At 61.2% G+C, this 176,039-nt stretch carries 154 protein-coding genes and 1 tRNA gene (1 of these 155 cut by a window edge); 53 read left to right on the top strand and 102 right to left on the bottom strand.

Going from position 1 to position 176,039, the window contains the following annotated elements:
* Nucleotides 1-44: 44 nt before the first annotated feature.
* Complete coding sequence (locus tag ABNT42_RS07735) at nucleotides 45-590, bottom strand: YaeQ family protein (protein WP_348696099.1); 546 nt, start codon at nucleotides 588-590, stop codon at nucleotides 45-47.
* Nucleotides 591-608: 18 nt separating this feature from the next.
* Entirely contained in the window at nucleotides 609-1,478 is an 870-nt protein-coding gene (purU, locus tag ABNT42_RS07730) for a formyltetrahydrofolate deformylase (protein WP_348696098.1), read from the bottom strand.
* 201 nt (nucleotides 1,479-1,679) lie between these two features.
* Between purU and ABNT42_RS07725 the strand changes: the two genes are divergently transcribed.
* On the top strand, nucleotides 1,680-1,958 hold the full coding sequence (locus ABNT42_RS07725) for a hypothetical protein (protein WP_348696097.1): 279 nt from the start codon (nucleotides 1,680-1,682) through the stop codon (nucleotides 1,956-1,958).
* A gap of 121 nt (nucleotides 1,959-2,079) precedes the next feature.
* On the top strand, nucleotides 2,080-2,430 hold the full coding sequence (locus ABNT42_RS07720; protein ID WP_348696096.1) for a KGG domain-containing protein: 351 nt from the start codon (nucleotides 2,080-2,082) through the stop codon (nucleotides 2,428-2,430).
* 14 nt (nucleotides 2,431-2,444) lie between these two features.
* Here ABNT42_RS07720 and ABNT42_RS07715 read toward each other — a convergent pair whose 3' ends face one another.
* From ABNT42_RS07715 to modA, 4 genes are read right to left on the bottom strand one after another with little or no spacing between them, the layout of a single operon-like run.
* On the bottom strand, nucleotides 2,445-3,263 hold the full coding sequence (locus tag ABNT42_RS07715) for a TOBE domain-containing protein (RefSeq protein WP_348696095.1): 819 nt from the start codon (nucleotides 3,261-3,263) through the stop codon (nucleotides 2,445-2,447).
* Nucleotides 3,253-3,954 (bottom strand): ATP-binding cassette domain-containing protein, encoded by a 702-nt coding sequence (locus tag ABNT42_RS07710; protein WP_348696094.1) that lies wholly within the window; start codon nucleotides 3,952-3,954, stop codon nucleotides 3,253-3,255. The genes ABNT42_RS07715 and ABNT42_RS07710 overlap by 11 nt, the downstream gene beginning before the upstream one ends.
* 1 nt (nucleotide 3,955) lies before the next feature.
* Nucleotides 3,956-4,645, bottom strand: coding sequence for a molybdate ABC transporter permease subunit (gene modB / locus ABNT42_RS07705; RefSeq protein ID WP_348696093.1), 690 nt, complete (start codon nucleotides 4,643-4,645; stop codon nucleotides 3,956-3,958).
* Complete coding sequence (gene modA, locus ABNT42_RS07700; protein WP_348696092.1) at nucleotides 4,646-5,407, bottom strand: molybdate ABC transporter substrate-binding protein; 762 nt, start codon at nucleotides 5,405-5,407, stop codon at nucleotides 4,646-4,648.
* Nucleotides 5,408-5,529: 122 nt separating this feature from the next.
* Here modA and ABNT42_RS07695 point away from each other — a divergent pair, with 122 nt between their 5' ends.
* Nucleotides 5,530-6,039 (top strand): M48 family metallopeptidase, encoded by a 510-nt coding sequence (locus ABNT42_RS07695; protein ID WP_348696091.1) that lies wholly within the window; start codon nucleotides 5,530-5,532, stop codon nucleotides 6,037-6,039.
* Between the two features lie 36 nt (nucleotides 6,040-6,075).
* Here ABNT42_RS07695 and ABNT42_RS07690 read toward each other — a convergent pair whose 3' ends face one another.
* The 10 genes from ABNT42_RS07690 to ABNT42_RS07645 all read right to left on the bottom strand — a co-directional run bounded on the left by ABNT42_RS07690 (nucleotide 6,076) and on the right by ABNT42_RS07645 (nucleotide 17,732).
* Nucleotides 6,076-6,621 carry a TIGR00730 family Rossman fold protein gene (locus ABNT42_RS07690; protein WP_348696090.1) on the bottom strand — a complete coding sequence of 182 codons (546 nt, stop codon included), beginning with the start codon at nucleotides 6,619-6,621 and terminating at the stop codon, nucleotides 6,076-6,078.
* A complete protein-coding gene (locus ABNT42_RS07685) occupies nucleotides 6,618-7,403 on the bottom strand; it encodes a hypothetical protein (RefSeq protein WP_348696089.1) in 786 nt (261 codons plus the stop codon). Before ABNT42_RS07685 ends, ABNT42_RS07690 begins: the two co-directional genes overlap by 4 nt.
* A gap of 10 nt (nucleotides 7,404-7,413) precedes the next feature.
* Nucleotides 7,414-8,079: a TetR/AcrR family transcriptional regulator gene (locus ABNT42_RS07680; protein WP_155433533.1), complete on the bottom strand. Its 666-nt coding sequence runs from the start codon at nucleotides 8,077-8,079 to the stop codon at nucleotides 7,414-7,416.
* 66 nt (nucleotides 8,080-8,145) lie between these two features.
* The gene (locus ABNT42_RS07675) at nucleotides 8,146-8,436 is read right to left on the bottom strand and encodes a phasin family protein (RefSeq protein WP_348696088.1); all 291 of its coding nucleotides are present in this window, start codon (nucleotides 8,434-8,436) and stop codon (nucleotides 8,146-8,148) included.
* 67 nt (nucleotides 8,437-8,503) lie between these two features.
* On the bottom strand, nucleotides 8,504-12,118 hold the full coding sequence (locus ABNT42_RS07670; RefSeq protein ID WP_348696087.1) for an EAL domain-containing protein: 3,615 nt from the start codon (nucleotides 12,116-12,118) through the stop codon (nucleotides 8,504-8,506).
* A gap of 16 nt (nucleotides 12,119-12,134) precedes the next feature.
* Entirely contained in the window at nucleotides 12,135-13,616 is a 1,482-nt protein-coding gene (locus ABNT42_RS07665) for a PAS domain S-box protein (RefSeq protein WP_348696086.1), read from the bottom strand.
* A gap of 76 nt (nucleotides 13,617-13,692) precedes the next feature.
* A complete protein-coding gene (locus tag ABNT42_RS07660; protein WP_348696084.1) occupies nucleotides 13,693-14,625 on the bottom strand; it encodes an alpha/beta fold hydrolase in 933 nt (310 codons plus the stop codon).
* Between the two features lie 37 nt (nucleotides 14,626-14,662).
* The gene (locus ABNT42_RS07655; RefSeq protein ID WP_348696112.1) at nucleotides 14,663-16,321 is read right to left on the bottom strand and encodes a GMC family oxidoreductase; all 1,659 of its coding nucleotides are present in this window, start codon (nucleotides 16,319-16,321) and stop codon (nucleotides 14,663-14,665) included.
* A gap of 5 nt (nucleotides 16,322-16,326) precedes the next feature.
* Complete coding sequence (locus ABNT42_RS07650) at nucleotides 16,327-16,851, bottom strand: twin-arginine translocation signal domain-containing protein (protein ID WP_348696083.1); 525 nt, start codon at nucleotides 16,849-16,851, stop codon at nucleotides 16,327-16,329.
* A gap of 89 nt (nucleotides 16,852-16,940) precedes the next feature.
* On the bottom strand, nucleotides 16,941-17,732 hold the full coding sequence (locus ABNT42_RS07645; RefSeq protein ID WP_348696081.1) for an RNA methyltransferase: 792 nt from the start codon (nucleotides 17,730-17,732) through the stop codon (nucleotides 16,941-16,943).
* 169 nt (nucleotides 17,733-17,901) lie between these two features.
* Between ABNT42_RS07645 and ABNT42_RS07640 the strand changes: the two genes are divergently transcribed.
* The 6 genes from ABNT42_RS07640 to ABNT42_RS07615 all read left to right on the top strand — a co-directional run bounded on the left by ABNT42_RS07640 (nucleotide 17,902) and on the right by ABNT42_RS07615 (nucleotide 23,053).
* Complete coding sequence (locus ABNT42_RS07640) at nucleotides 17,902-18,720, top strand: inositol monophosphatase family protein (protein WP_348696111.1); 819 nt, start codon at nucleotides 17,902-17,904, stop codon at nucleotides 18,718-18,720.
* A gap of 228 nt (nucleotides 18,721-18,948) precedes the next feature.
* Nucleotides 18,949-20,445, top strand: coding sequence for a DEAD/DEAH box helicase (locus tag ABNT42_RS07635; RefSeq protein WP_348696079.1), 1,497 nt, complete (start codon nucleotides 18,949-18,951; stop codon nucleotides 20,443-20,445).
* Nucleotides 20,446-20,551: 106 nt separating this feature from the next.
* Complete coding sequence (otnI, locus tag ABNT42_RS07630; RefSeq protein WP_348696077.1) at nucleotides 20,552-21,331, top strand: 2-oxo-tetronate isomerase; 780 nt, start codon at nucleotides 20,552-20,554, stop codon at nucleotides 21,329-21,331.
* Nucleotides 21,332-21,400: 69 nt separating this feature from the next.
* On the top strand, nucleotides 21,401-22,201 hold the full coding sequence (locus ABNT42_RS07625; RefSeq protein ID WP_348696075.1) for a hypothetical protein: 801 nt from the start codon (nucleotides 21,401-21,403) through the stop codon (nucleotides 22,199-22,201).
* The gene (locus ABNT42_RS07620; protein ID WP_348696073.1) at nucleotides 22,198-22,608 is read left to right on the top strand and encodes a hypothetical protein; all 411 of its coding nucleotides are present in this window, start codon (nucleotides 22,198-22,200) and stop codon (nucleotides 22,606-22,608) included. Before ABNT42_RS07625 ends, ABNT42_RS07620 begins: the two co-directional genes overlap by 4 nt.
* 58 nt (nucleotides 22,609-22,666) lie before the next feature.
* The gene (locus tag ABNT42_RS07615) at nucleotides 22,667-23,053 is read left to right on the top strand and encodes a TraR/DksA C4-type zinc finger protein (RefSeq protein WP_348696071.1); all 387 of its coding nucleotides are present in this window, start codon (nucleotides 22,667-22,669) and stop codon (nucleotides 23,051-23,053) included.
* A gap of 47 nt (nucleotides 23,054-23,100) precedes the next feature.
* On the opposite strand, the gene ABNT42_RS07610 is transcribed toward ABNT42_RS07615, so the two are convergent.
* From ABNT42_RS07610 to ABNT42_RS07600, 3 genes are all read right to left on the bottom strand, one after another.
* Nucleotides 23,101-23,463, bottom strand: coding sequence for a hypothetical protein (locus tag ABNT42_RS07610; RefSeq protein WP_348696069.1), 363 nt, complete (start codon nucleotides 23,461-23,463; stop codon nucleotides 23,101-23,103).
* A gap of 162 nt (nucleotides 23,464-23,625) precedes the next feature.
* Nucleotides 23,626-24,489: a M90 family metallopeptidase gene (locus tag ABNT42_RS07605; RefSeq protein WP_348696067.1), complete on the bottom strand. Its 864-nt coding sequence runs from the start codon at nucleotides 24,487-24,489 to the stop codon at nucleotides 23,626-23,628.
* Nucleotides 24,490-24,605: 116 nt separating this feature from the next.
* A complete protein-coding gene (locus ABNT42_RS07600) occupies nucleotides 24,606-25,100 on the bottom strand; it encodes a winged helix-turn-helix domain-containing protein (protein ID WP_348696110.1) in 495 nt (164 codons plus the stop codon).
* A gap of 417 nt (nucleotides 25,101-25,517) precedes the next feature.
* Between ABNT42_RS07600 and ABNT42_RS07595 the strand changes: the two genes are divergently transcribed.
* Together ABNT42_RS07595 and ABNT42_RS07590 are read left to right on the top strand one after the other, a co-directional pair.
* Nucleotides 25,518-26,573, top strand: coding sequence for an OmpA family protein (locus ABNT42_RS07595; RefSeq protein WP_348696065.1), 1,056 nt, complete (start codon nucleotides 25,518-25,520; stop codon nucleotides 26,571-26,573).
* A 15-nt stretch (nucleotides 26,574-26,588) separates the two neighbouring features.
* A complete protein-coding gene (locus tag ABNT42_RS07590) occupies nucleotides 26,589-27,458 on the top strand; it encodes a YihY/virulence factor BrkB family protein (protein WP_348696063.1) in 870 nt (289 codons plus the stop codon).
* Nucleotides 27,459-27,501: 43 nt separating this feature from the next.
* Here the strand turns inward: ABNT42_RS07590 and ABNT42_RS07585 are convergent, their stop codons facing one another.
* Nucleotides 27,502-27,795: a hypothetical protein gene (locus ABNT42_RS07585; RefSeq protein WP_348696061.1), complete on the bottom strand. Its 294-nt coding sequence runs from the start codon at nucleotides 27,793-27,795 to the stop codon at nucleotides 27,502-27,504.
* Between the two features lie 107 nt (nucleotides 27,796-27,902).
* Nucleotides 27,903-28,214 carry a BON domain-containing protein gene (locus ABNT42_RS07580; RefSeq protein ID WP_348696059.1) on the bottom strand — a complete coding sequence of 104 codons (312 nt, stop codon included), beginning with the start codon at nucleotides 28,212-28,214 and terminating at the stop codon, nucleotides 27,903-27,905.
* A 206-nt stretch (nucleotides 28,215-28,420) separates the two neighbouring features.
* On the opposite strand from ABNT42_RS07580, the gene ABNT42_RS07575 reads away from it, so the two are divergent.
* A complete protein-coding gene (locus tag ABNT42_RS07575) occupies nucleotides 28,421-28,882 on the top strand; it encodes a glycine zipper 2TM domain-containing protein (protein ID WP_348696057.1) in 462 nt (153 codons plus the stop codon).
* Here the strand turns inward: ABNT42_RS07575 and ABNT42_RS07570 are convergent.
* The 7 genes from ABNT42_RS07570 to ABNT42_RS07540 form a co-directional block, all read right to left on the bottom strand.
* Complete coding sequence (locus ABNT42_RS07570; RefSeq protein ID WP_348696055.1) at nucleotides 28,879-30,036, bottom strand: patatin-like phospholipase family protein; 1,158 nt, start codon at nucleotides 30,034-30,036, stop codon at nucleotides 28,879-28,881. The genes ABNT42_RS07575 and ABNT42_RS07570 overlap by 4 nt on opposite strands.
* Nucleotides 30,037-30,081: 45 nt before the next feature.
* The gene (locus tag ABNT42_RS07565; RefSeq protein WP_348696054.1) at nucleotides 30,082-30,453 is read right to left on the bottom strand and encodes a hypothetical protein; all 372 of its coding nucleotides are present in this window, start codon (nucleotides 30,451-30,453) and stop codon (nucleotides 30,082-30,084) included.
* 11 nt (nucleotides 30,454-30,464) lie between these two features.
* Entirely contained in the window at nucleotides 30,465-30,845 is a 381-nt protein-coding gene (locus ABNT42_RS07560; RefSeq protein ID WP_348696052.1) for a phage holin family protein, read from the bottom strand.
* 6 nt (nucleotides 30,846-30,851) lie between these two features.
* Nucleotides 30,852-31,154, bottom strand: a complete 303-nt coding sequence (locus tag ABNT42_RS07555) for a DUF883 family protein (RefSeq protein ID WP_348696050.1) — start codon at nucleotides 31,152-31,154, stop codon at nucleotides 30,852-30,854.
* A 58-nt stretch (nucleotides 31,155-31,212) separates the two neighbouring features.
* Entirely contained in the window at nucleotides 31,213-31,749 is a 537-nt protein-coding gene (locus ABNT42_RS07550; RefSeq protein WP_348696049.1) for a ferritin-like domain-containing protein, read from the bottom strand.
* 14 nt (nucleotides 31,750-31,763) lie between these two features.
* On the bottom strand, nucleotides 31,764-32,564 hold the full coding sequence (locus tag ABNT42_RS07545) for an OmpA family protein (RefSeq protein ID WP_348696109.1): 801 nt from the start codon (nucleotides 32,562-32,564) through the stop codon (nucleotides 31,764-31,766).
* A gap of 137 nt (nucleotides 32,565-32,701) precedes the next feature.
* The gene (locus ABNT42_RS07540) at nucleotides 32,702-33,097 is read right to left on the bottom strand and encodes a DUF4398 domain-containing protein (protein ID WP_348696047.1); all 396 of its coding nucleotides are present in this window, start codon (nucleotides 33,095-33,097) and stop codon (nucleotides 32,702-32,704) included.
* A gap of 189 nt (nucleotides 33,098-33,286) precedes the next feature.
* Here ABNT42_RS07540 and ABNT42_RS07535 point away from each other — a divergent pair, with 189 nt between their 5' ends.
* Nucleotides 33,287-35,296, top strand: a complete 2,010-nt coding sequence (locus ABNT42_RS07535) for an AsmA family protein (protein ID WP_348696045.1) — start codon at nucleotides 33,287-33,289, stop codon at nucleotides 35,294-35,296.
* Between the two features lie 132 nt (nucleotides 35,297-35,428).
* The gene (locus ABNT42_RS07530; RefSeq protein WP_348696043.1) at nucleotides 35,429-35,653 is read left to right on the top strand and encodes a glycine zipper 2TM domain-containing protein; all 225 of its coding nucleotides are present in this window, start codon (nucleotides 35,429-35,431) and stop codon (nucleotides 35,651-35,653) included.
* Here ABNT42_RS07530 and ABNT42_RS07525 read toward each other — a convergent pair.
* On the bottom strand, nucleotides 35,634-36,362 hold the full coding sequence (locus ABNT42_RS07525) for a Crp/Fnr family transcriptional regulator (protein ID WP_348696041.1): 729 nt from the start codon (nucleotides 36,360-36,362) through the stop codon (nucleotides 35,634-35,636). The two genes, ABNT42_RS07530 and ABNT42_RS07525, sit on opposite strands and share 20 nt — an antisense overlap.
* A 112-nt stretch (nucleotides 36,363-36,474) precedes the next feature.
* On the opposite strand from ABNT42_RS07525, the gene ABNT42_RS07520 reads away from it, so the two are divergent.
* The 3 genes from ABNT42_RS07520 to ABNT42_RS07510 all read left to right on the top strand — a co-directional run bounded on the left by ABNT42_RS07520 (nucleotide 36,475) and on the right by ABNT42_RS07510 (nucleotide 37,974).
* The gene (locus ABNT42_RS07520; RefSeq protein ID WP_348696039.1) at nucleotides 36,475-37,125 is read left to right on the top strand and encodes a glycine zipper 2TM domain-containing protein; all 651 of its coding nucleotides are present in this window, start codon (nucleotides 36,475-36,477) and stop codon (nucleotides 37,123-37,125) included.
* A gap of 113 nt (nucleotides 37,126-37,238) precedes the next feature.
* Nucleotides 37,239-37,385: a lmo0937 family membrane protein gene (locus ABNT42_RS07515; protein WP_155434136.1), complete on the top strand. Its 147-nt coding sequence runs from the start codon at nucleotides 37,239-37,241 to the stop codon at nucleotides 37,383-37,385.
* Between the two features lie 73 nt (nucleotides 37,386-37,458).
* Nucleotides 37,459-37,974 carry a DUF3617 domain-containing protein gene (locus ABNT42_RS07510; RefSeq protein ID WP_348696037.1) on the top strand — a complete coding sequence of 172 codons (516 nt, stop codon included), beginning with the start codon at nucleotides 37,459-37,461 and terminating at the stop codon, nucleotides 37,972-37,974.
* A 24-nt stretch (nucleotides 37,975-37,998) separates the two neighbouring features.
* On the opposite strand, the gene ABNT42_RS07505 is transcribed toward ABNT42_RS07510, so the two are convergent.
* Entirely contained in the window at nucleotides 37,999-38,829 is an 831-nt protein-coding gene (locus ABNT42_RS07505) for a branched-chain amino acid aminotransferase (RefSeq protein WP_348696035.1), read from the bottom strand.
* Nucleotides 38,830-38,970: 141 nt separating this feature from the next.
* Here ABNT42_RS07505 and ABNT42_RS07500 point away from each other — a divergent pair, with 141 nt between their 5' ends.
* Together ABNT42_RS07500 and cls are read left to right on the top strand one after the other, a co-directional pair.
* The gene (locus tag ABNT42_RS07500) at nucleotides 38,971-40,956 is read left to right on the top strand and encodes a site-specific recombinase (protein WP_348696033.1); all 1,986 of its coding nucleotides are present in this window, start codon (nucleotides 38,971-38,973) and stop codon (nucleotides 40,954-40,956) included.
* A 2-nt stretch (nucleotides 40,957-40,958) separates the two neighbouring features.
* Nucleotides 40,959-42,350, top strand: coding sequence for a cardiolipin synthase (gene cls, locus ABNT42_RS07495; protein ID WP_348696031.1), 1,392 nt, complete (start codon nucleotides 40,959-40,961; stop codon nucleotides 42,348-42,350).
* A gap of 16 nt (nucleotides 42,351-42,366) precedes the next feature.
* Here cls and ABNT42_RS07490 read toward each other — a convergent pair whose 3' ends face one another.
* Genes ABNT42_RS07490 through ABNT42_RS07480 form a run of 3 tightly spaced genes read right to left on the bottom strand, consistent with a single transcriptional unit; the run spans nucleotide 42,367 to nucleotide 44,865 of the window.
* On the bottom strand, nucleotides 42,367-43,179 hold the full coding sequence (locus ABNT42_RS07490) for a metallophosphoesterase (RefSeq protein ID WP_348696029.1): 813 nt from the start codon (nucleotides 43,177-43,179) through the stop codon (nucleotides 42,367-42,369).
* Nucleotides 43,180-43,188: 9 nt separating this feature from the next.
* On the bottom strand, nucleotides 43,189-44,094 hold the full coding sequence (locus ABNT42_RS07485; RefSeq protein WP_348696028.1) for a diacylglycerol kinase family protein: 906 nt from the start codon (nucleotides 44,092-44,094) through the stop codon (nucleotides 43,189-43,191).
* Nucleotides 44,095-44,118: 24 nt separating this feature from the next.
* Complete coding sequence (locus ABNT42_RS07480) at nucleotides 44,119-44,865, bottom strand: phosphatase PAP2 family protein (RefSeq protein WP_348696026.1); 747 nt, start codon at nucleotides 44,863-44,865, stop codon at nucleotides 44,119-44,121.
* 138 nt (nucleotides 44,866-45,003) lie between these two features.
* On the opposite strand from ABNT42_RS07480, the gene ABNT42_RS07475 reads away from it, so the two are divergent.
* The gene (locus ABNT42_RS07475) at nucleotides 45,004-45,228 is read left to right on the top strand and encodes a hypothetical protein (RefSeq protein WP_348696024.1); all 225 of its coding nucleotides are present in this window, start codon (nucleotides 45,004-45,006) and stop codon (nucleotides 45,226-45,228) included.
* A gap of 72 nt (nucleotides 45,229-45,300) precedes the next feature.
* Here ABNT42_RS07475 and ABNT42_RS07470 read toward each other — a convergent pair whose 3' ends face one another.
* Nucleotides 45,301-46,374, bottom strand: a complete 1,074-nt coding sequence (locus tag ABNT42_RS07470) for an AI-2E family transporter (protein ID WP_348696022.1) — start codon at nucleotides 46,372-46,374, stop codon at nucleotides 45,301-45,303.
* A gap of 84 nt (nucleotides 46,375-46,458) precedes the next feature.
* Nucleotides 46,459-47,352: a LysR family transcriptional regulator gene (locus tag ABNT42_RS07465; RefSeq protein ID WP_348696020.1), complete on the bottom strand. Its 894-nt coding sequence runs from the start codon at nucleotides 47,350-47,352 to the stop codon at nucleotides 46,459-46,461.
* A 99-nt stretch (nucleotides 47,353-47,451) separates the two neighbouring features.
* On the opposite strand from ABNT42_RS07465, the gene ABNT42_RS07460 reads away from it, so the two are divergent.
* Entirely contained in the window at nucleotides 47,452-48,465 is a 1,014-nt protein-coding gene (locus tag ABNT42_RS07460) for a zinc-binding alcohol dehydrogenase family protein (protein WP_348696018.1), read from the top strand.
* Between the two features lie 2 nt (nucleotides 48,466-48,467).
* On the opposite strand, the gene ABNT42_RS07455 is transcribed toward ABNT42_RS07460, so the two are convergent.
* The 8 genes from ABNT42_RS07455 to ABNT42_RS07420 all read right to left on the bottom strand — a co-directional run bounded on the left by ABNT42_RS07455 (nucleotide 48,468) and on the right by ABNT42_RS07420 (nucleotide 64,413).
* The gene (locus ABNT42_RS07455; protein ID WP_348696016.1) at nucleotides 48,468-48,971 is read right to left on the bottom strand and encodes a hypothetical protein; all 504 of its coding nucleotides are present in this window, start codon (nucleotides 48,969-48,971) and stop codon (nucleotides 48,468-48,470) included.
* A gap of 84 nt (nucleotides 48,972-49,055) precedes the next feature.
* Nucleotides 49,056-50,252 carry an alanine transaminase gene (gene alaC / locus ABNT42_RS07450; RefSeq protein WP_348696013.1) on the bottom strand — a complete coding sequence of 399 codons (1,197 nt, stop codon included), beginning with the start codon at nucleotides 50,250-50,252 and terminating at the stop codon, nucleotides 49,056-49,058.
* A gap of 126 nt (nucleotides 50,253-50,378) precedes the next feature.
* On the bottom strand, nucleotides 50,379-51,242 hold the full coding sequence (locus tag ABNT42_RS07445) for an EamA family transporter (protein WP_348696010.1): 864 nt from the start codon (nucleotides 51,240-51,242) through the stop codon (nucleotides 50,379-50,381).
* Between the two features lie 10 nt (nucleotides 51,243-51,252).
* Complete coding sequence (locus ABNT42_RS07440) at nucleotides 51,253-54,807, bottom strand: DUF748 domain-containing protein (protein WP_348696007.1); 3,555 nt, start codon at nucleotides 54,805-54,807, stop codon at nucleotides 51,253-51,255.
* Nucleotides 54,808-54,870: 63 nt separating this feature from the next.
* Entirely contained in the window at nucleotides 54,871-55,365 is a 495-nt protein-coding gene (locus ABNT42_RS07435) for a hypothetical protein (protein WP_348696005.1), read from the bottom strand.
* Nucleotides 55,366-55,460: 95 nt separating this feature from the next.
* Nucleotides 55,461-57,632: a penicillin-binding protein 1C gene (pbpC, locus tag ABNT42_RS07430; RefSeq protein WP_348696002.1), complete on the bottom strand. Its 2,172-nt coding sequence runs from the start codon at nucleotides 57,630-57,632 to the stop codon at nucleotides 55,461-55,463.
* Entirely contained in the window at nucleotides 57,629-63,391 is a 5,763-nt protein-coding gene (locus ABNT42_RS07425; protein ID WP_348695999.1) for an alpha-2-macroglobulin family protein, read from the bottom strand. The genes pbpC and ABNT42_RS07425 overlap by 4 nt, the downstream gene beginning before the upstream one ends.
* Nucleotides 63,392-63,510: 119 nt before the next feature.
* A complete protein-coding gene (locus ABNT42_RS07420; RefSeq protein ID WP_348695996.1) occupies nucleotides 63,511-64,413 on the bottom strand; it encodes a LysR family transcriptional regulator in 903 nt (300 codons plus the stop codon).
* Between the two features lie 138 nt (nucleotides 64,414-64,551).
* Here ABNT42_RS07420 and ABNT42_RS07415 point away from each other — a divergent pair, with 138 nt between their 5' ends.
* On the top strand, nucleotides 64,552-65,358 hold the full coding sequence (locus ABNT42_RS07415) for an SDR family oxidoreductase (RefSeq protein WP_348695993.1): 807 nt from the start codon (nucleotides 64,552-64,554) through the stop codon (nucleotides 65,356-65,358).
* A gap of 67 nt (nucleotides 65,359-65,425) precedes the next feature.
* On the opposite strand, the gene rlmD is transcribed toward ABNT42_RS07415, so the two are convergent.
* From rlmD to ABNT42_RS07335, 16 genes are all read right to left on the bottom strand, one after another.
* Nucleotides 65,426-66,769, bottom strand: a complete 1,344-nt coding sequence (rlmD, locus tag ABNT42_RS07410) for a 23S rRNA (uracil(1939)-C(5))-methyltransferase RlmD (protein WP_348695991.1) — start codon at nucleotides 66,767-66,769, stop codon at nucleotides 65,426-65,428.
* 108 nt (nucleotides 66,770-66,877) lie between these two features.
* Complete coding sequence (rpoS, locus tag ABNT42_RS07405; protein ID WP_348695988.1) at nucleotides 66,878-67,879, bottom strand: RNA polymerase sigma factor RpoS; 1,002 nt, start codon at nucleotides 67,877-67,879, stop codon at nucleotides 66,878-66,880.
* A 7-nt stretch (nucleotides 67,880-67,886) separates the two neighbouring features.
* Nucleotides 67,887-68,843: a peptidoglycan DD-metalloendopeptidase family protein gene (locus ABNT42_RS07400; protein ID WP_348695985.1), complete on the bottom strand. Its 957-nt coding sequence runs from the start codon at nucleotides 68,841-68,843 to the stop codon at nucleotides 67,887-67,889.
* Between the two features lie 40 nt (nucleotides 68,844-68,883).
* Nucleotides 68,884-69,783: a protein-L-isoaspartate(D-aspartate) O-methyltransferase gene (locus ABNT42_RS07395; protein ID WP_348695982.1), complete on the bottom strand. Its 900-nt coding sequence runs from the start codon at nucleotides 69,781-69,783 to the stop codon at nucleotides 68,884-68,886.
* Entirely contained in the window at nucleotides 69,780-70,517 is a 738-nt protein-coding gene (surE, locus tag ABNT42_RS07390; protein WP_348695980.1) for a 5'/3'-nucleotidase SurE, read from the bottom strand. Before surE ends, ABNT42_RS07395 begins: the two co-directional genes overlap by 4 nt.
* 70 nt (nucleotides 70,518-70,587) lie before the next feature.
* Nucleotides 70,588-72,528, bottom strand: coding sequence for a tetratricopeptide repeat protein (locus ABNT42_RS07385; protein ID WP_348695977.1), 1,941 nt, complete (start codon nucleotides 72,526-72,528; stop codon nucleotides 70,588-70,590).
* Nucleotides 72,529-72,537: 9 nt separating this feature from the next.
* Nucleotides 72,538-73,143 (bottom strand): toll/interleukin-1 receptor domain-containing protein, encoded by a 606-nt coding sequence (locus tag ABNT42_RS07380; protein ID WP_348695974.1) that lies wholly within the window; start codon nucleotides 73,141-73,143, stop codon nucleotides 72,538-72,540.
* A 101-nt stretch (nucleotides 73,144-73,244) separates the two neighbouring features.
* Nucleotides 73,245-75,224 (bottom strand): ATP-dependent DNA helicase, encoded by a 1,980-nt coding sequence (locus ABNT42_RS07375; RefSeq protein ID WP_348696108.1) that lies wholly within the window; start codon nucleotides 75,222-75,224, stop codon nucleotides 73,245-73,247.
* 80 nt (nucleotides 75,225-75,304) lie between these two features.
* Nucleotides 75,305-75,505: a DUF465 domain-containing protein gene (locus ABNT42_RS07370; RefSeq protein WP_155433481.1), complete on the bottom strand. Its 201-nt coding sequence runs from the start codon at nucleotides 75,503-75,505 to the stop codon at nucleotides 75,305-75,307.
* A 110-nt stretch (nucleotides 75,506-75,615) separates the two neighbouring features.
* Complete coding sequence (locus ABNT42_RS07365) at nucleotides 75,616-76,305, bottom strand: hypothetical protein (RefSeq protein WP_348695971.1); 690 nt, start codon at nucleotides 76,303-76,305, stop codon at nucleotides 75,616-75,618.
* Nucleotides 76,306-76,320: 15 nt separating this feature from the next.
* On the bottom strand, nucleotides 76,321-77,418 hold the full coding sequence (zapE, locus tag ABNT42_RS07360; protein ID WP_348695968.1) for a cell division protein ZapE: 1,098 nt from the start codon (nucleotides 77,416-77,418) through the stop codon (nucleotides 76,321-76,323).
* A gap of 86 nt (nucleotides 77,419-77,504) precedes the next feature.
* The gene (gene lpdA, locus ABNT42_RS07355; RefSeq protein ID WP_348695965.1) at nucleotides 77,505-78,935 is read right to left on the bottom strand and encodes a dihydrolipoyl dehydrogenase; all 1,431 of its coding nucleotides are present in this window, start codon (nucleotides 78,933-78,935) and stop codon (nucleotides 77,505-77,507) included.
* A gap of 6 nt (nucleotides 78,936-78,941) precedes the next feature.
* The gene (locus tag ABNT42_RS07350; protein ID WP_348695961.1) at nucleotides 78,942-79,268 is read right to left on the bottom strand and encodes a PspC domain-containing protein; all 327 of its coding nucleotides are present in this window, start codon (nucleotides 79,266-79,268) and stop codon (nucleotides 78,942-78,944) included.
* Nucleotides 79,269-79,322: 54 nt separating this feature from the next.
* Nucleotides 79,323-80,576, bottom strand: coding sequence for a 2-oxoglutarate dehydrogenase complex dihydrolipoyllysine-residue succinyltransferase (odhB, locus tag ABNT42_RS07345; RefSeq protein ID WP_348695958.1), 1,254 nt, complete (start codon nucleotides 80,574-80,576; stop codon nucleotides 79,323-79,325).
* A 111-nt stretch (nucleotides 80,577-80,687) separates the two neighbouring features.
* Nucleotides 80,688-83,543 carry a 2-oxoglutarate dehydrogenase E1 component gene (locus tag ABNT42_RS07340; protein ID WP_348695955.1) on the bottom strand — a complete coding sequence of 952 codons (2,856 nt, stop codon included), beginning with the start codon at nucleotides 83,541-83,543 and terminating at the stop codon, nucleotides 80,688-80,690.
* Nucleotides 83,544-83,802: 259 nt separating this feature from the next.
* A complete protein-coding gene (locus ABNT42_RS07335; protein WP_348695952.1) occupies nucleotides 83,803-84,747 on the bottom strand; it encodes a LysR family transcriptional regulator in 945 nt (314 codons plus the stop codon).
* 104 nt (nucleotides 84,748-84,851) lie between these two features.
* On the opposite strand from ABNT42_RS07335, the gene ABNT42_RS07330 reads away from it, so the two are divergent.
* Both ABNT42_RS07330 and ABNT42_RS07325 read left to right on the top strand, forming a co-directional pair.
* Nucleotides 84,852-85,724, top strand: coding sequence for an MBL fold metallo-hydrolase (locus tag ABNT42_RS07330; protein ID WP_348695949.1), 873 nt, complete (start codon nucleotides 84,852-84,854; stop codon nucleotides 85,722-85,724).
* A 120-nt stretch (nucleotides 85,725-85,844) separates the two neighbouring features.
* A complete protein-coding gene (locus tag ABNT42_RS07325) occupies nucleotides 85,845-86,222 on the top strand; it encodes a BlaI/MecI/CopY family transcriptional regulator (protein WP_348695946.1) in 378 nt (125 codons plus the stop codon).
* Between the two features lie 146 nt (nucleotides 86,223-86,368).
* Here ABNT42_RS07325 and gltA read toward each other — a convergent pair whose 3' ends face one another.
* The 7 genes from gltA to ABNT42_RS07290 all read right to left on the bottom strand — a co-directional run bounded on the left by gltA (nucleotide 86,369) and on the right by ABNT42_RS07290 (nucleotide 92,434).
* On the bottom strand, nucleotides 86,369-87,670 hold the full coding sequence (gene gltA, locus ABNT42_RS07320) for a citrate synthase (RefSeq protein ID WP_348695943.1): 1,302 nt from the start codon (nucleotides 87,668-87,670) through the stop codon (nucleotides 86,369-86,371).
* A 71-nt stretch (nucleotides 87,671-87,741) separates the two neighbouring features.
* Nucleotides 87,742-88,023: a succinate dehydrogenase assembly factor 2 gene (locus ABNT42_RS07315; RefSeq protein ID WP_348695940.1), complete on the bottom strand. Its 282-nt coding sequence runs from the start codon at nucleotides 88,021-88,023 to the stop codon at nucleotides 87,742-87,744.
* Between the two features lie 59 nt (nucleotides 88,024-88,082).
* Complete coding sequence (locus ABNT42_RS07310) at nucleotides 88,083-88,793, bottom strand: succinate dehydrogenase iron-sulfur subunit (protein ID WP_155433468.1); 711 nt, start codon at nucleotides 88,791-88,793, stop codon at nucleotides 88,083-88,085.
* A gap of 11 nt (nucleotides 88,794-88,804) precedes the next feature.
* Nucleotides 88,805-90,583, bottom strand: coding sequence for a succinate dehydrogenase flavoprotein subunit (gene sdhA / locus ABNT42_RS07305; protein WP_161034139.1), 1,779 nt, complete (start codon nucleotides 90,581-90,583; stop codon nucleotides 88,805-88,807).
* Nucleotides 90,584-90,585: 2 nt separating this feature from the next.
* Nucleotides 90,586-90,954 (bottom strand): succinate dehydrogenase, hydrophobic membrane anchor protein, encoded by a 369-nt coding sequence (sdhD, locus tag ABNT42_RS07300; RefSeq protein WP_155433466.1) that lies wholly within the window; start codon nucleotides 90,952-90,954, stop codon nucleotides 90,586-90,588.
* Nucleotide 90,955: 1 nt separating this feature from the next.
* The gene (gene sdhC / locus ABNT42_RS07295; protein WP_348695933.1) at nucleotides 90,956-91,378 is read right to left on the bottom strand and encodes a succinate dehydrogenase, cytochrome b556 subunit; all 423 of its coding nucleotides are present in this window, start codon (nucleotides 91,376-91,378) and stop codon (nucleotides 90,956-90,958) included.
* A 261-nt stretch (nucleotides 91,379-91,639) separates the two neighbouring features.
* Complete coding sequence (locus tag ABNT42_RS07290) at nucleotides 91,640-92,434, bottom strand: GntR family transcriptional regulator (RefSeq protein WP_155433464.1); 795 nt, start codon at nucleotides 92,432-92,434, stop codon at nucleotides 91,640-91,642.
* A gap of 258 nt (nucleotides 92,435-92,692) precedes the next feature.
* Here ABNT42_RS07290 and ABNT42_RS07285 point away from each other — a divergent pair, with 258 nt between their 5' ends.
* The 5 genes from ABNT42_RS07285 (at nucleotide 92,693) to ABNT42_RS07265 (ending at nucleotide 99,510) form a co-directional block, all read left to right on the top strand.
* On the top strand, nucleotides 92,693-93,682 hold the full coding sequence (locus ABNT42_RS07285) for a malate dehydrogenase (RefSeq protein ID WP_348695929.1): 990 nt from the start codon (nucleotides 92,693-92,695) through the stop codon (nucleotides 93,680-93,682).
* Nucleotides 93,683-93,814: 132 nt separating this feature from the next.
* Nucleotides 93,815-94,798 carry an aldolase/citrate lyase family protein gene (locus ABNT42_RS07280; RefSeq protein WP_348695926.1) on the top strand — a complete coding sequence of 328 codons (984 nt, stop codon included), beginning with the start codon at nucleotides 93,815-93,817 and terminating at the stop codon, nucleotides 94,796-94,798.
* A 21-nt stretch (nucleotides 94,799-94,819) separates the two neighbouring features.
* On the top strand, nucleotides 94,820-95,317 hold the full coding sequence (locus tag ABNT42_RS07275; protein ID WP_348695924.1) for a hypothetical protein: 498 nt from the start codon (nucleotides 94,820-94,822) through the stop codon (nucleotides 95,315-95,317).
* Between the two features lie 61 nt (nucleotides 95,318-95,378).
* Entirely contained in the window at nucleotides 95,379-98,087 is a 2,709-nt protein-coding gene (gene acnA / locus ABNT42_RS07270; RefSeq protein WP_348695921.1) for an aconitate hydratase AcnA, read from the top strand.
* 154 nt (nucleotides 98,088-98,241) lie between these two features.
* On the top strand, nucleotides 98,242-99,510 hold the full coding sequence (locus tag ABNT42_RS07265) for a DUF2863 family protein (RefSeq protein WP_348695918.1): 1,269 nt from the start codon (nucleotides 98,242-98,244) through the stop codon (nucleotides 99,508-99,510).
* A gap of 15 nt (nucleotides 99,511-99,525) precedes the next feature.
* Here the strand turns inward: ABNT42_RS07265 and ABNT42_RS07260 are convergent, their stop codons facing one another.
* Genes ABNT42_RS07260 through ABNT42_RS07245 form a run of 4 tightly spaced genes read right to left on the bottom strand, consistent with a single transcriptional unit; the run spans nucleotide 99,526 to nucleotide 102,960 of the window.
* Nucleotides 99,526-99,819, bottom strand: coding sequence for a hypothetical protein (locus ABNT42_RS07260; RefSeq protein WP_348695915.1), 294 nt, complete (start codon nucleotides 99,817-99,819; stop codon nucleotides 99,526-99,528).
* Nucleotides 99,820-99,847: 28 nt separating this feature from the next.
* On the bottom strand, nucleotides 99,848-100,309 hold the full coding sequence (locus ABNT42_RS07255; RefSeq protein WP_348695912.1) for a CYTH domain-containing protein: 462 nt from the start codon (nucleotides 100,307-100,309) through the stop codon (nucleotides 99,848-99,850).
* Nucleotide 100,310: 1 nt separating this feature from the next.
* Nucleotides 100,311-101,435, bottom strand: coding sequence for a M14-type cytosolic carboxypeptidase (locus ABNT42_RS07250; RefSeq protein WP_348695909.1), 1,125 nt, complete (start codon nucleotides 101,433-101,435; stop codon nucleotides 100,311-100,313).
* A 31-nt stretch (nucleotides 101,436-101,466) separates the two neighbouring features.
* Nucleotides 101,467-102,960: an acetyl-CoA hydrolase/transferase family protein gene (locus ABNT42_RS07245; RefSeq protein ID WP_348695906.1), complete on the bottom strand. Its 1,494-nt coding sequence runs from the start codon at nucleotides 102,958-102,960 to the stop codon at nucleotides 101,467-101,469.
* A 91-nt stretch (nucleotides 102,961-103,051) separates the two neighbouring features.
* Here ABNT42_RS07245 and ABNT42_RS07240 point away from each other — a divergent pair, with 91 nt between their 5' ends.
* Nucleotides 103,052-103,939, top strand: a complete 888-nt coding sequence (locus ABNT42_RS07240; protein ID WP_348695902.1) for a LysR substrate-binding domain-containing protein — start codon at nucleotides 103,052-103,054, stop codon at nucleotides 103,937-103,939.
* A gap of 3 nt (nucleotides 103,940-103,942) precedes the next feature.
* Here the strand turns inward: ABNT42_RS07240 and ABNT42_RS07235 are convergent, their stop codons facing one another.
* From ABNT42_RS07235 to cphA (ABNT42_RS07225), 3 genes are all read right to left on the bottom strand, one after another.
* On the bottom strand, nucleotides 103,943-105,403 hold the full coding sequence (locus ABNT42_RS07235) for a catalase (protein WP_348695899.1): 1,461 nt from the start codon (nucleotides 105,401-105,403) through the stop codon (nucleotides 103,943-103,945).
* A gap of 155 nt (nucleotides 105,404-105,558) precedes the next feature.
* The gene (cphA, locus tag ABNT42_RS07230; RefSeq protein ID WP_348695897.1) at nucleotides 105,559-108,129 is read right to left on the bottom strand and encodes a cyanophycin synthetase; all 2,571 of its coding nucleotides are present in this window, start codon (nucleotides 108,127-108,129) and stop codon (nucleotides 105,559-105,561) included.
* 16 nt (nucleotides 108,130-108,145) lie between these two features.
* Nucleotides 108,146-110,311 (bottom strand): cyanophycin synthetase, encoded by a 2,166-nt coding sequence (gene cphA / locus ABNT42_RS07225; protein ID WP_348695894.1) that lies wholly within the window; start codon nucleotides 110,309-110,311, stop codon nucleotides 108,146-108,148.
* 314 nt (nucleotides 110,312-110,625) lie between these two features.
* Between cphA (ABNT42_RS07225) and ABNT42_RS07220 the strand changes: the two genes are divergently transcribed.
* Together ABNT42_RS07220 and ABNT42_RS07215 are read left to right on the top strand one after the other, a co-directional pair.
* Nucleotides 110,626-112,884, top strand: coding sequence for an ABC transporter ATP-binding protein (locus ABNT42_RS07220; RefSeq protein ID WP_348695891.1), 2,259 nt, complete (start codon nucleotides 110,626-110,628; stop codon nucleotides 112,882-112,884).
* A gap of 15 nt (nucleotides 112,885-112,899) precedes the next feature.
* Nucleotides 112,900-113,367 (top strand): DUF1854 domain-containing protein, encoded by a 468-nt coding sequence (locus tag ABNT42_RS07215; protein ID WP_348695889.1) that lies wholly within the window; start codon nucleotides 112,900-112,902, stop codon nucleotides 113,365-113,367.
* A 143-nt stretch (nucleotides 113,368-113,510) separates the two neighbouring features.
* Here ABNT42_RS07215 and ABNT42_RS07210 read toward each other — a convergent pair whose 3' ends face one another.
* The 9 genes from ABNT42_RS07210 to ABNT42_RS07170 form a co-directional block, all read right to left on the bottom strand.
* On the bottom strand, nucleotides 113,511-115,082 hold the full coding sequence (locus ABNT42_RS07210; RefSeq protein ID WP_348695887.1) for an oleate hydratase: 1,572 nt from the start codon (nucleotides 115,080-115,082) through the stop codon (nucleotides 113,511-113,513).
* Nucleotides 115,083-115,301: 219 nt separating this feature from the next.
* Nucleotides 115,302-116,582, bottom strand: coding sequence for a sugar MFS transporter (locus ABNT42_RS07205; protein ID WP_348695885.1), 1,281 nt, complete (start codon nucleotides 116,580-116,582; stop codon nucleotides 115,302-115,304).
* A gap of 21 nt (nucleotides 116,583-116,603) precedes the next feature.
* Entirely contained in the window at nucleotides 116,604-119,153 is a 2,550-nt protein-coding gene (locus ABNT42_RS07200; RefSeq protein ID WP_348695882.1) for a glycoside hydrolase family 3 N-terminal domain-containing protein, read from the bottom strand.
* Nucleotides 119,154-119,177: 24 nt separating this feature from the next.
* A complete protein-coding gene (locus tag ABNT42_RS07195) occupies nucleotides 119,178-120,551 on the bottom strand; it encodes a GH1 family beta-glucosidase (RefSeq protein ID WP_348695879.1) in 1,374 nt (457 codons plus the stop codon).
* Nucleotides 120,548-121,831: a cellulase family glycosylhydrolase gene (locus tag ABNT42_RS07190; protein ID WP_348695876.1), complete on the bottom strand. Its 1,284-nt coding sequence runs from the start codon at nucleotides 121,829-121,831 to the stop codon at nucleotides 120,548-120,550. The genes ABNT42_RS07195 and ABNT42_RS07190 overlap by 4 nt, the downstream gene beginning before the upstream one ends.
* Before the next feature lie 77 nt (nucleotides 121,832-121,908).
* Nucleotides 121,909-122,919, bottom strand: coding sequence for a LacI family DNA-binding transcriptional regulator (locus ABNT42_RS07185; protein ID WP_348695873.1), 1,011 nt, complete (start codon nucleotides 122,917-122,919; stop codon nucleotides 121,909-121,911).
* Between the two features lie 88 nt (nucleotides 122,920-123,007).
* The gene (locus ABNT42_RS07180) at nucleotides 123,008-124,252 is read right to left on the bottom strand and encodes an ABC transporter substrate-binding protein (protein ID WP_348695870.1); all 1,245 of its coding nucleotides are present in this window, start codon (nucleotides 124,250-124,252) and stop codon (nucleotides 123,008-123,010) included.
* Nucleotides 124,253-124,515: 263 nt separating this feature from the next.
* On the bottom strand, nucleotides 124,516-124,887 hold the full coding sequence (locus ABNT42_RS07175) for a VOC family protein (protein WP_348695867.1): 372 nt from the start codon (nucleotides 124,885-124,887) through the stop codon (nucleotides 124,516-124,518).
* 175 nt (nucleotides 124,888-125,062) lie between these two features.
* Nucleotides 125,063-125,386 carry a TonB family protein gene (locus ABNT42_RS07170; RefSeq protein ID WP_155433441.1) on the bottom strand — a complete coding sequence of 108 codons (324 nt, stop codon included), beginning with the start codon at nucleotides 125,384-125,386 and terminating at the stop codon, nucleotides 125,063-125,065.
* A 262-nt stretch (nucleotides 125,387-125,648) separates the two neighbouring features.
* Here ABNT42_RS07170 and ABNT42_RS07165 point away from each other — a divergent pair, with 262 nt between their 5' ends.
* Nucleotides 125,649-126,260 carry a YitT family protein gene (locus ABNT42_RS07165; RefSeq protein ID WP_348695863.1) on the top strand — a complete coding sequence of 204 codons (612 nt, stop codon included), beginning with the start codon at nucleotides 125,649-125,651 and terminating at the stop codon, nucleotides 126,258-126,260.
* On the opposite strand, the gene ABNT42_RS07160 is transcribed toward ABNT42_RS07165, so the two are convergent.
* Nucleotides 126,245-127,150, bottom strand: a complete 906-nt coding sequence (locus ABNT42_RS07160; RefSeq protein WP_348695860.1) for a DMT family transporter — start codon at nucleotides 127,148-127,150, stop codon at nucleotides 126,245-126,247. The two genes, ABNT42_RS07165 and ABNT42_RS07160, sit on opposite strands and share 16 nt — an antisense overlap.
* 119 nt (nucleotides 127,151-127,269) lie before the next feature.
* Between ABNT42_RS07160 and ABNT42_RS07155 the strand changes: the two genes are divergently transcribed.
* From ABNT42_RS07155 to ABNT42_RS07145, 3 genes are all read left to right on the top strand, one after another.
* The gene (locus tag ABNT42_RS07155) at nucleotides 127,270-128,145 is read left to right on the top strand and encodes a LysR substrate-binding domain-containing protein (protein WP_348695858.1); all 876 of its coding nucleotides are present in this window, start codon (nucleotides 127,270-127,272) and stop codon (nucleotides 128,143-128,145) included.
* A gap of 73 nt (nucleotides 128,146-128,218) precedes the next feature.
* Complete coding sequence (locus ABNT42_RS07150) at nucleotides 128,219-128,395, top strand: type II toxin-antitoxin system HicA family toxin (RefSeq protein ID WP_348695855.1); 177 nt, start codon at nucleotides 128,219-128,221, stop codon at nucleotides 128,393-128,395.
* A 35-nt stretch (nucleotides 128,396-128,430) separates the two neighbouring features.
* Nucleotides 128,431-128,844: a type II toxin-antitoxin system HicB family antitoxin gene (locus ABNT42_RS07145; RefSeq protein ID WP_348695852.1), complete on the top strand. Its 414-nt coding sequence runs from the start codon at nucleotides 128,431-128,433 to the stop codon at nucleotides 128,842-128,844.
* Nucleotides 128,845-128,916: 72 nt separating this feature from the next.
* Here the strand turns inward: ABNT42_RS07145 and ABNT42_RS07140 are convergent.
* The 5 genes from ABNT42_RS07140 to ABNT42_RS07120 all read right to left on the bottom strand — a co-directional run bounded on the left by ABNT42_RS07140 (nucleotide 128,917) and on the right by ABNT42_RS07120 (nucleotide 135,652).
* A tRNA-Pro gene (locus ABNT42_RS07140) sits at nucleotides 128,917-128,993 on the bottom strand.
* A gap of 83 nt (nucleotides 128,994-129,076) precedes the next feature.
* On the bottom strand, nucleotides 129,077-129,691 hold the full coding sequence (locus ABNT42_RS07135; protein ID WP_348695849.1) for a TetR/AcrR family transcriptional regulator: 615 nt from the start codon (nucleotides 129,689-129,691) through the stop codon (nucleotides 129,077-129,079).
* 136 nt (nucleotides 129,692-129,827) lie between these two features.
* Complete coding sequence (locus tag ABNT42_RS07130) at nucleotides 129,828-131,264, bottom strand: efflux transporter outer membrane subunit (protein WP_348695846.1); 1,437 nt, start codon at nucleotides 131,262-131,264, stop codon at nucleotides 129,828-129,830.
* A gap of 14 nt (nucleotides 131,265-131,278) precedes the next feature.
* Nucleotides 131,279-134,413 carry an efflux RND transporter permease subunit gene (locus ABNT42_RS07125; RefSeq protein ID WP_348695844.1) on the bottom strand — a complete coding sequence of 1,045 codons (3,135 nt, stop codon included), beginning with the start codon at nucleotides 134,411-134,413 and terminating at the stop codon, nucleotides 131,279-131,281.
* Nucleotides 134,414-134,425: 12 nt separating this feature from the next.
* Nucleotides 134,426-135,652: an efflux RND transporter periplasmic adaptor subunit gene (locus ABNT42_RS07120; RefSeq protein ID WP_348695842.1), complete on the bottom strand. Its 1,227-nt coding sequence runs from the start codon at nucleotides 135,650-135,652 to the stop codon at nucleotides 134,426-134,428.
* 219 nt (nucleotides 135,653-135,871) lie between these two features.
* On the opposite strand from ABNT42_RS07120, the gene ABNT42_RS07115 reads away from it, so the two are divergent.
* The gene (locus ABNT42_RS07115) at nucleotides 135,872-138,019 is read left to right on the top strand and encodes a diguanylate cyclase (protein ID WP_348695839.1); all 2,148 of its coding nucleotides are present in this window, start codon (nucleotides 135,872-135,874) and stop codon (nucleotides 138,017-138,019) included.
* Nucleotides 138,020-138,028: 9 nt separating this feature from the next.
* Here ABNT42_RS07115 and ABNT42_RS07110 read toward each other — a convergent pair whose 3' ends face one another.
* The 6 genes from ABNT42_RS07110 to ABNT42_RS07085 all read right to left on the bottom strand — a co-directional run bounded on the left by ABNT42_RS07110 (nucleotide 138,029) and on the right by ABNT42_RS07085 (nucleotide 146,278).
* On the bottom strand, nucleotides 138,029-139,930 hold the full coding sequence (locus ABNT42_RS07110) for an MFS transporter (protein WP_348695837.1): 1,902 nt from the start codon (nucleotides 139,928-139,930) through the stop codon (nucleotides 138,029-138,031).
* A 102-nt stretch (nucleotides 139,931-140,032) separates the two neighbouring features.
* Nucleotides 140,033-141,100: an ABC transporter ATP-binding protein gene (locus ABNT42_RS07105; protein ID WP_348695834.1), complete on the bottom strand. Its 1,068-nt coding sequence runs from the start codon at nucleotides 141,098-141,100 to the stop codon at nucleotides 140,033-140,035.
* Between the two features lie 41 nt (nucleotides 141,101-141,141).
* Nucleotides 141,142-142,917 (bottom strand): iron ABC transporter permease, encoded by a 1,776-nt coding sequence (locus ABNT42_RS07100; protein WP_348695832.1) that lies wholly within the window; start codon nucleotides 142,915-142,917, stop codon nucleotides 141,142-141,144.
* 123 nt (nucleotides 142,918-143,040) lie between these two features.
* Entirely contained in the window at nucleotides 143,041-144,129 is a 1,089-nt protein-coding gene (locus ABNT42_RS07095; protein WP_348695829.1) for an ABC transporter substrate-binding protein, read from the bottom strand.
* Between the two features lie 30 nt (nucleotides 144,130-144,159).
* The gene (locus tag ABNT42_RS07090; protein ID WP_348695827.1) at nucleotides 144,160-145,131 is read right to left on the bottom strand and encodes a tripartite tricarboxylate transporter substrate-binding protein; all 972 of its coding nucleotides are present in this window, start codon (nucleotides 145,129-145,131) and stop codon (nucleotides 144,160-144,162) included.
* Nucleotides 145,132-145,219: 88 nt separating this feature from the next.
* Entirely contained in the window at nucleotides 145,220-146,278 is a 1,059-nt protein-coding gene (locus ABNT42_RS07085; RefSeq protein WP_348695824.1) for a porin, read from the bottom strand.
* Between the two features lie 211 nt (nucleotides 146,279-146,489).
* Between ABNT42_RS07085 and ABNT42_RS07080 the strand changes: the two genes are divergently transcribed.
* The 3 genes from ABNT42_RS07080 (at nucleotide 146,490) to ABNT42_RS07070 (ending at nucleotide 149,083) form a co-directional block, all read left to right on the top strand.
* Nucleotides 146,490-147,182, top strand: a complete 693-nt coding sequence (locus tag ABNT42_RS07080; protein ID WP_348695822.1) for a response regulator — start codon at nucleotides 146,490-146,492, stop codon at nucleotides 147,180-147,182.
* 8 nt (nucleotides 147,183-147,190) lie between these two features.
* Complete coding sequence (locus tag ABNT42_RS07075; RefSeq protein WP_348695820.1) at nucleotides 147,191-148,696, top strand: sensor histidine kinase; 1,506 nt, start codon at nucleotides 147,191-147,193, stop codon at nucleotides 148,694-148,696.
* A 66-nt stretch (nucleotides 148,697-148,762) separates the two neighbouring features.
* Nucleotides 148,763-149,083, top strand: coding sequence for a ribonuclease E inhibitor RraB (locus tag ABNT42_RS07070; protein WP_348695816.1), 321 nt, complete (start codon nucleotides 148,763-148,765; stop codon nucleotides 149,081-149,083).
* On the opposite strand, the gene ABNT42_RS07065 is transcribed toward ABNT42_RS07070, so the two are convergent.
* Both ABNT42_RS07065 and ABNT42_RS07060 read right to left on the bottom strand, forming a co-directional pair.
* Nucleotides 149,084-150,406, bottom strand: coding sequence for a homoserine dehydrogenase (locus tag ABNT42_RS07065; protein WP_348695814.1), 1,323 nt, complete (start codon nucleotides 150,404-150,406; stop codon nucleotides 149,084-149,086).
* 31 nt (nucleotides 150,407-150,437) lie between these two features.
* Nucleotides 150,438-151,670 carry a pyridoxal phosphate-dependent aminotransferase gene (locus ABNT42_RS07060; RefSeq protein WP_348695812.1) on the bottom strand — a complete coding sequence of 411 codons (1,233 nt, stop codon included), beginning with the start codon at nucleotides 151,668-151,670 and terminating at the stop codon, nucleotides 150,438-150,440.
* A gap of 187 nt (nucleotides 151,671-151,857) precedes the next feature.
* Here ABNT42_RS07060 and ABNT42_RS07055 point away from each other — a divergent pair, with 187 nt between their 5' ends.
* The 10 genes from ABNT42_RS07055 (at nucleotide 151,858) to ABNT42_RS07010 (ending at nucleotide 162,252) form a co-directional block, all read left to right on the top strand.
* Entirely contained in the window at nucleotides 151,858-152,250 is a 393-nt protein-coding gene (locus tag ABNT42_RS07055) for an Mth938-like domain-containing protein (RefSeq protein WP_348695809.1), read from the top strand.
* Complete coding sequence (locus tag ABNT42_RS07050) at nucleotides 152,250-153,911, top strand: glycosyltransferase family 39 protein (RefSeq protein WP_348695807.1); 1,662 nt, start codon at nucleotides 152,250-152,252, stop codon at nucleotides 153,909-153,911. Before ABNT42_RS07055 ends, ABNT42_RS07050 begins: the two co-directional genes overlap by 1 nt.
* A gap of 24 nt (nucleotides 153,912-153,935) precedes the next feature.
* Nucleotides 153,936-154,307 carry an SMR family transporter gene (locus ABNT42_RS07045; protein ID WP_348695805.1) on the top strand — a complete coding sequence of 124 codons (372 nt, stop codon included), beginning with the start codon at nucleotides 153,936-153,938 and terminating at the stop codon, nucleotides 154,305-154,307.
* Between the two features lie 69 nt (nucleotides 154,308-154,376).
* Nucleotides 154,377-155,516: a DegT/DnrJ/EryC1/StrS aminotransferase family protein gene (locus ABNT42_RS07040; RefSeq protein ID WP_348695802.1), complete on the top strand. Its 1,140-nt coding sequence runs from the start codon at nucleotides 154,377-154,379 to the stop codon at nucleotides 155,514-155,516.
* A gap of 11 nt (nucleotides 155,517-155,527) precedes the next feature.
* Entirely contained in the window at nucleotides 155,528-156,523 is a 996-nt protein-coding gene (locus ABNT42_RS07035) for a glycosyltransferase (RefSeq protein ID WP_348695800.1), read from the top strand.
* On the top strand, nucleotides 156,516-157,502 hold the full coding sequence (locus ABNT42_RS07030; protein ID WP_348695798.1) for a formyltransferase: 987 nt from the start codon (nucleotides 156,516-156,518) through the stop codon (nucleotides 157,500-157,502). Before ABNT42_RS07035 ends, ABNT42_RS07030 begins: the two co-directional genes overlap by 8 nt.
* Before the next feature lie 40 nt (nucleotides 157,503-157,542).
* Nucleotides 157,543-158,595, top strand: coding sequence for a bifunctional UDP-4-keto-pentose/UDP-xylose synthase (locus ABNT42_RS07025; protein ID WP_348695797.1), 1,053 nt, complete (start codon nucleotides 157,543-157,545; stop codon nucleotides 158,593-158,595).
* Nucleotides 158,596-158,637: 42 nt separating this feature from the next.
* The gene (locus ABNT42_RS07020; RefSeq protein WP_348696107.1) at nucleotides 158,638-159,600 is read left to right on the top strand and encodes a xylanase; all 963 of its coding nucleotides are present in this window, start codon (nucleotides 158,638-158,640) and stop codon (nucleotides 159,598-159,600) included.
* A gap of 13 nt (nucleotides 159,601-159,613) precedes the next feature.
* Nucleotides 159,614-160,078, top strand: a complete 465-nt coding sequence (locus tag ABNT42_RS07015; RefSeq protein ID WP_348695795.1) for a peroxiredoxin — start codon at nucleotides 159,614-159,616, stop codon at nucleotides 160,076-160,078.
* Nucleotides 160,079-160,386: 308 nt separating this feature from the next.
* Nucleotides 160,387-162,252 (top strand): PhoH family protein, encoded by a 1,866-nt coding sequence (locus ABNT42_RS07010; protein WP_348695792.1) that lies wholly within the window; start codon nucleotides 160,387-160,389, stop codon nucleotides 162,250-162,252.
* A 266-nt stretch (nucleotides 162,253-162,518) separates the two neighbouring features.
* On the opposite strand, the gene ABNT42_RS07005 is transcribed toward ABNT42_RS07010, so the two are convergent.
* Complete coding sequence (locus ABNT42_RS07005; protein WP_348695790.1) at nucleotides 162,519-163,154, bottom strand: CCXG family PEP-CTERM protein; 636 nt, start codon at nucleotides 163,152-163,154, stop codon at nucleotides 162,519-162,521.
* A gap of 276 nt (nucleotides 163,155-163,430) precedes the next feature.
* Here ABNT42_RS07005 and ABNT42_RS07000 point away from each other — a divergent pair, with 276 nt between their 5' ends.
* The 3 genes from ABNT42_RS07000 (at nucleotide 163,431) to ABNT42_RS06990 (ending at nucleotide 164,901) form a co-directional block, all read left to right on the top strand.
* Nucleotides 163,431-163,715: a type II toxin-antitoxin system HicB family antitoxin gene (locus ABNT42_RS07000; RefSeq protein WP_161041038.1), complete on the top strand. Its 285-nt coding sequence runs from the start codon at nucleotides 163,431-163,433 to the stop codon at nucleotides 163,713-163,715.
* Nucleotides 163,716-163,786: 71 nt separating this feature from the next.
* Nucleotides 163,787-163,987 (top strand): heavy-metal-associated domain-containing protein, encoded by a 201-nt coding sequence (locus ABNT42_RS06995; RefSeq protein WP_348695787.1) that lies wholly within the window; start codon nucleotides 163,787-163,789, stop codon nucleotides 163,985-163,987.
* An 83-nt stretch (nucleotides 163,988-164,070) separates the two neighbouring features.
* Nucleotides 164,071-164,901 carry a sulfite exporter TauE/SafE family protein gene (locus ABNT42_RS06990; protein WP_348695785.1) on the top strand — a complete coding sequence of 277 codons (831 nt, stop codon included), beginning with the start codon at nucleotides 164,071-164,073 and terminating at the stop codon, nucleotides 164,899-164,901.
* 13 nt (nucleotides 164,902-164,914) lie between these two features.
* Here the strand turns inward: ABNT42_RS06990 and cueR are convergent, their stop codons facing one another.
* The 5 genes from cueR to ABNT42_RS06965 all read right to left on the bottom strand — a co-directional run.
* Nucleotides 164,915-165,301: a Cu(I)-responsive transcriptional regulator gene (gene cueR, locus ABNT42_RS06985; protein ID WP_348695782.1), complete on the bottom strand. Its 387-nt coding sequence runs from the start codon at nucleotides 165,299-165,301 to the stop codon at nucleotides 164,915-164,917.
* A complete protein-coding gene (locus ABNT42_RS06980) occupies nucleotides 165,298-167,496 on the bottom strand; it encodes a heavy metal translocating P-type ATPase (protein ID WP_348695780.1) in 2,199 nt (732 codons plus the stop codon). The genes cueR and ABNT42_RS06980 overlap by 4 nt, the downstream gene beginning before the upstream one ends.
* Nucleotides 167,497-167,572: 76 nt before the next feature.
* Entirely contained in the window at nucleotides 167,573-168,409 is an 837-nt protein-coding gene (locus ABNT42_RS06975; RefSeq protein ID WP_348695777.1) for a FecR family protein, read from the bottom strand.
* A 13-nt stretch (nucleotides 168,410-168,422) separates the two neighbouring features.
* Nucleotides 168,423-170,021 (bottom strand): ShlB/FhaC/HecB family hemolysin secretion/activation protein, encoded by a 1,599-nt coding sequence (locus ABNT42_RS06970; protein ID WP_348695775.1) that lies wholly within the window; start codon nucleotides 170,019-170,021, stop codon nucleotides 168,423-168,425.
* 18 nt (nucleotides 170,022-170,039) lie between these two features.
* Nucleotides 170,040-176,039 carry the 3' portion of a YDG domain-containing protein gene (locus ABNT42_RS06965; RefSeq protein ID WP_348695773.1) on the bottom strand. It continues 945 nt past the right edge of the window, so the window shows 6,000 of its 6,945 coding nt (coding positions 946-6,945); its start codon lies off the right edge, out of view — the gene reads right to left on this strand; the stop codon is at nucleotides 170,040-170,042.

Raw genomic sequence — 176,039 nt, 5'->3', positions numbered from 1 at the left:
GGCCACGCTGCGGGCAACTCTGCCCGCAGCGTGGCCGTTAGCACTTAATCCCGCTCGCTTTTGAAGATTTCACGGCCGATTTCCACCGTGGTGGTGCCGTCAGTCAGCCAGATCTGGCCATCCTGTATGGTGCATTGCAGCTGCATGGTGCGCTGGGCCATGCGGCCCAGTTGCTCGGTCGCATCGGCGTTCAGATTGATCACGCTAAGATTCTTGCAGCGCTCGACTTTGTTGGCCAGCCCCTTCCACCAGATATGGCTGGTGGCCGCGTAGCTATACACCACCACATGCTCGGAACGGCCACAGGCCTTGAGCAGCACTTTCTCGTCCGGCTGCCCCACTTCGATCCACAGTTCGATGGCGCCGGTCAGGTCCTTCTGCCACAGATCAGGTTCTTCCACGTCGAACAGACCTTTGGTAAAGGTCAGCGCCTCGTTGGCATGGATGGCATACGCCACCAGCCGCACCATCATGCGTTCGTCCGTTTCGGACGGATGGCGCGCCATGGTCAGCGCCGGCGACTCGTAATAATTGCGGTCCATGTCCGCAATCGATAGATCTGCTTTGTAAATTGTTGCTTTAAGGGCCATCAGGACTACTCTTTAGTGTTATTTGAAGACGACGGTCTTGTCGCCATTCTGTAAAACGCGGTGCTCGACAAACCATTTCACGGCACGCGCCAGCACCACGCATTCGACATCGCGGCCGATAGCCGACAGGGTATCGGCATCCATCGAATGATCGACCCGCTCGACATCCTGCTCGATGATCGGGCCTTCATCCAGATCGCCGGTAACGAAGTGGGCGGTGGCGCCGATCAGTTTCACGCCGCGCTGGTGCGCCTGCGCATACGGCTTGGCGCCCTTGAAGCTAGGCAGGAAGGAATGGTGGATGTTGATCGCCTTGCCCTTGAGCGCCGCGCACAGGCTAGGTGACAGAATCTGCATATAGCGCGCCAGCACCACCAGATCGATCTGGTGCGAGTTGATCAGTTCGATGATCTTGGCTTCCTGCGCCAGCTTGGTTTCTTCCGACGCGCCCGTTGCCAGTGGCAGATAGTGGAACGGAATGTTGTAGCTGGCTGCCAGCTGGTAGAAATCCATGTGATTCGACACGATGGCAGGAATCTCCACCGGCAGCAGGCCGCTCTTGTAGCGGAACAGCAAGTCGTTCAGGCAATGGCCGATCTTCGACACCATCAGCATCACGCGCGGCTTGTAGTGGGCATCGCGCAATTCCCAGTCCAGTCCCATGCTGGCGGCCAGCGTGGCGAAGTCGGCGCGCAGGGCAGCGTCGCTCAGGCCGCTATCTTCCAGCGAGAAATGCACGCGCATGAAGAACAACTGCGACTGGCTATCCCCGAACTGGGCCGAATCGATAATGTTGCAGCCATGTTCGGCCAGAAAGCCCGACACGCGGTGCACGATACCGCGCTGATCGAGGCAAGAGAGAGTCAGAATGTATTCGGGATTGCTCATTTCTACCATCGTTAGAATTCATACAAGGCCGGTATTGTCGCACGGCTGGGCAGGAACTGCCCAATTCATCAGCAGCATGGCACCCCGTGCAGGCGCCGGATGCAACACTTCTCGTCGCTAGCACGGGAACTTTGGCCGCTGATCAGCCTCTATCGGGTATCCGGCCAGCGCCGGCCCGCCCACTCACGAGGAGCATCCATCATGACCAACCGCCCCCTGCCCGCGCCCGACTACCTGCAGATCGTTGCCTTCTACCAGCAACTGGGTCAGCACCTGCTGACCGCCATGCAGAGTCTGGGCGACCTGCAACTACAACTGATCGATATTCTGAGCCTGACTCACTCCAACATGCTGCAGACCACGCATGAACACCTGACAGCCTTCGAGCGCAGCATGGAACAGGCCAGCAAGGCCGCCAGCAGCAGTGTGCCGCGCGCCAGCGTACAGACCAGCGTGGCCGGATCCGCCACCCACCACTAATCGCAACTAAACGGCCTAGGCGCACTGGAACTTTCGTCAACCTCGCTTCTCTAATCAAGCAGGGCAGCGAGCGCTACCCGCCACTTCGACGCACAGTCGCCAACATTATCCAGGAGGACTTATGGCCAGTAATTCCGGCAATGAAAACATCAAACCCAAAAGCAGCGCCAAGCGGGGCTTTGCCGCCATGGACGAAGCAACCCAGCGCAGCATCGCCAGCAAGGGCGGCCAGGCCGCACACCAGAAAGGCACGGCACATGAATTCGACAGCGAGGAAGCGCGCCGCGCCGGACAGAAAGGGGGCGAAGCCGTCAGCCGGGATCGCGCCCACATGGCTACCATAGGCCGCAAAGGGGGCGAGAGCCGCCAGTCTGCGGCGCGCGCCAAGGCCCAGCAGGCAGCGGGCCAAAGTGGCGCGGAGCAAAGCAGCAAGGGGGGCAGCCGTCAGAGCAGCAAGGCGGCCAACCATTGATTGCCGTAAGTTGCTCAGGTACCGAGGATGACGGCCGAGGCTTTGAAGATGGCCGTGGCGGGCATCCCGGCCGCCAGTTCCAGCGCCTCGCCGCTTTCGCGTGTAACGATGGCCGCAATGGTGGCACCGCCGGCCAGCGCAATGCTGACCTCCGTATTGACGGCACCTTGCTGCACACGGCTGATGGTGCCGCTCAGCTGATTGCGGGCAGAAAAACGGGCACCTTCAGGCTCGGTCACTACGATGATGGAACTGGCTTTGATCAACGCCCACGCGGTCACACCGGGCACCAGCCCGAGGCTGTCACTGCTGTCGCGCGTGATGGTGGCGACGATCTGCTGGCCGCCAGCGATTCCCAGCGTGACTTCGTCATTCACGGCGCCACGCACCAGCGCAAGGACTTTGCCACTGAACTGGTTGCGCGCGCTCGTTTTCATCGTCAGGTTCCGTATCAGTAAAAGGTCATCGGCCAGTGCATGTGACTGGCTGCTCAGCGCGGCCACAAAACGCTGGTGGGCTTCATCGATCCTGGCGAAATTTTCCACCAGTTGCTGTCCCCGTGCCGTGAGGCGCGTTCCGCCACCGCCCTTGCCGCCGGCCAGCCGTTCCAGCAAAGCTTCGCCAGCCAGATTGTTCATCGCTTCAATGGCGTCCCATGCCCCTTTGTAGCTCAGCCCCACGGCTTTCGCTGCCGCCGTGATGGAACCATGTTCGGCTATTGCCGCCAGCAGTTCCATGCGCTCGCGTCCGCCTAGCTTCTGCCCGCCTATGGTCATCCATACGCTGCCTTGCAGCGCCATGCCGCCCTGCGTCAGTTCGTCTTCATGCTTCATGCGCCACTCCTTGCAAGCATTGCGCCGTATCGATCAGCTGCCCCTGTTCCATGCGCAGCAGGTGGTCGCCGAAGGCTGCCACATCATCTTGGTCGTGGGTAATCAGCAGCATGGGGATGGCTAGCTGACGCTGCAGCCTGTCCAGCTCGGCACGCATGCGCTGACGCAGTGCCGGATCGAGTGCCGCAAATGGTTCATCCAGTAGCAACGCTCTAGGCGACGGCGCCAGCGCGCGCGCCAGCGCCACCCGCTGACGCTGGCCGCCCGATAGCTGATGCGGCAATTGCGCCGCCACACCATCGAGCTCCAGCGCAGCCAGCCAGTAGCGCACGGTGTCGTCGTCATGCGTGCGGGCAGGATTGCGCCAGCCCCGCTGCAGGCCGAAAGCGATATTCTGCCGCACGTTCAAATGGGGGAATAAAGCGTAATCCTGAAACAGATAACCTAACTGACGCTGTGGCGGCGCCAGATTGATGCCCTGCGCGGCCCCGTACAGGCAGCGCCCGTCCAGCGTAATATGGCCCTGATCGGGCGTCAGCAACCCCGCTAGTGCTTTCAGCAGCATGCTTTTGCCGGCACCTGATTCGCCGTACAGCACGATGCGCTGGCTGTCCGAGCGGAAGCGGGCCTGCAGTGTAAAGCGGCGCGTCCCTGCGGCCAGCGTCTTGCGGATATCGACGTCGAATGTCATGTCACACCTGTTGCGAGCGCTGCGGCGTGAGCTTATTGGCACTGACCAGCACCACCATGCACACCAGCGAAGTAATCACCACCAGCAGATTAGCCGTATCGTCCTGCCCTGCCTGCACGGCTTCGTAGACAGCGATCGACAGTGTCTGGGTCTTGCCCGGTATACTGCCAGCCACCATCAGGGTGGCACCGAATTCCCCCATGGAGCGGGCAAAGGCCAGTAGCGTGCCGCTCAGCACACCGCGCCATGCCAGCGGCAGGCTGACCCGCAGGAACACGGCCAATGGCGACAATCCCAGTACGCTTGCGGCTTGTTCCAGCTGGGTATCGACCGCTTCAAACGCGGCCCGCGCCCCCTTCAACACCAGCGGAAATGCCACCACGGCGGCGGCGATGACCGCGCCCTGCCAGCTAAAGATCAGCTGGATGCCGAACATCTGCTGCAGCCATGCACCGATAGGGCCATTGCGGCCGATCAGCACGAGCAGATAATAACCGAGCACCGTGGGCGGCATCACCATGGGCAAAGTCAGCAGCGCATCGAGCAGCTCGCGCCCCACGAAGCGCTTGCGCGCCAGCAGATAGCCGAGCGCCACGCCCAGCACCAGATCGATCAGCGTAGCCCAGCAGGCCACTTTGAGCGACAGAGCGAGCGCCACCCACGCCGGTTCGGCCATCAGCGTCGCCTGCATTTATGGCCGCCCGAAACCATAGCGGCTCAGGATAGCCTGCGCCGGCGCCGACAGCATAAACTCGGCAAACTGGCGTGCCACCGGCGTCTGCGTACTGCCCGCAGTGACGGCAATCGGATAGGTCACGGGTGTCTCCGTCGGTACCGTTGCCACCAGTAGCACCTTGTCCTTGAATAGTGCCGCATCCGTGGCATACACGAAACCGGCATCGACTTCGCCGCGCGCCACGTAATCGAGACACTGGCGTACCGAGGTGGCATAAATCAGCTTGTTGACCACGCCGTTCCACTGTCCGGCCTGTTCCAGCGCATGGCGGCTGTAGCGCCCTGCCGGCACACTGGCCGGATTGCCGAGCGCAATGCGCTGCACACCGGCCTGTGCCAGATCGCGCAGACCGGCCAGCGCCAGCTTGCTATCAGCCGGCTTGATCAGCACCAGTGTGTTGCTGGCAAAATTGCGACGGCTGGCAACATCCAGCAGTTTCAGATTACTGGCCCGATCCATGGCATCCTGATCGGCGGTCGCCAGCACATCGACCGGTGCGCCCTTGGCGATCTGCTGCACCAGCGCATCGGAGGCGGCAAAATTGAACAGCACCTTGTTACCGGCATGCTGTTTTTCATAGGCAGCGCCAATCTCCTTGAAAGCGTTACTCAGGCTGGCAGCGGCAGATACCGTCAATTCGCCCGCACGGGCCGGCAGCACGGCCACGCCGCACAGCAATGCCGCCAGCGCGGCCAGTTTCGCAGTCGTCGCAGCCATACTTTTCCCTATCGCAAGAGTCGTCATATAGTCGATTATATAGCGATTGAAAAAACCGTGCTTTTAGCGCTCATCCGGCCGGCTGTGGTACATTCACGCCTCGATTATTCCCGCCCTATGCTATGTCCCGCCTGAAGTACCTGAGTGCCTATTCCGAACAGACCCAGACGCAAGTGGCGCAACTGATGGCGCAGGATAAACTGGCGGCCGTACTGAAAAGCCGCTACGGCAAGGCACACGACTACCGCACCGACAAGGCGCTGTACAACTACGTGCAGGAATTGCGCAGCGCCCATCTGCGCAATGCGGAACCCGTCAACAAGGTCGAATACGACAGCAAGATCCACGTAATCAACCATGCGCTAGGGCTGCATACTTCGATTGCTCGGGTACAGGGCGGCAAGCTCAAGGCCAAGCATGAAATCCGCGTGGCCACCATGTTCAAGGCCGTACCGATGGAATTTCTCACCATGATCGCCGTGCATGAACTGGCCCACCTGAAGGAAAAGCAGCACGACAAAGCCTTCTACCAGCTGTGCACGCACATGGAGCCCAACTACCACCAGTACGAATTCGACCTACGCCTCTACCTGACGCACCTCGATCATCAGGGCGAGAAACTGTGGACCTGAGCGCCGTGAAGACTAACTGATGGCGCCAGGCAATGCTCAGGCGCCCGCGCCTTTCAGACGCTGTAACAGGCGTTCCGGTTCGGCTTCCAGCTGCATCAGCGCCACATGCTCGGGACGGATGAAGCCTTGCGTGCTGGCGTGCTGGATGAAGCCGGCCAGCTGATCGTAGAAGCCGGCCACATTCAGCAGCCCTATGGGCTTGCGATGTATGCCCAGTTGCGACCAGGTCAGCATTTCGAACAGTTCTTCCAGCGTGCCCATGCCACCCGGCATGGCGATGAAACCATCGGCCAGACTGGCCATCATGGCTTTGCGTTCATGCATGTCTTTGACGATGAACTGGCGCGTCAGGCCATTGTGTCCTACTTCGCGTTCCACCAGCGCAGTGGGGATCACGCCCGTCACTTCGCCACCGTGCTTGAGCACTTCATCGGCAATGACACCCATCAGCCCGACATTGCCACCGCCATACACTAGCGCCAGATTCTGCGCTACCAGTGCCCGCCCCAGCGCACGCGCTGCTTCGGCATACTGTGGATCATGGCCGGGATTGGCACCGCAATAAACACAAATCGCTTTCAAGTTTCTTCTTCCTCATCCATTTGGCGCCGCACCAGATCGGCATCGAGCCGCTCCAGTGCGTCGAGTGCCACACAGCGCGCAGCAGCCTGATACAGGGCACGCGCTTCAGCTTGTCGTCGTTTTCCGTCCAGCATCTGCATGGCCCGTGCGTAGCGCACTTTGACGATGGCAGAGTCCGGCGTCAATGCCAGCGCTTTTTCGAACGCGGCATAGCTTTCTTCCTTTTTCACGCCGTAGGTCAGGCCGCCCAGTAGCGCGCCTACCTTGTCGAGAATTTCGGCGTGGTAGATGCCCAGCGCCACCTGCGCGTCGGCCCGCTGCGGCGCAAGACTGAGCGTGGTGTCCAGACTGCCGCGCACCTTGGCGCCCAGTCCCTGCGCCAGTGCTTTGACTACCGAGATGCCTTGCGAATACTGGCCCAGCGCATACGCATGCCAGTAGAAACCAGCCGGATTATCGGGCTGTTCCTGTTGCTGCCGTTCGCAGCGTTCGGCCACGCATTCGAAGGTGGCCAGCTTTTTCATCAGGCTGGGTTCCAGATACTGGGCATAGATGCAGATGGCTTTGTGTGCGACCGAATAACCGGGCACGCCCACGTCGAGGCCGATGCGGGCCGCATGTTCGAACTCGCCCGCATGGAAGGCGATCCATGCCTGCACCAGCTTGGGATTGTCGGGCCACGGTTCGCGGTCGCCCGCATGCAGACGGGGCCACAGGCGCGCCAGACTTTCCGGCGTGTGCACATAGGCGGGATCAGGATACGGGAAAGGAGTCCACGCCATACAGGTCGGCCTACTTGAGTTTCTTCAGGTATTCTTCGGACAGTTTCTGGAACAGCAAACTGGTTTCATTGCGCAGGTACGGGCCGATCTGCGACAGCACCTGATAGCAGCCCCGCGCCAGCGCATCGGCCATCGATTGCTGCTCGCTGTATTTGCGCGGATTGCGCACGTATTCGTAGGACAGCCAGTAGGTCGCCACCACCACCATATTGGTGGCCATGGCATCGATGGCGGTATCCGAGGCTTCCAGCGATTTCTCGCTGCGCAAATCTTCGCACAGTTGCTTGGCCACCTTGATCTTGTGCGCCAGAATCTGCTTGAAGTGCAGTTCCAGCTTGCGGTTGCGCGACAGCAGATCGTTCAGATCACGGTAGAAGAAGCGGTAGCGCCAGATCAGTTCGAACATCAGGTGCAGATACAGCCACACGTCTTCGATGTTGGAGCGGCGCCCGTCCGGCACCGTCAGAATCCGGTTGATCTCCGCCTCGAACTGCACGAAGATGGAATTGACGATGTCGTCCTTGTTGCGGAAGTGATAGTAGAGGTTCCCCGGCGAGATATTCATTTCTTCGGCGATCACGGTGGTCGTGATGTTCGGCTCGCCAAATTCATTAAACAAGCGCAGCGACAGCTCTAGGATGCGTTCGCGGGTACGGCGGGGTGCTTTTTGTAGCATAGCAAGGAAACCTCTGTTTATTCTCCTGCAAGCATAACACCGTTGCCGCGAAGTTAGAAATATCTATCAGTGCGCCGCCGGACGATTGCCCTGCTGCGCCTTGAGTGCCGCCAGCTCGGCGCTCAGTTCATCCACCCGTGCATGCAGCCGAGCCACTTCGGCCGCCGTCGGCACACCAATGGCGCTCAGTGCGCGCAGCACGCGCTCTTCGAAAACTTGCATGGAAAACATCTTGCCGCCCTCTTCCTGCGCTTTGGCGAAGGCATGCAGGCCGGCCTGCCAGATTTCCTGCGACGACATGTGCATGGCGTCGGCCATGCGCTGATCATCGTCTTCCGGCTTCAACTTCTTGATCATGGAGCGTCCCCAAATTGTTTTGCGTTATTATTTTTTTATTGTAATCAGCAAAACTAGAGCTTGGAATCTAATGCGCTGTCAGCAACACGCCACCATGTAACTGGGTCTGCAGGCGGAAGCCTTCGCGGATATTCTCGCGCAGCACCGAGCCCTGCCACGGCTTGGTATAGAAGCGGTCGATCGCCCCGTGGTTGATGGCTTCCATGATGGGCGACAGATCGGTATAGGCCGACAGCATGATGCGGAAAGTATCAGGCGCCAGATTCTTTACCCGCTCCATGAATTCCGTCCCGCTCATGGACGGCATGCACTGGTCGCACAGAATCACATGCACGCGGTTATGCGCCAGCAGGTCGAAGCCTTCGGCCGCCGTCTGCGCGGTCAGGATGCGGTAGCCATCCTGACCGAGAAAATCGGACAGCACATCGAGCATAAAGGCATCGTCGTCCACGATCAACAGTGTGGGCTGGCCCACCAGCCCCACTTCCTGCGGCGCCTGCAGGGACTGGCCCTGACGCAGCATCTGCTCGAATTCGTCTTCCGGCAAGGGGCGACTGAACAGATAGCCCTGCATCTCGTCACAGTTATGCCGCCGCAGATAGGCCAGCTGGGCATCTTTCTCCACCCCTTCGGCGATCACTTCCAGCTGCATGCTGTGCGCCATGTTGATGATGGCCAGCACGATGGCCGCATCATCGGGATTGCTGGTGACTTCGCGCACAAAGGCGATGTCGATCTTCAGTTTGTCGATGGGGAAGCGCTTCAGGTAAGCCAGCGAGGAATAGCCAGTGCCGAAATCGTCGATGGAGATGCGGATACCCAGCGCTTTCAGATGCTGCAGCACGGTGATGGTTTCCTCCGCATTCGACATCAGCGAACTTTCCGTCAGCTCCAGCTCCAGCAGTTCCGGGGCAATGTCGAATTCGCGTATGACTTTCAGCACTTCTTCTTCCAGCCCGCCGACAAAGAACTGTATGCCCGAGACATTGACGGACAGGTGCACTGCACCAACGCCGGACTTGCTCCATTCGGCGATCTTGCGGCAGGCTTCGCGCAGCACCCAGTTACCCACCCGCACAATCAGCCCCGTTTCTTCCAGTAGCGGAATGAATAGCGCCGGCGACACCATGCCATGGCCGGGACGGCGCCAGCGGATCAGCGCTTCGGCACCGCTGATGCGGCCCGTGGCGATATTCACCTTGGGCTGGAAGTGCAACACAAATTCCTCGTTATCGATGGCGCGCCGCAGTGCGATTTCCAGATCCAGCCGGGCGATCGACTGGGCGTTCATTTCCGCCGTGAAGAAACGGAAGGCATCGCGTCCCGCTTCCTTGGCGCGGTACATGGCCGTATCGGCATACTGGATCAGGGTATCGGGATCGTCGCCATCGTCGGGATAGACGGAAATGCCGATGCTGGAGGTCAGCGTCACTTCATGCCCGCGCAGATCGAACGGCCGGCGCATCGATTCGCGGATCTTGTCCACCACCGTGACGGCCGCCTGCGGCCCTTCCGGCAGCATCAGGATGGCGGCAAACTCGTCGCCGCCGAAGCGGCCTATGGTGTCGCGCACACGCAGGCAATCCACCAGCCGGCTCGAGAACTGGCGCAGCAGTTCATCACCGATGGTGTGTCCCAGCGTATCGTTGACGTTCTTGAAGCGGTCCACATCAAGGAATAGCACGGCCAGCGACCAGCCATGCTCGGCCGCCTGATGCAGCGAGTGGCCCAGCGAATCATAGAACTGGCTACGATTGGGGAGCCCCGTCAGCGTATCGAAGTGGGCTAATTTGAGCAGGCGCTGCTCGGCTTCCTTGCGCTCGGTGATATCGCGCGCCACCGCCACCATGATCCACGTCGAACCGGAACGCAGCGTGCGGCGCTGCACTTCCACCGACAGCAGCGAGCCATCCTGACAATGCAGCTGCAATTCGCTCATGGCGCCGCTCTGCTCGCCGGAAAGCAGCTTGCGGAACAGGTCCTCCAGCGGCTCCAGCGCGCCCAGACCGCTGCCATCGGGATGCACGCGCAGAAAATCTTCACGCGGATAGCCAAGCATGCGGCAGGCGGTGGCATTCACGTCGACAAAGCACATGGCGCTGCGGTCGAGCAGGAAAATGGCATCGGCCGTGGCATCCATGGCCAGCCGGAAGCGGCGCAGATCTTCGTCAAGGCGGATACGGGCATTCATATCGGCCGTCAGCTGGGCGTGGTGCTGCTTGATTTCCTCGTACAGGGAGAGGTTTTCATACGCCACCGAAATCTGCGCGGCCACCGTGATGGCCACCCGCTCATCGACTTCGGAAAAACCTTCCGAGCCCAGTTTATCGACCAGATACAGCCAGCCATGCACGCGCTCGCGCGCAGCAATCGGCACGCCGAGGAAGGAATGCACGGCCGGATGGTCGGACGGCAAGCCAATGCTGGCCGGATCACCATTCACGTCATTCAGGCGGCAGGTCTGGCGCTGTTCCAGCAGACCGCGCAGTACACCGGCACGGGGCGCCGTGGCCAGTGCGCGGGCCGGCACGCCAGCACCGCAACTGGCAAAATAACTGAGTTCGCTGGCTTCGCTATCGAGCATGCCAATGCAGGCGAATTTCGACACGCAGATATTCTGCGCCACGCGGCAGCCGATCTCGATCAGCGCACCGGGATCGCGCTCGGCCCCCAGTTCTATGCCCAGTTCGATCAGCGCCGTCAGGCGCAGGCTGACGGCCTGCAGACTCGAGAGCGAACTGGTCAGACGTTGTGTCATGCGCTCCAGATGCTCGCCCGCTGCGCTATCGGCATCGCCCGACTGGTCGGCAATGCGCGACAGCTGGCGGCTGCTGTTTTCCAGCTCATCCAGATACTCGGCCACCTTGTCGTCGAAATGGTGGAAGCGCCCGTCCATGGGTGGCTCCATCACATGCCGCACCGGTGGCAGCTCGGCCTGCATGCCCAGCGCTTCCTGTACGGTACGGCGTATCACTTCCGGATCGGACGGCTTGGGCAATACCCAGCGCACGCCGCAACTCTGCGCCACCGCCATGGCTTCCCGTTCACGATAGATGGCAGTATAGAAAATCACCGGCACCTTGGCCGTGGCGGGATTGGCATGCAGCCGGGTGACCAGTTCATAACCATCCATGCTGGGCATGAGGATGTCGGAGATCACCAGATCCGGCTTCTCGGCCTCGACTATGCGCAAAGCATCGGCACCATTGGCCGCTTCCAGCAGGCGGTGGCCATCGTAGCCCAGCAGCGTCATGAGGAATTCGCGGTTCAGCACATGGTCATCGACGATCAGGATGGTGGCCACAGTCTGCTCGCGCGGCTTCAGATAGGCTTCGATCTGGCTAACAAAGCGCTCCGGCTCGACCGGCTTGCCGATATAGCCATCGAAACCGGCCGCCAGCAGTTTTTCGCGGTCGCCCAGCATGGCCAGCGCCGTCACGGCCAGTAGCGGAATATGGCGCATGGTGGCATCGGCCTTGAGCGCCGCCACCACGCCATAACCATCGAGACGGGGCAGGTGTACATCGCACAGGATCAGATCGGGGCGGTGCTGGCGCGCCAGCGCCACACCGCTCTCGCCATCACCGGCGCTGATGGTGCTGTGGCCATAGGCGCGCAGCAGGTAAACCATCAGCTCCAGATTGGTCGCATTGTCTTCGATGATGAGGATGCGTGCTGCCACAGTACGGCCTCCTGGTTTATTCTCGCGGCAGGGCCAGCGTAAAAGTGCTGCCCACGCCATATTCACTATTGAACAGTATCTGCCCCTGCAACAGCACCGCCAGCCGCTGGCTCAGGTGCAGCCCTAACCCGGTCCCTTCGAACTGGCGCACCTTGCCCGCATCGAGCTGGGAAAAGGCCTGAAACAGGGCACCGCGGTCTTCCGCTTCAATCCCGATGCCGGTATCGCTGATGCTGATGGTGACGCAATCGCGCTCGCTGACCTGCGCCGTATCGAGGTTCACCTGCACCTTGCCGTGCTCGGTGAACTTGATGGCGTTATGCACCAGATTCATCAGAATCTGCTGCAGGGCGCGGCGGTCGGCCATCACCGTCAGGTCAGCATCGGGACCGACGAATTCCAGTTCCAGCCCTTTCTGCCGCGCCTGCGGCCGGAACAGCAGCAGCACTTCATCGATCAGCTGGCGGCACTGCAGCGGCGCCAGTTCCAGCTCCAGCTTGCCCGCTTCGATCTTGGTCAGGTCGAGCAGATCGTTAATCAGCGACAGCAGGTGACGGGCACTGCTCTGCACCGTACGCAAGTGCTTTTCCTGTTCCTCGTTGATGGGCCCCGGCAGCTTCATCAACATGGTGCCGGTAAAGCCGATGATGGCATTCAAGGGCGTGCGCAATTCATGTGACATGCCCGCTAAAAAACGGTCCTTGGCGGCACTGGCACGGGCCAGCTCCGAGTTCTGTTCCTGCAGGGTACGCTCGATGCGCTTGCGCTCCGTGTTATCGCGGATCGCACTCATGATCAGCGTGCCTTCTTCCGTGACGATGGGGCTCAGGCTGATTTCAACGGGGAACTCCATGCCATCGCTGCGCAAGCCGTACAGATCACGCCCCGAACCCATGGGCCGCACTTGCGGCTGCTTCATATATTCGCTGCGGTGCTGCAGGTGAGATACGCGGAACCTTTGCGGCATCAACTGCTCCAGCGGCAGGCCGCGCATGGCCCCCTGCGGATAGCCAAATAGCGTGTGCGCCTGCCGGTTGGCCAGCACCACCCGCCCGCCCGAATTAGCCAGCAAGATGGCGTCCGGCATGGATTCCAGCAGTCCATCGAAGCGCGCCTCCACCAGTTTGGCATCGCGCAACACTTTCAGCGCCGTCACATCTTTCTTGCTCCACAGGATGTGCTCGGGCTGGCCGGCCCCATCGCGCACCAGCTTGGAACTGCTGTCCACGTACACCAGCGCGCCATCCTTGGCATGCCGCATGGATTCGTAATTGGCCGCCCCCGTGCTCAGCGTATGGGCGATCACGCCCGCTTCTTCTTCCAGCAGCCCCTGCGGCACGATCAGTTCGGCCAGCGTATGCCCCAGCGCTTCGTCACTGGTATAGCCAAAGACAGCCTGGGCACCATTGGTCCAGCATTCCACCACACCGGCCAGCGTAGTGACGATGACCGCATCCGGTGTTTCATTGAGTATCAGGCTACCAAAATCAGTGGGCATGGTGGCACCTTGCTTTGTCTGCTAGCTATAGCTTAACCAACATACAGCAACCGTCAACGAAAATACTCTCACAATGTCACAAGCGTGTGGCCGCCAGAATTTCGTCCATGACACACGGCAACGTTTCCGCATGCCGGCCCAGCGCCACGTGTCCGATCCCCTCGAATGCCAGCTGACGTGCACCGGCAAGCTGCGCCGACTGGGCTGGCGCGACAATATTGTCATGCAAAGTATAAATCGTACTAAACAAACCGCGTTGCGTATTCGCCTCACCAGCGGCCAGTCCACGCAGCCATTCACTGTCATACAGCATCTGGCGCACGTTCTGGCCGATGCCGAACTTGGCCAGCGAGAGCGCCGTCCCCTGATGCGGCGTGCCCAGCGTGATCACCCGTGCCACCTGCGCAGCACCATAGCGGCGCAGATAGGCACGCGCGACCAGCCCGCCCATGCTGTGGCCGACGATCACCACGCGCTGCTGCCCCGTGGCCGCACAGAGCTGGTCGATGGCAGCGCGCACCTGCGGGGCAAAGTCGTCGATGGAAGCACCGGGCGGCTCCAGATCCACCCCTAAGTGGGCAATACCAGACTGATTCAACAACGCGCTTAAAGGACGCCAGTAGCCGCTATTGCAGCCATAGCCGTGGATCAGCAGCACGGGCAAGCCGTGCTGTCCGGCCGGCAGTTGCAGGCCGACGGGATGCAGCATGTCGTAACTGGTGGTTTTCAGGTTGGAACAGTATTCGTGTGCCAGCAGCATGAATAGCTGTGGCAGGGACAAGGCTGGCGCCTGCGGCTGGTCGCGCAAGCTCAAACGGAAATTATTTGCCGAAATCAGCAGGCGCAGCGCGAGTACCAGCACCACCCCGCACAGCAGGTAAAACAGTTCCAGCAGCAACTGCCAGTAGAGCGGCCCGGCCGGTTGCCAGTAGCGATGCAGGGTAGCGGCGACGATCAGCGCCGTAGCCAGCTGCAAACCCAGTAAGAGGAAGACGACGCGTCGGATCATGCTGCCATCATAACCCGACGCCAGAAAACGCGTACGCCTAGCTGCGCACTGGCCGCGCTGCCGGCTGCCCCGTCAGCTGTTCGGCCAGCGTACTCGCCAGCCGCGCCACGATACCGTAGATGGAAAGCTGGGGATTGGCCCCGATCGAAGTAGGGAATAGCGAGCCGTCATGCACGGACACGTTACTTAGCCCGTGATAGCGACCATCGGCCGCCGTCACGCCCTGCCGCACATCATCGGCCATGGTGCAGCCGCCCATCACGTGGGCCGAGACCACCCGCATCGCCAGCTGCTTCATGGGCAGCGCCTTGATACCGGCCTGCGCTTCAGCCCAGCTGCGGTAAAGCGGCGTGGTTTCATGCACGGGGGCGACATCTTTGGCACCGGCGGCGAACTGGATTTCGGCCATGGTGAGCAGCGCGCGGCGCGCGCCGTCCCAGATAAAGTCGCTGATCGGATAGTCCAAGGTCGGCGCCCCATGGCTATCGAGCAGCACGCTGCCGCCCGGCGCATCGGCGTGGAAGCCGTCGCGCAGCAGCGCCAGCGTGGCTTGCTTGTAGGGGAACTGCGCCATGTCGGCCGCATGGTCGGCGCCGAAACCGGCTTTGGTGGTGGCCAGCAGCAGAGGATGCAGGGGCGGCACTTCCAGCTTGTAGCCGATCGGGCCGTCGATCTGCTGGGTGTGCAGGAAGTGGTCGGAGTAGACCGTCTGCGGTGCACCGGCGAAACTGTTGACGGGTTCGGCAAAAGTGGCGGCCGATACCACCACCGGATGCAGGAAAGTCCGCTTGCCCAGCAGACCGTGGGGATCGGGCGCTCCCGAACGCATCAGCAAGGCAGGCGAATTGATGGCGCCACCGGCCACCACGAAGTGGCGCGCCTTCAGGGTCAGCTTGCGCCCGCTGGGGGCCAGACCGGCAGCATCGAGCGCCAGACATTCCAGTTGCACGGCCTTATCGCCCTGCAGCACCAGCTTTTCGGCGCGCGCCCGCGTCAGCAGCGCGGCACCGTGGTTGAGTGCCGACGGGATGGTGGTAATCAGCATCGACTGCTTGGCATTTGTGGGGCAGCCCATGCCGCAATAGCCGAGGTTCCAGCAGCCGTTGACGTTACGCCGGATCAGCGAGGTGGGAATCCCCAGCTTGCTGGCGCCACGGCGCAGGATATCGTTGTTCTCATTGGGCGGCACATTCCAGTCACTGATGTTGAGACGCTGCTCCATCAGCTCGAACCACGGCGCCAGCGCCTCGGTGCTGTAGGTATGCAGGCCGAACTTGCGCTGCCAGTAGCCCAGCGTGCTATCGGGCGTGCGGAAGCTGCTGGTCCAGTTGACGGTGGTGCTGCCGCCTACCGTGCGACCCTGCAGAATATTGATGGCCTTGTCGCGGGTTTTACGGGCCGCCGATTCCTGATACAGCTGGGGATAGGCTTGCGCCTCGTTCATATTGAAATCGTTGGAAGAATGCAACGCGCCCTCTTCTACGATCAGTACGCGCAGGCCGGACAGGGCCAGAATTTCTGCCGTGACACCGCCGCCCGCACCGCTACCGACGATCACCACGTCGGCTTCCAGCGTCTGATCAGCGTTCAGACGGCTGGCATCCGTCACCTGCCAGCCACTGGCCAGACCGGCCTGTACGGGATCAGGGATCAGCGCCTTGGTCTGATTGATAGGTATATTGCGGGGAAGATTCATACCACTCATTTCAGCAACTCCTTGCGCGGACCGGGGTAGCCGATGGCTACCCATGAAGAAGGATCGGCATACCACGAGCCCAGCACCAGATCATGCAGCGCCAGATAGGCGGTCTGCAGCATGGCCAGCCGGTGGCTGCGCCAGCTTTGCAGGAAATCCGCCACTTCGGCCGGTTCGGCCTGCTCCCAGCTGGCGCTGACGCCGGCCAGCAGACGCCGCGCGGGGGCCAGCGCAAGCAGGCCGAACAGATCCTGCACTTCTTTCTGGGTGGTTAAAGGCAAGCCGCGAATCGCGCCATGGGTACGTTCCAGCGTGGCGTTCAACGCCTGTGCACGGGCCGCCGCATCGCTCGGTAGCAACGGTCCCAGCAGCACGGGTATGATGGCGTTCAGCGCCGCCCTGGCTTCACCGTCGAGCGCAAAGGGATGGGGCAATGGTGTCGGGCTCACCATGCGATAGATAGCTCCGCCCGCCGCCAAAGTAATGGCCGCGGCCGCGCCTATCTTCAGAAAAGATCTGCGGTTGCTCATGTCTCCGTCCTACTGGTTATTTTTTTATCTAACTAGTGTACGTGAATCAACTAACCGCAGAGTCAGCAAAAATAGAGTGAACGTTCTATTTATGCGCCATCCTTGCGCTGGCGTCGTCCGGCCATGTGGCGGGCGATGCCGCGCAGAATATTCACCTCTTCCTGTTCCAGCTGGGCACGGGCAAACATGCGTTTCAGCCGCGGCATCAGCTTGCGCGGATTGCTGGCATCGAGGAAGCCGATGTCGACCAGCGCCTGTTCCAGATGCTGGTACATGCCTTCGATCTGGGCCACGCTGGCCGCTTCCCCCTGAAAACCGATCTCGTTGGCATCGCCGGCAGGCTGGCGCACGCTGGGTGCACCATCCAGCGCCGCCATCCGGCATTCATAGGCTAGCACCTGCGCCGCCTGCGACAGATTGAGCGAGGAATAATCGGGATTAGCGGGAATATTGATCAGCACATTGCAGCGCTCGACGATCTCATTGGGCAGACCGAAGCGCTCGTTGCCAAAGATCAAGGCTGCATGCAGTTCGGGCTGGGCCAGCAACTGACCGGCCAGCGCGCGCGGCGTCAGCACAGGGGGCGAGTATTCGCGCAGCCGGGCCGACACGGCGGCGGCAAAATTAATGCCGTCCAGCGCTTCGGCCATGCTGCCCACTATGCGTGCCGAGGCCAGAATATCACCCGCGCCACTGGCAAAAGCGATGGCTTCGGGGTCGTCCAGCGCACCCTCGAAACGGGGCGTGACCAGTACCAGATCGGTAAAACCCATGGTCTTCATGGCTCTTGCCACGGCGCCAATATTGCCTGCTCGGCTAGTTTCTACCAGAATAAATCGCAGCCGTTTGAAAAGATTCGTGTTGATTTCGGGCAGGTTCATTTAAAATAGCGCTATTGCGCGGTATCGATACTAAGATTTTCCGGAATTTTACCCTGTCGGCGCCGCTCCGCTCTTTAATTCACTCTTGTACTCTATCGTGCTGCCGGGCAGGCTGAGGCCCCCGCTGGGCGTTAGCGTTCTTTTAACGGAAAAAGCTTACATGCACCCTATGCTCAACACGGCGGTGAAGGCCGCCCGCCGCGCCGCCGCGGTCATCAACCGCGCTTCGTTCGATCTGGATCGTCTGATCGTCAACGAGAAAAACCACAAGGATTTCGTCACCGATGTCGATCAGGCCGCCGAGCAGGCGATCATCGAAGTGCTGTCCAAAGCCTATCCTGACCATGCTTTCCTGGCCGAAGAGTCGGGCGCATCTGCCAACGCCCACGACGAGAGTGAATACACCTGGATCATCGACCCGCTCGATGGCACCACCAACTTCATGCACGGTTTCCCGCAGTACTCGATCTCGATCGCGCTGGCTCAGCGCGGTGTGGTTACGCAAGCCGTGATCTACGACCCAGTCCGCAATGACCTGTTCACCGCCACCAAAGGCGGCGGCGCCTATCTGAACGACAAGCGTATCCGTGTTACCAAACTGGACCGCATCGCTAACGCCCTGCTGTCGACCGGCTATGTGGCCGGCAATGCCAAGGCGCTGGACGAATACCTGAAGATGTACGGCATCATGGCCGAACGCTGCCACGGCGTACGCCGTCCCGGCAGCGCGGCGCTGGATCTGGCCTACGTGGCTTCCGGCCGTCTGGACGGCTTCTACGAAAAAGGCCTGAAGCCTTGGGATATCGCCGCCGGTTCGCTGATGGTGACGGAAGCTGGCGGTATCGTTGGCGAGTTCAACGGTGAATCCGACTACCTGTACAAAGGCGACATCATTGCTGCCAGCCCGAAAATCTTCGGCCAGATGGTTGGTCTGCTGACCCCGTTCCACGCCACGCCAGCCGCACCGGCTGCGCCTGCCGCAGAATAAGCCGGCGCTGGTGACAGGCAGTTCGCAGGCCGGACTGCCAGCTTGTTACAAAAAAAGAGAGCATTTGCTCTCTTTTTCATTTCCGTATTGAAACAATATACGGATGAAGCTGTTATACTCTGCTCTGCGGCCCCCTTTGACCAGTCCTCTGCCGCAGTATCATCCACCTAGATTGCCTGCGACTGGCGCCAGCAACTGGCGACAGGCCTATCCTCACTTAGAGTTACCATGTCCTTTACATCCCTCGGTTTGTCCGATGCCATCGTCCGCGCTGTCACTGAAGCGGGCTACACTGCGCCCACCCCCATCCAGCAACAGGCGATTCCCGCCGTCCTGAATGGCGGCGACCTGCTGGCAGGCGCACAGACCGGCACCGGCAAGACCGCCGGCTTTACCCTGCCCGTGCTGCACCGCCTGTCCACCGACGCGCGTGGTCTGGCACTGGCCAATAACACGGCGCCGCGCCCTATCCGCGCCCTGATCCTGACGCCGACCCGCGAACTGGCGGCCCAGGTCGAGGAAAGCGTGCGCGTGTACGGCAAATACACCAAGCTCAACTCCACCGTAATTTTCGGCGGCGTGGGCATCAACCCGCAGATCAAACAGCTCAAGCATGGCGTCGATATTCTGGTCGCCACGCCGGGCCGTCTGCTCGACCACATGGAACAGGGCACCGTCAAACTGGAACAGATCGAAATTCTGATCCTCGACGAAGCCGACCGCATGCTCGATATGGGCTTTATCCGCGACATCCGCAAAGTGCTGGCCGCCCTGCCGCCCAAGCGCCAGAACCTGCTGTTCTCGGCCACCTTCTCGGACGAGATCAAGGCGCTGGCCGACGGCCTGCTGGACAAGCCGGCCACCATCGAAGTGGCACGCCGCAACTCCACCGTGGAAATCATTGCGCAGAAAATCCATCCGGTCGACCGCGACAAGAAACACCCTATGCTGTCCTACCTGATCAAGGCGCATAACTGGACCCAGGTGCTGGTATTCACCCGCACCAAGCACGGCGCCAACAAACTGGTCGATCAGCTCGGCGCCGACGGCATCGGCGCCATGGCCATCCACGGCAACAAGAGCCAGTCGGCTCGTACCCGCGCCCTGTCCGAATTCAAAGATGGCACGCTGCAAGTATTAGTGGCCACCGACATCGCCGCGCGCGGTATCGATATCGACCAGCTGCCGCACGTGGTCAACTACGATCTGCCGAATGTGCCGGAAGATTATGTCCACCGGATCGGCCGTACCGGCCGCGCCGGCGCCACCGGTGAAGCCGTGTCGCTGGTCTGCGTGGACGAGCACGAGATGCTGAAAGACATCGAGAAGCTGATCAAGCAGACCTTGCCACGCGAAGTGATCGCCGGTTTCGAGCCGGATCCGAATGCCCGCGCCCAGCCTATCCAGCTGCGCAGCGGCGGCCCCGGTCACCGCAACGGTCCTAGCCGCCATGGCAACAAGCCACGCAGCGGTGGCGGCCAGCGCAGCGCAGGTGGCAACGGCGGCGGTAATGGTGGCGGCAACGGCGCTGGCCGCAGTGCTGGCAGCAACGGCGGCGGCAATGCCCCCCGTGGCAACGGCGGTGGTAATGGCGGTGGTAATGGTGGACGCAGCAATGGCGGCGGCAACGGCCCGCGCGCCAATGGCGCCGGTCCGCGCGGCAATGGCAACGGCAATGCACCGCGCAGCGCCGCCCAGCACCGCTCTGGCGGTCGCGGCCGCTAAGCCCTCCCCCGCAACGGTCTGCGCTGTGCTGCACAGCGCACGCGGACCGTCCTACACAGCGGATTTTGGGCTAGGATAGCGGTTCTGCCTGACTGCCGGAATCACTATGCCCAAGTTCGCTGCCAATCTCACCATGCTATTCAACGAGGTACCCTTCCTCGAGCGCTTTGCGCTGGCGCGCGAAGCGGGCTTCGACGGCGTGGAATTCCTGTTTCCCTATGCCTACGATGCCGATCAGCTGGCCGAACGCCTGCGCCGCCATCAGCTCCAGCTCGTGCTATTCAACCTGCCCTGCGGCGACTGGAATGCAGGCGACCGCGGCATGGCCTGCGACCCGCGCCGGCTCGATGAATTCCGCAGCGGGGTCGATACGGCGCTCGAATACGCGCTGGAACTGGAAGTGCGCCAGCTGCACTGCATGGCGGGCAAGCTGCCCGCCGGACTGGCGCCGGAACGGGCCCGTGCCACCTATATCGACAACCTGCGCTATGCTGCCGGCAAGCTGGCCCCCCATGGCATCAATCTGCTGATCGAACCGATCAACCACTACGACATGCCCGGTTATCTGCTCAACACCAGCCAGCAGGCGGCCGACATCATTGCCGAAGCGGGCTGCCAGAATCTGTTCCTGCAATACGACATCTACCACATGCAGCGCATGGAGGGTGAACTGGCCAACACTATCCGTGCCCGCCTGCCCCTGATCCGCCACATGCAGATTGCCGACACGCCGGGCCGGCATGAGCCGGGCACGGGCGAAATCAATTACCGCTTCCTGTTCCGCCTGATCGACGACCTCGGCTACGACGGCTGGCTGGGCTGCGAATACCTGCCGGCCGGCGACACGCTGGCGGGGCTGTCGTGGCGCACCGCACTCACCAGCTAGCACCTTTGCGCTAGCTCAATACGGCCCGAACCGGCCGGAACAGACTGGGCTTTTTCCGCAGGAGAGCCCATGCGTTCCTATTCCTTTGCTGCACTGGCGGGCTGCATACTGAGCTGCACCGTGCTGCTCACCGGTTGTGCCAGCAGCACGCCGCAAACAGCCGCCGTGCGCGAATTCGCTGCGCTCGCGCCCAAGCTGCAGAGCTACCACGAACTCACCGAGCGCTACCGCCACACCTACCAGCGCGAACAACCCTTTCTTAGCGCCGAGGCCGATGCCGTCGAGCGCCAGCAGGACCGCCAGCGCCAGCAAGCCTGTGATGATTTCGTCAAGCTGCATGGCGGCGTGCTTGCCTATATGCAGGCACTGGGACGGCTGGCGGGCGACAAGCAGTACGATCTGGAAGACCAGATCAAGGCGATGGGCAGCGGCCTGCGCGCCTGGCCCGCACAGGGGCTAGACGACCGCCATGTCACTGCCTTCACCGGCCTGAGCCGCCTGCTAGCACGTGCCGTCACGGCACCGGCCCAGCAGGCCGCTGTGCAAGAATTGCTGCAGGCAGGTGCGCCCGCCGTCCAGCAGCTTCTGAGCGCTATGCAGAACCTGCTGCGGCTATACCAGCGCAGCAGCGAAAACGAACAGGCCATCGTGCTGGGGCTACTGGAAACGGAACTGCCGTATGCCGATCCGCAAAGCCAGCGCCTGCTGCGCGCAGTGGCGGGCGTACTGCAACAGGAAAAGCGCAATGAATACCGCCTGTTCGAGCTACGCAGCACGCTGGCGCGCCAGCATCTGGACAACATCATCGCGCAGCATCAGGCCCTGCTGGCGCAACTGCCTGCCAGCACCAGCAACGGAGGTGTGCCATGAGTAACGTGACGGAAATCGAAGCACTGGCCAGCCAGCTCAGCGAATGCGCTACCGCGCTGCACCGCCGTATCCTGCAGGCGCTGCGCCCGCCCGCGGCAGCGCAGGCCCAGATACAGGCCCTGTTCGGGCGCGAAGTGGCTTTGCGCATGTGTGCCAACGGCCTGTATCTGGATGCGGCCAGGCTGGCAGCTAGCGGGCTGGATCCGGCCCAGCAGCAGCTGCTGGCTGTCACCGCGCGCGCCCGTGTGAAACTGGAACAGATCCAGCACATCAAGGATGTATTCGACTTCAGTGCCGAACTGCTGGCACTGGGCGCTGCCATCGCCAGCGGCAAACCCGAGCACCTGCTCAAACCACTGGAAAACCTCAAGCACCAGCTCGATGCCTTCGACCATGCTGCGCCCTGATGACTGAACAAAAAGACTCTAGCCCGGTCTAACCCACAGGCAGAACGGGAACGGTGTCATGAACGGACTAGAAACTCAGCAATGGCAACATTTGCAGGAAGTGTTGCGACAGGACTATGCCGCGCTACTGGCCCAGCTGGCCGACGAAACCCTGCATACGGCGGCGCTGCGGCGCCCCCTGCCCCATGAAGTGCAGGCTTCGCCATCCGATAATGCCAGCCAGCGCAACTTCGAGGCCCAGCATGTGGAAGCGGCTGCGCACACCTTGCAGCAATTGCAGAGCGTGCGTCATGCCTTGGCCAAATTTGCCGAAGCCAGTTACGGCCTGTGCGAGACCTGTGGTGAAGCTATCGGCTATTCGCGCCTGCAGGCACGGCCCGATGCCCGCCTGTGCATCGTCTGCCAGACCCGCGCCGAACAACTAGGGCGCGGCCGGGCGGCCTGAAGATCGCTACAGCAGCTGACACCAGCGCCCGCCGGATGGTGAGGAAGTTAATCGTTATTCAGCCACGGCTGGCTGCGGATTTTGGCCACCTGCCGCTGGGCTAGCAAGCGCCATAGCTGCAAGGCATCGGCCTGTTTCAAGGCCTGCATGGTGCGCGGCGTGGCCAAGGCGATTTCACAATCGCGATCCGACCATTCGGCAAAGCGCACATCGCCGCCACCGGAGACTTCCACTTCATACATCAGCCCGTCGTCATAGCCGAAGCGCAGCACGGCGCTGCCGGGGCCACCATCGGGATTCGCCACCTTGCCACTGTAGACGTCCGCCAGCGCCGCCGCCATCTGGGCTTCGGACGGTGCCCGCACATCGCGGCCATCGGGGCGAGTAAGCTCTAGCCATGCCTGTGTCATTGACGCATCTCCTATCAGAACGCGCAGTTGCAACGGCTGCCGGTTGAAAACCTGATGCGCCTATCATACCGAAAAAAGGCCGGCGTGCAGGCGGCGTCTCGCATAAGCAACAATCAGCTGCAACAGTGCAGAAACAGCATGATTGTCAGCCTGCTAAAGTCGCTACCAGTAAGCGGGCGCCGCGTAGCTGGACGGTATGACCACGGGCGGCGCACTGATCCACTGACGGGGATCGACGCGGTAATACTTGCTCAATTCGGCAAACAGCTCGCTATGATGTTCTGCCATCTGATACGGCTTTTCGAAAAAGGTTTCCGTCGCCACGGCGAAGAATTCAGCGGGGCTGGTGGCACCATACGGGTCCATCACCGTGTCCTGCCGGTACAGCGCGTGCAGCCGCAGGTTGTTGTAGTCGCGCGTGAGCACTTCCGACCATTCGCGGTAGCTGGCCGGATTGCCCAGATAGGGCGCACCGTTAGCACGGCCTGATTCACTATCGAGCTGGTGGGCAAATTCATGCAGCACCACATTATGGCCGTCGCTCCAGTCAGCCATGCCGCGCAGCACGGCATCCCATGCCAGCACCACCCGCCCGTCATCCCACGATTCGCCCAGCATACTCTGGTGACCCGGCGTGACCACGCCGCCCGGTCCTACATGGGCGCGCGGTGCGACAAACTCGGTGGGATACAGCAGAATGGTGTGCAGCGCCGGATACACTTTGCTGGGGCGGTTCAGCAACAGCAAACAAGCTTGCGCAGCGATCAGCACGGCCATCTCATCCGTCACTTCCAACCCTTCGCAGCCGATGAATTTTTTCTCGTGCAAGAACTGCCTGATCAGACGCTGCAACTGTTGCTGCAGGTCGGGTGGCATGCGCCGGTAGACGGGCAGATAGCGTTCCAGCGTGGCCTGTGCGGCAGCCGGCAATGGCTGCGCCAGCACACGACGCAGACGCCAGCGCGGGTAATACAGCGGCAGTGCTATCAACAGCGCCGTCAAAGCTATCCAGAGCAGTGCATCCATCGGTCGCCCATCCGTTCGAGTTCGAGTCCAGCCTACATGGGGCGTGGCGGCGGCTTTTCAATATGCAAACAGCCGGTCACGCCGGCTGTTCATCATACCTGCACTGCTCGCCCCCGTCAGAGACTCTGCTCCTTGTGCTGGGCCGGGGCGGAACCGAACAGGGCGGCCACCAGCGGATCGCGCATCACAGGGCTACGGTTGACCCTGATCGCGTAATGGGTATCGTCTGCCAGAATGTGGAAGTGGCGCCCGGCGCCCGCCATGGCCTGCTCGCGCAGACCGGGGCGTTCCTTGCGCGCCGGTGCACCTTCGCGCTTGGGCTGGACTATGGCCGCCAGAAACGCCCGCACCCGCTCGGGGTCCGGCGTCAGCTGGTACACGGCTTTGCCCAGATAGGTGGCGGTACCTTCCACATAGCGCGCTAGTTCGATTACGCCCGCTTCGCGCAGGTCGCGGATGTATTTGCGTGCGCCGGAAGGAGAGAATTTAAGGAACCACGCAATCTCGTCGGCCAGCATTTCATGCAGCTGTAATTCGCCTATCAGCTTCTGCATGTTTTCAATGCGGCGCATGGTGGCCGAAGTGGAGCGCACGCGCTCGATGGAAGCCATGCACAGGCCGGGCTTGCGATCGATAGGCGGTGCCGGACGCTCGATCAGGCCGGAAGGCTGGTGGTGGGCAGCAGATACTGGCGTGGTGTCTGGCCCCGTCTGGGTTGGTCGCTCTGCATACATGGATAGACTCCTTATCTCGATTACCGACACAGTCGGCGCTACTCTGACGCCAAGAATGACGGCTGGCAGCTTTTCAGTCTGTGCGGCAGCGAACATTGCTCACAGAAGCTGGGCTTATGTATGTGACCTCTTGCAATAGCGGAAGTTGCAGCAATAGCGAGCCGTTTGAGATAGCTCAAGCTTCCGTGCGTCAGCGTACGGATGAGGACCAACTATCGGCCTAGTCTCCACTCCAACAGCGATGCCGGGCCATTGCTGCCGCCCCTCACCTACAAACAGAAACGGAGCGTCCCAGTGAAATTCATCCCATCTATATTTCCTCTTATTCCACTCACCAGCGCCGCGCTGTGCCTGTCCGGCACGGTGCAAGCACAAGATCCCCTCATCAATCCCTCGTGGTATGTGCAACCGAGCCTGAATGCCATCAAACCCGATAGCGACTTCGGCACGGACAAACGCGGCTATGGTCTGGGCCTGCGCATCGGCAAACCCGTCAGCGAAGCGTGGGATGTACAACTGGGCACCAGCTACGCCCGTAGCCGCGACGGCGGCCGGCGCTACCAGCAGAACACGCTGGGTGTCGATGGCCTGTATCTGTTTTCGCGCCAGAGTTTCCGCCCATTCCTGCTGATCGGCCTCGGTGCCGAGCGCGATAAAAGCAATCTGCCGCTGATGGCGGAACACAGCAAGACTTCCCCCTATGTGAGTGCGGGCCTGGGCTTTCAGGCTGACCTGAGCGAGCGGGTCAGCCTGCAGGCCGATTTGCGCAACGTGCACGGCTTCCTGCGTGGCGACACATTCCCCAGCAGCAAGAGCAATAACTACTATGCCACCATAGGCTTGAACATCGCCTTCAATGCCCCGCCCAAACCGGCACCGCTAGCTCCGCCACCACCGCCACCTCCCATTGCGGCCGAACCACCGCCACCGCCCACGCCCGTACCACCCGCACCGCCGCCACCGGCACGCTTCGAGAAAGTCACCATGTCGGCCACCGAACTGTTCGCCTTCGACAGCGCACAATTGCAATCGGGCCAGCCCAAACTGGACGATATCGCCGCACTGCTGAACGCCAACCCGGGCGTGGAGCAAGTGGTCATCACCGGCTACACCGACCGGCTAGGCAGTCCGCGCTACAACCAGAAGCTATCGGAGCGCCGGGCACAGGCCGTGAAAGACTATCTGGTCAGCAAAGGCATTGCCGCCACCCGCCTGAATGCCGTGGGCAAAGGCGAGGCTGATGCCGTAGTCCAGTGCCAGCAGAAGCAGCGTAGTGCACTGATCGCCTGCCTCGCGCCTAACCGCCGTGTGGAAGTCGAGCAGATTACCGTCGAACGGCGTGTGCAGTAAGGCGCGCAAACAGCCATGCGTGGTGTGCTCGCCTCCGGCTACCGCTTACTGCATGCCACCATCCATGACTGGCTAGCCCACCGCGCCGCCAGCAAAGGTGCGGCGCTCGCTTTCTACACACTGTTCTCGCTGGCGCCCGTGCTGCTGTTTGTGCTGGCCATCGCGGGCAGCCTGTACGGCGTGGCGGCAGCAAGAGGCCAGCTATTCGGCGAGCTGCGCCAACTGCTGGGCCGCGATGGGGCGCAAGCGGTAGAACTGCTGCTGGCCGGTGCCAGCAATCCCGCAGCAGGCCACTGGGCAACGGCGCTGGCGGCCGTGATCCTGCTGGTAGGCGCCACCACAGTATTCGCCGAGCTGAAAGCCAGTCTGGATGAAATCTGGCAAATCGCCCCCGCCCGCGACAGCGCGCTGCTGACCTTGATCCGTACCCGCCTGCTGTCACTGGGCATGATACTGGTGCTGGCTTTTCTGCTGCTGGTATCACTGGCCGTCAGCGCCGCCCTCAGCCTGCTCGATCAGTTAGGCAGCGCCGACAACCGCTATCTGGCGGCCCTGCTGGGCGGACTCAACGCCTTTTTCACCTATCTGGTCATCAGCACCCTGTTTGCTGCGATTTTCAAACTGCTGCCGCAAGTCCGGCTGGCATGGCGCGATGTGCTGATCGGCGCCCTCGGCACGGCAGCGCTGTTCACGCTGGGCAAGCATCTGATCGGTGTATATATCGGTCATAGCGCACTGGCCGATAGCTATGGCGCCGCCAGCGCCATGGTGGCGCTGCTGCTGTGGGTGTATTACTCGGCACAGATCTTCTTTCTCGGCGCCGAATTCACCCGTCAGTATGCTATGCAGCACGGCAGTCTGCGCGCAGGCACGCGCGCTGCCTGATCCCCCACAGGAGGCGCAGGGTCTGTGCGCCCACCAGACACGCTTATTGCTGGCGGCAGCGCCAGTAATAGGCCGCCGAGGCGACGGGCAGTTCCGCCACGGGCACGCTGCTGGCCAGCGCTAGCTGATCTGCTTCGCGCAGGCGCGCATCGGGCGCCAGCACACGGGCAATCACGCCCGGACTGACGCCTATCTTGCGCAGAAACTCCACCGCATTGGCGGTGCCCAGATCACGCTGCACAGTAAGCGCCTGCCGCACTACATGTTCGAGCGACTGCCAGCCTTCGGCTGCGCTATCGCCCTGCCACTGCTGGCGTCTGTCATGTTCGGGTTGCATGGCGTCCCCCTGTTGCGTATGGCACCAGCACCATGCCGGCTTGCCGTCCAAGCTACATCTTAGCCAAGTTTCGGCGCGCGACAAGCCAGCCTGCTTGCTTCAACAGCTTACTTGACGTGGATATCGTTCTTGACGGCTTTCACACCCTTGACGTTGCGGGCAATTTCGGTGGCCTTGGCCATGTCGTCCGGCTGGGCCACGAAGCCGCTCAGCTGCACCGTTCCCTTGAAGGTTTCCACATTGATCTCGGTGGATTTCAAGCTAGGCTCGTTGAAGATGCCGGCTTTCACTTTGGTGGTAATCACCGAGTCATCCACGTATTCGCCCGTGCCTTCGCGCGTGGTGGTGGGAGCGCAGCCAGCAACGGCCAGCAGGCTAACAGTGAATAGAGCAGTCGCAATATGTCGAGTCAGTTTCATGGCATTCTCCTTGATGTTGTCGGAACAGTTGTGCAGTGCTATCGGGTGCCCGGCATGGGCACCGATGTCTGACGTTGTACGCGCCAACCCGACAGTAATCCGTACGCTAGCGTACAAAAACGCCGTTTCCCCCTCTTGGTGCAGCAGCGCACAGACCCTGCCCATGCTGCGGCTTACTCTGAGGATATTGTTTAAGGAGGAAGATCATGCGCACTACCCACACCTTCGCCACCACGTTCAGTGTGCTACTGACCAGTGCTGTCCTGCTGGGCGGCTGCGCGAATAATCCGCCCCCTGTCCAGCAGGGGTATTACGCCAACCAGTCCGACGCTGCCAGCTATGGCACCATCGATGCCATCAAGGTAGTAAATGTCAGCAACAGCAACAGCGGTGCCGGTGCCGTGGCTGGTGGCGTGGTCGGTGCACTGTTAGGCAATCAGGTGGGCAGTGGTAGCGGGCGTACCGCCGCCACCGTGGCCGGCGCCGTGGGCGGTGCCGTGGTCGGTAACAATATCGAGAGCCAGCGCAAGACACAGCAGCGCCAGCAATACCAGATCAGCGTGCGCATGGATAACGGCGACTACCGCATCATCAATCAGGATGCACTGGACGATCTGCGGGTGGGCCATCGCGTGCGTCTGATCGATGGCCGCGTCTACCGCTATTAAGCCCGGCTGCTAGCAGCCTCATGGTGTACGGGCGGTAGCTCGTGCACCACCAGCGGGGTATCTTCGCTCACCAGACCCAGCCAGCCCGCCGCGTGTATGGCGCGCAGCGCATCCTGATAGCCCTGCTCCCAGCGCCATTCGATGGAACCCCGGGAGAAATTGATATCCTTGGCTGCCATATTCCAGTCGCGTCCCGCGTACGGCAGGCGCACCACATGCAGCGTGGAACCGCAACCCAGTTCGGCCAGATCGCGCGCACCCTGTTCGCTCTGCGCATGCTGGGGCAGTGCCAGATATAGATCGCGAATTTTCTGCTGCATGCGGTGACGCTTCACATAATCATCGAGGTGGCGCTGCGAACGGGAAGCAAACGTCACATCCTTCTGGCGCGTCTGTACTTCGTCCAGTGTGGTCGGCTCGCGCCCGTCGGCACTCCACAGATCGACCATGAAACACAGCGTATCGACCTGCTCCGCATCATCGAGCACAGTCTCCAGCGGGGTATTCGAGTACAGCCCGCCATCCCAGTACAGCTCGCCGTCTATGCGCACGGGCGGAAAACCGGGCGGCAAGGCGCCACTCGCACGGATATGATCGGCGCTGATCGTCAGCTGGCGGTTATCGAAGCTGCGCAAGGTGCCGCAAGTCACCTTCAGCGCGTTCACGGTTAGGCGCATACCACCCGACTGATTCAGATAATCCCAGTCGATCAAGCGGTTCAGCGTGCTTTCCAACTCGCTCGTATCGTAGAAACTGGCCTGTTCAGGCGCTACGGCCAAGCCCAGCGGAAACATGCTGGGCCAGCGCGGCCGGAAAAAGCCCGGCACGCCGCGCAGCAGCGTGTCCCAAGTTTGCAGCAGCACATTCGAGCGCCGCTGCAGGTCAGGCACGCGACGCATATCGTAGCTGTCGCGATGGGCTATGCCCTGCCAGAATTCGCGCAACCGTTCCAGCCGTGTTTCATGCGGATTGCCAGCCAGTATGGCGGCATTGATGGCACCGATGGAGGTGCCCACTATCCATTCCGGCGCCAAGCCATGTTCATGCATAGCTTGAAACACTCCGGCCTGATAGGCTCCCAGCGCACCACCGCCCTGCAGCACCAGCACCACGCGCAGCCGCGCCGGATTCAGATTGCGTTCCTGCTTACCCATCCGTACCCTCCAATGAAAAAACGCCGCAGAGCGGCGTTTCAGACATCATTCCTGCGCTTCCCCGCCCGTATCGCGGCGACGACGCAGCCACGCCGCGCCCAGCCCCGCCGCGGCCACCAGTGCCAGCATGGGTTTGAACATGCGCTTGCGCATCAGGTAGGAACCTACCGTGACGGCATACGGCATCAGCCATTTGACGTCCATGCCCTGCAGGCCACCCGGTTGCAGCAGACCACCCAGCCGCGACTGGGCCAGCCCCACCGCATGTTCGACCACACCCTGCACCAGTGCATCCGGTTGCAGCGCATTGCCGACCAGCGCTTTGGCATGCACCACCTTGATGCGGTACAGCTCCCCTTCGCGGATCAGGCGCTGTTTCTCTGCTTCGAGGGCGGCACTCTGTGCTTCTTTGCTCATCGTTCCTCCCCTTACAGCAGCATATCGCGGTCGGCTTTGAGTTCCGCCATGGTGGCAGGCATGGACAGCTTGCCACTACGGATCAGCCGGCGTGCATACACGATCAGTCCCAGCGCCAGCGCCACGAACACGGCCGTCATCAGCGGCAGGATCAGCCAGCCCATGGCATTCCAGGCCAGATACACGATGGTCACCGTGGCATAGGCCAGCGCAAAGCAGCCCGCCACCACGGCTAGTGCAAACACCAGCACCAGTTGCAGCAAGTGGTTGCGCACCTCGGACAATTCCAGCGCGGCCAGTTCCAGCCGCGTCAGAATCAGCCCTATGCTATTGCGGGCGATATTGCCCAGCGAAGCAATCAGGCCGGGCGGGCGTTGCGGAGTCTCCGTCACGATGGCTTACTTGCGACCGATGATCACGCCGATCAGCAGGCCGATGCCAGCCGCTGCAGCGATCGAACGCCATGGATTTTCCTTGACGTAGTCGTCGGCCTGTTTCGCCACTTCCTTGCTGGCGGCAATCGCGCTCTGCTGGGCTTCCTGGGCCTTGGCCAGTGCCGTATCGAGCGCACGCATGCCGCGGCCGCGCAGTTCGTCGGCTTTTTCGCCCGTCAGCGCCGTGGCGGCCGTGAACAATGCCTGTGCATCTTTCACCAGCGTTTTCACATCGTTGTTCACGGTACTGAAGTTTTGTTCCAGCATGATTAAGCTCCTGTTCTGGTGGGGTTGATCTGTACAGCAGTCTTCACTGTACAGCATTTTATTCAAGCAGATCGCGCATATCGTCGGCATGTTCCTCCTCCACCGCCATAATCCTTATCAGCAAATGGCGGGTGGTGGGATCGCTATCGCCTATCTTTTCCACCATCTGCCGGTAGGACTCTATCGCTACCCGCTCGGCGACCAGATTGGCGCGCACCATTGATTGCACATCTACACAGACATCATACTCGGCATGGCTACGCGCGAGCAATGTTGCTGGATTGAAATCAGGCTGCCCGTTCAGCTGGACGATGCGCTCGGCCAGCCAGTCGGCATGTTCCTGCTCCTGCAGCGCATGCTCGAGAAACTCGGCCTTGATGGACGCATGTTCGCGCCCCGTCACCGTGTAGTAGTGGCGCTTGTAGCGCAGGATGCAGACCAGTTCCGTCGCCAGAGCATCGTTGAGCATGGCCAGCACGGCCATCCGGTCACCCTGATACCCGGCCGTGACGGGACCATCCTTGAGGTTGCGCGCGGCGGCACGGATGGCCGCCACATCGATACCGCCCGCATGGGGCATAGTAGCTTGACTCATCATATTCTCCTTGCTTAATGGCGGCTGGCGATGGGCGCGCCGTTCTGCGACAGCACGATTTCCACGCGCCGGTTCAACTGGCGGCTGGCGGCATCGCTATTGCTGGCCACGGGATAGGCAGCGCCATAACCGCGCGTGGCGATCTTTTCCTGCGCCACCCCCAAGCCGATCAGGGCATTGCGCACCGCTTCGGCGCGGCGCTGCGATAGTTGCAGATTGTGGTCAGCAGAACCCGTGCTATCGGTAAAGCCTTCGATCAGCACCACACTCTGAGGGGCCTGCATCAGCACATCGGCCAGCTTCTGCGCCGTACGCATGCCATCGGCACTGAGTTCGGCCTTATCGATCTGGAACAGCACATCGCTCAGCGTAATGATGATGCCGCGCTCGGTCTGCTTTGCCTGCAAATCGGCCAGTTGCTGCTGCAGGGCGGCATTACGCGCTGCCACTTCGCGCGCACTGCTAGCCATCGCCGCAGCCTGCGCCTTGGCGCGCTCGGCTTCGCTGCGGGCCTGATCGGCTTCCACGGTACGCTGCTGCAAACGCAGCGCATCGCGTTCCTGACCGGCCGCCGCCACGCTGGCTTCGGCCTGCTTCTGGCGCGCTACTTCCTGCGCCGTGGCGATCTTCTGCCGCGCCACATAAGCCAGCTTATCAACCTGCTCGCTGCTTTCGCGCCGCCCTGCCGCTGCATTGGCCTGCTCCAGCGCTGCGCCTGCATCACGGAATTCCGTGGCCGCGTACGTGCTCACGGCCAGATTGTTCTGCGCCGCCTGATAGTCGCTACGGGTCTGATCCAGCAGCATGGTGCTCATGGGCGTGGTACTGCAAGCGGCCAGCCATAGCAGCAGCAACAGGACCAGCAGTAGCTTGGGTAGCTGGTTCCACCACAAAGCTGGCCATGTCACATCGGCAATCGCAGTTTTTTTCTTGATGTACATGATCATTCTCCCTAGCGTGTGACCGGATGGGCACTGCGCGCCAGTTCATCGCGCAGCGCCTGTATGCTGCGCTGGACTTCTTCCGCTGCCTGTGCTGCCTTGGCCGAACTGGCCTTGCTCTGGGCTAGCCGGGCGTCAGCTTCAGCCTGATTGGCCCAGTCGGCCGCCGCCTGATAATCGCGCGTGGCCAGCGCCTGATTGGCCCGCATCAGCTTGGCGCGCGCCGCTTCCATTTCTGCCGGCGCCACTTCGGCCGCACCGGCACTGGCCGCCGCATCGACCGCGGCACGGGAGACTGCTACATCCGCCGTGGCCGGGGTCTTCTGGCTGGCACAGCCGGCCAGCCCTGCACCCACCGCTAGCAACAGCGCCGCCGCGCGGGCGCCCTGATATGCTGATCGCTTCATCGTCGTTCTCCTTATCTAGCCTGTCGATACCATCACCTTAGCCCCGCAAGGGGCAGAGTTTCCGTTCGTTGACGCACGCAAGCGGCTCAGGCACCGCTCAGCCAACAGCACACTGCAAGGCTGGTGCAAGCGGTGTAAGCTAGCGCCACCTACCACCTAGTCCACCCAGTCCATCCGAGGAGTGCTGCCATGCCCCTACGCCGCCGTATCGCGCTGCTGCTAACCGTACCAGCCGCGCTGCTGGTGCTTGTGCTGGTACTCACCGTAGTGCTGCTCAACACCACGGACTGGAACCGCGCCCGCCCCTGGCTTAACGAAAAAATCAGTCTGGCCCTGCAACGCCCGTTTGCGATCCGCGGCGATCTGACCCTCAGCTGGCACAGGCCGGAACTCGGCGCTGACCAGCACGGCTGGCGCGCCTACTTGCCCATGCCGCGTCTGCTGGCGCGCGATCTGCATCTGGCCAATCCGGCCAGCATGGCGGAACAGGGCGAACTGGCCAGCATCGCCAGTGCACTGCTTGAAATCGAATTGCTGCCGCTGCTGCAACAGCGCATCGTGATTCCCATGCTGCGGCTGGAGCAGCCGCAGCTGCATCTGCTACGCCGCGCCGACGGCCAGCACAACTGGGGGTTCGCGCCGCCGCAGAAAGCCACGGCATGGCGGCTGGAACTGCAGACGCTGCAATTGGGTGATGGCCAGTTGCAGCTACGCGATGCACTACAGCAGCTAGACCTCAGCGCCACCATGCAGACACTGGAGCACGCCGCCCCCTACGGTGTGGCATGGCAACTGCAAGGGCACTGGAAGCAGCAGCCGGTGCAGGGAGAAGGCAAGGCCGGCGCCCTGCTAGGCCTACAGGAACAGAAACGGCCCTACCCGCTGCAAGCCGTGCTCGACGTCGGCGGTAGCCGCATGGCCCTGAGCGGCACACTGGTGCGGCCCGCCCAGCTCACCAGCCTTGATCTGCAACTGAGCCTGTCCGGCGCCAGCATGGCGCGCCTGTACGGTCTGACCGGCGTGCTGCTACCGGAAACCCCGCCCTTCAGCACGGCCGGCCATCTGCATGGCGAACTGGGCGCGCAGGCCAGCCGCTGGCAATATCAGTCTTTCATGGGCCGTGTGGGCGGCTCCGACATCGCGGGCAATCTCGAATACCGCTACGGTGCGGCCATGAAGCGGCCGCAACTGACGGGTGCGGTGCAGGCAGGCTTGCTGCGGCTCAGTGATCTGGGCCCGCTGATAGGCGCCGATTCTAACCAGAGCAAACAGCAGCGCGGTGTGGCGCCAGTGCAGCCGGCCAATAAAGTACTGCCGGTGGAAACTTTTCATCAGGCCCGCTGGAGCGCACTCGATGCCGACGTGCGCTTCCGCGCGGGCCGCATCACGCGCGAGCAGGATTTGCCGATCGCGCAGGTGGATACCCGCATCCTGCTGCAAGATGGTGTGCTGCGTCTACAGCCGCTGCAATTCGAGATTGCCGGTGGCAGCTTCGATGCCAGCCTGAAACTCGACGGCAGTGGCAGCCCGCTGGCCGATGCCATCGGGGCCGATCTCAAGGCCCATGCCCGTCACCTGCATCTGGCCCAGCTATTCCCCCGCATCGCCGCCATGCAGGCCACGGTGGGCGAAGTCAATGCCGAACTGGCGCTCACGGCGCAGGGCAACTCGGTGGCCGGCATGCTGGCCAGCGCAAATGGCGAGCTGCGCGGCGTGGTCAGCCGGGGCAGTATCAGCAAGCTGCTGCTGGAAGAAATGGGGCTGAATCTGGGCAGCGTGGTGCTCACCAGACTGGTGGGCGACCGGCAGGTACAGCTGAACTGCCTGATCAGCGATTTCACCGTGCGCAACGGTCTGATGCAGACCCGCCTGTTCGCGGCCGACACCACCGATGCGCGCATCGATGTGGAAGGTCAGGTCAGTCTGAGTAAGGAGCAGCTGAACCTGACGCTACGGCCGCAGGCCAAAGGGGTGCGCATCATTTCCCTACGCGCGCCTATCTATCTGCACGGCAGCTTCAAACAGCCCGACATCAGCATCGATAAGAAAGTGCTGGCCCTGCGCGCAGGTGGCGCGCTGGCACTGGCCGCCGTGGCCCCCGTGGCTGCCATCCTGCCCCTGATGAGCAGCGGCAGCAACGCCGACACCGACTGCGCCAGCCTGCTCGCAGAGCGGCGCACGCCCCCCCCCGTCCCGTAACGTGCGCTAGCGTACAGAACGGACACAGCGGCCGGCATAAGCTGGCGTCAAGCTGCTGTGACGGCCGCACGCGAGTATGCGTCAGGCCGCCGGCAGTTTTGCCCGCGCGGCTCATCAGATCAGGAGAACAACATGAAACACAGCATACGCAAACTGGGCCTCGTCGCCCTGCTGGGCACCAGCATGGCATTGAGTGCATGCAGCAATATGTCGGCACGCGACCAGAATACCGCCATCGGTGCCGGTCTGGGTGCCGTCGCCGGCTCGGTGCTAACGGGCGGCAGTGCGGCCGGCACCGTGGGTGGCGCCGCCGTCGGTGGCGTGATCGGCAATCAGGTCAGCAAGCCACCGCGCTAGCCGCGCGCACCAGGCCGTAGCAACGGCAAGCCACCTGTTCCAGCCCGGCGGCATCGAGGATTTCGATGTTGCCGCGGCTATAGCCTATCAGCTGCTTATCCTGCAAGGCGCAAGCGGCCTTAGTCACGCCCACCCGCCGCACACCCAGCATCTGGGCCAGAAATTCGTGGGTCAGGTGAAACTTCTGCGTGTGCAGACGGTCCCGCGTCATCAGCAGCACGCGCGCCAGCCGCGCTTCCAGCATGTGGAAGCGGCTGCATACGGCGATCTGTATGACCTGCGCCAGCAAGGCTTCCGTGTACAGGTGCAGCGCTTGCTGCAGCACCGGCATCTGCCGGTACAGCTGGCCGAAACGGCCAGATTCCACCCGTAGCAAGCAACCGCTGCGCTGAACTACCGCGCGTAGCGGTAGTGGCCGCCCCGCATGCAGCACGGCAGCGCCCAGCATGCCTTCGCACCCCACCACGCCCACTTCCAGCGTCGAGCGGCCGTCGGCCACCGCCAGTAGCGACACCAACGTGTCGAGCGGGAAGAACACGCAGGCAGGCGCCTGCCCTGCCTCATACAGCAACTGCCCAGCCTGCACCCGCACTGTCTCGCATTGCGCCAGCAACAGCGCGCGTTCGGACTCCGGCAGCGCTGCCAGCAGCAAATTCTCGGGCAGGCGCTGCACAGCAGGGGTGAGATCGATGGTGGCGTCAGTAAGCATAGCGGCAGCGTAGAGCTGCAAAGATGTGCTGTATGTACGCTGACGCACGGAAGAAAAAGATGTCCTCGCGGAAAATCTTGCCATCATCGACTACATTACGACGAGGCCCATCATGGACAACATCAACAATATCGGCGGCACTGCCGCAGCCCACCCTGACCAAGCTGCGGTCCGCCCCCTGCACCCGCTACTCCTAAGCGCCGCGGTTGCGGTGCTGCTGTTCTGCGGCGTCGGCAGTGCCGCCATCATGGGCTGGCTGCCCGCTGCCAGTGCCATCGACGGTGCGGCGCCCGCAGCGGCGCCCGCATTGGCCGCAGCGCCCGCATTAGCCGCAGCGCCAGCACTGGCACCAGAACAGCGCTACGCAGCGGTAGACAGCAGCCGCGCCATGGCGGAAAGCCAGCCAGCTGCGCGGCCTGCCCCGGCCGTGTGCAATAGCTGCGGCGTGATCAGTGCTATCCGCAGTGTCGAGCAACGCGGCCAGGGCACGGGCGTGGGGGCGGCCGGCGGCGCCATCCTCGGCGGTCTGCTGGGCAATCAGATCGGTAGCGGCCATGGTCGCCAGCTGGCCACGGTGGCCGGTGCAGTAGGCGGCGCCGTGGCCGGCAACCAAGTGGAAGGCAATATGAAGAGCACGCGCAGCTGGGAAATTACCGTACGCATGGATAACGGCGCGCGCCGCGTGCTGCACCAGTCGGCCCAGCCACAATGGCATGAAGGCGATGCCGTGCGTATTGTGAACGGTCAGTTGCGCGCCAATTAAGTACGGCAGCGTACGGACGGCAATTGCCGGGCAAGCGACTATCCGATCCAGTGCCGCTGGCTGTGAACACTGGCCAGCGGCCTGATTACGCTTACTACGTTCAGGAGATTGCCATGCTATACACCATTGCTGTCGTACTCATCATCCTCTGGCTACTGGGACTGGTGACGTCCTATACCATCGGCGGTTTCATTCATGTGCTGCTGGTGATCGCCATCATCATGGTGCTGCTGCGCCTGATTAACGGACGGGGGCTCTAGGCTAGTCTCAGCAGCGACGATGGTTTATGCTGTGCTTCCCACCATCGAGGACGTCACCATGAAATTCCGCGCAATGACTTTACTTTTACTGGCGGCAAGCACACAGGCAGGCGCCCAGAACATCCGGCCTGGCCTGTGGGAACTGAGCGTCAAGGTAAAAAGTGCCGATGCCCAGACCGATCAGGCCATCAGCGCGGCCGTCAAGCAGCTGGACAGCCTGCCCCCGGAGCAGCGGGCCCGGCTGGACAGCATGCTGCAGCAGAATGGCGTGACACTGCCGCCCGTGAAAAGTGACGGCGCGCTGCGCCGGCCTTACTGCATTACGCCGGAAATGGCCGCCAGCAAGGAACTGCCCCTACCCGCACAGGGCCAGTGCAGCAGCAAGCGCATCGCCATCGCGGGTGGCTACAGCCTGTCCTACGAGTGCAGCAAACCGCTGGCGCGCGGTCAGGGCACGGTACTAATGCAAGGCGATAGCGCTTTCACCAGCAGTATGGAAGCGAGCAGCGATGCCGGCGATGGCCGCATGCAGAAATTCACCGTGGAATCGACGGGCCGCTGGCTCAAGGCCAGCTGCACGCCGAAGTAGCCGCTACCGTTCGCTAGCGCACGTTCAGGCCAGACCGGCAAACGCCATATAGCGGGCGTGCGCCAGCGCGGCGATAGGGCCGATCGCTAAAGGGCGGTTTTCATAACGGGTACATGGCGACACCTTGCCATAGTTACCCGTATTGAAGATCTCCACAGCCGTTTCCAGTTCTTCCGGCCGTACCGTACGTTCTTCCACCGCGATGCCTTCGTGCGCCAGCAAAGCGATCACGCGGGCACGGGTAATGCCGGACAGGAAAGTCCCGTTGGCCACTGGCGTGACCACCTTGCCTTCAGGCGTGACGAAGAACAGATTGGCCGAAGCAAACTCGGCGACATTGCCCAGACTGTCGCACACCACCGCCGTGTCAAAACCGCGCTGCTGCGCTTCGCGTATCACTTTCGAGGAGTTCGCATACAGGGCCGAAGCCTTGGCATCGGTCGGTGCCATGGAAGGATCAGGCCGGCGCAGCGCTGTCAGACAGGCCGAAAAACCGTGGAACTTCGGCATGGGTGCATCGAATAAGGTCAGTGCAAACGCGCTCTTGGTCGGCACCAGCAGGCCATCGGTACCGAACACCAGCGGACGCACGTACAACTCGGCATCAGGTGGGAATTTGGCCACGCCTTCCACCACCAGCTGTTCCATTTCATCCACCGACAGGGGGCACACCAGTCCTACCCGTTCGGCCGAATTGATCACCCGCTGCAAGTGCAGGCGCAAGTCCGGCAGGCGGCCACGGATGGCACGTGCGCCATCGAATACGGACGAGCCCAGCCAGACACTGTGATCCATCGCGCCAAACAGGGGCGTATTGCCCTCGGACCAGCCACCGTTGAAGTAAGTCAGATACATACGCGTTCCCGATCGTCTTGAAAACAGACAATTTAGCACGGATCAGCACAGGCAGAGCAGCTGGGGCTGTATGTACGCTAGCGAACATACAAGAGAACGGGGCTGTACTAGACTGCAACATCCCCAACTATTACCTACGCCATGCTAGAGATACTTGAACGCCTTGATGGCAACAGTAATGAGCTCGGCCTGATGGCCGAACTGGTGGCCACCCTGCGCCCACGCAGCCCGCGCGCCAGCGCCGATGCGGTGTATCGGGTACGCACGCTGTGCCAGCTACTACGGGGTAATCCCCAGCATGCTGCGGCCCTGTACCAGTATGCCTGCACGCTGTTGCGCAGCCGCCGCCACGCCAGCCTGTACACAGAAACCGGGGTGCTTTCCAACGACGGTTTCTTCAGCGAACTCAAGCAACGTGTGTCCTACCGCATCCTGCCGCCCGCGCTGGGTGATGACTATCTGAGCGATGCACTCGACCGTGTGCTGATCCGACGCAGCGACCAGCACTGGATTGCCGCCGTACCGGCCGAGGACTGGCTGGAGCTGCTCGATGTGATCTGCGCCGCCGGCAGCGAGCCGCCCGAGCAGCTGATGCTGCCCGGCCTGCTGGAAGCCATGCGCACGCTGTCCTACCGCATCAGCGCGATCGGACTGGAGCCGCGCCTGACCAATTTTCACAGCGAAATAGAAACCTATGAATCGCCCTTTCTGGCGCAGAACGTGGAAGTGCTACGCTATCTGGACAACCTGCAGCAGCGCCAGCTTCAGCCTGAGCTGCCAGCAGAAGATGGCAGCCATCTGGGCGTGATGCTGGACCAGTGCGATCAGGTCATCGCCAGTATCCGCAAGAAAGCACTCAGTCAGGGCACCAGTATCGCCCTCACCTATCTGCTGGTAACGCTGAGCCAGAGCATACAGCGCCTGCGCAAGCTGCTGGAACTGGTAGAGCCGATGGAACGTCAGGCGCGCCGCATGGCCGCACTGGCACTGGCACAGGAGCTGATAGGCGCCCATAGCAACAAATATCTGGTGCGCGATCTGATCCGGGATAACATCAACCTGCTGGCACGCAATGTCACGGAAAACGCCAGCCACACGGGCGAGCATTATGTCGCCGACGACCGCAGCCAGCTGCGCGCCATGCTGTACTCCTCGGCTGGCGCCGGTCTGGTTATCGGTTTCATGGCGCTGTTCAAGCTGCTGATGTCGCACCTGCGCACGGCCCCGCTGGTGGCCGCCTTCCTGTATGCCATGAACTATTCGCTGGGCTTTATGTTCATCCATCTGCTGCACTTCACGGTCGCCACCAAGCAGCCAGCCATGACGGCCTCGCATATTGCGGCCGAGTTGCACAGCAAGGATGGCCGCAACATCGATATCGACAGCATGGCCGAACTGTGCAACCGCGTGATCCGCACCCAGAATATGGCGGTACTGGGCAATCTGGCCACGGCCATTCCGACCGCATGGCTGATTGCCTACAGCTGGCCGTATCTGACGGGCCAGCCACTGATCACGCCCGACAAGGCCATGCACCTGCTGCACGATATCGATCCATTCAATCCCTATACCTTACTGTATGCGGCCATCGCCGGCGTCTGCCTGTTTCTGGCCGGCCTGATTTCGGGCTACTACGACAACAAGGCGCTATACACCCGCTGGGCCAACCGCATCATGCAGTTGCGCACGCTGGAACGGGTGATCGGTGCGCCGCGTCTAGCCCGCCTCGGGCACTATCTGGAAAACAATCTGGGTGGCCTGATGGGAAATTTCTATTTCGGTGTATTGCTGGGCGTGATGCCGCTGCTAGGCTTTCTGCTGGGGCTGCCGCTGGATATCCGTCACGTCACGTTTTCCTCGGCCAACTTCGCCACGGCCATGGTAGCGCTCGACCATCAGGCTAGCTGGCAGCTGGTGCTCACTTCTATCGCCGGCTTCCTCGCCATCGGCACGATCAACCTGCTGGTCAGCTTCGGGCTGGCGCTGTGGGTGGCACTACGCGCACGACAGGCGCGCTTCCGCCAAGGCTGGCAACTGCTGGGGGCCTTACTGAAGCGCTGGCGGCAAGGTCCGATCCGCTTCTTCTTCGGCGCCGCCGAGCCACCCGCCGCCGCACCGGGAGACTGACGATGCCACGCGTGCGCTGGAACGGAGGGCTGATCGTGGCACTGCTGTGCGTTTGCTGGTGCGCGGCCTGCGCCTCCCTGCCAGCCCCCGCCCCCGCCACCGCTCCCGCTGCGACACCCCGCATACAGGGCGCGCAAGGTGCCCTATCGACCACGCGGGCGCGCGCCTTGCTGGCCAAGCGCTGGCCCCAAGGGCGGCTCGATCCGGCAACTCAAGCTCTCCTCGAACAGCAAGCCACGGGCGTGCCCCTGATCGCCGGCAACCGCTGCACCCTGCTGTTCGACGGCCCGCAAACCATGGCAGAAATGCTCAAAGCCATACGGGCAGCGCGCAACCACATCAATCTGGAAACCTATATCTTCGATCAGGATGGGCTGGGCCTGGAGTTTGCCGACGCGCTGATCGCCAGGCAGCGCGCCGGTGTCAGCGTCAACATCATGTACGACAGCGTGGGCACACTGGGCGTGCCGGCCGAATTTTTCCAGCGTATGCGCGCTGCCGGAATCCGCCTGCTGGAATTCAACCCCGTCAATCCCGCCCGTCTGCGCAGCGACCACTGGGAACTCAACCAGCGCGACCACCGCAAAGTGCTGATCGTCGATGGTCGCGTGGCCTTCACGGGCGGCATCAACATCAGCAGCAGCTATGCGCGCAGTTCGCTGTTCCATTCCTCCGGCCAGCGCCGCCAGCATGGCAGCGCCGAACAGCTAGGCTGGCGTGACACCCACATCAAAGTGGAAGGCCCCGCCGTGCAGGCTTTCCAGTGGCTGTTCGTGCGCCAGTGGGCCGCGCAAGATAGCCAGAACCTGCCCGACGCCGATTACTTTCCGCCCACCGTTACTGCCGGCGACAAGCTGGTGCGGGTGCTGGGCAGCGACAGCACTGACCGCTTCGACATCTATCAGGCCTACCAGCTAGCGTTCCAGCAGGCGCGCCGCAGTATCCACCTGACCTCAGCCTATTTCGTGCCGGACCAGCACACCATCGATGCCCTCACCGCCGCAGCACGGCGCGGGGTGGACGTGCGCATCATATTGCCCGGCGTCTCCGATAGCGGGCTGGTGTTCTATGCCGGCCACGCCTATTACGACCAGCTGCTCGATAGCGGTGTGAAAATCTACCACCTCAGGCTCACCGTGCTGCACGCCAAGACAGCGGTGGTCGATGGCCTCTGGTCTACCGTGGGCTCGACCAATATCGACACGCGCAGCTTTCTGCACAACAGCGAACTGAATGTGGTGGTACTGGGCACGGAGTTTGGCCAGCAGATGGAACTGGCGTTTCAGGAAGACTTGCGCAACTCGGATGAGATCACCCGCGCCGCGTGGCAGCAGCGCTCATGGCTGGACCGGCTACGCGAATGGGCGGCCAGCCTGATGCACTACTGGCTGTAGTGGCGCAGCCGCAGCCTCAGCACTGCTCCGTCCAGACACCCGCAGTGCGCTGGAAGTACTCGCTCTGGCAAGGCGTAAACTCGCCACTGGCAGCATGCCAGCTATAGCGCTCTACCTGCACCCGGTCATGCGCCACCCGCAGCACGTTGAAGGTATTGTGCTCGCCGCGCGCACGGGTGGAGGTGGCGGTGCCAGCCTGCACCATCAGCGCCGCATAGCCGCTGATCTCGTAGCGCTGCGCCGTATTGTGGGCATGGCTCACATGCAGATGGCCCGCCAGCAGCAGGTCCACCCCGCAATTGGCAAACGCCTGCATGGCCTGCGGCGCGCGCGTGACCAGATCTTTCGCATCATAGTCATCCGGCATATCGAACGGATGGTGGGTGACCACGATGCGGGTCAGGTGAGGATCGACCGCGCTCATGCGCTGGTGTATCTGCTCGATCTGCTGGCGGTTGATGCGGCCATCCTTGATGGTCAGCGAACGGGCCGTATTGATGCCCAGTACGGCAATCTCGTCATCGACAAATTCCGGCATCAGATCCAGCGTCACGTAGCGCGTATATTTGCGCAGCGGCGCCAGAAAACGGCTGGCCACGTTATACAGGGGGATGTCGTGATTACCGGGCACCACGATCTGCGGCCCCGGCAGCGTATCGAGAAATGCCCGCGCCGCCTGAAACTCGGCCGTGCGGGCCCGCTGGGTCAGATCGCCGGAAACCACCAGCACATCGGGCTCCAGCGCAGCCACACAGCGCTGCAGCGGCGCCAGCAAAGCCTGATCGACGCGGCCGAAGTGCAGATCGGAGAGATGGACGATGGTACGCATAGCAGCCTTTCAGCGGGGAACGATAACCTGCAGCGCAGCAGGCAGCGAGCGGTAGTGTAGTGGCGGCTTCATGCGCGTGACCTCGCCATCTGTGGCCACGCGCAAATGGCGCCGCCGGGTAGCAATCGTGAGCGCAGTAGTCTGCAGCACGTCGAAATCGCGCGCCTGCACCAGTTTGCCGAACAGCAGTTGCAGCGCATAGCGCAGCAAAGTCAGACGGGTGGGCCGCTGCGCCACATACAGGCACAGGTGGCCAGCATCGAGCCGGTTGCGCCGCCCCGTGCTCAAGCCTTGCTGGTATTCGTTATTGCCGATGAAAATAAATGGTGTGCGGCGCGTGTGCTGCACGCCATCGATGGTGAGATCGAGCGACAGGAACGGAAAGCGCCGCAGCGCGGCAAATACGGCGCGGCCAAAGGCCGGCCACTTGCCGCGGCCGAAGCGGCGCTGCTGCTGCTCGCGGTCGCGCACAATGTCGGGATAAATGCCCAGACTGGAATTATTCAGGAAGATGCGGCCATTCACCTCGCCCACATCCACCTGTACTACCTGCCCGTGCACCACCGTGGCAATGGCCGCTTCCAGCGCCAGCGGTATATGCATATCCTTGGCGAAGTGATTGAGCGTGCCGAGCGGCAGCACCCCTAGCCGCGTGCGGCTGCCCACCAGCGCCGCAGCCACGGCATTGATGGTCCCATCGCCGCCCCCCGCTACCACAGTGGCCACGCCTTGCGCCACCGCCTGGCGTGCATGGTTGATCAAATCCGCACCGCTATGCGCCAGCAGCACATCGACCAGTTGGCCATGCTGGCGGAACTGCTGCGCCAGCGCCGCCACCCGCGCAGCATCGGAGCCGCTACCGGCACTGGCATTAATCAGCACGACCACCCGTTCCAGCTGATGCTCCTCGTGCATACCGCCCGCTCCGTTCCGTTCCACCTAATCCGCCCCGGCGCTCTGCAGCGCCGCACGCTGACGCGCTGCGCGTACGCGGCGGCGCCGCAAGGTCGACAGCGCCGTCAGCCAGATCGCCAGCCACGCCACACTTTCCGCCATCGCCGCCAGCACATCGCTCAGATAATGCGCGCCCAGATACAGACGGCTCAGCGCCACCAGCAGCACCATGCTGATACTGAGCAGCACGGCCAGCAAGCGCGCATGCCACTGGGGCCGCACGATCACCAGATAGCAGGCCAGCAGCCCCCAGAACATGGTGGCGGCCGCCGTATGGCCGCTAGGAAAACTATACGTCATTAAAGACACTAGCGGTTCATCGAATACGGGCCGGGGCCGCTGTATGGTGTATTTGATCGCCACATTCAGCAAGGCGCCCGTGGGCGTGGCCAGCAGCACGGCCAGCAGCCAGTAGTGCGCACCGCTACGCCAGAAGTACCAGGCCAGTGCCAGCACCAGCAGCACCATGGGCAGGCCGGTGTGCAGCATAGAAATAAAGCGCATCACCGTGGTGAGCGGTTCGTAGGCTTGCGCATGGAACCATTGCGCCACCTGCTCATCCAGTACGGTAATCCCGCTCTGACCTAATACGGCCACGGCCAGCGCATGGAAAATCGCCATGGCCAGCGCCACCAGCAGCACGCCGGCCGTCAGTTGCAGGCCGAATTCCTCCCGCGGCGATAACCTTGCCTCGATGAAACGCACTACTTTGCTGAAAATTTGGTCAGTCAATGCTACTTCCCGTTCAAGTTGGTGGAAAAACCACAAAAAAGCAAATTTACTGTTTATTTACACAGTACCTGTTTATTCATACAGTAGTTGTGCTATTCTGAACTCCTCGATTAACACAACGCATTCAAAGGAAACGACATGACTACATTGAATAGCAGCTTTGGTTCCCGCTTCGGTATGGAATACTTGCCGACTTCTTTCATGGTACGCATGGGTAAACGTGAATTGCTAGTGTGCCGTGACTTCCGCAAGCGCTACTACGCTGTCAATCCTATCCTCGAGTGCGACACGGGCGTACAGGCCGGCCACCTCGAAGTGCTGGTATTCGGCCGCTGGCTGCTGATTCTGTCGAAAGCGCACTAATGGTTGCCGGCGCCAGTTGCCCCGCCCAGTCGCCCGATCTGCCCGCTGATGCGGCAGCGTCGTGGGCGCTCCTCACCTGGGTGTGGCAACTGGCCTACCGTCATCAAACAGATTGGCCTCGTACCACAGCGTCACAAACAGCACCATGACCACCGGGCCGATAAACAGGCCCACCAGTCCCAGCGTTTCTACCCCGCCCAGTATGCCAAACAGCACGGCGAGGAAAGGGAGGCGAGTGGCGTTGCCTATCATGCCGGGCCGCACAAAGTGGTCCGCCACGAACAGCACAATGCTCCCCCAGACGGCCACGGCTATGGCACCGGCCACGGCACCCTGACTCGCCAGCAGCGCAGCAGCGCTCAGAAACGCAAGCGGTGCGCCGAACGGAATAATCGCCAGTATGCCGGTCACGGCGCCCCACACGGCGGCCGAATGCAGACCAGCCAGTGCATAGCCTAGGCCGATCAGCACACCTTCGGCCAGTCCGACCAGCACCAGCCCGTTGACGGTAGCGCGTATCGCCGTCGGTACTTTGGCGGAGAAATGGGCCCAGCGCTGCTCGCTCACACAATGACTGCCGATGGCATGGATCTGGCGGCTCAGAGCGGCGCCATCTTTGTAGAAGAAGAACAGGCAGAGGAAAGCCAGACCGAAGTCCATTAGGCGGTGCATAAAACCGGCACCAACCACTTTAATCATATCGCTGGCCGAATGCAGGCCATTGATTTCATGCTCGGACAGTAGATGGGCCAGTCCGTGCGGCTGGCTCAGTGTGGCTTGCCACCAATCGTTGATCCAGTCGCCCACCATGGGCAGACTGGACACGAAGGCTGGCACGGGCAGGCCGTCCGTATTGGCCTTGACGATGAAAGCTGCCAGTTCCGGCGCCTGCCGCGCAGCTTGCGTCACGCCCAGCGCCAGCGGCAACACGAACACGGCCAGCATCAGCAGCGTCAGCACGGCAGCGGCCAGCACCTCGCGCCCACCCATGCGGGCGCGCAGGCGCACATACAGCGGCCATGTTGCCACACACAGAATACCGGCCCAGACCAGCGGCAGGAAGAAGCGGTGCATGACAAAGGCGGCAAGCGCTATCAGCGCTAGCGAAAAACCGGCACTGAGAATATCGCGCTGGGTTTCATTCATAGGAGCATCTCCACAGGTGAGGTGTGGCTATGGTAAGCGGAATTTATCATTCAGCAAGCGTCGTGCTGCCGATTTAATAACTTCCTAAGCCTGCATACAGCGCTCGCGCAGGAAATCGCGCAGCTGTAACACCGTCGGCGTAATGTGCTGGCGGTGCATGCACAGCATATTCAATGGCGCCGCTTCGCCTGCCAGTTGCGGCAGCAGCACTTGCAAGCGCCCTGCGCGGATATCGTCAGCCAGATCCAGCCGCGATTTATAGGCGATGCCCAGACCAGCCACGGCCCAGCGCCGCACCACATCGGCATCGTCGGCGCTACGATTGCCCTGCACGTGCAATTCCTGCAGCGTGCTGCCCTGCCCGAACTGCCAGCGATCATGTATCACCTCGTCGACCATGAAACGCAGGCAGTTGTGCTGTAGCAGATCCTGCAATGTGACCAGTACACCATGGCGTTGCAGATACGCGGGGGCAGCCACCAGCACACGGCGGTTGTCGGGCGCTAGCGGCAAGGCCACCAGACTGGAATCCTCCAGCCGGCCATAGCGAATCGCCAGATCGACGGGCTGGCGGTACAGATCGGAAACACGGTCGCTTACGCTGAGCTGGAAACTCACGCGTGGATACAGCGCCTGAAATTCATCCAGCCAGCGCAACAGAAAATTGCGTCCCAGGTCAGACGGCATGGCGATGCGCAGCAGGCCGCCCGGCGTATCCTGCCCCTGCTGCAACGCGTCCTGCCCTTCCTGCAAGAGCCGCAACGCTTCACGCGCATGGCGTAAATAGTTGGCGCCCTCTTCAGTCAGGCGCAGCGTGCGGGTGGTGCGGGCCAGCAGACGCCAGCCCAGCGTGGCTTCCAGCCGTTTCAGCGCGGCACTGGCCAGCGCGGGCGAAATGGCCAGCTCCCGCGCTGCCGCCGACAGGCTGCCACTATCGGCCGTGCGGACGAACACGGTCAGATCATCTAGCCTCAGCAATTTTCAAAATTCCTTTGAAAGTATTTCATCGAGAGCCATCTTTTTCAAATATTCAGAATAAATCATCATACGCCCATTCCCCTTATTCCGGAGCTATCCATGCAAGCTGTTGCCTACCGCAAGTCCCTGCCTATCAGCGATGCCGCTGCCCTGATCGATGTCGAACTGCCTGATCCTGTGGCGCAGGGGCGCGATCTGCTGGTGGAAGTGCGCGCCGTGTCGGTCAATCCCGTCGATGTGAAAATCCGCCGCAATGTTGCGCCCGCCGCAGGCAGCGACAAGGTGCTGGGCTGGGATGCGGCCGGCATCGTGCGTGCTGTCGGCCCTGAGGTGACCCTGTTCAAACCGGGCGATCAGGTCTGGTATGCGGGCGATCTGACCCGCGCCGGAACGAATAGCGCGCTGCATCTGGTGGATGAACGCATCGTCGGGCATAAGCCCGTCAATCTCGATTTTGCCCAGGCCGCCGCGCTGCCTCTGACCGCCATCACCGCGTGGGAACTGCTGTTCGAGCGGCTGCAGGTGAGCCGCGATAAAGGCCAGAGCGGCCAGTCGATGCTAGTGATCGGCGCGGCCGGAGGGGTCGGTTCCATTCTCGTGCAACTGGCGCGCCAGTTGACGGGGCTGACCGTGATCGGCACGGCATCGCGTCCCGAAACGGCAGCATGGGTGCGCGAACTGGGCGCTCACCATGTGCTCGATCACAGCCAGCCGCTACAGCAGGAAATCGCCCGTCTGGGGCTGCCGCCGGTGACCTATGTGGCCAGCCTGAACCAGACCGAACAGCACTGGGCGACGATCGCCGAACTGGTGGCGCCGCAAGGCAAGGTGGCGCTGATCGATGATCCGGAGAGCCTCGATATCCGCTTGCTGAAACGCAAAAGTGTGTCGCTGCACTGGGAATTCATGTTCACCCGCTCGATGTTCCAGACTGGCGATATGATCGCCCAGCACCGCTTGCTCAACGATGTCGCCAGACTGGTGGAAACCGGTGTGCTGCATACCACGCTGACGGAGATTTTCGGCACGCTGAATGCCGAGAATCTGAAACGCGCCCACGCCCTGATCGAGAGCAACCGCGCACGCGGCAAGATCGTACTGGAAACGGCCTGATGCTAGGCAGTGCTGTGGGCGCGCAAGCGTTGCAGCACTGCCGCATCGTGCTCGGCGATCACGGCCAGCACGCTGCTGGCCGCCACGCAGCATTGATCGAGCACAGTCATCAGCGCCGCCTGACGCTGCTGCAAACGGGACGAGCGGTAACCGAACTGGTTGAACATCCGTTCCACATCGATGCAATCAGCGCGCAAGCCCCACAGCATATCGCGCGTGGCGGCCATCTCGTTACGCATCGCATGGTCAACGTCGAGCAGTTCCAGTTGTGCTCTGGGGTCGCTGCCATATGCACGGATGGTGCGCTGCCAGCGTTCCAGCTTGCTGCTAATTTTATGCAAGCGCACGATCTTGCCGTCGAGCATACGGCAATGGCGCCAGCACAGAAAACACAAAGGCAGCGTGGCCATGATCTGCGGCAGTAGCCGCAGCACCAGCCAGCGTTCGGCCTGACGCGCCAGTGCCTGCAGCCGGCGCAAACAAATCTGTACGGTTGAAGTGGACATCTTCGTGGCTCCGGTAGCTTAATTTCGCTACCATAGCCGCCGCATCAAAAGCGCGATTTGATGCGGCGTAAATGCGCTGCGAATTTACTCAGGCTTGCGCAACATCGCCTTTATACCGCGCAGCCCCTGCCGGATGCGCGCCTCGTTTTCGATCAGGGCGAAGCGCACATAGCCATCGCCATACTCTCCGAAACCGATGCCGGGGGAGACGCAAACCTTGGCTTCGGCCAGCAGCAGCTTGGAGAATTCCAGCGAACCCATATGGCGGTAGGCTTCCGGTATCGGCGCCCAGATATACATCGAAGCTTTCGGCTTCTCCACCTGCCAGCCTGCTTCGCACAAGCCTTTGTGCAGCACGTCACGCCGGCTCTGGTACATCGCGCAGATATCGCTGACGCACTGCTGATCGCCTTCCAGCGCCGCAATCGCCGCCACCTGCACAGGCGTAAAGCTGCCGTAGTCGTGGTAGCTCTTGATGCGGGCCAGTGCCGCCACCAGTTCGCGGTTACCCACCATGAAGCCGATGCGCCAGCCCGCCATGTTGTAGCTCTTGGACAGCGTGAAGAATTCCACCGCCACGTCGCGCGCACCGGGCACCTGCATGATGGACGGCGCCTTCCAGCCATCGAAGCTGATATCGGCATAGGCCAGATCGTGTACCACCAGTATGTTGTGCTGCTTGGCCAGTGCCACTACCCGCTCGAAGAAATCCAGTTCCACGCACTGCGCAGTAGGATTCGACGGGAAGCCGAGGATCATCATTTTCGGCTTGGGATAGCTCTCGCGTACGGCCCGTTCCAGCTCGTCGAAAAAGTCCACGCCGGGCGTCATGCGCACGGAACGGATGTTCGCACCGGCGATCACGGCGCCCCAGATGTGGATAGGGTAGCTAGGGTTAGGCACCAGCACCGTATCGCCCTGATCGAGCGTGGCCAGCATCAGGTGCGCCAGACCTTCCTTGGAACCGATGGTGACAATGGCTTCGCTGTCGGCATCGAACTCCACGTTGTAGCGGCGCTGATACCACTTGGTGATGGCGCGGCGCAGACGCGGTATGCCTTTGGAGGCGGAATAGCCGTGCGTATCGGGGCGTTTGACGGTATCGATCAGTTTCTCGACGATGTGGGACGGTGTCGCACCATCCGGATTACCCATCGACATATCGATGATGTCTTCGCCACGGCGGCGTGCCGCCAGTTTCAGTTCGGCGGTGACATTGAAAACATAAGGGGGAAGGCGATCTATGCGCGCAAAGCTGCGCGACGGAGTGGTATCAGTCATGGAGTTCTCACGTAAGCGCCCGGAACCGTCCGAGCGACGCTGATGCAAGTGCATCGGCTTCCATACTAGCCCACCCGCGCCGTGCTTGGCAACCGCCCTCCAGCAGAATTTTTTTCTGCTTCCCTGTCAGCCCAGCGTGGTCAGGACCGATGCCGCCACCATGCTGGCAATCGCCAGCCACTGGATCGCGCTCAGGCTTTCGCCCAGCACCAGCATACCGGCCAGCGCGCTCAACGCCGGCGCCGCACTACTGAACATGCTGAAAGTACGCTGCGACAGGCGCCGCATCGATAGCATCTCCAGCGTGTAGGGCAAGGCGCTGCACATCAGCGCAATCGCCAGGCCGATGGCCAGATAGGACGGCGTGAGCAGCATGCTGCCGCCGTACCACGCGCCGATGGGAACGATGAACACGGAAGCGGCCAGCATGGCCCATGCCACCGACTGCCCACCATGCATCACCGAGACACGTTTGCCGAACACGATGTACAGCCCCCAGCACACCGCCGCGCCGGCCGCATACGCTACACCAATCGGATCAAGCTGGTTGACGCCATCGTGGATAGGCAGCAGGAAGTACAGCCCCACGGCAGCCAGCGCCACCGCTACCAGATCGCGCGGGCGGCGCGAGGACAGCACGGCTACCGTCAGCGGCCCGGCAACTTCGATGGCCACGGCGATGCCCAGCGGGATGCGGCTGAAGGAACGGTAGATCAGCAGATTCATCAACCCGATCACGCTGCCGTAGATGGCCACATTGATACCCTGCGCCAGCGTCAGCGGCGTACGCCAGGGACGGAACACGGCCAGCATGATGATGGCCGCTATCCCCACCCGGTACGATGCCACGCCTTCCACCCCGATCAGCGGGAACAGATGCTTGGCCAGCGCCGCACCCAGATTCAGCGAAATCTGGCTAGCCAGCAGGGCCACACCGGCCAGCAGTGCGCTACCGGCAGGTCTGGCACCCGCTGCGGAACGATCAGTCATATTGTTTATATTATTTCGCTGACAGTTGCAGTTTCAGTGGCAGACTTTGCTCGCCGCGTGCGTCCACGGCCTGCGCAGCAACTGCCTTCGCTGCCTCCGGCGCCACCCCGGCTTCTTTCAAAGCGGCCAGTATGCTCTGGGCGCGCTGTGTGCCCAGCTGGCGCAGCGCATCGGCCGGCAAGGCCTGCTGCTGTTCCAGCCGCTGCTGCAACTGCTGATAGAAGGCGCTGGCATCGGCCACCTGCGGTTCGCCCTGCACCAGCTTGGCCATACGCTGCAGCACGGGCAGCTTCTGCTCCGCACCGTTCTGCGCTTGCGCGCCCTGCCCGCCGCCAGCCGGATTGCCCGCGCCGGAGCCTGCGCCTGCGCCGCCTTTGACACCGGCACTTGCGGCAGCCTCGGCGGCCTTCTTCTGCTGATCCAGCGCGGCTGCGCCAAAGCGTTCCGCATACAGGTCACGCAAGGCCGAACGCACTTTGCGCTGGCCGATATCCAGTGGTCCGGCCGCTTCATCTGCGGCCAGCGTTACGCCGGCGCGCTGCAGCACCGTACGGCGCACCGCCTGCTGGCGCAGTGCCGCGCCATCCAGCGCCTCGCCATACTGGCCCGGCACCGACAGCTGCAGTTGCGGCTTCTTCGCCAGTATCTGCGCTACCTGCTTGAGTTTCTCGCGTTCCGGCGGCAGCAGTGTGGCGCTGCCGGCATCGAAGCTGATGGCTTCCAATTCGTCGCCGCTGATGCCGAACAGGCTGCCCAGTGCACGGAACGGCGAAGTGACGATCTTGCTCATGATGTTGCCGATGGCTTTCCAGACCACTGCGCCATAGCTGAACTGCGGGTCGTTCAGATCGCCCGATACGGGCACGCCGAGTTCGATCCGGCCGTTGCTATCCTTGAGGATGGCCAGCGCCAGCTCCAGCGGCAGATGCAGTGCATCGGGACTATCGATGCGTTCACCGAGGGTCAGCTTGTCGAGCACGATCTGGTTATTGCCTTCCAGCTGAGCATGCCGCACCTTGTACTGCAGGTCTAGCGAGATCTTGCCTTCGGCGATGCGGTAACCGGCAAACTTCATGCTGTAGGGCGAGGCCGACACCATGTCCACGTTCTTGAAGATTACGCTCAGATCCGTGTTATCGGCCAGTACAAAAGGATTGAGCTTGCCACGGATGCGGGTGGAACCGTATTCGTCCACGCGGCCATCGATCTCTACCTGACTGCTGGCATCGGCGCGCGTAGACAGGCCGGTAATCACCCCGTTCAACTCGTACATCTTGGCACCGAACTGCGGACGCAAGCTCAGGTCCGTGAACGCCAGCTTGGCGTTCTGCAGACGCAGGCGGCGTATCTTCAGGGGGAATGGTGTGGCCGCAGCGGCGTTCGTAGTGGCATTAGCACCAGCTGCCGCTGGGGCGGGTGTACCCGCCTCTGGCTGCGGTACCAGCAGCCGCGCCGCATTGAAGCTGCGGTCATTTTCGATGATCAGCGTCGCATCCGGCTCGACCAGACGCAGTTCGCCGATATCGAGCAGATCCGGCTTCAGGCTGAAGGCCAGCTTCTCCGCACGCAGCAGCTTCCAGTGCGCGAAGCGGTCACCATCGTCTTCGTTCAGCACCAGCTCGTCGAAATCCAGCCCGCCGTCATAGCGCAGTGCCGGATCTTTGGCCATGCCAGCGCCCACATGCAGATGCCCTTGCGTCGAAATGGCACCACTGCCGATTTTCAGGCGCAGATATTTGGCCAGCATAGGCTGCACCGGCGCGATTGCCAGCTTGTTCAGCTTGAGGTCTGCTTCCACCCCGCCACTGGCCGGCACCAGCTTGCCCTGCGCCTGCAACTGGCCCCCTTCGCGTACCGTCAGCGCCGTATCGAAACTCACTGCGCGGGCCAGATCGCTACTCACATCGTTCAGCGCGAGGCGGAAGTCCTGCACATTAGCCTTGATGCCGCTGGCCGCATCGTCATAGCGTGCGCCAAAACGATTGAACTCGACCCGCTTGATGTTTGCAGCCCATGCCGGTGCCGTCGCAGCCCGGCCGGATGGCCTGGCGCTGGCACTGGAAGCCGCCGCAGTCCGCGCAGCCGGCTGGCTGGGCTGGCCGTCATTCTTCGCCTGCGGCAGTGCCTGCAGCAGCAGGAACTGTCCTTTGCTATCGCGCGACAGATCGAGCTGGCCGCCATCGAATACCAGCTTGCCCACGCTGGCACGTCTCGCCGCCAGATCAACGGCGCCCTGTTCCAGCGCCAGACGCGCCAGCTTGAAGGGGGTCGCCGCGCCGCTCTGCAACTGCAGATTGTCCAGCGCCAGACGGCCATCGGCCAGCTGCAGCTGCATGCCCTGCTGGCCGGTCTGCGCTTGCAGATTCAGATGCAGCGCCAACTGGGCCGCATTGACTTTCAGGGCCGGCTGCACGCTTTCATCGATGGCGCTCAGTGCCACGCCATCCAGATCGAGCTGCTTCAACTGCACCTTCCACGGGGCCGGGGTTGCTGCCTTCATGGAGGCAGCCCCAGTTTTCTGTGCTGCGGCCTTTGCAGCGGGCGCGCTAGCCGGTGCCGGCACTGCCAGTCCAGCTAGATCCAGCATGCCGCGGGCGTCACGCCGCAACGCCAGCGCACCACCGTGCAGGCCGATGCCGCCTATACTCAGCGTCTGCTTCGCCAGATCGAGGTCTACGCCACTGATATCGAATTTCTTCACGCGGGCAAATGGCGTAGTCACGCCCTGTTGATGCAGCGCCAGATCGGCCAGTCCCACACTGGCGCCGTTCAGACTCGCTGCCACCAGACCATTCTGGTAGCGTAATTGATAGGGCAAGCTGGCCGACAGGCGCCCTGCCGAAACGCCCATGCGGACAAATGGTTTGAGATAGCTGGACAGGCCGGCGAGCGCCACATTCTCCAGCGCTAGCTCACCGCTGGCACTGATAGGGTTGAGCGAGGCCTTGCCTTTCCAGCGCAGCTTGCCACCCAGCGCGGCGTCGGCGCTCAGGGTGTAATCGCCGTTATCGTCCGGCAGCGTACTCAGATTATTAAGCGTGAAATCGATAGGCGCAAACGTATCACGATAGCCGGCATGGCGGTCCTGCATCACCACCTTGCCCTGCTCCAGCGTGAAATGGCCTACCACCAGTCGGGGCATGCCGCTATCCGCTTCGTCCTTCTTGTGCTTGTCCAGCGTGGCCAGCAACTGGGCGATATTGAAACTGCCGTCCGGCGCGATCGCCAGTTGCAGCTGCGGCCCGACTAAGCGGATATCGCCCAGACACCAGGCGCGCCGCAGCAGCGAGCGCCACTGCAATTCCACTTCCAGCTGTTCGAGGCTGAATAGCGGCGCATCATTGGCTTCGGTGAGCGCCAGTTGCTGCAGGGAGAGGCGCAAGGTGAAAGGGTTGAAACGCACATCGGCCACGCTGGCCTTGCGTTCCAGTTCGCTAGCCACCAGTGCCGGCAGCTCGCTCTTGATCAGTCTAGGCAACAGCCAGCCGCCGGCCAGCGCATACACACCCAGCGCACCTGCCACCCCAGCGCCCCAGCGCTGCCAGCGTTTTTTAAAGACTTGCAAACCTATCCCCAGAAGTAACGACTAAGCATCAGTATAGCAAGCACAGCACTACTGGGGCGGCGATCAGTGCTTGAACAGGCCGCAATAGGCGCTATTGTCTTCGATATTGGCGCCGGTCCGGCCATCCGGGCCCACCAGCTTGATCCAGCCATCCGGCTTGTTGGGCGTGGGGCGCTTGCCACAGTTGGTATGCACCCAGTGTATGCCTACCCCGCCGCGCGTGTACAACTGGCCGCACACGGCCACACGGTCGTTCACCCGTATCCGTTCCAGCGAGGCCGGCACGCTTTGCTGCCGGGGATCAAAGCCCTGAGCGAAAACATTATCGATGGCGATGTCGTATATCTGGCCATCCTGATCTGCCTTCATTTTCAAGTGGGTATGGGACAGTTCCACCCCTTTACGGTACTGCCCATGGGCAAACTTCGGTCCCTTGACGATGACCCCGCTGCGATAAGTGCCGGCAGCGGCCGTGCACTGTGCTGCATCATCAGCCGCCCGCGCAGCTTCCAGACTGAACATGCCCAGCACTGCCAGGCTCAGCAAAAATCGTTTCATAAATTCGGTATCAGGACTGTCGTTGGGATCTGCCATTGTGCAGCCAGAACAACAGACTGACAACATCGATCTTGAGCTAGCTCAAAGTAGCGACGTCAATGTCCGAATGACAGATCTGACCCCGAAGTTGGCACCGAAGTGGCACTGCCGCGCACGTGGAAGCGGGTCTGGGCGACTATTTGCGCTGCGCTATCGATCAGCGCGAGCTGGTGCGGCCCCGGCGTGGGCTGCCAGGCGTAGGGGCTGGCGGCCTGCCCTAGCAACGTGCCATCCAGCTGCCAGCTCAATCCTTTGCCGGCCTGGGCTTGGAAGAATACCCGCTGTACGGCTGCCGGCATGTCCGGATCGATGGCGATGATGGTCGATTCGGGCGGATACAGGATCTTCGGGCTGCGCTGGGCTGGCGTTACCAGTGTGATCAGCTGACTCTCTGTACCGGTCAGGAACCATTCGCTGCGCGGGCTTTCCAGTGCGGGCTGGTAGCTGATCTGGCGCGCCAGTACGCCCGCCGGTGGCGCTGCTGCACGACCCGGCTGCTGGCGGTGCAGATAGTCCATCACGTCGCGCCATGCCGGTGCCGCGCCCGTCACGCCAGAGACATCCCACATGGGCTGGCCGTCGAAATTGCCAACCCATACCCCCACCGTGTAGCGATCCGTATAGCCGATGCACCAGTTATCACGCATATCCTTGCTGGTGCCAGTTTTGACGGCGCTCCAGAAGCCGGTGGCCAATTCGTTTTTCAGGCCAAAGGTGATGCTGCGCGCGGCACGGTCGGATAGGATGTCGCTGATGATGAAACTGGCACCCGCATCAAGCACGCGGCGCGGCGCGGCAGCCGAAGCCGCGGCGGATGCGCTGGCGACAGGAGCGGTCGGTGCGCTGCGCGGCAGCAGACTCACGCCGCTATACAGGCCACCATTGGCCAGCACGCGATAGGCATTGGTCAGGTCCAGCAGGCTAACTTCGGCCGAGCCCAGCGCCAGCGAATAGCCGTAGAAATCGGCTGGCTCGGTCAGACTGCTCAGGCCCACCTGCTGCAAGCGGCTATGAAAGCGCTCCAGTCCCGTCATCACCAGGGTACGTACGGCCGGCACATTGAGCGAACTGGCCAGACTGGTGCGCACGCTCACCTGCCCCTTGAATTCCTTGTCATAGTTCTGTGGCACATACAGGCCGGTGGGGGTGGCGATGTCGATCGCGCTGTCGTCCATCAGCGAGGCGGCCGTCAGCAGCCGGCGTTCGATCGCCAGCTCATACAGAAACGGCTTGAGGGTCGATCCGGCCTGACGCAGCGCCGTGATGCCGTCAACTTCGGAACCGCCCGCATTGGCCACGTAGGCCAGTATCTCGCCGCTGGCGTTATCCAGTACCAGCACGGCGCCATCGCTAACGTTGCGATCGCGTAGCGCCATCAGTTGCTGGCGCAGGGCGGTCTGGGCAAATAGCTGCAGGGGTGCATCGAGCGTGCTGCGCACGTTCTGCGCGCCGCGCACCAGTAACTGCTGCGCCACTTGCGGCGCTGGCGCCAGTTCCTGCGCCATCTGCGGCCGCCCCATCGCCACCAGTGTGCGCAGTTCGATTTCGCTGCAGGTGGCCGGTGCGCGCAATTCGCGCGACAGCGCACAGGCGCGCTGCCATACCAGCGCCGGTGCGGCATTCGGTCCGCGCAGCAGGCTGGCCATGATCATCGCTTCTGTCAGCGTCAGGCCGGACGGCACTTTGCCGAACAGGCCGCGCGCTGCCGCCCCCACGCCCTGCAGTTCGCCACGGAAGGACACCAGATTCAGATAGGCTTCCAGTATCTGCGCCTTGCTCCAGCTGGCATCGAGTTCGCGCGCAGCCTGCACCTGATCCCACTTCTGCGCCCAGCTACGGCCCTGCTTGGCTGCCTGCAGGCGGGGATCGAGCAAGGCCGCCAGTTGCATGGTGATGGTGGATGCGCCACGGGGTCGGCTACGGAACAGGTTATCCCACGCGGCCTTGCCGGCCGCACTCCAGTCCACGCCTTCATGCTGATAAAAACGCTGGTCTTCCGCCTGCAGCACGGCGGCCGGCAGCGCCGGCGAAATATCCTGCAGTGCGACCCACGGCGTGCGGCGTCCCTGCAGGTCGATGCGCAGCGACTGTATGCGCGCGCCATGCCGGTCCAGCAACTGCGCCTCCGAGGCACGATACTCGCGCCGCACCTGTTCGGGCGTGGGCACGGCAGCAGCTACCGGCCAAGCCAGTATCAGCCCGCACAGCAGCAGCACCCTCCGGCTCATTTCACCGTCACGGCAGGGTTGGGCACTTCGCCGAACATTTCGGGGTTGTACATGGCTTCCACCCGCGTCGGCGGCAGGTTGAACTGGCCGGGATTATTCAGCCTTACCGTGTACTCCACGCTCCACTGCCCTTTCGGTACAAACTGGTAGAACGCGTGATAGCCGTCGAAACTGCGCTCCTCGAAGGCGGGCCGCACCCAGCCCTGCTGCTGGCCCGCGCCCAGTATCTGGCTATCCGTGCCGAGGCCGGAGCCTAGCACGGTGGCACTGGCGGGTATGGGATCATCCACCACCACCCACGTCATATCTGCCTGCGCATCGATCTCCAGCCGGACGCGGTAGACATCGCCGCGCGACCATATGCCGGCCTGCTGCTGTTCCACCGCCGTGATGCGCTTGGTGATGCGATAGCCACTGGACACGGGCGCCTTGAGCGGCAGCGCGGCCAGCGTCTGCACCGTGACCCATGGCTTGCCATTGCCCGTGTGATTCAGTTCCAGTTCGGCCGAGCCGCGCGGCCATGGCAGCAGCAGCTTGCCACCCGTGGCATCGCCGCCGTAAGCGATGCTCTTGCTGACCTGCGCCAGCGTGGCACTGCTACTGCCCGTCACCGTCACACTTTCGTGCAATTGCGAGAAGCGCTGCAGCGCCAGCGTGCCCCATGCGTTGGCCACCGTGGTATTCCAGCGCCCCTTGCGCTGGCGTCCCAGCGCGCCCCGTGCCAGCCGGCCGATATCGTCTTTCCAGCCGGGGTTGTCGGCCACTGCCAGCAGCAGGCGGTTGGCATTGCTGTCAGCGGATGCCATCAGCCACCACCAGTTATCGCTACGCTCGGTGGAGAAGCCCATGGTGCTGCCCTGCAGGTTCAGGCGGGCGCGCAAAATCTGCTCGGCCTGTACCCAGCGCTGCGCGCGTTGCGGCAGCTTGGGCGTACGTTTCAGGATCTGGTACCAGTCGATGACGGCCGAAGTGGGCCACAGCGCCGGCTCGATGCTGAATGACTCCAGCTGTTCCGCCTGTATCGGCTGGTACTGCGACAGCGCCTCCAGCGCTGCCAGTTTGCGCACGGCCAGATCGGTGGTACGCAGTGCCGACCAGCGCACGATGCGCCCTGCGACGAAATTCCTCAGCCCCGTCAACATGCTGATCTGGAGTTCTTCCGGAATGGCATAGCCGCCTTCGCGCGCTGCCGAGAGTACATAGGCTGTCAGTATTTCATCCCCTTCCGACATCGGCGCAAAGTACTTAACCAGACCATCGCTATCGAGATGGGCCGGCAGGCTTGCCATATTCTGCTGCCACAGGGTCTTATCGTGCAGGCTGATGGCACGCGAGGTCACCTGCTCGAAGCAGCGATAAGGATACTGCTGCATATACTCGCGCAGCGCTGCCTGTTCGCCCCCCAGTCTTGCGCTGAACTGCACTTGCACGCCGCCCCGTCCGGGCAAGGCATCGTCCGGCAAGCGCATCTGCATGCGCTGGCCATGATCGAGCTGCAGCAACGTGGCCTGCGTGGTACGCACCGGCACCGCCGGCAGCACGCGCTGGTTCAGTTTCAAGCGGTCACGCGCCGCCGCACCATCGGCGCCCACCACGCTGGCCGCTACCTCCCATGCCAGCGCCGTGGCGCCAGCCGGCACCTGATAATCCCAGCCCACTTCCTGCGCGGCGCCAGCTTCCAGCGCCACCTGCTGCGCCGGCAGCGCCTTGCCGCCGGCACTGGCCGTCAGCGCGACCTGCAGCGCCGCATCGCTCGTATTACGCAGTGTGAAGCCGGCACGCAGACGGTCGCCTTCGCGCACCACGGGCGGCAGGCCGGAGAGCAGCATCAGATCCTGCGCACTGCGGATCTCGGTGCGTCCCGTGCCGAACAGATCGGCGTCGGCACTGGCAATGGCGACAATGCGGAACGCGGTCAGCGAGTCGTTCAGCGGCACCTGCACACTGGCTTCGCCATGCGCGTCCAGCGCCACGCGGGCTTTCCAGAACAGCAGCGTGTCGAACAGTTCGCGCCCTGCCCCCTTGCCACCGCCACCGCCGTGCGGCACGGCCTTGCGGCCGAAGTGGCGCTTGCCCACCACCTGCATCTGCGCAGTGGCCGTCTCCACTTGCAGATTACGTTGCTGCATCATGGCTTCCAGCAGCTCCCAGCTGGTATTCGGCATCAGTTCCAGCAGTCCCACATCGACTGCTGCCAGTGCCACTTCAGCACCGGCCGGCAGTGCCGTGCCGTCGGCACGTGCGACCTTGACCTGCACCGTGGCTTTATCACGGATGTGGTACACCGGTTTATCTGCCTTGACCTGCACCTTCAATTCGTGCGCCGCCCAGCCCACCCGCAACGGGGCGATGCCCAGCTTGTAGGCCGGTTTGCCCAGATCGACCAGCGCCGTCGGCTGTACCCCGGCCGCACGGCCACGCACCACCAGCGCCGACACATACACATTGGGCGCATAGTTGCCTTTCACGGGCAGCGTGAACACGGGCTCTTTGGCGGAAATCTGGCGCACATAGGTATCCAGCACGCCTTCACGCTCCACCGTGATCAGTGCCGTCGCCTCGCGGAACGGCATACGCAACTGGAAGCTGGCGGTCTGGCCCGGTTCGTAGCGCTTCTGCTCAGGCAGCAGATCCATGCGGTCATTATCGCTGGCGCTAAACCACCAGTCGGCGCCATCGGCCACCCAGACTTCGCGCTGCGTTATGGATGCGCGCTGCGCGCTATCGGCCGTGCTGGCACGCAAAATCAGATTGCCGGCAGCCGGTGCTTTGACTTCGCAGATCAGCAGGCCGCGGCTATCGGTCTGGCCTGCGCAAGCTGGCCCCAGTGCTTTCACTTCGCTCTGGTTTTCATAGGCGTAGAAGCCACCGATCAGACGGCGCCGGTGCGAATACTGCAGGCGCTGGAAGAAGTCCACCGTAACGGGCGCCTGCACCACCGGCTTGCCCTGCACATCCAGCACGACCACGGTGAATTTCAGGCCATCCTTGCTTGCCACCCAGCCATCCGGTTGCAGGCCGATCAGATAGGCCGAATTCCACAGCGGGATACGGGTACTGGCCGACAGCGTTTCACCGTTCGCATCCTGATACGACATTTCCGTCAGCAGTTCCTGCGGCGTGTTCACGACGGGGAGCTGGTCCAGCGCGACGCGCGCACCGCCCTGCTTATCCAGCGTCACGTTACGCGTCTTGAAGCCGCTGGCCACACTGCCTTCCGCTTCTTCCTCTGCTGCATTTTCAAAGCGCCCTGCATCGTCATCGAACACGGGATACTCGCGTTCCATCCCGGTACTTACATCACCGGCATTGAAAGTGAAGTCGGCGTAATCCTCGAAGTACAGGGATTTGTTCTGCAATACAGTTCGCAACTGTACCGGTACACCCGCAGCAGCGCCTCCCGCCAGATAGCTGAGCTGCACATCGAGTTCTACGCTGCTGGCCTGCACAGCCGGCGTTTTCGGCCCCTGCAGCAGTGCCTTCATGGTGGGCACACGGAACTGTTCGACGCGGAAACGGCCCGCTTCACGCCCGCCCAGCAGCAATTGATACCAGCCCTGCCGCGCATCGGCCGGAATATGCCAGTCGCTTTCCGCGCTGCCATTGGCACCCCACTTGAGCGCCACCTGATAGCGCTGCTCGCTGCCCTCGTGCATCAGCAGCACATGCTCCGGCTGCGCCTTGCGCTCGTCGGCCGTCAGCTGGTGACCATAAGCGCCATGCTGGCGCCTTTTATTCACACTGTCAGCCGTCAGCAGGCTGAAGCCCTGCTCGGTCTGCCGGCGCAGGAAGTGCTTCATGTGCACCGTTTCACCGGCGCGCAACAACGTGCGATCGAATACGGTAGTGGCCAGCACCTGGTCATTGCGGCTATCGCCGGTGGGCACATTGAAGCGCCAGCTTTCGATCCCGCGCGTCCAGTCCGACAAGGTGAAGGTCAGATCACTGCCGCTACGGGCCGTGATGAAGTAGCCGCTGCTGTTCTTGCATGCGTGCTCGGGCAGTTCGCCGCTAAAGCTGGCGACACCGTTGCGGTCCGTCACGCCTTGGCGCAGCAGCTTGCCATCGCAGTCACGCACACTCACCTGTGCCTGCGCTACCGGCTTGCCCTGATCGAGCGAGGTGACCCACACCAGCGAGGAACTGGCGCCGTGCTTGAAGTGCGCCACCATATTCGTCACCAGCGCAGCGGCACTGACGTAGGCCGTGGCCGGCTTGGCAGCCAGTCCGGCGCCGAGCAGAGGGCTGGCCAGTTCCACCACATAAAAGCCCGGCTTGCGCAGCGGTATGCCGATCACTTCGAAAGCCTGCCTACCGGCCGGTTTGGGTACGCTAAAGCGTTCGATCGCACTGGCAGCAGCATCCTTTTTCTGTGGCAGCACGGGCTGGTACAGCTCATCGCCATATAGCTCGCGCGGCTCGCCGCCGTAGCCGGTCAGCTTGCGCAGCCATTCCAGCATCCGGCGATCCTGTTCGTCCTGCGCCAGCGCGCCATCATTGACGCGCAGGCTGCCACCATCGACTCTGGTGGCGGCCAGTGCCAGATTCGCTTCCACATTGCGCAGTGTGACGGGCAGCATGCGCTCGCCTTTCGCTTCGATGATGCCGAAGCGCGCGGGGAATTTGATCAGCGGAGGCTGCGCATCGGTACGCACTGCCAGCGGGAAGCGCGCGGCATTAAGCAGGCTGCGGCCAGCATCATCCTTGAGTGCAGGCGGCAGCTGCAAGGTAAAACTGGAGCGCTCGGGGAATGGCCCCTGAAACGCCAGCAGACTGACGGTTTCCGCCTGCTGCTGTTCTTTTGGCAGCGTGCCTTGGTAAAGCTTGCCCCCGGCACCGCGCAGGCGTACCGCCAGCGCATCGGCTTTGCGCACGGGTGCGGAAAAACTCAGCTGCATCGGCAGGAAGGGAATGCAGCCGCCATTCTTTTTGAGCTTGTCGCAATTGAAGCTGGCGATGAAATCGGGCCGCGTGCGATACGACCATTCCTGATCCTGCGCGCTGTGCATGCCATTTTCTGCGGCGATGGCAGCGCCCCACATCAGCGTCACTTCAGCGTTGTCCGGCAAGCGCTGCTTGCACTGCAGGACAGTCAGCGCCAGTTGTTCCAGCCGCTTGTCGCGCACTGCCAGTTTCGTATGCCACACCACGCCCCGTGCGCGGTAATAGGTTTCCAGATGGCGTTCCACCAGATCTTTGCGCTGATCGAGGATGCGCTGGCGCTCTGCGCCCTCCAGCAGCCGTACGCCGATGCGCTCGTTGATGCCCTGCGCGCGGCACCATGCATATTCGCTGATGCTCTCCGCCGTGGCCGGCGCATCCAGCCCCAGTATGAACACCTGCTGTTCATCGATATCATAGGCACCCTCGCGCGGCGCCGACATGATGATCTTCGGCCCGCCCGTATTGAAGCTGTAACTGCGCGTACCGGCCAGCGGCTGGCCCGCCAGATCGCGCACGCTGTCCTTGAGCGTAAAGCGGCAAGCCACTGCCGCGGGCAGATCGTGCTCGAAATCATAGACCCAGTTGCGACCATCGACCCAGCGCCCCTTGCCGGGCGCTGCGCAATCGATGGCGAACGGATCATCGAGCCGCAGATCTCCCAGCGGCACCATCTGCGCGCTGAAGCGCACTTTGACCTGCCGCACGCGCTTGACCACGCCATCCGGAGAAAACGCGGTAATCGAGGTTTCGGCCAGAACGGCCAGCGGCAGGCTGCACACGGCAAGCATGACGGCGAGACGGGACAGTAGGCGCATGCCAACTCCGTATGGGGAAGGAAAGGGGGAAAATCAGAGTGATCCAGTGTTGCAAACGCCTCAGGCAAAGTCAACAACATTACCGGAAAAACATCAAACTTCAGAAACTTATAGCCTGACTACGCAACGTCCCAGTACGGCGGCGTACCGATATGCGCGCGCAGCGCTGTCACCAGCGCCCGCAGTTTGTGCGAAGCATGGCGCCCTTCGGGGTGGGCCACGTAGATCAGTTCCGGCGCCGCTTCATGGCCGATGTCTACCCGCACCAGCGTACCGGCGCGCAGTTCTGCGCCAACGATAAAACTGGGCAGCAGCGCCAGCCCCAGACCAGCCAGCGCGGCATCGCGCATCATGTCGCCATTGTTGACGCGCAGCGCGGCCGGTGGCCGCACAAACACTTCCGGCCCCACCTCGGCGAAACGCCAGTCGGCCACGTTGCGGTTGGTGTAGTAGATGGCCCGATGCTGGCGCAAATCGGCCAGCGATGCGGGCGTGCCCTGGCGCGCCAGATAATCGGGCGAGGCCACCAGCAGACGGCGGCTAGGCGCCAGCGGCAGCGCCACCAGCCGGCTGTCTTCCACCGTGCCGTGGCGGATCACGGCGTCATAGCCTTCGGCGGCGGCATCGATGCGGCGGTCATCCAGTTCCAGCGTGAGGCTAATGTCCGGATGGCGTGCCAGAAACGCGTACAGCGCCGGCCCCAGATGCATGCGCCCGAAGGTCACGGGCGCGGATAGGCGCATCGGCCCGCTCAGGCTGCCGCGCCGCTCGGCCAGTTCGGCCACCGCATCCTGCACTTCCCAGACGATGCGGTTGGCCCGCTCCAGAAACGCGCTGCCGTCTTCTGTCAGGCTCAGTTTGCGGGTAGTGCGATGGAACAGCGGCGCGCCCAGATTCTGCTCGAGTTCGGCCAGCCGTTCGCTCACCACTGACTTGGACAGATGCAAACGGCGCGCTGCCGCACTGATGGAACCCGCTTCGGCGATTGCGACGAAATTGCTGATGCCATCAAGTTTGACCATGCTGCCCTCCGCGCTTTGATTGTTCGATTATACCGAACACAAGCTCCTGCTTTTACTCACTTATCCGGACGCTGTTTCATCCCTACACTGGTTTCCGTAGCAGACATCGTTCTTCCCCACACTTTAAGGAGCAGCAAAATGGAAACCACAGCAAAGCACACCAGCGTTAGCCCAAACACCCGCCTGCGCCTGCACGGCAAAGTCGCCCTGATTACGGGCGCCAGTTCCGGCATCGGCCGCGCCACCGCCCTGCTATTCGCCGCCGAAGGCGCGCAACTGGTAGTCGGCGCCCGTCGTGACGCCGAACTGCAGCAACTGGTCGGCGAGATCGAGGCCGCCGGTGGTCAGGCCGTCGCGCTGGCCGGCGACGTCCGTTCTGAGGATTATGCGGCGGCGCTGGTGGCGCTGGCCGTGCAGCGCTATGGGCGTCTGGATATCGCCTTCAACAATGCCGGCACCATAGGCGAAAGCGGCGCCAGCACGGGTATTTCCGCCGATGGCTGGAACGATACGCTGGCCATCAATCTGACCGGTGCGTTCTATGGTGCCAAACACCAGATCGCCCAGATGCAGCAGCACGGCGGCGGCTCGGTGATCTTCACGTCCACCTTTGTCGGCCATACCGTGTCCTTCCCCGGCATGGCTGCCTATGCAGCCAGCAAATCGGGGCTGATCGGTCTGACCCAGACGCTGGCCGCCGAATATGGCCAGCACGGCATCCGCGTGAATGCCGTGCTGCCCGGCGCGGTGGATACCGATATGTACCGCGACACCAATAGCTCGGCCGAATCGCAAGCCTTCATCACGGGACTGCACGCGCTCAAACGCATCGCCACGCCGCAGGAACTGGCCCGCTCGGTACTGTATCTGGCCTCCGACGATGCCGCTTTCGTCACGGGCACGGCGGCGCTGGTGGATGGCGGCCTGTCGATCACGCGCACCTGATCCGGCCGCACAAATAAAAACAGCGGAACAAAGTTCCGCTGTTGTGCATGGGCGAGCCGAAACGGGCTCAGGCCGCAGGCAGATCGAATACCGCCATCGATTCCACGTGCGAAGTGTGCGGGAACATATTCACCACCCCCGCTTTGCTCAGCGTATAGCCGGCATTGACGAGGATGCCCGCATCGCGCGCCAGCGTGGACGGGCTGCAGGACACGTACACGATACGCCGTGGCAGCAGGTCGGCACGGCTCTGGCTCAGCGCTACCAGCGCTTCGCTGAGCGCCATCGCACCATCGCGTGGCGGGTCGATCAGCATGCGGTCGAACTTGCCCAGTTCGATCAGATGATCGGCCGTGATCTCGAACAGATTGCGCGTGTAGAACGTGGTCTTGTCCGACAGGCCATTGGCCTTGGCATTATCCAGCGCGCGCTCGGTCAGCGAAGTCAGGCCTTCGATACCGACCACTTCGCGTGCCTGCGTGGCCAGCGGCAAGGTGAAATTACCCAGACCGCAGAACAGATCGGCCACGCGATCCTGCGGCTGCACTTCCAGCAGACGCAGCGCCTTGGCCACCAGCACACGGTTGATATAGTGGTTCACCTGCGTAAAATCGACCGGCTTGAACGGCATGCGGATGCCGAATTCGGGCAGCAGATAATGCAGTTCGTCGCCCAGCGGATAGTAAGGCACGGCCGTGTCGGGGCCTTTGGTCTGCAGCCAGAACTGGATCTGGTGCTGGTCCGCAAAAGCTTTCAGTTTGACTTCGTCGTCCGGCGTCAGCGCGGCCATGATGCGCAGCACCAGTGCCGTTACGCCTTCACCGATGGCGACTTCGATCTGCGGAATCTGGTCGAACAGCGACAGCGAACCGATCAGCGCGCGCAGCGGCATCAGCAGATCCGACACATGGCGCGGCAGAATTTCGCAGCTCTGGATATCGGCCACAAACACGGATTTCTTTTCGTGAAAACCCACCAGCACCGTGCCCTTCTTGGCCACGTGACGCACCGACAGACGGGCGCGGTAGCGGTAGCCCCAGGTAGGGCCGTACAGTGGACGCATCATCGACTCGGCCTTGACCTTGCCGATATGGACCAGATTATCTTCCAGCACGCGCTGCTTGACGGCCACCTGCGCCGACGGCTCCAGATGCTGCATCGAGCAACCGCCGCAAATGGCGAAGTGGCGGCATTGCGGCTGCACCCGCATATACGATTCGCGCAGCAGTTCGTCCATGCGCGCCATTTCCCAGTTTTTCTTCTTCTTGAAGGTCGTGAAGGTGACCCGTTCACCCGGCAATGCGCCTTCGACAAACACCACTTTACCGGGCGAACCATCTTCGTTGTCCAGATGGCCGACGCCACGGGCGTCCATATCGAGCGATTTGATGACGAGGGTATTTTCTTGCATAGCGTTTAAGGTAAGGACAATAGCGGGCGATGGCCGCACCTGCGCCACAGGCGCGCGGCAGTTAGCCGGGGTGCAGCAGGGTCGCTATGATAGCAGATGACAGGGCGACTACAGCAGCGAATCGCGCACCACGCCGCGTGCCGCCATGGCGCGCTTGAGTTTGACGAGGGCTTCCTGCTGGATCTGGCGCACCCGCTCGCGCGTCACGCCCATCTCCTCGGCCAGCGTTTCCAGCGTGGCCGGATCGTCGTTATCGAGGCCGAAACGGCGCATGATGACCACGCGCTGCTTGTCTGGCAGACGGGTCAGCCAGTCGCGCACCAGCAGCGTCATTTCATGGTGTTCGGCCCGTGCATCGGGACTGTCTTCACTGGCGCCGGGCAGCATGTCCATCAGCGAAGACTGGGGGTCGTTATCCAGCGGTGCATCGAGCGAGGTGGCGTGTTCGGACATGGCGAGGATGTCCTGCACTTCTTCCACGGGACGCCCCACCAGTTCGGCAATGTCCTCCGCCGAGGCATCCTTGCCATCATGCTGGCGTGCTTCCAGATGGTATTTGCCGCGCAAAATCTGGTTCAGTTCGCGCACCATGTGCACCGGCAGGCGCACGGTCCGGGCCTGATTCATGATGGCGCGCTCTATGCTCTGGCGTATCCACCAGGTCGCATAGGTCGAGAAGCGGAAGCCGCGCTCCGGTTCGAACTTGTCGATCGCGCGCATCAGGCCGATATTGCCCTCTTCTATCATGTCGAGCAGCACCACGCCGCGGTTGATGTAGTGCTTGGCGATCGACACTACCAGCCGCAGATTATGCTCGATCATGGTCTGGCGTGCGGCGAAATCGCCGTTCTTGGCCAGCGTGGCATAGTGCACTTCCTGCGCTGCCGTCAGCAGCGGTCGAGTACCGATCTGGTTCAGATAGTGCTGGGTAGTGTCGGTCGACAGTTCTGCCGCCAGCACTTTTTTCAGCTCGTCGACGCTTTCCAGCACCGCGCCGGTGGCGAGTACTTCGCCTTCCGCCGGTTCAATGGCCACCTCTTCGCTGCCCTCGTCGCGAAAATCGTCGGGCAGCGCGTCATCATCCATGGAGTCGTGCGAGCTTGGTGTCATGGCTTAGCTAACGGTTAGGCAGGAAGCGCGACGGATCCACGGGTTTGCCCTGCTGCCGGATTTCAAAGTGCAGCTTGACGGTGTCCGTGTCGGAGTCGCCCATTTCCGCGATCTGTTGTCCTTTGGTTACGGTGTTGCCTTCCTTGACCACGATGCTGCGATTGTGGGCATAGGCCGACAGCAAGCTATTACTGTGCTTCACAATCACCAGATTACCATAACCACGGATGCCGCTACCGGCATACATGACTTTTCCTGCACCGGCAGCGACAACGGGCTGGCCCGCCTTGCCGGCTATGTCCACGCCCTTGTTCTTGCCTTCGTCAAACGTAGCGATCACTTTGCCGTCGGCTGGCCACATCCAGCTGAGTTTTTCCTCGTCGGCGGCCGGGGCCGGGGCTGGAGCTGGGGCCGGCACTGGTAGCGGTGCCTGAACCACCGTCTCGGCGGCGCCGGCCGCCAGTGCGGCACCACCCGCCTTGCTGGCCGTCTTGTCGGCTTTTATCCCGTCCGGACGCTGCAGTTCGGCCAGTGCCGATTCCGAATAGGCTTTCTTGTCGCCCCGTGGTTCGCTCTTGCGCACGACGGGTGCCGGCTTGTCGGCCGGCGGCATCAGGATGGCACCCGTCTGCACACCTGCAGCCACGGCTGCCGTTTCGGGCGGCAGCACGCGCAGCACCTGATCGACTTTGATGTCGTTAGGATTGGACAGATTATTCCACGTCACCAGATCGCGGTAGTTCTGGCCGAACTCGAGCGCGATGCGGATCAGCGTATCGCCTTTTTTCACCGTGTACATACCGCGTTCATCGCGCACCACGGGCGGCGCTTCCACCACGGCCGGCTTGCTGCTCGAAGCCACATGACGGTCCACTACCGGTGCCTGATTCGGCACGCTAGTGCAGGCCGTCAGCAGCACGCTGCTGGCCAATATCAGTCCGAGTCCGCTTATTTTTTTGCTCATACGCATTTACTTCTGAATCCTGAGTTGGAATTCCGGCCCATCAGATGGTACCGGCCCGCAACGGCACGAAATGGCAATCTTCCAGCGTTTCGCTAGTCCATTCTGCCTTGCCGGTACGGGTAATGAGTTCAAGGTGCTGGGCGCGTGCGCCCACGGGCGCCACCAGCCGGCCGCCTATGGCCAGCTGTTCCAGCAAAGCTTGCGGCACTTCCAGTCCGGCCGCAGCCAGTATGATGCCATCAAACGGCGCAGCTTGCGGCAGGCCCAGCATACCATCGCCATAATGCAGCCGCAGATTGGGCACGCGCAGGGGGCGCAGATTGACTTTGGCCAGCTCGTGCAGCGGCTTGATGCGCTCGATCGAATACACTTCCTGTGCCACACAGGCCAGCACGGCGGCCTGATAACCACAACCCGTGCCGATTTCCAGCACCCGCTTGAGCTGACCGCCATTGCGCATCAGTTCTATCATGCGCGCCACGATATACGGCTGGGAGATCGTCTGGTGGTGGCCGATCGGGAGCGAAGCATCGATATACGCCTGCGAAGCCAGCCCCTCTTCCATGAACATATGGCGCGGCACGCTTTCCAGCGCCGCCAGCACCACGCTGTCCTGCACGCCCTGCTGGGCCACGCGCTGCACCATGGCGCGCCGCACGGCATCCGATACCAGCGGACTGCTGCGCTGGCTGGTCACCGGCTGGGCGGCAGGCTGGAACGCTGGCCGCGCCTGCGCCTGGGTATGGGCTTGCGAATGGAATAGCGGCTTGCTGCCTGTGCTGCCTGCGCTGCTGGTGCGCAGCGGTAGCGGCTGGTGGCGGGCGGCATTCTGGGTTGCCGTCTGTGGCCGGACTATGGGTGCCGACACCGTAGCCTTCTTATGCCCCTGATCTACGACCGAGGAGAGCGGAAGCGGAAAGCGACGGTTTTTGTCGGTCATGCCAAGGCCTTTGCGAGTACGTCCAGCTGGGTTTTATGGGTGAGGTCGATCTGCAAAGGCGTGATCGAGGTGCGACCGCTGGCACAGGCATGGAAATCCGTGCCCTCGCCCGCATCCTTGGTGGCCCCCGGTGGTCCGATCCAGAAAATTTCCTTGCCACGGGGGTCGTGCGCGCGGATCACCGGCTCGGCCTGATGGCGCCGGCCCAGCCGCGTGGCGACGGGCGTACGCAATTGCTCGTATGGCAAGTTAGGGATATTGACGTTGAGCAGATACGGGGCTGGCAGCGCCGCCATGTACTGCACGATGATGTCACGCGCATGGCGCGCTGCATCCTCGATATAGTCCCAGCCGAACGCCCCTTGCGAAAAAGCGATGGCAGGGATGCCGAACAGATAGCCTTCGGTGGCGGCTGCCACCGTACCCGAATACAGCGTGTCGTCGCCCATATTGGGGCCGTTGTTGATACCGGACACCACCAGATCAGGACGGTAGTCGAGCACCCCCGTCAGGGCCACGTGCACGCAGTCGGTGGGCGTGCCATTGACGAAATAAAAGCCATTGGCGGCCTGCTGCACCGACAGGGGCCGGTCCAGCGAAAGCGAATTGGAAGCACCGGAACGGTTGCTGTCAGGCGCCACCACCACGATATCGGCGATGGGCGCCAGTGCGGCGGCCAGTGCGTTGATGCCGGGCGCCAGATAACCGTCGTCATTACTGATCAGGATTTTCATACGACGATTTTACCCGAAGCAATGGCCGCCCTGCGCGTCCGCACCGCCCCCCTGTGCAGATAAATTTGTGTCAGCGACTGCGCCGGCGACTCTGGGCCGGTATGCCATCGAGCGCCAGTATCTGCTCGGCCGTCAGGCTGGCCGTATCGGGGCCTAAAGGCTGCAAGGGTTGCAAAGGCTGCAGCAATGCTTCGTCATAGGCATCGAGCGCGCCTTGCTGGCGCAGTTCCGGCACCAGATCCGCCTGGCCCGGATGCTGGCCCGCGTGGCTGCCCGTCTGGCGCAGCAGCTCGGCCAAGTCGGCGCGCGCCTGCCGCACGGCCGCATGGTACAGGCCATGCTGTTTGATACTAATTTGCAACACTGCATCGAGCAGAAGGTGCGCCACGTCCGGCTCATCGAGTTGCAGCATGGTGCGTGCCAGTGCCGTGCAGCTGGCCAGCGTCTCGGCATGTTCGCTGCCCAGGCAGCGCTTGCGGGCTGCCAGCAAAGGCTCCTGCACACTGCGCGCCGCGGCGTATTCACCCTGACGGAATAACTGGGCTGCCCGCTCGCTCTGGCAGGCCAGCGTCAGCCGGTGCTGCTCGCCCAGCAGACGGACGTATACGGCCAGTACTTCATCGTGGATCAGCATGGCCTGCGCCGCCAGCCCGCGCGCGCCCAGCGTCAGTGCCAGTGCCGTGCGCGCGGCCAGCGTATCCGGATGCTCGCCGCCCAGCAGCCGGTCGCAGGCTTCGGCCACACATTCCTGCAGTATCTGCGCCTGCTCCAGCCGGCCTGTCTGGTACTGCACGGCCGCTAGCGCGCCCTTGCTGGCCAGCGTTTCCGGCTGTTCCGGCCCCAGTACCTGCTGGCGCAACTGCAAAGCCTGTTCGAAGCAGGCACCGGCCTGCGCCCAGCGCTGCTGCGCGCAATACTCCTGCCCTAGCGCCTGTTGCGACTGGGCTTGGGCCAGCGCCAGACTGTTACCACTCAACTGGGCCGCCAAGCCCTTGTACTGTTCCAGTGCAGCCAGTTCCGGGCGTGACTGCCACGGCAGATAGCCGGGCTCCAGCCAGTCCAGCAGGCTTTCATACGAACGTGCCAGCGTATGCCGGTCGCCATGGGGCGTGGCGCGCACCGCCAGTTGCTGCACGCCATCGCGGCTCTGCTGCAACTGGACTTCGTCGCAATAGCTATCGAGCGAAATCTGGCGCAAGCCATAGCAGTCAGCCAGCAACTGTTCCAGCTGCGGCTGATAACCGGCGAGCTGCTGGCCATCGCCATGGCGGCGCAGAGTGCGCAGATGCGCATCATCGCCTTCCAGCTGCACGGCCACGGGATACACCAGCAGGGGGCGCTGCTCGTCTTCGTGGCTGCAGCGATAGCTGGTAGCCCTTGCCACCATGGCACAGCCCTGCTCCAGACTGGCCGGCTCCGGCCCGAACAGCATCACCAGCTTGCGCGGTAGCAGCGTCGTGCACAGGCCGGCCGTATCGCTCTGCCCGCCGCCGGCATCCACCAGCACATGGCGGAAGTGACAGGCCATCTGTGCGGCAAAGCAGCGGAACAGTGCGGGGCAACGCTGAAACAGCGCTTCCCAGTCCAGTGCCGCCAGCCGCTCGCGGTACTGCAGGTCGAGCCGGCCGGCCGGCATCAGGTACAGCTGGCTGGCCTGATCCACCCTAGTGACATACTGTTCCCAGTCCAGCGCTGCCAGCACTTCGTAGGCCAGCAGCGTGTCGTCGTGGATCCCGCTGGGCTGATATTGCGCCAGTTGCGCGGCGCAAGCTTCGAACAGTTCCAGCACGCCCCCATGCTGGCATGGCGCCGCGAAATACTGGTGCAGCGACGGTGCCTGCAGATCCCAGTCTATCATCAGCACGGGACTGTAAGCGGCGCGCCGGCGCGCCAGCAGCAGCGCCAGATTAGCCAGCGCCGCACTACGGCTGGCGGCGTCGCGGTAGGCATAAAATGTGATGACTTCGCCGTGATCGCTGAGCGGCGGTAGCAACAGGGCCTGGGTATCCATGACTGACCTTTAGCGTGGGAAATTAGGGGGAGGAAGTACCCGCCATTCGGGCGGGATATCGGGCAGGACAAACTTGCTGCAATCGTGACGGGGCGGCATATAGCGCTTCAGGCAGTGGTAGTGCTCGGCGATGCGCAGGACGATTTTTTCTATTTCCGGTAGAAACTCGGGATTGGATTTGAAGGAATTGCTGGCCAGCGTGTAGCGGGAAAAATCCACATACATGCCCGGCCCCGCGATCTGCGGTGGCAGACCGGCCGGATGGCGCGTCATGATGACGGGAATGATCAGGTGGCTGGGCAGGCGGTACCAGGCGCTGCGCTCCGCTTCAATGCGCTGCATGGCGGCATATTCGCGCCGCGTGTAGGCATGGGCTTCGTAACGGGGCGTGTAGATCACGATCATGCACACGCTTTCGCACAGGGCGCGGGCGATGCGCTGGTCGAGATCATCGCCACCGCCCAGCTGGGCGCTATCGACGAACAGTTCGTCTTCGTTATCGAAATGGGGTTCCAGATAGCAGGCCAGAGCTTCGATCAGATCGCTCTTGAAGCGGCTCATGTATGCGTGATGGCCATGGGCATAACTGATAAAACAGCCGTGTCGGATTGCCATGACATCCTCCGTAACTGCACGCCAAACGGTGCAGCGCAGAGTTCACTCTAGCGCCCGGCGCTGGCACGCGTTTGTGCCAGCGCAAAGGTGTGCGCGGGTGTTCAGGACTGGAAGAAGGCGATCACATCGGCCTGTTCGCGCGTACGCTTGAAGGCCGGCAGGCTTTGCCAGATACGTTTGCCGTAAGGCTTGGAGATCACGCGCGGGTCGCACAGCATCAGCACGCCGCGATCGCCGACATCGCGGATCAGCCGGCCAGCGCCCTGCTTCAGATTGATGATGGCTTCCGGCAGGGTGTGGTGCATAAAGCCGTTCTTGCCCTGCTTTTCCATCACTTCGATGCGGGCCGCCAGCACGGGATCATCGGGCGGTGCAAACGGCAGCTTGTCGATGATTACCAGCGACAATGCATCACCGCGCACGTCCACCCCTTCCCAGAACGACTGGCTGCCGATCAGCACGCCGTTACCGGCCGCGCGGAACTGGTCCAGCAATTCCGTCCGGCCTTTATCACCCTGTACGAACAGGGGGAAGTTCAGGCCGCGCCGTTCGAACTCGTCGCGCAGCCGTTCGGCTGCCCGCTTGACGGCGCGCAGCGTGGTGCACAGCAGGAAGGTACGGCCACCGGCCGCTTCGATGACGGGCAGGGCCAGATCCAGCACGGCATCCGTATAGCCCATGGAATTCGGATCAGGCAAGCCTTGCGGCACGTACAGTATGCCTTGCGATCCGTAATCGAACGGGCTGGGCCACGTCATCGACGGTTCGCCTGTCAGGCCCATCTGCTCGGCGAAGTGACTGAAATCGTTTTTCACGGCCAGCGTCGCCGAAGTGAAGATCCAGCTACGGGGCACGCCTTCGCGCTGGCCATTGAAGATGGGCGCGATCGACAGCGGGGTCTTGTGCAGCTGCAGCGACGAGGCATAGGCTTCCACCCAGAATACCGCTTCCGCGCCCTTCTCTACCCGTGCTTTCGGATCGAATTTCCAGTCGCGTAACTGCTGCGCCAGCTGCAGCCCGCGCTGGCGGCACTGTTCCAGCGTCTCGGCCCGTTCGGCCTGCGTCTCCAGCACGGCCAGCATGCCGTCCAGCTCATCCTTGAGAGTTTCCAGTGCGGGAAAAAAATCGCTCGATGGCGCAATCTGCGGCAGCGACAGGCGCACGATATCCTGCGGGAAGGTCAGGCGCAGATCACGCGCGGCTTTTTCCACCACCGTCACCGTCTTGCCCCAGTCGGCGCCATCGCGTGCATGAGCCAGCCCTTCGGCCAGCACATCGCGGCACAGCTCCAGCACTTGCGAGGTGGAAAAGGTGTCTCCGAAGAATAGCGTGGCAGTATCGGGCAGCTGGTGCGCTTCATCGAAGATCACCGTGTTGGCCGAAGGCAGTAACTCGGCCACACCGGAGTCCTTCAGCGCCACATCGGCAAAGAACAGGTGATGGTTGACCACCACCACATCGGCCTGCTGGGCTTCCTTGCGCGCCTTCATCACGAAGCAGTCCTGATAGTACTGGCATTCGGCGCCCATGCAGTTGTCACGGGTGGAGGTGACCAGATTCCAGATCAGGGCATTTTCCGGCACCCGCGCCAGTTCCGCCTTGTCGCCGGAATTGGTCATTTTCAGGAAGCGGGAAATTTCGCGCAGATGCCCCACATCGTCACGCGAAGTCATGCGGCCATTCTGCAGCGTGCGCTCCAGATGGTAGTGGCACAGGTAGTTGGAGCGGCCCTTGAGCAGCGCCACCGACACAGGCGCCTGCAGCGCCGCGCGCACAGTGGGGATATCGCGCAGGAATAGCTGGTCCTGCAGATTCTTGGTCCCCGTGGAGATGATGGTCTTGCCGCCCCACAGCAGGGCCGGCACCAGATAGGCAAACGTCTTGCCCGTACCCGTGCCTGCCTCAGCGATCAGCGTGGTCTGGCTATCGATGGCAGCCGCCACGGCCTTGGCCATTTCGGTCTGGGAGCGGCGCGGACGGAAGTCGCCCACAGCCGGGCCCAGCGGGCCACCGGCACCGAACAGGCGTTCGACCTCGGCATCATGTTTTCCCGGGGGAGTTTCGGCAATCTCGCCGACCACAGCATCAGGTGCGGTCGCGGCGGACGGAGATGGGTGTTGAGTCAAAATATACTAGCTAGGCAGGCGATACGGCTCGCAACTCAGGCCGGAACGTCCGGCACCAGTTGCATCTTGAGCAGAGTGATATGGTCTTTCAATTGCAGCTTGCGCTTTTTGAGGCGGCGCAACTGCAGCTGGTCATGGTGACCATCGAGCGTCAGCATGTTGATGACGGCATCCAGATCGCGGTGTTCAACGTCGAGTTCTATCAGACGACGCTGGATATCAATTACATCAGCCATAATTCTCGGTCTCTACCCACACAAAAGTTTCACTGAAACAAGGAGTACTACTGCAAACTGCGTCTAGTTTAATCTACCCGCGCCGCCCAGCCAAATAATGCTGCTATGCGTCACTTTTTCGCTGCATCGGCCTTGCGCTGTTCCGCTTCTGCTTTCGCCGCGTGCTTGGCCTCGTTTTCGGCCTTTTTGCGCGCTACTTCAGCCTGACGGCGCTGCGATTCCTGCTGCTTGCGCTCGAAGTTGGCCACGTTTTCTGCCCGCTTGCCCGCATTCGCCGCATCCTGCGCTTCCAGCTTCTTGAGCTTTTCCGCATGACGGGCTTCACGGTCCACCACCGGCCCGGTCACAGGCGGCGGGCGTGGCGTATCGTCTACTACCTTGGCCGGCTTGGGCGGCAGCGCCGCATGCTGGGCCTCTTCTTCCGCATCCTTGCGTGCCCGTTCGGCCAGATCTGCATCGCGCTTTTCCACCGAGTCGGCGCGCTTGAAGTGCTCGGCATCGACTTCGGCGGCACGCAGCACGGCCAGCGCTACGCGTCGCACTTCCTTGGCATCGCCCAGACAGGCATTGACAAAGAAACGCTCGTAGCAGACCCGCTCGGCATCGGCAAACTGCTGGTGCACCACGGCACGCTCCTGCTCCACCTGACGCAGGGCAGCATTGGCCTGCTCGACCGACTGCACTTTCGGCCAGCGCGCCGCGGCCTCAGCGGCCTGCGCTGGCAGCGCCATACCTAAGCCTAGCGTCAGCATCACCAGCAACGCCAGACGCTGCGCCTTCGATTTACTTGCAATGAACATACACTTCCTAAAAAACTAGGCCAGCGCTGCGGCAGTCGCGCGCTGTTCCTTATCCATATATTCCTGCGACTGCATCTCGACAATACGCGAGACGGTGCGGTGGAATTCGTTGGCCAGCGTGCCCGTGGTGTACAACTGCTCGGGCTCCACTTCGGCCGACATCAGCAACTTCACGCCCTGATCGTAGAATACATCGATCAGCCACGTAAAGCGGCGCGCTTCGGACGACTGCGCAGCCGACATCATCGGTATGCCGGACAATATCACGGTATGGAAGCGGCTGGCGATTTCCAGATAATCATTCTGCGAACGGGGGCCGCCGCACAGGGTGTTGAAATCGAACCAGATGGTGGTGCCGGCGCGGCGCAGCGCCCGGATTTCGCGCGCTTCGATGCGGATCACAGGATCTTCATCGGCACTTTCGGCCACCCGTGCATAGGCCTCACGCAGTGCTGCATCGGTGTCCGCATTGAGCGGGGTGTAATACGACTCGACCTGCTCGAGCGCACGGCCACGGTAATCGATACCCGCATCGATATTCATCACATCGAGCTTTTCGTACAGCAGCGCAATAGTAGGCAGAATGCGGTCACGGTGCAGCCCGTCCGGATACAGCAGCCGCGGATCGTAGTTGGAAGTCATGATGAAGGACACGCCGTTATCGAACAGCGCCTTCAGCAGGTTGTACATGATCATCGCATCGGCCACATCGGAAATGTGGAATTCATCGAAGCAGATCAGTCGGTATTTTTTAGCGACGCGCTTGGCCACTTCGTCGAGCGGATTGGCCACGCCTTTCAGATCGTCGAGCTGGCGGTGCACGCCGCGCATGAATTCGTGGAAGTGCAAACGGGTCTTGCGCACCACCGGCACCACCGAATAGAAACTGTCCATCAGGAAGGACTTACCGCGCCCTACCCCGCCCCACATATACACGCCGCGCGGCACATCGGGCCGGTTGATCAGGCGCTTGAAGGTGCTGGAACGCTGGCCTTTGTAGGCCACCCATGCGTCATAGCACACTTGCAGACGGTCAACAGCCATACGCTGGGCAGCATCGGCCTTGAAATTGCGCTGCTCAAGCGCATGCTGGTAAAACTCTTGGACGTTCATGAGATTCAGTTATGTACTGCGAGTTCTGTACTGCGCAAAAGAAAAAGGGCGGACCGCAGCCCGCCCGCAGTCCGCTAGAGGATTGCTTAGAAGTTCAGGGTACGCTTATCGATCGCCAGCGCAGCCTCTTTGGTGGCTTCCGACAGCGATGGGTGAGCGTGGCAGATACGGGCGATGTCTTCGGCCGATGCCTTGAATTCCATTGCCACGACAGCTTCCGAGATCAGTTCCGAAGCCATAGGGCCGATGATGTGCACGCCGAGGATTTCGTCGGTGGTGGCATCGGCGAGGAATTTCACCATACCCGAGGTATCGCCCAGTGCGCGTGCACGGCCGTTCGCGAGGAACGGGAAAGTACCGGCCTTGTACGCCACGCCAGCAGCTTTCAGCGCCTGCTCGGTTTTGCCTACCCAGGCGATTTCCGGCGAGGTGTAGATTACCCAAGGAATGGTGTCGAAGTTGGTATGACCGTGCTGGCCAGCGATACGCTCGGCCACGGCAACGCCTTCTTCTTCCGCTTTGTGCGCCAGCATCGGGCCACGTACCACGTCGCCCACAGCCCATACGCCCGGCAGATTGGTTTTGCAGTCGCCGTCGACGGCCACGAATCCGCGCTCGTCCAGTGCCAGACCGACTTTGTCAGCGCCCAGACCATTGGTGTTCGGGGTACGGCCGATCGACACGATCAACTTGTCGAACACGGCGGTCTGTGCTTCGCCCTTGGCGTTTTCGTACGCCACGGTGACATTGTTGTCGCCCTTGGTGATGGCGCCGATCTTGCAGCCCAGATTGATCGACAGGCCCTGTTTGGTGAACAGCTTCTGCGCTTCTTTGGCGATCTGCTCGTCAACTGCGCCGAGGAACACTGGCAGGCCTTCCAGCACGGTCACTTCCGCGCCCAGACGGCGCCATACGGAGCCCATTTCCAGACCGATCACGCCAGCACCGATCACGCCCAGCTTGGCTGGAACTGCGTCGATCGCCAGTGCGCCCGTGTTCGACAGAATCAGTTTCTCGTCAAACGCTGCGCCCGGCAGTTCACGTGCATTCGAACCGGTAGCGATAATCACCTGTTTACCCGTGATGGTTTCGTTGGCAGGTGCCGAGATGGCCAGCGGGTAGCCTTCAGCAGTCGCTGGACCAGCGAAAGCGGCGCGGCCATGGAAGAAGGTCACTTTGTTTTTCTTGAACAGGAACAGGATGCCGTCATTGTTCTGTTTGACGACGGTGTTCTTGCGCTTCAGCATTTGCGGCAGGTTCAGGGACAGGCCGGCTACATCGATACCGTGTTCCTTGAACGCATGGCCAGCGTGCTCGTAGTGTTCCGACGATTGCAGCAGGGCTTTGGAAGGGATGCAACCGACGTTGGTGCAAGTGCCGCCCGGTGCAGGGCCGCCCTTTTCATTTTCCCATGCGTCGACGCAGGCGACCGAGAAACCCAGTTGGGCTGCACGGATGGCAGCGATATAACCGCCGGGACCGGCGCCGATGACTACTACGTCAAATTGTTTGCTCATTATTGTTTATCCTATGGTTTCTTCTTCTGGCACAAAGATCCAGAGCAGAATGTACAGCGCGATACCGAAGCCGAAGGTCAGCACGAACATCACGAACAGCAGGCGCCAGATCCACGTCTCGACGCCACTGATGCGACCGAGGCCGCCACACACGCCACCCAGCCAGCGGTCGCTGTTGGAGCGACGCAGTTTGCTGATGTCGTTGGAAAGCTGCTCGCCGCCATAGCTACCGCTGCTGAGCAGCTTGGCCTTGGCCGCAGCGAACTCTGCATCCGACAGGGCGCCGGACTGGTGCAGTTCATGCAAACGCTTGATTTCTTCGGAAACGCTCATGGTTCTTCCTCTGAATGGCGTTCCGGCACAGGGGCCGGAACGCACTAGCGGTGATTACAGTTCCAGCAGCAGGCGAGCTGGATCTTCCAGCGCTTCTTTCATAGCTACCAGACCCAGCACAGCTTCGCGACCGTCGATGATACGGTGGTCGTAGGACATGGCCAGATAGTTCATCGGACGCACCACGATCTGGCCGTTTTCGACGACAGCGCGATCTTTGGTGGCGTGCACGCCCAGAATGGCCGATTGTGGTGGGTTGATGATCGGGGTCGACAGCATCGAACCGAAGGTACCGCCGTTCGAGATCGAGAAGGTACCGCCGGTCAGGTCGTCCAGGGTCAGCTTGCCTTCTTTAGCCTTGGCGCCGAATTCGCCGATTTTCTTCTCGATGTCAGCGATCGACATCTGGTCGGCATTGCGCAGAATAGGCACCACCAGACCGCGTGGCGAACCCACAGCGATACCGATGTCGAAGTAGCCGTGGTAGACGATGTCGTTGCCGTCCACCGAAGCGTTCAGGATAGGGTATTTCTTCAGAGCGGCCACAGCAGCTTTAACGAAGAAGGACATGAAGCCCAGCTTGACGCCGTGCTCTTTCTCGAACTTGTCCTTGTACTTGTTGCGCAGGTCCATGACTGGCGCCATGTTGACTTCGTTGAAGGTGGTCAGAATCGCGTTGGTCGATTGCGATTGCACCAGACGCTCGGCGATACGGGCACGCAGACGGCTCATCGGCACGCGCTCTTCCGGACGGTCGCCCAGGTTGGCAGCGGCAGGTGCAGCAACTTGTTGCAGTGCTGGTTTAGCGGCAGGAGCAGCCAGCGGAGCGACGGCCGGGGTAGCCGGTGCCGAAGCAGCCAGTGCGTCACCCTTGGTCACGCGACCATCTTTGCCCGAACCGGCTACGTCGCTAGCGCTCAGACCTTTTTCCGACAGGATCTTGGCAGCGGCTGGCATAGCCACGTCGCCTTTGTTACCACCGGTAGCGGCAGCTGGGGCAGCAGCAGCGGCAGGAGCGGCAGCTGGTGCAGCAGCGGCAGCGGCTGGGGCGGTTGCGCCGGCAGCAGCTTCGGTGTCGATCACAGCGATCACTTCGTCAGCAACCACGGTGCTGCCGTCGCCTTTGATGATTTCAACCAGCACGCCAGCGGCCGGTGCTGGCAGTTCCAGTACCACTTTGTCGGTTTCGATGTCGATCAGGTTTTCGTCACGGGCAACTGCTTCGCCGATTTTCTTGTGCCAGGTCAGCATGGTCGCTTCTGCGACCGATTCCGACAGTTGAGGTACTTTAACTTGAATTTGTGCCATGGATAACTCCGTATATTGTGTAATGGCGCTCCGCTACATGCTTGCGGTCACGCCTGTATAAACATTGATTCTGTCAGGCGCCATGCCGGATCAGGCATGGCGCCATGGGGCTTATTTGGTCAGGATGAAACCTTTGAGCTTCGAGAAAGCCGTTTCCAGCAGATCTTTTTGCTGGGCATAGTGCTTGTCGTAGTAGCCGACGGCTGGCGATGCCGACGCTGGGCGACCGGCGTAAGCCAGACGCTGACCGGCTTCCATGCTCTCGAAGATGTTGTGCTGAATCTGGAACCATGGGCCCTGATTCTGCGGTTCGTCCTGTGCCCATACCACTTCCGTCGCGGCTGGGAACTTTTTCAGTTCGGCAGCGAACGATTTGTGCGGGAATGGATACAGCTGTTCCACACGGATGATGGCGGTATCGGTCTGGCCGCGGGTCTTGCGTGCGTTGACCAGATCGTAGTAGACCTTGCCCGAGCAGGCGATCACGCGTTTGACTTTCTTGGCGTCGATTTTCTCGTCGACTTCACCGATCACGGTCTGGAACGCGCCCTTGGCCAGTTCGGTCAGCGGCGTACCGGCATCCTTGTTACGCAGCAGCGATTTCGGCGTGAGGATGACCAGCGGTTTGCGGAACTGACGCACCATCTGGCGACGCAGCACGTGGAAGATCTGCGAGGCGGTGGTCGGTTGTACCACTTGCATGTTGTTGTCTGCGCACAGCTGCAGGAAGCGCTCTGGGCGAGCCGACGAGTGCTCTGGGCCCTGACCTTCGTAGCCGTGTGGCAGCATCATGACCAGACCCGAAGCACGACCCCACTTCACTTCGCCGGAGCTGATGAACTGGTCGATGACAACCTGAGCGCCGTTGACGAAGTCGCCGAACTGGGCTTCCCAGATGGTCAGGGTGTTAGGTTCTGCGGTCGAGTAGCCGTATTCGAAGCCCAGTACCGCTTCTTCCGACAGCACCGAGTCGATCACGGTGAATGGTGCCTGACCTTCGGCGATGTTCTGCAGAGGCACATAGGTGCCGGCATCCCAGCGTTCGCGGTTCTGATCGTGCAGCACAGCGTGACGGTGAACGAAAGTACCACGGCCAGCATCCTGACCGGTCAGACGCACAGCGTAGCCCGAAGCGACCAGCGATGCGAAGGCCAGGTGTTCGCCCATGCCCCAGTCCAGATTCAGCTCGCCGCGGCCCATGGCAGCGCGGTCAGCCAGCACTTTTTCCACCAGTGCGTGGACTTTGAAGTTTTCCGGTACGGTGGTGATGCGGCCAGCCAGACGTTTCAGTTCGGTCATCGGCACGGCGGTATCGGCGCTGTCGGTCCACTTGCGGTTCAGGAACGGCAGCCAGTCAACGGCGAACTTGTTCTTGAAGTTGGTGATGACCGGATCAACGGTGTGCTTGCCGGCGTCCATGGCGTCACGGAAGGCCGATTGCATTTTTTCGCCGCCGTCGGCAGGGATCACAGCTTGTGCAACCAGTTTGTCCGCATACAGTTTGCGGGTGCCTGGGTGCTGGCCGATTTTCTTGTACATCAGCGGCTGGGTCAGTGCCGGGGTATCTTGCTCGTTGTGGCCCAGTTTGCGGTAGCAGATGATGTCGACAACGATATCTTTCTGGAACTGCAGACGGTAGTCCATAGCGATCTGCGAAGCCAGAACCACGGCTTCAGGATCGTCGGCGTTCACGTGCAGCACAGGTGCTTCGATCATCTTGACGACGTCCGAGCAGTAGATGGTAGAACGGGCATCGCGCGGGTCGGAGGTGGTGAAACCGATCTGGTTGTTGATCACGATGTGCACGGTACCGCCGGTGCCGTAACCACGGGTCTGGGCCAGATTCAGGGTTTCCATCACAACGCCCTGACCAGCGAAAGCGGCATCGCCGTGCACCAGAATTGGCAGCACTTGCTTGCCAGCGTGGTCGCCGCGGCGATCCATACGGGCTTTGACGGAACCTTCTACCACTGGGTTGACGATTTCCAGGTGCGATGGGTTGAAGGCCAGCGACAGGTGGACAGGACCGCCAGCGGTCGAGATGTCCGACGAGAAGCCCTGGTGGTATTTCACGTCACCGGCTGGCAGGTCGTCGCCGTGCTTGCCTTCGAATTCTTCGAACAGTTCCTTAGGCGATTTGCCCAGGGTGTTCACGAGCACGTTCAGACGGCCGCGGTGGGCCATACCGATCACGATTTCCTGCACGCCTTTTTCACCGGCGCGCTGGATGATTTCGTCGATCGACGCGATGAAGGTTTCGCCGCCTTCCAGCGAGAAACGCTTTTGACCGACATACTTGGTGTGCAAATAACGCTCCAGACCTTCTGCAGCGGTCAAGCGCTCCAGAATGTGCTGCTTCTTCTCTGCGGTGAAGTTAGGCGTCGAGCGGATCGCTTCCAGACGCTCTTGCAGCCAGCGTTTTTCGGCCGGGTCGGAGATGTACATGAACTCGGCGCCGATCGAACGGGTGTAGGTATCGCGCAGGAAGTTCAGCAGGTCGCGCAGGGTCGCGGTCTCTGGGCCGAAGTAGGTGTTGCTGATGTTGAATACGGTGTCCATGTCCGCATCGGTGAACCCGTAGAAGCTAGGATCGAGTTCAGGGATAGCAGGACGCTCCTGACGCTGCAGCGGGTCCAGATTGGCCCAGCGCGAACCCAGATAGCGGTAAGCCGCGATCAGCTGGGTGGCGGCCACGCGTTTGCGGCCCATTTCGGCGTCGGCCGAAGCAACCACGGTACGGATAGGACCGGCTTTCGCGCGTTCGGCGAAAGAGGCGATCACGGAAGCGTGAGCGACGTCGGGTTTGTTGGAACCATCGACGGCCGGGACGTGCTGCATGGCGTCGAAATAGGCGCGCCAGTTGTCTGGCACGGAACCTGGATTGTCGAGATACGCTTCGTACAGTTCTTCAACGTACGGGGCGTTCCCACCAAACAGGTAGGAGTTGGACGTATATTGTTGCATCATATTGCTCACCTTTCTTCGCGCTTCGCGAGGAATTAGCGGGTTAATCTAACCTTCCGCGACACGGCCTGACCGGTTAGCGGATTGCACATCAAGTTGTGGGGAAGGGCTATATTTCTTCAGGTACTACAAAAATCGGTCATTCAGGATAGCACCGGTATTGTATCCGAACAACCATTTGTGCGGCAAAAAGCCATGAAAACTTGCGTTTTAATGTGGCATTAAGCGTCGCAACAGGGTATCGACAAGCGAAATGTTTTCATTATTCTAAGCTTACCCTGCCACGACGGCGCGCGGCAGGCGTGTGTGCCAGCCAGCTGGCATCGTGCTGGAACCAGTCCGCCAGAAAGTCCAGCAAAGCGCGCAAAGCGGCCGACATATGCTGGCGCGAGGTATAAATAGCGTGAATACCCATCTGTTGGGGTGTGAATTGCGGCAGAAGCTGCACCAGCTCGCCACGGTCTATCATTGCCATCACGCTATACCTGGGCTGCAATACGATGCCTGCACCATGCAACGCCGCCCTGAGCAGACTGGTATCTTCATTGGCCGACAGGTTGCCGCTGACGGGCACGGACAGAGTTTCACCGTGAACGTCGGTAAATTGCCACAGACTCTTGCCGAAATAGCTATACGTCAGGCAATTGTGGCGCGCCAGATCGGCCACCTGCCCCGGTGTGCCGTGACGGGCCAGATAGGCTGGTGCCGCACAGATCACCGAATCGCACTGGGCTAACTGGCGCGCAATCAGGTTAGGCTCAAGCGCATTGGTAATGCGCAGCGCCAGATCGATGCGTTGCTCGACCAGATTCACCGCGCGGTTATTTATCTGCATGTCCACCGTGGTGTGCGGATAGCGCTGCAGAAACGCCGTCATGGCCGGTGCCAGCACGGCCTGCGCCAGCGACTGCGAGCAACTGATGCGCAGCAGGCCACGCGGCGCGCCCTCCTCCACCGCACCATCGAGCGCCATATCGTCAGCCAGTTCCAGCATGCTGCGGCAGCGTGCCAGTGTCAGCGTACCGGCATCCGTCAGGCTCAGGCGGCGGGTGCTCCGGTGCAGCAGGCGGGCGCCGGCCCACTGCTCCATTTCCGCCAGATAGCGTGTCACCATGGCACGCGACATATCGAGCGCATCGGCAGCGGCAATCATGCTGCCCCGTTCAGCGATGCTGACAAACACTTTAGCGGCGGTAATCCGGTCCATACATTCGTCCGATTTATGCAATTAATTGGTGAATGATACGGCGTTTTTCTACCGGATCAAGCAATTTAAGATGACGTCATTCCAACCCAACACGAAAGACCATCATGATCAAGCAAACTCTGCAAGCCGTTGCCAGCACCGCCCTCGCCGCCACTGTCGCCAGCGCCAGCGCTGCCCCGCTCAAGGTGGAAGTCTTCAATCCGGGCGAAGCAGCCATCTTCCCGGTCGCCTCCGTGCTGGTCAGCGGCGCCAAGGATGCCGTATTGATCGACGCCCAGTTCTCGCGTGGCGAAGCACTGAAACTGGTCGAACAGATCCGTGCCAGCGGCAAGCGCCTGACTACCGTGTATGTGAGTCACGGCGATCCGGATTTCTACTTCGGCCTCGACGTCATCCACGCCGCATTCCCTGAAGCCAAGATCGTCGCCACCTCCTACACGGTGGCTGCAATCGAAAAGAAAAAGGATGCCAAAGTAGCGTTCTGGGGCCCTATCCTGAAAGACAATGCACCGTACAGCATCATCGTGCCGCAGGTGCTGCAGGGCGACCGCATCGAACTGGAAGGCGAAACCCTGCAGATCGCTGGTCTGCAAGGTCCGGCACCTGAGCGCAGCTATGTGTGGATTCCATCGATCAAGACGGTAGCCGGTGGCGTGGTGCTGTTCCACGACCTGCACGTGTGGACCGCCGATACCCAGACGCTGGCCTCGCGCCAGCAATGGCTGGCCACGCTGGACGGCATCGCCGCCCTGCAGCCAGCCACCGTGGTGCCGGGCCACTACAAAGTGGGCAGTGCACTGACGCCGGCCAGCATAGGCTTCACGCGCGACTATCTGGTGAAGTTTGAAGCAGAGACGGCTGCGGCAGCCAACTCGGCCGCGCTGATCGCCCGCATGCAGCAACTGTATCCGCAAGCAGGCCTCAAAGCAGCACTGGACACCAGCGCCAAAGTAGCCAAAGGCGAAATGAAGTGGTAAATGTCGTGCCAAGAGCGGCAGCCTAAAACACCGGGCAGGAAGCGCCTGTCCGGTGGCGCAACTAGACAAATGCATCTAGATATTTTAATCTAGATGCATAGTCTAATAAGAATGCGCTCTATGAACACACTCGTCACCAAACCCACTCCCGCCGAACTGGAAATGCTGCGCCTGTTATGGGCCAGCGGCCCCGCCACCGCCAAGCAGGTGCATCAGGCCGCACTCGCTAGCCGGCCGGACATGAACTACGCCACCGTACTGCGTCTGCTACAGGTCATGCACAGCAAAGGCATCCTGAGCCGCGACGAAAGCCAGCGCGCCCACATCTATGCGCCGGCGCAGGCACAGGACGCCCTGCAGACCAATCTGCTCAAAGAACTGATCCAGAAAGCCTTCGCCGGTTCCGGCAAAGCGCTGGTGCTAGCCGCCCTGCGCGGCGGCCATGTGAGCAAAAAAGAGCGCGCCGAAATCCAGGCCCTGCTCGATCAGGACAACTAAGCACAGGGTCAGGTCGGGCAAAGTGCAGGTGACAGGTCGGGCAACGGGGCACTGCCCGACCTGTCACCTGCACTTTGCCCGACCTGACCCCACAGACGAAAAAAAAGCGGGCCGTAGCCCGCTTTTTTTGCAGCTTGAATCGCGGATTAACGCTGATCCAGTGGCTTGACTTCGCGCGTGGTCGAACCCACGAACAGCTGGCGTGGACGGCCGATTTTCTGTTCTGGATCGGCGATCATTTCGTTCCACTGGGCGATCCAGCCGATGGTACGGGCCATGGCGAAGATACCGGTGAACAGCGAAACTGGAATGCCCAGTGCCGACTGTACGATGCCCGAGTAGAAGTCCACGTTCGGGTACAGTTTGCGCGAAACGAAGTATTCGTCGTTCAGTGCAATCTTTTCCAGTTCCATGGCCAGCTTGAACAGTGGGTCGTCTTGCAGGCCCAGTTCTTCCAGCACTTCGTAGCAGGTTTCACGCATCAGTTTGGCGCGCGGGTCGAAGTTTTTATAGACGCGGTGACCGAAGCCCATCAGCTTCACGCCCGAGTTCTTGTCTTTCACCTGAGCGATGAAGGCAGGAATGTTCTCGACGGTGCCGATTTCTTTCAGCATGTTCAGTGCGGCTTCGTTAGCGCCACCGTGAGCAGGGCCCCACAGGCAGGCGATACCGGCAGCGATACAGGCGAACGGGTTGGCGCCCGACGAACCGGCCAGACGCACGGTCGAGGTCGAAGCGTTCTGCTCGTGGTCTGCGTGCAGGATCAGGATACGGTCGAGAGCGCGCACCAGCACGTCGTTGACTTTGTATTCTTCGCATGGATTGCCGAACATCATGCGCATGAAGTTGGCGCTGTACGACAGGTCGTTGCGTGGGTACACGAACGGCTGGCCAACCGAGTATTTGTAAGCCATCGCTACCAGCGTTGGCATTTTGGCGATCAGGCGGATAGCCGATACTTCACGGTGCTTGGCATCGTTGATGTCGAGCGAATCGTGGTAGAACGACGCCAGCGCGCCAACGGTACCAACCAGTACCGACATCGGGTGCGCGTCACGACGGAAGCCGCGGAAGAAGAACTGCATCTGCTCGTGCACCATGGTGTGCTTGGTCACGGTGTCGACGAAGGTGGCTTTCTGTTCTGCGTTCGGCAGTTCGCCGTTCAGCAGCAGGTAGCACGATTCCATGAAGTCGGCGTTCACGGCCAGCTGTTCGATCGGGTAGCCGCGATACAGCAGTTCGCCCTTGTCGCCGTCGATGTAGGTAATCGAGGAATTACATGCCGCAGTCGACATGAAGCCCGGATCGTAGGTGAACTTGCCGGTGCCGGCGTACAGTTTACGGATGTCGATCACGTCCGGACCAACGGTCCCTTTGTAGATCGGAAAATCGACCGATGGGCTACCATCGGAGAACGACAGTGTGGCTTTGCTATCAGAGGTGTTCATGAACTCTTCCTTCTTGGAGAGGTGAGACAAAAGTAAAAAAAACCTGTTATTGCAGTGCTAGGGCTTCAGGCTCAGGCCTGTCGCAGACGTGCCAGCAAGGCATGCACCTGCGGCAGATCGATATCGCCATCAGGCTCCTTGCGGGCCAAAATCAGATCCATCAGGGCATTGTCCGACAGATCCAGCAGCCGCGTCAGGGCGTCCACTTCCTCGTCGGTCAATTCGGTTTCATGCGCATCGAGAAAACGGGTCAGGATGATGTCGTTTTCCAGCAGTCCACGGCGGGCACGCCAGCGCAGGCGCGCGCGGTTGGCCGGGTCAGACTGGTGCGCAGCGGTATTCGGTGCAGTCATGGTGCGGCTACTTTACAAAAACGGGCGGCCTGCGTTGGCAACGCCGCCCGTGTGGTGCATCAGATGGCGCGACGGACCATCAGTTCCTTGATCTTGCCGATAGCTTTGTTCGGGTTCAGACCTTTAGGGCACACGTCGACGCAGTTCATGATCGAGTGGCAACGGAACAGACGGTATGGATCTTCCAGATTGTCCAGACGGGCGCCGGTGGCTTCGTCGCGCGAGTCGGCGATGAAGCGGTAGGCTTGCAGCAGGCCGGCAGGACCGACGAACTTGTCCGGATTCCACCAGAACGATGGGCAGGAGGTCGAGCAGCAAGCGCACAGAATGCACTCGTACAGACCGTCCAGCTCTTCGCGCTGGGCTGGCGATTGCAGACGCTCTTTTTCAGGGCGGATGGAATCGTTGATCAGGTATGGCTTGACCGAGTCGTACTGCTTGAAGAACTGGGTCATGTCGACGATCAGATCGCGGATCACTGGCAGGCCAGGCAGCGGACGCAGCACGATAGGCTCGGTCAGCTCGTTCAGGTTGGTGGTGCAGGCCAGACCGTTTTTGCCATTGATGTTCATGGCGTCCGAACCGCACACGCCTTCGCGGCACGAGCGGCGCAGGGCCAGCGAATCATCCACGTCGGACTTGATGCGCTGCAGTGCGTCGAGCAGCATCTTGTCGGTGTCTTTCAGCTCGACCGTCACGTCCTGCATGTAAGGCTTGGCGTCCTGATCGGGATCGTAACGATAAATTTTCAGTTTGAGAGTGCGTGCCATGTTCTTAGCTCTTAGAAAGTACGTGGTTTCGGTTTGAAGGTGTCGACCGTCAGCGGCTTGGTCACGACTGCCTTGTATTCCAGACGGTTGTCCGCCGAGTACCACAGGGTGTGTTTCATCCAGTTGTCATCGTCACGCTGTGGGAAATCGTTGTGGGCGTGCGCGCCACGCGATTCCTTACGAGCTGCGGCCGAGACGATGGTGGCTTTGGCAGTTTCGATCAGGTTGTCCAGCTCCAGCGCTTCGACGCGGGCGGTGTTGAACACTTTCGATTTGTCCTTGAACGATACGTGCTTGCGACGCTCGTCCAGCTTCATGATTTCTTCCACGCCCTTGTTCAGCATCTCGTCGGTACGGAACACGCCGCAGTATTTCTGCATGGTGGCGCGGATGTCGTTGGCAACGCCCTGCACTTTTTCGCCGCCGTTCGAGGTTTCCAGCTTGTTCAGACGGTTCATCGCGAAGTCGGCAGCATCCTTAGGCAGCGGTTTGTTTTCCTTCTGCTTGAGGTTCTGTGCCACCACGTGGTTACCGGCTGCGCGGCCGAATACCACCAGGTCGAGCAGCGAGTTGGTGCCCAGACGGTTAGCGCCGTGCACCGATACGCAGGCGCATTCGCCGATTGCGTACAGGCCATTGACCACTTTCTGGGTGCCGTCGCCGTTCGGCGTCACCACCTGACCGTGGATGTTGGTTGGAATACCGCCCATCTGGTAGTGGATGGTTGGTACGACCGGAATCGGCTCTTTGGTGGCGTCGACGTTGGCAAACTTGTGGCCGATTTCCAGAATCGAAGGCAGACGCTTCTGGATGGTGTCGGCGCCGATGTGGCGCAGATCCAGCATCACGTGATCCTTGTTCGGACCGCAGCCCCGACCTTCTTTGATCTCCTGGTCCATCGAGCGCGAAACGAAGTCGCGTGGCGCCAGATCCTTCAGCGTCGGCGCATAGCGCTCCATGAAACGTTCGCCTTCGGAGTTGATCAGGATACCGCCTTCACCGCGTACACCTTCGGTGATCAGCACGCCCGCGCCGGACACGCCGGTCGGGTGGAACTGCCAGAATTCCATGTCTTGCAGCGGCAGGCCGGCACGTGCAGCCATACCCATACCGTCGCCGGTGTTGATGAAAGCATTGGTCGATGCAGCGAAGATACGGCCAGCACCGCCGGTCGCGAAGATGGTGGTCTTAGCTTCCAGAATCATGCATTCGCCGGTTTCCATTTCCAGTGCAACCACGCCGACCACGTCGCCTTCGGCGTCACGGATCAGGTCCAGTGCCATCCACTCGACGAAGAAGTGGGTACGGGCACGGACGTTGCGCTGGTACAGGGTGTGCAGCAGTGCGTGACCGGTACGGTCAGCCGCAGCGCAAGCACGTTGTACAGCTTTTTCGCCGAAGTTGGCGGTGTGGCCGCCGAATGGGCGCTGATAGATGGTGCCGTCCGGATTACGGTCGAAAGGCATACCGAAGTGTTCCAGTTCGTACACGACCTTCGGTGCTTCGCGGCACATGAATTCGATCGCATCCTGGTCGCCCAGATAGTCGCCACCTTTCACGGTGTCGAACATATGCCAGAACCAGTTATCTTCGGCCATATTGCCCAGCGAGGCGCCGATACCGCCCTGCGCTGCCACGGTGTGGGAACGGGTAGGGAAAACTTTCGACAGCACCGCGACGTTCAGACCGGCTTCAGCCAGTTGCAGCGATGCACGCATGCCGGAGCCGCCGGCGCCGACGATTACCGCATCAAAGCGGCGGGTAGGGATTGCAGATTTGATAGCTGCCACGATTAAACACTCCAGAGTATCTGTACCGACCATGCGGCACAAGCGATCAACCACAAGATGGTGGCGACTTGCAGGGTCAGACGCAGACCGACGGATTTCACGTAATCCATCCAGATGTCACGTACGCCAACCCAGGCGTGGAAGAACAGACCGAACAGGGTCACGGCGCTGATCAGCTTGAACCACTGCTGGGCGAACAGGCCAGCCCAGCCTTCATAGGTGAAGTTCTGGCCGGTCAGGAAGGACACCAGCAGGATCACGGTGTAAGCCACCATGACCAGTGCGGTCACGCGTTGCGCCAGCCAGTCACGCAGGCCGTAATGCGCGCCTACGACGAGGCGTTTTGGTCCGATGTTATCGTTAGTTGCCATCTCAGAAGACTCCAAACAGTTTGAGGGCGATGATTGCGGTCAGGGTCAGGCTCACTGCCAGCACGGAAGCGGCCGAGTGACGTGCCTGCTCCTTGGCCAGACCGATGTGCATGTCCATGATCAGGTGGCGTACGCCAGCGCAGAAGTGGTGCAGATAGCCCCAGACCAGCGCCAGAATGATCAGTTTGACCAGCGGGTAGGACACGATGCCTTGATAGTACGCGAAGGAGATTTCCGAGCGCAGGCTTTGTTCCAGCAGGTACAGCACGAATGGCAGCAGCAGGAACATCGTGAGGCCGCTGATGCGGTGCAAAATGGATACCAAGCCAGCCAAAGGCAAGCGGTAGTTGGACAATTCCGTCACATGGATGTTACGGAACTCCGGCCGTTCTTTTTTCGGGGCTTCCCTTACGGCTTCTGACATATCAAGACCTCCTAGGCATAAACAAAAATTTCGAGAATGCGATTTTCGCTGATTTTCGCATTTCTAACCAATATGTATTGTTACATATAACTAAAATAGTGGTAGTCAACAGCTGCGACGGCTACTTTCTGTAGCTCAACGTATTTTCAGCGCAACAGGGTTATGCCTCGATTCCCCCCCTGTTTTCGCCACCTGCCGCTGCATTGCAGCAAACAGGCATCTCCTCACATCAACTCGTGTGATCCTTACAGCTCAGCTCACTTAGTTCAATTCGTTGTGATAATGGTGACGGGCGGTCGAGTACAGACCGCGGCGCAGTTCCACCGCCTTATCACCATAAGTGAACGACACCCGCTCCGACTCCAGCAGCGGGGTCTGGGCAGCGATGCCCAGCAATTTTGCATCTTCCTCACCCACGCTGACAGCGCGGATTTTTTCCGTCGCGCGTATCATGCGGGTACCGAATTCCGACTCGAACAGGCCGTACATCGGGCCTTTGTATTCCATCAGGCGCTCGGCCGTCAGCCCTTTGAAGATCATGCCGGGCAACCACAGTTCTTCCACAATGGTAGGCACACCTTCGAACGCCTGCACCCGCTTGATATACACCACCGCATCGCCCGACTTCAGCTCCAGCAGGCGCGCCACATCGGCCGGCGCACGCATACGCTTGACTTCGATAATCTTGCTGTCGGGATAGTGCGGCACGCCTTCGTCCGGCATCAGGCGCAGAAAACGGAAGTGGGCGCGCGCTTCATGATGGGTGGAAACGAAAGTTCCCTTGCCCTGCTTGCGCATGACCAGATTTTCCGCCGCCAGCTCGTCGATCGCCTTGCGCACGGTACCCTGGCTCACCTTGAAACGGTTGGCCAGTTCTACTTCGCTGGGAATCAGTTCACCCGGTTTCCATTCGCCCGACTGCAAACTCTGGGTAATCAGACCCTTGATTTGCTGGTAAAGTGGCGAGAACGTGGGCGAAGGGGCCGCCGATGCGCTGCCCGCACTGCCGCTTGCGGTAGTGGATGCAGGGTTATTATTGGGCGGGACGGAATTCATAGACCACGATTTCACCACAAATACCCCCTGCCGTCCAGCAAAAACCAGCAATAACTTATCTGTCTTATATAAGACATAAGATAGCATTGACTTCTGCCAGACACAGGCCTAAACTCCCCAGCGAGGCGCTTGCAGCAACCCGTCTGACCACCCTTCCGGCACTCCTGCCAGCACTCAAATGCAGTATGATTACGGTTTCCCCCGGGCCGGTACTGGCCCCGCTTAGAGAACGTTTTATTCCCACTTTGGAGATTCATCATGGCAAAAACCCCAATGCGTGTTGCTGTTACCGGCGCCGCCGGCCAAATCGGTTACGCTCTGCTGTTCCGCATCGCCAATGGCGACATGCTGGGCAAAGACCAACCAGTTATTCTGCAACTATTGGAAATTGCTGACGAAAAAGCACAGAAAGCACTGAAGGGCGTCATGATGGAAATCGACGACTGCGCTTTCCCGCTGCTGACCGAAATGACCGCCCACTCCGACCCTATGACGGCCTTCAAAGATGCCGACGTCGCCGTTCTGGTTGGCGCACGTCCACGTGGCCCAGGCATGGAGCGTAAAGACCTGCTGGAAGCCAACGCCCAGATCTTCACCGTACAAGGTAAAGCACTGGACGCCGTCGCTTCGCGCAACGTTAAAGTTCTGGTGGTCGGCAACCCAGCCAACACCAACGCCTACATCGCCATGAAGTCGGCACCATCGCTGCCAGCTAAAAACTTCACCGCCATGCTGCGTCTGGACCACAACCGCGCACTGTCGCAAATCGCTGCCAAAACCGGCAAAGCTGTTAAAGACATCGAAAAACTGTGCGTATGGGGCAACCACTCGCCAACCATGTACGCTGACTACCGCTTCGCTACCATCGACGGCGCTTCGGTAAAAGACATGATCAACGATCAGGACTGGAACGCTAACACCTTCCTGCCTACCGTAGGCAAGCGCGGCGCCGCCATCATCGAGGCACGCGGCCTGTCGTCGGCTGCTTCGGCTGCCAACGCTGCTATCGACCACATCCACGACTGGGTACTGGGCACCGCTGGCAAGTGGACCACCATGGGTATCCCATCGGACGGTTCCTACGGCATCCCTGAAGGCACCGTGTTCGGCTTCCCTGTCACCACCGAAAACGGCGAATACAAAATCGTTCAAGGTCTGGAAATCGATGCATTCTCGCAAGAGCGCATCAACATCACCCTGAAAGAACTGACCGAAGAGCGCGAAGGCGTTAAGCACCTGCTGCCATAAGCCGGGCTGAACTCCTCACTCCCTTCCGCGTAAGTGGAACCGGTTAAACCACCGCTCCGCCGCACTCGCCGCGCTGCTGACAGCAGCGCGGCAGCCCCATCTCACCCCTCCGTAGTTCCAGACATATCCCGCATGCATCCATCCGAGGTTTTATTCCAGGGCAATCGCCAACCCTTGCTGCTGCCAGCTTGTGACCATTACGCCGGCAGCGAAAAGCTGATGCGCAAATCGATTGCCTTGCAACAAGAACTTGGCCCCCTGTTCGATATCACCCTCGATTGCGAAGACGGCGCCAGTGCCGGTAACGAAATCGAGCACGCCCGCCTCGTCGCGGCGCTGGTCATGTCGGACGACAACAAGTTCAACCGCATTGGCGCGCGCGTGCACGACATTGCCAGTCCGCACTTCGCCACCGATGTCGAGATCATCTGCACCGCTGCCAGCAAACTCGCGTATATCGTGCTGCCCAAGGTGCATAGCGCCAAGGAAGTCACGGCGGCGATCAAGCTGATCAACACCCACGCCAGCAAGGCTGGCCGTAAAGACTTGCCCGTGCACGTGCTGATCGAAACCCACGAAGCGCTGCACGATGCCTATGCCATCGCTGCCCTGCCGCAGGTGCAGTGCCTGTCGTTCGGCATCATGGACTTCGTTTCCTCGCACTACGGCGCGATTCCGGCCAGCGCCATGCGTACGCCGGGCCAGTTCACCCACCCGCTGGTGGTGCGCGCCAAGCTCGAAGTCGCGGCGGCCTGCCACGCGCACGGCAAAGTGCCTTCGCACAATGTCACCACCGACATCAAGGATGCCGCTGTGGCGGCCAACGATGCCCAGCGTGCCGCAGCCGAATTCGGCTTCACGCGGATGTGGAGCATCCATCCGGACCAGATCAAGCCCATCATCAAAACCTTTACGCCGCGCATGTCCGAAGTCAATGACGCCACGGCGATTCTGCTAGAAGCTGCAGCAGTGCAATGGGGCCCGATTTCGCAGAATGGCCGCTTGCATGACCGCGCTAGCTACAGATACTATTGGACTGTGCTGCAGCGGGCCAAACTGGCCGGCTTAAGCCTGCCCGAAACGGCGCTCGGCCTGCTCAACGGCAACACCAAATAACCTCTTTCTGGAAGTACCACCATGTCTCTCGCCCAACTGCTGCTGGCATGCAGCCTGTCGTTTACCGCCCTCACTCTGAGCACTGCTGCCCACGCTGACAATGCGCCAGCCAAGGCCGCCAGCAAAAAAACTGCCAAGGCCAAACCTGCTGCCAAAGCGGCAGAAGCCAAACCGCTGGATGAAGATGTGGCCGAACCCTCCGTGCACGAATCGTCGGCGACCGACTTCGATTGCGAACTGGGCAACAAAATCACCATCTACGAAAACGCCAATGACGATGCCCACATCGCCCTGCGCTGGAAAAAACGTCTGCACCGTCTGACCCGCGTGGGTACCAGCACGGGCGCTAACCGCTTTGAAAACCATGTGTATGGTCTGGTCTGGATCGGCATTCCTGCCAAGGGCATGCTGCTGGACTCGAAACAGGGTCGCCAGCTGGCTAACGAATGCCGCAACGCCGAACAGATGAAACCGCTGGCTGCCAACGAAGCGGCGGCCACCGGCACCAGCCTGCAGTAATCCTCTGCCGCCGGCAGGGTATTCCCATCGCACCGACGACACCCCAAACCTAGGAGAAGTCATGGCACACAATACGCTCAATACGCTCAAGGAATTCGATATCGCCGGCAAAGCCGGCAAGTTCTACTCGCTGCCGGCACTGGAGCAGAGTCTGGGGGCGAAAATCTCGCGCCTGCCTGTCTCGATCCGCGTGGTACTGGAATCCGTGCTGCGTAACTGCGACGGCAAAAAAGTCACCGAAGAACACGTCAAGCAACTGGCTAACTGGGGTGCGACGGCGGAGCGCGTGGACGAAATCCCGTTCGTGGTGGCCCGCGTCGTGCTGCAGGACTTCACCGGTGTGCCGCTGCTGGCCGATCTGGCCGCCATGCGTAACGTGGCCTACAAGATGGGCGTGAACGCCAAGAAGATCGAACCGCTGGTGCCGGTCGATCTGGTGGTCGACCACTCGGTCACCATCGACCACTTCCGCGAAAAAGGCGCGCTGGACCTGAACATGAAGCTGGAATTCTCGCGCAATAACGAGCGCTACCAGTTCATGAAGTGGGGGATGCAGGCCTTCGATACTTTCGGCGTGGTGCCACCGGGCTTCGGCATCGTCCATCAGGTCAATCTCGAATATCTGGCACGCGGCGTGCACAAAACCAGCGAAGGGGTGTACTACCCTGATACGCTGGTGGGCACCGACTCGCACACCACCATGATCAACGGTATCGGCGTGGTCGGCTGGGGCGTGGGCGGCATCGAGGCGGAAGCAGGCATGCTGGGCCAGCCCGTGTACTTCCTGACGCCGGACGTGATCGGCGTGAACCTGACGGGCGTGCTGCGCGAAGGCTGCACCGCCACCGATCTGGTACTGACCATTACCGAACTGCTGCGCAAAGAAAAAGTCGTCGGCAAGTTCGTCGAGTTCTTCGGCGAGGGTACCGAGACGCTGTCGCTGACCGACCGCGCCACCATCGCCAACATGGCACCCGAATACGGCGCCACCATGGGCTTCTTCCCCGTCGATGACGCCACCGTCGAATACTTCGAAGGTACCGGCCGCAGCAAGGACGAAATCGCCGCCTTTGCTGCCTACTTCAAGGCACAGGGTCTGTACGGCGTGCCGAAAGCGGGCGAGATCGATTACACCCGTGTGGTGGAACTGAATCTGACTTCGGTAACGCCTTCGCTGGCCGGCCCGAAACGTCCGCAGGACCGCATCGAGATCGGTCAGGTCAAGAATAACTTCACCGAACTGTTCTCTAAACCGACCAAAGACAACGGCTTCAACAAAAAAGCCGAAGATCTGGGCGCCGTCTACACCACCAGCAATGGCGTCAACGTCAAGAACGGCGACGTGCTGATCGCAGCGATTACTTCCTGCACCAATACCTCCAACCCTAGCGTGCTGCTGGCCGCCGGTCTGCTGGCCAAGAAGGCGGTGGAAGCGGGTCTGAGCGTAGCGCCACACATCAAGACGTCGCTGGCGCCCGGCTCGCGCGTGGTGACGGAATATCTGGGCGCAGCCGGCCTGCTGCCGTATCTGGAACAGCTGGGCTTCGGCGTCACGGCCTACGGCTGCACGACCTGTATCGGTAACGCTGGCGACCTGACGCCGGAACTGAATGCTGCCATCACCAGCAACGACATTGTGGCTTCCGCCGTGCTGTCCGGTAACCGTAACTTCGAAGCGCGTATCCACCCGAATATCCGCTCCAACTTCCTCGCTTCGCCACCGCTGGTAGTGGCTTACGCCATCGCCGGCAACATGACGGTCGATCTGATGACCGAACCGGTGGGCAAAGGCAAAGATGGCAAGGACGTGTATCTGGGCGATATCTGGCCGACCTCGAAAGAGATCGCCAAGCTGATAAAGTTCGCCATGAACGCGAAAGTGTTCAAGGCCAACTACGCCGACGTGAAAGGCAATCCGGGCAAACTGTGGGAAGATGTGTCGAGCACGGAAGGTCAGGTCTACAACTGGCCCGCCTCCACCTATATCGCCGAGCCACCGTTCTTCGATGGCTTCGAGATGACGCCGAAAGCAGCGGCCACCGGCATCACGGGCGCCCGTGCGCTGGGCGTATTCGGGGACTCCATCACCACCGACCACATCTCCCCTGCCGGTTCGATCAAGGAAGACGGCCCGGCCGGAAAATGGCTGCTGGCCAATGGCGTGCTGAAGGCTGATTTCAATTCCTACGGCTCGCGCCGCGGCAACCACGAGATCATGATGCGCGGCACCTTCGCCAACGTGCGCATCAAGAACAAGATGATCCCAGCCAAGGCCGACGGTTCGGCCGTCGAAGGCGGCATCACCATCCACCAGCCTAGCGGCGAACAGATGTCGATTTACGATGCAGCCATGAAGTACGTGGCCGAAGGCACGCCGACCATGGTATTCGGCGGTGAAGAATACGGCACCGGCTCGTCGCGTGACTGGGCCGCCAAGGGCACCCAGCTGCTGGGCGTAAAAGCCGTGATCGTGCGTTCGTTCGAACGTATTCACCGCTCGAATCTGGTGGGCATGGGCGTGCTGCCGCTGCAGTTCCTCGGCAACGACAGTGTCGAATCGCTCGGCATCACGGGTAAGGAAACCTATGACCTCAAAGGTCTGGATGGCGAAATCAAACCGCAACAGCAGGCCACGCTGGTGATCCACCGTGACGGCCAGCCGGCACAGGAAGTCAAAGTGCTGCTGCGTATCGACACGCCGATCGAAGTGGACTACTACAAGCACGGCGGTATCCTGCCGTTCGTGCTGCGCCAGTTGCTGGCCAGCTAAGCGCCCTACTCTGATCCAGCTCGCACAACACCACGCCGGCACAATGCCGGCGTTTTTTTCGTCTTGTACGCTTATCATCTACAATAGAGTCATAAGGGTTATCATTTGTTTGACTGATCCGCTTTTTCCACTTTTATGAGACTCTTATTGCGTTATGCGTCGTCCTTCTAAAGATTCATCCCAAAAATTGTCTGCCGAAAGCCAGCGTCTGGTCACCTACGCCAATGCCGTAGGTCAGGCGGCCAGCCGGATCGAAGAGCGGACATGGGAACTCAGCCTCGATGCGCAGTTGCAGAAGCTCCTCAAGACTGGCCATCAGGACACTATCGACGCCACCCTGAACCAGTTGTTCAAGGAAGACCTGAATGCCTACGACATCCTGATGGATAGCGTGGAAGCCGTCAGCGAATCGGCCACCCTGCAGATCGAAACGGATGGCGTGAGCAAAGCCTACGATGTACTGCTGGTGGCCGCGCCCATCCTCGCATGGACCCGTTTTGCTATCGCTTCCGGCCCCATCCCGGCCGATATCCTGAGCACGCTGTCGGCCCATTTCGGCGCCCACCTGCTGGCCGATGGCACCCACATGGCCATGGCGCCCACGCTGTATTCGATCGACCAGCTGCCGCGCAGCCATGTAGAAACCTTCGGCAAAGTGCAGAAGCTGGGTCAGGCTGCCATCAAAGGCACGGCTCTGAAAGCCGACAGCAAAACACCAGAAACGGCTCCCTTCCTCGCAGACACGCGCTACCTGCTGGTGGCCGTGGCGGCACCGGCCGGCACCCCGCTGTTCCGCTGGCAGATGCCTGCCTTGCAGAGCAACTACGCGGCCGAACGCGCGAATGCGCTCGAGCAGTGGCGCAATCAGGTCACGCCTACCGTCAGCCGCCTGCTGCCGGGCTGCGGCGTGGAACTGCTGCTGCCGGAAGCCTATTACATGGCCTGCCGCGAAGCGGACAAACAGATCCGCCCTGTCTCGATCCGCGCTGCCGTGCACTATCTGACCCACACGCTGGGCATGGAACCGGCGGGTCTGCGCGCGGTGATCGCCGGCTTCGGCGAGGAAAGCGCCGATGGCCAGATCGACGAATACCGCGTCGCCTTCACCCAGCGTAATTCCAACGATGTGATGTATGGCGTGGTGTGGCCGCTGTACGGGCAGGAAGACGAAGACGGCACACCGCCGGAAGGCCCGCTGCAAGGCGGCTTCGGCGGCCTGCAGCAGAAGCCCGTCACGCCGGTGGACGAGATCACCGCGCAGCTCAACGCAGCCGGTGTCACGCAGGTGAAAAAACATAGCGAGCGCTATGTGGCCGAGTTCTGCGACGACTGCGGCGCCCCGCTGTTCGCCGATCCGCTGGGCGAACTGGCGCACGCCGAAATGCCCGAAGACGCCCCCACCGGCACCGAGCACTTCCATTAAAACAAAAGCCCTCGATTACGAGGGCTTTTTCACTTCTGGCGGCACTGGCGGCGTGACATAAAGAATGATGGGCTGTGGCGGAGCAGCTTGTGCAGAGCCAGCAATCGGTTTAAGTATCTGCCCCATGGCAATGCCCAAGCCACCAAAGCCGATAAACAGTCCTATCATGGAGGCCACCATCCACTTATGTGTTTCCGCCACCATATGGAGCATTTCAACACGTAGCTTTTCAATATCGGCCTTGGTTGCCAAGGTCGGCACTATCGCTTCGTAGTGCGCTTTGAGCGCGTAGAATTCGCTGTCGTCCATGCTTACAGCATAGGCGACAGCGCACTCTTTACCAAGCCGAATACGGGTGCTTGATCAGACTGGAGTTGAGATAACGCACATCGCTGGTGACTTCCTCGCCGACCCACTCGGGTAGCTCGAACTGTTCGGCTTCGCTGTCCAGTTCGATCTCGGCCACCACCAGTCCCGCATTCACGCCGAGGAACTCGTCGATTTCCCACACATGGCCTGCGTAGTCGACGCGGCTGCGGTATTTCTCGATCAGGGGCTGCTCGCACAGCAGCAGCAATTCGGCCGCGTCGGCCAGCGGAATCTCGTACTCCCACTCACCGCGCACGGCGCCCACATTGCGCCCCTTGATGGTCATGACGCCGCGCTCGCCTTCGATGCGCACGCGCACCACCCGTTCCTTGTGCGAGGACAGATAGCCCTGACGCAGCAGGACCGGCTGGCCCATGCTACGCCACGCATCGCCGCGCAATAGGAACTTGCGCTCGATCTCGACACCCATCTCAGTCGTCCAGCGACAGCAGGATAGGCTGCAGCATGGCCGCGCCCAGCGCCGCACTGCGGGCACCGTTCCAGCCCACGCGTGGATCTGGCAGATCGGCGTTATCCTTAAACGGCATTTCCAAGGTCACCGCGAGGCAGCCGAAATGGTGGCCCACATACTTGGAAGCCAGCGTCAGCATATCTTCCTTGTACTTGCTGGCCGCGTAGCCATACTTATCCTGGAAGTCCGGGCTGGCTGCCTTGTAGCGGTCGATAAAGGCCTGCTGCGCCACGCGGCGCTCTTCGCTGAAGTTTTCCAGCATTTCGTTACCGGCCACGAAGTTGTAAGGCAGCGCTTCGTCGCCGTGTATGTCGAAGAACATGTCGATGCCGGTGGCATGCATTTTCTCTTTCACGCACAGCACTTCAGGGCTGCGTTCCAGCGTCGGCGTCATCCATTCGCGATTCAGGTTGGCACCGGCCGCATTGGTACGCAGATTGCCGCGCACGGAGCCGTCCGGATTCATGTTCGGCACGATGTAGAACACGCAGCGCTGCAGCAGCTTGCGCGCGATCGGGTTGGCATCGTCCAGCAGCGAATCGACCAGACCTTCGACGAACCATTCGGCCATCGATTCGCCCGGATGCTGGCGTGCGATAACCCAGATTTTCTTTTCGGCGTCCGGATTACCGACCACCACCAGATTCATGTCACGGCCATCCACCGTGCTGCCCAGGTCCTGCACGCGGGCCAGCGGATGCTCGCCGATTTCACCGAGCAGTCGCAGATGGCGCTCGAACGAATACGGCTCGAAATAGGCGTAGTACACGCTGTCCGTGTCCGGCGTATGCTTGATGGTCATGACTTCGCCATCGAAATGGGTCGGTACGCGGAACCACGTCTCCGTGTCGTAGCTGGCCACGGCCTGATAGTCTTCATAGCCTTTGGCATAGGTGGCCGAACCGGCGTTCATGAAACGCATACGCAGTTGCTGGCCAGCCGCGCCCTGCACGCGGAAGTGGAACCACTGATGGATGTCCGCGTTGTTATCTTTGCGCAGGTTCAGTTCGATCTCGGCTGCGCTGTCAGCGCGCAGTACTTCGATCGCGCCCGAGTCAAAATTCTGGCTGATTTTAATGGTCATGGTAATCCGTAATGAGAGAGTGCCGAGACCCTTATTTTACCAGCATGCTCCCCTCGCGTTGATAGCGCCCGTACCATGCAAACGCCTGCTCCAGCACATGCGGCGTCTGGCCTCCGCCCTTGAGCGCCTCGGCCAGATAGGCGCGCAACTGGGGACGATAATCGGGATGGGCGCAGTGCTCGATAATCAGCGGCGCGCGTTCGCGCGGTGCCAGTCCGCGCAGATCGGCCAGCCCCCATTCGCTCACCAGCACATCGACATCATGCTCGGTATGGTCGACGTGCGGTACCATCGGCACCACGCTGGAAATCGCCCCGCCCTTGGCCACGGATTTGCTAACGAAGATAGACAACTGGGCATTACGGGCAAAGTCGCCCGAACCGCCGATGCCATTCATCATGTGGGTGCCGCCCACATGGGTGGAGTTGACGTTGCCATAGATATCAAATTCGAGCGCCGTGTTCAGCGCGATCAGGCCCAGCCGGCGCACCACTTCCGGATGGTTGCTGATTTCCTGTGGCCGCAGCACGATGCGCTCGCGGTAGCTTTCCAGATTACGGATGAACTTCTCGTGCATGGCAGCCGACAGCGTGATCGACGAGGCCGAGGCCATCGACAACTGGCCGGAATCGAGCAGTTCGATGGCGCTGTCCTGCAGCACTTCGGAATACATGGTCATGTTACGGAACGGCGAATCGATCAGGCCATGCAGCACTGCATTGGCGATCGTGCCTATGCCCGCCTGCAGCGGACGCAGTTCCGGCCCCATGCGCCCTGCCTTGACTTCGCCTTCGAGGAAGCGGATCACGTGGCGCGCAATCGCATCTGTCTCGTCATCGGGCGGCAGTGCATTGGACGGGCTGTCCGGACTATCGGTAATGATGATGGCGGCAATCCGGTCGGGATGCACGGGAATCGCCGTCCAGCCCATGCGCTGCCACGGCGTCAGCAGCGGAATCGCGCCACGGTGCGGGCGAGCGACGGGCAGATAGATATCGTGGAAGCCTTCCAGCGCCAGCGGCGTACTCAGATTGATCTCCACGATCACCTGTCTGGCCTGCTGGGCAAAAGTGGCAGTGTTCCCTACCGACATACTGGGGATAATGCCGCCATCGGCGGTAATCGCCACCGCTTCCACGATCGCCACATCGATCTCTTTCAGATCGCCCGAGCGCAGTTGTTCTGCCGTCTCAGACAGATGCTGATCGATGAACATGACCTCGCCCGTGTTGATCTTGCGGCGCAATGCCGCATCAGCCTGAAACGGCATGCGGCGCGCTACCACGCCCGCATTGGCCATCAAGCCATCGCTATCGTTGCCGAGCGAAGCGCCCGTCAACAGCGACAATGCCAGCGGTTCGCTGCGCGAGCGCTCTACCAGTGCCAGCGGCATGGCCTTGGCATCACCGGCGCGGGTGAAACCGCTCATGCCTACTGTCATACCGCTCTTGATCAGGCTTGCTGCCTGCGCTGCCGTCATGACCTTGCCCATCAACTCCGGACGGCGTATGCGTTGTTCGTACATCTGGTGCTCCTCCTTGTATGTTTGTTTCAGTATAGAATTTATGGATTAGTCGCTGCATGACTTAAATTCTCTGATTGGAGTCGTTTTTTTCATGGATCTACGCTCGCTGCGCTACTTCGTGGTCACGGTCAGGCTGAACAGCTTTACCCAGGCGGCGGAGCAGCTGAACGTCACCCAGTCCACCATCAGCAAGATGGTGCGCCAGCTGGAACAGGAAGTCGGCACGCAGCTACTGCTGCGCAGCGGACGCCAGCTACAGCTGACGGATACAGGGCGTGTGGTGTTTGCTCGGGGCGAGGAAATGCTGGCCGCCATGCAGCAGCTAACGATGGAAGTAGCTGATCTGCAGACGGCCCAGAGCGGTCACCTGACGATAGGCATACCGCCCATGATCAACCTGCTGTTCACTCCCGTGCTGAAGGCATTCCGCAAACGCCATCCCGGCATCCGTCTCACGCTCAAAGAAGATGCGGGTCAGGCGCTGGAACGGCAGGTAGCCAGCGGCGAGCTGGAAATCGGCATGACGGTGCTGCCAGCCGATCCGCAACTGGGGCTGCAGACCGCGCCCATCGTCAGCTATCCGATCTGGGCGCTGGCGGCACGGGGCACTTTTCCCAAGCAGCACAGCACCCTTAAGCTGAAGTCACTGGCGACGCTGCCGCTGGTGATGCTAACCGATGATTTTGCGCTGACCCGCAGCTTGCGCCACGCGTTTGCGCAAGCGGGCATCGCGCCGGAAATTGCCGCACAAAGCGGGCAGTGGGACTGGCTGGTGGCGATGGCGTCCGCCGGCATGGGCGTGGCGCTGCTGCCGGAGCCGCTGATCCACCGGCTGGCCATCGGCCATCTGGACAGGCTGAAACTGGTCGAGCCGGAACTGCAATGGCAGGCCGCGCACGTATGGCGCGGCCCCTACCTGTCGCACGCGGCACGCGCGTGGCTGGAAGTATGTAATGACGTGCTAGGCACGACAGCGTAACAGTTACAGCGTCACACCGCGCACCTTGAGGGCGGCACGCACACCGGCACCGTAGGCAAGATCGGCCTGATCGAACTGGGCGAGCTGACGCTGGATAATCTCGTCACTGACCTGACTCAGCGGGCCGGCCAGATTATCGAACAGGTTCTGCTGCGCTTGTGGCGACATCAGACGGAACAGATTACCGGCCTGGGTGTAGTCGTCTTCCTGCCCCCGTCCATCGTAGCGCCCTGCGGCTCCCGTCAATTCCAGCGCAGGCTCGCCGTGGCCCATGCCTTGCGGTGCACTGCCCGCTGCCGCCACCGTATCGTAGTTCTGTGCGGCGCCGCCGTTGTAGATCGCCATCGCACCATCGCGCTGCTGGTTGTGGAACGGGCAGCGTGGCGCGTTCACAGGCAGGTGCTGGTGGTTGGTGCCCACGCGGTACAACTGTGCATCGTGGTAGGCGAACAGACGTGCCTGCAGCATCTTGTCCGGCGAGTAGCCCATGCCGGGCACGATGTTGGCTGGCGACAGCGCGGCCTGCTCCACTTCCGCATGGTAGTTGAGCGGATTGCGGTTCAGTTCCATCACGCCCACAGGGATCAGCGGGAAGTCCTTATGCGGCCAGACCTTGGTCAGATCAAACGGATTCCAGCCCGTACGTTCTTCCCACGCTGCCAGCTCCGCTGCCGTGGCCACCTGCAGCTTCACATCCCACTGGGGGAAGTTACCTGCTTCGATGGCGCCGAACAGGTCGCGCTGGGCGTAATCGGGATCGGTACCGGCAATGCGCGTGGCTTCCGCCGCCGACAGATTCTTGATGCCCTGGCGGCTTTTCAGGTGCCACTTCACATATACGCGTTCACCGGCCGCATTAATCAGGCTGAAGGTGTGGCTGCCGAAACCGTCCATGTGGCGGTAGCCATCCGGCGTGCCGCGGTCGGAGAACAGCATGGTGACCTGATGCAGGCTTTCCGGTGCCTTGCTCCAGAAGTCGAACATCATGCTAGGCGACTTCAGATTGGTCTGCGGGCAGCGCTTCTGGGTGTGCACGAAGTCGGGGAACTTGATGCCATCCTTAATGAAGAACATCGGCGTGTTATTGCCCACCAGATCCCAGTTGCCCTGCCCCGTGTAAAAGCGTACTGCGAAACCGCGCGGATCGCGCTCGGTATCGGCACTACCGCGCTCGCCGCCCACGGTAGAGAAGCGCACAAACACATCGGTCTTCTTGCCGATCACGGAGAACAGATCGGCCTTGGTATAGCGGCGGATATCGTGCGTCACAGTGAAAGTGCCATACGCCCCCGAACCTTTGGCGTGCACCACACGCTCAGGGATACGCTCGCGGTTGAAGTGCTGGAGTTTTTCGATCAGGTGGAAGTCTTGCAGCAGTACGGGGCCACGGGGGCCGGCCGTCAGCGAATTCTGGTTATCGGCAACAGGAATACCGGAGGCGGTGGTGATGGTGTTATTAATCATTTCTATTACTCCTCGTTGTTTGATAGTGAAATCATTTTAAACAAGAGGAGTCTATTATAAAAACCAATTATATTTATCGATTCAATAGTTATAGATAATGATCAAGAATAAAAAAAGGGCAGCCTAAGCTGCCCTTGTGCGCGCGAAGAAAACGCTTAGGCTTCTTTAATGCGTTTGGCGATGTGGGCCAGTGCCGCTTCCACCTGATCCACCAGTATCAGGCACAGATCGCCCGGCTGCAGACGCGCCAGCGCCGTATCGATGGCGAGGAACTCGCCAAAGATTTCCTGAATGTGGCTGGTGCGCGGTGCGTTGTTCAGGCCGGAGCGCAGCAGCGCCACCACTTCACCATCACCACGGCCACGCTGGCAGGCGTCTTCGTACAGAATCACATCATCAAAGGCACGACCGAGAATCTCGGTCTGCTGGCGAATATCTTCGTCACGACGGTCGCCCGCGCCCGAAATCACCACGCCACGGCGTTTGGCCGGCATGGTTTCCACTGCCTGCACCAGTGCAAGAATCGCATCCGGATTGTGGCCGTAGTCGGCGATCAGCGTCGCGCCCTTGTAGTCGAACACGTTGAAGCGGCCTGGCGCATTGTGCGCATCGTTGGCGAAGGTTTTCAGACCCAGACGGATCGCATCCCAGCTAATGCCCACGCCCCATGCTGCCGCCACCGAGGCCATCACGTTCTCGACCTGGAAGCCGATGGTGCCATTACGGGTGATCGGCACTTCGCTCAGCGCGATGCGGTGCTGTTCCTGACCTTCAGCTGCGACGATATGACCATCTTCGACATACACAGTACGGCTACCCTGCGCCAGATGGGTGGCGATGACAGGATGACCGCGCTCGGCGCCGAAGAAGATTACTTTGCCACGGCAGTTAGCTGCCATGCCGGCCACGATAGGATCGATGGCGTTCAGCACAGCATAACCACTCTCGCCCACGTTCTGGACGATGACGCGCTTCAGCACGGCCAGATCTTCCACCGTGGTGATGTAGTTCAGCCCCAGATGGTCGCCATTGCCGATGTTGGTCACCACCGCTACCTGGCAGCGGTCATAGGCCAGGCCTTCACGCAGCACACCGCCACGCGCGGTTTCAAATACCGCCGCATCCACATCAGGGTGCAGCAGCACGTTGCGTGCACTGCGCGGACCGCTGCAGTCGCCGCTATCGGTCTGGCGGCCTTCGATGTACACGCCGTCGGTATTGGTCATGCCGGTACGCAGACCGCTAGCGGTCAGCAGGTGGGCAATCAGACGCACGGTCGTAGTCTTGCCGTTGGTGCCGGTCACGGCCACTACGGGGATACGGCCATTGTCGCCCGGTGCAAACATGGTGTTGACGATAGCTTCGCCCACTGCCCGGCCTTTGCCGAACGATGGCGCGATGTGCATACGCAGGCCCGGAGCGGCATTCACTTCCACCACGCCGCCGCGCTGATTCTCGATTGGTTGCAGCACGCTTTCGCATACCACGTCCACCCCGCAGATATCCAGACCGATCATCTGCGCCGCTTCCACGGCACGGGCAGCCACTTCCGGATGCACGTCGTCCGTCACGTCGGTGGCGCTGCCGCCGGTCGACAGATTGGCGTTGTTACGCAGGATCACGCGCTGGCCTTTGGCCGGTACCGAATCCGCTTCCAGATCCTGCAGCGCCAGACGGGCCAGTGCGATATCGTCGAAACGGATCTTGGTCAGCGAAGTCGAGTGACCGCTACCGCGACGAGGATCGGCATTGACGATGTTGACCAGTTCGCGCACCGTGTGCACGCCATCGCCCACCACTTGCGGCGGGTCGCGGCGGGCCGCAGCCACCAGCTTGTTACCGATCACCAGCAGACGGAAATCATGGCCCGGCAGATAGCGCTCGACCATGATGTCGTCGCGGAATTCGCGCGCCGTGTTGAAGGCTTTTTCCAGATGCTCCTTGGTCATCACGTTGACCGTGACGCCCTTGCCCTGATTGCCGTCCTTCGGCTTCACCACCACCGGCAGGCCGATTTCCAGCGCCGCTGCCCAGGCGTCTTCCGCATCTTCCGCCGTGCGGCCGATAGGCACCGGCACACCGGCTGCGTGCAGCAGCTTCTTGGTCAGTTCCTTATCCTGCGCAATGGCTTCGCCGATCGCACTGGTGGTATCCGTTTCGGCGGCCTGAATACGGCGCTGGCGCGAACCCCAGCCGAACATCACCATGCTGCCTTCGGTCAGACGACGGAACGGAATGTCGCGTGCCACCGCAGCGGCCACGATGGCGCCCGTGCTCGGGCCCAGACGCACGTCTTCATCGAGTTCTGCCAGCTCGGCCAGCGCGCCCTTCAGATCGAACGGCGTATCGGCCAGTGCCGCATTGATCAGGTTTTCTGCCAGCGTCATGGCCAGACGGCCTACCGCTTCTTCGCTGTATTCCACTACGGTCTGGTAGATGCCGTCTTCCAGCGTGGCCGTGGTACGGCTGAAGGTAACGGGGCAGCCTGCCTGCGCCTGCAGGCTCAGGGCGGCCACTTCCAGCACACGGGCCATCGGCACATCGCCGGAATGGCCGGTCGGCTGCAGTGCGCCGATGGCCGGGAAGCGCGCATGCAGGCGCTGCTCGAAACCGGCGATACCGGCAATCGAACGCTCCTCAGGCGGGCACGAAACAATAACCTCCACCGCGGTATGGTGGCTCCAGAGATTCGGGCCGCGAAGGGCGCGGGTACGGATGACTTCCATAAATCTGTGTGTTCTCTCAGTGATGTGTTTTTTTCGGGGTCGCCTCGAAGGTGCGCAGACCGGCGCCGATCAGATCCGGCGTCAGGCCCAGCGCCCATGCGGCAGCAATCGCAGCCAGCACGGCTTCCGGCGGTACCAGTGGCGACAGCGGCAGCGTCGCCACGTCCACACTGCCCTCACCCAGCACGATGCGGTCGGCACGCTGGAACACCACGCGGCCGGCTTCCTGACGGTGGGCAGCAATGGCGGCCAGATGCTCGTCCACGCCGTAGAAAATCACTGCGCCGTCGCACAGTTCGGCCATTTCGACCACCTGTTCGTCGGCGGCATTCAGCACCGCAGCACCACTCGGCAGGATCACATCGACCTGCGTGCGCAGCACGTTGTACAGCTTGTCGGCGCTATCGATATAGAAATCGCTGACGTCTTCGAAATCGCTGACGTCGGTCACTACGCCTACGGCGCACTTGTCGTAGGCCAGACCTTCGCTGAGGATCATGCGGGCGCTGGCTTCGAATACGCCCGCTTCCACGCTCTTGTTGAGCAACATGCGCTCGCCCGTTTCCCAGTCCGTCAGGCCATCACGGGGCAGCAGACGGCCATTGACGAACAGGCCATCGGCGCAGCTCAGGCCCGTCTTCTTGCCGCTGATCTGCAGCAGCCAGGCGATGATGCGCGCCGTCATGGTGGTGCCGTGTTTGCCGGCGATGCCGACGATAGGCATGCGGCCATCCTGCTCCGGTGCGAACAGATGGTCAACGATCGCTTCGCCCACATTGCGCGGTTCGCCCACGGCAGGCTTCAGGTGCGCCAGCAGACCGGGGCTGGCATTGACTTCGATAATCGCGCCGCCCTGCTCTTCCAGCGGACGGGTAATGTCGCTTGCCACCAGATCGATACCGGCGATATCGAGACCGACCACGCGTGCTGCCAGCGTGGCCATAGCCGCCACCTGCGGGTGCACTTTATCGGTCACGTCGATGGCCACATTGCCGTTCGGCTGGATCAGCACTTTGAAACCGGCGGCTGGCACCGATTGCGTGGTCAGATTCTGACGTTCCAGTTCCAGCAGAATTTCCGGACTCTTTTCCGGCGTGACCAGCCCCAGCGGGTGGTCTTCCGTTTCGCCGCGGCGCGGATCGATATTGATCTGCAGGTTGCACAGTTCGACGATGTTGGATTTGCCGTCGCCCGTCACCCACAGCGATTCGCCGGCAGCCGCAGCCACCATGCGTTTGCCCACCACCAGCAGGCGGTGTTCGTCGCCGGGGATGAAACGCTCGACGATAACGTTCTTGCTACCGCCGCGCAGCGCCGCCACATCGTAGGCCGCCGCTACTTCTTCCGGCGAATTCAGATTGAGCGAAACGCCGCGGCCATGGTTGCCATCGTAAGGCTTCACTGCGACAGGCATACCGATATCCTTGGCTGCTTCGGCCGCCGCTTCACGGTTGGTCACCAGTTCACCTTCCGGCACGGGCACGCCGCACGAGGACAGTAGCGACTTGGTCAGATCCTTGTCGCTGGCAATGCCTTCGGCAATCGCGCTGGTATCTTCCGTTTCGGCGGTCCAGATGCGGCGCTGGCGTGCACCATGGCCCAGTTGCACCAGATTGCCGTCGGTCAGACGGATGAATGGAATCTTGCGGACGCCGGCAGCATCGACGATATTGCCCGTGCTCGGGCCCAGGCACAGACGCTCGACCATATCGGTCAGCTTGGCCACGGTGGCATCGAGGTCGTACGGACGGTCTTCGATCATCGCCATCAACAGGTCGCGGCCAGCGGCCAGCGCAGCGCGGCCCACCCGTTCCTGACGGGTGCGGAAAGCCATCTTGTACAGGCCCGTATCTTCACCGATCTGGCGGGTCTTGCCGAAGCCGGTCTTCATGCCAGCCAGATTCTGCAACTCCAGCACCACGTGCTCAAGAATGTGACCAGCGTAGGTACCGTCGCGCAGACGTTCGAGGAAACCACCGTGTTCGCCCACACCGCAACGGTGCACGATCAGCCCCGGCAGGATCGCCGTCAGGCGCTCGTACAGACCGGGCAGCAGGTGCGAGGGGTAGTTTTCCAGTTCACCGATATCGAGCCAGGCTTCAATCACCGGACGATAGGTCCAGATATTCGGTCCGCGCAGATACGTCACGCGCAGAATGTCGATGTCTTTCTTCTTGATCATGTTTCTATTCTTGTGTCTTTGTTATCAGCCGTGGCCTACCCGCGCCGTATTTTAACCCCTGAACTACTGCTTGCTGCCAAATAGCACCGGTTGTACCTGTGGCTTCGATCAAGTTCATCAAGCTGTTTCAGCGTTTATGTCTGTGCGTTATACTTGCCGCCAATACAAAACACCGGTATTTACTTGTTTTCCGTCAAAACTGTGACAAATGACAGAATACCGTAAATACGCACTTATATCAGCCGCAACAGGGCGCTGGCAGAGTGAATATTTTGCCTAGTCCCCATCTTTTCCCTTCCGGAGTACGCTGCACAATGACAACTGAACAACTTTCCTCCGCCGCTAGCGCTAGCGAACTGCCCGAGCGCTGGCGTACCGAGATACAGGCACAACTTTCCAAAGGGGAAAACGTTGTAAGTGCCCTGGAGGTTGACTTGGATGCGCAACTTCGTTTTTCGAAGGGCATGCTGGTGCTCACCGAGCAGCGTCTGCTGGCGCGCGCACCGGGAGAGAAAAATTGGCAAGATTGGCATTTCACCAAATCGCTGCGTCTGCAGCATCACGACCATGCGGGCGTCGGCCACATCGAACTGCTCAATGACGAAGGCCGGCTCGGCGCATGGCGTTTCACGCTGGGGCAGAATCTGCAGGCCATCCGTCTGGTGGAACAGTTCGAAGCCCACCTCGATAGCCACGCTACCGGCCTGCCAGTAGTGCGCGAAGAGGCCAACGTCTGCCCGAGCTGCAAGGCGCCGCTGGAACCGGAACAGGAAGAATGCCCGATCTGCACCAAGGTGGTGTACACCCCGCCGTCGACATGGACGCTGTTCCGCCTGTGGCGCTTCGCCCGTCCGTACCGCTGGCAGCTGGCACTGGGCTTCACGCTGATGCTGCTCAGTACCAGCGCCCACATGATTCCGCCGTATCTGACCCGTCCGCTGATGGACAATGTGCTGATCCCTTACCAGAACGGCCAGCCCGTCGATACCAATCTGGTCACGCTGTACATGAGCGGCCTGCTCGGTTCGGCCATCCTCGCGTGGATACTGGGCTGGGGTAAGACCTACGTGCTGGCACTGGTGTCCGAGCGCATCGGCGCCGACCTGCGCACCACTACCTACGAACACCTGCTCAAGCTGTCGCTCGAATACTTCGGCGGCAAACGTACGGGCGATCTGATGTCGCGTATCGGTAGCGAGAGTGACCGTATCTGCGTGTTCCTGTCGCTGCACCTTCTGGACTTCGCCTCCGACTGCCTGATGATCATCATGACGGGCGTGATCCTGTTCACCATCGATCCGTGGATGGCCGCGATTACGCTGCTGCCGCTGCCGTTCATTGCGTGGATCATCCATGTGGTGCGCGACCGTCTGCGCACGGGCTTCGAAAAGATCGACCGCGTGTGGGGCGAAGTGACCAACGTGCTGGCCGATACCATCCCCGGCATCCGCGTTGTGAAAGCGTTTGCGCAGGAAGACCGCGAAGCCAACCGCTTCCGCACCGCCAACAAGCACAATCTGGCCGTCAACGATAAACTCAACAAGATCTGGTCGCTGTTCTCGCCTACCGTGTCGTTCCTGACCGAGATCGGCCTGCTGGTGATCTGGGTGTTCGGTATCTATCAAGTCTCCAAAGGCCACATCACGGTCGGTGTACTGAGTTTATTCATTTCGTATTCGAGCCGTTTCTACGGCCGTCTCGACTCGATGAGCCGTATCGTCTCCGTGACGCAGAAATCTGCATCGGCCGCCAAGCGTATCTTCGACATTCTCGACCACGTTTCCTCGGTGCCGGAACCGGCCAATCCCGTCAAACTGGGCAAAGTGGAAGGCAATATCACCCTGCGCGAAGTGGGCTTCCGCTACGGTAACCGCGCCGTCAACCGCAGCATCAATCTGAACATCAAAGCGGGCGAAATGGTGGGTCTGGTGGGTCACTCCGGTTCCGGCAAATCCACGCTGGTCAACCTGATCTGCCGCTTCTACGATGTGGCCGAAGGCGCCATCATGCTCGATGGTGTAGACATCCGCTCGTTCGCCGTATCCGACTACCGCCGCAATATCGGTCTGGTGCTACAGGAGCCCTTCCTGTTCTTCGGCACCATTGCCGAGAATCTGGCCTATGGCAAACCGGATGCCACCCGCGCCGAAATCATCGCCGCAGCGCGCGCCGCGCATGCGCACGAATTCATTCTGCGTCTGCCGCAGGGTTACGATTCGATGGTGGGCGAACGTGGTCAGGGTCTGTCCGGCGGCGAGCGCCAGCGCATCTCGATTGCGCGTGCCCTGCTGATCGATCCTAAGATTCTGATCCTCGACGAAGCCACGGCCTCGGTGGACTCGGAAACGGAAAAAGAGATCCAGCGCGCACTGGAGAATCTGGTACAGGGCCGCACCACCATTGCGATTGCACACCGCCTGTCCACGCTGCAGAAGGCCGACCGCCTGATCGTGCTCGATCGCGGCGAAGTGGTAGAGGAAGGCCCGCACGACGAGCTGATGGCACTGGAAGGCGCCTACTACCGCCTGTATCAGGCGCAGGCACGCAATGCCGCCACCCTGGCCGAAGAATAAGCAGAGAACCGACTCATGACGACACAATTCAAACTGACCCGCAACGCCTTCGGCAAGCTGATATTGACCACGCCGGAAGGCGAGGTGCATGAAGGCGTAGCGCCTGTGCGCGCCTTTCCTGTGCAGGCGCCGGAAGACGGCATCTCGCTAGTCAATACCGATGGCAAGGAAGTGGGCTGGATAGACCGCATCGAAGACCTCGAAGCGCAGGCGGGCGCACTGGTGCGCGAAGAACTGGCGGGGCGCGAGTTCATGCCGGAGATCAGCCGCATCCACAACGTCACCAGCTATGCTACGCCGTGCACGTGGACGGTGACGACCGATCGCGGCGAAACGGAATTCGTGCTGCGCGGTGAAGAAGATATCCGCCGCCTGACCGTCGATACGCTCTTGATCTCCGACATCCACGGCATCCACTTCCTCGTACGCGACCTGCGCGAACTAGACAAGCACAGCAAAAAAATCCTCGACCGCTTCCTCTAATCCGGCGGGGTCACCGGCGGGGTCAGGTCGGGCAAACGGCAGGGGTCAGGTCGGGCAATGGTGCGCTTCTTGAGAAAAGTCAAAGAATGCACCAACGCCCGACCTGACCCCTGCACTTTGCCCGACCTGACCCCGTTTTCTGGCTAGCGGAAGGCTTTCACTAGGGTTTCCAGCTTCACCTTCAACGATTTGTCGTAGTGGCTCACTGGTGGCACTTCGCGTTTCACGTTCAGCAGTTCATACACGGCCATCTGCGCCGCCCGCACCGAATATTCCACCGTGAACACTACGTCTTCCGGTATCTCGACGAACTGGCTGACAAAGGCCAGATTGCGCGAGTTGGTCGGCACTGGCAGCGGACGGTCGCTCTTGAAGCGTGGCATGAACATGCTGGTGATGTAAGGCATACGGCATGGGATGCAGTTCGCCTTTTCCATGATCTCCATGTCGAAGTTCAGGTGGCCGCATAGTTCGCGCAGAATTTCTTCGCCCGTGCAATCGGCCATAGGCTTAGCGACGAAATTACCCACGCGGTCTGGATGCAGCGCATAGCCCCAGAATACCTGCACCCCCTCCGGCTGACCGGCAAAGTGCGGCTGGTGCGCCAGCACCACCGACATCAGCCAGTTGGAATCCTTGAACGTCACCAGCCCGCCCGTACCATCGGTATTGCCAGTGAACTGCTCCATCTTGTCAAAGAAAGCCGGATCTTTCAGCGTAACAGTGAACGACTCCCACCACGATTCGGGAATGCTGGCATTGAAGGCCGCAGGATTGCCGAACTGGGGACGATCCACCGCCAGCTTTTCCCACAGCGCCCAACCCTGACTATGACGCTTGTCCAGTTTGGGCGGTGCGCTATGCATGCTGCCGAAGCTCGATGCATCCGTCATCGAACCATTCTGGAAGAACACCAGATCCTGCGGGCGTACCTCGATAACCTCTGCTACGCCGTCACGCACGCAGCGCAGTCGCTCGGCAATCGTATTGCCGCCATCTTCATCCAGTTCGATGTCTTCCACTTTGCAGTTGTGCACCACGCGCACGCCCTGCTCCTGCAGCCATTGCTGCAGCGGACGCACCAGCGAATCGTACTGGTTGTAGACGGTGCGCTTCACACCGGCCAGCGTTTCGATGCGCGAGAACTCCATCATGAAGCGATGCAGGTAGCGCTTGAATTCCACTGCGCTATGCCACGGCTGGAAGGCAAAGGTGGTGGCCCACATGTACCAGAATTTGGTGTCGAAGAATTCCGGCGAGAGCCAGTCGGTGATGGGCGTGTTGCCTAGCTTTTCTTCGTCCGCTTCAGCCAGCGCCATCAGTTCGGCGCGCTCGTGCATATTGAAGCCCATAGACGATACGTTCAGGCGGAAGCGATTGCGATCCACCAGCCGTGCCTTCGAGTGCGACTTGTGCATCTCGTTAAAGGCGATGGTTTCGTCATACACGCTCTGGCCCACGTGTTCCAGCGACGGGATGCTTTTGAACAGATCCCACGTACATTCGTAGTTGTCGGTAGTGAGCATGCGGCCGCCGCGCAGGGTGTAGCCGGTGTCCGCATTGCCGCCGCCATCCAGACTGCCGCCCGCTAAAGGCGCTGCCTCGAAAATGGTGATATCGCTGCCTGCCACGCCGGCATCGCGGATCATGAAGGCCGCGGCGGCGAGGTTACCGATACCGCCACCGACCAGATATGCTTTGATGGAATCACTCATGACACTGCCCTTCTTCGTAAAATTCATAGAGAGGCAATCATGATAGTGCGCTGCACAAGACAAAAATTGGGAGGCCGCACTCTAAAGCACGGTTTCCATGCGCCAGATCAAAAAAGCAAAATAATAGAGGCAGTTTAAAAAAACGGGGTCAGGTCGGGCAAGGTGTCGATACTTGAGAATTCTCAAACATTGACACCTTGCCCGACCTGACCCTAGGGTTTATTCGTCGTACATATTCGCGTATTTCAGGCCGAAGTAGAGGATGAAAGTGTAGCAGGCGGCCGGTACCACGAAGGAGGTCTGCAGGCTGATGCTGTCAGCCAGCAGGCCTTGCGCGAACGGCACCAGTGCGCCGCCGACGATGGCCATGCACAGCAAGCCGGAGCCCTGCCCCGTCAGCGGGCCCAGTTTGTTCAGCGCCATCGAGAAGATGGTGGGGAACATGATGGAGTTAAACAGGCCCACTGCCAGCATGGCCCACATGGCTACGGAGCCGCTGCCGAAGATGCCCAGCAATACCAGCACGATCACGGCCGCCGCATTGAAGGCCAGCGCCTTGCCGGGGCTGATGTAGCGCATAGCGGCGAAGCCGATGAAACGGCCCACCATGGCGCCGCCCCAGTAGTAGCTGACATAAGGCGCCGCATCGGAAGCCGACAAGCCGGCCACTTTGGCATCGCCGAGGAAGTTGATCAGGAAGCTGCCGATGCTGACTTCACCGCCCACATAGAGGAAGATGGCAATCGCGCCCAGCACCAGATGGCGCTGCTGCAGCACTTGCGACCAGCCACCTGTGGCAGCCTGCTCGCCATCGACGATTTTAGGCAGGCGCGCCATGGCAAACAGTACGGCCAGCAGCAGTAAGGCTGCCGCCAGCGCCAGATATGGCCCCTGCACGGCAGCGGCCTGCGTGGCATGGTAGGCCGCCAGCTGCTCGCTGCTTTGCTTGGCCAGATCTTCCGCGCTCATCACGCCTCCTGCCAGTATCAGCATGCCGCCCAGCGTAGGCGCCACGGTGGTGCCCAGCGAGTTGAAGGCCTGCGTCAGCGTCAGACGGCTCGATGCCGTCTGCGCGTCACCGAGCACGGTCACGTAAGGATTGGCTGCCACCTGCAGGATGGTGATGCCACCTGCCAGTACGAAGAAGGCGATCAGGAACAGTGTGTAGCCGCTGGTAGCTGCCGGATAAAACAGCGCACAGCCTGCAGCGGCGATGGTCAGCCCCGCGACTGCACCATGCTGGTAGCCGATCTTCTTGATCAGCATACCGGCCGGTATCGAGACGATGAAGTAGGCGCCGAAGAAGCAGAACTGTACCAGCATGGCCTGTACGTAGCTCAGCGTATAGACGGCTTTCAGGTGGGGAATCAGCACGTCATTGAGCGACGTGAGCAGCCCCCACATGAAGAACAGGATGGTGACGATGACCAGCGGGCCGGTATTGCTGGCCCCCTGCGCCGCCTCGCCGCGCAGCGGCATGCTAGAGGAATGGTGTTCCATGATTCTGTATTCTCCGTCTGATTATTTGAAGTCGCCGCACTTGAGTGCATCAGCATCTTTGGCCGCACCGCCGACGATCTGCACGTTGGCGAAGCTGGCGCTGAAGGCTGCATCGGCCGCCACGCTGAACGGCACGCTGATCGCCGTCAGTGCTGCGCCGCGCGCGCTGAAGCAGGCCAGCGGCATTTTAACCGTCTGCTTTTCTTTACCAGCCAGACGCTGGAAGACGGCGCTGGCATCGAGCTCCGTGCCGTCCACGCCCACTGCCACTTTGCCTTGCGGTGCGCTGGCAACGATCACGTCAAACTGCAGCGCCGCATCCTGACTGGCGTAGGCTGGCAGCGGCGCCGCTTTGGCGGCCTGCGCTTCCAGCTTGGCAGCACCCGTCCATGTCAGGCGCTTGGCATCCTGCTGGGTATTCACCTGCGCCGTTTCCACTTTCACGGTAGGCAGATTGAATACGGTGTTCAGGTCAGCGCCCAGTGCTACCCGCTGGCCGGCGCTGCTCACATACAGCGCATAGGTGGAACGGTCGGCCGGTGCGTAGATCGGCATGGCGGTGGTCTTGCCGCAGCCTCCTGCAGGGTAGCTGGCATCGAGCTGCGGCACGCTGGCCTTGCTCTGGTAAGTCAGGCCATAGCCAAATTTGAACAGTGGATCATATTTGGCATCGCCCACGTTGAGCGGCGACTGGCAGGCCGACTTGGGCCACGAGAACGATAGCTTGCCGCGGAAGTCAGCATTGACTTTGCCATCGGCTTTGCGGAATAGCACATCGGCCACGCCCTTGCCTTCGGTACCTGGCAGCCATGCAGCCACAAAGCTGTCCGACAGATTCAGCAGATCGTTCACATACATCGGACGGCCAGACATAAGCACCGTGACGACCGGCTTGCCTTTGCCTGCTACGGCCTGCAGCACCGCCAGATCTTCCGGATGACGGCCGGACAGACGCAGCGTGCCGGATGGGCCGATGTCGCCGTCGCCTTCTGCATACGGGGTTTCGCCGATGACGGCAATCACGGCATCGAACTGCGCCACATCGACACCGGCAGCGTTCTCGCTAAAGGTCACATTTGCCTTGCCTACGGCATCCTGTATGCCGGCGAGGATGCTGTCGCTGACGGCATAATCGGAGTTTTTGTTATCGGTGCCCTGCCACGTCAGCGACCAGCCACCGGACTGGTTGGCCAGATTGTCGGCGCTCTTGCCAACCACCAGTACCTTCTTGCCGCGTGCCAGCGGCAGCACGCCGCCGTTATTCTTTAGCAGCACCAGCGATTCACGCACAGCCTGGCGTGCCAGCGCGCGCGCCTGCAGCGCTTCCTGCTTGCCGGCAAAGGCATTCTGCGATGGCTTCTTGCCATCGAACAGACCTGCGCGCAGTTTCACGCGCAGAATGCGGGTCACGGCGTCGTCGATACGGGCCATCGGGATCTGGCCTTTTTCTACCTGCGCGATGGTATTGGCGATAAAGGTTTTCCAGTGCTCGGGCACCATCACCATGTCAACACCGGCGTTGATCGACGCAGGGCAGCTATCGACCGTGCAGCCGGGCACTTCGTCGATCGCATTCCAGTCGCTGACGATCAGGCCATCAAAGCCCATCTTGGTTTTCAGCGCATCGGTCAGCAGCGCTTTACTGCCGTGCATCTTGCCGTAATCAACACCGCCATCCACATCGTTCCAGCTATTAAAGGATGCCATCACCGTCTGTACGCCAGCCTGCAGCGCCGGATAGTAGCCCTGCGCATGGATGTTCAGCATGTCGGCCTTGCTGGCACGGTTCACGCCGCGGTCTTTACCTTCTGCCGTACCGCCATCGCCGATGAAGTGCTTGGCCGTGGCCACTACGGTGTTATCCGATGTCAGATCGCCCTGCAGGCCCTGCACGTAGGCGGCAGCATAGTCTTTGACGATGGCAGGATCTTCCGAGAAGCTCTCGTAGGTGCGGCCCCAGCGATCATCGCGCACCACCGCCAGCGTCGGTGCAAATACCCAGTCGATGCCCGTAGCGCGCACGGCTTTGGCCACTGCCTGTGCCATCTCGCCGATCAGCTTCTTGTCGCGCGCCGCACCGAGACCGATGTTATGCGGGAACAGCGTGGCGCCGTACATATTGCTATTGCCGTGCATCGCATCGATGCCCCAGATGACGGGAATCTGCACCTTCATATCTGTGCTCATGGAAGCGTCGTAATAGGCATCGGCCAGCTTTACCCAGTCCGCTGCCGTTGCATACTTGTTCCCCTGCGGCCAGCTACCGCCGCCATTCAGCACGGAACCGATGTAGTACTCGCGCACCTGCTCTGGCGTGATGAATTTGATTTCCGGCTGGGTGATCTGGCCCACTTTCTGCGCCAGCGTCATGCCCGCCACGATCTGCGCGATGCGCGCTTCCATCGCCTTGTCCTGCTTGACGGCGCTGGTGATGTGCGGCCAGTCCTTGAGCGGTGCATTGGCGGCAGCATAAGCGCTCGCGGTAGCGGTAACAACAGCGCCGGCGCTCAGCGCCAGCGTGGCGGCCAGCACAGCACGGCGCATCAGGTAGTTGTGTGGAGTGGTCTTCATGGTTTTGCTGTCTCCTTGTGAGATTTAGTTTTGTGCGCCGTGCAGAAAAGCGCTGTACCAGTGGCCGCTATGCTTGAGCGTGCGCTCCTGCGTTGCGTAGTCGATATAGGTCAGGCCGAAGCGCCGCAGATAGCCTTCTGCCCATTCAAAATTATCCAGCAGACTCCATGCAAAATAGCCGCGGATATTACCACCTGCGGCTATCGCATCGCGCATCGCCGCCAGATGGCGAATCAGGTAATCGCGCCGCTGCACGTCGTCGATGCTGCCATCGGCACTGACCTGATCTTCGTAGGTCGAGCCGTTTTCCGTGATGTACAGCGGGCCGGTCGGATAGTCGCGCGCAATCCGCGCCAGCAGTTCCACCATGCCCTGCGGTGCCACTTCCCAGCCGAAGGCCGTGCGTTCACGCCCCTCCGGATGGATGATGGCGCTACGCAGCGGATAATGTTCCGGCGCATCGCGTACCACTTCGGGGAAGTAGTAGTTCACGCCGAGGAAATCCAGCGGCGCCGCAATGGCTTCCATATCGCCCGCTTCGATGCGCGGTGCATCCTCGCCCACCAGTTCCAGTACCTGCGCCGGATAGCCGCGTCCATACAATGGATCGAGGAACCAGCGGTTGCGTAGACCATCGTGGCGCTGCACGGCTGCCTGATCTTCTGCGCTGGCGCTGGCCGCATGGATAGGATGCAGGCTAAGCGCAATCCCAACCTGCGCATCCGCCACATTGGCGCGGATCAGCGCTACGGCGCGACCATGCGACACCATCACATGGTGACAGACCTGCAGCGCCAGCGGCAGGCTGCGCTTGCCCGGTGCGTGCATGCCGTCCCAGTTGCCGTGCATGGCCGTGCACCACGGTTCGTTATGGGTGATCCAGTGACGCACACGATCGCCCAGATGGCGCGTCACCACATCCACGTAGTGCAGATAGGCGCTGATCGTGGCACGGTTTTCCCAGCCGCCCTGATCCTGCAGATATTGCGGCAGGTCCCAGTGGTACAGCGTGCACCAAGGCTGCAGGCCGCGCGCCAGCATGCCATCCACTAGCTTGGAATAGAACTCCAGCCCCTTGGCATTCGGCTCTGCGTCGACACCGTTGAAAATACGCGGCCACGCAATCGAGAAACGGTAGGCATTCAGTCCCATGGACTGGGCCAGATCCAGATCCTGTTCCCAGCGATGGTAGTGATCGCACGCTACCGCGCCGGTACTGCCATCGCGCACCTTGCCGGCCGTGGCGCTGAAGGTGTCCCAGATCGAAGGCACGCGACCATCGAGCGTGGCCGCACCTTCGATCTGATAGGACGAGGTGGAAACGCCCCAGACAAAATCGTCGGAAAAATCGGCGCGCCGGAGCGTCATGGGCAGGTCTTTAAATATCGGTGTCTTCATTTTTTATTGTTGAATGGTGTGGGCGGTACAGAGGCATTCATCCAGTGCTGTGCGCCGTCGATGGCTTCATACGGCACGCTGCCAAACTGGCGGAACAAATTTTCGATTTCAGCCAGCGAGGCCGTATTGAAATCGATGGATGAAATTTTTGCGCCGCGGGCATTGGTCACCAGTCCCCAGGTACCGTCGCCCTGCCCGCCCTGATTGCTGACGACTTTATAGGCCCATGCAGTAGCAGCCCAGCCTTGCGCGCTATAGGTGTCGTAGCTGACGCGCATGATCTGGCCACCCAGCTCCGGTCCCATAAAAGCCCACGGCTGGAACTCGCCCACGAAGAAGGCGGCATCGCGCTCCTTCAGCTTGCGCTGCCATTCGCACACGCCGCTGTTGCCGTCGCTGCCGCACTGCAGCCAGTCACGGTGTACCTTCAGGCCCGGCTTACCCCAGCCGAAATGGCCCGGATACGGATGCATCTCGATAGCCACATTGTGCTGGCCGTGTTCGGCCGGTTTGCCGTAGGCGTCGAAGCCGAGGTTATGGCCGGGCAGGATAATCACATGATTGGGGTCGACTGCGCGGATTGCCTGATACAGCGTATCCATCACCTTGGCCAGATGTTCGGGCGTGGTGCCCCACGGCTCGTTGAGGATGCTGTAGCCAGCCACGGCGCCACGGTCCTTGTAGCGCGCCGCGATCTGCTGCCACAGCCAGATAGTGCGCTGCTGGTATTCCGCGTTACTCCAGTACTGGTTCTTGCCCGCGCAGCCGCTGTGATGTTCCCAGCCCTGACTGCCCACCGCGCCATGCAGATCGAGTACCACGTAGATGCCGCGCCGCTCGGCCGCGGCAATGGCCTGATCCAGATAATGCCACGCGTCGGCGCGTAGCTGGTAAGGCTGCTTTTCATCTTCCAGCACGCTGTAGATGAATGGCAGGCGCACCAGATTGAGCTTCATCTGCGGCAGCAGATCCCAGTCGCGTTCAGTGATCCAGTTGTCGCGGAACAGGCGGTACAGGCGTTCGCGCTCGGCGTAGCCGAAGCGGCGATCCAGCACGGCCTCCAGTTTACACTGGTCATCGATGCCGGCACTGCCCTGCCCCATCATCCAGAATTCCTGCATCAGGTAGTTGCCGAAGTTAATTCCACGCAGCGCCACCGGCTGGCCGGCTGCATCGAGCCAGCGCCCGCCTTGCGTATGCAGCATGGGCAGCGGTTGCGCCCATGCTGGCAGCAAAGCCGCCAGCATGCCGACGGCGCACAGCAAACGCTTGGTGAACATGGCCACTCCTTATGATGGAATCGTTTCCAATAACAACGCAAAAAAAGGGCAATCCTCACTGCCCTTACCACTGCCTATCAGGTTCGCGCCGCGCTCAGCGAGGCCCGCTCAGCCACATGCAACTGGTACTGCCGCTCCACCGGCCGCTGCATGTCGTAGCAGCGGTTAAGTAGAAAATTCAAGCCGTTCAGCGTCATCTCGCTCCACGGTATGTGCACGCTGGTCAGGCGCGGCGCGGTAAATTCCGCGCTATGGGTGTCGTCGTAACCGAGCACCGACACCTGCTGCGGTACCGCCACGCCAGCCTGCTGGAAGCACGACAGCGCGCCCACCGCCATTTCATCGTTGGCACAGAATACTGCGGTAAATTCATAGCCCGACTTGAGCAGACGCTCGGCACAGGCCCAGCCACCTTCCGGCGAAAAATCACCGTCTTCCATCCACACAGATGCGGGGGCAATGCCTGCCGCTTCCAGTTCCGCCATAAAACCGGCAATCCGCGCCTGATTGTCAGCGGCCGCTGCACGGCCAGCAATGACAGCAATCTTGCGGTGCTGCTGCGCCAGCAAAGTCTGCGCGGCCAGTTGGCCACCGGCTTCATGGTCCACCGTAAAACACTGCTCGGCGATACTGGCGAATGCGTGGTTAATCACCACCACCCGCGCCTGAAACGGCCCCAGTGCCGCAAAGTCCTCTTCTTCCAGCGAGTTGGTCATGACAATCAGACCGTCGCTACCGCGCTCGATCAGGAAGTTCATCCCTTCGATGGCCTGCTGGCGCGCATCGCCTTCGCCGACACCGAACGCCACCACCATATTCAGACCGGCCGCCCGCAGCGCCGTATAGATCGACTGCAGGATCGGCGTGTAGAACGTCCCGCTCAGATAGGGAATATACACCCCGATCATCTGCGAACTACCGGACAGCAGCGTGCGCGCCGCGTGCGAGGGGCGGAAATCCAGCTCCTCGATGGCCTTGCGTACTTTTTCCAGCGTGGCCGGCGATACCGAGCCTTTACCGCTGATCACCCGCGACGCCGTGCCCAGCCCTACTCCCGCCAGGCGGGCTACGTCTTTAATGGTTGCCACGAGTTCCTCTGTCCGTTCAGTCTATGCGGCGGCAAGCATACCGCATGGCCTGCCGCCATGACAAGCAGCCATACCCGGCCCGCCACAGCTAGTCCTGCAACAGCGCCGCAGCGATACTCTTCTGGGCTTTTTCCACCGGCATGCGGGTATTCCAGAACGCCGTCAGCACATCCTGCAGGGCGCCATTCTGGTCCGGCGTGATATACACCTCGATCATGCCGACCTGACGCGCCTTGTCCTTCATGGCCGCCATACCGGCCTGCGCGCAGGCGTCCATGCTCGACACATCGACATCGCTACGCACCGGCAGAGAGCCTTTCAACTTGCTGAATTCCAGTTGCGCTGCCGGCGCCAGCAGCGTAGTGGCCAGCAGCTTCTGCGCCTTCACGGCATCGGCGTTGGAAGTTTTCGGGAACACGAAAGCGTCGCCCTGTATCAGATACGGTGCCTGCGGGCCCAGACCGGGGATGCAGCCGAAGTCCTTGCCGGCGCTCTGGCGCGCCGCCGAGAATTCGCCCTTGGCCCAGTCGCCCATAATCTGTACGCCAGCTTTACCGCTGATCAGCATGGCCGTGGCATCGTTCCAGTTACGGTTAGGCGAACCGGCATCGACATAACTTTGCAGACGTTTGAACGCCACCAGCACCTGCTTGAAGGCTTCCGAATTCAGCGCCTTAGGGTTACGGTCGCGCAGTACCTGCAGATACAGTTCACGCCCGCCCACATTGGCCAGCATGGCCTGGAACAGAATGTTTTCCTGCCACGCCTGACCGCCATGGGCCAGACCGATCAGCCCTGCGGCCTTGAGTTTATCCAGTGCGGCAAACAGTTCGTCCGGCGTGGCCGGCTCCTTGGTGATGCCAGCTTTTTTGAATGCAGCTTTGGAATACCAGATCCACGTCGACATGTGGATGTTGACGGGCAGCGCGTAGTAATGGCCCTTCACCTTGATCACATCGAGCATGGGGCCGGGCAGCAGCTGATCCCATTTATCGCGCAGGGCGACATCATCGACATTATTCAGCGAGCCCTGATCGATCAGGTCGCGGAACTGCTTGGTGGTATTGAATTGCGCCGCAGTGGGCGGATTGCCGCCGACGATGCGGTTGATCGCCACCGCCTTGGCCTGATCGGCACCGGCAATCGCGGTATCGACCCACACCCCGCCGGCAGCGCGGTAGGCATCGGCAAATTTGCGCACGGCGGCAGACTCGCTGCTGGAGGTCCACCAGTGCATTACTTCGGCTTTCGGCCCGGCCGCTTGCGCGCCTGCAGCCAGCGTCCACGCGGCCAGCGCCGCCACAGCGACGCCGCCCATACGGTATTTGGTCATCCGGTCTCCTTGCATGCCGGTCGACGCCAGCATTGCTCATTCGGGGTAAAACGCGATACTACGATGCCTGCCCGGTTCATGCAAAAAAAACCGGCGCCGTCCACAGCGCCGGTAACTTCGTGCGAAGAGACTAGGGGTACATCGAACGGGATTGGAAACGTTACCAATCCATGTCGCCGACTATAGCATCGCTAGAATTTGAGTGTCAACCGGATTTCGCGCACAGCGGCCAGATCGTGCTGACCGCCACGTTTTCTTCCCGTTCAGTCACCTTCGCGCACGAACACGCGCAGGCGGTGGCCGTCGCGATCCAGCGCCACGAAGGTGTAGCCGAAATCCAGTGCCACGGGACGCTGGGCGATGGCCACGCCCTGCTCGGCCCACTGGCCATGCAGGCGGTCGACCGTCGCGCGGTCAGCCACATGAAGGCACAATTCGGCGCCACCACCGGCGCCTAGCGCCAGCGGCAACACAGAGGAACGTGCCCACAGGCCGAACTTCAGACCGTTTTCAAGAATGAACAAGGAGAAGGTCGGTGCAGTATCTACCGGCTGCTGGCCCAGCAAGCCGGCATAAAAGGCGGCGCTGGCAATCGGGTCTTCCACATACAGCAGAACATAGTCAGGGCTAAACATTTTTCTTACTCCATCAGATGCACACCACGGCGGTGTTGCTTGTGCATATGGTAAGAAAACCCTCTGACAGTTTTTGTCAGGAGTGCGCTGTCCCTAGCGCAGAAATAACAAAGGCGGCCATCTAGGCCGCCTTGCTGGTCCGGAGCGCAGTCCGGTTCATACTGCTATCAGCAGATTAGTCCAGTTTCCAGACGTATTCCAGGGTCTGCCACTGGTCGCCACCTGGCGAAACGAATTTGCACTTGGTGATACTTTTCTCTGCAGCTTTGTCCAGATTCTTGAAGCCGCTCGATTTATTCACTTTGGATTCCAGCACTTTGCCTTCTGGCGACAGTTTCAGGCCCAGAACCACGGTGCCTTTTTCTTCATTCATCAGCGAGGCTTTCGGATACTCGATCGAGCACGGGACCTTAGGATCCAGAGTAGCCATTTTGTCGGCGGCAAACGCGGGCAGCGTGACCGACAGCAGACTGATTGCAGCAATGGCGAAACGTTTCATGAGGCTTCCTTTTTGTGAAATGAATAGAATGAAATCTTGCAGTAACAGCCACGGGATCCCCGCTGCTGCAACGGTTTGATGCTACGCCTGCGCTTGCGCAAAGTCGATATTGACATGTAACACTGTTGCTTTCCTGCAAAAAATTGACGGAAATCAACACCAACATTGTCAGAAAGATCTGTTTTCGATCAAGAAAACACCGCGGTTTTCTTGATTTAGGTCAATGCGCTCGCTCCACCATCGCTTATATGATCGCGCCACTATGCAATCTACGCTTCCTGTCAGCCAACATTCGCTGTTCGACGATGCTCAGGCCCTCGTCACCGGCACCCTGCTCATTTCACTGGGCGTGAACCTGCTCGGCACTGCCAACCTGATTACCGGCGGCACGGTGGGCATCGCCATCCTGCTCAAATACTTTACGGGCGTTTCCTTCGGCAAGCTGTTCTTTCTGGTCAACCTGCCGTTCTACATCCTCGCCTATAAAAAAATGGGGCGGGTATTCACGCTCAAGACTTTCCTCTCGGTGGGCCTGCTCAGTGCATGGTCGGAACTGTTGCCGCTGGTTTTCAAGATCGGCGCGGTGAACCCGTTCTACTCGGCCGTCATGGGTGGCCTGCTGGCCGGCGTGGGCCTGCTGATCCTGTTCCGCCACCGCGCCAGTCTGGGCGGCGTGAACGTGCTGGTACTGTTCCTGCAGGAACGCATGGGCTGGCGCGCCGGCTATATGCAGCTGACCATCGATGGCGCCATCGTGCTGCTGTCGCTGGCCATCGTGCCGCTCGACCGTATCGCCATCTCGCTGCTGGGCGCTGCCGTACTCAACCTCACGCTGGCCATCAACCACGTGCCTGGCCGCTACGGCGCAGCCTGAACCGCACGCGCTGCTGGTCGCAGCACCAGCAGCATGCCCAGCACGGCCAGCGCCATGCCGGCCAGCGTCGTGCTTGTCAGCACATTGCCGAACAACAGCCAGCCCAGCAGCGCTGTCACCACCGGCACCAGATAGAAGTACGTGGCCACGCGCGTGGCCTCGCCGCGCCGGATCAGATAGATCAGCAACAGCACGGCGCTGACGGAGACACCCAGCACCATCCACAGCAGGCCGAACACAAAGGTCGCCTGCCACTGCACGGGCGCGGAATCATCGAACAGACAGACCAGCGCCATGATCACGCTGACGGCCACATACTGGAAAAAGGCACTGGCAAACACATGGCCATCTGCCGGCAACTGCTTCTGGTACAGCGTGCCGGTCGTCACCGCCAGCAAGGCAATGCAGGCCGCCATGATGGCCCAGCCGTCCAGCCCGCCCGGTTGCAAGCCCGGCGCCAGCACCAGATAGACACCGGCAAAACCCACCGCGATACCCAGCCATGCCTGCCCGCCCAGTCGCTGGCGCTGCGCAGTGCTCACATACAGCGCTGTCAGCACCGGTTGCAGACCGGTGATCAGGGCCGTCACGGCGGCGGGCAGGCCACGGCTCATGGCGTAGAAACAGCCGCCCAGAAACAACGTCTGCATCAGCAACCCTGCCAGCAAGGCCTGCGCCATGCCGCGCGGCGAAGGAAAGCGCACGCGGCACACCAGCGCCAGCGCCAGAAACACCAGTGCCGATAGGCCGCCGCGCCACAGCAGAAGCTTGAACGGCGGCGCATACTGCACGCAGGCTTTGACTGCCACATAGCCGGTACTCCACAGGAATACGAACAGCCACGGGGCGCTGCGTTCGATCAGATGCGATGGGTGGGCGCTGGATGCCATGAGAGTTTCTACTGGTGGGACGGATGGCAGGCATCTGCCATCAACCATGCACAGCTTAGCGTGGCAAAGATCATTAAAAAAGTGAATAATTACGCACAAACCATTCAGAAATTGAGAACATGAAACTGTCCGAACTGGAAATCTTTCAGGCCGTCGCTGATACCGGTAGCGTGGCCGCTGCGGCGCAACGCTTACACCGCGTACCGTCGAATGTCACCACGCGCCTGCGTCAGCTCGAAGACGAGCTGGGCGTGCAGCTATTCATCCGCAGCAACCAGCGCCTGCAACTGGCGCCATCCGGCCACAGTCTGCTCGAATACAGCCGCAAGATCCTCGCGCTGGTGAGCGAAGCGCGGCAGGCCGTCAGTGGCACGGCCGCAGTAGGCTCGCTCACGCTGGGGTCGATGGAAAGCACCGCTGCCGTACGCATCCCGCCCCTGCTGGCGGCTTTCCACCAGCGCTATCCGCACATCCAGCTGGAACTCACCACGGGCGCTTCGGGGCTGATGCTGGAACAGATACTGTCCGGCCACTGCACGGCCGCTTTCGTTAATGCGCCTCTGCTGCATCCGGCGCTGGAAGGGCGCGCTGTGTATCGGGAAGAAATGCTGATCATTGCGTCACGCTCGCAAGCCGCCTTTGAGCGGGCCAGCGAACTGGCCGGCAGCAATCTGTATGCCTTCCGCAGCCATTGCAGCTACCGCCGGCACTTCGAAGAATGGTTCCGCGCCGATCAGGCCATGCCGGGCAAGATCTACGAAATGGAGTCCTATCACAGCATGCTGGCCTGTGTGATCGCCGGCGGGGGACTGGCGATGATGCCGCGCAAAATGCTGGAAAGCATGCCCGGCCATGATCAGGTCAGCGTCTGGCCCGTGGCCGAAACATGGCGCTGGCTCGATACATGGCTGGTATGGCGACGCGGTGCGATTACCCCGCAACTGCAGGCCTTGCTCGATCTGCTGCCGGATCCACCGGCGGCAAAGATACACTAACTTGAGCAATTCACTTGCCGAAGTAATCAATTTTGATTACATTAAAATCACCTAAGCAGACACCGGAGGTGCTGTGAAGCAGAGCGAGTTTGTCAGGTGGCTAAAGCAACGTGGAGCGACATTCGAAGATGGGCGCAACCATACCAAAGTTAGGTTAAACGGCAAAACAAGCTTTTTGCCACGGCATCCGGCTAAAGAGTTAAATACCGGCCTAGTCGAGGCTATAAAGAAGCAGCTCGCTTTGAAATGAGATCGCATCAGACGCACAACTATGTAGGAGATACCATGAAATATCCGGCCAGCTTCACTTGGGAGAATAGCGGAATCACCGTAACCTTCCGCGATATACCGGAAGCCATCACACAAGGTGACAACGAGACAGATGCACTTTTTATGGCAAAGGATGTGTTGCTGGAAGCAATGAGCGTCTACTTTGACGAGAAGCGATCCGTTCCTCGGCCTTCAGCGGCAAAACGCGGAGAACATCTTATTCCCCTGCCGGCCAGTATTGCGGCTAAAGTACTTCTCTTAAACGAAATGCTGGCGCAGGAAGTCATTGCGGCAGAGCTTGCGCGACGTATGGATACCACTCGACAAGAGGTCAATCGGCTGATCGACCTGACCCACACGACAAAAATTGATCGCATCGAAGACGCTATGGCCGCGCTGGGGAAACAACTAGAACTCTCCGTGGTCTGAGTTCCATTGGCACTATCTGTCAGACATAAGAAAAAGGCCAATCCGTAGATTGGCCTTTTTCTTTGATTCTTCTGGTCGGGGCGAGAAGATTCGAACTTCCGACCCCTTGCACCCCATGCAAGTACGCTACCAGGCTGCGCTACGCCCCGACTAGAATTAAATTATAACAGCCACTTTAAGCATTTGTCATGTTTGCTTTCAAACAGCCAAAATCACTTGCAACAGGGATAGCTCAACTCAGCAGCAAAGCCCGCATCGCACAGCGGAAGCCTTCGACCAGCGCATCGCGATCCATGTCGGGCCGCTGAATCCCGCGCACCGGCAGGCCATTAAAAAAAGTCACCAGCGTATTCAGGCGGCCGTCGAGCAAAGCATCATCGACCGGCAACTGGCGCTGTGCGCGTCCCCGCCGGACCAGTTCGCGTAACTGAGTGTGCGCGCGTTCGTCGACCTCTTTCAGTTTGGCAGCGATCACGGGATTACGTGACGCTTCCGAATACATCTCCAGCGGCACATGCCAAGGTTGCGGATCGAGCGACTCGGCTACGTGCATGGGCGCATCCTCTATCATCGCTTCGATTGGATCTTCGCGACTATCGAGGTCGCGCAGCAAGCCCGCCACGTACTCCGCTTCGCGCTCCACAAAGGCCAGAATGATGGCGTCCTTGCTGTCGAAGTAGTTATAGATATGGCCCGCACTCATGCCGGCCTGCTTGGAGATTTCCGCCATGCTGGCGCCATGGAAGCCGCTGCGGGCGAAGCACAGCGCGGCCGCTTCCAGTACCTGATTGCGCCGCTGCTGGGCGCGCTCTGGATCGGTGCGGCGTTTTACGGGGACGGTGCTCATGCTGATTCCTAGTCTATGTCTGGCGAGTGGCGGACTTGAGGCGGTACTGTGGCGAAGCCTGTGGCATTTGTCAATTTGACGAGCTGGCAGAGCGACGGCCAAACAACACCGTTCCCCTGCCCGCCCGCCATAAACATCAGCCGTGCGGACTGGCGCTTTCCGGCTGCCAGCCACCACCCAGCACCTTGTACAGTGCCACTGCATTACTCGACTGCTCCAGTTGCGCGCTGATCAGCCCCTGCTGCGCCGCGTACAACGCCCGCTGCGCCACCAGTGCGGCCAGATGCGATTCGCTGCCCTGGCGGTAGCGCGCATCGTGGATGCGGTAGCTCTTTTCCGTCGCCGACACTAGCGCCGTCTGCGCATCGACGCGCTGCACCAGCGTACCACGCTGGGCCAGCGCATCGGACACTTCACGGAAAGCTGACTGTATCGCCTTCTCATACTGAGCCAGAGAAATATCCCGATTGGCTTTAGCGATGTTCAGATTAGCGCGGTTCACACCACCATCGAAAATCGGCAGATTGATCTGGGGGATGAAGCTCCACGTCGACGAACCGGCTTTGAACAGGCCATTCAAACTGGTGCTGGCACTGCCGCCACTGGCCGTCAGCGTAATACTCGGCAGGAAGGCAGCGCGCGCCACGCCGATATTTGCATTCGCCGCGCGCAGCGCACGTTCGGCTTCCTGCACATCGGGGCGGCTAGTCAGCACCGCTGCTGGCAGACCAGCCGGAATCGCTGCCAGCGTAGAATTCACCTGCAGGCCAGCACCCGGCAGCAAAGTGGCCGGCACATCCGCCCCGACCAGCAAGCGCAGGGCATTCACGTCCAGTGCCACCTGCGCCGTGTACAGCGCCACGTCGTTACGCGCTGCTTCCACACTGCTCTGGGCTTCATACAGATCGACACCGGAGCTGATGCCGCCAGCCTGCCGCTTTTGCGTCAGCTGGTAGGACAGCAGCTGGCTTTGCAGCGTATCGCTGGCCAGCTTCAGGCGCTGCTGGTCGGCGCCCAGCGTCAGATAGGCATTCGCCACTTCGGCCACCAGCGTGATCTGCTGGGCGCGACGGGCTTCTTCGGTTGCCAGATAGCTTTGCAGCCCCGCTTCCGACAGATTGCGTACCTTGCCGAAGAAGTCCAGTTCATAGGCCGCCATACTCAGGCCGCCGCTGTACTGGCGATTGATCTGCGCTGCGCCCGTCGCGCTCATGGTCGCCGGCGTGCGGCTGGCCGTCTGCCCCACATTGGCCGACAGCTTGGGCAGTAGCGCCGCACTGTCGATGTTGTACTGCGCTTTGGCCTTGTCGATATTCAGCGCCGACACGCGCAGGTCGCGGTTATTCGCCAGTGCCAGCGCAATCACTTCACGCAGACTGGCATCGGCAAAGTAATCGCGCCACAGAATTTCCGAAGCGGGCTGGGCATCGCTGGTCGCCTGTGGCAGCGCCTTGTATGCCTCGCCTTGCGGCCATGCTGCATCCGTGCCGCTGGCGGCCTGCGGCAACACGGGCGCCAGACTGCAACCTGCCAGCAGCGCCAGCGCAGCCAGAGAGAACAGAGTTTTTTGCATACGCATTTTCATGATTAATTAGCCTCCACAGCGCTGGCTGGTGCCGATTTTTTCTGCGCGAAGTAGCCGCGCACCAGCACAAAGAACAGCGGTACAAAGAAGATGCCGAGGAAGGTGGCCGACAACATACCGCCCAGCACACCGACACCGATCGCATTCTGGCTACCCGAACCAGCGCCATTGGCCAGTGCCAGCGGCAGCACGCCCAGACCGAAAGCGATCGACGTCATCAGAATCGGCCGCAGACGCAGACGCACGGCCTGCAGCGTGGCTTCCTTCAGCGCTACGCCCTGCTCCTGCAACTCCTTGGCAAACTCCACGATCAGAATCGCATTCTTCGCGGCCAGACCGATCACTGTCAGCAAGCCCACCTGGAAGTACACATCGTTCGACAGTTTGAACAGGAAGGTAGCCAGCACCGCACCGATCACACCCAGTGGCACCACCAGCAGCACCGAGAACGGAATCGACCAGCTCTCGTACAGCGCGGCCAGACAAAGGAACACGATCAGCAGCGACAGCACATACAGCTGGGTAGTCTGCGAACCGGAATCACGTTCCTCCGTCGACAGACCGGTCCATTCATAGGCAATACCGGGCGGCAGCTTGGCTGCCATCTTTTCGATTTCCGCCATCGCTGCACCGGAGCTCACACCTGGTACCGGCATACCGAGGATCTCGGTGGACGGCATACCGTTGTAGCGCTCCAGCCGTGGCGAAGCATAGATCCACTGGCCCGTGGCAAAGGCCGAGAATGGCACCATCTCGCCTTTGGCGTTACGGGCAAACCATTTGCCCAGATCTTCCGGCGCCATGCGGGACTCGGCTGCACCCTGCATATACACTTTCTTGACGCGGCCACGGTCAACGAAATCGTTCACGTACGCGCTACCCCAAGCCGTGCTGAGGACCTTGTTCACGTCGTCGATGGACAAGCCCAGTGCAGCAGCCTTCTGCTGATCGATGGTGATCTTGTACTGCGGCGTATCATCCTGCCCGTTCGGGCGCACGGCCATCAGCAGCGGGTTCTGCGCCGCCATGCCCAGCATCTGGTTACGTGCAGCCATCAGTGCCTCGTGACCCAGTCCACCACGATCCTGCAATTGCAAGTCGAAGCCGCTGGCATTCCCCAGTTCGATTACGGCCGGCGGTGCAAACGCGAACACCATGGCATCCTTGATGCGCGCGAAGCTGCCCATGGCACGGCCAACGATGGCATCCACCCGCAGGGCAGCGCCTTTACGCTCTGACCAGTCCTTCATACGCACGAAAGCGATACCGGTATTCTGGCCATTGCCGCTGAAGCTAAAGCCAGCCACGGCAAACACGGACTCCACTGCCGCCTTTTCATCATTCATAAAGTGCTGTTCTACCTGCTCGATCACTTTCAGCGTGCGCTGCTGGGTCGCACCAGTCGGCAGCTGGATCTGGGCAAACAACACGCCCTGATCTTCTTCCGGCAGGAAGGAAGTCGGCAAGCGCATAAACAGCGCTGCCAGTGCTGCCAGCAGCACGCCATACAGCACCAGCGTGCGGCCCTGACGGTTCAGGATCGCGCTGACCCAGCCCTGATAGGTGCTGCTGCCACGCTCGAAACTACGATTGAACCAGCCGAAGAAACCGGTAGTGCTGGCGTGGTGGCCTTTCTCCACCGGCTTGAGCAAGGTCGCGCACAGCGCTGGCGTGAACACCATCGCCACCAGCACGGACAGCACCATGGCCGAAACAATCGTGATGGCGAACTGGCGGTAGATCACACCGGTCGAACCACTGAAGAAAGCCATAGGCACGAACACGGCCGACAGCACCAGCGCAATGCCCACCAGCGCACCGCTGATCTGGCCCATCGATTTGCGCGTGGCTTCCAGCGGCGACAAGCCTTCCTCCGTCATTACCCGCTCGACGTTTTCCACCACCACGATGGCGTCGTCCACCAGCAGGCCGATCGCCAGCACCATGGCGAACATGGTCAGCGTGTTGATCGAATAACCGAATGCCGACAGAATCGCGAAAGTACCCAGCAACACCACCGGCACAGCCATGGTCGGGATCAGCGTGGCGCGGAAATTCTGCAGGAACAGATACATCACGAGGAATACCAGCAGCACGGCTTCCACCAGCGTCTTCACCACTTCTTCGATCGACAGCTTGACGAACGGCGTGGTGTCATACGCCACCACGGCCTTCATCCCGGCCGGGAACTGCGGCTCCATCTGGGCGATCTTGGCTTTCACGGCTTTGGCCGTATCCAGTGCATTGGCGCCCGTGGCCAGTTTTACCGCCACACCCGTTGCTGGCTTGCCGTTATAGCGTGCCAGCACATTGTAGTTTTCGCTACCGAGTTCGATGCGCGCCACATCGCGCAAATACACGGTGGCACCGCTGCTGGCGGTCTTCAGCAGAATCGCGCCGAACTGCTCGGGCGTCTGCAGACGGCTCTGGGCCGACACGGTCGCATTGAGCTGCTGCCCTGCGATCGACGGCGCACCACCCAGTTCACCGGCCGAGACTTCGGCATTCTGCGCCTGGATGGCGGCCGACACGTCGGCTGGCGTGAGCTGGTAGCTTTGCAGCTTGGCCGGATCGAGCCAGATGCGCATGGCATACTGGGCGCCGAACGACGTCACATCGCCCACGCCTTCGACACGGCTCAGGCTATCGATCACATCGGAGGCGACATAATCGCCCAGATCGGCCTGCGTCATCTTGCCGTCTTCCGACACGAAGCCCAGCACCATCAGGAAGTTCATGGTGGCCTTGGTGACGACCAACCCTTGCTGGGTGACGATGGCAGGCAGCAGCGGCGTGGCCAGTTGCAGCTTGTTCTGCACCTGTACCTGCGCGATATCGGGATTGGTGCCGCTCTTGAAGGTCAGCGTGATGCTGATGCCGCCCGTGCCATCGCTGGACGAGGACATATAGCGCAAACCATCGATCCCCTTCATTTTCTGCTCGATGACCTGCGTAACCGCGTCTTCCACGGTCTTGGCGGACGCGCCCGGATACGAACCCGAGATCGAAATCGATGGTGGCGCAATGCTAGGGTACTGGGCGATCGGCAGGCCGGTAATGGCGATTGCGCCTGCCAGCATGATGACGATGGCCACTACCCACGCAAAGATGGGCCGGTCTATGAAAAATCGTGACATGTGCTGCCTCCTTTACTGTGCGCCGCCATGCGCCGCGGCGCTGCCGGCTGGCGCTGCTGCCGCTGCCGAGGTCGCGGCGACTGCGGCCGCCGGCTTGGCGATGTGCGCCGCTGCACCCGGCTGTACTTTCTGCAGGCCTTCCACGATCACCAGATCGCCAGCCTTGAGGCCGGATTTGACTAGCCATTTATCGCCACGGGTACCGCTCGTGACCAGCGTGCGCTGCTCCACCTTACCCTGCGGGTTCAGCACCAGCGCGGTGGCTTCACCCTTCTGGTTGCGGCTCACGCCCTGCTGCGGCACGGCGATGGCCTGCTCGTTGACGCCGGCATCCACCACGGCACGCACGAACATGCCGGGCAGCAGATCATGGCGCGGATTAGGGAAGATGGCGCGCAGCGTCACATTGCCCGTACCCGGATCGACCGTCACATCGGAAAACTGCAGCTTGCCTTCCTGCGCATAGCGGCTACCGTCCGACAGCAGCAGATGCACGCTGGCCTGCGCAGCACCGCGTTTCAGGCTGCCGCTTTCCAGTTCGCGCTTGAGGCGCAGCAGGTCTTCGCTCGACTGCGTCACATCCACATAGATAGGGTCAAGCTGCTGCACGGTGGCCAGCGCCGTGCTCTGGCCAGCCGTCACCAGCGCACCGGCCGTTACGCTGGAACGGCTGATACGGCCGCTGATAGGCGCTTCCACCTTGGTGTACTGCAGATTGATGCTGGCAGTTTCCAGCGCCGCGGCGGCCACCGCCACATCGGCCTTGGCCTGCTCGTGCGCGGCCATGGCATCGTCGTAATCCTGCTTGCTCACACCTTCGATGGCCAGCAACTCCTTGTAGCGCGCCGCCTTCGGTGCGCTACTGAGCAGATTAGCCTGTGCCTTGGCCAGTGCCGCCTTGGCCGACTGGTAAGCCGCCTGATAGCTAGCCGCATCGATCTGGTACAGGGCGGCGCCAGCCTGCACATCGGCGCCTTCGACAAACAGGCGTTTGCGGATCAGCCCACCGACTTGCGGGCGCACTTCGGCCACCTGATAGGCGCTGGTGCGACCCGGCAGTTCGGTGCTGATCTGTAGCGCTTCCGGCGCCACTTTAAAAACGCCCACCTCCGCCACCTGCGCATGAGGTGCTTCGGAGCTGGAACGGGAACAAGCGCTGAGGCTGAGCACAGCGCTGGCAGAAATCAGTGCGACGAGGCTGGTCGTGCGCAGGTTCAAGGGGCAGAAACGAGCTTCCATGTGAATTCTTTCTGTATAAAAAATAAGCACAGACAATAGAATGAACGATCATTCTAATTAAGTCAAGCAACATTTTTTTGAGTAACCCTTCGGAAACGTGGCAGTTCCGTAGCGAATTGACAGCCTTGTTGCAGGATTTCCCACACATCTGCCCGATGCTTGCGCAGGCCGGTGCTACAATGATTTATTTCCGACAGTCATCGTTTTGGTCGTCTGTACATGATTTCGCCGCTCCCTCTACGTGCCAGACGGCCCCGCCTGACGACGCTGATCACAGCGGGTCTGGTCGCTGCCGTCGTCGTTTCCGTACTTACCGTGCTAGGACTGGTGCAGCGCTATAGCCAGCAGAGTGCAGAACGCGATGCCCGCCAGCGCCTGCAGCAACTGTCTTGGCAGATGCGCGACACGCTGAACCGCGTGGTGCAGAGCGCCATCAGCGACATCAAACTGGTGCGCGAACTGCCGCAGATCAGTAATCCGCACACGCCGGAAGATGCCCGCAAGGTGCTCGAAGCGCTGCAAAAATCCTCACCCGACTATGCGTGGATAGGACTGAGCTACGCAGACGGCAAAGTCTATGCGGCCACCCAGAGCACGCTGGAAGGTCAGGATGTCAGCACGCGCAACTGGTTTAGCCGCGGCCGCGAACACTATTACGCCAGCGATTACCACCCTGCTACCCTGCTCGGCAAAAAGCTGCCCGGTGCCACCGATCCATGGCGCTTCGTCGATGTCTCCGGCCCCGTCGCCGGACCGGATGGCAAACTGCGCGCCGTGCTGTGCGTGCAAATGAGCTGGAACTGGGCGCGCCGCCTGCTGCAGACCATACTGCCGCCGGAAGCGGGCCAGCAAAATATCGAGATTTTTGTGCTGCGTGCCGATGGCACGGTAATCCTTGGCCCGCAGGGCAGCGAAGAAACCGTCATCCGCAGTACCAGCCTGACGCTAGCCCAGAACGGCAGCAGCGGCAGCGTGCGCGAAAGCTGGGGTGATGGTAAAACCTATCTGACCGCTTACGCGCTGACCAGCAATAGCGACGACACGGGCAATCTGGGCTGGACCGTGCTGGTGCGCCAGCCGGAAGCCATTGCGCTGGCCGGCGCCACTGCCCTGCAACGGCCGATTCTGCTACTGGGGACTGTGCTGGCCGTGCTGACAGGGCTGGCCGCCATGCTGCTGGCGCGCCGCCTGCTAGCGCCGCTGAACAGTCTGAGTAGCGCGATCGAGAACCGTCTGGCCGCACAGGACAGCAGCGCTCCGCTACCGCCGATTGCGCAGGTAGACAGCTTCCACGAAGCGCAAGTGCTGTCGCAGGCACTGGCCGAACTGGTACGCAAGGAAGAAAGCCATCTGGATTCGCTGCGCAACCTGAACGAGCGGCTGGAGTCCACCGTCGCCCAGCGTACGCGCGAGATCGCCGGCAAAGCCATGCTGCTGGAGCGCGCACTGGCGCAGGAACAGAGCACCCAGATGCTGCTGCAGGAACGCGCCGCCGAATTGCGCGCGATTCTGGACAATGCCTACGATGCCTTCATCGCGCTCGATCCCGGTGGCGTGGTACTGGACTGGAACCGCCAGGCCGAGAACCTGCTGGGCTGGCGCCGTGCCGAAGTGATCGGTCAGCCGCTGGCCGCCATGGTACTGCCGCCGCTGCTGCGCCGTGCCTATGAACGCGATATGCGCCAGCTGGCCGAGAGCGGCGGCGACGCAGTGCTCAACCGCCGCATCGAACTGACGCTGCATAACCGCGCCGGGCAGGAACTCACGGTGGAAGTAGCGCTGGCCTATGTGCCACGCAGTTCCGGCCACCTGTTCATCGCCTTCCTGCACGATATCAGCGAGCGTAAATCGCTGTTCGCCTCGATGGAAGCCATGGCGCTGCGCGATACGCTGACGGGTCTGCCCAACCGGCGCGCCCTACTGGTGACGCTCAACGAAGCCATACAACGCGCCAACCGGCTGCGCCAGAACTGCGCCGTGTTCTTCGTCGATCTGGACCGCTTCAAGCAGATCAACGACCGCTACGGCCATGAAGAAGGTGACGAACTGCTGCGCCAGTTTGCCGCACGGCTGCGCGACAACGTCCGCAAGACCGATACCGTGGGCCGGCTGGCCGGTGATGAATTTGTCGTGATACTGGAAAATCTGCAGGACGATGACGCGGCGCAGGAGACCGCCGACAAGCTGCGCCCTGCCCTGCTGCAGCCATTTAAACTAAAGACCACCAGCGTCACGCTGAGCGCCAGTATCGGCATCGCCGTACACCATCCGGACGATCCGCACGACATCGAAATGCTGCTGGGACGCGCCGACCGCGCCATGTATCAGGACAAGCAGCTGAGCAAACCACTACGTATCCGTCGCTAGGCTGGCCGTCTACTGCCAGTCGCCGCGCAGTTCTTGTACCCGCTGCTGCAGATATTCCGGCGTCACCTCATGCGGCGCGACGGCCGCACCGACTGCCAGTTCTAGGCGCGAACGCAAACCGCTGCGGAACGCCCGCTCGAACACATTGGTGCTGCTGCGGCTCAGCAGATGGCCCCACAGGCCACGCAGCGCCATCGGGATCACCGGCACCTTGCTGCGTTCGACAATTTTGCTGATGCCGTTCTTGAACGGATTGATCTCGCCCGTGCGGGTCAACTGCCCTTCAGGGAAGATGCACACCAGATCACCCTCGTGCAGCGCCTGCGCGATGTCCACAAAGGCCTTCTCCATCAGCCATGGATCTTCCTTGGCGGGTGCAATCGGGATCGCACGGGCGGTGCGGAACACCCAGCCCAGTAAGGGCGTGCGGAATATCTGGTGATCCATTACGAAGCGGATCGGGCGCGGACTGGCTGCCATGATAACGATGGCGTCGACATAGCTCACATGGTTACACACCAGCACCGCCGCCCCGTCGGCCGGAATGCGCTCGGCATCGACACTGCGCACGCGGTGCACGGTCTGGATCAGCAGCCACGCAAGGAAGCGCATGAGGAATTCCGGCACCAGCGAGAAGATGTACAGCGCCACCAGCGCATTCAGCACGGCCGTCACCAGGAATAGCTGGGGAATCGTAAAGCCCTGCCCCAGCAGCACGATGGCCAGCCCGGCTGCTGCCACCATGAACAGCGCATTCAGGATATTCATGCCGGCGATGGTGCGCGACAAATGCGATGGTTCGCAACGGGTCTGGATCAGGGCGAACAGGGGTACGATGTAGAAGCCGCCGAACAGGCCGATGAACAGCACATCGGCCAGTATATGCAGCACGCCGGCGTGCTGCAGCAAGGCAAAGGCATCGTAAGGAAGCGCGCCCGTGGCCAGCACGGCACTGATATCGCGGCTGGCAAAATACAGATCGGCGCCGAATACCGTCAGACCGATGGCACCGAACGGCACCAGCCCGATTTCCACCTTGCGGCCAGACATGCGCTCGCACAGCAGCGAACCGCAGCCCACACCGAGCGAAAACACCGTCAGCAGCAGCACGAAGACGCTATGGTCGCCGTGCAGATTATCCTTGCCGAACACGGGAAACTGGGCCAGTACCAGCGCACCATAGAACCAGAACCACGAATTGCCCAGCATGGCCAGAAACACCACGCGGTTCTTGCGCGAATGGCCGATGTTACGCACCGATTCGCCGATAAAATTCCAGCTCACTTTCAGGTCCGGCACCGGCGCCGGCGAATGCGGTATGCGATAGCTGGCGATCAGCCCCAGTGCCGCCACCGCCAGCGTCGCCACGGCTTCATAGGCAATGCCATGGGGCTGCTGTACTACCAGCAGCGCGCCGAAAATCTCGCCCAGCAGGATGCCGACAAAGGTGCCCATCTCCGTCACGCCGTTCCCGCCCATCAGCTCCTCGGGCTGCAACTGCTGCGGCAGATAGGCATACTTGACGGGACCGAACAGGGTGGAATGCACGCCCATGCCGACCACGCCCAGCACCAGCAGCCACAGAGTGTGGCTGAACCAGCCCAGCGCCGCCACCGCCATGATACCCAGCTCCAGCCATTTCACCACGCGCGTGAGTGCGCCCTTTTCGTACTTCTCGGCCAGCTGTCCGGCCGTGGCCGAGAACAGCACATACGGCAGGATGAACAGGCCGGGAATCAGATTGGTAATCAGCGCTGGCGACAGCGTGGTCCAGCTCAGCGCATCGTAGGTGATGATCACCACCAGCGCCGTCTTGAACAGATTGTCGTTCAACGCGCCGAGAAACTGGGTCCAGAAAAACGGCGCGAAACGGCGTTGCAGCAACAGGGAAAACTGATTGGGCTGGCTCATGCTGGGCGAATCCGTTCAATGTGGGGAAAGCGGAAAGATTGAACGGATTATAACCTCAGCACACTACTGCGGTTTGCGCTAGCGCGCACACCGCTTAGTGCATCAGAACACCCACAGCTTATCAGCCGGCAGCTGCAGCCAGTACTGCCCTGCTTCCAGCTTGTACTTGGAATGGGCGCGCACACTGATAGACCCGTCGGCGTTCTTGAACAGACACTCGAAACGGTCGCCCAGATACATGCAGGTCAGCAGCGGCAGCTCGATCGCGTTGTCCACCGGCGTGGCGCTGATCTTCACTTCTTCCACCCGGATGATGGTGGCCGGATCGGCACCGCCAGCACCGCGCGCCGTGGCCTGCAGCGTAGCGCCGCCCAGCGCCAGCGTCACCTGCTGGCCATTGCGCGCCGTGACCTTGGCTGGCAGGCGGTTGTTACTGCCCATGAACTCGGCGCAGAACAGCGTCTCCGGCGTCTCGTACATGCTTTGCGGCGTACCTTGCTGCTCGATCTTGCCGTTATTGAGCAGCAGAATACGGTCGGAAATCGCCATCGCTTCGGCCTGATCGTGCGTCACCATCAGTGCCGACAGGCCCATACGCACGATCAGCTCGCGCAGGAAGGCACGGGCTTCTTCGCGCAGTTTGGCATCCAGATTCGACAGCGGTTCGTCCAGCAGAATCACGGGCGGGTTGTACACCAGTGCACGGGCAATCGCCACGCGCTGCTGCTGGCCACCGGACAGCTGGTGCGGGAAGCGCTCGCCCAGATGGCCAAGGCCGAGATTTTTCAGCACGTCGTTGACCTTGTCCTTGATCTCGCTGGCGCCCAGCTTGCGCAGCTTGAGGCCATAGGCCACGTTATCGAACACGGTCTTGTGCGGCCACAGTGCATACGACTGGAATACCAGCCCCAGATTGCGGTGTTCGGCCGGCAGTTCAAAATCACGGCTGCCATCGAACACATTGCGTTCGCCAATGGCGATGGTGCCAGCCTTGGGGCTTTCCAGTCCGGCCACGGCGCGCAGCAGCGTGGTCTTGCCACTACCGGAAGGACCCAGCAGGGCTACCACTTCGCCCTTCTGCAGATGCATCGAAACACCTTTCAGAATGTGGTTAACATGGGCGCCGGAGCCATAGTCCAGATGCAGATCGTTGACGGTCAGTTCATTCATGGTGAGGTCTCGTTTCATATTCTATAAACTCAGTTATGCGCTTAGTTATGCAATTTCACGCCAAAGCGCAGTGCCACGCCCAGCCCGATGGCGACCAGCGAAATATTGATGAAGGATAGCGCGGCCACCAGATCGGTCGAACCGGTCGCCCACAGCGACACCAGCAGCGCGCCGATCACTTCCGTACCGGGCGACAGCAGATACACGCCGGTCGAGTATTCGCGCTCGAAGATCAGGAACACCATCAGCCATGCACCGAGCAGACCGTATTTCACCAGCGGCACGGTCACATCGCGCGTTACCTGACCGCGGCTGGCGCCCACTGCGCGCGCCGCTTCTTCCAGTTCCGGTCCCACTTGCAGCAGCGCGGTGGAAATCAGCCGCATGCCGTAGGCCAGCCACACCACCGAATACGCCAGCCACAGGGCAAAGATGGTGGAACGCAGGGAGCGCAGCAGAGGAATCAGATGCTCGCTGAGCCAGATGGCCACGCCGTTATCCATGCCTTTCAGTACCCCGTCCAGCCAGCTCGGTACAAACAGGAACACCCACAGGAAAGACAGACCAGCCAGCAGGCCCGGTACGGCGCGCGGTACCAGCACGCTGTAGTCGAGGAAGCGGGTGATGCCGTCCGGCTTGCGGTGCATGGCCAGCGCGATGGCGCAGTAGCAGATCACCGCACAGGCGCCGCCGATTACACCGATCAGCACCGTATTCAGAATGCCGCGCATCAGTGCCGGCTGTTCCAGAATTTCGCGGAAGTGCTGCAAAGTCAGCACGTCGGCCAGCCGCACACCTTCGCCCCAGTACTGCACGAAGGAGCGCAGCAGGATGCCGGACAGCGGCATGATGATGGTGATCATCAGCCAGCCGAAGATCAGCGCGAACGCCAGCCACTTCCAGCGTCCCAGCGGCATGGGTTTGCTGCGTGCGCCCTTGCCTTTGATGGAGACAAATTTATTGGCCGATTTGAGCAGCCAGCGCTGCAGCATCACCAGCGGCATGGTCACGGCCACCAGACACACGGCGACAGCAGCCATCAGGTGATACGACGGCGTACCGAGCTTGTTGGTCAGCTTGTACAGATAGGTAGCCAGCACCAGATGACCTTCCGGATCGCCCAGCACCAGCACCAGACCGAATACTTCGAAGCCCAGGAAGAACACCAGCACGGCGGCATAGGCCAGTGCCGGCATCACCATCGGCAGCGACACATTGAACATCACCTGCAGTGGCGAGGCGCCTGTCACGCGGGCTGCTTCTTCCACATCCGAGCCGAGGCTCTTGAGCGCCGAGGAAGCGTACAGATACACGTGCGGCACGTGGGTCAGGCCGGCGATCACCACAATGCTGGTGAAGGAATAGATATTCCACGGGATGAAGCCCAGCAGGTCTTTCACCCACAGCGAATAGAAGCCCACCGGCCCCATTGCCACCACGTAGCCGAAGCCCATCACCATGGGCGAGACGAAGATAGGCACCAGCAGCAGCGGCGTGATGATGCTGCGGCCCGGCAGATCGGTGCGTATCATCAGAAAGGCCAGCATGCCGCCCAGCGGTACCGCGATGGCCGTCAGACCGGTGGCCAGTGCCGCCGCGTTCTTGAAGGCCACCGAGAAATCGGGATCTTCGAAAATGAATTGGTAAGCGTCCAGTCCCAGCTCCTTGGCGGGCATGAAGAAAGGCGCATTCAGAAAGCTCTGATAGAAAATCAGGAATAGCGGCAGGAAGATGGCGGTAGCGGCGAGCGTTACCACCAGCCCGCGCGGCCAGTTAATACTGTGCCGGCCCGAGCCGGAAAGGTTCAGAGTTTGCATAATGAGTCCGTGTGAGCGGATGGATGTAACGGCCAGCGCGCAGGATGGCGCGCGCTGGCTTGCCTGTCAGCGTAGTCGACGTCTAGAGTCGAGGCTTAATATCGGGCGTACGGATCGCGCAGCTTATTTCTTGCCCGCGGTTTCTTTCCACTGCTTGAGGAAGGCCATGCGCTTGGCCGGGCCGAGGAATTGCAGCACCATGGGATGAACGGGAATCGGCTTGACCTTGTCCTTGCCGATCAGCTTGATCAGCTCGGCCGAGGTGGTCTCGCCTTTCACATCTTCGCGGATAGCGAACAGCTTGGAGTCATTGGCGATGATGGTCTGGCCGCGCTGCGACAGCAGATAATCGAGCCACAGCTTGGCGGCATTGACGTTCTTGGCACCCTTGTTGATGAACTGTACGCGCGACAGAATCAGCGTGTAATCCTTGGGCAGTACCACGCCGATCGACGGATCGGTCTTGGCACGCACCAGCGCGTAGGAACCCAGCACGTTATAGCCGATCAGATTTTCACCCGACGAGATCCGCTCCATCATGGTGCCGGTCGACGACTGCACGCGCACCTTGGCTTCGCCGAAGACGTTTTCCAGTTCGAGGAACTTGGTATTTTCACGCGCGTCCTGCGTCATGAACATAAAGCCCACACCGGACTTCTCGATATCGTAGGTAGTGACCTTGTCCTTGAACTTGGGCTGCAAAATCAGCTTGGCGAAATCGGCGTGATTCTGCGGCACTTCCTTGGCATCCACCAGACGCTTGTTGTAGACGATAGCAGCCGGCTCGAAAGTCGTACCGTAAGCCTGATCGTCCCACATCGCCCAGCCGGGGATCTTGGCCGCTTCGGCCGATTTGTATTTGAGCGCATAGCCATCCGATGCCAGACGCATCTGCAGGTCCATGGCGGACGACCACATCACGTCGGCTGTATTGCCGCCAGCGGCCACTTCGGAAATGAAGCGGTTATACACTTCGGTGGAATTCATATCGTTGTATTCGACGGTAATGCCGGGATACAGCGTATTGAAGTCCTTGATCAGCGGCTGGGTAGCTTTGCTGTCGGTCGCACCATAGACCACCAGCTTGCCCTCCTTCTTGGCCGCATCGATGATCTTCTGGTAGTCGGCCGGATAGCCGGCCGGCACCTGCGCCATGGCAGCGCTGGCAAACAGGGTGGCGCATGCAGCGGCCACAGTCATGGTTAACTTCATCTTGGTCTCCGTCGTTTTAATAGTTGGTGTTCAGCGCATCAGACCGAGTTCGGTCGCGCGCCTGCCGTAGTCCTCTACGGCCTTGCTTACATAACGGCTCAGTGCATCGCCTGTCAGCCCGAAGGGAAACAGACCGGCACTGTCCCGCATGGCAGCGTAACCAGGGCTGGCCAGCACCCGGTCAAACGCTGCTACCCAATGGCGGTAATCGGCCTCCGCCACCTGTGGCGCCATCCACACGCCGCGGATGATAGGCCACACCACATCGATGCCCTGCTCGCGTGCCGTCGGCACACTGGCCAGCACGCCAGGCAGGCGCTGCTCGGACAGTACTGCCAGCACCCGCGTATTGCCATTACCTGCATACAGCGTTGCTTCACTGGCGTCGCCCGACACCACCTGCACGTAGTTGGCATGCATGGCAGTGAAAGCTTCGCCACCACCTTCCAGTGCCACGAAACGCAGCACTTTCGGATCGATGCCTGCGGCTTTGACGATCAGCGCCATCTTCAGCCAGTCCTGACTGCCGATGGTGCCGGACACGCCGATCAGCACCTTCTGCGGCTGGGCTTTCAAAGCAGCCAGCAGTTCGCCCAGCGAGTGATACGGCGAATCGGCCCGCACCGCGATCATGCCGTAATCGGCACCCAGCGCGGCCACCCAGCGCACATCGGAAGCTTTCACCTTGCCGAACTTGCCCTGCGCCAGATTGAGTAGCGAACCACCCGAAAAAGCCACCAGCGTATTCGGCTCGGTGCGTCGCTGCGACACCAGCGAATGCCACGCCACCGCACCGATACCACCGGGCAGATAGCTGATGTGCATGTCGACCGGCGGCGCCTTGGCAGTGCCCTGCAAGCCCTGCAAACCTTTACGCGCCAGCTTGCAGGTCAGGTCCATCGCACCGCCCGGTTTGGACGGCACGATGCACTCGGCGCCTGCTGCCTGCGCTACCCAGCTCACCCAGAAGGCAGCCAGTCCAGCCAGCAAAACTTTGATCATTGTGTGTGTAATCTTAGAACGGTAAAGCTTTCAAAGCGCTTTCAGGCAAGGACGCCAGCGGAGTAACCGGCGTCCATACCAGCTCGGCTTAGAAGCGGTGCTGCATGCCCAGGGCCAGACCGTGCTGGCTGGTGCCGAAGCCGGCATCATCACGCGACATACCGGTCAGCTGGCCATTTTTCGACTTGACGTAGGCGGCCGACACAAACACGTCGGTACGTTTGGACAGCGCGTAGCGATAGCGCGCTACGTACATGGTCGGATCGGCATCCTTGCCGGCCGCAACGTTCTTCACGTTGATGTGATAGATCGCCCCGGTCAGGGTGGTAGCGGCATCAGCCTTGTAGGCCAGACCCGCCCAGGTAGTGGTCGCTGCCAGATCGGCCGTCAGCGCCTTGCCCGCTACCAGTTTGTAGTCGCGCACTACCCCCCAGAATTTGAATGGACCGGTTTCGTAGTTGGCACCGATATGCCATACGGTGTTCTTGTCGCGGTTACCGGTGGCGGCCACGGTGTTACCGTTGTTGCGCTCCCAGGTACCCATCAGATTCACATCGCCCAGTTTGTAGACGGTGCTGAAGCCCACTTTGGCACTATCCTGTGCACCGGTGGCCTGTTCGCCGGCAGCGTAGTTGGCGCCGATTTTCAGATCGCCCACCGTACCGCTGTATTTGATGATGTTGTCGTAGGCCGTGGTAAAACCGTATTTGCTCGGGCCCGTGGCCGAACCGCCGGCTGCCCACGAGTAGTATGGCGCAAAACCCATCGGATCGTAGGAGATCACGGTGTCATACACGGTGGTGAAGGAACGGCCGATGATGACGCGACCGAACGCGCCTTCCAGACCGATATTGGCCTGACGCTTGAACAGTACACCATCCATATTCCCCGTATCCATCAGGATGCCGCTTTCCAGATTGAACACGGCTTTCAGGCCGCCACCCAGATCTTCCGAACCACGCAGGCCCCAGCGCGAAGTGTTCATACCGCCCGAAATCACGCTGGTCTGGCTGCCGCCCGTGGCCGATTTGTTATTGGCGGTTTCCATGCCGACGTCCAGCAGACCATATACCTGCACATTCGATTGGGCCTGCGCAGCACCTGCTGCAAGGGCCAGAACGGCCAGGGTCAAAGCGGATTTTTTCATTCGAGTCTCCAGAAGATATAGTTATCAGTGATGCCTGATATTTGCGATCAGGCTTACCACTATAGGAGTCGTTACCTTTCAATTGCCTTTCAGTGTAGTCTGGCTGCCACAAAACCGGACGGCACTTCCCTTTTGCAGCGCGCACCACCATCATGCATGACCATACACCGAAGCGCTAGCCTTTCGTTAGCGGCAAAATTAGCTTAAAAACATGCGTATCCTGCTCGTAGAAGATCATACGGAACTGTCGCACTGGCTGGCCAAAGCCCTGCGCGAGGCCAACCTGACAGTGGAATGTGCCGACAATGGCGCCGACGCCGACGCCCTGCTGCACACCCAGGACTATGCGCTGGTGATACTCGACCTGACCCTGCCACGCATGGACGGACTGGATGTGCTGCGCCGCCTGCGTGCACGACCGGCGCCGCGCGGACAGACTCCTGTGCTGATACTGACTGCCCGTGGCGGGCTGGAAGACCGCGTGCAGGGCCTGAATCTGGGCGCTGACGACTATCTGTCCAAACCGTTCGAACTGGCCGAACTGGAAGCGCGCGTGAAAGCCCTGCTGCGCCGTAGCCTGGGCAACGAAGCGCTGATACACAACTGCGGCGCACTCAGTTTCGATACGGTGACGCGCATGTTCAGTTACGGCGGTCAGGCACTGGCACTCACACCACGCGAGCACGCCGTGCTGGAAACCTTAATTACCCGCTCCGGCCGCGCCGTCTCCAAAGAGAAGCTGTTTGACGAAGTGTTTGCGCTGGCCGATGACGCCAATCTGGATGCCATCGAACTATACATCCACCGCGTGCGCAAAAAGCTCGATCTGGCCATCCCCGATGCCGCCGTGATTACCACGCTGCGCGGGATCGGCTATCTGCTGCAGCCACGTCCGGCCAGCTAGGAGTGCCGATGCCGCTGCTGGCCAGACTCGCCCGCCGCTTCGGTCCGGAAGCCCGTCAGGGCAGCCTGCGCGGTCAGTTGCTGCGCTGGCTGCTGGGCCCATTGCTGCTGCTGGTGGCGCTCAACACCTATTCGGTGTATCGCAACGCGCTGGCGGCAGCTGATGTGGCCTATGACCGCTCGCTGCTGGCCTCTACCCGCGCGCTGGCCGAGCGCGTGTCCATCGTCGATGGCAAGGTAGTGGCCGATGTGCCTTACGTAGCACTGGACAGCTTCGAAACCGATACGCTGGGACGGATCTACTACAAGGTCACCGGCATCAACGGCGAAACCGTGTCCGGCTATGGCGATCTTCCGGCCGTGCCGGCCAATGTACCGCGCTCGGAAACCTATCCGGCACTGGTGCGCTTCTACCACGCCAGCTACAACGGCCAGCCGGTACGCATTGCCGCCCTGCTGCAGCCTGTGTATGACGACACCATGCGCGGCATCGCCCTGATACAGGTCGGTGAAACACTGGAGGCGCGGCGCGGCCTGTCCAATCAAATCCTGTTCGACACGCTGGCGTGGCAGGCCCTGCTGCTGCTGGCACTGGCGCTGCTGGTATGGTTCGCCGTGCGGCTGGTGCTGCAGCCGCTGATGCGTCTGAAGCGGGTGGTGGAAACCCGCCCCCTCAACGATAGCTCGGATGTGGATCCGGCACTGGTGCACCGCGAAGTGCGCCCGCTGGTGGCGGCCATGAACAGTTCGCGCGCGCGCCTGCAAATTCTGATCAGCAGCCAGCGCCGCTTCATTGCCGACGCTTCGCACCAGTTGCGCACTCCGCTCACCGTGCTCAAGACGCAGGCCGAACTGGCGCTGCGCGCCTGCGACCGTCCGGCCGCCGATGCCGAACAGTTACGCGCCACCCTGCGCGACATCGTCCACAGCATCGCTGCCACCACCGATTCCACCATCAATCTGGCCAACCGTCTGCTGACGCTGGCCCGCATCGAACATGGCGGCGATCTGGAAGGCGCCAGCAATCATGTCGAACGGGTCGACCTGCGCGAGATTGCCCGTCAGGTGGGACTGGAACTGGCCATGGCCGCCGTCACCAAACAGATCGATCTGGCACTGGAAGCGGAAAGCCCAGCTGTGATCGAAGGGCAGGCTTTCCTGCTGCACGAACTGATCGCCAACCTGACCGATAACGCGCTGCGCTACACTGCGGCCGGCGGTTGCGTCACTCTGCGCGTGCAGCGTAACGACCAGCAGGTGCTACTGGAAGTGATGGACAACGGTCAGGGCATCCCTGCCGCCGAACGGGAACGGGTGTTTGCGCCGTTCTACCGCGCCAGCGCCACGCTGGAACGCAATCCCGGCGGTGCCGGTCTGGGGCTGGCCATCGTGCGCGATATCGCCACCCTGCATGGTGCCAGCATCAGCCTGAGCGACGCCCGCCCCGAGCAGGTGCAGGCTCCGGGGCTGAAGGTACAAGTCAGTTTTCCCGCTGCCCCTGCGGCGCTCGGGTAAAATCGCGGCCTACGCCGTCACGGCATCAACCGGATTCGAAAGCTCGCAATGATTTTCAGAGAAGATATGCTCGGCCTGTTCGCCGATATGAAAAAGAACGCCCCGTGGGATATGAACAAGCCGCTGATGTGGGGCTATTTCTTTGCCGATCAGGACAAGGCCAAACTGGAAGCGGCAGGCAAACTGCTGCAGGCACAGGGCTATACCCAGGTGGGCATCTACGATTCCAAGCCGGAAGCCGATACCCCTGCGCTGTGGTGGCTGCATATCGAGAAAGTGGAGCTGCACACGGTAGACACCCTGCATGCACGCAATCAGGAGTTCTACCGTTTTGCCGAAGCCCAGCAGCTAGAGGCCTACGACGGCATGGACGTAGGCCCGGCCTGATCAGGCCAGATTTTCCAGACGGATCTTGGTGACGCTGCCGCACACGGTGGCCAGTCCTTCGATCTTGGCGATCGCCGCCAGCACGTTCTTCTCCTGCGTCTGGTGGGTCAGGAAGATGATGTCGGTACGGGTTTCGCCGTCAGCCGGTTCCTTCTGCATCATGGCGTCGATCGAAATGGTCGCATCAGCCAGAATGCGGGTCAGGTCAGCCAGCACGCCCGGCTGATCGCTGACGTTCATGCGCAGGTAGTAGCTGGTGGTGATTTCCGCCATCGGCAGAATCTCGATGTTGGTCAGTTCATTCGGCTGGAAGGCCAGATGCGGCACGCGGTGCTCAGCATCGGCCGTGGCCAGACGGGTGATATCGACCAGATCGGCGATCACGGCCGAAGCAGTCGGCTCGGAACCGGCGCCTTTGCCGTAGTACAGCGTGGCGCCCACGGCGTCACCCTGCACCAGCACGGCATTCATGGCGCCTTCCACATTGGCGATCAGGCGCTTGGCCGGGATCAGGGTCGGGTGCACGCGCAGTTCCACGCCTTCCACGCCGTTCACTTTGGCGCGCTTGGCGATGCCCAGCAGCTTGATGCGGTAGCCCAGTTGCTCGGCATAGCGGATGTCGATGGCATTCAGCTTGGAGATGCCTTCCACATAGGCCTTATCGAACTGCACGGGAATACCGAAAGCGATGGCCGACATGATGGTGGCCTTGTGCGCGGCATCCACGCCTTCGATGTCGAAAGTCGGATCAGCTTCGGCATAGCCCAGCTCCTGCGCCTGTTTCAGCACGCTGGCAAAATCCAGCCCCTTGTCGCGCATCTCGGACAGGATGAAGTTGGTGGTACCGTTGATGATACCGGCCAGCCATTCGATGCGGTTGGCGGTCAGACCTTCGCGCAGCGCCTTGATGATAGGGATGCCGCCGGCTACGGCGGCTTCGAACGCCACCATCACGCCCTTGGCCTGAGCGGCAGCAAAAATCTCGTTACCGTACACGGCCAGCAGCGCCTTGTTGGCAGTGACCACGTGCTTGCCATTGGCGATCGCCTGCAGCACCAGCGCCTTGGCCTGATCGTAACCGCCGATCAGTTCGACGACGATATCGATTTCCGGATCATTGACGATATCGAAAGGATCGGCCACCACTTTGACCTTGCCGCCCGTGCGCTCCTTGGCGCGTTCCAGATTGCGCGCCGAAACGGCGACCACTTCGATGCCGCGGCCAGCGCGACGACGGATTTCTTCCTGATTGCGTTGCAGTACATTGAAGGTACCGGAACCGACGTTACCGACGCCGAGCAAACCTACTTTGATGGATTTCATATAAACCGTTTTCTCTGGTGACTCAGTTAATTCAGAAGCTGCTACCGTGACGCTTGCGGTAGCCTTCCATGAACTTGGCGATACGGCCGAAAGCTTCCGTCATATCGTCGGTGTTGGGCAGGAATACCACGCGGAAGTGATCCGGTGCGATCCAGTTAAAGCCGCTGCCCTGCACGATCAGCACTTTGGTTTCGGCCAGCAGTTCGTAGGCGAACTGCTGGTCATCCTGGATCGGGTACATCTTCGGATCGAGCCGCGGGAACATATACAGCGCCGCCTTGGGCTTGACGCAGGTGACGCCGGGAATATCGGTCAGCAGCTTGTAGGCCAGATCGCGCTGCTTGAGCAGACGCCCGCCCGGCCCCACCAGATCGTCGATCGACTGATATCCGCCCAGCGCGGTCTGAATGGCGAACTGGCCCGGCGCATTGGCGCACAGCCGCATCGAGGCCAGCATATTCAAGCCTTCGATATAGTCCTTGGCATGGCTCTTTTCGCCGGACACGATCATCCAGCCCGAGCGATAGCCGCAGGCACGGTAGTTTTTCGACAGGCCGTTGAAAGTCACGAACAGCACATCGTCGGCCAGCGAGGCGATGGAAACGTGCTGGGCGCCGTCGTACAGCACCTTGTCGTAGATTTCATCGGCGTAGATGATCAGCTCATGCTCGCGCGCCAGCTGGATGATCTGCTGCAGCAGTTCCACCGGATACAGCGCGCCGGTCGGGTTGTTCGGGTTGATGACGACGATGGCGCGGGTATTGGGCGTGATCTTGCTGCGCATATCCTCGATGTCGGGATACCACTCCTGCTGCTCGTCGCAGATGTAATGTACCGGCTTGCCGCCGGACAGGCTGACCGCCGCCGTCCACAGCGGATAGTCAGGCGCCGGCACCAGCACTTCGTCGCCATTATTCAGCAGGGCATTCATGGCCATCACGATCAGCTCGGAGGCGCCGTTACCCAGATACACATCGTCGATGGTCACGCCACGGATGTTTTTCTGCTGGCTGTAGTGCACCACTGCCTTGCGCGGGGCGAACATGCCCTTGGAATCAGTGTAACCGGCCGCGTCGGGCAGGTTGATTTTCATGTCGCGCACGATCTCGTCGGGCGGATCGAAACCGAATACGGCCAAGTTGCCAATATTCAACTTCGTAATCTTATGGCCCTCTTCTTCCATCTGCCGGGCTTTTTCCGGCACAGGACCACGGATTTCATAGCAAACTTCCGCTAATTTGTTGGATTTTTGAATCTGTCGCAAAATAAAATCCTGTTCTGGTGAGGCAAACCGCTGTGGCCTGCTAAAAACGCCCGCCGGCCCGTGCTGCAATGCGAAAAGACCCATTCTGCCGAAAGCATCCCATTTAATCAACCTTTCAGACTGGAAGTGCACGGAAAAACGCTACAATGACGCTTCTTTTGACGATTAAAACCGCGAACGACGTTCCATGAAGCTTCACGCCAGCGATACCCAGAAATACCAGACCGTCACCGGCTACGATGCCGCTGGCGTCGAAATCAATGCCCAGCGCTACAACTACAGCCTGATCGTCATGCCCGAACTGGCACCGCGTGCCTGGGACGCGCCCACTTTCGAAAGTATTACCGAGGAGCATTTTCTGCAAATCGGTGCCGACAGTCCCGACGTGGTCATCCTCGGCACGGGCGAGCGCCAGCGCTTCATCCACCCGCGCCTGACGGCCGCGCTGACCATGCGCCGCATCGGCGTCGAATGCATGGATAGCCAAGCCGCCTGCCGCACCTACAACATCCTGATGGGCGAAGGCCGCAAGGTCACGCTGGCCCTGATCATTCCACCGCAAGGGGAGTCTGCTGCCTGATGAACGATCTGTACAACAACAAGAAAGTCCTGTGGTCGCTGCTGGCCGCCTTCGTCATCGTCTGGCTGTATGCGCTGGGCATCCGCACCCTGGTACCGCCCGATGAAGGCCGTTACGCGGAAATGGCACGCGAAATGTTCGCCAGCGGCGACTGGGTCACTACCCGCCTGAACGGCATCAAATACTTCGAAAAGCCACCGCTGCAGACGTGGATGAATGCCCTCTCGTTTGCCGCCTTCGGTCTCGGTGAATGGCAGGCGCGCCTGTGGACGGGCCTGTGCGGCCTGCTCGGCGTGCTGCTCAGTGGCTACGCCGGCAGCCGCGTATTCGGCCCGCGCGTGGGCTTCTACGCTGCACTGGCACTGGGTTCCAGCCTGTTCTGGGTGGCTTCGGGCCAGATCGATTCGCTCGACATGGGCCTGTCCGGCATGATGACCATCGTGCTGTGTGCCGTACTGGTAGCCCAGCGCGACGAGGCCACACCCGCCGAACAGCGCAACTGGATGCTGCTGTGCTGGGCCGGCATGGCGCTGGCCGTACTGGCCAAGGGCCTGATCGGACTGGTGCTGCCCGGTGGCGTGCTGGTGCTGTATTCGCTGCTGTCGGGCGACTTCGCCATCTGGAAGCGGCTGCATCTGGGCAAGGGCCTGCTGCTGTTCTTCGCCATCGCCACGCCGTGGTTCGTGCTGGTCGGTCTGCGCAATCCCGAGCAGCCGCACTTCTTCTTCGTGCACGAGCACTGGGAGCGCTTCTTCCTCAAGACCCACCACCGCGAAGGCGCTTGGTACTACTTCTTCGTGCTGCTGGCACCGGGCATCATGCCGTGGCTGGGCATCCTGCCGCAGTCGCTGCTGGCCGCCGCGCGCCGCCGCACCGAGTCGCGCTTCCAGCCACGTCTGCTGCTGCTGATCTGGAGCGTGTTCATCTTCGCCTTCTTCAGCTACTCCAGCTCCAAGCTGCCCGGCTACATCCTGCCTATCTTCCCTGCGCTGGCCATGCTGCTGGGCGCCTATCTGGAAACGGCGCCACGCCGTAGCCGCATCATCGCCGCTGCCCTGCTGGTGGTAATCGGCATCGCCGGCATCATTGCCGTGCCACAGATGGTCAAAATCGGCGTGCGCCATGCCAGCGAAACGGCGCTGCTGGTGGCTTACCAGCCATGGGTGCTGGCCGCTGCCATTACCGCCGCTGCCGGTGGCGCCGTAGCGCTGCTGCATGCGCGCCATCTGCGCCGCGACCTGACGGTGCTGACCATGGCGATTGCCGGCTTTGCCGCCACTGAGCTGATCCTCACGGGCTTCGAGCCGTATGGCGCCATGCGCGCCGGTAAAACTGCCGCCCTCAAGATGCGGCCTGAGATGACGCCCGATATGCCGATCTACTCGGTGGCCACTTACGAACAGTCGATGACGTTCTACCTGCGCCGCCCCGTCACGCTGGTGGACTACTGGGATGAATTCACCTTCGGCCTGAAACAGCAGCCGGAACTGTCGATTCCTACCGTTGCGCAGTTCGTCCAGCGCTGGCAGCAGCATCACCAGGATGGCGTGAAGGCGCTGGCCATCATCAGCCCGGAAAAGTACGCCGAACTCAAACAGCAGGGTCTGCCCATGCGTTTGATCGTGCAGGACACCCGCCGTGTGGTAGTCGCCAACCTGTAATTTTTTGAAAGTCCGATTTACCGCATGAATATTGCCACCTTCAGTTTTATCGTGTTCGGCGTGCTGCTTAACGCCGTAGCCCAGTTGCTGCTCAAAGCAGGCGCGCGCAATGTGGGCGAAATCCACCTGACCTTGAGCAATCTGTTCAGCGTCGGCCTGAAAGTCGCCACCCAGCTGCCCATCATCGGCGGCCTGACCTGCTACGTGCTGTCGGTGGTGCTGTGGATCATCGCCCTGTCGCGCGTCGATGTGTCGATCGCCTACCCCATGCTGTCGCTGGGCTATGTGGTCACCGCCATCGGCGCCTGGTATCTGTTCGGCGAAGCGCTGACTTTCCAGCGCCTGTTCGCCATCGCCGTCATTCTGGTCGGCGTCGCCTTACTGGCGCGGACCTGAGACTGGCTTTAGAATGCGCCCCATGCTGTCTGACCAAGACCAACAAACTAACTAATACGAGTGCATACCATGACCTCTGCCCTGCCTTTCCTGCCCTTCTCCAAGCCCACCATCGATGAAGCCACCATCGCCGCCGTGGGCGAGGTGCTGCGTTCCGGCTGGATCACCAGCGGCCCGAAAGTCCAGGCTTTCGAAGCACAGATGTCGGAATACTTCGGTGGCCGCCCTGTGCGCACCTTCAATTCCGGCACCTGCACCATGGAGATCGCGCTGCGCATCGCCGGCATCGGTCCCGGCGACGAAGTGATTACCACGCCGATTTCTTGGGTGGCGACCGCCAACGTGATCATCGAAGTGGGCGCCACGCCGGTGTTTGCCGATATCGACCCGATCACCCGCAACCTCGATCTGGACAAAGTGGAAGCGGCGATTACCCCGCGCACCAAGGCCATCATTCCCGTCTATCTGTCCGGCCTGCCGGTGGATATGGACCGTCTGTACGCGATCGCCCGCAAGCACAATCTGCGCGTGGTGGAAGATGCGGCGCAAGCCTTCGGTTCGGAATGGAAGGGCCAGCGCATCGGCGCCTTCGGCGATTTCGTCTCGTTCAGCTTCCAGGCTAACAAGAACATCACCACCGGCGAAGGCGGCGCCCTCGTGCTGAACACGCCGGAAGAAGCCCGTCTGGCCGAAAAATACCGTCTGCAGGGTGTGACCCGCAGCGGCGTGGACGGCATCGATGTCGATGTACTGGGCGGCAAATACAATATGAGCGACATCATGGCGGCCATCGGTCTGGGCCAGTTCGCCAATATTGCTGCCATCACGGCGCACCGTCGCGCGCTGGCACGCCACTACTACGAATGCTTCGGCGCGGACTTCGAAGCCAAATCGGGCGCCCAGCTACCCGTGCAGGCTTTCGATACGAGCAACTACCACCTGTTCCAGATCATCCTGCCCGATAACGGCCCCGACACCCGCGCCAACTTCATGCGCGCGCTGCAGGAAGGCTATAACATCGGCACCGGCTACCACTACGCACCGATCCACCTGTTCACCATGTACCGCGAACGGGGCTTCAAGGAAGGCATGTTCCCCGTGGCCGAACGCATCGGCCGCCTGACCGTGACCCTGCCGATGTTCTACGCCATGAACATGGCCGACGTCGAGCGCACTGTGGCCGCTGTGAAAGCGATCCTGATCAAATGAGCACCAGCGCAATGAAACCAGAAATTTCCGTCGTTATCCCTGTCTATAACGAGCAGGCCGGCCTGCAGACCCTGTTCGACCGTCTGTATCCGGCGCTGGACAAACTGGGCAGCAGCTACGAAATCGTGTTCGTCAACGATGGCAGTCGCGATAACTCGGTGTCGATCCTGGCCGAGCAGTTCCGCGCCCGTCCCGACGTGACCCGCGTAGTGCTGTTCAACGGTAACTACGGCCAGCACATGGCGATTCTGGCCGGCTTCGAGGCATCCCGCGGCGAGATCATGATCACCCTCGATGCCGACCTGCAGAACCCGCCCGAAGAAATCGGCAATCTGGTGGCCAAGGTACGCGAAGGTTATGACTATGTGGGTTCGATCCGCCGCAAGCGGCAGGATAGTGCGTGGCGTACCTACGCCTCCAAGGCCATGAACCACCTGCGCGAAAACATCACCAATATCAAGATCACCGATCAGGGCAATATGCTGCGCGCCTATGGCCGCAATGTGATCGATCTGGTCAACCAGTGCGGCGAAGTGAATACCTTCGTACCGGCACTGGCCTACCGCTTTGCCCGTAACCCGACCGAAATCATCGTCGAGCACGAAGAACGCGCGGCCGGTGAATCCAAGTATTCGCTATATAGCCTGATCCGCCTGAACTTCGATCTGGTCACCGGTTTTTCGCTGGTGCCGCTGCAGTTCTTCTCCATGTTCGGCATCCTGCTGTCGCTCGCTTCGGCCCTGCTGGTGGTCGTGCTGCTGGTGCGCCGCCTGTTCCTCGGTGCCGAGGCCGAAGGCCTGTTCACCCTGTTCGCGATCGCCTTCTTCTTCATGGGCACCATCCTGTTCGGCATCGGCCTGCTGGGTGAATACGTGGGCCGCATCTTCCAGCAGGTGCGCGCGCGTCCCCGCTACGTGGTCCAGACCATCCTCGAACAACAGGCAGGCAAACCATACGAAGCGCCGGAAGGCGCGGAAAAACGCACGGTAGGACGTCCTCATGACTGAAGCACTGAACGGCCACAATAACCATCACCAGCACGATCAGGAACCGCGCGCGCGCGCCGTGGTGTTCGCCTACCATAACGTGGGCGTGCGCTGCCTCAAGGTGCTGCTGGCCGGCGGCGTCGATGTGGCGCTGGTGGTGACGCACGAAGACAGTGCGACGGAAAACATCTGGTTCGAATCCGTCGTCAGCCTGTGCCAGACTGAAGGCATCCCCTACATCACCCCGCCGGACGCCAAATCGCCCGAACTGCTGGCGCAGGTCAAGGCGGCTGATCCGGAATTCATGTTCAGCTTCTACTACCGCCACATGCTGCCCGCCAGCCTGCTGGAAGTGGCACCGGCCTTCAATATGCATGGCTCGCTGCTGCCCGAGTACCGCGGCCGCGCGCCCGTCAACTGGGCCGTGCTGCATGGCGCCACGGAAACCGGCGCCACCCTGCATGAAATGACCGTGAAACCCGATGCCGGCGCCATCGTCTCGCAGATGGTGGTGCCTATCCTGCCCGACGACACCGCCTTCGAAGTATTCGGCAAAGTCACCGTGGCGGCCGAGCAGGCGCTGTGGCGCGTACTGCCGTCGCTGCTCGATGGCACGGCCATGCGCATCAATAATGACCTCAGCAAAGGCGGCTATTTCGGTGGCCGCAAGCCGGAAGACGGCCGCATCGACTGGCATTTGCCAGCGCAGCAGGTGTACAACCTGCACCGCGCCGTGGCGCCGCCGTATCCGGGCGCTTTCACCGACGTCAACGGCGTGCGCTACGTGATCGAACGGGCCCGTCTGGGCGACCGTCGCGGCGTTTTCGCAAATGGCAATTCCGACAATGTTGCAGCGCGAAGTTTGCCACTCGGCTTGACAGTAGTGGATAATTGCATTTTTGGCGTCTGCGGCGATGGTGGCATTATTACCATTCTCGCTCTGACGGCCGATGGCGTTGCCATCTCGGCCGAGCAGTTGCAAACCCGTCTGGCAGCCTGAGCTGGCCGGCGGCTACTGAACACTTACTGGAAAACAGCATATGAAAAAAGTCCTCATCCTCGGCGTCAATGGCTTCATCGGCCATCACCTGTCCAAGCGCATTCTGGAAACCACCGATTGGCACGTGTACGGCATGGACATGAATACCGACCGTATTACCGACCTGCTGGAGAATGAGAGCTACAAGTCGCGCATGCACTTCTTCGAGGGCGACATCACCATCAACAAGGAATGGGTGGAATACCACGTCAAGAAATGCGACGTGATCCTGCCACTGGTGGCGATTGCCACCCCGTCGACCTATGTTAAAGCGCCGCTGCGCGTGTTCGAACTGGACTTCGAAGCCAACCTGCCTATCGTGCGTTCCGCTGCCAAGTACGGCAAGCATCTGGTATTCCCGTCGACCTCGGAAGTGTATGGCATGTGCCACGACGAAGAGTTCGATCCGGAAAACTCGGAACTGATCTGCGGCCCGATCAACAAACCACGCTGGATCTACTCCAACGCCAAACAGCTGATGGACCGCGTGATCTGGGGCTACGGCATGGAAGGCCTGAACTTCACCCTGTTCCGTCCGTTCAACTGGATCGGTGCCGGTCTGGACTCGATCCACACCCCGAAAGAAGGTTCGTCGCGCGTGGTGACCCAGTTCTTCGGCCACATCGTACGTGGCGAGAACATCTCGCTGGTCGACGGCGGCCACCAGAAACGTGCCTTCACCGACATCGATGACGGTATCGATGCGCTGATGAAGATCATCGAGAACAAGAACGGTGCCGCGACGGGCAAGATCTACAACATCGGCAATCCGGTCAACAACTACTCGATCCGCGAACTGGCCGACATGATGCTGAAACTGGCGCCACAGTACCCAGAGTACGCCGAAGGCGCTGCCAAAGTGCAGATCGTGGAAACCACTTCGGGTGCCTACTACGGCGCCGGCTATCAGGACGTGAAAAACCGCGTGCCGAAAATCACCAACACCTGCGAAGAGCTGGGCTGGAAACCGACCACCACCATGGCCGATGCCCTGAAAAAAATCTTCGATGCCTACCGTAGCCAGGTAGCCGAAGCGCAGAAACTGATGGACTAAGACCACACCTTGAGCGAGACCACTGCAACGACTAAACCGCTGATGGTGTTGAAGATCGATATCGACACCTATCGCGGCACCCGGGAAGGCACCCTGAATCTGGTGCGCATGCTGTCGGCCCACCAGGCCGGCGCCACCTTCCTGTTCTCGCTGGGGCCAGATCATACGGGCTGGGCTTTACGCCGCGCCCTGCGCCCCGGTTTTTTCAGCAAAGTCTCGCGAACCTCGGTGGTCGAGCACTACGGCCTGAAAACCCTGATGTACGGCACCCTGCTGCCGGGGCCGGACATCGGCAAACAGTGCGCTGCCGAACTGCGCAGCGTACAGGCGGCCGGTTTCGAATGCGGTATCCACACCTGGGATCACGTGCTGTGGCAGGACAATGTGGCACAGCGCGACGCCGGCTGGACCACCCGCATGATGCGCAAGGCTGCCGCCCGCTTTACCCAGGTCTATGGCGTGGCGCCACGCACCCATGGCGCGGCCGGCTGGCAGATGAATGCCGCCGCCTTTGCCGAACATGACACGGCTGGCTATGCCTATGCCTCCGATGGCCGCTGCCGCCTGAATGACGATGGCACGCTGGCCAATCCGGCCGATGGCCCGCACCTGCTCAGCGACGGCGCCACCGTCCTCAAACACGTACAACTGCCCACCACCCTGCCTACGCTGGATGAACTGCTGGGCCGCGAGATCAACGGCGTCACCATCAGCACGGCGAATATCGCCGACTTCCTGCTGAACCTGACGGCCGGTGCTACGCGTGACCATGTCTATACTTTGCACGCCGAGCTTGAAGGGCAAAAACTTGCCCCCATCTTCGAGCAATTGCTGGCTGGCTGGCAAGCGCAGGGCTATCAGCTCGCGTCCATGGCCGACTACTACCAGAAAGTGCAGCACCAGACCTTGCCCGTCTGCCCGATTACCTGGGGCGAATTGCCGGGCCGCTCGGGACAGTTGATCGTTCAGGGCGAGGCGCGTGCCGCTCGCCCTACCCATCATTGATCAGGAGACGCCTGTGGCTGACCGCCCTACCGCAGTAAGTGATTTTTCCGCCGCCATGACGGGCGGCCAGACCTTCCAGCTGGCTGGCCGCGCGGCCCGCTACACGGTGCTGTTCTTCTACCCCAAGGACAACACCCCCGGCTGCACCACCGAGAACATCGCCTTCCGCGATCTGCATGAGCAGTTCCGCGCGGCCGGCACGGAAATCTACGGCATCAGCCGCGATTCGCTGCGCTCGCACGAAGGCTTCAAGACCAAGCTGGGCCTGCCGTTCGAGCTGATCTCCGATCCCGACGAAACGCTATGCCTGCTGTTCGACGTCATGAAGATGAAACAGATGTATGGTAAGACTGTACGTGGCATTGAACGCAGCACGTTTGTGATTGACGCTCAAGGTCAAATAGTGAAAGAATGGAGAGGCGTGAAGGTAGCAGGTCACGTCGATGAAGTGCTGGAATTTGTCACGCGCCAGGCTTAATCACCGGTTGCGTGTTGCAAGCGCCAGCGTTGCTGAACGTCGCAAGACGTTTGTTAACCAAGCAGGCGTAACAGCCTAAACGGCACCTATCCTTGAGTCAGCACTGTACTTTCTCCCACCCAACATGGTGGCCAGCCGGTCGCCATGCGGTTCTTTCCCCGGGCAAGATGAGCGCCCGTCGGCAGTCTTGTAAGTTATTTTCCTCCGCATCCACCCCATCCGGTACCAGCCTTGCCAGCGCATTGTGCGTGGGCCAGCGTGTTGCGCCTATGGGCGGATTCCTCCAGCTTTTTTGAAATGAGATCCTGATGCCACTGCCAAAAATTCCAAGTCAGCCAGCGACCATCCTGCTGGCCAAAGATTACCCCAAAGCCAGCGGTACGCACGCCATAGCGCCGCTGGCAGCTCCGGCTGAGAAGGTCGCAGCGCCGAAGAAAGCGGCGCCGGCCAAAGCCAAAGCAGCACCGGCCAAAGCGCCGGCTACAGTGAAAGCGCCGGCAGCCGGCAAGGCCGCCAAAGGCAGCGCCGTGGCCGCCGTACTGAAAGCCGCACCGGCTGTGCTGAAAGCCGCCGCCGCCGCGCAACCGGCCGTGAAGTCGGCCGCCGCACCGGCCGTCGAGCCGGCCAAAACGCCGGCCAAAGCCAAGGCCGCACCGGCTGCGCGCAGCAAGGTCACGCCGATCAGCGCCAAAGCGCCCCATCCGGCCAAACACAAACCGGTGGAAGTACCACTCAAATCGTCCACCAGCCGCCATGCCGACCAGACTGGCGCCACCAAGCTGTTCGTGCTCGACACCAATGTGCTGATGCACGATCCGACGTCGCTGTTCCGCTTCGAAGAGCACGACGTGTATCTGCCCATGATGACGCTGGAAGAACTGGACAACCACAAGAAGGGCATGACGGAAGTGGCGCGCAATGCGCGTCAGGTGTCGCGCACGCTGGACGCGCTGATGTCGAACACGGACGACGATGCGATCGATCAGGGCATCCCCCTGTCCAAACTGGGCAACAAGGATGCCAAGGGCCGGCTGTACTTCCAGACCCGCATCCAGTCGGCCGATCTGCCACTTGGTCTGCCGGTCGGCAAGGCCGACAACCAGATTCTGTCGGTGGTGCGTTCGCTCGAAGCAGAGCAGGATGGCCGCCATGTGGTGCTGGTGTCGAAAGACATCAATATGCGCATCAAGGCGCGCGCACTGGGTCTGCCGGCGGAAGACTATTTCAACGACCACGTGCTGGAAGATACCGATCTGCTGTACTCGGGTATCGTGCAACTGCCCGATGACTTCTGGAGCAAGCACGGCAAGGATCTGGAAAGCTGGCAGGAGAACAAGAACGGCCAGAGCGCTACCTTCTACCGCGTAACGGGCCCGTTCATCCCTAGCCTGCTGGTCAACCAGTTCGTGTTCCTCGAACCGAAAAATGGCGAAGCGCCGTTCTACGGTCAGGTCAAACAGATCAACGGCAAGACGGCCGTGCTGCAGACCCTGCGTGACTACAGCCACAACAAGAACAGTGTGTGGGGTGTGACGGCGCGCAACCGCGAGCAGAACTTTGCGCTGAACCTGCTGATGAATCCCGAGTGCGACTTCGTCACCCTGCTGGGTCAGGCCGGTACGGGTAAAACCCTGCTGGCACTGGCGGCCGGTCTGGCACAGGTGCTGGAGACCAAGCTGTACAACGAGATCATCGTCACCCGCGTCACCGTTCCCGTGGGCGAAGACATCGGCTTCCTGCCCGGCACGGAAGAAGAAAAGATGTCGCCATGGATGGGCGCTTTCGACGATAACCTTGAAGTACTCAACAAGTCCGATTCGGATGGTGGCGAGTGGGGCCGTGCTGCTACCCAGGATCTGATCCGTTCGCGTATCAAGATCAAGTCGCTCAACTTCATGCGCGGCCGTACTTTCGTCAACAAGTTCCTGATCATCGACGAAGCGCAGAATCTGACGCCGAAACAGGTCAAGACACTGGTCACCCGTGCCGGTCCCGGCACCAAGATTCTGTGCCTTGGCAACATCGCCCAGATCGATACGCCGTATCTGACGGAAGGTTCGAGCGGACTGACCTATGTGGTCGACCGCTTCAAAGGCTGGTCGCATAGCGGCCACGTGACGCTGGCACGGGGCGAACGCTCGCGTCTGGCCGACCACGCCAGCGACGTGCTGTAAGCCTGCTGCAACGCCCGGCGTTGCAGTCCCACTAGCCCGCCCGCAGCCTGCTGCCGGCGGGCTAGTTTTTTTTGAGCTAGATTCGTACCATCTCACCTCGGAGTCATTCGCTGACGCTGGACTGGCAGCGCATCCGCCATCCGGCCTATAACGCCGCGCGTGGCCCCGTGGAGATCGCCTCGCTACGCCTGCATACGGAATTCTGAGGCGTAAAAAAACCTGCCAGCATCACTGCTGGCAGGTTTTTTAGACGGTACGGCGCGTATTTAGGCAGCGCGACGACGACGGGCCACCACACCGACCATGGCCAGGCCGCCCAGCAGCATGGCATAGGTTTCTGGCTCAGGTACTGGTGCCAGGGTGTTCGCGGTGAAGCTCTGATAGCCTTCGCCAACCTTGGCGAACTGCACCTGCTGGCCACCATCGCAGCAGCCTTCCAGACCGTAGATGGTCAGGGTGTGGTTGCCAGCCGACAGGTTGGCGCCGCTCACCTGGAAGTACTGGCTGGCGTTGCTGTAGCTACCACCCCACCACATATCGTTGGTCTTGAAATCCACTACCTGACCGTCGAGGAAGACGGCGCCGCCTTTACCGAAGTCCACACCGGCGCGGAACGAGTAGGTGCCGGCGCTGGTCAGGCCGAAATCGATGGTCGATTTGTAAGCGATATTGCTGTTGCCTGCGTGGAAAACACTGTTGTTCGACACGTTGTCGTACGAGGACAACACTACCGAATGACCGGTGCTACCGGAAACAGCTGCATTGACCACGTCGGCATAAGCCTGAGCCGTGCTCTGTACGCCAGCAGTGGAAGTGCCAGTCTGGAAAGTGATGACGGCTGCGTTGGCGCTACCGATTGCGGCCAGTGCCAGTGCCAGAGCGGCGAACTTGAAGTTTTTCATGGTTATCCCTGATGTATGAGTTGTCGTTTTTTAAACCGATTCGCCAGCGTTATTTACCAAAAGAAACCTAGCGCATCACTTTCTCAAAAGTAATAATATATTCCCAAGAGAATTAAATGAATGATATCCATGGCAACAGATGATGTCAAGAATAAATTTTTAACTTTCGTAGTTTGATGCCAACATCGAAAGTGCTTGAAACCGGCTGCAAGCTGTATGACACTAGACAGCCTAGCCCCGAATTCCCTGCCCTACGGAACGAGCTGAGGTGAGACCATGGACATCCCTATCCTGATCCGCAAGCGCGACGGCAGCCGTTACGGCGTGACCGTACCCGACATCCCCGGCTGCGTCACCAGCGGCGAAACCATGGGCAAAGCCATGAGCAATGCCACCAAAGCCATCTACGGCCATGTCGGCCAACTGGTGGAACAAGGCAAGGCCTTCGAAATCAAACCCTCGGAAGTGGAACGTCTGTCCAGCCAGCCCGATTACGCGGGTGGCATCTGGGCGCTCGTGTGTCTGGATCTATCCAAACTCGACGACCCACCGGAAACCTGAAAAAAACCTTGCCCTTCCCACAGGGGCAAGGCCTACAGTATGATCATCGTCACCTCACTAGGAGCATTACGATGTATCAATTACAGGTAGAAAACATGAGCTGCGGCCATTGCGTGGGCGCCGTCACCAAAGCCGTGCAGGCCGTCGATGCCGCCGCCCGGGTCGAGATCGATCTGGCCAGCAAGCAGGTAAAAATTGATAGCAGCGCAGCGTTGCCCGTGCTCAGTGCCGCCATCGTAGCGGCTGGCTATCCCGTCACGGCAGCGGCTTAAAGCGGGCAGAGCGGGGACACGGTTATAATCAACGGTAACAATTCCGTTTTAACCGTTGCGATACGCCCGCCGGGCGCCCACTCATGTCTGCCCTTCCCGCTCTAGATCTTCCCGTAATCCTGATGGTTGCCACCGCCGGTTTTCTAGCCGGCGTACAGAACGCGCTGGCCGGTGGCGGCTCGTTCATCACCTTCCCCGCCCTGCTGCTGGCTGGCCTGAATCCGCTGGCGGCAAATATGACGTCTACCATCGCCCTGTTCCCTAGCCAGATCACCTCCGGCTACGCAGGGCGCAAATTAGTAGCCGATGTGGGCCCGCTGAGCTTCCGCCAGATGCTGATCATCAGCGCCATCGGCGGCCTGTGCGGCGCGATCCTGCTGCTGAATACACCACCGTCGTTCTTTGCGCGCCTGGTGCCATGGCTGGTGCTGTTTGCCACCAGCGTGTTCGCCTGGGGCAGTTTCCGCAAAAAGCCGCTGCACGCCGCCAGCAGCATGCCACGCTGGACCCTGATACTGGTGCAAAGCTGCATCGCCGTGTATGGCGGCTATTTCGGTGGCGGTATCGGCTTCCTGATGCTGGCTGCGCTCACCATCGCCGGCCAGCAGGTGCGCGCGGCGACAGCCACCAAGAACGTGCTGGCGATGGCCATGAACGCGGCGGCCGCCACAATCTTCGCCTGTTCTGACCTGATCAGCTGGCCGGTCGCGCTGGATCTGTGGATAGGCGACATCGCCATCTTCGCCAGTTCTGATCTGATCAGCTGGCCGGCCGCGCTGGCCCTGTGCGCAGGCGGCATTGCCGGCGGCTTTGTCGGCGGCTGGCTGATCCACCGGCTGCCGGAAAAAGTCATGCGTGCTTTCGTGGTACTGGTCGGCGCCAGCCTGACCGTGTGGATGTTCATCCGCGCCTGAGCGCAGCAGCAGCCTAGTCGGCCAGCGATTGCAGAATGGCGCAGTCAGAACGCTGGTCGCCGTGGCAGCAGCCGGCCAGTTGCTGCAGGCTGTCGCGCATCTCCGTCAGTTCGGCGATACGCTGATTCAGCTCGGCCACATGACCGAGAGCGATGCGCTTCACATCGGCACTGGCGCGCTGCGGGTCTTGCCACAGCGATAGCAGCTCGCGTATCTGTTCCAGCGAAAAACCCATATTGCGGCCACGCTTGATGAAGCGCAGCGCATGCAGGTCGCTCTCCGCATACATGCGGTAACCGGCAGCACTGCGCTTGCCCGCAGGGATCAGGCCGATGCTCTCGTAGTGCCGTATCATTTTTGCGCTGACACCCGTGGCGCCTGCAGCCTGTCCGATATTCATGCGGGTCTCCAGCGACGCAGCAGCAGCGCATTGCTGATCACACTGACGGAACTGAGCGCCATCGCGGCGCCCGCCACCATCGGGTTCAGCAGACCAAAAGCTGCCAGCGGTATGCCCACCAGATTGTAGATAAACGCCCAGAACAGATTCTGCCGGATCTTGCGGTAAGTCAGGCGCGAAATACTGATAGCGGCCGCCACCAGTGCCGGATCGCCGCGCATCAGTGTGATCCCGGCCGCGTGCATGGCTACATCGGTGCCATTGCCCATGGCGATGCCCACATCGGCCGCCGCCAGCGCGGGCGCATCGTTAATGCCGTCGCCCACCATGGCGATGCAGGCGCCCGGTTGCTGCAGCGCCGTGATGGCGCCCGCCTTATCGGCCGGCAGCATATTCGCGATCACCCGCGTCAGTCCCAGTTCGCGCCCGACCGCGTCGGCGCTGCCCTGATTGTCGCCCGTCAGCAGGATGGTCTCCACGTGCAGCGCATGTAATGCCTGCAGCGCCGCATGGGCTTGCGGCTTGATGCGGTCACCGAAGGCCAGCAGTCCAAGCAAGCGCGGTGCCGGCGTCACGCTGGCCAGCCACGCGATGGTGCGTCCCGCGCGCGTGAGCGCGTCCGCTTCGGCCTGCAGCGGCGCCAGCGCCACGCCCTGCTCGCTCATCAGGCGGCTACTGCCTAACAGCAACCGCTGGCCAGCCACAGTGGCCGCCACGCCGCGCCCCGGTAGCGCCGACAGTTCGCTGGCCTGCAGTTCCTGCCCCAGTCCGCGTGCTGCCGCCGCATCGAGCACGGCGCGCGCCAGCGCATGTTCGCTGCCGCGCTGTATGGCCGCCGCAGCGCGCAGCAAACCATCCTGATCCTGATCGAGCGCATGCAGCGCCAGCAACGCTGGCTTGCCTTCCGTGAGTGTGCCGGTCTTGTCGAATGCCACACTGCTGATGCGGTGCGCCAGCTCCAGCGCGGTGGCATCCTTGATCAGAATACCGTAGCGGGCAGCCACGCCTGTACCGGCCATGATGGCGGCTGGCGTGGCCAGTCCCAGCGCACAGGGGCAGGCAATCACCAGCACGGCCACCGCGTTGATCAGCGCATGTTCGAGGCCGGCACCGGCCAGCAGCCAGCCCGCCAGCGTCAGCAGCGCCAGTACCACCACCACCGGCACGAAGATGGCACTGATACGATCGACCAGCCGCTGCACGGGCGCCTTGGCACCCTGCGCTTCTTCCACCAGCGTGATGATGCGTGCCAGCGTGCTTTCGGCACCGACCGCCGTGACCTGCACCAGCAGCAGGCCTTCGCCGTTGATGGCGCCTCCTGTCACGCGCTGGCCGGCGCCACGCGCCACCGGCAGGCTTTCGCCCGTAATCAGCGCTTCGTCCACATGGCTGGCGCCTTCCTGCACGATGCCATCGACCGCGATGCGTTCACCCGGCCGCACCACCACCAGATCGCCCACCTGCACGGCAGCAATGGCCAGTTCCACCTCCTGCGTACCGCGCCGCACCCGCGCCGTCTCCGGCCGCAGCGCCTGCAGCGCGCGGATAGCCGACGTGGTCTGGCGCTTGGCGCGCGCTTCCAGCCATTTGCCCAGCAGGATCAAGGTAATCACCACGGCCGAGGCTTCGAAATACAGATGCGGCATGGCGCTATCGGCCGTCAGCAACTGGTACACGCTCAGGCCGTAGGCGGCGCTGGTCCCTAGTGCCACCAGCAAGTCCATATTGCCGCTGCCGTCTTTCAGCGCCGCCCAGCCGGCGCGGTAGAAGCGTGCGCCCAGCCAGAACTGCACGGGAGTGGCCAGCAGCCATTGCAGGCGGCCATCCAGCATCCAGTGGATGCCGGCCAGTTCCAGCAGCATGGGTAATAGCAGGGGCAGTGCAAAGATGGCCGACAGTAGCACGGCGGTGCCACCGCCCGTGGCCAGCAGCGGGGCAGCTTGCGGCGGCGCGGCCGGCGCCAGCGCATGGTAGCCAGCCTGCTCGATGGCTTGCGCCAGCGGCGCAAAGGCCAGCGGCTGATAGGAACAGACGCGCGCCGTTTCGGTGGCCAGATTGACGCTGGCCTCAGCCACATCGGGCATAGCCGCCAGCAAGCGCTCGACACGGCCGGAACAGGAGGCGCAAGTCATGCCTTCGACTTTGAAGGACAGGGTATGCGCAGGAGTGGCAGTGGGTAACGGAGCGGCAGACATGGTAATCTCTCATGACAACTAGGTAACCATAGCATCTACCCTGCCATCATGGGAAGGTCAAGCGTTCACACGCGTTCTAGCGTACCTCGCAATCGACCGTATTCGACTTGGGTGGGCTGCTCCCCGTGCCGCCCGACGTCGAACTGTTGAAGACTGGCGGCGGGTTGAATTGTATACCGGGATTCTGCGGCACGATGACAGGCGGCATCTGGAAGCTCGGCGTAAACCCAAACTGTCCAGCCTGGAAAATCTGTGAACCGGCCGGATTCGACAGCACGACCAAGCCATCAACGACCTGTATGTACAAACCGGGCTGCAGCAATGAAGGCGAAGTTGGCGGTACAGCTTGCGCCAGTTGCAAGGGCTGCAACGGCGCTTGCAGCGGATCCAGCGCGGCCGTGCTGGCCATGTTGTAAGCTGCCAGCGTGGCGGCTTCCGGCGCAATCCACTCGGCGGTAAAGGTCGTGCCGCGTATCCCGATGGTGGCGCTCGGCGTCTTCATGGAGAACTTTTCCTTGTTACGTTTGCCTAGCAGCCCCGTCACGGAACGCAGCCCACCCTTGACCAGATTGAACGAGGCATTGTCGCCATCCGGCTTGGCCGCATCATAGGAAAAACTCTCGACCTTGAAGGTCGTGCTGGGCTTGAGCGTGATTTCACTGTTATCGATGAATTTCACCATGGCATAGGTGTTCTTCTCCGTGATCAGCGTATCGCCGCCCTCCACTTCCGAACGCAGCGACAGAATACGGATCGCACCATCGGCTTTTTTCGCCATCAGCGGCCCGCTCAACTGCACGATGGTGCCGGCTACCTGCGCGGCCCAGCTTAAGCTACACAGACCGGCCAGTGCCAGCCCGCACAGCCATAGGCGCAGCAGGTGGAAAGAAGGAGTCATTTTCTTGAGCAACATGGGATTCCCTGTTCTAGTAAGCCAGACCCAAGCGCACGTGCATGCGGTTGGCGTCTTTCCGGCCGGTAGCGCCAGCGGCAACGATGTGGCCGAAGTCGAACTGCAGATTCACATAGGTCGACAGCTGGAAACGGGCGCCCACGCCCACGCTGCCGATACTGGTACTGGCCAGTTCGCCGGCAGCGGGATGGGTACGCCGCACATAGGCACTGTCGTAGAAGCCGAGCAGGCGGCAGTTCCAGCCCTCACGTGCACACAGATTAGGCGTATAAGCTTCCAGATTCAGATTCGCGCCCGAATCGTTGGCAATTTCGCGCTCCTGAAAACCCCGCACGGAACTGGCGCCGCCGGCACCGAACTGTTCACCCGGCACCAGTTCGTCGCGACTGTACTGGGCATTGAGAATTGCGCGCAACTGCCAGTCATTGCTGAAGGCACGCACGGCGCTGCCACCCAGCCGCAGCACGGTGTAGCCGGCCTTGGCACCGGCACGGATCGCACTGAATGCGCTCTGGTCGGCACGGTTACCTCCGGGCAGATTGCGGATCAGACTGACCTGCCCGCTCAGACTGCCTGCAGTGATGGGCAGACTGGCCTGATAGGCCAGCGTCAGCGGATGCAGCGTGACATCATTGCCCAGTTCCACCCCCTGCAACACCACGCTATTCTTGTAGGCTTTGTAGTCGAGGCCGAGTGCCAGCTGCGCTTCCAGTTCGCCACGCTTGGCCAGATTATGCGTGTAGCGGCCGCCGTAAGTCGCGCCCTTGCCGCTGACCGCCAGATTGAATATGCCGGCCGACACCGTGCCGGAATCTACATTCGAATAACTGGCATACAGGTCTACCGCATCGCCCAGCGTGTACAGCGGCATATGGTAGCCGGCGCCATACACTTTGACCCGCCCCGGTTCCTCTTTCGACGTGGTGTACTGCAGCGAGGCCACATGGTCGAGTCCGAATAGATTGGCATGCTGCAGTACCGTGCTGGCATGCGTCTTGCCTGTCTGCTCGGTGCCTGTGTTATCGAGATTGAGCATGGCTTTCCATGCCCGTTGGTCTTTCACGTCCAGCACGGCATCGACTTCCTCGTCCAGCTCGCCACTCTGCATCTTCAGGGTGACATTCTTGGCGGGGTTTTCGTTCACCAGCTTCAGGTTGGCCGATACGTCCGTCAGATTAGGCGTACGCCCCGGTTCCAGCGTGGGCAGGGTACGGCGGATATTGGCTTCATCAAAATACTGGTTGTTCCGCACACGGATGCGGCCTATGCGGTTTTCTACCACCCGCAGCCGGACTATTCCGCCATTCAGTTCCTGCTCCGGCAGTTCGACCGACACCAGCCGGTAACCCCGTTGCTGGTACACGGCCTCCAGTGCTTCCAGCGCACGCTGGACATCGCCGAAATCCTTCACCGGCCCCGTGTAGGGCTGCAGGATGGCGGCCGCTTCGGCCGGATCCAGCAAGGTATTGCCCTGCAACTGGAACTGACGGATCTCGAAGCGGACGATATCCTCAGCGGCCGCGCGTACCAGTTGTGGCCACAGCAGCGAGCTGCCCAGCATGGCCCCCGCCAGCAGACGGACCGGATGCACCTTCATGCGACTTTTTTTCATTGATCAACCAATCTAAATTCAATTGCAATACATCTTCTTGGGCGCTTCCTGCGCCGGCTTGCTCTGCTCGGCCGGTTTATCGGCCGGTTTATCGGCCGGTTTATCGCCCGACTTCTCGGCGACCTTATCGTCGGGCGGAGTGCTGCCGCTACTGCTACCACTGCTACCTCCGCCAGAAGCGTTGCTGACACTGCTAACCGGCTTGGTAACGCTGTTACTGCCATCCGTGTTCAGGCTGCCACCTGCGCCCGCGGCCGGGGCTGGTGTGGTTGACACGCCAGTATTGAGCAGCGTCGTGCCGCTCACAGCATTTTGTAACTTGATGGTGTTATTGATCGCCTGAGTGATAGGCTCGCTTGGCTGGCCGTTGCCGGCAGCCGCTTCGGCTGCCGCTTTGGCGGCGGCTTCGGCAGCGGCTTGGGCGGCCGCTTCCGCTGCGGCCTTGGCAGCCGCTTCCGCTGCGGCCTTGGCGGCAGCCGCCTCTGCCGCCGCTTTGGCAGCCGCTTCCGCTGCCGCTTCGGCTGCCGCTTTGGCGGCGGCTTCGGCGGCCGCTTTGGCGGCGGCATCGGCGGCCGCTTTGGCGGCGGCATCCGCAGCCGCTTTGGCGGCCGCATCCGCAGCAGCCTGGGCCGCCGCATCCGCCGCCGCTTTGGCGGCCGCATCGGCTGCTGCCTTGGCCGCCGCATCGGCTGCCGCCTTGGCTGCTGCTTCGGCCGCCGCATCGGCGGCCGCTTTGGCCGCTGCGTCGGCCGCCGCCTTCGCTGCCGCATCCGCCGCTGCCTTGGCCGCCGCATCGGCCGCTGCTTTGGCGGCCGCATCCGCTGCCGCCTGGGCCGCAGCCGCCGCAGCGGCAGCCGCAGCGGCACTGCCGGAATCCACCACCGGATTGGTATTGCTTCCGTAGCTGATATTGTTGGTGTTCACCGAGCCCTGCGGCGCACTCAGATTGACACTACCACCATTGCTGGAAATGCTGGTGGCGCTACCCACCGTAATCGTGCCGTTGGTGGCAGTGGCGCTGATACTGCCCGATGGCGAACTGATGGCGAGCGAACCGCCCAGCACGATATCCGTGCCGGCCGTCAGCTGGATGTGGTTGACGGCGTTCAACGCGGCGCCCGAACCCAGATGGATGGCGGTACTGGCCGAGAACGCCAGTTCATTGCCTTCCACCGTATCGTTGATGGTAACCGGGCTGTGCGCCGTAATCGATACGCGTCCCCGGTTGGCCGCCGTATGCTGGGCGTGAATCGCTCCGTTGGCCACCACGCCGCCAACATTATCAATCAGAATGTTGCCATCGGTAGATAAGGCGCCCAGCGTCAGCGCACTACCGGGAGCGGTGTTATTCAGTTCGATATTGCCGCTCCAGCTGCTGGCAGTAAACGCGGCCAGATGGTTGGCACTACTGGTCAGCAGGATGCCGCCAGTACTGTTGGCCGTCAGGCTGTCACTGGTCCAGCCGCCGGTCTGGGTGATACTGCCGCCTTCGCCCGCATTCAGGGTGATGCCATGCTGTGCGCGCAAAGTTCCCAGACTGATATTGCCGCCATCGCCCACCGCCAGCGCACCGGCGATATTCAGACCACCGGCCGTCTGGGTCAGATGGCTGGCCGTCAGGGTGGCGTTACTGTTGCTGCCGCTCAGGGTACCGCTGGTGAGATTCAGATTGGTCACGTCGAGGCTGGCGTTCATTACCAGATTGCCACCATTAAGCGTCAGTACACCGCCCGGCAAGCTGGACGTGCCGCTGTTCAGAGTCAGCGTCCCGCCTGTCAGCACCAGCGCTGTACCGCTGCCGCCGCTGACAGTATTGACGCTGGTGTTGCCGGCCGTACCATCATAGGTGATGGTGCCGGCAGCGCTGCCCAGTACCGCAGCCAGCACATTGCTGCCATCGGGTGCAATGCCGTCTGCCCAGTTAGCCGCAGCGCTCCATAAGCCACCGCCCGAACCGACCCAGGTCGAGGTGGGGCGTGCCGTGATGGTGCCCAGTCCCGTCGGGTTAATGGTGTAGTTGCCGGCATCGGTGCCGCTCAGGCTCAGTGCACCGGTAAAGTTCACGGTTTTGCCCGCGCCCACATTCTTGTCGACATAGGCGGCCGTGGCCGAACCGGGCACCAGCGTCACACTGTCCGAACCGCCTTCACCATAAGTCATGACGCCGCTCAGCACGGCGCTGCTGAAACTGCCCACGGCCGAATTGTTGTACTCGCGACTGGCCAGTGTTACCGTCAGCGGTGCCGGCGTAATCGATGCCGTCATGTCGCTCGGGAAACCAGTCACCTGATAATTACCGCCATCGGTCCCGCCCAGCGTCACGGCGCGTCCCGTCACCGGTTTATTCGTGCCCACATGGCGGTTATCAAACGAACCGCGCGCACTCAGCACCGTCACCACATCATTGCCCAGCACACCGCTCAGGCTGGCACTAGCCGTATTCAGCGTTGCCAGCGTGCCATAGCCGACGCCGGGATCGTACGTGCGGTTATACACCCGGTCCTGCGCCGTCACACCGGCAATACTGAGCGGGGCCGCGGTGATGCTGGCCACCGCTTCGGCAGGACCGGCCACCTCGTAGTTGGCCGCATCGGCCCCCGTCAGCGTATAGCCGGACAGTGTAAAGAGGACCGGCTTGTTATTGCCCACATTTTTGTTGTTGTAGCGCGCCGTGGCAGTGCCCACCGTGGCAAGCGACACTTCCTCGCCATTGAGACCACTGATAATGCTGCTACCACCGGTAAAGCTGATGGCATCCGTGCCGTTGTAGACGCGGGTTGATTGCAGCACCACATCGCTCAGATGGAGCGGGCGCTTATCGATGGTACCCGTGCCAGTGATCGTGCCGGTCAGCACATAGTTACCCAGATCATTGCCCACTAACACAGGATTGCTCACCGTCAGCGCCTTGCCCGTGCCCGCATCCTTGTTGGTGAATGCCACCATGCCGCTGAGCGACAGATCGGTATCGCTGGCCACGACGTTATGCAGCGTCAGCGTATAGTTGGCCGGTACTTCCACCGCCAGGATGCCGTCATAGTTTTTACGCGCCGTCACGGTCGCCGTCACCTCGCGTGGCGTGATCGTCAGTTGCGCATTGCTGCCGGCATAGCTGATGTCGTAGCTGGTCGAATACAGGCCACCGATGCTGTAGGTGCCGGCATTGCGCGCGCCACCCGTCCATGCCAGCGTACCGGAAATACCGCCCGGCAGCGTACCGGCACTGGCCCCGCTCAGCGTCGAACTGGTGCCGTCATAGCTGCGGCTGCTGCTAGTCACTCCGGTCACGCTGACCGTGATCGGCGTCAGCAGATCTTTCAGCAGCGGCGTGGTGTAATTCTCGTAGATGCGCCAGACCGGCGAATTGCTGAAGGCAAAGCCGCTGAAGTATTCGCGCTGCTGCATCTGCGCGCTGGTCAGCGCCGTACCCGCCCCCGCCGTCAGCCCCGCCGTTTCGCTATTGTAGTAGGCATGCTGCACGGTACCGCCCAGATCCGCGCCTATCATGCCGCCCACATCGCTCCAGCCGGGGGCGCTCACGCTGCCGCTGCTGTACACCAGATTGATGCTGCCATCGGCGTGCTCGCCCACCAGCCCGCCCAGATTGCTGTGCTGCGGACCATTATTGTTCTGCGTGCCGCTGACGTTGCCCGTGGCGTAGGCATTCTCGATACTGCCGCCGTAGCCGAAGCGCAGGCCGCTGCGGCCTACCAGGCCGCCCACATTGCGTTCGCCGCTGACATTGCCGGTCGCATATGACTTGCTGATATTCCCCCCCTGATTGTCGCCCGCCAGCCCGCCGACAATCTCGCCCGACGAGCTGACATTCCCGCTGGCATACGAGGTGCTGATACTGCCGATGTAGTACTGCCCCGTATTGACATTCGAGCCGACCAGCCCGCCTACATAACCGGCACCATCGCCACTGACATTGCCACTCGCGTGGCTGTGCTCGATACTGCCCACATTGCGCCCCACCAGCCCGCCAATACTGCCGGCATCGGCCACGGCATTGCCGGTCACGGCGCCGCTGGCGACACCGTAGCTCAGCGTACCCTGCAAATAACCCACCAGCCCGCCCACGTTATTGGTGCCGGTGACGCTGCCCGAGCTGTTCAGCTGATCGAGCACGCTGGCGAAACTGGCCACATGGCCGGCGATGCCGCCCACGTAGTCGCCCCCCACCACACTGCCGCCGCTCAGCGTCAGATTCTTCACCGTCGCGTTACTGATGCCGGCGAACAGCCCGACATAATCTTCTGCCGGGCGATTGATGGTGAGCCCGCTGATCACATGATGGTTGCCGTTAAATGTGCCCGTATAGGGCGACTGATAGGCTGCCAGCGGTTTGAAGCCGGCCCCGCTGTTCCAGCCCGAAGTGCCGCTGGCGGCAATATCGCTGCCCAGGCTGTACCAGTTGGACAGGGCCAGCGTATGGATGCCCTGCACCCCGTAAATATCCGTCAGCACATACGGCGTGGCCGAGGCGCCCGTTCCGTCGCTGCCGCTGGCACGCAGGAAGCTGCCTCCCGTCAGGCGGAAATCGGCTGCGCTGAAGGCTGGCAGCGTGCCTTTCTGTTCCCAGTGGCCGCTGATCAGCTCGAAGATACCACTCACACTGACGGCGGCGCTGGCAGTGATGGCAGCATCGCTGTCGGCATTGAGCGTCAGACCGCCCGTGCTCAGGGCCGCCTGCACAGCGATGGAACCGGTGGCGTTCAGCGTCAGGGTCTGGCTGGCGGGCAGCGTCAGCGCGCCGCTGGCGACGATGTTGCCGGGGCTGCTGCTGCGCTGGCTGCTGATGATCAGCGCATCGGTATGCAGCGCCGTCAGATCGGCGCTGGCCAGCGCCAGCGTATCGGCCGGATCGCCGGCCGTGCCCAGTTCTATGCTATTGGTGGTATTGAGCCGCACGGTAGGCGCTGTCAGCGTGGCGCCCGTCAGCGTCATCTTACCGGCCTGCAGCACGATCTGGTTCTCCGAAGTGAGCTCGCCCGCCACGGTTATGCGCTCGCTCCCGCCCGCGGGTACGGACAGGCTCAGCGTACCGGCTGCGATCAGTTCGGCGCCGCTATTGATCACGATCGCGCCATCGTCATTCATGGCCGACAGGCTGAGCGTACCTGAAGTGCTGAGCGTAGCGTTGCTGGCGACCGTCAGCGCACCATCCATGGCCTGCACGCTCAGGCTGGACTGGGCACTGCTGCTTCCCAACCGCACGCTCTTGGCCGCCAGCGCGGCCGAGCCGGAACTGGCCTGCAGCGTGGCCAGATTGCCGATGCGGTTATCCTCGTTGAGCAGCGATATATCGCCCGCACTGATGGCATTCAGGTTACTCACCCGCATCGCATTGATGGGGCTGGTGGACTGTACGATGGCGCCGCCCGCCTGCAGGTTCAGGGTGGCATTTTCGCCTTTGAGGGCGGCATCGATACGGATTTCGCCGGCCGCATTCAGGGTCAGGCTGCGCGTGCTGCTCCACTCCACATCGGACAGCACACTGATCTTGCCGCTCCCCCCCGTCAGGGCGCTATTGCTGGTAGTGACGGTGACGTTGTTACTGGCCAGCGCAGTCTGCAAACTGCTGGTCAGCAACAAGGTATCGGTATCACTGCCGCTATCGGCGAACAGCGTGCTGCCGCTCGATGCCGTAGAGGCCGTGCCCGTCATGCCTGCATTGGTAGCCGTACTCTGGTCGGCCGCGATGTAGATATTGCCCGGATCGAGCAAGAGCGTGCCGGTACGCCCTTGCGGCGCCAGCGTATCGACCCGCCCCTGCATATCGAGCACGTGGCCGGAAGTTTCCACCAGACCGCCATTGCCGCCCTGTGCGCCGCCGCGGGCAGAAATATTGCCGTACATGCGGGTGCGCTGGTCGCTCCAGACGATCACCTTGCCGCCATCGCCCCGCTCCAGCGCATCGGCCCGCACCACACTATCCTTGCCCACATAGCTCTGCTGCGCATTGGCAATCGCCGGATTGCCGCCCTGGTAGTCGCCGCCCAGCAGCACGCTGCC

Source organism: Duganella fentianensis (genome assembly GCF_964031615.1).
GTDB lineage: Bacteria > Pseudomonadota > Gammaproteobacteria > Burkholderiales > Burkholderiaceae_D > Rugamonas > Rugamonas fentianensis_A.
This window is presented reverse-complemented; position numbering and strand designations above follow the sequence as displayed.

Coding starts and splice junctions, on each gene's coding strand:
- ABNT42_RS07255 (WP_348695912.1), bottom strand. CDS start 100,309: ATGGGTGTCGAGATCGAGCGCAAGTTCCTATTGCGCGGCGATGCGTGG.
- ABNT42_RS07310 (WP_155433468.1), bottom strand. CDS start 88,793: ATGGCACGCACTCTCAAACTGAAAATTTATCGTTACGATCCCGATCAG.
- ABNT42_RS07635 (WP_348696079.1), top strand. CDS start 18,949: ATGTCCTTTACATCCCTCGGTTTGTCCGATGCCATCGTCCGCGCTGTC.
- ABNT42_RS07625 (WP_348696075.1), top strand. CDS start 21,401: ATGCGTTCCTATTCCTTTGCTGCACTGGCGGGCTGCATACTGAGCTGC.
- ABNT42_RS07145 (WP_348695852.1), top strand. CDS start 128,431: ATGAAATATCCGGCCAGCTTCACTTGGGAGAATAGCGGAATCACCGTA.
- ABNT42_RS07400 (WP_348695985.1), bottom strand. CDS start 68,843: ATGAGCAAAAAAATAAGCGGACTCGGACTGATATTGGCCAGCAGCGTG.
- cphA (WP_348695897.1), bottom strand. CDS start 108,129: ATGGAAGTCATCCGTACCCGCGCCCTTCGCGGCCCGAATCTCTGGAGC.
- ABNT42_RS07545 (WP_348696109.1), bottom strand. CDS start 32,564: ATGAGCACCATGCTGCTGGATCAGACCCGTAGCGACTATCAGGCGGCG.
- ABNT42_RS07485 (WP_348696028.1), bottom strand. CDS start 44,094: ATGCACGAGGAGCATCAGCTGGAACGGGTGGTCGTGCTGATTAATGCC.
- ABNT42_RS07235 (WP_348695899.1), bottom strand. CDS start 105,403: ATGATTAATAACACCATCACCACCGCCTCCGGTATTCCTGTTGCCGAT.
- ABNT42_RS07415 (WP_348695993.1), top strand. CDS start 64,552: ATGGAAACCACAGCAAAGCACACCAGCGTTAGCCCAAACACCCGCCTG.
- ABNT42_RS07095 (WP_348695829.1), bottom strand. CDS start 144,129: ATGAAGTTAACCATGACTGTGGCCGCTGCATGCGCCACCCTGTTTGCC.
- ABNT42_RS07550 (WP_348696049.1), bottom strand. CDS start 31,749: ATGAGTCAAGCTACTATGCCCCATGCGGGCGGTATCGATGTGGCGGCC.
- ABNT42_RS07155 (WP_348695858.1), top strand. CDS start 127,270: ATGAAACTGTCCGAACTGGAAATCTTTCAGGCCGTCGCTGATACCGGT.
- ABNT42_RS07285 (WP_348695929.1), top strand. CDS start 92,693: ATGGCAAAAACCCCAATGCGTGTTGCTGTTACCGGCGCCGCCGGCCAA.
- ABNT42_RS07045 (WP_348695805.1), top strand. CDS start 153,936: ATGAATATTGCCACCTTCAGTTTTATCGTGTTCGGCGTGCTGCTTAAC.
- sdhD (WP_155433466.1), bottom strand. CDS start 90,954: ATGGCAACTAACGATAACATCGGACCAAAACGCCTCGTCGTAGGCGCG.
- ABNT42_RS07580 (WP_348696059.1), bottom strand. CDS start 28,214: ATGAAACTGACTCGACATATTGCGACTGCTCTATTCACTGTTAGCCTG.
- rlmD (WP_348695991.1), bottom strand. CDS start 66,769: ATGCAAGAAAATACCCTCGTCATCAAATCGCTCGATATGGACGCCCGT.
- ABNT42_RS07330 (WP_348695949.1), top strand. CDS start 84,852: ATGATCAAGCAAACTCTGCAAGCCGTTGCCAGCACCGCCCTCGCCGCC.
- ABNT42_RS07175 (WP_348695867.1), bottom strand. CDS start 124,887: ATGTTTAGCCCTGACTATGTTCTGCTGTATGTGGAAGACCCGATTGCC.
- ABNT42_RS07000 (WP_161041038.1), top strand. CDS start 163,431: ATGGACATCCCTATCCTGATCCGCAAGCGCGACGGCAGCCGTTACGGC.
- ABNT42_RS07110 (WP_348695837.1), bottom strand. CDS start 139,930: ATGAGCCAGCCCAATCAGTTTTCCCTGTTGCTGCAACGCCGTTTCGCG.
- ABNT42_RS07035 (WP_348695800.1), top strand. CDS start 155,528: ATGAAACCAGAAATTTCCGTCGTTATCCCTGTCTATAACGAGCAGGCC.
- ABNT42_RS07665 (WP_348696086.1), bottom strand. CDS start 13,616: ATGCCCACTGATTTTGGTAGCCTGATACTCAATGAAACACCGGATGCG.
- acnA (WP_348695921.1), top strand. CDS start 95,379: ATGGCACACAATACGCTCAATACGCTCAAGGAATTCGATATCGCCGGC.
- ABNT42_RS07575 (WP_348696057.1), top strand. CDS start 28,421: ATGCGCACTACCCACACCTTCGCCACCACGTTCAGTGTGCTACTGACC.
- ABNT42_RS07125 (WP_348695844.1), bottom strand. CDS start 134,413: ATGTCACGATTTTTCATAGACCGGCCCATCTTTGCGTGGGTAGTGGCC.
- ABNT42_RS07570 (WP_348696055.1), bottom strand. CDS start 30,036: ATGGGTAAGCAGGAACGCAATCTGAATCCGGCGCGGCTGCGCGTGGTG.
- ABNT42_RS07130 (WP_348695846.1), bottom strand. CDS start 131,264: ATGCAAAAAACTCTGTTCTCTCTGGCTGCGCTGGCGCTGCTGGCAGGT.
- ABNT42_RS07220 (WP_348695891.1), top strand. CDS start 110,626: ATGACAACTGAACAACTTTCCTCCGCCGCTAGCGCTAGCGAACTGCCC.
- ABNT42_RS07350 (WP_348695961.1), bottom strand. CDS start 79,268: ATGAGCGTTTCCGAAGAAATCAAGCGTTTGCATGAACTGCACCAGTCC.
- alaC (WP_348696013.1), bottom strand. CDS start 50,252: ATGACTGATACCACTCCGTCGCGCAGCTTTGCGCGCATAGATCGCCTT.
- ABNT42_RS07105 (WP_348695834.1), bottom strand. CDS start 141,100: ATGAATGAACTGACCGTCAACGATCTGCATCTGGACTATGGCTCCGGC.
- ABNT42_RS07470 (WP_348696022.1), bottom strand. CDS start 46,374: ATGAATGAAACCCAGCGCGATATTCTCAGTGCCGGTTTTTCGCTAGCG.
- ABNT42_RS07615 (WP_348696071.1), top strand. CDS start 22,667: ATGAACGGACTAGAAACTCAGCAATGGCAACATTTGCAGGAAGTGTTG.
- ABNT42_RS07420 (WP_348695996.1), bottom strand. CDS start 64,413: ATGGTCAAACTTGATGGCATCAGCAATTTCGTCGCAATCGCCGAAGCG.
- ABNT42_RS07245 (WP_348695906.1), bottom strand. CDS start 102,960: ATGTACGAACAACGCATACGCCGTCCGGAGTTGATGGGCAAGGTCATG.
- cueR (WP_348695782.1), bottom strand. CDS start 165,301: ATGAATATCGGACAGGCTGCAGGCGCCACGGGTGTCAGCGCAAAAATG.
- ABNT42_RS07425 (WP_348695999.1), bottom strand. CDS start 63,391: ATGCGCCTACTGTCCCGTCTCGCCGTCATGCTTGCCGTGTGCAGCCTG.
- zapE (WP_348695968.1), bottom strand. CDS start 77,418: ATGAACGTCCAAGAGTTTTACCAGCATGCGCTTGAGCAGCGCAATTTC.
- ABNT42_RS07565 (WP_348696054.1), bottom strand. CDS start 30,453: ATGAGCAAAGAAGCACAGAGTGCCGCCCTCGAAGCAGAGAAACAGCGC.
- ABNT42_RS07640 (WP_348696111.1), top strand. CDS start 17,902: ATGCTCAACACGGCGGTGAAGGCCGCCCGCCGCGCCGCCGCGGTCATC.
- ABNT42_RS07435 (WP_348696005.1), bottom strand. CDS start 55,365: ATGAAACGATTTTTGCTGAGCCTGGCAGTGCTGGGCATGTTCAGTCTG.
- ABNT42_RS07525 (WP_348696041.1), bottom strand. CDS start 36,362: ATGCTTACTGACGCCACCATCGATCTCACCCCTGCTGTGCAGCGCCTG.
- ABNT42_RS07280 (WP_348695926.1), top strand. CDS start 93,815: ATGCATCCATCCGAGGTTTTATTCCAGGGCAATCGCCAACCCTTGCTG.
- cphA (WP_348695894.1), bottom strand. CDS start 110,311: ATGATCAAGAAGAAAGACATCGACATTCTGCGCGTGACGTATCTGCGC.
- purU (WP_348696098.1), bottom strand. CDS start 1,478: ATGAGCAATCCCGAATACATTCTGACTCTCTCTTGCCTCGATCAGCGC.
- ABNT42_RS07530 (WP_348696043.1), top strand. CDS start 35,429: ATGAAACACAGCATACGCAAACTGGGCCTCGTCGCCCTGCTGGGCACC.
- ABNT42_RS07115 (WP_348695839.1), top strand. CDS start 135,872: ATGATTTCGCCGCTCCCTCTACGTGCCAGACGGCCCCGCCTGACGACG.
- cls (WP_348696031.1), top strand. CDS start 40,959: ATGCCACGCGTGCGCTGGAACGGAGGGCTGATCGTGGCACTGCTGTGC.
- ABNT42_RS07365 (WP_348695971.1), bottom strand. CDS start 76,305: ATGTTCATTGCAAGTAAATCGAAGGCGCAGCGTCTGGCGTTGCTGGTG.
- ABNT42_RS07490 (WP_348696029.1), bottom strand. CDS start 43,179: ATGCGTACCATCGTCCATCTCTCCGATCTGCACTTCGGCCGCGTCGAT.
- ABNT42_RS07685 (WP_348696089.1), bottom strand. CDS start 7,403: ATGGCGTGGACTCCTTTCCCGTATCCTGATCCCGCCTATGTGCACACG.
- ABNT42_RS07020 (WP_348696107.1), top strand. CDS start 158,638: ATGGTGTTGAAGATCGATATCGACACCTATCGCGGCACCCGGGAAGGC.
- ABNT42_RS07250 (WP_348695909.1), bottom strand. CDS start 101,435: ATGACCATTAAAATCAGCCAGAATTTTGACTCGGGCGCGATCGAAGTA.
- ABNT42_RS06970 (WP_348695775.1), bottom strand. CDS start 170,021: ATGAAAAAAAGTCGCATGAAGGTGCATCCGGTCCGTCTGCTGGCGGGG.
- ABNT42_RS07315 (WP_348695940.1), bottom strand. CDS start 88,023: ATGACTGCACCGAATACCGCTGCGCACCAGTCTGACCCGGCCAACCGC.
- ABNT42_RS07620 (WP_348696073.1), top strand. CDS start 22,198: ATGAGTAACGTGACGGAAATCGAAGCACTGGCCAGCCAGCTCAGCGAA.
- ABNT42_RS07025 (WP_348695797.1), top strand. CDS start 157,543: ATGAAAAAAGTCCTCATCCTCGGCGTCAATGGCTTCATCGGCCATCAC.
- modA (WP_348696092.1), bottom strand. CDS start 5,407: ATGGCTGCGACGACTGCGAAACTGGCCGCGCTGGCGGCATTGCTGTGC.
- ABNT42_RS07265 (WP_348695918.1), top strand. CDS start 98,242: ATGCGTCGTCCTTCTAAAGATTCATCCCAAAAATTGTCTGCCGAAAGC.
- ABNT42_RS07585 (WP_348696061.1), bottom strand. CDS start 27,795: ATGCAACCCGAACATGACAGACGCCAGCAGTGGCAGGGCGATAGCGCA.
- ABNT42_RS07590 (WP_348696063.1), top strand. CDS start 26,589: ATGCGTGGTGTGCTCGCCTCCGGCTACCGCTTACTGCATGCCACCATC.
- ABNT42_RS07070 (WP_348695816.1), top strand. CDS start 148,763: ATGCTCGGCCTGTTCGCCGATATGAAAAAGAACGCCCCGTGGGATATG.
- gltA (WP_348695943.1), bottom strand. CDS start 87,670: ATGAACACCTCTGATAGCAAAGCCACACTGTCGTTCTCCGATGGTAGC.
- modB (WP_348696093.1), bottom strand. CDS start 4,645: ATGCAGGCGACGCTGATGGCCGAACCGGCGTGGGTGGCGCTCGCTCTG.
- ABNT42_RS07650 (WP_348696083.1), bottom strand. CDS start 16,851: ATGAGCAACCGCAGATCTTTTCTGAAGATAGGCGCGGCCGCGGCCATT.
- ABNT42_RS07605 (WP_348696067.1), bottom strand. CDS start 24,489: ATGGATGCACTGCTCTGGATAGCTTTGACGGCGCTGTTGATAGCACTG.
- ABNT42_RS07090 (WP_348695827.1), bottom strand. CDS start 145,131: ATGATCAAAGTTTTGCTGGCTGGACTGGCTGCCTTCTGGGTGAGCTGG.
- ABNT42_RS07240 (WP_348695902.1), top strand. CDS start 103,052: ATGGATCTACGCTCGCTGCGCTACTTCGTGGTCACGGTCAGGCTGAAC.
- ABNT42_RS07455 (WP_348696016.1), bottom strand. CDS start 48,971: ATGTCCACTTCAACCGTACAGATTTGTTTGCGCCGGCTGCAGGCACTG.
- ABNT42_RS07195 (WP_348695879.1), bottom strand. CDS start 120,551: ATGAAGACACCGATATTTAAAGACCTGCCCATGACGCTCCGGCGCGCC.
- ABNT42_RS07515 (WP_155434136.1), top strand. CDS start 37,239: ATGCTATACACCATTGCTGTCGTACTCATCATCCTCTGGCTACTGGGA.
- ABNT42_RS06990 (WP_348695785.1), top strand. CDS start 164,071: ATGTCTGCCCTTCCCGCTCTAGATCTTCCCGTAATCCTGATGGTTGCC.
- ABNT42_RS07675 (WP_348696088.1), bottom strand. CDS start 8,436: ATGATCAAGAAGTTGAAGCCGGAAGACGATGATCAGCGCATGGCCGAC.
- ABNT42_RS07520 (WP_348696039.1), top strand. CDS start 36,475: ATGGACAACATCAACAATATCGGCGGCACTGCCGCAGCCCACCCTGAC.
- ABNT42_RS07290 (WP_155433464.1), bottom strand. CDS start 92,434: ATGAATTCCGTCCCGCCCAATAATAACCCTGCATCCACTACCGCAAGC.
- ABNT42_RS07655 (WP_348696112.1), bottom strand. CDS start 16,321: ATGAATCTTCCCCGCAATATACCTATCAATCAGACCAAGGCGCTGATC.
- ABNT42_RS07500 (WP_348696033.1), top strand. CDS start 38,971: ATGCTAGAGATACTTGAACGCCTTGATGGCAACAGTAATGAGCTCGGC.
- ABNT42_RS07370 (WP_155433481.1), bottom strand. CDS start 75,505: ATGGCTGATGTAATTGATATCCAGCGTCGTCTGATAGAACTCGACGTT.
- ABNT42_RS07075 (WP_348695820.1), top strand. CDS start 147,191: ATGCCGCTGCTGGCCAGACTCGCCCGCCGCTTCGGTCCGGAAGCCCGT.
- ABNT42_RS07610 (WP_348696069.1), bottom strand. CDS start 23,463: ATGACACAGGCATGGCTAGAGCTTACTCGCCCCGATGGCCGCGATGTG.
- ABNT42_RS07085 (WP_348695824.1), bottom strand. CDS start 146,278: ATGAAAAAATCCGCTTTGACCCTGGCCGTTCTGGCCCTTGCAGCAGGT.
- ABNT42_RS07395 (WP_348695982.1), bottom strand. CDS start 69,783: ATGACCGACAAAAACCGTCGCTTTCCGCTTCCGCTCTCCTCGGTCGTA.
- ABNT42_RS06980 (WP_348695780.1), bottom strand. CDS start 167,496: ATGTCTGCCGCTCCGTTACCCACTGCCACTCCTGCGCATACCCTGTCC.
- ABNT42_RS07180 (WP_348695870.1), bottom strand. CDS start 124,252: ATGACCAAATACCGTATGGGCGGCGTCGCTGTGGCGGCGCTGGCCGCG.
- otnI (WP_348696077.1), top strand. CDS start 20,552: ATGCCCAAGTTCGCTGCCAATCTCACCATGCTATTCAACGAGGTACCC.
- ABNT42_RS06995 (WP_348695787.1), top strand. CDS start 163,787: ATGTATCAATTACAGGTAGAAAACATGAGCTGCGGCCATTGCGTGGGC.
- ABNT42_RS07050 (WP_348695807.1), top strand. CDS start 152,250: ATGAACGATCTGTACAACAACAAGAAAGTCCTGTGGTCGCTGCTGGCC.
- ABNT42_RS07660 (WP_348696084.1), bottom strand. CDS start 14,625: ATGATCCGACGCGTCGTCTTCCTCTTACTGGGTTTGCAGCTGGCTACG.
- ABNT42_RS07215 (WP_348695889.1), top strand. CDS start 112,900: ATGACGACACAATTCAAACTGACCCGCAACGCCTTCGGCAAGCTGATA.
- lpdA (WP_348695965.1), bottom strand. CDS start 78,935: ATGAGCAAACAATTTGACGTAGTAGTCATCGGCGCCGGTCCCGGCGGT.
- ABNT42_RS07160 (WP_348695860.1), bottom strand. CDS start 127,150: ATGGCATCCAGCGCCCACCCATCGCATCTGATCGAACGCAGCGCCCCG.
- ABNT42_RS07540 (WP_348696047.1), bottom strand. CDS start 33,097: ATGAAGCGATCAGCATATCAGGGCGCCCGCGCGGCGGCGCTGTTGCTA.
- ABNT42_RS07120 (WP_348695842.1), bottom strand. CDS start 135,652: ATGGAAGCTCGTTTCTGCCCCTTGAACCTGCGCACGACCAGCCTCGTC.
- ABNT42_RS07080 (WP_348695822.1), top strand. CDS start 146,490: ATGCGTATCCTGCTCGTAGAAGATCATACGGAACTGTCGCACTGGCTG.
- ABNT42_RS07335 (WP_348695952.1), bottom strand. CDS start 84,747: ATGGACCGGATTACCGCCGCTAAAGTGTTTGTCAGCATCGCTGAACGG.
- ABNT42_RS07170 (WP_155433441.1), bottom strand. CDS start 125,386: ATGAAACGTTTCGCCATTGCTGCAATCAGTCTGCTGTCGGTCACGCTG.
- ABNT42_RS07190 (WP_348695876.1), bottom strand. CDS start 121,831: ATGTTCACCAAGCGTTTGCTGTGCGCCGTCGGCATGCTGGCGGCTTTG.
- ABNT42_RS07275 (WP_348695924.1), top strand. CDS start 94,820: ATGTCTCTCGCCCAACTGCTGCTGGCATGCAGCCTGTCGTTTACCGCC.
- ABNT42_RS07710 (WP_348696094.1), bottom strand. CDS start 3,954: ATGACATTCGACGTCGATATCCGCAAGACGCTGGCCGCAGGGACGCGC.
- surE (WP_348695980.1), bottom strand. CDS start 70,517: ATGAAAATCCTGATCAGTAATGACGACGGTTATCTGGCGCCCGGCATC.
- ABNT42_RS07055 (WP_348695809.1), top strand. CDS start 151,858: ATGAAGCTTCACGCCAGCGATACCCAGAAATACCAGACCGTCACCGGC.
- ABNT42_RS07645 (WP_348696081.1), bottom strand. CDS start 17,732: ATGAACCTGCCCGAAATCAACACGAATCTTTTCAAACGGCTGCGATTT.
- ABNT42_RS07005 (WP_348695790.1), bottom strand. CDS start 163,154: ATGAAAAACTTCAAGTTCGCCGCTCTGGCACTGGCACTGGCCGCAATC.
- ABNT42_RS07340 (WP_348695955.1), bottom strand. CDS start 83,543: ATGATGCAACAATATACGTCCAACTCCTACCTGTTTGGTGGGAACGCC.
- ABNT42_RS07385 (WP_348695977.1), bottom strand. CDS start 72,528: ATGGATACCCAGGCCCTGTTGCTACCGCCGCTCAGCGATCACGGCGAA.
- ABNT42_RS07720 (WP_348696096.1), top strand. CDS start 2,080: ATGGCCAGTAATTCCGGCAATGAAAACATCAAACCCAAAAGCAGCGCC.
- ABNT42_RS07695 (WP_348696091.1), top strand. CDS start 5,530: ATGTCCCGCCTGAAGTACCTGAGTGCCTATTCCGAACAGACCCAGACG.
- ABNT42_RS07680 (WP_155433533.1), bottom strand. CDS start 8,079: ATGCTACAAAAAGCACCCCGCCGTACCCGCGAACGCATCCTAGAGCTG.
- ABNT42_RS07380 (WP_348695974.1), bottom strand. CDS start 73,143: ATGGCAATCCGACACGGCTGTTTTATCAGTTATGCCCATGGCCATCAC.
- ABNT42_RS07460 (WP_348696018.1), top strand. CDS start 47,452: ATGCAAGCTGTTGCCTACCGCAAGTCCCTGCCTATCAGCGATGCCGCT.
- ABNT42_RS07135 (WP_348695849.1), bottom strand. CDS start 129,691: ATGAGCACCGTCCCCGTAAAACGCCGCACCGATCCAGAGCGCGCCCAG.
- ABNT42_RS07715 (WP_348696095.1), bottom strand. CDS start 3,263: ATGAAGCATGAAGACGAACTGACGCAGGGCGGCATGGCGCTGCAAGGC.
- odhB (WP_348695958.1), bottom strand. CDS start 80,576: ATGGCACAAATTCAAGTTAAAGTACCTCAACTGTCGGAATCGGTCGCA.
- ABNT42_RS07555 (WP_348696050.1), bottom strand. CDS start 31,154: ATGCTGGAACAAAACTTCAGTACCGTGAACAACGATGTGAAAACGCTG.
- ABNT42_RS06975 (WP_348695777.1), bottom strand. CDS start 168,409: ATGTTGCTCAAGAAAATGACTCCTTCTTTCCACCTGCTGCGCCTATGG.
- ABNT42_RS07030 (WP_348695798.1), top strand. CDS start 156,516: ATGACTGAAGCACTGAACGGCCACAATAACCATCACCAGCACGATCAG.
- ABNT42_RS07260 (WP_348695915.1), bottom strand. CDS start 99,819: ATGGACGACAGCGAATTCTACGCGCTCAAAGCGCACTACGAAGCGATA.
- ABNT42_RS07210 (WP_348695887.1), bottom strand. CDS start 115,082: ATGAGTGATTCCATCAAAGCATATCTGGTCGGTGGCGGTATCGGTAAC.
- ABNT42_RS07040 (WP_348695802.1), top strand. CDS start 154,377: ATGACCTCTGCCCTGCCTTTCCTGCCCTTCTCCAAGCCCACCATCGAT.
- ABNT42_RS07100 (WP_348695832.1), bottom strand. CDS start 142,917: ATGCAAACTCTGAACCTTTCCGGCTCGGGCCGGCACAGTATTAACTGG.
- ABNT42_RS07065 (WP_348695814.1), bottom strand. CDS start 150,406: ATGAAATCCATCAAAGTAGGTTTGCTCGGCGTCGGTAACGTCGGTTCC.
- ABNT42_RS07205 (WP_348695885.1), bottom strand. CDS start 116,582: ATGGAACACCATTCCTCTAGCATGCCGCTGCGCGGCGAGGCGGCGCAG.
- ABNT42_RS07510 (WP_348696037.1), top strand. CDS start 37,459: ATGACTTTACTTTTACTGGCGGCAAGCACACAGGCAGGCGCCCAGAAC.
- ABNT42_RS07475 (WP_348696024.1), top strand. CDS start 45,004: ATGACTACATTGAATAGCAGCTTTGGTTCCCGCTTCGGTATGGAATAC.
- ABNT42_RS07010 (WP_348695792.1), top strand. CDS start 160,387: ATGCCACTGCCAAAAATTCCAAGTCAGCCAGCGACCATCCTGCTGGCC.
- ABNT42_RS07535 (WP_348696045.1), top strand. CDS start 33,287: ATGCCCCTACGCCGCCGTATCGCGCTGCTGCTAACCGTACCAGCCGCG.
- ABNT42_RS07445 (WP_348696010.1), bottom strand. CDS start 51,242: ATGACTGATCGTTCCGCAGCGGGTGCCAGACCTGCCGGTAGCGCACTG.
- ABNT42_RS07200 (WP_348695882.1), bottom strand. CDS start 119,153: ATGAAGACCACTCCACACAACTACCTGATGCGCCGTGCTGTGCTGGCC.
- rpoS (WP_348695988.1), bottom strand. CDS start 67,879: ATGACACCAAGCTCGCACGACTCCATGGATGATGACGCGCTGCCCGAC.
- ABNT42_RS07165 (WP_348695863.1), top strand. CDS start 125,649: ATGCAATCTACGCTTCCTGTCAGCCAACATTCGCTGTTCGACGATGCT.
- ABNT42_RS07505 (WP_348696035.1), bottom strand. CDS start 38,829: ATGTATCTGACTTACTTCAACGGTGGCTGGTCCGAGGGCAATACGCCC.
- ABNT42_RS07735 (WP_348696099.1), bottom strand. CDS start 590: ATGGCCCTTAAAGCAACAATTTACAAAGCAGATCTATCGATTGCGGAC.
- sdhC (WP_348695933.1), bottom strand. CDS start 91,378: ATGTCAGAAGCCGTAAGGGAAGCCCCGAAAAAAGAACGGCCGGAGTTC.
- ABNT42_RS07325 (WP_348695946.1), top strand. CDS start 85,845: ATGAACACACTCGTCACCAAACCCACTCCCGCCGAACTGGAAATGCTG.
- pbpC (WP_348696002.1), bottom strand. CDS start 57,632: ATGAGCCGGAGGGTGCTGCTGCTGTGCGGGCTGATACTGGCTTGGCCG.
- ABNT42_RS07600 (WP_348696110.1), bottom strand. CDS start 25,100: ATGGCTTCCATCGAGCGCGTGCGCTCCACTTCGGCCACCATGCGCCGC.
- ABNT42_RS07725 (WP_348696097.1), top strand. CDS start 1,680: ATGACCAACCGCCCCCTGCCCGCGCCCGACTACCTGCAGATCGTTGCC.